Origin of the sequence: Metabacillus litoralis (assembly GCF_007994985.1) — a bacterium.
Classification (GTDB): Bacteria; Bacillota; Bacilli; order Bacillales; family Bacillaceae; genus Metabacillus; species Metabacillus litoralis.
Genome location: NZ_VOQF01000003.1, coordinates 230,685 through 461,370, shown reverse-complemented (window position 1 = coordinate 461,370; position 230,686 = coordinate 230,685). Strand labels below are relative to the sequence as shown.

At 33.7% G+C, this 230,686-nt stretch carries 217 protein-coding genes, 1 pseudogene and 1 other annotated feature (2 of these 219 only partly in view); of the genes and pseudogenes, 182 read left to right on the top strand and 36 right to left on the bottom strand.

What is annotated here, in order from left to right; all coding sequences use genetic code 11:
- From FS935_RS07205 to FS935_RS07195, 3 genes are all read left to right on the top strand, one after another.
- Positions 1-1,528, top strand: the 3' portion of a protein-coding gene (locus FS935_RS07205; RefSeq protein ID WP_146946987.1) for an ABC transporter ATP-binding protein. 230 nt of this gene lie to the left of the window's left edge; the window shows 1,528 of its 1,758 coding nt (coding positions 231-1,758); the start codon falls outside the window, past its left edge; the stop codon is at positions 1,526-1,528.
- Between the two features lie 15 nt (positions 1,529-1,543).
- Entirely contained in the window at positions 1,544-2,059 is a 516-nt protein-coding gene (locus FS935_RS07200) for a hypothetical protein (RefSeq protein WP_146946985.1), read from the top strand.
- 174 nt (positions 2,060-2,233) lie between these two features.
- Positions 2,234-2,728 (top strand): cupin domain-containing protein, encoded by a 495-nt coding sequence (locus tag FS935_RS07195; RefSeq protein WP_158638553.1) that lies wholly within the window; start codon positions 2,234-2,236, stop codon positions 2,726-2,728.
- A 121-nt stretch (positions 2,729-2,849) separates the two neighbouring features.
- Here FS935_RS07195 and mscL read toward each other — a convergent pair whose 3' ends face one another.
- Positions 2,850-3,227 (bottom strand): large-conductance mechanosensitive channel protein MscL, encoded by a 378-nt coding sequence (gene mscL, locus FS935_RS07190; RefSeq protein ID WP_146946981.1) that lies wholly within the window; start codon positions 3,225-3,227, stop codon positions 2,850-2,852.
- Between the two features lie 358 nt (positions 3,228-3,585).
- Here mscL and FS935_RS07185 point away from each other — a divergent pair, with 358 nt between their 5' ends.
- The 12 genes from FS935_RS07185 (at position 3,586) to FS935_RS07130 (ending at position 18,349) form a co-directional block, all read left to right on the top strand.
- The gene (locus FS935_RS07185) at positions 3,586-4,158 is read left to right on the top strand and encodes a GrpB family protein (RefSeq protein ID WP_146946979.1); all 573 of its coding nucleotides are present in this window, start codon (positions 3,586-3,588) and stop codon (positions 4,156-4,158) included.
- Between the two features lie 267 nt (positions 4,159-4,425).
- Positions 4,426-6,180, top strand: coding sequence for an ABC transporter ATP-binding protein (locus FS935_RS07180; protein WP_146946977.1), 1,755 nt, complete (start codon positions 4,426-4,428; stop codon positions 6,178-6,180).
- A gap of 8 nt (positions 6,181-6,188) precedes the next feature.
- Positions 6,189-8,009, top strand: coding sequence for an ABC transporter ATP-binding protein (locus tag FS935_RS07175; RefSeq protein ID WP_146946975.1), 1,821 nt, complete (start codon positions 6,189-6,191; stop codon positions 8,007-8,009).
- 368 nt (positions 8,010-8,377) lie between these two features.
- Positions 8,378-9,070 (top strand): YknW family membrane protein, encoded by a 693-nt coding sequence (yknW, locus tag FS935_RS07170; RefSeq protein WP_146946973.1) that lies wholly within the window; start codon positions 8,378-8,380, stop codon positions 9,068-9,070.
- A complete protein-coding gene (locus tag FS935_RS07165) occupies positions 9,070-10,188 on the top strand; it encodes an efflux RND transporter periplasmic adaptor subunit (RefSeq protein WP_146946971.1) in 1,119 nt (372 codons plus the stop codon). The genes yknW and FS935_RS07165 overlap by 1 nt, the downstream gene beginning before the upstream one ends.
- Positions 10,185-10,871: an ABC transporter ATP-binding protein gene (locus tag FS935_RS07160; protein WP_146946968.1), complete on the top strand. Its 687-nt coding sequence runs from the start codon at positions 10,185-10,187 to the stop codon at positions 10,869-10,871. The genes FS935_RS07165 and FS935_RS07160 overlap by 4 nt, the downstream gene beginning before the upstream one ends.
- Entirely contained in the window at positions 10,868-12,061 is a 1,194-nt protein-coding gene (locus FS935_RS07155; RefSeq protein WP_146946966.1) for an ABC transporter permease, read from the top strand. Before FS935_RS07160 ends, FS935_RS07155 begins: the two co-directional genes overlap by 4 nt.
- 613 nt (positions 12,062-12,674) lie before the next feature.
- Positions 12,675-13,598: a 1-phosphofructokinase gene (gene pfkB, locus FS935_RS07150; RefSeq protein ID WP_146946964.1), complete on the top strand. Its 924-nt coding sequence runs from the start codon at positions 12,675-12,677 to the stop codon at positions 13,596-13,598.
- Positions 13,595-15,457 (top strand): PTS fructose transporter subunit IIABC, encoded by a 1,863-nt coding sequence (locus FS935_RS07145; RefSeq protein WP_146946962.1) that lies wholly within the window; start codon positions 13,595-13,597, stop codon positions 15,455-15,457. The genes pfkB and FS935_RS07145 overlap by 4 nt, the downstream gene beginning before the upstream one ends.
- A 461-nt stretch (positions 15,458-15,918) precedes the next feature.
- On the top strand, positions 15,919-16,344 hold the full coding sequence (locus tag FS935_RS07140; protein ID WP_146946960.1) for an organic hydroperoxide resistance protein: 426 nt from the start codon (positions 15,919-15,921) through the stop codon (positions 16,342-16,344).
- 356 nt (positions 16,345-16,700) lie between these two features.
- On the top strand, positions 16,701-17,261 hold the full coding sequence (lepB, locus tag FS935_RS07135; RefSeq protein ID WP_146946958.1) for a signal peptidase I: 561 nt from the start codon (positions 16,701-16,703) through the stop codon (positions 17,259-17,261).
- A 149-nt stretch (positions 17,262-17,410) separates the two neighbouring features.
- Complete coding sequence (locus tag FS935_RS07130) at positions 17,411-18,349, top strand: DUF4349 domain-containing protein (RefSeq protein WP_146946956.1); 939 nt, start codon at positions 17,411-17,413, stop codon at positions 18,347-18,349.
- A 17-nt stretch (positions 18,350-18,366) separates the two neighbouring features.
- Here the strand turns inward: FS935_RS07130 and FS935_RS07125 are convergent, their stop codons facing one another.
- Positions 18,367-18,627 (bottom strand): hypothetical protein, encoded by a 261-nt coding sequence (locus FS935_RS07125; RefSeq protein WP_146946955.1) that lies wholly within the window; start codon positions 18,625-18,627, stop codon positions 18,367-18,369.
- Between the two features lie 205 nt (positions 18,628-18,832).
- The gene (locus tag FS935_RS07120) at positions 18,833-20,275 is read right to left on the bottom strand and encodes a carbon starvation CstA family protein (RefSeq protein WP_146946953.1); all 1,443 of its coding nucleotides are present in this window, start codon (positions 20,273-20,275) and stop codon (positions 18,833-18,835) included.
- Positions 20,276-20,629: 354 nt separating this feature from the next.
- Between FS935_RS07120 and FS935_RS07115 the strand changes: the two genes are divergently transcribed.
- Complete coding sequence (locus FS935_RS07115) at positions 20,630-21,523, top strand: CPBP family intramembrane glutamic endopeptidase (RefSeq protein ID WP_146946951.1); 894 nt, start codon at positions 20,630-20,632, stop codon at positions 21,521-21,523.
- Between the two features lie 145 nt (positions 21,524-21,668).
- Here FS935_RS07115 and FS935_RS07110 read toward each other — a convergent pair whose 3' ends face one another.
- Entirely contained in the window at positions 21,669-22,097 is a 429-nt protein-coding gene (locus FS935_RS07110) for a hypothetical protein (RefSeq protein WP_146946949.1), read from the bottom strand.
- Positions 22,098-22,287: 190 nt separating this feature from the next.
- On the opposite strand from FS935_RS07110, the gene FS935_RS07105 reads away from it, so the two are divergent.
- Positions 22,288-23,907 carry an ABC-F family ATP-binding cassette domain-containing protein gene (locus FS935_RS07105; RefSeq protein ID WP_146946947.1) on the top strand — a complete coding sequence of 540 codons (1,620 nt, stop codon included), beginning with the start codon at positions 22,288-22,290 and terminating at the stop codon, positions 23,905-23,907.
- A 352-nt stretch (positions 23,908-24,259) separates the two neighbouring features.
- On the opposite strand, the gene FS935_RS07100 is transcribed toward FS935_RS07105, so the two are convergent.
- Together FS935_RS07100 and FS935_RS07095 are read right to left on the bottom strand one after the other, a co-directional pair.
- The gene (locus FS935_RS07100) at positions 24,260-24,997 is read right to left on the bottom strand and encodes a LytR/AlgR family response regulator transcription factor (protein ID WP_146946945.1); all 738 of its coding nucleotides are present in this window, start codon (positions 24,995-24,997) and stop codon (positions 24,260-24,262) included.
- Entirely contained in the window at positions 24,994-26,733 is a 1,740-nt protein-coding gene (locus FS935_RS07095; RefSeq protein ID WP_146946943.1) for a sensor histidine kinase, read from the bottom strand. The genes FS935_RS07100 and FS935_RS07095 overlap by 4 nt, the downstream gene beginning before the upstream one ends.
- Positions 26,734-27,049: 316 nt before the next feature.
- On the opposite strand from FS935_RS07095, the gene FS935_RS07090 reads away from it, so the two are divergent.
- Positions 27,050-27,973, top strand: coding sequence for a ketopantoate reductase family protein (locus tag FS935_RS07090; protein ID WP_146946941.1), 924 nt, complete (start codon positions 27,050-27,052; stop codon positions 27,971-27,973).
- 466 nt (positions 27,974-28,439) lie between these two features.
- Here the strand turns inward: FS935_RS07090 and FS935_RS07085 are convergent, their stop codons facing one another.
- The gene (locus tag FS935_RS07085; RefSeq protein ID WP_146946939.1) at positions 28,440-29,360 is read right to left on the bottom strand and encodes a CobW family GTP-binding protein; all 921 of its coding nucleotides are present in this window, start codon (positions 29,358-29,360) and stop codon (positions 28,440-28,442) included.
- A 223-nt stretch (positions 29,361-29,583) separates the two neighbouring features.
- Positions 29,584-30,816, bottom strand: coding sequence for an aminopeptidase (locus tag FS935_RS07080; RefSeq protein WP_146946937.1), 1,233 nt, complete (start codon positions 30,814-30,816; stop codon positions 29,584-29,586).
- A 177-nt stretch (positions 30,817-30,993) separates the two neighbouring features.
- Between FS935_RS07080 and FS935_RS07075 the strand changes: the two genes are divergently transcribed.
- Positions 30,994-32,157 (top strand): acyl-CoA dehydrogenase family protein, encoded by a 1,164-nt coding sequence (locus tag FS935_RS07075; protein WP_240050837.1) that lies wholly within the window; start codon positions 30,994-30,996, stop codon positions 32,155-32,157.
- A gap of 222 nt (positions 32,158-32,379) precedes the next feature.
- Here FS935_RS07075 and FS935_RS07070 read toward each other — a convergent pair whose 3' ends face one another.
- The 3 genes from FS935_RS07070 to mreBH form a co-directional block, all read right to left on the bottom strand.
- Positions 32,380-32,646 (bottom strand): hypothetical protein, encoded by a 267-nt coding sequence (locus FS935_RS07070; protein ID WP_146946935.1) that lies wholly within the window; start codon positions 32,644-32,646, stop codon positions 32,380-32,382.
- Between the two features lie 28 nt (positions 32,647-32,674).
- A complete protein-coding gene (locus tag FS935_RS23605) occupies positions 32,675-32,812 on the bottom strand; it encodes a protein YkpC (RefSeq protein WP_168714469.1) in 138 nt (45 codons plus the stop codon).
- A 482-nt stretch (positions 32,813-33,294) separates the two neighbouring features.
- Positions 33,295-34,302, bottom strand: a complete 1,008-nt coding sequence (gene mreBH / locus FS935_RS07065; protein ID WP_146946933.1) for a rod-share determining protein MreBH — start codon at positions 34,300-34,302, stop codon at positions 33,295-33,297.
- A gap of 649 nt (positions 34,303-34,951) precedes the next feature.
- Between mreBH and FS935_RS07060 the strand changes: the two genes are divergently transcribed.
- Both FS935_RS07060 and recQ read left to right on the top strand, forming a co-directional pair.
- Entirely contained in the window at positions 34,952-37,294 is a 2,343-nt protein-coding gene (locus FS935_RS07060; protein WP_500684364.1) for an immune inhibitor A domain-containing protein, read from the top strand.
- 264 nt (positions 37,295-37,558) lie between these two features.
- A complete protein-coding gene (gene recQ, locus FS935_RS07055; RefSeq protein WP_146946931.1) occupies positions 37,559-39,703 on the top strand; it encodes a DNA helicase RecQ in 2,145 nt (714 codons plus the stop codon).
- 282 nt (positions 39,704-39,985) lie between these two features.
- Here the strand turns inward: recQ and FS935_RS07050 are convergent, their stop codons facing one another.
- Positions 39,986-41,050, bottom strand: coding sequence for an AbrB family transcriptional regulator (locus tag FS935_RS07050; RefSeq protein ID WP_146946929.1), 1,065 nt, complete (start codon positions 41,048-41,050; stop codon positions 39,986-39,988).
- A 454-nt stretch (positions 41,051-41,504) separates the two neighbouring features.
- Between FS935_RS07050 and FS935_RS07045 the strand changes: the two genes are divergently transcribed.
- Positions 41,505-42,167, top strand: a complete 663-nt coding sequence (locus tag FS935_RS07045; RefSeq protein WP_146946927.1) for a potassium channel family protein — start codon at positions 41,505-41,507, stop codon at positions 42,165-42,167.
- Between the two features lie 105 nt (positions 42,168-42,272).
- Here the strand turns inward: FS935_RS07045 and rnjA are convergent, their stop codons facing one another.
- Both rnjA and FS935_RS07035 read right to left on the bottom strand, forming a co-directional pair.
- Complete coding sequence (gene rnjA / locus FS935_RS07040) at positions 42,273-43,940, bottom strand: ribonuclease J1 (protein WP_146946925.1); 1,668 nt, start codon at positions 43,938-43,940, stop codon at positions 42,273-42,275.
- 5 nt (positions 43,941-43,945) lie between these two features.
- The gene (locus FS935_RS07035) at positions 43,946-44,155 is read right to left on the bottom strand and encodes a DNA-dependent RNA polymerase subunit epsilon (protein ID WP_146946923.1); all 210 of its coding nucleotides are present in this window, start codon (positions 44,153-44,155) and stop codon (positions 43,946-43,948) included.
- A 607-nt stretch (positions 44,156-44,762) separates the two neighbouring features.
- Here FS935_RS07035 and FS935_RS07030 point away from each other — a divergent pair.
- Positions 44,763-45,674, top strand: a complete 912-nt coding sequence (locus FS935_RS07030) for a DMT family transporter (protein ID WP_146946921.1) — start codon at positions 44,763-44,765, stop codon at positions 45,672-45,674.
- Positions 45,675-45,689: 15 nt separating this feature from the next.
- On the top strand, positions 45,690-46,463 hold the full coding sequence (locus FS935_RS07025; protein WP_146946919.1) for a Cof-type HAD-IIB family hydrolase: 774 nt from the start codon (positions 45,690-45,692) through the stop codon (positions 46,461-46,463).
- An 89-nt stretch (positions 46,464-46,552) separates the two neighbouring features.
- On the opposite strand, the gene def (FS935_RS07020) is transcribed toward FS935_RS07025, so the two are convergent.
- On the bottom strand, positions 46,553-47,107 hold the full coding sequence (def, locus tag FS935_RS07020) for a peptide deformylase (protein ID WP_146946917.1): 555 nt from the start codon (positions 47,105-47,107) through the stop codon (positions 46,553-46,555).
- Between the two features lie 315 nt (positions 47,108-47,422).
- Positions 47,423-47,503: pseudogene (locus tag FS935_RS23850) on the bottom strand (YjcZ family sporulation protein); the annotation flags it as partial.
- 550 nt (positions 47,504-48,053) lie between these two features.
- Between FS935_RS23850 and FS935_RS07010 the strand changes: the two are divergent.
- The 5 genes from FS935_RS07010 to lpdA all read left to right on the top strand — a co-directional run bounded on the left by FS935_RS07010 (position 48,054) and on the right by lpdA (position 54,753).
- Positions 48,054-48,716, top strand: coding sequence for a YkyA family protein (locus FS935_RS07010; protein WP_240050836.1), 663 nt, complete (start codon positions 48,054-48,056; stop codon positions 48,714-48,716).
- Between the two features lie 1,017 nt (positions 48,717-49,733).
- Entirely contained in the window at positions 49,734-50,849 is a 1,116-nt protein-coding gene (gene pdhA / locus FS935_RS07005; protein ID WP_146946910.1) for a pyruvate dehydrogenase (acetyl-transferring) E1 component subunit alpha, read from the top strand.
- A 3-nt stretch (positions 50,850-50,852) separates the two neighbouring features.
- Positions 50,853-51,830: an alpha-ketoacid dehydrogenase subunit beta gene (locus tag FS935_RS07000; RefSeq protein WP_146946908.1), complete on the top strand. Its 978-nt coding sequence runs from the start codon at positions 50,853-50,855 to the stop codon at positions 51,828-51,830.
- Positions 51,831-52,035: 205 nt separating this feature from the next.
- Positions 52,036-53,337, top strand: a complete 1,302-nt coding sequence (locus FS935_RS06995) for a dihydrolipoamide acetyltransferase family protein (protein ID WP_146946906.1) — start codon at positions 52,036-52,038, stop codon at positions 53,335-53,337.
- 3 nt (positions 53,338-53,340) lie between these two features.
- Positions 53,341-54,753 (top strand): dihydrolipoyl dehydrogenase, encoded by a 1,413-nt coding sequence (gene lpdA / locus FS935_RS06990; protein ID WP_146946903.1) that lies wholly within the window; start codon positions 53,341-53,343, stop codon positions 54,751-54,753.
- Positions 54,754-54,863: 110 nt separating this feature from the next.
- On the opposite strand, the gene FS935_RS06985 is transcribed toward lpdA, so the two are convergent.
- Positions 54,864-55,241: a hypothetical protein gene (locus FS935_RS06985; RefSeq protein ID WP_146946901.1), complete on the bottom strand. Its 378-nt coding sequence runs from the start codon at positions 55,239-55,241 to the stop codon at positions 54,864-54,866.
- A gap of 470 nt (positions 55,242-55,711) precedes the next feature.
- Between FS935_RS06985 and FS935_RS06980 the strand changes: the two genes are divergently transcribed.
- Positions 55,712-55,969 carry a hypothetical protein gene (locus tag FS935_RS06980; RefSeq protein ID WP_146946898.1) on the top strand — a complete coding sequence of 86 codons (258 nt, stop codon included), beginning with the start codon at positions 55,712-55,714 and terminating at the stop codon, positions 55,967-55,969.
- 325 nt (positions 55,970-56,294) lie between these two features.
- On the opposite strand, the gene FS935_RS06975 is transcribed toward FS935_RS06980, so the two are convergent.
- Positions 56,295-57,806, bottom strand: coding sequence for a glycine betaine uptake BCCT transporter (locus tag FS935_RS06975; protein WP_146946896.1), 1,512 nt, complete (start codon positions 57,804-57,806; stop codon positions 56,295-56,297).
- A gap of 147 nt (positions 57,807-57,953) precedes the next feature.
- On the opposite strand from FS935_RS06975, the gene FS935_RS06970 reads away from it, so the two are divergent.
- From FS935_RS06970 to FS935_RS06955, 4 genes are all read left to right on the top strand, one after another.
- The gene (locus tag FS935_RS06970; RefSeq protein WP_146946894.1) at positions 57,954-58,808 is read left to right on the top strand and encodes a polysaccharide deacetylase family protein; all 855 of its coding nucleotides are present in this window, start codon (positions 57,954-57,956) and stop codon (positions 58,806-58,808) included.
- 404 nt (positions 58,809-59,212) lie between these two features.
- Positions 59,213-60,970, top strand: a complete 1,758-nt coding sequence (locus tag FS935_RS06965) for a tetratricopeptide repeat protein (protein WP_146946892.1) — start codon at positions 59,213-59,215, stop codon at positions 60,968-60,970.
- A 25-nt stretch (positions 60,971-60,995) separates the two neighbouring features.
- Entirely contained in the window at positions 60,996-61,457 is a 462-nt protein-coding gene (locus FS935_RS06960) for a hypothetical protein (protein ID WP_146946890.1), read from the top strand.
- Positions 61,458-61,709: 252 nt separating this feature from the next.
- The gene (locus tag FS935_RS06955) at positions 61,710-61,856 is read left to right on the top strand and encodes a GapA-binding peptide SR1P (protein WP_439116623.1); all 147 of its coding nucleotides are present in this window, start codon (positions 61,710-61,712) and stop codon (positions 61,854-61,856) included.
- Positions 61,857-62,073: 217 nt separating this feature from the next.
- Here the strand turns inward: FS935_RS06955 and FS935_RS06950 are convergent, their stop codons facing one another.
- A complete protein-coding gene (locus FS935_RS06950) occupies positions 62,074-63,549 on the bottom strand; it encodes an aminotransferase class I/II-fold pyridoxal phosphate-dependent enzyme (RefSeq protein ID WP_146946886.1) in 1,476 nt (491 codons plus the stop codon).
- A gap of 491 nt (positions 63,550-64,040) precedes the next feature.
- On the opposite strand from FS935_RS06950, the gene FS935_RS06945 reads away from it, so the two are divergent.
- Both FS935_RS06945 and FS935_RS06940 read left to right on the top strand, forming a co-directional pair.
- Positions 64,041-65,000: an NAD(P)H-dependent flavin oxidoreductase gene (locus FS935_RS06945; protein ID WP_146946884.1), complete on the top strand. Its 960-nt coding sequence runs from the start codon at positions 64,041-64,043 to the stop codon at positions 64,998-65,000.
- 42 nt (positions 65,001-65,042) lie between these two features.
- A complete protein-coding gene (locus tag FS935_RS06940; protein WP_146946882.1) occupies positions 65,043-65,312 on the top strand; it encodes a UPF0223 family protein in 270 nt (89 codons plus the stop codon).
- Positions 65,313-65,628: 316 nt separating this feature from the next.
- Here FS935_RS06940 and FS935_RS06935 read toward each other — a convergent pair whose 3' ends face one another.
- Positions 65,629-66,246 carry a YktB family protein gene (locus FS935_RS06935; RefSeq protein ID WP_146946880.1) on the bottom strand — a complete coding sequence of 206 codons (618 nt, stop codon included), beginning with the start codon at positions 66,244-66,246 and terminating at the stop codon, positions 65,629-65,631.
- A 314-nt stretch (positions 66,247-66,560) separates the two neighbouring features.
- Between FS935_RS06935 and FS935_RS06930 the strand changes: the two genes are divergently transcribed.
- The 3 genes from FS935_RS06930 to FS935_RS06920 all read left to right on the top strand — a co-directional run bounded on the left by FS935_RS06930 (position 66,561) and on the right by FS935_RS06920 (position 68,144).
- A complete protein-coding gene (locus tag FS935_RS06930; RefSeq protein WP_146946878.1) occupies positions 66,561-66,749 on the top strand; it encodes a YkzI domain-containing protein in 189 nt (62 codons plus the stop codon).
- A gap of 142 nt (positions 66,750-66,891) precedes the next feature.
- A complete protein-coding gene (locus tag FS935_RS06925) occupies positions 66,892-67,683 on the top strand; it encodes an inositol monophosphatase family protein (RefSeq protein WP_146946876.1) in 792 nt (263 codons plus the stop codon).
- Positions 67,680-68,144, top strand: coding sequence for a GNAT family N-acetyltransferase (locus tag FS935_RS06920; RefSeq protein WP_146946874.1), 465 nt, complete (start codon positions 67,680-67,682; stop codon positions 68,142-68,144). The genes FS935_RS06925 and FS935_RS06920 overlap by 4 nt, the downstream gene beginning before the upstream one ends.
- A gap of 180 nt (positions 68,145-68,324) precedes the next feature.
- Here FS935_RS06920 and FS935_RS06915 read toward each other — a convergent pair whose 3' ends face one another.
- The gene (locus FS935_RS06915) at positions 68,325-68,510 is read right to left on the bottom strand and encodes a YlaF family protein (protein WP_146946872.1); all 186 of its coding nucleotides are present in this window, start codon (positions 68,508-68,510) and stop codon (positions 68,325-68,327) included.
- Positions 68,511-68,866: 356 nt separating this feature from the next.
- Here FS935_RS06915 and typA point away from each other — a divergent pair, with 356 nt between their 5' ends.
- Both typA and FS935_RS06905 read left to right on the top strand, forming a co-directional pair.
- The gene (typA, locus tag FS935_RS06910; protein WP_146946870.1) at positions 68,867-70,708 is read left to right on the top strand and encodes a translational GTPase TypA; all 1,842 of its coding nucleotides are present in this window, start codon (positions 68,867-68,869) and stop codon (positions 70,706-70,708) included.
- Positions 70,709-70,837: 129 nt separating this feature from the next.
- Positions 70,838-71,155, top strand: coding sequence for a YlaH-like family protein (locus tag FS935_RS06905; RefSeq protein ID WP_146946868.1), 318 nt, complete (start codon positions 70,838-70,840; stop codon positions 71,153-71,155).
- Between the two features lie 93 nt (positions 71,156-71,248).
- Here the strand turns inward: FS935_RS06905 and FS935_RS06900 are convergent, their stop codons facing one another.
- A complete protein-coding gene (locus FS935_RS06900) occupies positions 71,249-71,680 on the bottom strand; it encodes a hypothetical protein (protein ID WP_146946866.1) in 432 nt (143 codons plus the stop codon).
- Entirely contained in the window at positions 71,674-71,874 is a 201-nt protein-coding gene (locus tag FS935_RS06895) for a YlaI family protein (protein WP_146946864.1), read from the bottom strand. Before FS935_RS06895 ends, FS935_RS06900 begins: the two co-directional genes overlap by 7 nt.
- Positions 71,875-72,183: 309 nt before the next feature.
- On the opposite strand from FS935_RS06895, the gene FS935_RS06890 reads away from it, so the two are divergent.
- Positions 72,184-72,642: a pyridoxamine 5'-phosphate oxidase family protein gene (locus tag FS935_RS06890; RefSeq protein ID WP_146946862.1), complete on the top strand. Its 459-nt coding sequence runs from the start codon at positions 72,184-72,186 to the stop codon at positions 72,640-72,642.
- Positions 72,643-72,963: 321 nt separating this feature from the next.
- On the opposite strand, the gene FS935_RS06885 is transcribed toward FS935_RS06890, so the two are convergent.
- A complete protein-coding gene (locus FS935_RS06885; RefSeq protein ID WP_146946860.1) occupies positions 72,964-73,569 on the bottom strand; it encodes a YhcN/YlaJ family sporulation lipoprotein in 606 nt (201 codons plus the stop codon).
- Between the two features lie 267 nt (positions 73,570-73,836).
- Between FS935_RS06885 and FS935_RS06880 the strand changes: the two genes are divergently transcribed.
- Entirely contained in the window at positions 73,837-75,165 is a 1,329-nt protein-coding gene (locus FS935_RS06880) for a PhoH family protein (RefSeq protein ID WP_146946858.1), read from the top strand.
- Between the two features lie 140 nt (positions 75,166-75,305).
- On the opposite strand, the gene FS935_RS06875 is transcribed toward FS935_RS06880, so the two are convergent.
- Positions 75,306-75,806, bottom strand: coding sequence for a molybdopterin-binding protein (locus tag FS935_RS06875; RefSeq protein WP_146946855.1), 501 nt, complete (start codon positions 75,804-75,806; stop codon positions 75,306-75,308).
- Between the two features lie 218 nt (positions 75,807-76,024).
- Between FS935_RS06875 and FS935_RS06870 the strand changes: the two genes are divergently transcribed.
- On the top strand, positions 76,025-76,306 hold the full coding sequence (locus tag FS935_RS06870; RefSeq protein ID WP_146946853.1) for an Fpa/YlaN family protein: 282 nt from the start codon (positions 76,025-76,027) through the stop codon (positions 76,304-76,306).
- Positions 76,307-76,503: 197 nt separating this feature from the next.
- Positions 76,504-77,721 (top strand): putative lipid II flippase FtsW, encoded by a 1,218-nt coding sequence (ftsW, locus tag FS935_RS06865; protein ID WP_146946850.1) that lies wholly within the window; start codon positions 76,504-76,506, stop codon positions 77,719-77,721.
- A gap of 213 nt (positions 77,722-77,934) precedes the next feature.
- Here the strand turns inward: ftsW and FS935_RS06860 are convergent, their stop codons facing one another.
- Complete coding sequence (locus tag FS935_RS06860) at positions 77,935-78,876, bottom strand: COX15/CtaA family protein (protein WP_146946848.1); 942 nt, start codon at positions 78,874-78,876, stop codon at positions 77,935-77,937.
- Between the two features lie 853 nt (positions 78,877-79,729).
- Between FS935_RS06860 and cyoE the strand changes: the two genes are divergently transcribed.
- The 8 genes from cyoE (at position 79,730) to FS935_RS06820 (ending at position 87,333) form a co-directional block, all read left to right on the top strand.
- Complete coding sequence (cyoE, locus tag FS935_RS06855) at positions 79,730-80,650, top strand: heme o synthase (protein WP_146947099.1); 921 nt, start codon at positions 79,730-79,732, stop codon at positions 80,648-80,650.
- 101 nt (positions 80,651-80,751) lie between these two features.
- On the top strand, positions 80,752-81,831 hold the full coding sequence (coxB, locus tag FS935_RS06850; protein ID WP_146946846.1) for a cytochrome c oxidase subunit II: 1,080 nt from the start codon (positions 80,752-80,754) through the stop codon (positions 81,829-81,831).
- 32 nt (positions 81,832-81,863) lie between these two features.
- Positions 81,864-83,729 carry a cytochrome c oxidase subunit I gene (ctaD, locus tag FS935_RS06845; protein WP_146946844.1) on the top strand — a complete coding sequence of 622 codons (1,866 nt, stop codon included), beginning with the start codon at positions 81,864-81,866 and terminating at the stop codon, positions 83,727-83,729.
- Complete coding sequence (gene ctaE / locus FS935_RS06840) at positions 83,729-84,355, top strand: cytochrome c oxidase subunit III (RefSeq protein WP_146946841.1); 627 nt, start codon at positions 83,729-83,731, stop codon at positions 84,353-84,355. The genes ctaD and ctaE overlap by 1 nt, the downstream gene beginning before the upstream one ends.
- Positions 84,356-84,359: 4 nt before the next feature.
- Entirely contained in the window at positions 84,360-84,692 is a 333-nt protein-coding gene (ctaF, locus tag FS935_RS06835) for a cytochrome c oxidase subunit IVB (protein WP_146946839.1), read from the top strand.
- 334 nt (positions 84,693-85,026) lie between these two features.
- Positions 85,027-85,926, top strand: coding sequence for a cytochrome c oxidase assembly factor CtaG (ctaG, locus tag FS935_RS06830; protein ID WP_146946837.1), 900 nt, complete (start codon positions 85,027-85,029; stop codon positions 85,924-85,926).
- A gap of 93 nt (positions 85,927-86,019) precedes the next feature.
- On the top strand, positions 86,020-86,487 hold the full coding sequence (locus FS935_RS06825; RefSeq protein ID WP_146946835.1) for a DUF420 domain-containing protein: 468 nt from the start codon (positions 86,020-86,022) through the stop codon (positions 86,485-86,487).
- Positions 86,488-86,811: 324 nt separating this feature from the next.
- The gene (locus FS935_RS06820; protein ID WP_146946833.1) at positions 86,812-87,333 is read left to right on the top strand and encodes a GNAT family N-acetyltransferase; all 522 of its coding nucleotides are present in this window, start codon (positions 86,812-86,814) and stop codon (positions 87,331-87,333) included.
- Positions 87,334-87,768: 435 nt separating this feature from the next.
- Here FS935_RS06820 and ytvI read toward each other — a convergent pair whose 3' ends face one another.
- Positions 87,769-88,827 (bottom strand): sporulation integral membrane protein YtvI, encoded by a 1,059-nt coding sequence (ytvI, locus tag FS935_RS06815; RefSeq protein ID WP_146946831.1) that lies wholly within the window; start codon positions 88,825-88,827, stop codon positions 87,769-87,771.
- A gap of 147 nt (positions 88,828-88,974) precedes the next feature.
- Positions 88,975-89,331 (bottom strand): YugN family protein, encoded by a 357-nt coding sequence (locus tag FS935_RS06810; protein ID WP_146946829.1) that lies wholly within the window; start codon positions 89,329-89,331, stop codon positions 88,975-88,977.
- 708 nt (positions 89,332-90,039) lie between these two features.
- Between FS935_RS06810 and FS935_RS06805 the strand changes: the two genes are divergently transcribed.
- A complete protein-coding gene (locus FS935_RS06805; RefSeq protein ID WP_146947097.1) occupies positions 90,040-91,113 on the top strand; it encodes a CAP domain-containing protein in 1,074 nt (357 codons plus the stop codon).
- A 386-nt stretch (positions 91,114-91,499) separates the two neighbouring features.
- Here FS935_RS06805 and FS935_RS06800 read toward each other — a convergent pair whose 3' ends face one another.
- Complete coding sequence (locus tag FS935_RS06800) at positions 91,500-91,988, bottom strand: PaaI family thioesterase (protein ID WP_146946827.1); 489 nt, start codon at positions 91,986-91,988, stop codon at positions 91,500-91,502.
- A gap of 231 nt (positions 91,989-92,219) precedes the next feature.
- On the opposite strand from FS935_RS06800, the gene FS935_RS06795 reads away from it, so the two are divergent.
- From FS935_RS06795 to FS935_RS06775, 5 genes are all read left to right on the top strand, one after another.
- Positions 92,220-92,621, top strand: coding sequence for a YlbD family protein (locus FS935_RS06795; protein ID WP_146946825.1), 402 nt, complete (start codon positions 92,220-92,222; stop codon positions 92,619-92,621).
- Between the two features lie 177 nt (positions 92,622-92,798).
- Positions 92,799-93,038, top strand: a complete 240-nt coding sequence (locus FS935_RS06790) for a YlbE-like family protein (protein ID WP_146946823.1) — start codon at positions 92,799-92,801, stop codon at positions 93,036-93,038.
- Between the two features lie 233 nt (positions 93,039-93,271).
- Entirely contained in the window at positions 93,272-93,685 is a 414-nt protein-coding gene (locus FS935_RS06785) for a hypothetical protein (protein ID WP_146946821.1), read from the top strand.
- Positions 93,686-93,766: 81 nt separating this feature from the next.
- Entirely contained in the window at positions 93,767-94,210 is a 444-nt protein-coding gene (locus FS935_RS06780) for a YlbF/YmcA family competence regulator (RefSeq protein ID WP_146946820.1), read from the top strand.
- A gap of 254 nt (positions 94,211-94,464) precedes the next feature.
- Positions 94,465-94,737: a YlbG family protein gene (locus FS935_RS06775; protein WP_146946819.1), complete on the top strand. Its 273-nt coding sequence runs from the start codon at positions 94,465-94,467 to the stop codon at positions 94,735-94,737.
- 84 nt (positions 94,738-94,821) lie between these two features.
- On the opposite strand, the gene FS935_RS06770 is transcribed toward FS935_RS06775, so the two are convergent.
- Positions 94,822-95,211: a DUF7147 family protein gene (locus FS935_RS06770; RefSeq protein WP_146946818.1), complete on the bottom strand. Its 390-nt coding sequence runs from the start codon at positions 95,209-95,211 to the stop codon at positions 94,822-94,824.
- 497 nt (positions 95,212-95,708) lie between these two features.
- On the opposite strand from FS935_RS06770, the gene rsmD reads away from it, so the two are divergent.
- The gene (gene rsmD / locus FS935_RS06765) at positions 95,709-96,278 is read left to right on the top strand and encodes a 16S rRNA (guanine(966)-N(2))-methyltransferase RsmD (RefSeq protein ID WP_146946817.1); all 570 of its coding nucleotides are present in this window, start codon (positions 95,709-95,711) and stop codon (positions 96,276-96,278) included.
- A 2-nt stretch (positions 96,279-96,280) separates the two neighbouring features.
- Complete coding sequence (gene coaD / locus FS935_RS06760) at positions 96,281-96,772, top strand: pantetheine-phosphate adenylyltransferase (protein ID WP_146946816.1); 492 nt, start codon at positions 96,281-96,283, stop codon at positions 96,770-96,772.
- Between the two features lie 451 nt (positions 96,773-97,223).
- Here coaD and spoVV read toward each other — a convergent pair whose 3' ends face one another.
- Positions 97,224-98,447, bottom strand: coding sequence for a dipicolinic acid transporter SpoVV (spoVV, locus tag FS935_RS06755; RefSeq protein WP_146946815.1), 1,224 nt, complete (start codon positions 98,445-98,447; stop codon positions 97,224-97,226).
- A gap of 444 nt (positions 98,448-98,891) precedes the next feature.
- Between spoVV and FS935_RS06750 the strand changes: the two genes are divergently transcribed.
- Both FS935_RS06750 and FS935_RS06745 read left to right on the top strand, forming a co-directional pair.
- Positions 98,892-99,692 (top strand): patatin-like phospholipase family protein, encoded by an 801-nt coding sequence (locus FS935_RS06750; protein WP_146946814.1) that lies wholly within the window; start codon positions 98,892-98,894, stop codon positions 99,690-99,692.
- The gene (locus FS935_RS06745; protein ID WP_146946813.1) at positions 99,682-100,707 is read left to right on the top strand and encodes a SepM family pheromone-processing serine protease; all 1,026 of its coding nucleotides are present in this window, start codon (positions 99,682-99,684) and stop codon (positions 100,705-100,707) included. Before FS935_RS06750 ends, FS935_RS06745 begins: the two co-directional genes overlap by 11 nt.
- A 143-nt stretch (positions 100,708-100,850) precedes the next feature.
- On the opposite strand, the gene FS935_RS06740 is transcribed toward FS935_RS06745, so the two are convergent.
- Positions 100,851-102,071 carry a nucleotidyltransferase gene (locus FS935_RS06740; RefSeq protein WP_146946812.1) on the bottom strand — a complete coding sequence of 407 codons (1,221 nt, stop codon included), beginning with the start codon at positions 102,069-102,071 and terminating at the stop codon, positions 100,851-100,853.
- A 365-nt stretch (positions 102,072-102,436) separates the two neighbouring features.
- Here FS935_RS06740 and FS935_RS06735 point away from each other — a divergent pair, with 365 nt between their 5' ends.
- From FS935_RS06735 to FS935_RS06720, 4 genes are all read left to right on the top strand, one after another.
- Positions 102,437-102,952, top strand: coding sequence for a YceD family protein (locus FS935_RS06735; RefSeq protein WP_146946811.1), 516 nt, complete (start codon positions 102,437-102,439; stop codon positions 102,950-102,952).
- Positions 102,953-103,031: 79 nt separating this feature from the next.
- A complete protein-coding gene (gene rpmF / locus FS935_RS06730) occupies positions 103,032-103,205 on the top strand; it encodes a 50S ribosomal protein L32 (RefSeq protein ID WP_102229597.1) in 174 nt (57 codons plus the stop codon).
- A gap of 346 nt (positions 103,206-103,551) precedes the next feature.
- A complete protein-coding gene (locus tag FS935_RS06725; RefSeq protein WP_146946810.1) occupies positions 103,552-104,325 on the top strand; it encodes an enoyl-CoA hydratase/isomerase family protein in 774 nt (257 codons plus the stop codon).
- Between the two features lie 134 nt (positions 104,326-104,459).
- Positions 104,460-105,110, top strand: coding sequence for an RsfA family transcriptional regulator (locus FS935_RS06720; RefSeq protein ID WP_146946809.1), 651 nt, complete (start codon positions 104,460-104,462; stop codon positions 105,108-105,110).
- Positions 105,111-105,406: 296 nt separating this feature from the next.
- Here the strand turns inward: FS935_RS06720 and FS935_RS06715 are convergent, their stop codons facing one another.
- On the bottom strand, positions 105,407-105,871 hold the full coding sequence (locus FS935_RS06715) for an N-acetyltransferase (RefSeq protein WP_146946808.1): 465 nt from the start codon (positions 105,869-105,871) through the stop codon (positions 105,407-105,409).
- A 274-nt stretch (positions 105,872-106,145) separates the two neighbouring features.
- Here FS935_RS06715 and FS935_RS06710 point away from each other — a divergent pair, with 274 nt between their 5' ends.
- From FS935_RS06710 to FS935_RS06460, 51 genes are all read left to right on the top strand, one after another.
- Positions 106,146-107,042, top strand: coding sequence for a 2-dehydropantoate 2-reductase (locus tag FS935_RS06710; protein WP_146946807.1), 897 nt, complete (start codon positions 106,146-106,148; stop codon positions 107,040-107,042).
- Positions 107,043-107,435: a DUF3397 domain-containing protein gene (locus FS935_RS06705; protein ID WP_146946806.1), complete on the top strand. Its 393-nt coding sequence runs from the start codon at positions 107,043-107,045 to the stop codon at positions 107,433-107,435.
- Between the two features lie 293 nt (positions 107,436-107,728).
- On the top strand, positions 107,729-109,357 hold the full coding sequence (bshC, locus tag FS935_RS06700; protein WP_146946805.1) for a bacillithiol biosynthesis cysteine-adding enzyme BshC: 1,629 nt from the start codon (positions 107,729-107,731) through the stop codon (positions 109,355-109,357).
- 124 nt (positions 109,358-109,481) lie between these two features.
- Positions 109,482-109,913 (top strand): division/cell wall cluster transcriptional repressor MraZ, encoded by a 432-nt coding sequence (gene mraZ / locus FS935_RS06695; protein ID WP_146946804.1) that lies wholly within the window; start codon positions 109,482-109,484, stop codon positions 109,911-109,913.
- Between the two features lie 71 nt (positions 109,914-109,984).
- Positions 109,985-110,917, top strand: coding sequence for a 16S rRNA (cytosine(1402)-N(4))-methyltransferase RsmH (gene rsmH / locus FS935_RS06690; protein ID WP_146946803.1), 933 nt, complete (start codon positions 109,985-109,987; stop codon positions 110,915-110,917).
- A 53-nt stretch (positions 110,918-110,970) separates the two neighbouring features.
- Positions 110,971-111,339: a cell division protein FtsL gene (gene ftsL, locus FS935_RS06685; RefSeq protein WP_146946802.1), complete on the top strand. Its 369-nt coding sequence runs from the start codon at positions 110,971-110,973 to the stop codon at positions 111,337-111,339.
- A gap of 112 nt (positions 111,340-111,451) precedes the next feature.
- Positions 111,452-113,629: a penicillin-binding protein gene (locus FS935_RS06680; RefSeq protein ID WP_240050842.1), complete on the top strand. Its 2,178-nt coding sequence runs from the start codon at positions 111,452-111,454 to the stop codon at positions 113,627-113,629.
- 157 nt (positions 113,630-113,786) lie between these two features.
- Positions 113,787-115,730 carry a stage V sporulation protein D gene (locus tag FS935_RS06675; RefSeq protein ID WP_146946800.1) on the top strand — a complete coding sequence of 648 codons (1,944 nt, stop codon included), beginning with the start codon at positions 113,787-113,789 and terminating at the stop codon, positions 115,728-115,730.
- A gap of 336 nt (positions 115,731-116,066) precedes the next feature.
- Complete coding sequence (locus FS935_RS06670; RefSeq protein ID WP_146946799.1) at positions 116,067-117,536, top strand: UDP-N-acetylmuramoyl-L-alanyl-D-glutamate--2,6-diaminopimelate ligase; 1,470 nt, start codon at positions 116,067-116,069, stop codon at positions 117,534-117,536.
- A gap of 433 nt (positions 117,537-117,969) precedes the next feature.
- Positions 117,970-118,944: a phospho-N-acetylmuramoyl-pentapeptide-transferase gene (gene mraY, locus FS935_RS06665; RefSeq protein ID WP_146946798.1), complete on the top strand. Its 975-nt coding sequence runs from the start codon at positions 117,970-117,972 to the stop codon at positions 118,942-118,944.
- Positions 118,945-120,300 carry a UDP-N-acetylmuramoyl-L-alanine--D-glutamate ligase gene (murD, locus tag FS935_RS06660; RefSeq protein ID WP_146946797.1) on the top strand — a complete coding sequence of 452 codons (1,356 nt, stop codon included), beginning with the start codon at positions 118,945-118,947 and terminating at the stop codon, positions 120,298-120,300. It abuts the gene before it with no gap.
- A gap of 96 nt (positions 120,301-120,396) precedes the next feature.
- The gene (gene spoVE / locus FS935_RS06655; protein WP_146946796.1) at positions 120,397-121,497 is read left to right on the top strand and encodes a stage V sporulation protein E; all 1,101 of its coding nucleotides are present in this window, start codon (positions 120,397-120,399) and stop codon (positions 121,495-121,497) included.
- Between the two features lie 358 nt (positions 121,498-121,855).
- Complete coding sequence (murG, locus tag FS935_RS06650; protein WP_146946795.1) at positions 121,856-122,950, top strand: undecaprenyldiphospho-muramoylpentapeptide beta-N-acetylglucosaminyltransferase; 1,095 nt, start codon at positions 121,856-121,858, stop codon at positions 122,948-122,950.
- Positions 122,951-123,009: 59 nt separating this feature from the next.
- Positions 123,010-123,918, top strand: a complete 909-nt coding sequence (gene murB, locus FS935_RS06645) for a UDP-N-acetylmuramate dehydrogenase (protein ID WP_146946794.1) — start codon at positions 123,010-123,012, stop codon at positions 123,916-123,918.
- A gap of 215 nt (positions 123,919-124,133) precedes the next feature.
- Entirely contained in the window at positions 124,134-124,919 is a 786-nt protein-coding gene (locus tag FS935_RS06640) for a cell division protein FtsQ/DivIB (protein ID WP_146946793.1), read from the top strand.
- Complete coding sequence (locus FS935_RS06635; RefSeq protein WP_146947096.1) at positions 124,909-125,613, top strand: DUF881 domain-containing protein; 705 nt, start codon at positions 124,909-124,911, stop codon at positions 125,611-125,613. The genes FS935_RS06640 and FS935_RS06635 overlap by 11 nt, the downstream gene beginning before the upstream one ends.
- 124 nt (positions 125,614-125,737) lie before the next feature.
- Entirely contained in the window at positions 125,738-126,466 is a 729-nt protein-coding gene (locus FS935_RS06630; RefSeq protein ID WP_146946792.1) for a DUF881 domain-containing protein, read from the top strand.
- Position 126,467: 1 nt separating this feature from the next.
- A complete protein-coding gene (locus FS935_RS06625) occupies positions 126,468-126,830 on the top strand; it encodes a small basic family protein (protein ID WP_146946791.1) in 363 nt (120 codons plus the stop codon).
- 170 nt (positions 126,831-127,000) lie between these two features.
- A complete protein-coding gene (gene ftsA / locus FS935_RS06620; protein ID WP_146946790.1) occupies positions 127,001-128,284 on the top strand; it encodes a cell division protein FtsA in 1,284 nt (427 codons plus the stop codon).
- A 44-nt stretch (positions 128,285-128,328) separates the two neighbouring features.
- Positions 128,329-129,477, top strand: coding sequence for a cell division protein FtsZ (gene ftsZ / locus FS935_RS06615; RefSeq protein ID WP_146946789.1), 1,149 nt, complete (start codon positions 128,329-128,331; stop codon positions 129,475-129,477).
- A 680-nt stretch (positions 129,478-130,157) separates the two neighbouring features.
- Positions 130,158-131,087 carry a sigma-E processing peptidase SpoIIGA gene (spoIIGA, locus tag FS935_RS06610; RefSeq protein ID WP_146946788.1) on the top strand — a complete coding sequence of 310 codons (930 nt, stop codon included), beginning with the start codon at positions 130,158-130,160 and terminating at the stop codon, positions 131,085-131,087.
- Positions 131,088-131,141: 54 nt separating this feature from the next.
- On the top strand, positions 131,142-131,861 hold the full coding sequence (gene sigE / locus FS935_RS06605; protein ID WP_146946787.1) for an RNA polymerase sporulation sigma factor SigE: 720 nt from the start codon (positions 131,142-131,144) through the stop codon (positions 131,859-131,861).
- Between the two features lie 102 nt (positions 131,862-131,963).
- Positions 131,964-132,785 (top strand): RNA polymerase sporulation sigma factor SigG, encoded by an 822-nt coding sequence (gene sigG, locus FS935_RS06600; RefSeq protein ID WP_193559353.1) that lies wholly within the window; start codon positions 131,964-131,966, stop codon positions 132,783-132,785.
- Positions 132,786-133,030: 245 nt separating this feature from the next.
- Positions 133,031-133,285, top strand: coding sequence for a YlmC/YmxH family sporulation protein (locus tag FS935_RS06595; RefSeq protein ID WP_146946785.1), 255 nt, complete (start codon positions 133,031-133,033; stop codon positions 133,283-133,285).
- 93 nt (positions 133,286-133,378) lie between these two features.
- Complete coding sequence (pgeF, locus tag FS935_RS06590) at positions 133,379-134,206, top strand: peptidoglycan editing factor PgeF (RefSeq protein WP_146947094.1); 828 nt, start codon at positions 133,379-133,381, stop codon at positions 134,204-134,206.
- 8 nt (positions 134,207-134,214) lie between these two features.
- Complete coding sequence (locus FS935_RS06585; RefSeq protein ID WP_146946784.1) at positions 134,215-134,901, top strand: YggS family pyridoxal phosphate-dependent enzyme; 687 nt, start codon at positions 134,215-134,217, stop codon at positions 134,899-134,901.
- A gap of 2 nt (positions 134,902-134,903) precedes the next feature.
- Positions 134,904-135,350, top strand: coding sequence for a cell division protein SepF (locus tag FS935_RS06580; protein WP_146946783.1), 447 nt, complete (start codon positions 134,904-134,906; stop codon positions 135,348-135,350).
- 6 nt (positions 135,351-135,356) lie between these two features.
- A complete protein-coding gene (locus tag FS935_RS06575; protein WP_146946782.1) occupies positions 135,357-135,620 on the top strand; it encodes a YggT family protein in 264 nt (87 codons plus the stop codon).
- Positions 135,621-135,951: 331 nt separating this feature from the next.
- Entirely contained in the window at positions 135,952-136,728 is a 777-nt protein-coding gene (locus FS935_RS06570; protein WP_146946781.1) for a YlmH family RNA-binding protein, read from the top strand.
- 292 nt (positions 136,729-137,020) lie between these two features.
- Positions 137,021-137,527: a DivIVA domain-containing protein gene (locus tag FS935_RS06565; protein ID WP_146946780.1), complete on the top strand. Its 507-nt coding sequence runs from the start codon at positions 137,021-137,023 to the stop codon at positions 137,525-137,527.
- Positions 137,528-137,611: 84 nt separating this feature from the next.
- Positions 137,612-137,839, top strand: a binding site (T-box leader).
- 111 nt (positions 137,840-137,950) lie between these two features.
- Positions 137,951-140,713 carry an isoleucine--tRNA ligase gene (gene ileS / locus FS935_RS06560; protein ID WP_146946779.1) on the top strand — a complete coding sequence of 921 codons (2,763 nt, stop codon included), beginning with the start codon at positions 137,951-137,953 and terminating at the stop codon, positions 140,711-140,713.
- A gap of 447 nt (positions 140,714-141,160) precedes the next feature.
- The gene (locus FS935_RS06555) at positions 141,161-141,484 is read left to right on the top strand and encodes a TraR/DksA family transcriptional regulator (RefSeq protein WP_146947092.1); all 324 of its coding nucleotides are present in this window, start codon (positions 141,161-141,163) and stop codon (positions 141,482-141,484) included.
- A 424-nt stretch (positions 141,485-141,908) separates the two neighbouring features.
- A complete protein-coding gene (gene lspA / locus FS935_RS06550; protein ID WP_146946778.1) occupies positions 141,909-142,376 on the top strand; it encodes a signal peptidase II in 468 nt (155 codons plus the stop codon).
- Positions 142,376-143,290, top strand: coding sequence for an RluA family pseudouridine synthase (locus FS935_RS06545; RefSeq protein ID WP_146946777.1), 915 nt, complete (start codon positions 142,376-142,378; stop codon positions 143,288-143,290). Before lspA ends, FS935_RS06545 begins: the two co-directional genes overlap by 1 nt.
- Before the next feature lie 208 nt (positions 143,291-143,498).
- Positions 143,499-144,044, top strand: coding sequence for a bifunctional pyr operon transcriptional regulator/uracil phosphoribosyltransferase PyrR (pyrR, locus tag FS935_RS06540; RefSeq protein ID WP_146946776.1), 546 nt, complete (start codon positions 143,499-143,501; stop codon positions 144,042-144,044).
- A 177-nt stretch (positions 144,045-144,221) separates the two neighbouring features.
- Positions 144,222-145,508, top strand: a complete 1,287-nt coding sequence (locus FS935_RS06535; RefSeq protein ID WP_240050835.1) for a solute carrier family 23 protein — start codon at positions 144,222-144,224, stop codon at positions 145,506-145,508.
- A 146-nt stretch (positions 145,509-145,654) separates the two neighbouring features.
- On the top strand, positions 145,655-146,572 hold the full coding sequence (locus tag FS935_RS06530; protein ID WP_146946775.1) for an aspartate carbamoyltransferase catalytic subunit: 918 nt from the start codon (positions 145,655-145,657) through the stop codon (positions 146,570-146,572).
- Positions 146,556-147,845 carry a dihydroorotase gene (gene pyrC / locus FS935_RS06525; protein ID WP_146946774.1) on the top strand — a complete coding sequence of 430 codons (1,290 nt, stop codon included), beginning with the start codon at positions 146,556-146,558 and terminating at the stop codon, positions 147,843-147,845. Before FS935_RS06530 ends, pyrC begins: the two co-directional genes overlap by 17 nt.
- Positions 147,842-148,927 carry a carbamoyl phosphate synthase small subunit gene (locus tag FS935_RS06520; RefSeq protein ID WP_146946773.1) on the top strand — a complete coding sequence of 362 codons (1,086 nt, stop codon included), beginning with the start codon at positions 147,842-147,844 and terminating at the stop codon, positions 148,925-148,927. The genes pyrC and FS935_RS06520 overlap by 4 nt, the downstream gene beginning before the upstream one ends.
- Positions 148,927-152,139 (top strand): carbamoyl-phosphate synthase large subunit, encoded by a 3,213-nt coding sequence (gene carB / locus FS935_RS06515; protein WP_146946772.1) that lies wholly within the window; start codon positions 148,927-148,929, stop codon positions 152,137-152,139. The genes FS935_RS06520 and carB overlap by 1 nt, the downstream gene beginning before the upstream one ends.
- Positions 152,136-152,915 (top strand): dihydroorotate dehydrogenase electron transfer subunit, encoded by a 780-nt coding sequence (locus tag FS935_RS06510; RefSeq protein ID WP_146946771.1) that lies wholly within the window; start codon positions 152,136-152,138, stop codon positions 152,913-152,915. Before carB ends, FS935_RS06510 begins: the two co-directional genes overlap by 4 nt.
- Position 152,916: 1 nt before the next feature.
- On the top strand, positions 152,917-153,852 hold the full coding sequence (locus FS935_RS06505; RefSeq protein ID WP_146946770.1) for a dihydroorotate dehydrogenase: 936 nt from the start codon (positions 152,917-152,919) through the stop codon (positions 153,850-153,852).
- Positions 153,824-154,540 carry an orotidine-5'-phosphate decarboxylase gene (gene pyrF / locus FS935_RS06500; protein WP_146946769.1) on the top strand — a complete coding sequence of 239 codons (717 nt, stop codon included), beginning with the start codon at positions 153,824-153,826 and terminating at the stop codon, positions 154,538-154,540. The genes FS935_RS06505 and pyrF overlap by 29 nt, the downstream gene beginning before the upstream one ends.
- A complete protein-coding gene (gene pyrE, locus FS935_RS06495) occupies positions 154,537-155,169 on the top strand; it encodes an orotate phosphoribosyltransferase (RefSeq protein ID WP_146946768.1) in 633 nt (210 codons plus the stop codon). Before pyrF ends, pyrE begins: the two co-directional genes overlap by 4 nt.
- A 1,058-nt stretch (positions 155,170-156,227) precedes the next feature.
- Complete coding sequence (locus FS935_RS06490) at positions 156,228-156,929, top strand: phosphoadenylyl-sulfate reductase (protein ID WP_146946767.1); 702 nt, start codon at positions 156,228-156,230, stop codon at positions 156,927-156,929.
- A gap of 14 nt (positions 156,930-156,943) precedes the next feature.
- Positions 156,944-158,011 (top strand): sulfate permease, encoded by a 1,068-nt coding sequence (gene cysP / locus FS935_RS06485; protein ID WP_146946766.1) that lies wholly within the window; start codon positions 156,944-156,946, stop codon positions 158,009-158,011.
- Between the two features lie 71 nt (positions 158,012-158,082).
- On the top strand, positions 158,083-159,222 hold the full coding sequence (sat, locus tag FS935_RS06480) for a sulfate adenylyltransferase (protein ID WP_146946765.1): 1,140 nt from the start codon (positions 158,083-158,085) through the stop codon (positions 159,220-159,222).
- 18 nt (positions 159,223-159,240) lie between these two features.
- Positions 159,241-159,843, top strand: coding sequence for an adenylyl-sulfate kinase (gene cysC, locus FS935_RS06475; protein ID WP_146946764.1), 603 nt, complete (start codon positions 159,241-159,243; stop codon positions 159,841-159,843).
- A 147-nt stretch (positions 159,844-159,990) separates the two neighbouring features.
- On the top strand, positions 159,991-160,770 hold the full coding sequence (cobA, locus tag FS935_RS06470) for a uroporphyrinogen-III C-methyltransferase (protein ID WP_146946763.1): 780 nt from the start codon (positions 159,991-159,993) through the stop codon (positions 160,768-160,770).
- Positions 160,767-161,555, top strand: a complete 789-nt coding sequence (locus FS935_RS06465) for a sirohydrochlorin chelatase (protein WP_146946762.1) — start codon at positions 160,767-160,769, stop codon at positions 161,553-161,555. The genes cobA and FS935_RS06465 overlap by 4 nt, the downstream gene beginning before the upstream one ends.
- The gene (locus FS935_RS06460) at positions 161,518-162,042 is read left to right on the top strand and encodes an NAD(P)-dependent oxidoreductase (RefSeq protein ID WP_240050834.1); all 525 of its coding nucleotides are present in this window, start codon (positions 161,518-161,520) and stop codon (positions 162,040-162,042) included. Before FS935_RS06465 ends, FS935_RS06460 begins: the two co-directional genes overlap by 38 nt.
- Positions 162,043-162,099: 57 nt before the next feature.
- On the opposite strand, the gene FS935_RS06455 is transcribed toward FS935_RS06460, so the two are convergent.
- Complete coding sequence (locus FS935_RS06455) at positions 162,100-163,014, bottom strand: DMT family transporter (RefSeq protein ID WP_146946761.1); 915 nt, start codon at positions 163,012-163,014, stop codon at positions 162,100-162,102.
- Between the two features lie 358 nt (positions 163,015-163,372).
- Between FS935_RS06455 and FS935_RS06450 the strand changes: the two genes are divergently transcribed.
- Positions 163,373-163,897: a GNAT family N-acetyltransferase gene (locus FS935_RS06450; protein WP_146946760.1), complete on the top strand. Its 525-nt coding sequence runs from the start codon at positions 163,373-163,375 to the stop codon at positions 163,895-163,897.
- Between the two features lie 87 nt (positions 163,898-163,984).
- Here the strand turns inward: FS935_RS06450 and FS935_RS06445 are convergent, their stop codons facing one another.
- Positions 163,985-165,700: an Rqc2 family fibronectin-binding protein gene (locus FS935_RS06445; protein WP_146946759.1), complete on the bottom strand. Its 1,716-nt coding sequence runs from the start codon at positions 165,698-165,700 to the stop codon at positions 163,985-163,987.
- A gap of 280 nt (positions 165,701-165,980) precedes the next feature.
- Between FS935_RS06445 and FS935_RS06440 the strand changes: the two genes are divergently transcribed.
- The 18 genes from FS935_RS06440 to spoVM all read left to right on the top strand — a co-directional run bounded on the left by FS935_RS06440 (position 165,981) and on the right by spoVM (position 184,417).
- A complete protein-coding gene (locus FS935_RS06440; protein ID WP_146946758.1) occupies positions 165,981-168,659 on the top strand; it encodes a calcium-translocating P-type ATPase, SERCA-type in 2,679 nt (892 codons plus the stop codon).
- Positions 168,660-168,961: 302 nt separating this feature from the next.
- On the top strand, positions 168,962-169,825 hold the full coding sequence (locus tag FS935_RS06435; RefSeq protein ID WP_240050833.1) for a YicC/YloC family endoribonuclease: 864 nt from the start codon (positions 168,962-168,964) through the stop codon (positions 169,823-169,825).
- A 74-nt stretch (positions 169,826-169,899) separates the two neighbouring features.
- The gene (remA, locus tag FS935_RS06430; RefSeq protein WP_146946756.1) at positions 169,900-170,163 is read left to right on the top strand and encodes an extracellular matrix/biofilm regulator RemA; all 264 of its coding nucleotides are present in this window, start codon (positions 169,900-169,902) and stop codon (positions 170,161-170,163) included.
- 14 nt (positions 170,164-170,177) lie between these two features.
- The gene (gene gmk, locus FS935_RS06425) at positions 170,178-170,792 is read left to right on the top strand and encodes a guanylate kinase (RefSeq protein WP_146947086.1); all 615 of its coding nucleotides are present in this window, start codon (positions 170,178-170,180) and stop codon (positions 170,790-170,792) included.
- Between the two features lie 2 nt (positions 170,793-170,794).
- Positions 170,795-170,995 carry a DNA-directed RNA polymerase subunit omega gene (gene rpoZ, locus FS935_RS06420; protein WP_146946755.1) on the top strand — a complete coding sequence of 67 codons (201 nt, stop codon included), beginning with the start codon at positions 170,795-170,797 and terminating at the stop codon, positions 170,993-170,995.
- A 278-nt stretch (positions 170,996-171,273) separates the two neighbouring features.
- Positions 171,274-172,488, top strand: a complete 1,215-nt coding sequence (gene coaBC / locus FS935_RS06415) for a bifunctional phosphopantothenoylcysteine decarboxylase/phosphopantothenate--cysteine ligase CoaBC (RefSeq protein WP_146946754.1) — start codon at positions 171,274-171,276, stop codon at positions 172,486-172,488.
- Positions 172,485-174,902, top strand: coding sequence for a primosomal protein N' (gene priA, locus FS935_RS06410; RefSeq protein WP_146946753.1), 2,418 nt, complete (start codon positions 172,485-172,487; stop codon positions 174,900-174,902). The genes coaBC and priA overlap by 4 nt, the downstream gene beginning before the upstream one ends.
- A gap of 66 nt (positions 174,903-174,968) precedes the next feature.
- Positions 174,969-175,451, top strand: a complete 483-nt coding sequence (gene def, locus FS935_RS06405; protein ID WP_146946752.1) for a peptide deformylase — start codon at positions 174,969-174,971, stop codon at positions 175,449-175,451.
- 5 nt (positions 175,452-175,456) lie between these two features.
- Positions 175,457-176,395, top strand: a complete 939-nt coding sequence (gene fmt, locus FS935_RS06400) for a methionyl-tRNA formyltransferase (RefSeq protein WP_146946751.1) — start codon at positions 175,457-175,459, stop codon at positions 176,393-176,395.
- Positions 176,385-177,737, top strand: coding sequence for a 16S rRNA (cytosine(967)-C(5))-methyltransferase RsmB (rsmB, locus tag FS935_RS06395; RefSeq protein WP_146946750.1), 1,353 nt, complete (start codon positions 176,385-176,387; stop codon positions 177,735-177,737). The genes fmt and rsmB overlap by 11 nt, the downstream gene beginning before the upstream one ends.
- Before the next feature lie 2 nt (positions 177,738-177,739).
- Entirely contained in the window at positions 177,740-178,837 is a 1,098-nt protein-coding gene (gene rlmN, locus FS935_RS06390) for a dual-specificity RNA methyltransferase RlmN (RefSeq protein ID WP_439116622.1), read from the top strand.
- 5 nt (positions 178,838-178,842) lie between these two features.
- Positions 178,843-179,601, top strand: coding sequence for a Stp1/IreP family PP2C-type Ser/Thr phosphatase (locus FS935_RS06385; protein WP_146946748.1), 759 nt, complete (start codon positions 178,843-178,845; stop codon positions 179,599-179,601).
- Positions 179,595-181,568, top strand: a complete 1,974-nt coding sequence (pknB, locus tag FS935_RS06380) for a Stk1 family PASTA domain-containing Ser/Thr kinase (protein ID WP_146946747.1) — start codon at positions 179,595-179,597, stop codon at positions 181,566-181,568. The genes FS935_RS06385 and pknB overlap by 7 nt, the downstream gene beginning before the upstream one ends.
- Before the next feature lie 77 nt (positions 181,569-181,645).
- Entirely contained in the window at positions 181,646-182,530 is an 885-nt protein-coding gene (gene rsgA, locus FS935_RS06375) for a ribosome small subunit-dependent GTPase A (protein ID WP_146946746.1), read from the top strand.
- Position 182,531: 1 nt separating this feature from the next.
- Positions 182,532-183,185, top strand: a complete 654-nt coding sequence (gene rpe / locus FS935_RS06370; RefSeq protein ID WP_146946745.1) for a ribulose-phosphate 3-epimerase — start codon at positions 182,532-182,534, stop codon at positions 183,183-183,185.
- Positions 183,186-183,284: 99 nt separating this feature from the next.
- The gene (locus FS935_RS23600) at positions 183,285-183,461 is read left to right on the top strand and encodes a hypothetical protein (protein WP_168714468.1); all 177 of its coding nucleotides are present in this window, start codon (positions 183,285-183,287) and stop codon (positions 183,459-183,461) included.
- Between the two features lie 75 nt (positions 183,462-183,536).
- Positions 183,537-184,181 (top strand): thiamine diphosphokinase, encoded by a 645-nt coding sequence (locus FS935_RS06365; protein WP_146946744.1) that lies wholly within the window; start codon positions 183,537-183,539, stop codon positions 184,179-184,181.
- Between the two features lie 155 nt (positions 184,182-184,336).
- On the top strand, positions 184,337-184,417 hold the full coding sequence (gene spoVM / locus FS935_RS06360; RefSeq protein WP_003328987.1) for a stage V sporulation protein SpoVM: 81 nt from the start codon (positions 184,337-184,339) through the stop codon (positions 184,415-184,417).
- Positions 184,418-184,646: 229 nt separating this feature from the next.
- On the opposite strand, the gene rpmB is transcribed toward spoVM, so the two are convergent.
- Positions 184,647-184,835, bottom strand: a complete 189-nt coding sequence (rpmB, locus tag FS935_RS06355; protein ID WP_046514638.1) for a 50S ribosomal protein L28 — start codon at positions 184,833-184,835, stop codon at positions 184,647-184,649.
- A 279-nt stretch (positions 184,836-185,114) separates the two neighbouring features.
- On the opposite strand from rpmB, the gene FS935_RS06350 reads away from it, so the two are divergent.
- The 45 genes from FS935_RS06350 to FS935_RS06130 form a co-directional block, all read left to right on the top strand.
- On the top strand, positions 185,115-185,477 hold the full coding sequence (locus tag FS935_RS06350) for an Asp23/Gls24 family envelope stress response protein (RefSeq protein ID WP_146946743.1): 363 nt from the start codon (positions 185,115-185,117) through the stop codon (positions 185,475-185,477).
- A gap of 17 nt (positions 185,478-185,494) precedes the next feature.
- On the top strand, positions 185,495-187,165 hold the full coding sequence (locus FS935_RS06345; RefSeq protein WP_146946742.1) for a DAK2 domain-containing protein: 1,671 nt from the start codon (positions 185,495-185,497) through the stop codon (positions 187,163-187,165).
- Positions 187,166-187,591: 426 nt separating this feature from the next.
- The gene (gene sdaAB / locus FS935_RS06340) at positions 187,592-188,254 is read left to right on the top strand and encodes an L-serine ammonia-lyase, iron-sulfur-dependent subunit beta (RefSeq protein WP_146946741.1); all 663 of its coding nucleotides are present in this window, start codon (positions 187,592-187,594) and stop codon (positions 188,252-188,254) included.
- 44 nt (positions 188,255-188,298) lie between these two features.
- Positions 188,299-189,177, top strand: a complete 879-nt coding sequence (gene sdaAA, locus FS935_RS06335) for an L-serine ammonia-lyase, iron-sulfur-dependent, subunit alpha (RefSeq protein WP_146946740.1) — start codon at positions 188,299-188,301, stop codon at positions 189,175-189,177.
- Between the two features lie 4 nt (positions 189,178-189,181).
- Entirely contained in the window at positions 189,182-191,227 is a 2,046-nt protein-coding gene (gene recG / locus FS935_RS06330) for an ATP-dependent DNA helicase RecG (protein WP_146947084.1), read from the top strand.
- Between the two features lie 168 nt (positions 191,228-191,395).
- Positions 191,396-191,968, top strand: coding sequence for a transcription factor FapR (fapR, locus tag FS935_RS06325; protein WP_146946739.1), 573 nt, complete (start codon positions 191,396-191,398; stop codon positions 191,966-191,968).
- 12 nt (positions 191,969-191,980) lie between these two features.
- The gene (gene plsX, locus FS935_RS06320; protein ID WP_146946738.1) at positions 191,981-192,979 is read left to right on the top strand and encodes a phosphate acyltransferase PlsX; all 999 of its coding nucleotides are present in this window, start codon (positions 191,981-191,983) and stop codon (positions 192,977-192,979) included.
- An 18-nt stretch (positions 192,980-192,997) separates the two neighbouring features.
- Positions 192,998-193,939: an ACP S-malonyltransferase gene (fabD, locus tag FS935_RS06315; RefSeq protein ID WP_146946737.1), complete on the top strand. Its 942-nt coding sequence runs from the start codon at positions 192,998-193,000 to the stop codon at positions 193,937-193,939.
- Positions 193,940-193,941: 2 nt separating this feature from the next.
- A complete protein-coding gene (gene fabG / locus FS935_RS06310) occupies positions 193,942-194,682 on the top strand; it encodes a 3-oxoacyl-[acyl-carrier-protein] reductase (protein ID WP_146946736.1) in 741 nt (246 codons plus the stop codon).
- A gap of 118 nt (positions 194,683-194,800) precedes the next feature.
- Positions 194,801-195,034: an acyl carrier protein gene (gene acpP, locus FS935_RS06305; RefSeq protein WP_146946735.1), complete on the top strand. Its 234-nt coding sequence runs from the start codon at positions 194,801-194,803 to the stop codon at positions 195,032-195,034.
- A gap of 207 nt (positions 195,035-195,241) precedes the next feature.
- Positions 195,242-195,985 carry a ribonuclease III gene (gene rnc, locus FS935_RS06300; protein ID WP_146946734.1) on the top strand — a complete coding sequence of 248 codons (744 nt, stop codon included), beginning with the start codon at positions 195,242-195,244 and terminating at the stop codon, positions 195,983-195,985.
- 302 nt (positions 195,986-196,287) lie between these two features.
- Complete coding sequence (gene smc / locus FS935_RS06295) at positions 196,288-199,854, top strand: chromosome segregation protein SMC (RefSeq protein WP_146946733.1); 3,567 nt, start codon at positions 196,288-196,290, stop codon at positions 199,852-199,854.
- A gap of 14 nt (positions 199,855-199,868) precedes the next feature.
- On the top strand, positions 199,869-200,870 hold the full coding sequence (gene ftsY, locus FS935_RS06290) for a signal recognition particle-docking protein FtsY (RefSeq protein ID WP_146946732.1): 1,002 nt from the start codon (positions 199,869-199,871) through the stop codon (positions 200,868-200,870).
- Positions 200,871-201,131: 261 nt separating this feature from the next.
- Positions 201,132-201,464 (top strand): putative DNA-binding protein, encoded by a 333-nt coding sequence (locus FS935_RS06285; protein WP_146946731.1) that lies wholly within the window; start codon positions 201,132-201,134, stop codon positions 201,462-201,464.
- Positions 201,465-201,476: 12 nt separating this feature from the next.
- Positions 201,477-202,817, top strand: coding sequence for a signal recognition particle protein (gene ffh, locus FS935_RS06280; RefSeq protein WP_146946730.1), 1,341 nt, complete (start codon positions 201,477-201,479; stop codon positions 202,815-202,817).
- 162 nt (positions 202,818-202,979) lie between these two features.
- Positions 202,980-203,252: a 30S ribosomal protein S16 gene (gene rpsP / locus FS935_RS06275; protein ID WP_146946729.1), complete on the top strand. Its 273-nt coding sequence runs from the start codon at positions 202,980-202,982 to the stop codon at positions 203,250-203,252.
- Between the two features lie 14 nt (positions 203,253-203,266).
- A complete protein-coding gene (locus FS935_RS06270; RefSeq protein ID WP_146947082.1) occupies positions 203,267-203,497 on the top strand; it encodes a KH domain-containing protein in 231 nt (76 codons plus the stop codon).
- Positions 203,498-203,687: 190 nt separating this feature from the next.
- The gene (locus FS935_RS06265) at positions 203,688-204,068 is read left to right on the top strand and encodes a YlqD family protein (RefSeq protein ID WP_146946728.1); all 381 of its coding nucleotides are present in this window, start codon (positions 203,688-203,690) and stop codon (positions 204,066-204,068) included.
- A 5-nt stretch (positions 204,069-204,073) separates the two neighbouring features.
- Positions 204,074-204,595 (top strand): ribosome maturation factor RimM, encoded by a 522-nt coding sequence (rimM, locus tag FS935_RS06260; protein ID WP_146946727.1) that lies wholly within the window; start codon positions 204,074-204,076, stop codon positions 204,593-204,595.
- Positions 204,595-205,329 (top strand): tRNA (guanosine(37)-N1)-methyltransferase TrmD, encoded by a 735-nt coding sequence (gene trmD / locus FS935_RS06255; protein ID WP_146946726.1) that lies wholly within the window; start codon positions 204,595-204,597, stop codon positions 205,327-205,329. Before rimM ends, trmD begins: the two co-directional genes overlap by 1 nt.
- Positions 205,330-205,483: 154 nt before the next feature.
- Positions 205,484-205,828, top strand: a complete 345-nt coding sequence (gene rplS / locus FS935_RS06250) for a 50S ribosomal protein L19 (protein WP_146946725.1) — start codon at positions 205,484-205,486, stop codon at positions 205,826-205,828.
- 296 nt (positions 205,829-206,124) lie between these two features.
- Positions 206,125-206,676, top strand: coding sequence for a signal peptidase I (gene lepB / locus FS935_RS06245; protein ID WP_146946724.1), 552 nt, complete (start codon positions 206,125-206,127; stop codon positions 206,674-206,676).
- Between the two features lie 18 nt (positions 206,677-206,694).
- Positions 206,695-207,558 carry a ribosome biogenesis GTPase YlqF gene (gene ylqF / locus FS935_RS06240; protein WP_146946723.1) on the top strand — a complete coding sequence of 288 codons (864 nt, stop codon included), beginning with the start codon at positions 206,695-206,697 and terminating at the stop codon, positions 207,556-207,558.
- Between the two features lie 135 nt (positions 207,559-207,693).
- Entirely contained in the window at positions 207,694-208,458 is a 765-nt protein-coding gene (gene rnhB / locus FS935_RS06235; RefSeq protein WP_146946722.1) for a ribonuclease HII, read from the top strand.
- Between the two features lie 16 nt (positions 208,459-208,474).
- Complete coding sequence (locus FS935_RS06230; protein ID WP_146946721.1) at positions 208,475-210,049, top strand: hypothetical protein; 1,575 nt, start codon at positions 208,475-208,477, stop codon at positions 210,047-210,049.
- Positions 210,046-210,321: an EscU/YscU/HrcU family type III secretion system export apparatus switch protein gene (locus tag FS935_RS06225; protein WP_146946720.1), complete on the top strand. Its 276-nt coding sequence runs from the start codon at positions 210,046-210,048 to the stop codon at positions 210,319-210,321. Before FS935_RS06230 ends, FS935_RS06225 begins: the two co-directional genes overlap by 4 nt.
- A 275-nt stretch (positions 210,322-210,596) precedes the next feature.
- Complete coding sequence (gene sucC / locus FS935_RS06220) at positions 210,597-211,757, top strand: ADP-forming succinate--CoA ligase subunit beta (RefSeq protein WP_146946719.1); 1,161 nt, start codon at positions 210,597-210,599, stop codon at positions 211,755-211,757.
- A gap of 18 nt (positions 211,758-211,775) precedes the next feature.
- A complete protein-coding gene (sucD, locus tag FS935_RS06215; protein WP_146946718.1) occupies positions 211,776-212,678 on the top strand; it encodes a succinate--CoA ligase subunit alpha in 903 nt (300 codons plus the stop codon).
- Positions 212,679-212,743: 65 nt separating this feature from the next.
- Positions 212,744-213,625, top strand: a complete 882-nt coding sequence (gene dprA, locus FS935_RS06210; RefSeq protein ID WP_240050832.1) for a DNA-processing protein DprA — start codon at positions 212,744-212,746, stop codon at positions 213,623-213,625.
- 438 nt (positions 213,626-214,063) lie between these two features.
- A complete protein-coding gene (gene topA, locus FS935_RS06205) occupies positions 214,064-216,139 on the top strand; it encodes a type I DNA topoisomerase (RefSeq protein WP_146946717.1) in 2,076 nt (691 codons plus the stop codon).
- Between the two features lie 111 nt (positions 216,140-216,250).
- On the top strand, positions 216,251-217,561 hold the full coding sequence (gene trmFO / locus FS935_RS06200; protein ID WP_146946716.1) for an FADH(2)-oxidizing methylenetetrahydrofolate--tRNA-(uracil(54)-C(5))-methyltransferase TrmFO: 1,311 nt from the start codon (positions 216,251-216,253) through the stop codon (positions 217,559-217,561).
- Positions 217,562-217,623: 62 nt separating this feature from the next.
- Entirely contained in the window at positions 217,624-218,532 is a 909-nt protein-coding gene (gene xerC / locus FS935_RS06195; protein ID WP_146946715.1) for a tyrosine recombinase XerC, read from the top strand.
- 24 nt (positions 218,533-218,556) lie between these two features.
- Positions 218,557-219,099 (top strand): ATP-dependent protease subunit HslV, encoded by a 543-nt coding sequence (gene hslV, locus FS935_RS06190; protein ID WP_146946714.1) that lies wholly within the window; start codon positions 218,557-218,559, stop codon positions 219,097-219,099.
- A 17-nt stretch (positions 219,100-219,116) separates the two neighbouring features.
- Positions 219,117-220,523 (top strand): ATP-dependent protease ATPase subunit HslU, encoded by a 1,407-nt coding sequence (hslU, locus tag FS935_RS06185; protein WP_146946713.1) that lies wholly within the window; start codon positions 219,117-219,119, stop codon positions 220,521-220,523.
- A gap of 30 nt (positions 220,524-220,553) precedes the next feature.
- The gene (gene codY / locus FS935_RS06180; RefSeq protein ID WP_146946712.1) at positions 220,554-221,333 is read left to right on the top strand and encodes a GTP-sensing pleiotropic transcriptional regulator CodY; all 780 of its coding nucleotides are present in this window, start codon (positions 220,554-220,556) and stop codon (positions 221,331-221,333) included.
- Positions 221,334-221,870: 537 nt separating this feature from the next.
- Positions 221,871-222,260 carry a flagellar basal body rod protein FlgB gene (gene flgB, locus FS935_RS06175; RefSeq protein WP_146946711.1) on the top strand — a complete coding sequence of 130 codons (390 nt, stop codon included), beginning with the start codon at positions 221,871-221,873 and terminating at the stop codon, positions 222,258-222,260.
- A 2-nt stretch (positions 222,261-222,262) separates the two neighbouring features.
- Positions 222,263-222,712 carry a flagellar basal body rod protein FlgC gene (flgC, locus tag FS935_RS06170; protein ID WP_146946710.1) on the top strand — a complete coding sequence of 150 codons (450 nt, stop codon included), beginning with the start codon at positions 222,263-222,265 and terminating at the stop codon, positions 222,710-222,712.
- 9 nt (positions 222,713-222,721) lie between these two features.
- Positions 222,722-223,048: a flagellar hook-basal body complex protein FliE gene (gene fliE, locus FS935_RS06165; protein WP_146946709.1), complete on the top strand. Its 327-nt coding sequence runs from the start codon at positions 222,722-222,724 to the stop codon at positions 223,046-223,048.
- Positions 223,049-223,110: 62 nt separating this feature from the next.
- Positions 223,111-224,712, top strand: coding sequence for a flagellar basal-body MS-ring/collar protein FliF (fliF, locus tag FS935_RS06160; RefSeq protein ID WP_146946708.1), 1,602 nt, complete (start codon positions 223,111-223,113; stop codon positions 224,710-224,712).
- A gap of 12 nt (positions 224,713-224,724) precedes the next feature.
- Entirely contained in the window at positions 224,725-225,741 is a 1,017-nt protein-coding gene (fliG, locus tag FS935_RS06155) for a flagellar motor switch protein FliG (protein WP_146946707.1), read from the top strand.
- Complete coding sequence (gene fliH / locus FS935_RS06150) at positions 225,734-226,501, top strand: flagellar assembly protein FliH (protein ID WP_158638552.1); 768 nt, start codon at positions 225,734-225,736, stop codon at positions 226,499-226,501. The genes fliG and fliH overlap by 8 nt, the downstream gene beginning before the upstream one ends.
- Positions 226,502-226,510: 9 nt before the next feature.
- Complete coding sequence (gene fliI, locus FS935_RS06145; RefSeq protein WP_168714471.1) at positions 226,511-227,821, top strand: flagellar protein export ATPase FliI; 1,311 nt, start codon at positions 226,511-226,513, stop codon at positions 227,819-227,821.
- On the top strand, positions 227,821-228,264 hold the full coding sequence (gene fliJ, locus FS935_RS06140) for a flagellar export protein FliJ (RefSeq protein ID WP_146946704.1): 444 nt from the start codon (positions 227,821-227,823) through the stop codon (positions 228,262-228,264). The genes fliI and fliJ overlap by 1 nt, the downstream gene beginning before the upstream one ends.
- Before the next feature lie 12 nt (positions 228,265-228,276).
- Positions 228,277-228,876 carry a MotE family protein gene (locus FS935_RS06135; RefSeq protein WP_146946703.1) on the top strand — a complete coding sequence of 200 codons (600 nt, stop codon included), beginning with the start codon at positions 228,277-228,279 and terminating at the stop codon, positions 228,874-228,876.
- A gap of 15 nt (positions 228,877-228,891) precedes the next feature.
- Positions 228,892-230,686, top strand: the 5' portion of a protein-coding gene (locus FS935_RS06130; protein ID WP_146946702.1) for a flagellar hook-length control protein FliK. It continues 728 nt past the right edge of the window; only the first 1,795 of its 2,523 coding nucleotides appear in the window; it begins with the start codon at positions 228,892-228,894; its stop codon lies beyond the right edge, outside the window.

Sequence of the window (230,686 nt, the reverse complement as noted above, 5' to 3'; positions counted from 1 at the left end):
TTATTCGCTTGGGAAACTAAGTGGAGTTGTCATCCGTATGATTAGAACTGATTTGTTTCTTCATATTCAAAAGCAATCATTACCTTTTTATCAGAGGTATAAAATTGGTGATATTGTCACGCGTTTTCATACTGATTTGGGATCAATGGAAAGGGTCATACGTACAATATTCCCTTATTTTTTAAAGGAAATAGTAAGTATCCCAATTGGATTGATAATCTTATTTTCTATTGAGTGGAAACTGACCTTAGCTATGCTTGTTGGATCAACACTTTTATTTATAGGACCAAAAATTTTGCAAAACAAAGCAGCAAATAGTAACAAATACTTTAAAGAATCACAAGAAAAATTCTCTAATACGATAGATGAGATGATTAAAGGTTACAAAACAATTAAAAGCTTTCATTTACAGAATACGTTTTCTGAAAGAGGAAGTAAACAAATTCATGATCTATATTCTACAGGTTTTAATTTACATATGATTAACTCTTTAATGGAAAGATTACCGCTTACTGCATTAATGCTTTTAAATGGAATTATGCTAGGTTTTGGTGGTTATCTGATCTTTAATAGTTCTATTACAATTGGAGAATTTGTTGCCTTCTTTACTTTGTTTATGATTGTGGGTCAGTCAGTATTGAATTTATCTGTTCTAGTTCCTAATTTAATCGATTCATCTGTTAGTTTTAAAAGGGTACAGGAGATATTTGATTATAAAAACAGTTTATATAACTCGGTTAAAGGAATAGATATTCCTTCTATTGTGTCATCAATTCGGATGAATAAGGTAAGTTTTGGATATACAAATAAATCCGATCAATTGCATGAAGTTAGTTTAAATATACCATTAGGTAGCTATATTGCCTTTGTAGGACCAAGTGGATCTGGTAAAAGCACTGCGTTGCAATTATTAGCCCGATTTTACGATCCGAAGGAGGGTTCAGTTTTTTTTGATGATAATGATATACGAGACATTAATGAAGGTTCTTTAAGAAAGCTTACAACATTAGTAACACAAGATACCTTTCTATTTAATACATCAATAAAAGATAATCTGTTGTTAGACAACTTAGACGCAACTGAGTCTGATATGATTGAAATAGCAAAATTAGTAAATATTCATGATGATATCATGAGCTGGCCAGATGGATATAACACTGTAGTTCATCATGAAGGAGGCTCTTTATCAGGTGGAGAGCGTCAAAGATTAGCAATTGCTAGAGCATTACTTAGAAAGTCTAAGGTATTATTACTTGATGAGGTAACAGCTGCTTTAGATCCTCCGACAGAGGCCGACATTATTACATTGATAGAACAGATACGTAAGTATAAAACAATTATTTCTGTATCTCATCGATTAAAATCAGTCATAAACGCTGATCTCATTTATGTTTTTAAAGAAGGGAAAATTTTTGAGTTTGGATCCCATCACGAACTCTTAAAGATAAATGGTTATTATCATTACATGTGGGAAAAGCAGAATGGAATCGTTACCGATGAAGAAGATTTAAACTTATATATGAACTGAAGAGGGGAGTACATTATGTCTACTTTTTTTAAACGATGTTCCACAGACGATGATTTTGCTAAAGTGAGTTTATTCATATTGGAAAGAAAACATGATATTCATCAAGCTTATACAACGATGGATATTGTTGAACTAGTATACTCTTATGTAACTGAAGGTCACATCCTACAGGCAATAGATGAAAGTAATCAAATAATGGGTGCAGCAGCTTATTATCACGGAACAACCGAAAAAAAATTTACAGATAAAGAAGTCGCATTTGTAGACATCGCAATTTTTGATCGTGAACATCGTGGGACAAGACTTTTTTTAAATGGGTTACGTTTTATGGTTGAACACATCATGAATGAGCATCCTGATGTTGAGGAATTAAGATTAGCAGCTTTATCTGAAAATTCATACCTATGCAGGTTGTATTCTAAATTCACAACTTTCACTTATTCCCGTGAAAGTACTTTAGGGGAAGAAATTGTCTTTTGTGGTAAAATAAACAAAATTTCGACTATTCTAAACAAGTTGAGTAAGGTATAATGAACTAGTAAGATTTACACTAAAAATTGTAAAGGAGGAATGAAAAATGATACCACCAAAACCAAGCTTTAAAGAAACAAAAGGAACCGGATTTGGAAAAATCGTAAAGATCAATGATTCTTTAAGAGCAACAGCTAAGTAATGGATTTAGAATTCCGTACTTGCAAGTTTGAAATGGACAATAAAGCCTATTTAAAGTTTTTGTTGGAAAATCATAATGACTTGAATCTAACATACCCGTTTTCTATGAGTCTAAGTTTCATTAGTAGCCCATTAATTTTAGGTAAGGGACTTTTAATCATAAATGATGACCCATATCAAATTATTGGAGTAACTGGGTTTGTTTATGGAACAAGTGCTAATGATTATGAGGATAAGCATATTTGTCAAGTAGAGATTGTCTTTCTTAAAAAGGAATATCGCTGTACTTCATTGTTTTTAAAAGGGTTACAAGCACTAATCAAGGAAGTTAAGCATAGTAATCCTGATGTCGAACAGATTCAGTTTTGGTCATCGGTAAACAACCAAGAACTTGAGAGCTTATTCTCAAAATTAAGTGAGTTACCTCATTCAACAAAAACAATAGTAAATAGCTTGGCTTTATATACCGTATTGTTTAAAGAATTAGAATTTTTCTGTAATCGATTTAAATTTGTCTCAAGAATTTAAGCGAGAGAAAGACTGTTTGAATAGACAGTCTTTTTATTATGTCTTTACTTCTTCAAAATTTTATTATTTTCCTCATTTATTATAAGAAGAATAGTAAGAAATTCCAATTTGTAAGATGATTTCAATCTCGCTTTTCTTTCAATAAATCTCGTATTTCTTCTAATAATAGTTCACTATTTGTTTTGGTTTGCCCTATAGGTTTATCATGATCGATTTTCCGTAATTTATAAAAAAGTTGAACAAAGAAAAAGATACTATACGTGATGATGATAAAATCTAAAACAGTTTGCAAAAATGATCCGTATTGTATGGATGAGTCCTTAAAAGTAAATGAAAATTCTTTTAAATTAATACCCCCAAGAAGAATGCCTATGATTGGCATAACTAAGTCATCGACTAATGAGGTAACAATTTTACCGAATGCTGTCCCGATGATGACACCAACTGCTAAATCAACAACATTCCCTCTTACTGCAAAACGAAGAAATTGCTTGAACATTGTTACCTCTCCAATCTTATCTATGATTTAGACTTCTACCTCAATTCCCTAATATGGAACCATTTCTACATGCTGTTTTCGTAACATTAATGTATAAAGTCTAGTGGTACCTTATATTCTTCAGCTCAATTAAATCTGTTGGTGGATGTAGTTACTGGCATTCTCTTTACCGGTTAAAAGTGATCCTTAATGGTGAGACTTAATACCAGCAAAGTTTAGAGTGTAATGTTAATATACAAACATTAATGATTCTGTTTTACTAAATTATATAAAAATCCACTGAATAAAACTTGTCATTTGAAAGGTTCTTTAATTTAGTTGTATTCAATGGGGACACGTTTAGAAGGAGAAGATTAATATGAAGGTTAATTTATCTGAATATGATCCAAACTGGACACTTACTTTTCAGAAGGAAGAAAAAAAATTACATAGTATCCTAAATGATTTAGATCATGTTATTGAACATATAGGAAGCACGTCTATAGAAGGTCTATCAGCAAAGCCGATTATTGATATAATGATCGGATTGAAGGATGAAACATTATTAGATATTGCAGCAGAAAAATTAGCTGTTAAGCCATATATATATGTATCAACTTATAATAAAGAAATACCTTTTCGACGTTTTTTTATTGGTGTAAAAAATACTAGTATAAAAAATTATCCTACTATTATGACAGAAGATAATATTGTTGAAGTTCAACATGAAAATAGAAAATCACATATACATGTTGTCCCATTGCATAGTAATTGGTGGAATGATCATATCCTATTTAGAGATTATTTGAGAGTGTCTCGTACGGAGCGGTTACAATACGAACAGCTCAAAAAAGAACTTTCAGTTAGAAATTGGAACAATGGTAACGAATATGCCAGTGCAAAATCAGATTGTATAATGGAGATCTTAGAAAGGGCTCGTAGTGATAAATAAGCCTATTTTTGTAAACATTGTGTTTTTAGAACTTGATTTTACTTTGGAAAAATACTAAGTTAAATGATCATAAAATTTATTCATACAAAGGTCTTAGTTACTTCATAAATAAGAGGGGGGAATATACTTCTAAAGTTGTGAATATTGTAAATCTTATCACATTTATGGAAAATTATTTCGAATACCGATATATTTATATAGATACTGTTATATTTATAGATAATATGATTCTTAGAATAATTGGTTAATAACCTTGGAGGAGAAGATATGGATACTTTTAAGAAGTTAAAAAGCTTTTACTGGCCATACAAAAAATATTTTTTATGGTCATTGTTTTTCGTATTATTTATCACGGCTATTACAGTAATTTATCCAATCGTCTTGCAACTTACGATTGATGAAATTGTCTTGAAGAAACAATATGAATATATTCCTTGGATTGTTTTTGGTTTTCTAACCTTAATGGGAATCAAAGCGGTATCTGCATTTTTTCATCAATATTTAGGAGATATGTTCGGAATTCAGTCAGTATACAAACTTCGAAATGCTTTGTATGAAAAGTTACAACGATTACCATTTATGTATTATGATAATGCGAAAACTGGAGATTTAATGTCTAGATTAACAGCTGATGTTGAAGGATTTCGCTTCTTTTTATCCTTTGGCTTTTCTGAGCTTGTTCGCTTTCTACTATTAGTATGTGGAACACTCACAGTTATGTTTATCTATTCAGTACCACTTACATTTGTTACTATTGCAGCATTACCATTTTTAGCTGTTGCAGTATATCACTTTGACAAAAGAGTACATCCTGCATTTCGTAATATTCGTGAGTCATTTGGAAAACTAAATACAAATGTACAAGAAAATATAAGTGGAATTCAGACAGTAAAGGCTCTTTCGAGAGAAGACTTTGAGATTTCTAAGTTCAATCAAGCGAATGGCAGTTATAAAGAGAAGTCACTAATCACTTCAGGAATATGGGCGAAATTCTTCCCACTTATGGAGTTGATTGGTAATATTTGTGTTGTTGCTTTACTTGCATATGGAAGTGTCCTTGTAATCAGAGGAAGCTTGCAACCTGGAGAACTTGTTGCTTTCTTTAGTTTAGTTTGGTATTTAATGATGCCTATCATGCATTTAGGTTTTGTTATTAATTTATTTTCACAATCAAAGGCATCTGGTGAAAGATTACTTGAGATCCTTGAAGCGGATGAGAGCATTCGTGATCAAGAAAATACAGTTGAGATTAAAAACATAGAAGGACATGTAGCATTTGATAAGGTTAGCTTACGTTATCAAGAGGAAGATGCATTGGCACTTAGTGATATTTCGTTTCAAGTGGGTGCTGGAAAAACAATTGGTTTAATTGGAGCTACAGGTTCCGGGAAAACAAGTCTAACCCAATTGATGACTCGATTTTACAAACCTTCAAGCGGGCAAATATTCATAGATGGAAGAGATATTAAGGATTATCCATTAAAAACGCTTCGTTCAAATGTTGGTGTCGTTTTACAAGAGTCTTTTTTATTTTCTTCAACAATTAAAGATAATATTTCCTATGGACGCCCTGATTCTACAATGGAGACAATCATTGAGGCAGCAAAGAGAGCACAAGCACATGACTTCATCATGGAATTGCCTAATGGGTATGACACAATGCTTGGTGAGCGTGGTCTTGGGTTATCTGGTGGTCAAAAGCAAAGAATTGCAATTGCAAGAGCTATCTGTATGAATCCGAGCATTCTTATCTTAGACGATTCTACAAGTGCTGTTGATATGACCACAGAATTTAATATTCAAAAAGCATTGAAGGAAGTAATGAGAGGAAGAACAACGTTTATTATTGCTCATCGTATTTCTTCTTTAAAGCATGCAGATGAAATATTAGTTCTTGAAAACGGTTCAATTGTAGAAAGAGGAACACATGATGAATTAGTTATGAGAGAAGGATATTACAAACGAATATTTGATATTCAATATAAAGATCAAAAGGCTGTTTTACAGTCAACAGTAGGGTAGGTGAAAGCATGGAACTTAAAGGAAAGAAAACTAGAATCATGGAAAGATTTCATTATTCAACTGAAACAGTCATTGATAAACCGTTTAACTGGAAGCAAATGTGGAGACTTTTTAGTTACTTAAAACCTTATTCAAAAACATTACTTCCTTCAGCATTTATAGCCGTACTCATCTCTGCTTTAGTCAGATTAGTTGCACCTATATTGATTGGGAAATATACGCTTGATTATGCGATCGCAAATAAAGATATGAATCTATTAACAATATTAGTGGTTACAATTGCTGGTTTATACATACTATCGTATATTGCTAACACCTTTCGTATAAGATGGATGAATATGCTTGGTCAAAATGTAATATATGATATACGAAGACATTTGTTTACACATGTTCAATCATTATCACATCGTTTTTTTGATCAGCGTTCAGCTGGTTCAATTTTAGTAAGAATTATGAATGATATTAATTCACTTCAAGAGCTTTTTACAAGTGGTGTTATTAATCTCTTAATGGATTTTATTTTGTTAATTGGTGTCGTTGCTTTATTGTTTACATTAAGTCCTGAATTAACATTAGCCATTATGGTTATTGTTCCAATCATGTTCTTTATCTCAACTAGTTTAAGAAAAAAAATCCGTCGTTCTTGGCAAACTGTTAGACTTAAGCAATCAAAGTTAAATTCTCATTTAAATGAATCGATTCAAGGAATTAGGGTTACTCAATCTTTTACACAAGAAAAGGAAAATATTGAATTTTTTGATGGAGTTAATACTGAAAACTTTCAATCATGGCAAAATGCGACAAAACGCAATGCAATGTTTACTCCTATGGTGGAATTGACAAATGCCATTGGAACAGCAATCTTAATTGCCTATGGTGCAACATTAATAGCTAATGATTCGATATCTATTGGAACTTTTGTTTCTTTTGCTTTTTATTTAGGAATGTTTTGGGAGCCAATTTCTCGTTTGGGTCAGGTGTATAATCAGCTATTAATGGGGATGGCATCTTCAGAACGGATTTTTGAATTTATTGATGAAAAACCGATAGTAGCTGAATTACAAAACCCTACACGACTTGCTAATATGAAGGGGAAAATAGAGTTTGAACATGTTGAATTTGCTTATGACTCTTCTAGGAAAGCACTTAATGATATTTCATTAACAATTGAAGCTGGGCAAACTGTTGCTTTAGTTGGTCATACTGGATCAGGTAAAACAACGATTGCCAATCTTATCAGTCGATTTTATGATGCGACGGGTGGAAATGTGAAAATTGATTCTGTTAACATTAAAGATCTTTCACTCGAAGAATTGCGATCAAAAATTAGTGTTGTTTTACAAGACACATTTATTTTCTCTGGAACTATTATTGATAATATAAGATTTGGTCGTCCGACAGCAACTGACGAAGAAGTGATCGAAGCGGCAAAAGCAGTCGGAGCAAATGATTTCATTCAAAACTTATCTAATGGTTACTTTACAGAAGTAGAAGAAAGAGGAAATGTCTTATCTGTTGGAGAACGCCAACTAATATCTTTCGCAAGAGCATTGCTTGCAGATCCAACAATTATTATTCTAGATGAAGCAACTGCAAGTATTGATACTGAAACAGAAGTGAAAATTCAGCATGCATTAAAAACACTCTTAAACGGAAGAACAGCGATTATGATCGCTCATAGACTTTCAACTATACGTGAAGCAGATAATATTATTGTCTTAGATCATGGGTCTATTATGGAGCAAGGAAATCATGACATGTTGATGGAGAGAAAAGGAATTTATTACGGGCTAGTTAAAGCGCAGTTTAATATGTTAGAAGTAGGTTGAAGAAATTGTTAGGGAGGTAGTAATAAAAACTCCATATGAATTTGATATAACTTGAAAAGATCTATTTAAAGAAGACATTAGCTAATATCTTAATTCACTACCTTCATGGAATGTGCTTACTTACTCTAGTCATATCAATTATATACAGATAATAAAACAAAATATTAGTTATAGAAAAGAAGGACTGCAGCTTTTTAGTTCTTCTTTTTCTATGTCTAGAGGTCTTTGTAGCTTTGTATGAGAGCAAAATAATTTTTAATTTCTAATATGGGAAAAAATTTAAAATAATTATCTTCCTAATATTTGAAACTATTTATAGCATTCTCCGTATTAGTAATTGATTACAATTTTCGGAGGGTGATTTTATTATGCAAAGTGAAACAAACATGGAGCGAGAAGAGATTCAAACTAAAAAACCATCAGTATTTGGTATGGTTTTTAGTCCAGTGGAACAGTTTGAAAGAATGAAAGAAAAACCTGTAATTTGGCTACCTTTAATTGCTTTATCAATTATTTCAATGATCGTAACAATATTGGTTACGCTAAATCTTGAGGTTGATTATGGATCTATGTCAGGTATTGAAATGACGCCTGATGAAATAGCAGTGATGGAAACTATTAACTTAGTAACAGCCATTTTAGGTGGATTATTGGGTACTCCTATTAGCTATGTAATCTTTGCTTTAATTTTATACGGTATATCAAGAATAGCAAAATCTAAAGTTGGTTTTAAGCAAATGTTCTCACTTGTTATTTTTGTAAGCTTTATAAGTGTAATAGGTCAAGTGATTAATCAGTCAATTATCATAGCTATTGGTGGGGATCCTGTTGTTTACTTGACGAGTTTAAATAGCTTTATTGAAGCAAAAGGTGCTTTAGGTGGAATATTGAGTGGGATTGAAGTGTTTAGTATTTGGTATTATATCTTATTAGGAATAGGTTTAGTCAAGGTTGCTAATTTATCAAAGGCAGCAGCATATACAATCACCATTATCTTCTATTTAATTATGCTAATTATTGCTGCAATTAGTGGTGTATTTCAAGGGATGTCACCATTCTAATGAAGAGAAAAAATTGGATTATTATAAGTGTTATTACATTAATTATTATATTAGTAGGGACGAACGTTATTAGAACGTTATCAAAGGAAAACCCTGAGGTTAAAACAGTTACTGTGGGTGAACGTGAAATAACGGGAAGCATTATGATACCAGGTACACTATCATTAAAAGAAGAGAAATTTATTTACTTAGATCCTGAAAAAGGCAAAATAGCTGAGATTCTTGTGAAAGAAGGAGACAAAGTTGAAAAAGGCTCAGCATTATTACGCTATGATAATGAACAATTGCAATTAGAAAAGAAACAGAATGCATTGTCACTTGAATCTTCTTATTTAAGGATTAATCAAATTAAAAATCAGTTAAATGATCTTGAAGAAAAAGAAGAAGACTTGGAAAAACAAATTGGTGAAAAAGAAGCTGAAAAACAGATTGAAAGTGAACGAAATCAATTAAATATTGATTTGAAAATGGCAGACATTGAAGCAAGACAAATACTTCTTCAAAAAGAAACAATTGAGAAGAAACTTGGAGAGTTAGAAGTAAAAAGTGAATCTTCTGGATCTGTTATAACAATTAATTCAGATGCGCTAACAACACAATCGCAAAATCCTATCATACATGTTGGTAAAATAAATGAGTTTGTTGTAAAAGGGACGATTTCAGAATACGATTCTTTGAAAATTAAAGAAAAGCAATCTGTCACTCTTAAATCAGATGTGATACCTGATAAAACATGGAAGGGTGCTGTGGAATCTGTTAGCCTTTTACCAGAGCAAGCGAATTCTGTTATGGGAAATGAAGATCAAGCTGTTCAATATCCCATAGAAGTTAACTTACAAGATAAAAAAATAGAAGCAAAACCCGGATTTAAGCTTATTATGGAAATTGAAACAGAAAAAAGAAAAGCTCTGGCGATTCAGTTAGAAGCTGTTAAACAAGATGGTGAGATTCAATTTGTCTATATTGTTGAAGATGGTAAAGCGGTTCACAAAGAAGTAGAGATGGGTACAGCTAGTGGTGATTTTATCGAAGTTAAAAAGGGACTTAATAAGGGCGATAGCGTTATTGTTAATCCTTCGAAAAACCTGGAAAATAACATGGAAGTGACAGTTGAATGATAGAACTTACTTCTATTACAAAAAGCTATAAAGTAGGAAATGATACTTTAGATGTGTTAAGAGGAATTGATCTAACGATATTGAATGGAGAATTTGTAGCAATTATGGGTCCCTCAGGTTCAGGTAAGTCTACATTAATGAATGTGATTGGGTGTTTAGATAATCCAACATCAGGTAACTACTTTCTTGATAATGAAGATATTTCAATATATGAAGATGAAAAACTTGCTAAGGTAAGAAATTTATCGATTGGCTTTGTTTTCCAACAATTTCAATTATTGCCGAGATTAACAGCACTGAAGAATGTGGAGTTACCGATGGTTTATGCAGGCTTAAAGAAGAAGGACAGAGAAGTACGGGCGAGACACGCACTTAATAAGGTAGGGTTAGCAGATCGCATAAATCACTTACCAAATGAATTGTCAGGTGGGCAGAAACAGCGTGTCGCTATAGCCCGTTCCATTGTAAACGATCCGAAAATTATTTTAGCTGATGAACCAACAGGTGCACTAGATAGTAAAACAAGTGTTTCAATAATGGAGCATTTTACCCAACTTAATAAAGAGGGAACAACAGTTATCCTTGTTACTCATGAAAAAGAAGTTGCTGAATATGCAAAACGTATCATTACAGTAAGAGATGGAATCATTCTCTCCGATGAAAAACGGGGGGAAGCATTATGAGTTTACTAGAAAATATTAAAATGGCATTAACCTCTGTGCTTGCTCATAAATTGCGCTCAATCTTAACAATGCTTGGTATTATAATCGGTGTAGCATCTGTTATTTTAGTTGTTGCCATTGGTCAAGGTGGAGAGCAATTATTAAAAACGTCAATAACTGGTCCAAGTAACACGATCGAAGTTTATTATGAGCCGAGTGAAGAGGAATTAATGTCAAATCCGAATGCATATATGAATGCAGCGTTTACACAGGAAGACGTGACTTCCTTAAGGAATATTCCTGAAGTTGGAAAAGTTGTCGCCTCATCTTCTGAATTCTATAAATCTCGTTATCGTGAAGAATCAGTAGATACAAGTGTGTTGGGTGTTAATCAGGATTATATAGAAGTCAATGAATTAAATATTCAATCAGGTCGAAATCTATTTGAAACAGATTTCATCGGAGGTACTCGTGTTGGTGTGATTAGCGAAAGTTTAAAATCAGAGATGTTTATTAATGTAAACCCCATTGGTGAGGTTATTTGGGTTAATGGTCAACCAATTGAAATTGTTGGCGTGTTAGAAAAAACAACAGGATTATTTTCCTTTGGCGCAATGGAAGTTTATATTCCATGGAATACGTATCGTACATCTTTTGGTAAAAATGATTATAACCAAATTACATTACAAGCTAAAAACCCTGATTCCATGCAAGAAATTGGGGATAAAGCTACATCTATGTTAAATACGTCACATAATACAGAAGAATCATACAAAGTATTTAATATGGAAGAAATGGCAGAAGGAATTGGCCAAATCACGAGTATAATGACTCTTATTATTGGATCTATAGCAGGTATCTCACTTTTAGTTGGTGGAATTGGTGTGATGAATATTATGCTCGTTTCAGTAACTGAACGTACAAGAGAGATTGGTATTAGAAAAGCATTGGGTGCAACAAAGCGTCAGATTTTAATACAGTTTCTAATTGAATCTGTCACATTAACTTTAATTGGTGGAATTATAGGAATTTTACTTGGTGCTCTAGCAGCAAATGTTGTTTCTATTTTTGCAAAATGGCCGCCGCTTATTTCTTGGCAGGTTGTTTTAGGAGGTTTGCTTTTTTCAATGCTCATAGGAATTGTCTTTGGTTTGCTACCAGCTAACAAGGCTGCACGACTTAGTCCGATTGAATCACTACGATATGAATGATTATAATCCTCGTTGTGGAATACTACTTATTAAAGTAGTAATCTATAATGAGGATTTTTTATATACAATACATACTCATCGTGATAGAAATTGAATGAAAGTGATTGATTTTTATTTAGGAGGTTGTTACATCTTTCTATTGGAATAATATGTAATTTAGTGATTTCTCTTCGCCATAAGCTCCTGTTCGATTGAACAATCAATTGTTGTCCCTTAGTAATTTTTTTCAGTAAAAAACAAACAACAAATTAGTTTTTGAAGGTATTTTATAAATGAAAATATAATGGAATAAACTAAGCTGTAAAAGTAATAAGTAAAATTTTTGATAGTTTATGATAGAATTAAAGAGTATAAATAAAATATTATGATTGAATATGATAAAAAGTAATTGATTTTGATTGGATGTGATTATATAATAACAATATAAAGAAAATGAATTCGCTTACAAATATTAGGGAATCTTCAATTATTGTTTAAGACTAAGTGTCATAGGCTAATTTTTTAATTTTAAAAATTATTTGTTAAAATCCAAGTATTTGTAAAACTTATAAAAGATAAAGATGAATTATAAGCAGGTTCTTTAAAAAAATACAGTAATAAAGGTCGTGAAGACATGATATATACCGTAACTTTAAATCCGTCAGTAGATTATATTACTGAGGTTGCAAATTTTGAATTAGGAGCATTAAATCGTACAGCTTCAGATTCTAAGTTTCCGGGGGGAAAGGGAATTAATGTATCACGTGTAATGAAGCGGTTGGGTGTTGAATCAAGTGCACTAGGATTTATCGGAGGATTTACAGGTGATTATGTAAAGGATTTCTTAACAAAGGAAAACATTGATACTAGTTTTATTACTGTTAAAGGTGATACACGTATCAATATAAAGTTAAAAACAAATGTGGAAACAGAAATAAACGGACTTGGACCTAGTATAGCTAATTCAGAGGTAGAGGAATTTTTTAAAGCTTTTCAAAAGATGGAACAACAAGATATTGTCGTTTTGGCTGGAAGTATACCTGGAACACTACCATCGACTATTTACAATGAGATTATTTCGATTTGTAGAGATAAAGAAATAAAGGTCGTTGCAGATGTCTCTGGTGATGCTTTAAAAGAAATTATTTCTGAAAAGCCTTTCTTAATTAAACCAAACCACCATGAACTAGGAGAATTGTTTGAAACAGAGATTTCTTCAATTGATGAAGCCTTACATTATGGTAGACAACTCGTTAATCAAGGTGTTGAAAATGTGATTGTTTCATTAGCTGAAAAAGGAGCATTACTTATAACAGGAAATAGTAGTTATATTGCGAATGTTCCAAAAGGTAAAGTGTTGAATTCTGTTGGAGCAGGTGATTCTGTTGTTGGAGGATTTTTAAGTGCTATTTCTAAAAATCATTCAATAGAAGATGCATTTAGGATTGGTGTTGCTTCAGGTAGTGCAACAGCATTTTCCTTAGAGTTATGCAATAAGGAAAAAGTAGAGGAACTATTACCTCAAATTAAAATAGAGAAAGAGGGGGAAGTAAAATGAGAATAACAGAATTATTAACAAAAGACACAATGAAATTAAATATCCAATCAACAACAAAGGAAAATGTTGTAGGGGAATTAGTTAATGTATTAGATAAGGCTGGTAAGTTATCAAATAAAGCAGCTTATGAACGTGCAGTATTAGACCGAGAAAAACAGAGTACTACAGGAATTGGTGATGGTATTGCAATACCTCATGCTAAAACAAATGCAGTAAAAACACCAGCGATTGCTTTTGGTCGTTCTACAAAAGGTGTAGATTATGAAGCATTTGATGGTCAACCTAGCCATTTATTCTTTATGATAGCTGCAACTGAAGGTGCTAATAATACTCATTTAGAAGCATTATCAAAACTATCCACAATCTTAATGAAACAAGAAGTAAGAGAAAAGCTATTATCAGCTAAAACTGAAAATGATATTTTATCTATTATCGATGAATATGATGTTGAAGATAAAACAGAAGAGGTAACTGAATCTCGTTCTGGAAAAATTCTGGCAGTTACAGCATGTCCAACTGGTATTGCACATACGTATATGGCAGCAGATTCATTAAAAGAACATGCCAAAAATATGAATTTATCAATTAAGGTTGAAACAAATGGATCTGGTGGAGCAAAAAATGTTTTAACTTCAGCTGATATAAAAGACGCAACAGCAATTATTGTTGCTGCTGATAAGCAGGTGGAAATGGATCGCTTTAAAGGAAAACACGTGATCATTGTTCCTGTTGCAGATGGGATTAGAAAGCCAAAAGAATTATTAGAGCGTGCAGTCAAACAAGATGCTCCAATTTACCAGGGCAGTGGTGGAGAAAACAAGAAAGAAGAAAGTAGTAACCAAAGAACAGGTTTTTATAAACATCTGATGAATGGTGTTTCAAATATGCTACCTTTTGTTGTAGGTGGCGGGATATTAATCGCTTTATCATTTATGTTTGGTATACATGCTGGAAATCCTGATCATGAATCATACAACAGATTTGCTGAAGCTTTAAGTACGATTGGTGGAGGCAATGCATTTGGATTAATGATACCAGTATTAGCTGGATTCATTGCATTAAGTATTGCAGATCGACCGGGTCTAGCACCAGGTATGGTCGGTGGATTTATGGCAGCACAAGGTGGAGCAGGATTTTTAGGTGGGTTAATCGCAGGTTTCTTAGCAGGATATATTGTCGTATTATTGAAAAAGCTATTAGCAGGAATGCCTGCATCCTTAGAAGGAATTAAACCAGTATTACTTTACCCTGTTTTAAGTATTTTCGCTGTAGGTATGATCATGTTCTTTGTTGTAAATCAACCAGTAAGTGCACTGAATGTTGGTATTAGTAATTTCTTAGGTGATTTAGGAACTGGTAATTTAATTCTATTAGGTCTAATCCTAGGCGGTATGATGGCCGTTGACATGGGTGGTCCGATCAATAAAGCAGCATTTACATTTGGTATTGCAATGATTGATGCTGGTAACTTTGCTCCACATGCTGCTGTAATGGCAGGTGGAATGGTACCACCACTTGGGATTGCACTAGCTACAACAATGTTCCGTAATAAATTCACAAAACGTGAACGTGAAGCAGGTATTACTTGTTATGTGATGGGTGCATCATTTATTACAGAGGGTGCGATTCCATTCGCAGCAGCTGATCCGGCACGTGTTATTCCTTCAATTATAACTGGTTCTGCTGTAGCAGGAGCTTTAGCGATGTTCTTTGGAAATGGATTACGTGCTCCTCATGGTGGTGCATTCGTTATCCCGTTAGTAGAAGGAAATCCATTACTATATTTACTAGCTATTTTAGTAGGTGCGGTTATAACAGCAATCATGCTTGGTATATTAAAAAAGCCCGTTACTGAATGATGAAAGCAACAGCTGAAAGAGACGAAGTTACTTCGAATCTTTCAGCTTTTTTGTTTAAATTTCTTGAAAGAGGGTAAATTTTAATAGTGATACAAATTTAGAGATCTTTTCTTGGTTCTGTATGCTTATCGTAAAAATGATACTATTTATAAAGAGGCTATGTTAAAGGTTAATGTTGATTTTTAGCACATTGTTGATTGGAGTGAAAGGCATGAGACTCCTGCTTAGCGAAGCGTGTCAAAGGGAGACCCCACAGGAGCGCAGCTTACGAGGAGGCTCCCGGACCTAGGAAAAAAGGTACTTTTTTCCCGGGAAAGCGAATGCCTGTAACGGAAATCAACAACAAAGTTTAACAGAGCCTATAAAGAAAAGATTGCCATTTATTCTTCAGGTGCTAAATTTTATAGTATTTAGCGATAAGTAATCCATTTCTAATATAATACTGAAAGGAATGATTATGAATGTCAAATGTACTATTTACATCTACTGCAAAAGCTGTTGGGGGAAGAGAGGGAAGAGTAGAATCTTCTGACGGAAATATTAATGTGAAACTTGCAATGCCAGGATCACCAAGAGCGAAAGAAATACCTGAGGCAACAAACCCTGAACAGCTTTTTGCATCAGGTTACGCAGCGTGTTTTGATGGAGCTTTACAATTAATAGCTAAAAAAGAAAAGGTGAATTTTGATTCAGAGGTTACTGCGAATGTCAGTCTATTAAAAGATGAAGCAGATCAAGGATTTAAATTAGGGGTATCTTTGCAAATTAAAGGTACAGGAATTGAAAAATCTCAATTAGAAGAGCTTGTAAAAAAAGCACATGATTTTTGCCCATATTCAAAAGCAACAAAAGGAAATATTGATGTAACTCTTGAGGTTGTATCTTAAAATAAACTTTGCTACACATGAGGTTTAGAGGGTTTACATACAACGTTGCTTAATATAGTTTCATAATAAAATAAATGATCAGAAATTAAAGGCTAACATGTGGCCTTTAATTTCTGATCTCTTTTGTGTTGTCATTTTAGATTTTTAGAATAATAAACAACTTGTGAGAAAATACAAAAGCCTGAGGATAGTAATGTCACTTCTATAGTCTTAATTTACAATTCCATTATATCCAACTCAATGTTTTTCCAATTTATGAGTGATTGACCTAAAAAAATAAAGGGTTTTTTAATTTTTTAGCAAATAAATTGGTAATAAAGTATAATGGTTAAAGAGCTAATATAGGAGGATTTATTATGTCGCAAACCGAAACAGAATCATCGAAAACAAAGATATGGGAATGGACGAAAGCAATAGTACTGGCTGTAGGGTTGGCGATGATTATCCGCTTCTTTTTATTTGAACCATATTTGGTAGAAGGATCTTCAATGGACCCTACGTTAAAAGACGGAGATCGTCTATTTGTAAATAAAACATTAAAGTTTATCGGAGAAATTGAAAAAGGTGACATAGTCATAATTGATGGCAAAGAAGAAAAAATTCGCTATGTAAAAAGGATTATTGGGTTACCTGGTGATAAAATAACAGCTGAACAGGGTAAAGTTTATGTAAATGGACAGGAAATAACGGAGCCTTACTTAGAGGGTAATGAAACAGAAGCAGAGCAAATGGGTATGATGCTAACAAGTGATTTTGACGAGATCGAAGTCCCAGAGGGAAGTTATTTTGTGATGGGTGACAATCGTTTAAATAGTATGGATAGTAGAAATGGTTTAGGTTTAATTGAGAAAGAACGGATCCTTGGAAAGTCAGAATTTATCTTCTTTCCTTTTGATCATTTAAGTAAGACGGAATAAGACAGTACAAGTCCTAGCTGGATTTCACATTTAATAAAATTGTGAAATCCGGCTTTTTTTAGTTTTTATTTTTGTTATTGTTTTGTAACATTTCCTCGTAAAATACGACTAATGAGTTAAGATCAACTACTTTAAAAGGAAGTGTCGACATGAGGAAGGTACTGTACGTTATCTTACTATTTCTAGTTATTATTGGTATTACAGGGTGTAGTAGCAGCTCAACTGAAGAAAGTCAGATGGATAAATCTAGCAGCGGAAGTTTAGATAACTCATCTCAAGAAATGACAGAAGAAAAAATACAGGAAAATTCTGATGAGGTTTCTGAACAAGAACTTGTTAAAGAAGAAAACATGACATCTTCTAATCAATATGACAGATCTTATGAGAGAATGGTTATTTATACAGCTGACCTTTCTATTCGAGTTTCAAGCTATGAAGAAACACTAAATTTTATCCAAAAGCAACTAGAAATTCAAAATGGCTATATCGTTGAATCGAACTCATATACTGTAGAAGAAGGGAAATCAGTAGAAGGAACAATCACTGTTCGCATACCACAAGAAAAGTTTCGTGATTTTCTAAACTCAGTTGAGACAGGTAGTACTAAAGTAGTTAATAAGTCAATTTCAGGTCAAGATGTAACAGAGGAGTATGTTGATCTTGAATCAAGGTTGAAATCAAAAGAAGTTGTGGAAAAACGTCTACTAGATTTTATGGAGAAAGCAGAAAAAACAGAAGATTTATTAAAAATCTCAAATGATTTATCAACAGTTCAAGAAGAGATTGAGCAAATTAAAGGAAGAATGAATTTCTTGAAAAATAAGGTGAATTTAGCGACAGTAACGTTACATGTAATAGAAGACAAAGTGAATATACCGACTTTGGATAATAAAGAGTTAAACACTTGGGATAAAACAAAAAAACAGTTTATGGATAGCGTTAATTTTCTCTTAAATATAGTTTCTGCTTTTACGATATTCATTGTAGGTAGTCTGCCTGTATTACTTGTTTTAGGTGGTCTCCTTACGATTGCCTTAATTACGATTAAAAAACGAAAAAAAACAAAGGACACGAAACCACCCATGTAACATGATTAAAGCAGTGATTACGTTGCTAAAATTGTTAAAATAAACATTGTTATAAAAATAGTTCCTAATATAGAACTAACACTCAGTAAAATAGATGTTTTTTTATCTATGATTCCATATCGAGGTAAAATCCTTTTCGTTGATAATGTGATCACGATATAGATGAAAATAACACCAACTATGAAAGTAATTCCGTTCGATTGAAACCCTAGAAATGCAAAATAAATACCTGAGAAGAATATTAATAAACAATATTCGATTAATGTTTGTAATTTCATGCTGTACTCCTTTATAAGTAGATAGCTTATTTTATCATATCCTTCAATAGTTGTTGCAAGTGAATCGTTTTAATAAATGACTTAGTTATATCTTTGTTGTTGATTTCGATTACAAGATCCCTTCAACAGCGCCTAATCAGTAGAAAAGTCTGCACATTAACAGAAATTTAGTTAATGTGCAGACTTTTCTTTTTAAGATCTTCATTTAAGCAACATTAGTTAGATCATCATCAAGTTGGAAGGATTGTGATCTGGATTTAATTGCAGCTTTGTAAAATAATGCGATGATAACAACAGTTATAATACTTGCGCCAATATAAGAAATGTTTAGTGGTAATCCAAATCCTATTGCGGCGTTTAGAATATAAGTTGATGTTGCCATTGTCATAAAGATTCCTGGAATCATTGCAATCCAATAATTTTTCTTGGCGATAAATAAGTACATAGCACCAACCCATAATGCGATAACAGCTGTCGACTGATTGGCCCATGAAAAATATCTCCATAATAATGTGAAATCAATTTTAGTTAAAGCAAAGGAAATTACGAATAAAGGAATAGCAATCCATAATCGGCTAACAATTTTTGATTGAGAAATGTTTAAATAATCAGCAATAATCATTCGAGCACTTCTAAATGCAGTATCTCCAGAAGTGATAGGTAGTACAATGACTCCAAGAACCGCTAAAGTTCCTCCGATTGCTCCTAACATGGCAGTAGATGCTTCGCTTACAACTGCAGCTGGACCACCATTAGCTAATATATCAGCTAATCCATTGTATCCATCAAAAAGGCTCATAGCTGCCGCAGCCCAGATCATCGCGATAATACCTTCTGCAATCATCATTCCGTAGAAGATAAATCGTCCTTGTGACTCGTTTTCTGTTGTACGTGAAATGATCGGTGTTTGTGTAGCATGGAAACCAGATAGAGCTCCACAAGAAATCGTTAAAAATAATAGTGGGAAAATTGGTGCTTTATCAGGATGCATGTTTTCCAAAGTTAACTCAGGAATTGGTGCGCCTGTAATAACTAGTGATGCGGCTACTCCAACTGCACTTATTAAAAGTAATGCTCCAAAGAAAGGATATAATCTACCAATTACTTTATCAATTGGAAGTAGTGTTGCTAAAACATAGTAAATGAAGATTGCAGCTATAATCACTCCGAAAGATACCCATTCAGGAGTTATTCCTGCTAATAAATTTGCAGGTGCTGTAACGAACACGGTACCAACTAAAAGTAATAAAAGAATGGCAAATGCGTTTACAACATGTTTCATTGTTTTCCCAAGAAATTTACCAGCTAGTTCTGGTAAATGTGCACCACGGTTACGTATTGAAATCATACCAGTTAAATAATCATGAACAGCACCGGCAAAGATACAGCCAATCACAATCCAAATGAATGCAGCTGGACCATATAATGCACCCATAATTGGTCCGAATATCGGTCCGACACCTGCGATATTTAGTAATTGAATCAATGAATTACGTTTTTTACCCATTGGTAAGTAATCTACATTATCTCTTTTTGTAATAGCTGGTGTTTGTCTAGCTTCTTTCACACCAAAAACCTTTTCAACAAAACGACCATAAATAAAATAACCTACTATAAGAAGTACTATTCCGCCAATAAACGTATACATATAGGGAAACCTCCTAGTATTTTTATTGTTGAATACGTTTACATTTATGGTATCAAAATTATAAGTTTAATAGCTTGATTTTTGTTTAACATGTAAGAAAAGGAGTTTAACATGTAGTTAATGGTTATTTAAATGCATTTGTATGAAAAAGTAGAAGTGATGCATTTTACAGAAAAATTCAATTAAATATTTTCATAGTAGAGATAATCATATATGATGTTAATATCTGTAAAATGAATGGGTGTGTTCTATTTTTGTTTTAAAAGGAATATAACTAATTGTTTTAAGTTAGATAGTAGATGCTGATCACTACATCAGACAAGTTTATGTAAATCTATTAAAAGGAGAATTAAAATGGAACCAAATTTTGTTAAGATATTAAATGGGAAAAACACTCATTGGAGATACATTCTCTCCCTATTAGTTATTTTAGCTTTTATGTTTATCATTGGTTTGATATGTTACATCATAAGTATGCTGATTACTGGTCTTGTTAATCCAGATCTTATAAATTTAAATGAAATGGTGATAATAGATCCCTTGGTTGACTTTTATTTATATCATATTGTAAACATTACAACCGTTATTGGAATGTGGATAGCTGCTAGAATGATACTAAAAAGAAAATTAATATCCTTTATTACACCATATAATAGAGTGAACTGGTCTAAAATATTATATGGATTTTTAGTTTCTTTTTTATTGTTTGCACTATTTTCACTAGTAGATTATATTATCTCACCAAATGATTATATGTTGAATAATTTTGATGGCTCTCGTTTTGTATGGTTAGTACTTGCATCAATATTATTGGTTCCTATTCAAACAACATCTGAGGAGCTATTTTTTAGAGGTTTTTTGTTACAATGGGTAGGAAAAGTGACGAAAAATCCAGTGGTTCTTACATTAATAGTTGGAGGGATTTTTGGAAGCCTACATTTTGGAAACCCTGAAATGGAGCACGGAGCTATCTGGATAGCAATTGATTATTTGGCAATGGGATTTATCTGGACCTACATAACAATCAAAACGAATAGCTCTGAATATAGCATAGGTGCTCATGCAGCTAACAATATGTTTTTATGTATCTTCTTAACGATGGAAGATACTGTGGTAGGAGATATTCCATCATTATTTGTTTTGAAAAATGTGAATGCTATGTCATCTGCAATTACAACAGTTTTAATTGGTCTACTATTCATGTTTATCGTTCTTAGAAAATATAAAATAGAGAAAAGTAGATTTTAATCTTTTGTGTTATTTTTTATGTTAACTTTAGTAAATTATCCTGATTGTGAGACAATACAGGCGCTTGCGAATTTTGCAAGTTGATTGCCTGTAATGTAGGTCAAAAACCCTGTTTGTTAGACTAAGCCATAAAATACAATGATTTTTATGTAGAGTTACTTTTCATTTTGCGATCATTTAATATGTCTTTTATTATAGTCGAGTGAATTGCTGCCCAAGCTTTCTCACGAAAATGTAATATCACACTAGAAGTTAAAATGATCAAATATAAGGTAATGAAAATGATGAAAGGTAAACTTCCGTTTTGAAATAAAACTTCTTGTAGCTTTTTTGAAAACAGAAATAATAACCATGGACCAGCAGAAACAAAAACGGGAATCATTCCCATCCCATTTTTCTCCTTTAAAACACGATAATAGATTTTTTCTAGTGTTGAACTTTCTTGGTTGTTATAAAAAGATTTTATTTCTTCAATTTCTATTAATTCTTTTAAATCATCCAATGATTGGTTTTGATTTTGTGCTTTTTTAAACTTTATATATAACTTATGTGCATCTCCACGTGATGAAAACATGTTGCAACCTCCATTCCCTAAGATAAATCCTTAACAAATTTGCAAGGAATTATTCGTATGTTTTTTTTCACTCTAATAAAGAACGGTATAGAATCTTTAAGTGTATGTAAAGTTAACACCAATATACGTATAAAAATTGGACTTTAAGTGTTATAATTATTTAGATGTTTAAAGTATTGGAGGATATTTCATGATTCAAGTTACTAATGTTAGCTTACGATTTGGTGATCGCAAGCTTTTTGAGGATGTTAATATTAAATTTACTCCGGGCAACTGCTACGGATTAATTGGTGCAAATGGCGCGGGAAAATCCACGTTTTTAAAAATATTATCAGGTGAAATTGAAGCTCAAACAGGTGATGTTAGTATGGCACCTGGTGAAAGATTGGCTATTTTAAAACAAAATCACTTTGAATATGAAGAGTTTGAAGTTTTAAAAACAGTTATTATGGGACATAAGCGTCTTTATGAAGTTATGCAAGAAAAAGATGCAATCTACATGAAGGCTGATTTCACTGATGAAGATGGAATGAAAGCAGCAGAATTAGAAGGTGAATTTGCTGAATTAAATGGTTGGGAAGCAGAAAGTGAAGCTGCAATTCTTTTAAAAGGGTTAGGAATTAGTGAGGATCTTCATACAAAGAAAATGGCTGATCTAACAGGTGGAGATAAGGTTAAGATTCTTTTAGCTCAAGCTCTTTTCGGTAAACCTGATGTTTTACTTCTTGATGAGCCAACAAACCATCTTGATATTCAAGCAATTCAATGGTTAGAAGAATTCTTAATTAATTTTGAGAATACTGTAATCGTTGTTTCGCATGATCGTCACTTCTTAAACAAAGTATGTACACATATTGCTGACTTGGACTTCTCGAAAATCAAAGTCTATGTAGGTAACTATGATTTCTGGTACGAATCAAGTCAGTTAGTCGCAAAATTAGGTCAAGAAGCAAATAAGAAAAAAGAAGAAAAAATTAAAGAGTTACAAAACTTTATTGCTCGATTTAGTGCAAATGCATCTAAATCTAAGCAAGCAACATCTCGTAAAAAGTTGTTAGACAAAATTTCATTAGATGATATACAGCCTTCTTCTAGACGTTATCCTTATGTTAACTTTACCCCAGAGCGAGAAATAGGAAATGATGTTTTACGTGTAGAGGGTTTATCAAAAACGATCGATGGTGTTAAGGTTTTAGATAATGTAAGCTTTATGATGAATAAAGAAGATAAAATTGCGTTAGTTGGTCGCGATGAGATTGCTATCACAACGTTATTTAAAATTCTATCTGGTGAAATGGAACCTGATAGTGGAACTTACAAATGGGGTGTAACAACATCACAAGCTTATTTCCCTAAAGATAACAGTGAGTACTTCACTGGGAATGAACCTAATCTTGTGGATTGGCTACGTCAATACTCTCCAAATGATCAAAGTGAGAGCTTCCTTCGTGGATTTTTAGGGCGTATGCTTTTCTCGGGTGAAGAAGTTCTGAAAAAACCTAGTGTTTTATCTGGGGGAGAAAAAGTTCGTTGCATGCTTTCGAAAATGATGCTTAGCGGATCAAATGTCCTGTTATTAGATGAACCTACAAACCATTTAGACTTAGAATCAATTACAGCACTAAATAATGGCTTAACAGTATACAAAGGTGCGATGATCTTTACTTCTCATGACCATCAGTTTGTCGAAACTATTGCAAACCGTATTATAGAAGTAACATCAAATGGAATAGTAGATAAACAAATGTCATATGACGAGTTTTTAGCAGACAGTACTGTTCAGAAACAAGTCAAGGAACTATACGCTTAATAGGATATATATCCTTAACAAATGGTAACAAATAATTGCAAGAGATAGGCTAAATAACTTTTGTTATTTAGCCTATCTCTTTTTTCCTTCCTTTTATCATTAATCTAAGTCCACTATGCGGGTAGTTGTAAAAAGTTTGAAGAAATTTGATTGTAAATATGTTGAAACAATCGTTATGTAAGGCTCTTTTCTGAAAGATTGTTGCTAAATGATCTTATTATCTGTTAGCAACAGTGTTTTATCGCATAAAAAGTACGATTTCTAAGAAGAAAAGATGCCTCTAGACTATATACAGTAATGTTTCCTCCAATTTCCTAAAAGCAACAAAGTTTACGAAAACAGCCTTATGTAATTATATTTCTAGCTTTGTCCTCAAAGCCTTCACGTAGTTTCTACTAACTGAAAGCGTTTCTTTGTGACCATGTAACTCAAGCTGGTATGCACCATTAAACCATGGAACTAATTTTTTGACATCCCTAAGGTTTACAAGATAACTTTTGTGGATACGAAAAAAACGGTAATCCTTTAAACGAACTTCAAAATCTTTCAGTGGTGTTTTTGTTTCATATTCAAACACTTTACCTACTATTTTTGTCATACGATCATCTCGATAAGCAAAAATAATCTCATTCGGATCTATATAAACAATTCCATCTTCACTTTCAATCGCTAATTTTTTGGGTGAGGGTGTAGCATCCTTTTCATGGTTAGCTTTGGTCAAACGATCTTCTAGTCTTGTTATCGTTTCCTTTATTCTTTCCTCTTCAAAGGGCTTTAAAAGATAATCGATAGCACCATATCGAAATGCTTCAACAGCGAATTCAGGGTAAGCTGTTGCAAAGACAATTAGCGGAGGATCTTTTAGGCTGTTAATAGCTTTAGCCGTATCAATTCCATTCATCTGTGGCATTTCAACATCTAGAAATATAACATCTGGTTTTAGCTGAATTGCTTTTACAATTGCTGCTTCACCTGAATCTCCCTCACCAACAACATCGATCGAGTGATCATCTTCTATCAAATGCCGAAGCTCATCTCGGCTGTATCTTTCATCATCTATGATTAAGGCTGTAATTTGATGTTTTTTCATTTCATCTCAACCTCCTTTATTTTAAATGAGACTGATGTCCCTTTATTTAGCTTAGATTCCACTCTTAATCTACTGTTTTCACCGAGTAACAAAAGTAATCGTCTATTCACATTATACAAACCAAACCCTGTACCATTTTGACTATCAACAATGGATGTTATAATGGTTTGAAGCCTTTCCTCATCAATGCCTTTACCGTTATCTTTTACAACGATTTTCACGCTACTATTATCAATTTTCTTTATGGAGAGTTTAATCATACAATTATGTGCCAAATCTTTTATTCCATGTTTTATAGCGTTTTCGACTAAAGGCTGCAATGTTAGGGTTGGGATTTTTTTTGTCAAAGCTGATTGGTCAATATCATATAAAATCACTAAACGATCTACAAAACGAGCCTCTTCAATTGCTAAATAAGCTTGAACATGATCTAATTCTTCTTTAAGAGTCGTCCAATTTGTTGTTGTGCCTGTTAAGTTCTTTCTGAAATATTGTGATAAGTTAACAATCAGCTTTCTAGCTAGTTCAGGATTTGTGCGTATTAATGAGACAATTATATTTAATGAATTAAATAGAAAATGAGGACTAATTTGTGCCTGAAGTGCTTTTATTTCAGCTTCTTTTGCTAATTGTTTAGCTTGCTCAGCTTCAGAAATTTCCAATTGATTACTTAGTAGAGAGCTAAGTCCACGTATTAGCTCGATATCCAGGTTTGAAATGTCTTTTTCAAAATGAAAGTAAAATTTTAATGTTCCAATTGTTTCATCTCTTATTTTTAAAGGAGCAATAACAGCAGCACCTAGAGGACAACTATTCATTTTACATTGTATATCTTTTTGGTTTGCTATGGTTAACGTTCCCTTTTTTAATACTTGCTTTGTTAAGGATGTTTGAATTGACATGTTTTTTTTATGATGATCATCTGCTAAACCGATATGAGCAAGTATATTATCTTGGTTTGTGATGGAAATTGCGATAGCATCTACTTCTTTTAAGATAATTCGACATACAACTTCAGCCGTTTTTGGAGATAACCCATTTCTTAAATAAGTAAGTGTTTGTTCAGCTAGTCTTAGAGATTTTTGTGCTTGTGTGGCACCAACTTTTTCTTCCTCACTTACAACACTTTTTACGATTAGTAAGAAAATTGCAGAGCCAACTCCGTTAGCGATAATCATAGGAATGCCAATTGCTTGTACTAATTGAAGGGACTGAATAAAAGGTTTTGAAACGAGAAGTATGACAAGCATTTGAGTGGCTTCTGCAAAAGCTCCAACGAATAAAGCTGTAGATAAATGTATACGTGCTCGCTTTTTGTGAAAATATCCTGCTAAGACACCGGCTAAAATTGCAGATAATCCACAAGAAACAGCAGTAAAACCACCTAGAGAAAAGCGGTGAAGTCCAGAGATAATCCCTGCTCCAATTCCAACTTTGTATCCACCTAATAAACCAGCAATGATGATTCCAATTACCCGTGAATTTGCTATTGCTTCCTCACTAGAAAGTTCATATGCCCATCGATTAAATTGGAGAGAATTTGTATCAAATGTAACCCCGGAATATGTACCAATAATACCAAAAAGACCAAAGAAGGCAATCGCGTAATATTGATGTTTCCTACTTATCTCATTTCTTTGAATCATATGCCTGAAAAATGGTAATCTCGTAACTAGAAATGCAACTGTAACAATAATTCCAAGTCGCTCAAGCATTGTTAGTAGAAGTTCAAACATATAAATTTCTCCTTAATCTTTCAGTCAATTTAGAGAATAATAATTAACCAGCACCGTAATCTAAATAATAGCATTAAAGTAATGTTTTTCACATGACAAAATGTCAGCGCTTTCTTATACTTGAAGGAAACTATTAAACAATGATTGTTCATTTTGTAAGATTTTTTTAGAGTGGAGATACTAGTAGGTAATATAAAATAGAAACCACTTCTCCTAGAAAAGTAGATAGGTATGGCGATTAAGTATAAGTTATACAGTTTTTAAGTAGATCATATGCTAAAATTTGTTTAGTTATTATTAAAAAGGAGCTGAAAAAATGAAAGTTTTAGTTGTAGGAGCAGGAGCAGTAGGTGGTTATTTTGGCGGAAGGTTAGCTGAGTCAGGTGTAGATGTTACTTTTCTTGTTAGAGAGAAACGTCAACGACAGTTGAAAGAAAATGGACTAAAGATTAAAAGTGTTCATGGTGATTATTCATTTTTACCAAAAACAATAGTAAGTACTGATCTGAGTCAAGGAAAATATGATGTCATATTAATTGGTACAAAATCTTATCATTTCTTAAAAGCTATTGAAGATATTAAATCATTTGTTGGTCAGGAAACTGTAATCATTCCAATGTTAAATGGAATAAAGCATATAGATGTTCTAAAAAGTACTTTTCTAGAAAATCAAGTTATTGGTGGCTTATGTTTTGTTGAATCTACAGTTGATCAAGGTGGAGTCATTATTCAATCCAGTGTAACTCATGATTTTGTTTATGGTGAATTTTCTGGAAAAGAAACAGAAAGAATAAAAGAAATTAATGAGGCTTTTTCACAAACAAAAGCATCAATAAGAAAAAGTGATACAATTTTAAAAGATATGTGGCATAAATATATGTTTATTAGCGGACTTTCCGGTATCACTACTCTTTTTCGTTCTAGTATCGGTCCAATAAGAGAAGCAAAATATGGATTAGAGATGATTGGCAATTTATTTTTAGAAATTGGGTCAATTATGAGAGAAGTTGGAGCGCCTATTGATGATGATATTGAGAATTTACAACTACATAAAATAAACGAAATGTCATATGATATGAAATCGTCTATGCAAAGAGATATGGAAAAGAAAGAGTCCATTGAAGGAGAGCATTTACATGGCTATTTATTAACGTTAGCTAAAGAAAATAATATCAATACACCTTATTTAAAAATGGCTTATTCAAATCTTTGTACCTATAATAAACAGCACTTCAATTAAAAAGGCTTTTTTCTAAAGGTTGTTGTATTAGATCTCTTCTGTTGTAACGATTGTTTTTTCGCATAAAGGTTCGATTTGTAGAAGGGAAGAGGCCACTAGACTTTATACAGAATTGTTTACGTTAGAATTTTAACCATACAAAGTGTAAGAAAACAGCCTTTCTAAAACTGTCAACTGTGATATAGAGTTTGGTATACTGAACAGTATTTTTAAACTAAAATAAGAAGAGGCTGGGACATAACTAAAGAAGTCATACAAAAAGACGAATAAATACTAAATTCAGTTAAGCTGAAAGAAACAAGTTCGTTCCATTTCACTAAGTTCTTAAAAATAGAATCCAAAATCAAAAAATCTATTGAAGACGGCAAATAAAAACCCAAATTATTAAGCGAATGATAAACCCGAAATATCACCTAATAATTCGGGTTTATCATTATGTTAAATACTTAGGTTCCAGCCTCTTCATTTATTCAGATTTCTCTAACAGTATAAGTTTTTCTCTTAACATGTTGTGATCAAGGTCCTCACCAATAAATACCAGTGTCTTTTTCCTTTTTATCGGTTCTTTCATGTATATAGGCATACCATAGGAATATTGGAAAAGATAGCTATCAGAAGAATGGGTGAATCCGATATAACCTTTGATTCGGTAAATTGTATCTGGCATTTCTCTTAAAAACTGTTCAAATTCACTTAAATCAATCTGATGTGTAAATGTATGAACATAAGTACGCAAGTGGAGTTTTTCATGTACATGTGCTGTTTCATGCTGTTGTTTATCGATCATTTGTTTAGGTTGAATCATCGAAAGTGGAACTCTTGCAAACTCTGTCATAAGCAGCTTTCCATTTTTGTTCAATCCTTGTATTTCAGAAACAATTGCTGATTGTTCATCGTCAGAAATAGAGTCTATTTTATTTAATAGTACAACGTCTGCATGTTGTACTTGTTCTATTAAAAGCTTACGTAATTGAATGCTTAATTTTGAACGATCTTTCCACCTTTTAGTATCCACAATCGAGATGATAGCTTTTACATTTAGATTTTCTGCAAATAGGGGTGAAAGGCAAGCATCTAATACCTCTATTGGGTGTGCGACTCCAGTCGTTTCAATATATAGTGCATCAAGATCATATTCACGTAACATGTTTTCAAGCTGTACCTCAAGTTGACCTTGGATTGTACAGCAAACACAGCCGTTTAATAACTCTTTTAGCGGTGTTTCTTCTGATACAGCATTTGAGTCAATTGATACCTCGCCAAGCTCATTCATAATAACGGCAATCTTTCTTTTTTGTTGCTTTTCTTGGGATAAAATATTTTGAAGTAATGATGTTTTTCCTGCTCCTAAAAAACCTGATAATATATAAACTTCTACTTTCTTCATGTTAAATTCCTCTCATTGTGTGTTGATCAAACAAAAAGGATCTGACTATTAAAAGTCATGACCCTTTTTCATAACTTTGCTATATAAAGATTGGTTGGCATTAGTATCCTTAGTCTTATTTAAATTAAAGGAAGGAAAAGAAGAATATTTTAAAGTGTAAACTGCCTACTTTTTGAATATCTACCTAGCAGAAAGTGATTACCTCAGTATTTGAGCTAACAGCTTAAAAAGCCCATGTACCGTTTTTGAAAATTGCTTCTGAAGAACCATCTTCAGAAATACCATCAATATTCATATCAGCAGAACCAATCATAAAATCTACATGTGTAATACTAGAGTTCACTCCTACCTTTTCTAGTTCTTCTCGAGACATTTTCTTTCCACCTTCAACACAGAAAGCATACCCATTTCCAATTGCTAAATGATTTGATGCGTTTTCATCAAATAGCGTATTATAAAATAGAATACCTGATTGTGAGATCGGTGAATCGTGAGCAACTAAAGCAATTTCGCCTAAGTAATGTGATCCTTCATCTGTTTCAACAAGCTGTTTTAGCACTTCTTCACCTTTTTCAGCTGTCACAGATACAATTCGACCATTTTCAAACTTTAAACTAAAGTTATCAATTAAGTTCCCGCTATAGCTAAGCGGCTTTGTACTTTGAACAACACCATTTACACCATTACGAAGCGGTACTGTAAAAACTTCTTCTGTAGGCATATTTGCCATAAAGAAATTCCCTTTTTCATTTTCACTACCAGCGCCAACCCATGTATGTGTATGATGAAGTTCGATCGTTAAATCTGTACCAGTTGATTTATAATGTAGTTTTTTATATCTTTTGTTATTAAGATATTTAACTTTTTCGTGCAGGTTATCATTATGTTTTTGCCATGCTTCAACAGGATCTTCTTGGTCAATACGAGTTGTTTTAAAGATAGCTTCCCATAGTTTTTCAACTTGTTTGTCTGCTGTTTCATCTGGAAAAACTTTTGCAGCCCATTCTTTTGAAGCTGCAGCAATAACTGTCCAACTTGCTTTATCTGCTTGTAAGTAGTTTCGATATTTTGTTAGTGCAACTCCAGCAGCTTTTGTTGTAAGTGCAATACGTTTAGGATCTATTCCACTTAGAAGGTCTGGATCAGAAGAAATGATTGACATAAATGCCCCATCGTTTTCTGCAAGTGTTTCTAATCCTTTTGCTTTCCATTCTGGATAATCACTTAGTGCATCACTTGAAGCTAATTCAAATCTTGTTCTTGTAATAACATCATCATGCCACTCAACATAAACATTCCTTGCTCCTGCTTCATAAGCCTTTTTTACAACAAGTCGAACAAAGTCTACTGCTTCTGTTGATGCATTTATAGTTAAGTTTTGATTTTGTTGGATATTCACACCAACACGTACTGCTAATTCAGCATATTTTTCTAAATTCTCTTTAAAGTTAGACAAATATAACCCTCCTAATTGAGTGCATTATGTATTATGTATTTTTGTGAAAGTTTTCTCAACCTTTCAATTCATTTTATCAAAACATTTATAAGAAAGAAAAGAGATAGCCTATTTAGAGTCAAAATACTTTGAGTTGATAAGGAAAGTATATAAAATAAGAGAAGATGAGGTGATTAAGTGAAATATTTAGATGATCAATTTATTAAAAACGAAATTCAAATGAAATTACTGAAGAAAACAGATGAATTATCCAAGGAGTTCGCACTATTTGCTGATAAACATGATAAAGAAGGTAGTTTTCCTTTTGGAAATTTTGAGCGTTTAAAGAAGGAAGGATATCTAAAGCTTACAATACCAACGGAGTTTGGTGGGGATGGTGCATCTCTTTATGATTTTTTATTAGTGCAAGAAAAAATCGCTCAGGGTGATGCTCCTACTTCCTTATCACTGGGATGGCACTTGGGTTTAATCATGCATCTCAGAGAAACAAAAAAATGGAAAATGACTACCTTTAAGTATGTATGTGAAGAAATTATAAAAGAAAATAAACTAATAAACAGTGCAGCCACTGAACCGAACTCTGGGAGTCCGGCAAGGGGAGGAAAACCCGAAACAATCGCTTCAAAAGTAGATGGAAAGTGGATGATTAATGGCAAGAAGATTTTCACATCATTAGCACCAGCACTTGATTATTTTATTGTTCCGGCAACAATTGAAGAAACAGGTGAAATTGGTGACTTTCTAATCCCAAGGTCTGCAAACGGTTTATCAATTGAAGAAACGTGGGATACACTTGGTATGCGTGGAACAAGAAGTGACGATTTGCTATTACACTCAGTTGAGCTACCAGAGGAAGCATTAGTTGAAAGAAAACAAAAAAAAGAAAGACCTTCTGCACAAGGGTGGCTTCTACATATACCAGCTTGTTATATCGGTATTGCTATTGCTGCTAGAAATGAAGCTGTACAGTTTGCCAAAACATATCAGCCTACAAGCCTCACCTATCCAATTAAAGAGGTACCAGAGGTAAGAAGAAAAATAGCTGAGATGGATATAAAGCTTACTACAGCTAGAACCCTAATGTATTCAACTGCTGAAAAGTGGGATAAAGTACCAGATGACCGTGATAAATTGGCCTATGACTTGGCAGTAACAAAAACAATTGTAACAAATGCTGCTGTTGAAGTAGTTGATTTGGCAATGAGGGTAGTAGGTGGACAAAGTTTATTTAACACTAATCCACTTCAAAGATATTACCGTGATGTAAGAGCCGGACTGCATAATCCTCCATCAGATGATATAACGTATAAAATCTTAGGGGATCGAGCGTTTAGAGATTAAAATAATATTAAACAACTGATCACTACCTGAATAAACCAGAACTAATTTTCTAGGTGATTTTCAATTTCATTTTCACATATAATAGATTTAGTTTGACAGATTTTCTAGAAAGAGCTGATAAAAAGCTCACATAATTAACATCAAAGCAAAATAAAAGAGCATTCTAGAGTGAATAAATCATTCGAGAATGCTTTGTTTACTATAAGTCATTTAAGTTAAACTTTATACTCGGCTAGCTATAGTCATGATATACATAACACCACTTCCAAATATTAAGATACCTATAACATACATGTTGATTATTGCGCTAATTAAGCCTCTTCTAGAAATCATGGCAATAAAAGAATAGGTAAAACCAATCAATAATATCCCTACAGCAACGGAAATTGAATATGTACCTATCAAGTTACTCGTAAGTATAAGTAAAGATAAAATTGGAAAACAAAACGGAATGAATTGATAGAAAGTAGAGTTTTTCCCCTTGTTCAATGAAAATGCTCCTCCTTACTTCGTAAACTTATTTCCCTTGAACTTGAACAACTTCATTATTAGAAGTTGGACTAGTTGGCATATTTGCTAATGAAACACTCATGCCCCCCATAATAACCACTGCTAAAGTTAAGCTGATAATAATTCTTCTACTAAGATCTCTCACGAATGAACCTCCTATTAAACTCAAATATTAGACGTTGTGACATGTAAGAAAGTTTCACAACTTTTGACAAACACTAACCTTACGTTTATTAGTAAGTTGAAACAAGCTGTATAATTAAAATTAAAGATGCCTAGATTGTATAATCACGAAGTAAAACATTAAGTGTGTCTTATTTCATTACTATATGAGCCAGATATAATTTATTCGGAAATAACAGAATTGATGCTAAAAAAATTATGAAGTTTTTGTAAATTTAATGAGTGCTTCTCTAATATAGGCTCTTTTTTGGAATGTAGGTTGTAATTCCCCTAATTTTAGGGATAAAGTAGCATTAAACTAACTGATATGATCTTGGATAGTACGGACAATCCGTTATGAAGGTTAATCCTCAATATAGCTCAGCAACGTAAATGGTAAAAATGCAAAAAAACTTAAAGCTCTGAATGGAGAACTTTAAGTTTGAGGCAGAAAACAATTATTTATTATTTTGCAGCTTTTAGTAATTTATTAATAACCGTAAGTGATCTTCCAGTACCAATTGCAACAGACTCTAAAGGATTGGGAGCAATATGAACGGGAACATCCATTTCTTCACTGACCCATTCTTGAAGTCCCTTCAATAAAGCACCACCACCAGTAAGAATCACACCTCGATCGACAATATCTCCGCTTAGCTCTGGTGGACAATCCTCTAAAGTGGCTCTAATAGCCTCTAAAATATGTAATAGAGACTCTTTCATTGCATCCTGCATTTCTAAAGAAGATACCGAGATTGTTTTTGGTAATCCTGTAACTAAATCTCTTCCACGTATTTCTTTTTCAATACTTTCATGATGAATAAGAGCATAACCAATTTCTGTTTTCAATTGTTCAGCTGTTCGTTCACCTATAAGAAGGTTATAATTTTTTCGGACGTATTGAACTATATCTTCATCTAACTGATCTCCTGCAATTCTAATAGAATGACAAGTAACAACTCCACCGTAAGAGATGATTGCAACTTCAGTTGTACCTCCACCTATATCTACAATAACATTAGCAATTGGTTCTTCAACAGGTAAATCAGCTCCAATTGCTGCAGCTACAGGTTCCTCTATTAAATGTACTTGTTTAGCGCCAGAGCTTCTTATTGCGTCTTGTATCGCTCTTCTCTCCACAGAAGTGGCACCAGAGGGAGTACATACAACGACTGTAGGTTTTCTAATGGACATTCCAAGCTTTCTAGAAGCAATTTTCATAATATGTCGTAGCATATCTGTAGTCACATCATAATCTGCAATAACTCCATCTTTTAAAGGTCTTATTGCTACAATTTTCCCCGGCGTTTTTCCGATCATATTCTTAGCATCAGTTCCTACTGCAAGCACTTTATTTGTTGTTGTATCGATCGCTACAACCGAAGGCTCATTAAGAATAATTCCTTTATTTTTTGTATATACAAGTATATTTGCTGTACCTAAATCAATACCAATCTCAGTAGTAGTTAACATGTAAATAAACCTCATTTCTTACTTTTTTAAAATGGTGAAAATTAATATCAAGTTTTACAATGCCCATGAAGAAAAGATGCCAATGGACTTTTAAAAGTGAATTTTTTAGTTAATCAGTCTTTTTATATTATTTGTTATATGATGTAGTTTTTTGTAGGTTGACATCATATTGTAATACAACTGTCATCAATTTAATGGTTTAAGATTTTACTGAAATAACATTCTTTACTGATTAAAAGCTTTAAAGTAAAAGTATATTAAAGTAGTGTCGTTTATAGAAAATTGTTCAAAGAAAAGCGAATAACAATGTGAATTTTCAATTAATATGGTAGAAAAGGTGACGAAGTAATTGATATATATGGTTTTATTGATAGAGAGTTAAATAAGTGTAAAGACACTAGCTAAATAAATAAACTAGGCACAAAGACTAGTTAGAATTTTTAGAAAATAGAATTTTCGTACTATTTATTATATTTAAATAAGATTCTATAATAGTTTCATAGAGTAAATAGTTCTTTTAAAAGTATTTTAAAAGATAACAATCTACTATATAAAAATTGAAGGGGGAAAAGATGTGAGAAAATTGAAAAGAGCAAGAGAAAGAAAAAAGAAAAGCTTATACCGATTAACTAAAGTGTCAACAACTACTATTTTAGTAGGGGGCTTGCTGTTTGGTACATACTTACCATTTACTCAATCCGCACAAGCAGCTTCTGCTCCATTAGAATCTGCACCTATTGATTTAAATATCATTCCAGAGGACCGATTAGCGGATGCACTTAAAGAGCAGGGAGTCATTTCAAAAAATGCTTCTGCTGCACAAGTGAAAAAAGCAGTAAAGGAATATATTAATAATAAGCAAGGCACCAAGCCTGCTATTGAAGATCATTCAGAACATCATCATTCAGAAGAACAGAAGGAAAAGCTAGATAAAAAAGCTAAAGATTTCTTAACGAAACAAAAGGACAAGCTAGCTAAGCAGTTAAACAAGGGACATGAAAATTACAAAAAAGGCAAGCCGAATGGAGCAGTGAAAGTAAATGCTGCACAGCAAGCTCCATACAAAGGTGATGTTCGTACAGATAAAGTGCTAGTGCTTTTAACTGAATTTGCTGATTTTAAACATAATAATGTTGTACAAGAAGAAGGGTATATGTACTCAGATGATTTCAATAAAGAACATTATGAAAATCTAATGTTTGGTGATGAAGAATTCACGCTATTTAATGGGGAGAAAGTGAAAACGTTTAAGCAGTTTTATGAAGAGCAATCTGGTGGAAGCTACACTGTTGATGGAACTGTATCTGAATGGTTAACTGTTCCTGGAAATGCAAAAGAATATGGAGATGACAACCCTGCAGGTGGTCATGATAACTTAGCTCCAAAAGGTCCAAGAGATCTTGTGAAAGATGCGCTAAACGCGGCTGCTGCATCAGGAATGGATTTAGCTGAATATGATCAATTTGATTTGTATGATTTAGATGGAGATGGTAATCAAAATGAACCAGATGGGTTAGTTGATCATTTAATGATTATCCATGCTGGTACAGGTCAGGAAGCTGGTGGCGGTTCTTTAGGAGATGATGCGGTATGGTCACACCGATGGACATTAGATGGTGTTTATCCTGTTGCTGGTACAGATGCAGCAGTTGATTATTGGGGAGGAAATGTAGCAGCATTTGATTACACGATCCAGCCTGAAGATGGAGCTGTTGGAGTATTTGCACATGAATTTGGACATGATTTAGGGTTGCCTGATGAATATGACACTCAATACACAGGTCAAGGTGAGCCTGTTGCTTCATGGTCTATAATGAGTGGTGGAAGTTGGAATGGCAATATTGCAGGAACAGCTCCGACAAGTTTCTCACCGCAGAACAAAGAGTTTTTCCAGAAACTAATGGGTGGAAATTGGGCGAACATTCTTGAAGTTAACTATGAGGATATTGATAAAAAAGGTATGGCTTCAGTGATTGATCAAAGTGTTACAAAATCCAAAAACCCGGGAATTATTAAAGTAAACTTACCAAAAAAGAATGTTGAAGGAATACTACCAGCTTACGGTGAAAAGTACTATTACAGTACGAAGGGTGATAATCTTCATACAACATTAGAAACGCCACAGTTTGATTTAACAGGAGCAACAAATGCTACATTTAACGCTAAAGCATATTACGAAGTAGAATTTGATTATGATTATGTATACGTAAATGCAGTTGTTGAAGATGGAGAGCCTGTAGAATTAGATGTTATTGGTGATGAAAATACACAAGGTGGCTATGAATCTACTTTAGGAAACTGGAATGATTTATCCTATGATTTAAGCCAATTTGCTGGAAAGAAAGTAAAGCTGATGTTTGAATATGTAACAGATGGTGGATTAGCACCAGAAGGATTTGCGATTGATAATTTAAGTGTAACAGCTGATAACAAAGTGATTTTCTCTGATGATGCTGAAGGTAATTCGGCTGTAACGCTCGATGGGTTTATTGTATCTAATGGTTACTCACAAGCTAATAATCACTACTACTTAGAGTGGAGAAATTATGCTGGTTCAGATAAGGCACTTGCCTATTCACGTGGAGCAGTTTATAACACAGGATTAGTAGTTTGGTATGCTGATGATAGCTATACAGATAACTGGGTTGGAGTTCATCCAGGAGAAGGTTTCTTAGGTGTTGTTGATTCACATCCTGAAGCAGTATTTGGAACATTGAATGGTCAAAAGACAGTTACTCAAAGTACTCGCTATCAAATAGCTGATGCTGCATTTTCATTGGACAAAACACCAGGTTTCTATGTTGATTCACCATCTCGTGGGGCATATGATTTCTTAAGTTATAAAGGATCAACGAAGTTTGATGACTCTAAAACTTATATTAATAGTGCCATTCCAGATGCTGGGCGAATTGTTCCAACACATGGTTTGAAGTTTGAAGTAATTGGTGAGGCAAAAGACAATTCTGCAGGAGCAGTTTGGATTCATAAGTGATTTTTAAGAGCAAACACAAGGTAGGGTGATCCTATTTTGTGTTTGTTTTTTAGTTATAAGAAATGGCAAAAACAATCTTTTTTAAAAGCTCAAACATATGTTGTGGTTAATAGCTGCAGCAACCTTCAATAAAAGCCTCTCAGAAGCTTCATCCCTCAAAATGGTAAAATATCCTGTTAAAATCTAATTTCGATAAATAGTTAATAGATTTATACATGTTATACTACTAAATAGATATTAATCAAGGAATTTAGGTGATGGAAATTGTTAAAGCAAGCAGAAAATCAATTACAACAATATTTCGGTTATACTTCTTTTCGTAAAGGGCAGGAAGAAATTATCGACAGTATTCTAACTGGAAATGACACACTGGCAATAATGCCAACCGGTGGTGGGAAATCTATATGCTATCAAATTCCTGCACTTTTATTTGAGGGTGTCACAATCGTTATTTCTCCTTTAATTTCACTTATGAAAGACCAGGTTGACGCGCTATCAAGTGTGGGTATATCTTCAACATATATAAATAGTAGTTTAACAAATAATGAAGTAAGGGAACGAATGAAAAATGTAGAAGATGGAATATTTAAAATTCTTTATATAGCACCAGAGCGGTTAGAAACACCGTCTTTTCGTTCTTTACTTTTCTCACTACCAATATCTATGATTGCCGTAGATGAAGCACATTGTATTTCTCAATGGGGGCATGATTTTCGTCCGAGTTATCGATCTATTAAAAAGATGATTGATGATTTACCAGTTAGACCAAAGGTTATAGCACTAACAGCAACAGCTACAAAAGAAGTGACAAATGATATTCGTATGCTACTAGACATACAAGAAGATCATACATTTGTAACTGGATTTGCACGAAATAATTTAACTTTTAATGTTGTAAAAGGTGAAAATAAGCGAGATTTTATTAAAAGATACATCAAAATGAACAAAGATCAAGCTGGAATCATATATGCTGCAACAAGAAGAGAAGTTGATGAACTTTACCAGTTTTTAAATAAAAGTGGTTTTCGAACAGGAAAATATCATGCGGGCTTAAATGAAGAAGAAAGAGGAGCTCAACAGGAAAAGTTTTTATTTGACGAATTAGATATTATGGTTGCTACAAATGCATTTGGTATGGGGATAAATAAATCTAATATAAGATATGTTATTCACCATAATCTACCAAAAAATATTGAGGCATTTTACCAAGAAGCTGGAAGAGCTGGAAGAGACGGGGAACCAAGTGACTGTACAATCCTTTTTGCTGGACAGGATATTCAGCTACAAAAGTTTTTAATTGAACAATCAACACTAAATGATGATAAAAAAATTCATGAATACCAAAAACTCCAGCTAATGGTTGATCTTTGTCATACTGAGAAATGTATTCAAACCTATATCGTTGAATATTTTGGTGAAGAAGAGCCTGTAACTGCTTGTGGAAAATGTATAAATTGTCGTGATACACGTTCAAAAATAGATGTAACAAATGAAGCACTGATGGTTTTATCTTGTGTAAAACGAATGAACGAAAAATTCGGGAAAACACTCGTAGCCCAAGTTTTAAAAGGATCTAATAATAAGCGAATATCTCAGTTCAATTTTAAAAGCCTCTCAACATATGGACTAATGAAAAATAAAACAGAAAAGCAAATTATCGAATTTATTGATTTTCTTGTTGCAGAGGGCTACCTTTCTTTAACAAATTCTCAATATCCAGTGCTAGAGCTTACTAAGAAGGCATTACATGTGTTAGTTGAGAAAAAGCAAGTGTTTAAAAAAGAACAAATTATTATCAATGCTATTGAAGAGAATGATGAATTATTTGAAAAATTAAAGACAATACGTAGAGAATTAGCAGGAGAGCTTAAAATTCCACCTTATATTATTTTCTCAGATAGCAGTTTAAAGGACATGAGTAGTAAATGCCCAACAAATGATCATGAGTTTTTAGCGGTAAAAGGTGTAGCTCAAACAAAATTGGAGCGTTATGGCGATCAGTTTATTGCAGCAATATGTGAATTCTTGAATCTAGAAAGAGATACAACAAAGCAACTACAGCAAAACAGTGTTAAGACAGAGAGGGTTGCTGATAATGGTAAAACTCCGAGTCATGTTATTACATTTGAATTATATAATGCAGGTCAATCAATTAAAGATATTAGCAAAAATAGAGATTTATCAGAAATAACTGTTCAAAATCACATTATTCGCTGTGTAGAGGAAGGACATTCAATAGATTGGTTGAAAATTTTTACGCCAGAACAAGAAATACTGATTTTGGAGATGGTAAAGCAATTAGATACTGAGCTTTTAAAACCATTAAAAGAAGCTTTGCCAAAAGACATAGAATATTTTCAGATAAAAGCTGTAATTTGTAAAATGAAGCAAGAACTAGTTCAACATTGAAAAATTTCTTGATATAGGCATACCTAAATAATAGGCCCTTTAAAATTTGTTGTTGATTTCTGTTACAGGCAGGCATTTGCTTTCCAGGAAAAAATAATGAAAGATCCCAACTATCGGCTTTTTCAAAAGGCAATTCTTCCTAGGTCAGGGAGCCTTGTAAGCTGTGCGCCTGTGGGGTTTCCCTTTGAGACATCCTTCTCCAACAGTAGTCTCATTTCATAGTCATTTACTAAATAACCTCTATACTTATCTACCATTTTCGAGATAGATAAGTATAGAGGTTTAACTTTGTGAAATATCATTCGTAGTTTTATTTCGAAATACAAATTTTAAAACTGACGGAACAATACCTATTATAAATAATAAACGTATGAATTGTAACGAACTTACGACTGCTGAATCAGCACCAATTGTAGATGCTGTTAAAACCATTTCCACAAGACCTCCTGGTGCAAATGATAACATAGCTGTTGCCAGTTCGAGATTTGTAAACGTTGAAAAAAGGAAACCTGCCCCAAAACTGGCTCCTATTAAGATCATTGTTGTTATAAAATAAAGTCCACAATATTTTCCACCTTTTTTTAAATCATTTAATGAGATCATCAATCCAAAACTTACTCCAATTGAAAGCTGTGCAAAAATGAAAAAAAACTCATGAAAGCTTGGTAAAGATATTCCTAGTACATTTAATAATGCAATTGTTAGGAGGGGGCCTATAACATACGCTGCAGGCAATTTTAATCTTGATAACCAGCCAACAATACCAGCTAAAATAAACCATATAAAAGAAAGTGGATTAGTGTTATGTTCAGTTATTTTTACTAGTTCAGAAAAATTACTTGGTTCAAATAAATGAAGAATTGTAAAGGGCACTAAGAATACAACAGCTAATAATCTTACAGTTTGAAAGATGGTAACGAGAGCAGAATTTGCATCTAATGATTCACTCGCGGCAACCATTTCCGTTAAACCTCCAGGTATTGATGCTAGTATACTTGTATTTCTATCGATGTTAACAAATTTACTAATGAAAATGCCATTAATAATACTAATCAATATTAAGAAAATCGTAATTAATAAAAATGGCAGAGCATAAGGACCAACTGTTACAAAAGTTTCTTTTGTAAATGATAGTCCAAAAGAAATACCTAGAATAATAAAAGAGCCATTCTTTAAAAAGGAAGGTTGATAAAATGAATCTTTGTGTTTGGAGAAAGCTTTAAATACAATTAAACTGCACATTGGTCCGAGTATCCACGGAAGTGGAGCCTGACAAATGTGAAGCAATAAACCGCCTACAACACCTATTATGTATGGTGATACAATATTAACAATATTATTTTTCATAAATAAATCCTCCACTGAATCTATTATGATATTTTATCATAAATAATAATAATATAATCTAGTTACTAATCTTATGAAGAATTATGAAAGTTTTGAGTGCTGTTTTTTCGTTCATTTTTACTTGTTATAAAGTTTTAAAGTAATGTTTCCGTTAAGTAATAGTATTAATTTGCAAAAGAAGTAACCTATAAAAGTAATATATTGACGTGAATTTTAAGATTTCGGTGAAATTTACTTTTCATATCGATTACGCAGTATGTATTATGGTATTTTAGTTGGTTGTCTGTTTTATTTACATTTCTTAAAGGAAAGATAATTTGTTGTAATACTGTAAAATTTCTATTGTATGTGGTAGGATTTTTATATTAACAATAAAAATTACTCGATTTTCATTTAACTATGATTAGAGGGTATCAAATTAGATAATAGTGAAACAGTTAGCGGAGGAATAGATATGAAAAAAGAATATGCAGTAATTGGGCTCGGTCGATTTGGCGGAAGTATATGTAGAGCTTTAAGTGAAGAAGGCATGGAAGTAATGGCAATTGATACAGATGAAGATAAAGTGAATGAATTTGCTAATGTAGCATCACATGCTGTTGTTGGTGACACAACTGATGAAACTGTGTTAAAGAGTTTAGGAATCCGGAATTTTGACCATGTAATTGTTGCTATTGGTGATAATATTCAAGCGAGTATTTTAACTACTTTAATGCTTAAGGAATTAGGAGTTAAGCATATTACCGTTAAAGCTCAAAATGATTACCACGAGAAAGTACTTTCAAAAATTGGTGCAGACCGAATCGTTCATCCGGAAAGGGATATGGGAAAAAGAATTGCTCATAATATTATTTCAAATAATGTTCTAGATTATTTGGAGTTGTCAGATGAACATAGTATTGTAGAGATCGTCGCAAATGAACGCCTTGATGGAAATTCCATTATTGATTTAGATATCCGCGCTCAATACGGTATTAATATTGTAGCGATGAAACGAGATAAAGACATAATTGTTTCTCCACAAGCAAATGAAATGATAAGAAAAAATGACATCTTAATTGTTATTGGTGCTGATACTGATATTAATAGGTTTGAGAAGAGATTATTAGGTGATTAAGACGTTAATATAGACTCGTTTTTCTAATTTGATATTGAACAGCTTCATTGTTTATATAAGTAAAAAATAGGCCCACCGATTAGATTCGGTGGGCCTATTGCTGTTTTAAACCTCCATTATGATTGGTAAAATCATTGGACGGCGTTTTGTTTTTTCATATAAGAAAGGTGCAAGTGTGTCAGTGATCTCGTTTTTAATCTCGGACCATTGACTTGTTCTACGCTCCATAATCTTATTCAAATGCTTCGATATAAGAGCTTGAGCATCATTTATGAGATCTCCAGATTCTCTCATGTAGACAAATCCTCTAGAAATGATGTCAGGACCTGCAGATATTTTAAAATCTTTCATATTAATACTTACAACAACAATAACCAAGCCTTCTTCAGATAAAATACGACGATCGCGTAAAACGATGTTACCGATATCGCCAATTCCGCTACCATCAATGTATACAGAGCCTGAAGGGATTTTCCCTGCTACTCCGACTTCTTTATCACCGATTGCTAATACTTCTCCATTGTCCATTATAAAGCAATTCTCTTCCTCAACTCCACAATCAACAGCATGTCTTGCATGCATTTTTTGCATACGATATTCACCATGAATTGGCATAAAGTATTTAGGCTTCATTAAACGGAGCATAAGTTTTTGTTCTTCTTGTCCACCATGACCAGAAGTGTGAATATCACTTAGAGATCCATGTATTACCTCAGCGCCAGCCCTGAAAAGCTGATTGATTGTTTTGCTAACACTTAATGTGTTCCCTGGAATCGGTGAAGAAGAAAATACTACATTATCACCAGGAATAATTTGAATTTGTCTGTGAGTACCATTTGCAATACGAGATAATGCTGCCATAGGTTCACCTTGACTTCCAGTACATAAGATCGTTACTTTATGTGCAGGCATACGATTAATCTCATGAGCATCTACAAAAGTATCTTTAGGGCAACTAATATATCCTAATTCTTGTCCAATATTGATTGCTGCTTCCATACTTCTTCCAAATACAGCAACTTTACGACCGTATGTAACAGCGGCTTCAACAACCTGCTGTAGACGATGAATATTAGATGCAAAAGTTGCAAATATAATACGTCCATCAACTTTACGGAAGATTTCATGGATGCTGTCACCAACACGTCTTTCAGACATAGTGAAGTTCGGTATTTCACTATTTGTACTGTCAGAGAGTAAACAAAGTACACCATCACGACCAATTTCAGCCATTTTTGTTAAGTTAGCAGGTTCACCAACGGGTGTGAAATCGAATTTGAAGTCTCCAGTATGTACAATATTTCCTGGAGGTGTTTTCACAACAATACCATATGAATCAGGGATACTATGAGTTGTTCTAAAGAAAGTGACAGAAGTTTTTCTGAATTTAATAATGTCTTCTTCTTGAATTTCAATTAATTTTGTTTGTCGTAAAAGACCATGCTCTTCTAGCTTGTTTCTTAATAAACCTAATGCAAGTTTACCACCATAAACAGGTATGTTTATTTGGCGAAGTAAATATGGAATTCCACCAATGTGATCTTCGTGTCCGTGCGTAATAAATAAACCTTTAATTTTGTCTTCATTTTTTACTAAATAAGAGTAATCTGGAATAACATAATCAATACCGAGCAACTCATCTTCAGGAAATTTGATCCCTGCATCAATTAGGATGATTTCATCCTGGAACTGTACACCGTACGTGTTTTTACCAATTTCACCGAGTCCACCTAAGGCGAAGACAGCAACTTGGTCATTTTTAACAAATTTCATACCCATCAAATCTCCAATACTTTGTAATTTTCACTTTGCTTTTCATATTCTAAATATGCTCCATCTAGTGGTGTAACAAATTCAATATTATAAGGACGGTCCTTTAATTTAGAACGTACTTCTCCTTCAGTCGATGCTTCAATATAAAGAGTATTTGTTCGTTCGCGAACAGGTACCTCTGTTTTTTTCTCTTGATAATAAACCTTGAAAATCATTTACCAAATCTCTCCTTAGCTTCCGTATGTTGTACTAACTTTTTCTATTATATTCGATATTTACAAACAAGCCAAGCCTCGACTAGAAAAGTGAATGTTTAACTTTTGGGTTTGAAGCTAAATTAGCTTGTGAAAACTTTAATATTACATCAGTTGATACCTCTTGATAAAGCGCTTTATGACGTGTCTCCGGTTACCTTTTAACTTAATATATTATAACGTAACTTCAGTTACTTATTAAGAGATCTATAATTTAATGGTACCATTTATCCATATAAATTAGTTTCTATTTCTTATATTAAGCGATAGTTCTCTTTTTTAACAGATGTTTCCATTGTTTTTTTAATGATCTTCTAATTTTCTTTAACATAAATATTCCTCCTAAAAATAATAAAATAACCGTCCCTTTTAAAACTTATCAACAGTAGTATATGTAAATCATGCTAAAGTCTTACATAACTAACGGTGGGAAATAATGGTGAATAATTGACAATTTGCTTTTTTTTAATTAGCTTAATATTTGTCTCTTTAAATGAATCATTTTTAAGACAGTGCTTATCGTTCACACAGAAAAAAACAAATTACAACATCAGGAGGAAACATTAGGTTGAAAAAGTTATATAGTTCGCTAGTGATACTTAGCATTATTTGGGGAGCTTCATTTTTATTTATAAAAATATTAGTAGAAGAGTTAGGACCATGGGGTGTTGTGTTTTGGAGGTGTTTTTTGGGGACAATCACTTTATGTGTTGTCTTAATAGTATTTAAAAGAGAAGAATTAAGTAAATTACGTGAAAAAAGATTGCCGTGGCTTTTTTTATTGCTTGTAGCAGTTTTTAATAATACTCTGCCATTTGGTTTTATCGCCATGAGTGAATTAAAAATATCAAGTAGTTTTGCATCTGTGATCAATGCTACAACACCAATATGGACAATTGTAATCGGAGCAATTTTCTTTAAGGTTCGTTTGGGTTATAAACAATGGCTAGGTGTATTTACAGGTTTTGTTGGGATTTTATTATTATTAAATTTAAATGTTAATAGTCTTTTAAGAGAAAACTTTATAGGTGCTGGTACTATGCTTTTTGCAACGTTTTGTTATGGATTAGGTGCACAATTAGCAAGACGATATTTAGCGGATGTGCCTATTGTTGTTGTTTCTGTTCTTACATTAGGTTTTTCTTCTATTATTAGTTTTTTCTTAATGATGATGAGTAACGAAGGTGTTATATTTCCCTCATTTAAAACTGACATTTTATTTTCTCTTATTGGCCTTGGTGTATTAGGTTCCGGCATAGCTTATCTCTTTTATTATTATATGGTAAAAGAGGGTAGTGCTGAATTTGCTTCACTTGTTACCTATATCGTGCCAATTACAGCTATGCTATGGGGATATTTATTGCTTAGCGAGAAAATCTCCGCTAATATGGTAATTGGTTTATTTGTTGTATTTACAGGTGTGTATTTAAGTACGAGCACCTCCAGAAAGAAAAATGTCATAAACACTAAAGTTGTATGAGGAGGGAACAGTAGAATGAACGAAAAAGTGATTTTCTTTGATATTGACGGGACCATTTTGGATCATGATAAAGAAATTCCCTTATCTACTAGAGATACAATACGAAGCTTAAAAGAACATGGACATCACGTAGCTATTGCAACAGGGCGTGCTCCTTTTATGTTTGAAGATTTACGTAAAGAATTAGATATTCACTCTTTTATTAGTTTCAATGGACAATATGTTGTATTTGAGAATGAAGTAATTTATGAGAATCCTCTTAATAAGAATACATTAGCAAATTTATTAGATTTTGCTGAAAAAGAAAATCATCCGCTTGTTTTTATGAGTGAAGAGAATATGATGGCCACAACAGGTTTACACCCATTGATTGAGCAAAGCATGGGAAGTTTAAAATTTACTCACCCAGAGCAGAATCGAAATTATTATCTTGAAAAAAATATATACCAGACATTGTTGTTTTGCGAAAAGGGTCAGGATAAAGGTTACCAAAGATATGAGGATATTAAGCTTATTAGGTGGCATGATGTTTCAACTGATATATTACCTGTTAATGGTTCTAAAGCTGAAGGGATTAAACACTTAGCAAAACGTTTAAATATTGCGAAGGAAAATATTTACGCATTTGGTGATGGACTTAATGATCTAGAAATGATTGAATATGTTGGGACAGGTGTAGTTATGGGGAATGCTGTTGATTCATTAAAAGAATTAGCTGACTTTATTACAAAACCAGTTGATGAAAATGGCATACAATATGCTGTTGAAAAGCTTGGGTTATTAAAATAAGAAGGGTGATCCCTTCTTATTTTAAATTCTGTAACAGAAATCAACAACGAAGTTTAACAGAGCTATCTTTAAAGAATTAACGTTAACTGTTATCGATCTACTGCAATAGCGTTTTCAGGTTCTTTGAAGGGATTATTTTCATCAATGTGATCGTAAAACATAATACCATTTAAATGATCGATTTCATGTTGAAACACAATAGATAATAGACCTCTTAAACGAATATCAAGTTGTTCACCATTTAAATTAACAGCTTTAACACGAATACGTGCATAGCGCGGCACAATTCCGGGTACTGCTCGATCTACAGATAAGCATCCCTCACCAGAGGTTAAATAACTCTTTTCAACCGAATGACTTACGATTTTTGGGTTGAAAAGTGCGTAACTATGCTGGACTCCATGTTCATCAATTGTATGAATGGCAAGCATGCGTTTGGCAACGTTAATCTGCGGTGCAGCTAGACCGATTCCAGGACGTAATTCGTACTTTTCTGCAATCTCAGGGTCTTGACTGTTTTTAACATATTCAAGCATTTTTTCTAAAATTAATTTATTCTCATTTGATGCAGGTATTGCAACTTCTTCAGCTATCTGTCTTAATGTTGGGTGGCCTTCTCTAATAATATCTTCCATAGTAATCATGATGTAACACTCCTTTAATAAGTATAGCTTTAATATCAGAACTTAAAAATTATGTATGTTCGACAGCGGCTAATCATTCTATAGTTTCATTATGATATAAAATTATAAATGAAGAAATGAAAAACGAAAAGTATAGTGTTGTGTTTCTGATGTATTTTTAGCTGATGAGAATTTGTACACATCAGAAAATAAGAAGTTTGAACTTATATTATATATAAAAACATAATAACTCCCACACTATGTTTCCCTTTTTGGTTTTAAGGGAATAGTCGTGGGAGTCATACGTTTAGTCAATCATTTTTCTATTTAGAGTAATTAGCAACCGATATAAGCCGCACCAACGATGATAAGAAGGATAAATAGAACAACAATTAACGCAAAGCTATTGCCATATCCTGTTGTTGGAGCTACATATCCGTACCCGTAATTTTCATGTCCACATCCATAATAGTTATGCATAGTTAACAACCTCCTAATGTTGATTACGCCTTTTGTCTTGACGTATATTACACAATATGAAAGTAGTTAAAATGTGTATAGTCATTCGCCTATTATATTTAAATTTGTTTTCGATGTAATATATATAAGACAAGCTCATATGATGTAATATTATGTAGAGTTTATCAAGTCTTGGCTTATTTTCAGATTCTTATTTTAAGTTCAGTTTGACATTATTAAAGGCTCTATTTTGAAAAGATTGTTGCTTTTAGAAGTCAATATCTATTGCAACCAGAGTGTTATCGCATAAAAGTGGAAGAAAAGATGCCATTAGATTTTATACAGAGTTGTTTCCATCATGATTCTAAAAACAACAAAGTTTTCGAAAGCAGCCTTATAAAAAGAATATTTAACTTAAATTAGTCATATTTTTTGGAGAAACACTATAATTGTAAAAATAAGTTAAAAAAATTATAGTAAACATGTGTGAATTTTAGGGGGAACATTGATGAAAAAAACATTTATTAAAAGAACTGTTTTATTATTGATATGTGTATTATTTCTTTCTGCATGTATGGGTCAATCAGCAGAAGAAAATATATATAACAAACTAGAAAAAGTTGTTGAATTAGAGGACTCATTTAAGAAGCAACAACAGCCTTTATTAGAGTTAGAGAAAAAAGAATCAGAGCTATATAATGAAATTATGAGCTTAGGAATGAAAGAATTTGAAAAAGTTGTTGAATTATCAAAAGAAGCATTAAGTATAGTTGAAGACCGTGAATCAAAGATGAAAGCAGAATATGATAGTATCATGTCTTCACAGGAAGAATTTAATACTGTAAATGAAGAATTCGAAAAGATAGAAGATGAAAAACTAGCGAAGAAGGCTGAAGAGCTTAAAGATACAATGAGTGAACGTTATAACTCTTATGATCGGTTATTTAACAACTATAAAAGCTCTATAGAACTTGATAAAGAACTTTATAGCATGCTACAACAAGAAAACTTAACAATTGAAGAATTGGAGTCCCAAATTAATAAAATTAATGAATCTTATAAAAAAATTATAAAACAAAATGAAGAGTTTAATTCTTTGACGGAAGAATATAATCAATTAAAACTTGAATTTTACGAACAAGCTGAACTAAATATTGAAGAAAGTGAATAAAGATTAGACGGACTTGAATGATTTCCATCAAGTCCGTCTATTTTTTTGGAATAAGTTATGTTTAAGCTTACTGTTAATTTTTAGATTACTGTAGTGAATGAAAGTAGGACATAAGTATTTCAGCTATTAATTGGGGTTTTTACTTGCTGTCTTCAATAGATTTTTTAATTCTGCATACTATTTTTAAGAACTAGTGAAATGGAGCGGAAGACACTCGGGCACCTATGGGAATCGAGGAGGAGCTGAGACCTAAGCAGGTGTAGGTGAGGAGGCTCAGCTTCCTCACCGTGGAACGCGAGTGTCTGCAGCGCAATGGAACGAATTTGTTTCTTTCAGCTTAACTGAACCTAGATTTATTCGTCTTTTTGTATGACTTATTTCATTATGACCCAGCCTCTAGACAAGTGTGTCATAGAAAATCATCATAGGTGACTAGCCTACGAGGAGATCCGGACAAGCAAAAAAATGGTCTTTTTTTAGGGAATGCGAATGGCTCCAAAGGAACTCAACAGGTTACAAGTTAAGAATAGTGAAGAATTTATGAGTCGCTTAGTCAATATTCAGCGATCAAAAAACTAATTTCCTTCAAATTTTAATAATCTGTACTATAAAAACTACTACAGGCTTCCTCTTTGTAATAATACAGTTAGAAATTCAAAATAAATTTTTTATTCCTATCTAGTATTTTAATTTAAGAAATCGTTATACAAACTGATTGACGAATTTAAAAATAGTAGTGTAAACTTAATAATGTATTATGAAGGTTGTATTAGTTTGTTATAAAACTTAACTAGTACAGTCTGAAATAGTTTATTTCTTAGAATCCATACATAGAGAGAGTTTTTACTACTCTCATGAGTGGTATAAAAGTAAGTAGGTACGAATTCGAAAAAGTTGTGTCATCCTTTATGTTTTAGGGTAACCTAAAGCTGTGAATATTGGAATTCTCTTACTAAATACTAAAAGTTCAAGAATTTGTTGAACACACTCTTAAAAAGGAAAGGAAGAGGTTATAAGATGGCTGCAAAAACAAAAGGCGCTGTTGTAGACAGTAAAAAACAGTTTGAAGCTATTTCTAAGCAGTTCGAAACATTCCAGATTTTAAATGAAGAAGGTAAAGTCGTAAATGAAACGGCAATGCCAAACCTTACCGACGATCAGTTAAAGGAATTAATGCGTCGTATGGTTTATACACGTATTTTGGATCAACGCTCTATTTCTTTGAATCGTCAAGGTCGTTTAGGTTTCTATGCTCCAACAGCTGGACAAGAAGCTTCTCAAATTGCTTCTCAATATGCTTTAGAAAAAGAAGATTGGGTATTACCAGGATATCGCGATGTGCCTCAAATTATTTGGCACGGTCTACCACTATATCAAGCATTCTTATTCTCACGCGGTCATTTCCACGGAAATCAAATGCCTGAAGGAGTAAATTGCTTGTCACCACAAATTATTATCGGTGCACAATATATTCAAACTGCTGGTGTTGCTCTTGGACTTAAGAAGAAGGGTAAACAAGCAGTTGCAATCACTTATACTGGTGACGGTGGAGCATCACAAGGTGACTTCTATGAAGGAATTAACTTTGCTGGTGCATACAAAGCTCCTGCAATCTTTGTTGTTCAAAATAACCGTTACGCAATTTCTACTCCTGTTGAAAAACAATCTGCTGCTCAAACAATTGCACAAAAAGCAGTTGCAGCGGGAATAGTTGGGGTTCAAGTAGATGGGATGGATCCACTTGCTGTTTATGCAGCAGTACGAGAAGCTCGTGACCGTGCAGTAAATGGTGATGGTCCTACTTTAATTGAAACTTTAACATTCCGTTATGGTCCTCATACTATGGCTGGAGATGACCCAACTCGTTACCGTACAAAAGAAACAGAAAACGAATGGGAAGCAAAAGATCCTTTAGTGCGTTTCCGAAAATTCCTTGAAGAAAAGGGCATTTGGAGCGAAGAGGAAGAAAATAAAGTGATAGAACAAGCGAAAGAAGATATTAAAGAAGCAATTCAAAAAGCAGATAAATATCCTAAACAAAAGGTAACGGACTTGATGGAAATCATGTACGAAGAAATGCCTTATAACTTAAAAGAGCAATATGAAATTTACAAAGCAAAGGAGTCGAAATAAGCCATGGCACAAATGACAATGATCCAAGCCATCACTGATGCTTTACGCACAGAGTTAAAAAACGATGAAAACGTCCTCTTATATGGAGAAGATGTTGGCGTAAATGGTGGCGTATTCCGTGCAACGGAAGGACTTCAAAAAGAATTTGGTGAAGATCGTGTATTTGATACTCCACTTGCTGAGTCAGGTATTGGTGGACTTACAGTAGGTTTTAGTTTAACAGGTTTCCGTCCAGTAATGGAAATCCAATTTTTTGGTTTCGTTTATGAGGTAATGGATTCATTAAATGGTCAATTAGCTCGTATGCGCTATCGCTCAGGTGGACGTTGGACTGCTCCTGTAACAATTCGCTCTCCATTTGGTGGATTCGTACATACACCAGAACTACATGCAGACAGCTTAGAGGGACTTGTAGCACAACAACCAGGATTAAAAGTTGTCATTCCGTCAACACCATATGACGCAAAAGGTCTTTTAATTTCTGCAATCCGTGACAATGATCCAGTAGTATTTTTAGAACATATGAAGTTATATCGTTCTTTCCGTCAAGAAGTACCAGAAGAAGAGTATACAATTGAAATCGGTAAAGCAGATGTAAAACGTGAGGGAACTGATCTTTCAATTATTACTTACGGAGCTATGGTTCATGAATCATTAAAAGCTGCAGATGAATTAGAAAAAGATGGTGTGTCTGTAGAAGTAGTTGACTTGCGTACGATTAGTCCACTTGATATTGATACGATCATTGCTTCTGTTGAAAAGACAGGTCGCGCAATTGTTGTACAAGAAGCACAAAAACAAGCTGGTATTGCAGCAAATGTTGTAGCTGAAATTACTGAAAGAGCAATCTTAAGCTTGGAAGCACCAGTATTACGTGTAACTGCACCGGATACTGTATATGCATTCACAGAAGCAGAAAACATTTGGCTGCCAATTTACAAGGATATCCTTGAAACAGCTAAAAAAGTAGTTAATTTCTAAGATCACTAAATTATTAATTAATGTGTGTAGTGGAAGGCAAATATGGATTTTCTCATAATTCACCTTCCATGACACTACTTTAAAACAAAAATTAGTAAATATTATAAATTGTATCAGAGAAGAAACATAAAAGCTTACGTTTGTTTTTTAACGTAATGCTACGTAATTCACAATATTTTTTACATTCTTAAGGAGGTTGAATGATTTGGCATTCGAATTTAAATTGCCTGATATCGGTGAAGGAATCCACGAAGGTGAAATAGTAAAGTGGTTCGTTAAAGCAGGCGATAAAGTTGAAGAAGATGACGTTTTAGCAGAAGTACAAAATGATAAAGCTGTTGTTGAAATTCCGTCACCAGTAAAAGGTACAGTAACTGAGTTAAATGTTGACGAAGGAACTGTAGCAACTGTTGGGCAAACAATTATTACACTTGATGCACCAGGCTATGAAGACTTGAAATTTAAAGGTGATCATGGTGATGATGAACCTAAAAAAGAAGAAAAAGCAGCGCCTGTAAAAGAGGAAGAAAAACAAGCTCCTCAACAAGAAGAAGCAGCAGAAGTTGAAGTAGATACAAATAAACGAGTAATTGCAATGCCTTCAGTGCGTAAATATGCTCGTGAAAAAGAAGTTGACATTCGTCAAGTATCTGGTAGTGGTAAAAACAGTCGTGTTCTTAAAGAGGATGTAGATACATTTCTTCAAGGTGGTACTACTCAAGCTCAAGAAACAACTGAAGAAGCTCCAGCTGCAAAAGAAGAAAAACAAGCAAAACCAGCAGCACAAGCTATTCCAGAGGGTGACTTCCCTGAAACACGTGAAAAAATCAGCCCTATCCGTAAAGCAATTGCAAAAGCAATGGTTAACTCTAAACATACAGCTCCTCACGTAACATTAATGGATGAAATTGATGTGACTAACTTAGTTTCTCACAGAAAGCAATTCAAAAATGTTGCAGCAGAGCAAGGTATTAAGTTAACATATTTACCGTACGTAGTGAAAGCTCTTACTTCTGCTCTTAAGAAGTACCCAGTTCTTAATACATCACTTGATGATAAGACAGATGAAGTTGTTCAAAAGCATTATTATAATATTGGAATTGCAGCTGACACTGAAAAAGGTCTTCTTGTACCAGTAGTGAAAAATGCAGAACGCAAATCTGTATTTGAAATCTCAAATGAGATTAATGAACTTGCAACAAAAGCTCGTGATGGTAAGTTAGCACCAAATGAAATGAAAGGTGCTTCATGCACAATCACAAACATTGGATCTGCTGGGGGACAATGGTTTACACCAGTAATTAATCATCCAGAAGTTGCAATTTTAGGTATTGGACGTATTGCAGAAAAACCAGTAGTACGTGATGGAGAGATTGTAGTAGCTCCGGTTCTTGCTTTATCACTAAGCTTTGACCACAGAATGATTGATGGTGCTACTGCTCAAAATGCTCTTAACCACATCAAGCGTTTACTTAATGATCCACAATTAATTTTAATGGAGGCGTAATCGATGGTAGTTGGAGATTTCCCGATTGAAACAGATACTCTTGTAATCGGAGCAGGACCAGGCGGATATGTTGCAGCAATCCGCGCTGCTCAATTAGGACAAAAAGTAACAGTTGTTGAAAAAAGCGTTCTTGGAGGAGTTTGTTTAAACGTTGGTTGTATACCTTCAAAAGCATTAATCGCAGCAGGACATCGCTATGAAAATGCAAAACACTCAGAAGACATGGGAATTAAAGCTGAGAACGTAACGGTTGATTTCTCAAAAGTTCAAGAATTCAAACAAGGTGTTGTAAAGAAATTAACTGGTGGTGTAGCTGGATTACTTAAAGGTAATAAAGTTGATGTTATCAGTGGTGAAGCATATTTTGTTGATAGTGAAACGGTAAAAGTTATGGACGAAACTTCTTCACAAACTTATAAATTTAAAAATGCAATTATCGCAACTGGCTCACGTCCAATCGAAATACCTGCATTTAAATATTCAAAACGTGTATTAGACTCAACAGGTGCTCTAAATCTTCAAGAAATTCCTAATAAGATGGTTGTTATTGGTGGGGGTTATATCGGTACAGAGCTTGGTACTGCATATGCGAACTTCGGAACAGAAGTTACTTTCATTGAAGCGGCTGATGAAATTCTAGCAGGTTTTGAAAAACAAATGAGTTCTTTAGTAAAACGTAACCTTAAGAAAAAAGGTAATGTTGAAATTCACACTAATGCAATGGCAAAAGGTGTTGAAGAAACTGAGAATGGTGTAAAAGTTACTTTTGAAGTAAAAGGCGAAGAAAAAACAGTAGAAGCAGATTACTTATTAGTTACTGTTGGGCGTCGTCCAAACACTGATGAACTTGGCTTAGAACAAGTTGGTGTTGAAATGAGTGATAGAGGCGTTATCAAAATTGATAAACAATGTCGTACTAACATTTCAAACATTTATGCAATTGGTGATATTGTTGAAGGACCACCACTTGCACATAAAGCTTCTTACGAAGGTAAAATTGCTGCAGAAGCGATTGCTGGAGAAAAAGCAGAAATTGATTACTTAGCAATTCCTGCGGTAGTATTCTCTGAGCCTGAACTTGCAACAGTTGGCTATACAGAAGCTCAAGCAAAAGAAGATGGAATTGATGTGTTAGCATCTAAGTTCCCATTTGGAGCTAATGGTCGAGCATTATCACTTAATAATTCAGATGGTTTCTTAAAGCTTATAACACGCAAAGAAGATGGATTAGTAATTGGTGCACAAATTGCAGGTCCTAGTGCTTCTGATATGATTTCAGAACTTGGACTAGCGATTGAAGCAGGAATGACAGCTGAGGATATTGCAATGACAATCCATGCTCATCCTACTTTAGGAGAGATTACTATGGAAGCTGCAGAAGTTGCAATCGGTAGCCCGATCCATATCGTAAAATAAAGCATAAAAAAGAGATTGACGAAATCGTCAATCTCTTTTTTATACAACCATAATAGGTAATTTTATTATTTTCTCAAAATTTGAGTTTTCGAATCAACTAATATTAGTTTTTATTCTTTAGATAAGGCATTTGAAATTGATTCTAATATTTCTTCCTTTGAAAAAACTGCTCCTTCAATATGAACAACAACTTCTTTTTTATCAACAACCAGAAGTGTAGGATAAGTGTCTACATTATATATTTTATGATCTTTTTTTTCGGAGTAGATTTGCATCTTCTCTATTTTTTCAGGATAATCTTTTTTTATATCTAGTAACGCTTCATAGTAAACTGCTTCCTGATCAATATTGTCATCATCAGAAAAAAATAACAATTGTTTTTCTTCGGCTATATCTTCTGTCGGTGAACTTTTTGAAAAAAAGATGTTATCACATGATGAAAGAACAATAACTGGTATAAATGTAATGAGGAGTAGTAGTTTTTTCATCCTTGCCCACCTCTTTTGGATTATATTAATAAGAATATGTTTATATAAATAGTAATAATGAAAGATTTATTTGTTAAATTAATCCTATTCTAACATAAAAATTGAATTTTCTTCCTACTGTCATCGATTTGTTACATAAATGAAAAATACAGCTACATCATTAATCACTTTTTATTAAAGCGCAGTTAAAGCCTTTTGCACTTTGATTGTGTGTTAATGAGAGACCCCAAGACATGTACGCGCTACACTCTATGATGAACTTCCTGAAGCTTAGTAAGAAATGCTCTATGAAAAAGTGCTAGGTTTTATCACTATTTATCATGAGAAAAAAGGTACTATATTCCCAGGAAAGCGAAATGCTTATAACAGAGAAAATACAATATTATATTTAACAGCGCCTTTTACTTAGTAAAAATCGTTAACATCATGCATAGACTTATTAAGGGAGGTTAGTAAGGAAGGAGAAGAAAATGGGGAAGTATAATTGGACAGTTGTTACTTGTGTTCAAACTCTATTGTGGGCTTGTTATAATATAATAGAATGGTTATCAACTAAAGATGGCTATATAGCTAAAGGAATTTTATTTATATTCTTTTTTTATTTGTCATATTTAGTTGCTTTCAACATGTTGAAACTCAAAAAAAGGGCAATTCTCTTATCAAGTATTTCTTTAATTATTTATGGTATAGGATATGAGATATTTGGAATATTACGAAGTGTTTATTAAATTTCTTAAAATAAGGCTCTGTTAAACTTTGTTGTTGATTTCCGTTACAGGCATTCGCTTTCCCGGGAAAAAATGCAGTTCGTTTTTTCCTAGGGAAGAATAATGAAAAATCCCAACTACCGGCTTTTTCAAAGGACCATTCTTCCTAGGTCCGGAAGCATCCTCGTAAGCTGCGCGCCTGTGGGGTCTCCCTTTGACACGCTTCTCTAAGCAGGAGTCTCATATATTCACCTCCAATCAACAAAGTGTTAAAAAATCAACAATAACCTTTAACATAGCCTAAAATAAATAAATGAAAAGAGTACCTTATTAGGTACCCTTTTCATTATTTGCGTATAATTTTCTCTTGTTTCAATGACTTAAGTAGTGAAAATACCATTAATATCATAATAACAGCAAATGGAAGAGCTGCAATGATAGCTGAAGTCTGCAAAGCATTTAAGCCGCCTGACCAAAGCAAAATACCTGCTGAAGCAGATTGGATAATTCCCCAAATGAATTTAATACGATTTGGTGGATTGAGTTGACCATTTGTTGTCTGCATTCCTAGTACAAAGGTCGCAGAATCTGCTGATGTAATGAAGAAAGTACTGATTAAGAATATCGCAATTATCGACATTAGCGTTCCAAGAGGGAAATAATCTAAAACAGCAAACAGCGCTACTTCTTTTCCTTGCTCATTAACTATATCGACGATAGGTGCATTTTGAAAATAGTCTAAGAAAATTGCTGATCCTCCGAATACTGAAAACCAAAGTGCTCCAAATACTGTCGGAACTGCTAGAACACCGATAGTGAATTCTCGTATAGTTCTTCCTTTAGAAATTCTTGCAATAAATGTTCCAACAAAAGGAGCCCATGAGATCCACCAAGCCCAATAGAAGATTGTCCAATCCTTTACCCAGGTGTTGTCTAGTTGAAAGGGCGTCATTCTAAAGCTCATCGAAGGTAGATTTTGCAGATAACTTCCTAATGTAGTTGTAAATAAATCCATGATAAAATTTGTTGGCCCTGTAAATAACAAAAATAGCATTAATGATATAGCTAAGATGACATTGAGATTACTTAAATATCTGATTCCTTTATTCAACCCAGTTTGAGCAGAAAGCATAAATAACACTGTTACTATAAGTATAATAATAATTTGAGTTGTGAAATTATTTTCAACACCATCAACTAAATAAGAAATACCACCACTAATTTGAGCAGCACCAAACCCTAGAGAAGTGGCTACACCAAAAACAGTAGCAAAGACTGCTATGAAGTTAATTAATATTCCAGTTTTTCCATCAACCCTATCCCCAAGTAAAGGTCGAAGAATATTACTCATAACTCCACTTTGTTCTTTTCGAAATGTGAAATAAGCCAAAGCTAAAGCTATAGTAGAATAAATTGCCCATGGATGAAATCCCCAGTGGAAAAAGGAATACCTTAAGGAATCTCGTGCAGATTGATCAGTAAATCCTTCACCAGTTGGAGGTCCACTATAATGATAAATAGGCTCTGAGACGCCCCAAAATACTAAACCGATCCCCATGCCAGCACTAAATAGCATGGCAAACCATGATAAATATGAATATTCAGGTTCATCCGTATCTTTTCCTAATCTTATGTTTCCATATTTCGAAAATATCAAGCTGATTGCAAAAATGAGGAAAAATGTTGCGGTTAATAAATAGAACCAACCAAATTTTTCAATTATAAATGTTTGTATTTTAGATGTTACTACAGTAATATTTCCGTTAGGTAAAACTGATTCGGGAATTAATCCCCAGAGAATAAAAAGAGATGTTACAATTACAGATATGATAAATACAGGGGTAAATTTCATCTTCATTTGAATAAAACACTCCTTTAACACTTTATGAGGGAACTTATGGGTGGCTATTCGTAATACATAAAAGCCTAAAGACCATTTCTTATATTGAGGCTTTATGGACAAATATATACTAAATATAGAATTATTTATCTAGGAGCTGTGAATATGAGGATTTTAACGATATTACAGATTATCACTATTTTCATTTTTGTTACTAGTTGTTCAAATTCTGAACCAGAAACTTTTAAAGAGGAAGAAATTTCAAAGAAACCAGAAATAAGTGAGGAGATTGGGAATAAAAAAGAAACGGAACATAAAGATAATGCTAAGGAAGATAAAGAAGTGCCAGTTGATGTTGTGAAGAATCTTAGTCAAACCGAAGAGAAACCAATGTATGTGATTAATAGTACGGATTGGAAGGTTGAACCGATTGATAAGGATAATAATGAAAAGCTAGTTCTTCTTACAATAGATGATGCACCTGATAAGTATTCATTGGAAATGGCAAAAACCCTAAAGAATAATGAAGTGAAAGCGATTTTTTTTGTGAACGGTCATTTTATACAATCTGCTGAAAAGAAAGCTATCTTAAAAGAAATCTATGATCTTGGTTTTTCGATTGGAAATCATACGATGACACATACTAACCTAAATGATTTAACAGAAGAAGAACAATATAATGAAATTATTGAATTAAATCACCAGATTGAAGAAATAACAGGTGAAAAACCAAGATTTTTTCGTGCCCCATTCGGGAGTAATACTGATTTTAGCAAAAAACTAGTTGCTGAGCATGGAATGGTTTTAATGAACTGGACCTACGGTTATGATTGGGAAAAAGAATTTATGAATAAGGATGCTTTAGCAGATATTATGGTAAATACACCCCTTTTAACAAATGGGGCTAATCTTCTAATGCATGATAGAGAATGGACAAATGATGCATTACAGAAGATAATTGAAGGCTTACAAGAGAAAAGCTATAAGATTGTTGATCCTAAAAAAATTAAAACTTTGTGAAAAAAACAAGCCATTGAAAATATGGCTTTTTTTTGTGTTTTTTTAAGAAGATATCTTTAAAATCTACTAGCATAATGCATATGTAAATGGTTTTAGCCTAGAGCAATATCAAATTTGTTTGTAGACTATTTCATTCTATTTAGTTTCGTCTAGCACTTCTTTAAACGTCATAACATAGATTATCATTGTGTTTTCATTTTATTTATTTGCTTTGTTCGTAAAATTTATGTTGCTGTTAATACTTCAAAATAAAGGCACCGTATAAAGTCTAGTTCTTTGCTTTATTGCTAAAATGGTACCCTTTAACGATGAATTCACTATTTCTTTAACATATTTGGAGAATTTAGCAACGTTCTTTCAGAAGAAGGCTTTATTAAATGAACCTTAAGGAGGTATTAGAAGAGATGAAAGAAGATAGTGAGTCAGTAAATTCAAATAGTGATTTAATAGAAGATCAAATTATAGATGAAGAGCAATTTGAGGAGATTTTTGATAATGCTGTTGAACTATATTATCGGGCAATTAAAGGAAGAAGGGACGTGACAAAAGAAGCGCATGACCTTTTTACAATTCTCTTGAAAGCAGAACCAAAAAACACAGAAATAATGGCTTATTTAGGTGCAGTCAAGGCACTACTTGCCAGAGATGAAATTAACTTAAGAGATAAGGGTAAATATGCAAATGAAGGATTAAAACTACTTGATATTGCTGTATTAAAGGATTCTTCTAATCCATTAATAAGAATGCTACGAGGTAATGTAGCGAACAACCTTCCTGAAAATCGTTTTCGTAGAACACAAACAGCAATTGAGGATTTTGAACATATTGTCTCAATGTATGAAAAAAATCCAAGCGCAATTCCAGAAACACTTTATCTAGAAGGAATGAAAAACTTAGTTAAGGCAAATGCGAGATTAGGAAATAATCAAATTGCTATTCAATATGCGGAAAAAGTACAGAAGAAAGATTCTTCATTTCAACTTCCTCCCATTAGTAATAATAATGATACTGAAAAAATGAAAGAAGTAGAGTCTATTACATTACCTGAAGAACTTCTTTCATTATATAGATTAGCTGTAGAAGGCAATGAAATAGCACTTTATCAAGTTAATAAAAATTTTTCTGAATTAGAAAAACAGAATCCATCAGATCCGACAATTAAAGCTTTTGTGACACATTGTCAATCTATGAAGTCTACAAACGCTGCAACCGGATATGTCGAATTATTTACTACTGCAATTAAAACATCACAATCTCTAGATAAGTTAGTAAGTGACTTTCCAGATTTTTATAATATCCGATTAGTTCGAGCTTTACAAAGTTATAGATTACCAGAGTTTTTCTTTTTTCGTGCTTCTACTGCAGCAAGAGATTTTCATTTTTTAGTGTCAAAGTTTGAGAAAGATTCTAGTATATTTAGTCAACAACAATATGAAGAAATTTTGTTTTTACTTGGTAAATCCTTTGCAAAATTAAAGATGGTGGAGGAGGCGGTACAAACCTGGAAAAAGCTTATTAAAATTTCACCAAAATCCAAGTTAGTTGAAAAAGCTCTTGAAAATATTGAGGTATACACATATGAAGAAATTGACCTGAATAGCATTTCTAGTAATAAAACTGAAAAACTTTACACAATAGGTTATACTCTTCATGATTTAGGAGTTCGTGGAAGTGAAAAGGCTGCACAACAAGCCGTTGAAGTATGGGATTTAATTACTAAAGCGAATCCTGATTGTACAAAAGCAACTTTTTATTATGCAGCTTCGCTTACCTTAATGGGAACCTTTTGTGATGATCCAAACGAACTTTTTAGAAAGACGATGAAAGGCCTTAAACTATTGGATCAGGCTATCCCAACTAAAAGTGAAGATCATGTGAATCTTTATTTTAAAAGAGCATATATCCTATATCCTCTTCCTGATAGCTTTTTCCATAGTAATGATAAAATTATTAGCGATTTTGAAATGGTTACTAAGATGTATGAAGATCGTAACGGTGAAATTGATTTATCAAGACAACAATATCTACAGGTATTAGCAGACCTTGGTACTATGTATGAGCGTAAATACTTTGGTCATAAAGCAAGAGAAATCTGGGTGAAGCTTGCTAAAGAAGATGAAAATTCTAGTTTCAAAGACTTCTTAGAAATAAAAGGTATCTAAAAATCAAGAAGAGGGAGTGATTTTATTGACTCAGCAAGAATGGCAAAACCGTTTAACTGAAGCTATAGAAATTTATCATAAAGCAGTCAAGGGAAATCGAAAAGCTACAACACAGGCATACAATTTATTAAAAGAACTAAATAAAGAACAACCTTCAAATGTTGAGATTTTTGCTTATTTTGGTAGTGTAACAGCTCTAATGGCAAGAGATACACCAATTCCAAAAGACAAGAAAAAATTTGCTTTAGAAGGACTAGAAATGTTAGATCAAGCTGTAAAAAAATCTCGTGATAATATTACAATACGAATATTACGTGGAAATGTTTGTATGAGAATGCCAGAATCAGTGTTTCATCGAACACAAACAGCAGTAGATGATTTTGAATATTTAATTGATAGGTATAAAAAAAATCCAACCATCTTAACACAAAATTCTTATGAAAACATTGTAAAAGATCTAACTACAGTAAAGAAAAGATTGAAATAAAATTAAAAACACGTCTGCCATTTATTATTGACTTTGATCAAAATTGTTCAAAGTCGATAACAAGTGGCTTTATTTTATTGTGGAATAATTTATTGAAAATCGACATGAAATAGAACATAAAAAATTTATGTGTTATACAATTTAGGTATTGACGTAATTAGTATGTCATATTAATATATAAATAACAAAGATAAAACGCTTTCAAGGTTTGGGAGATTTGAAACTTACAAAATTAGATGATTGAAAAGGGGTATGGAGATGGGAACAATCGTATGTCAACACTGCAGCTCAACTATCGGTCAAATTGAAGTAGAAAAGGTGACAACTTTATATGGTAAATGCAATCATCATGATTGCATTAGTCAGAACCAAAAAAATAATGTTGTCAAAGTCAAATAAAGGGGTTTATATAAAGAAATAAAGGGGTAACAAAGCACTCAATTTCACTATTGAGTGCTTTGTTTTAAATTATAAAGTGTTGTCACAGGATAGGACACAGAATTTACTCGTTACTTAATTAGTATGAAAACAGACCAAATTATCTCAATTTGGTCTGTTGATCATGTGTGTGTTGTTTTTTTAATCTAATTTAACTTCTTAAAAATAAAAAATATTTCTATCTAATTGCTCTGTGTTCCTTTATTACTCTTATTTTACTAAGTGTTGGATCCTCAGGTCCTTGAACTGGCAAACCGACTTCTAAATTCTTCTTAATGTATGCTAAATTTTCTTCGGTGATAATTTCGCCTGGAATAAAGATCGGTATTCCTGGAGGATAGACCATAATAAATTCAGCAATGATTCTCCCAGCTGATTCTTCTATTGAAACAACCTCTGTTTCAGAATAAAAAGCATCGCGAGGGGTAAGAGCTAACACAGGGATATCAGGTAAAAATATTCGTTCTTTTTCATCATTTTCCTGAACATTTGAACCAAATTCAACTGATAATTCTTTTAAAGCATTAATAAGAAGATCTACTTCAACTTTAGTATCACCAGGTGTGATAATACATAAAATGTTGTATAAATCAGACAGTTCCACTTCTATTTGATGGTTTTCACGTAACCAGTTTTCAACATCATATCCTGTAATACCTAAACCATAAACAGGAATGATTAACTTAGTTGGATCATAATCTACGGTTGCTTTTGATCCAAGAATTTCTTTTCCTATACAGTATATCTTCGGTATTTCATTTATTTTGTCTCGAGTGTAATTAGCTAACTGTATTGTTTTTTCAATTAATTCTTTACCTTCAGTTGCTAATCTTTTTCTTGCGACATCAAGTGATGCTAGTAATAAGTATGATGTAGAAGTTGTCGTCATCATACTTAAGATCGATTGAACTCTTTGAGGTGAAACTAAACCATCTCGTACATTTAATACAGAGCTTTGAGTCATAGAGCCACCAAGTTTATGAACACTTGTAGCAGCCATGTCTGCACCTGCCTGCATGGCACTTAAAGGCAAGTCCTCATGAAAATGGATGTGGACTCCGTGTGCTTCATCGACTAACACAGGTACAGAATATGAATGGGCGATTTCAACAATACGTTTTAAATCAGCAGATATGCCAAAATATGTTGGGTTTATCACAAGAACACCTTTAGCATCAGGATGCTGTTCAAGAGCTCTTTCAACTGAATCTGTTGTAATTCCATGAGAAATCCCAAGATTTTTATCTATTTCAGGATGGATAAATATTGGAGTTGCACCTGAAAAAACGATAGCTGACATTACTGATTTATGAACATTTCTAGGGACAATAATTTTATCTCCAGGTCCACATACAGCCATTACCATTGTCATAATAGCTCCACTTGTTCCTTGTACAGAGAAGAAAGTGTAATCAGCTCCGAAAGCCTCTGCAGCTAATTCTTGTGCTTCTTTGATCATTCCTTTAGGGGCGTGTAGATCATCTAAAGGTCCGATATTGATCAAATCGATTGAAAGCGCGTTATCACCTATAAAATTTCTAAACTCAGGATCAATTCCTGCTCCCTTTTTGTGACCAGGAATATGAAACTGAATTGGGTTTTTTTTAGCATGTTGGACTAGCCCTGTGAATAATGGTGTATCATTTTGTGACAAAGTTGTTCCCACCTTCTTTTTCAGTAATAGTTTCTTACTAATGACGGCTGTTTTTTTGTGGTGAAATTGCTTCTAAAGAAACAATCAGCGCTATATGTAAATGATTATCTAATGTCATATTAATAAAAAACCTTTTAGTGTCGAATTCTGTATATTTATTAAAACAAATGAATTATACCGTTATCAATTATGACAGTCAATAAAAAACAATACATTTCTTTTAGAGAGGGTTTTCTCTATTTAGATATATTAAAGCAGGGTGTTATTAATTGGAGGTATATATACCAGGGAAAAGCAATCGGCATTAAGAGAAATCAACAATATCTATTATGAGAGCATTATTTTATGAAATAATATAATATTCTGTACTTAGCTATAGTGTCCATCTGCAGACGTCTTCCACTTTTCTTATGAACTAAGCCTTTCCAATTTTATTAGAGGATATTCTAGGAAGAAAACGAAATACAATTTATAAAGGGAGGTAATAACAGATGAAATGGAATACTAAAATCACAAATCTTCTAGGCGTAGATTACCCAATAGTGCAAGGTGGCTTAGCTTATTTAGCTTACTCGGAGTTAGCAGCGGCAGTATCAAATGCAGGTGGGTTAGGGCAAATTACAGCTATGTCCTTAGGAACACCTGAAGCTTTAAGAGAAGAAATTATGAAGGTTAAATCAAAAACAACAAAACCCTTTGGAGTTAATTTTGCAATTGGTCAGTATGGACATGGGTATGAAAAGCTTATAGAAGTTGCAATAGAGGAAAATGTTCCAGTTATATCAATGACTGGTGGAAATCCAACTCCTATTTTTCAGTTACTCCAGGGAACAAATGTGAAGAAGCTAGTTTTAGTAGCTGCTAAGCGTCAAGCAGTCAAGGCCGAAGAACTAGGTGCAGATGCAGTAATGGTTGTAGGTCAAGAAGGAGGGGGACATTTAGGAAGATCAGATACAGGGACAATGGTGTTAGTTCCACAAGTTGTTGATGCTGTTTCCATTCCTGTCATAGCTTCTGGAGGAATTGGAGATGGAAGAGGATTAATGGCTGCGTTAAGCCTAGGTGCTGAGGGAATAGAAATGGGAACAAGGTTCATAGCAACTAAGGAGTGTGTTCATGCTCATCAGGTTTATAAAAATTCATTAATAAATGGTGATGAAAATAGTACTGTTGTTATTAAAAAATCTATCGGTGCACCTGCGAGAGCAATAGCAAACAAATGGACAAATAAAATTATAGATATAGAGAAAAATAACGGTGGATATGATGAGCTCAAGGACTACATAAGTGGAATAGCTAACAAAAGGTATATTTATGATGGTAATATAGAAGAAGGTTTTGCTTGGGCTGGCCAAGTAATGGGACTAATTTCTGATATACCTTCTGTGAATGAGTTTATAACACGGACAATTTTAGAAGCAGAAGAGATTCGAAGGAATTGGATATATTAATTTAATAAGGACAACTAAATGTATGAACAGGGGGACAACAACTTGGATTATCAATATCCTATTTCTTTAGACTGGAGTACAGATGAAACTGTTGATGTTATTAAGTTTTTTGAATGTATAGAAAAAGCATATGAAAAAGGAATAGATCGGGATCTTTTAATGAGTAATTATCGTAGGTTCAAAGAAATTGTACCAAGTAAATCTGAAGAAAAAACCATTTGCAATGAATTTGAGGAAGTGAGCGGATACTCCACCTATAGAGTGATTAAAAAGGCAAAGTCTGATGAAGTAGTTAGTACAGTAAAGATGTGAAAAATTAAAATTTCAAAAGAGGCTGGGACATAAGTATTTATCCAATTATAAACCCGAATTATTAGGTGATATTCCAATTAATAATCATTCGCCTAATAGTTCGGGTTTTTATTTGTTGTCTTCAATAGATTTTTTTGATTTTGCCTACTATTTTTAAGAACTAGTGGAAAGCGAGTGTCTGCAGCGCAATGGAACGAACTTGTTTTTTCAGCTTAACTGAATTTAGATTTATTCGTCTTTTTGTGGGACTTCTCTTATTATGTCCCAGCCTCTTTTTTTGGTTCAAATTTAAAATTAAAGTGCTTGGTAAAAGAGCTTACTCAAAAGAAAGCTTATATAATGGAATTAAATTTTCAAAGGTTTCACGAATAACCTGGTATAATTTATCTCCATCTTTTAAAATTGGATCATTTATTCCAAAATGACGACCTATTAAAAATTCTGCTTTTTTAACATCTCTAAATCTTACTAGTGAAGATTCTAAATCAATATCACCAATTAGCTTTGCATCCTTTTTAGTATGATCTAATGAAATATAGTACTGTTCATTTGTAGCTTTAGTGATCTCCTCCATATTAGTTAAAAAATTCCGAGCTATATTTTCTTTGTTTGGCAATTCATAAATAAATGCTAACCAAATAAACAAATGATCATCAAAAAGCCCAACTTGGAAATGTGGATGTTGTTTATATCCTCTTTTATTAGCTGCAATAGCCAACCAAGTATCTTTAGGAGGGTTAACAGTTCTTCTTGCATGTTTTGCGATATGAAGAAACATTTCAGTTTGTAATGTTGCGGAAAGGTCATCTGCTAACGCTTGTCCAATCACTTGGAATTTAGGCTGAATTCTTTCACGAATGGCCTCCATTCTTTCCTCTAGCCCATCTATAGTAAATGTTTGGAAATCTTCATTATAAAAACCTTTAAAATTCATTAAAATTCCTCCTAGAAGTTCATTACACTTTTTTCTATTTTAATTATAAACTTACTTAAATTATTTCCACAAGAATTTACGACTGGTTTAACAAACGTGATTTTTCCAAAAGTGAAATCAATACAAAGAATTAATCAACGTTTCATCCTAAAAAATTGGTGGTATGAATTAGGTAAATACACAATTTTATAGGTTTAGTTCCAACTTTTTTTAATCCAACATAAGATATAAAAAAGCTATATAACAACTTGAAAAAGCAACTTTGAAATCGCTACAAGGATAATATGATAAGTAAATGAAAGGGGCGGTAAAAAGTGAAACAAATTGTTAAAACAAGTGGTCAGAAAATCATTAGCAAACGTATCGGGGTGCTTAAACTTGAGCTTGATTACGAATTAGCCACCCTTTACGAAGCAATGCAAAGTAAAGATCATCAGAAAAAAATCGAATGTAAACAAAAACTAGAGAAGTTACGAAAAGAGTGGATGAAGCTCCAGGCATAATTGGAGATAGCTAAATCTACAAACGAACCTTAGGTAGGTTCGTTTTTATCTGCGCAACAATGAGTCTGTAACTTGATTTCCATTAATTCCATACAGTATCCTTATTGTAAAGGTTATTTATACATAGAAATGAGGTTGCTTTATGACGAATTGGAAGGAAATTGATCAAAAGGCTAAGCAATGGGTGAAGGAAGCTGGAGAAATAATTAGAAACTCTTTTGATTCCTCCCTCTCGATTCAATACAAATCTAATCCAAATGATTTAGTCACGAATATGGATAAAGAAATTGAGCAATACTTAATTGGGAAAATACAACAATCGTATCCAGATCATCGTATTTTAGGTGAAGAGGGTTATGGTGATGAAGTGACAAGTCTTGAAGGTGTTGTTTGGATTATAGATCCTATTGATGGGACAATGAATTTTGTTCATCAACAACGTAATTTTGCTATATCTGTTGGGATATATGGAGATGGTATTGGTTATATTGGATTAATTTATGATGTTGTACATAATGAGCTTTATCATGCGTTTAAGGGAGAAGGAGCATTTATGAATGACCTTCCTTTACCTAAGCTAGATAAAGTTAACATCGAAGAAGCAGTTATTGGTATTAGTCCAATATGGGTAACTGAAAATAAACGAATTGATCATAATCTCATTTCACCAATTGTTCAAAAGGTGAGAGGCACAAGGTCGTATGGATCTGCTGCTTTGGAGTGTGCATATGTTGCATCAGGTCGACTAGATGCTTACTTAACGATGAGATTAGCTCCATGGGATTTTGCAGCAGGACTCGTCTTAATAAGCGAAGTAGGTGGGACCGCATCGACATTAGATGGAAATAAGCTGAATTTAGTGTCAAAAAATACTTTCTTTGTTGGTGAGAAAAGTCTCCACAATCATCTATTGACAGAATATTTAAAGAAGTGAAGAATTTAGAGTTTAAGGAATTAAACAAAGGTGATTATAACTTTTTTAAAGATATAATTAGAGTAAGTGATGATTGGCAACAAGAAGAATGTTCTGAAAATGAACTGGAAAATTATTTACTATCTTATCAGATGTTTAATGGGCAATGGAGAATATGGTATAAAAATAATAATAAAATAGGCATTAGTTATCATATAGAATGGTCTCCTTCAAATGAAAGACCTTGGATTGGTACAATACTTATCCATCCCAATCAGAGATTAAGAGGATTTGGACAGAATATAATAAAAGAAATTGGACATGAATTAAAGTCGAAAGGTCATAAAGCTTGTTATGTGGGTTGTTCAATAAATCAAGATGGTTGGCTAAGGTTTCTTGGGAATTGCGGGTTTGAGCAACTTAAGATAGAGAAGGAAGTTACTACATCAAAAGAATATATGATTTCAGTGATGCCTCTTTAATTATAGTTTATGTACAATCTTAATATTGTTTTTATCACTTTGTTATATACAATGAACTCTATAGCTAACAATCAACAATTAAGGTAAGTGAGAGTGTGTAAAATAAAAAAGGAGTCTATTTTTCAGACTCCTTTTAGCTATAAAATTTTATTTAGATCTGTTTTCAGAGAAAAAGATAAATTAGATTAACCCTTTTTCTCTCATTCTTTTTTTTAGTACAAAACCTGACCCCATAATGACATTTAGCGCGACTATAGCTAAGATTATGCCGAGAATACTCCGTTCACTTACAGCAATTCCTATGCCGATCATACTTATTGCTGCTAAACAGGATAGTACAAGAAAAACCCACTTTCCTAATTTCATACCTATGACAACTCCCAACTTATTCGCGAATTTTTTGTATCTTCTCTTAGTTTACAGAAAAACATTCCGCTTTTCTATATTGTTTATGGTATAATATCCAAGGTGATTTTGAAATAATGTAGATAATTGTTTTTATATGTGAAAAACACTATATTTTTATAAGTAAAATGTGTTTTAATAAAATGTCGAGCATTACTTATATGTTTAGGATTTAGTTTATGCATAGTATAAAAAAAGCAAAATCACTTCTGTGTTGATTGTTAATAAGCACCTTCAACTCATGATTGTTATTGTTAAAGCCTAACCATGGCGTTTACGCTTATGTTTTTAATATATATATTTTAGGAGATGAAATTGTGAAACTTCGTAACGATATTCGCAACATAGCTATTATTGCCCACGTTGACCATGGTAAAACAACTTTGGTTGACAAACTTTTACATCAATCTGGAACATTCCGAACAAATGAACAGGTTGCAGAACGTGCAATGGATTCAAATGATCTTGAGCGTGAGCGTGGGATTACAATTCTAGCAAAAAATACAGCAATCAATTATAAAGATAATCGTATTAACATTATGGATACACCTGGACATGCTGACTTCGGTGGAGAAGTAGAGCGTATCATGAAAATGGTAGATGGTGTTTTACTTGTTGTTGATGCTTATGAAGGCTGTATGCCTCAAACACGTTTCGTATTAAAGAAAGCACTAGAGCAGAATTTAACACCAATTGTAGTTGTTAATAAAATTGACCGTGATTTTGCACGTCCATCAGAAGTTGTTGATGAAGTACTTGATCTATTTATTGAGCTTGGTGCAAATGAAGATCAACTTGAATTCCCAGTAATTTTTGCTTCAGCTATGAATGGAACAGCTAGCACTAGTGCTGACCCAGCGGATCAAGAAGAAACAATGGAATCATTATTTGAAGCGATTGTAGATCATATCCCAGCACCAGAAGATAATAGAGATGAGCCTTTACAATTCCAAGTTGCTTTACTTGATTACAATGATTATGTTGGTCGTATTGGAATTGGACGAGTATTCCGCGGAACTATGCAAGTAGGTCAACAAGTTTCATTGATGAAAGTTGACGGTACAATTAAAAATTTCCGTGTAACAAAATTATTTGGTTTCCAAGGCTTAAGACGTGTTGAAATAGAACAAGCAATAGCTGGAGACCTTGTAGCAGTATCTGGAATGGAAGATATTAATGTTGGAGAAACAGTTTGTCCAGTTGAACATCAAGAAGCACTACCAATTCTTCGTATTGATGAGCCAACATTACAAATGACATTTGCTGTGAACAATAGTCCATTTGCTGGTCGTGAAGGTAAGTATGTTACTTCTCGTAAAATTGAGGAACGTTTGATGGCACAATTACAAACTGACGTAAGTTTACGTGTAGATCCAACTGCTTCTCCAGATGCGTGGATTGTGTCTGGTCGTGGAGAGCTTCACTTGTCTATTTTGATTGAAAATATGCGTCGTGAAGGATTTGAACTTCAAGTGTCTAAGCCTGAAGTTATTGTTAGAGAAATTGATGGAGTGAAATGTGAACCAATTGAACGTGTGCAAATAGACGTTCCAGAAGAAAACACTGGTGGTGTTATGGAATCGATCGGAGCCCGTAAAGGTGAAATGATTGATATGATTAATAATGGTAATGGTCAAGTTCGACTTATCTTTAATGTACCAGCACGTGGCTTAATTGGGTATTCAACAGAATTCATGTCATTAACACGTGGATTTGGTATCATTAATCATACATTTGATAGCTATCAGCCTATGCAAAAAGGTCAAGTTGGAGGACGCCGTCAAGGAGTTCTTGTATCAATGGAAAATGGTAAATCAACTACTTATGGTATTCAAGGTATTGAAGATCGCGGAATCATCTTCCTTGAAGCTGGTGTAGATGTTTATGAAGGCATGATTGTTGGAGAACATACTCGTGAAAATGATTTAGTAGTAAATATTTGTAAAATGAAACAACAAACAAATATTCGTTCTGCTAATAAAGATCAAACAAATAGTATGAAAAAGCCTAGAATTATGTCATTAGAAGAAGCACTTGAGTATTTGAATGATGATGAGTATTGTGAATTGACTCCAGAATCAATCAGACTTAGAAAGAAAATTCTTGATAAAAATGAACGTGAGAAATCTGCTAAAAAGAAAAAATTAGCAGGTAACTAAGTTATACAGACAAAAATTCAAAACCTCTCCTCCTATATGATCAAACAAATAGAGAGGAGAGTGTAGGGTTGAATTTAGTCTATTTCTTTAGGTTCCTACTACAAATTGTTGTGAGGAGGGATTTTTTTAATGGATGTATCTGAAAGACTTTCATTTTTTCCTAGTTTATATCAAGTAATCGAACATCCAAAGGTAGGTATGTGGCTGCTTTATTTAACCATTTTCTTTCTATCTGTTCTTGTATATAAGCTAGGCTTTGCAAAAAAACTTCCTATTTTAAAATCAGTTGTCATATATACATTTTTAGCGTTTGGCTGCACGATCTTAACATTCTTAGGGATATTTCTACCTGTTGCAGAGGGACTTGTTGTTGCAGCACTTATTTTAATCATTTATAAGATAAGATTACATCAATCAAAAAAGCAGGAAGCTGAAGAAGCTAGTTAAAAAAGGTTCTGACTATTTAGTCAGAACCTTTTTTTGAATATGTGGCTTTCAATAAATGGCAGCCTTATTATTAACGTGAGTTCACAAACGGATTTACTTATTTGGATTTAATTTTTTAAAATTAATTGGCAATATTAATGAATATAGTAAATGACCAATTATCCACAAGGAAATGGCTGGGATGTTTGTTACACTTGGAGTATTCTTTATGGCCAGTACAGTTAATGGGAAATACAACAAAAATGTTGGAGCTGTTAGAATTAAGGATAAAATAAACTTCTCTTTAAACTTAACTAATCCTTTCAACTCACAAATGGATACAAAGACAATGCCGATTATAATTGAAATTAATAGATGTAATACAAATTCGATCATCTCTGGTAATGGTTTATTGTATAAGAAATCAATGTTTAATAATAAAGTATAAACTTTATGTCCAGTGATCATTTGAGATAATTTTAAGAATAAACCTAAAATCACACCACTAATTAAGCCAGTGAATAGTCCAGTTTTTATTTTTACCATGAATCATCTGTCTTTTTATCTTGATATAGCTTGAAATTACCAGTAGCAATTCGTTCGTTTGTTCTGTCTTCAATCCGTTTGTGACAAGTATTACACATGTATGTATGTATCGGACGATTTCTTAATCGTTTAGCTATTAAAGTCTCATCGTTAATTGATTCAACAGTATCACAAATTACACATTTCACTCTCATAATACACCTCATAGAAATTAAGTAACTCCCCAAAAAGTTCATTTTGTTATCATTATTGACTTTTATTCCTTTTTTAATATTTTTAGTTTGATCAATCTAATAGGTATCTTCTTTGTAAGATGAAAATTTCGGACTCCCTTTTGATAATAAAGGAAAAAATCAAGATGGACTTAACATAACCAAAATGTTCGGGAAAGTTCTTTTTTAATTAGTATATCACGACTACAAAAAAAATGAGTGAATGTTTATGGTTGGAACACATTAGAAAAAAGGGTATGATAGTTGTATAAAGTGGAAGGGAGGATTCAAATGGCTAATAAGATTGAAACTTCTTTAATCGATCCTTTATTTAACAGTCTACAAAAGGAGAGATTTGTTACCATTGCATCAATTGACTATGAAACAGGTTCTCCAAATGTAAGTGCAATTTCATGGGTCTATGCACCTGATACTAATCGTATTCTTTTCGCAATCGACCAGAAATCAAGAATTGTCGATAATATAAAAAAACATCCTGCAATTGTTTTGAATTTAATTGCAAATGAATCTACATATTCCATAAACGGTAACGCTCATATAAAAGAAGATCAACTTGAGAACATACCATTAAAGCTTTCTTTAATTGAATTAGGAATTTCAGAAGTTCGAGATGTTATGTTCTATGGATCAAGAATATCAAGTGAACCACAGTATGATAAAACTTATGATGAAAAAGCCGCAGCTAAATTGGATAAACAAGTTTTACAAGCAATGAAAGATAAAGGATAAAAAAGAGACTGTCCATTATTTAAGATTAAGAAAACCTAGAAGAGTTACTTCTATACTATTCTTATTTCTTAAAACAAATGGACAGTCTTTTAAATTAACTCAGCTGCGTGCTTGTTGTCTTACGAAATTTTATTACTGAGAAAATACAATGTCTTATTTTCTTAACTGCAGGATCTTCGCTCGTATGCACAGCGCCTGTAAGTTCATCCTTGTACATAACTTCTCTTGATAGGTGAAATTAATTATCTCCTAATCTAAATAAAATCAACCTGAAGCATTATCATGCCTCATATCAAATAAGTTTGGATGTAAGAGTATCACTTATTTATTCATATGATTATTAGATTGATCCTGTTGTTCTTTTTCAAGTTTCTTTTCTTCTTTTTTGTTTAATTGATCATCTGCTTGTTCTGTTGGTTGTTTTTGTTGATTATCAAGTATTTCGTTTGGTAACTCAGGAACTAAACGACCAACAATTGCTGCTAGTTCATCGAGGATACCGATCACAGGGCGTCCATTTTGGATTTCTTCACCCATTTCACGTAGTCTTTCATTTGTGTCAGCATCTGCAATAATAATTGCACGAGCACCATAAGGATCATGCATTAAACTTTCCGCAACTGTGTATTTAATTGATTCAACTTTATTTCTGTCTAATTTTGCATTAACATCGATTCCAACAACGGCATATTGACCTAATACAACAGCAGTTGCATCATTTACATCAGGTATTTCATTTGCTAATTCAACTAAATGCTGTGAAATTTCTTGTCCAGTTTTACGATCTACATTTTCATCAACACTGTTTTTAACATTTATCGGTGTGCCATTTTCTTGTGCTTTATCATTTTTATCGGTACCTTGATTTGCTGAACAACCTGTTAAGGCTAGAGCTGTTAACAATAATATCTTGATAAAAGATTGCATCAAATCACTCCTTAACTTTTTAGTCAACGAAAGCTTGTCTCTTAGGAAACCACTTGTAAAAATCGCTTCATTTTTGTCAAGAGGATCATTAAAAAAAGAGTGAAGACAAGTTTTTTTGTTGCTTTTTAATTTTATTGTCTAATAAACCTTCTATCTTTATTCATTCTTTCATATATTTTAGCAACGCTTCATTCACAGCTTGACTTTTTTTTAAACACTTTTATGTTAAACTCCATAAAAAAATAGCACGGAGTAGGGGGCGGAAGTTTGAGGAAGATATATGTATTAGACACAAATGTATTGTTACAGGATCCCAATTCGATTTTTTCATTCGAAGAAAATGAAGTAGTTATTCCAGCAGTGGTTTTAGAAGAGGTGGATTCTAAAAAGAGGTATATGGATGAAATAGGTCGTAATGCAAGACAAGTTTCTAAACTCATTGATCAATTAAGAGAATCGGGGAGACTACATGAGAAAATCCCTTTACCGAATGGTGGATCGTTAAGGATTGAATTAAACCACAGATCTTTCCATCAACTTCAAGAGATATTTGTTGAAAAAACAAATGATAATCGCATTTTAGCCGTGGCAAAAAATTTATCATTAGAAGAGCAAACTAAGGAAAAGGGTTGTTCTGTCATACTTGTGAGTAAGGATACACTTGTTAGAGTAAAGGCAGATGCTATTGGTTTAATTGCAGAGGATTTCTTAAGTGACCGTGTAGTTGAGATTGATCATATATACTCAGGTTTTCTTGATTTGTACATCAGTACCGACAATTTAAACCGGTTTTATGAAAAAAGTGAATTGATTTTATCAGAAATTACAAATCATCCATTTTATCCAAATCAATTCGTCATTATGAAGGATGCTTTAGGTGGTTCTTCTTCTGCAATAGGTAAAGTTGATCAGTCAGGTAAGAAAATACAGCGACTAGTATTTGATCACGAGCATATATGGGGAATAAAACCTAGAAATGTTCAACAAACGATGGCACTAGAACTACTTCTTAGAACGGACTTGCCCTTAGTTACACTAATTGGGAAAGCCGGGACAGGCAAAACATTACTTGCTCTTGCAGCAGGTTTAATGCAAACGGAAGATTTAGGTTCGTACAAAAAATTACTGGTAGCAAGACCAATTGTTCCTGTAGGAAAAGATTTGGGATTTTTACCTGGTGAAAAAGAAGAGAAGCTAAGACCATGGATGCAGCCCATTTATGATAATCTTGAGTATTTATTTAACACCAAAAAACCTGGTGAACTTGACGCAATATTAGCTGGAATGGGATCGATAGAAGTAGAGGCACTAACTTATATAAGAGGAAGAAGTATTCCAGAACAAATCATTATAATAGATGAAGCGCAAAATTTAACAAAGCATGAAGTGAAAACCATTTTAACTCGTGTTGGTGAACGAAGTAAAATTGTGCTAATGGGCGACCCAGAACAAATAGATCATCCTTATTTAGATGAGTATAATAATGGACTTACATATGTGGTTGAGAAATTCAAAGAACAACCCATTGCTGGCCATGTTAGACTTGTAAAAGGAGAGCGTTCTGGCTTAGCTCAGCTGGCTGCTGACTTGTTATAACTATTTAGGAAATTAATGTGATAAGGGGATGACTCTATAGGGGCATCCCCAACACTTCACTATATATCGGTCTATTTACTTGTTAGAGTAGTATAGTACCTACTTTTTCTCATACCCTATTCAAGATTGCAGACAACTCATTAATTGATAACTATTTTTTGAATATTCTTTATAGGATTCTTAACATTTGAACCATCACCGTAATATACGTGTATGGGACCATCTTCAGTTAAGGGTTTTCCTTTGTTACTAAATCCAACAACCACATCAAGTGCGTCTTCTACAGATAGTGAGAAGAATTCGTTATCACTTGTTATAAATTGAACTTCCTTTGCATCAGCTTTAATACCGGCATTTTCTAAAAATGGTTTTAACGGAATGCCAAAAGTTCCATTTAGAATCCTTTGTTTTTCATATGTACGTTCCGTTTTTAGTGTTGGAGGATGAATTGCACCTTCTCTTATTTCACGCTCCCAATGTTTAGATACAGCCTTTGTATATTCTTCTAGTTCATCTTTTGTTTCTCTTTCTTGTTCAAAATAACTAGTTAAATCTACTTTTCTATCATCAAAAATCCATACACCAGGATCTAAGGTGATTTGATAATTTACCTTACCTGTTATCATTATAATCTTTTCCATTATTCACACTCCTTACAACGCTAGTATAAGCGTTTAAGGATAATTTGTCACATATCATAACAACCAATAATGCATTATTTTATGTCTGTACCTAATACTTTGTCGAATTATTTTATTTAAATGTTCTAGTTTGTTCTGTTTGTCCTTGCTTTTTTAGCTCAATGGATTTAATATTAATACATAGAATAGGGTAATCGCTCGGAAACGGAGGGATTAAATTGGCGTCTGAGATTGCTGTTAATCACCAAGAAAAAGCACTTGCATTACTTAAGGCAGATGCTAATAAGATCATGAAACTGATTAAAGTTCAAATGGATAATTTAACGATGCCTCAATGTCCTCTTTATGAAGAGGTTTTAGATACACAAATGTTTGGTCTATCTAGAGAAATAGACTTTGCTGTAAGGCTTGGCCTGGTTGAGGAACGTGAAGGAAAAGCGCTGCTTGTTTCACTTGAAAGAGAGTTGTCTGCATTGCATGATGCATTTACAACTAAATAACTGATAAGAACTCAAACTGCACAGTTTGGGTTTTTTATTTTTTTAGGTTTGTTAAACTTAATTATTTAAAACAATGTGAACTAAAAATTTTAAAAAAGATATTTTTAGAGGATTTTACTCTCTTGAAGTCGAAGTTGTAGTAAAATAAAGGGCACAACTAGATTATAAACATATATATGACAAGGGAAGAGATATGTATGGTAAAAAAAATATTAAAATCATATGATTATTCGTTAATAATAGCAATTGTCTTATTATGCTGCTTTGGCTTAGTGATGGTGTACAGCTCAAGTATGATTACAGCTGTATCTCGCTTTGGGTATGAGCCTGATCACTTTTTTCAAAGGCAAAAACTAGCTTTGCTTGCAGGGGGACTTGCATTTTTTATTATGATCATTTTTCCATACAGAGCATTTCTACATGATAAGATAATAAAGTTAATTACTTTTGGATCTATAATAGTGCTAATTTCGTTGTTTTTTATTGGACATGCTGCTGGTGGTGCTCAAAGCTGGATCTCTATTGGGGGATTTAGCATCCAACCAGGTGAATTTGTGAAATTAAGTGTAATCATCTATTTGGCTGCAGTTTATGATAAGAAACAATCATATATTGATGAGTTTGGCAGGGGAGTATTGCCTCCATTAATCTTTACAGTACTAATTTGTTTGTTTGTTGTTATACAACCCGATTTTGGGACAGCCTTTATTATCGCAATGATTTCAATATGTATGATTTTATGCTCGGGAATGGCTTTTAAAAGTATTGTAAAGCTCATAGCTCTTTTATTATTAGCTGGAGTTTTAATGGCTCCTATCGTTATTATGAAGGGCCTGTTCAGTGATGAACAGTTAAGTCGTTTTGTAGGTGTTACAGATCCTTTCGGTAACATAGAAGGAGCAGGGTACCAGTTAGTAAATTCATTTTATGCGATAGGATCAGGTGGATTGAAAGGTCTTGGTTTAGGACAAGGTGTTCAAAAGTATGGATATTTACCTGAATCTCATACTGATTTTATCATGGCTGTCATTGCGGAAGAATTAGGAATTTTAGGTGTTTTGTTTGTATTGATTCTCTTAACGTTTGTTATCTTAAAAGGATTTTCTGTTGCACGTAAATGTCAAGATCCTTTTGGTACATTACTTGCTGTCGGTATTTCAAGTATGATTGCTATACAATCTATGATTAATTTAGGTGGATTAACTGGATTACTACCAATAACGGGAGTACCGTTACCCTTCATAAGTTATGGTGGTTCATCAATCTTATTATTAATGATTTCAATGGGGTTATTAGTTAATGTTTCTATGTTTACAACATATCGAGAAACATATAAGAAACCATTAAATCAAGAAGTTGATCAAACCGGAAATGTAAAGCAATTTAAACGAAATCAAACGAGTTCAATAAGATAGTCATTATTTTTTATTATTTTCCTAAATGGTTGTTCGTTTTGGAAAGTTCCTTATTTAATCATATTTAGTTATGTTTCCAGTTTTACTATAAAATAAAAAATCAATGTGAATAAATATTGATTTTTCATAGTTAGGAAGGTCTATAGTGAAACTCAAACAATTTAATAAAAATTCAGCAAAATAAAAAAAGGAAACCACGAAGGTTTCCTTTTTTTATTTTGTTACAGATTGATCTGATGAAGAATCTACCTCAATGTTAGTATTACTTCGACTAACAAGTAATAAGAAATAACTTAAGAGGCCAAAAAGACAAGAAATAATCAAAGCATGAGCAAGTGCAATATATAGGTTCAAACCAGTGATGACAACTAAAGCACCTGAAGTAACTTGCATCGAAACTAAGATAAACGCAATAATCCAGCCCCAATAAATAACTTTTTCATGTTTGTAATGCTTGATTGCACGCCAAGTTGCATAAGCGATCCATATGAAGATTATTCCAGCAGCAAATCGGTGTCCCATCTGTATCCATTCATGTAATGTTGTAGGTAAACCACCAGCCCTGTTGCTACAAAGTGGCCATTCAGGACAAGCAAGGCTAGCACCTTTATGTCTAACGTATGCTCCGGTATAAACAACTACATAGGAATAAACAATAATTCCTACCATATGGAATTTCATATCTTTATTGATAACAAGGGATTTAGCATCAAATTTCTTATCAATTTCAAAAATCAATAAAGTTAACAATAAGACGGATGCAAAAGAAATAAGTGAAATACCAAAATGGAGAGCTAGTATTGCATCAGATTGTCCCCACATTACAGCTGCAGCTCCAATTAAAGCCTGTAATACTAGGAAAAATACTGATAATAATGCAAGGAATTTTGTTTCTCTAATATGACCTATCTTTTTCCAAGACCATATAGAAAGTATTAGAACAGTAAAACCAGCAAGTCCACTAACTAAACGGTGGCTTAGCTCGACGATAAGCTCAAAGGTAATATTACTAGGAATAAGTTCACCATGACATAATGGCCAAGAATCTCCACACCCTGCACCTGACTCAGTTTTTGTTACTAAGGCTCCGCCTATTAAGACAACGACCATAATGAGTGTTGTGAAAACGGCAAACCATTTTAGAGCATGTTGCAAAATGTTCACCTACTTATATAGTAAAATGGTAACGTTAAATAGTAAGTACTTTTAGATAGTACACAATGTAGCAATAAAAGACAATAAAATAACTGAAATGTTCACAAAGTTATTGGATCTTTACACTACTTCTTTGTAAACTTGTTTTTTGAATATTAATGAATTGACAATCTCTCTAAGTGATAATGATTTTCTTAATTATACTGTTTAGTACATAGTTTCTAATAATAGTAATTTTTTTCACAGAATGGCTTTTTTATACGAGTATTTAATGAATAACTTGATAACAAAAACATTGCTTAAAAAACAAATAGATATTGTATAAGTCAATATTTGCTTGACCTAAGTAGAAAGAGAATAACGGGTGAAGTATTAATAACATCATACAAAGGGTTGAATATTTTGTCTTATTTTGCTAGAAATAGATAGGTAATGTTATAGTAAATAACAAATTGGAAAATGAATTCAATAAATAACTTATTTTTTCTTAAGATTTGCTCAGCAATTTATGTTAAAATGGACTAGGCTTGATGTATGAATTTGTTTTAATAGGAATTGATTGATTTGTTTCTTCACAATTTCGACAAATATACTTCATAATTTGTTCACAATTGTATTAGTAATTATGTTTTAATTTCAAGTAGACCATTTTTAATTCATTCATTTTTTAGTATCATAGAATATAGAAAGTTCACTTGTTGCAACCGCCTTCATAAGAATTCAATGATGGATCAACAAATGAAAGAGTTCTTGAGTTAGAATTTAATTGCTGCTAGAAATTCTTGTGCAAAACATAAGGATATTTGTAACATCTAAGAATAACTAGGAGTAAGGAGGTAAAGAATTGGCTAACATGAAAGCTTTTGATGATGCTACTCTTAAGCAGCATTCTGCTAATATACGCGAAACAACACTTTGGAAAGAGTTTTTAGCTCTTATAAAAGTAGGAATTGTTAATTCTAACGCAATCACTACATTTACTGGTATTTGGCTAGCGCTTTACTTTAGTGGTAAAGGGTTTTTATCAAATATAGATATTGTATTATTTACAATGATTGGTTCTTCACTAGTTATTGCTGGCTCATGTGCAATTAATAACTATTATGACCGAGATATCGATCATCTTATGGAGAGAACGAAAGATAGACCTACCGTTACTGGTAAAATGAATCCAGTTCATGCTTTATGGATAGGAATCTTTTTGTTAACAATAGGCTTTATGTTTATGTTAATGACGACATTAACGGCAACACTCATCTCTTTAGTTGGTGTTGTAACATATGTCTTCCTTTATACAATGTGGTCAAAACGACTATATACCATCAACACGGTAATTGGTAGCGTATCTGGTGCTGTACCACCTTTAATTGGCTGGGCAGCGATTGATGCAAACTTAAGTGTTGTAGCTTGGGTGTTATTTCTTATTATGTTCATCTGGCAACCACCTCACTTCCTTGCATTGGCTATGAGAAGAACTGAAGAATACCGTGCTGCTAATATACCGATGCTTCCAGTCGTTCATGGATTTGAAATTACTAAGCGCCAGATTATGGTATGGATTGTATGTTTATTGCCTTTACCATTTTATTTGTATGAATTAGGTACCGGTTTTGTAATCCTAGCAACTTTACTAAATATTGGTTGGATTATTATGGGGATTAAAAACTTTAAAAACAAGGATCAAGAGATGAAATGGGCGACAAAAATGTTTGTATATTCCATTAATTATTTAACGATCTTGTTCGTATCAATGGTGCTTTTCACCATTGTCTAATGTTGAAATTCTTTCTTAAAAAGAATTTATTTATAAAAAGGGTTCCTTATTTTTAAATTAATAGGAATTTTAAATTACTGAAAGAGGGGTTTGATTAAGCTATGAGAAAATGGCTGACAAAATGGCGTCTGCTTCCATTATTTGCAATGTTGACGCTTTTCTTAGCCGGCTGTGGGGAACCGTTTCTTTCCACACTTAAACCTGCTGGAGAAGTAGCGGATATGCAATACGACCTAATGGTGCTTAGTACACTTATAATGGTTGTGGTCATTGCAGTCGTAACCGTAATCTTCATTTATGTTGTCGTTAAATTCCGTAGACGTAAAGGTGAAGAAAACAACATTCCTGTTCAAGTGGAAGGAAATCATAAACTTGAAATTATTTGGACTGTTATACCGATTCTTTTACTACTAGTCTTAACAGTTCCAGTTGTTTCTGCAACATTTAAACTTGCAGAAGTGGATGCTATTGAAGATGAAAATCGAAAAGCGGAAGATGCGATTGTTGTAAATGTAAGAGCAAATTTATATTGGTGGGAATTTGAATATCCTGACTATGGAGTAGTCACTAGTCAAGACTTAATTGTTCCAACAGATGAAAAAGTTTATTTCAATTTAATTGCTTCTGATGTTAAGCACTCTTTTTGGATTCCTTCTGCCGGTGGTAAGATGGATACAAACACAGATAACGTAAACCAGATGTGGTTGTCTTTTGATTCTGCAAGAGCAGACCAAGCCGGAGAATATTTCTACGGTAAATGTGCTGAGCTTTGTGGTCCATCACATGGTTTAATGGATTTTAAAGTAAAAGCATTATCTAGAGATGAATTTGACCAATGGATCTCTGATATGGAAGGTGCTCAAGCAGTAGCTTCAACTGAGTTAGCTGTACAAGGAGAACAATTATTTGAAGAAAAAGGATGTATTGCTTGTCACGCAGTTTCTCCAACTGACGAACGTCCTGCAGCTGCAAGAACTGCACCGAATTTAGCAACATTTGGTGAACGAGCTCGTGTAGCGGGTATTCTACCAAATGATGCAGAAAATATTCGCAATTGGTTAAAAGACCCAGAAACATACAAACCTGGCAATAAGATGACTAATACTTATCCTAAATTGTCAGATCAGGAGCTTGATGCTCTTACGGAATACTTAATGGGACTTAAAGTCTCTAGTAACTAATTTTTTAGTAAATTGAAAAGGGAGGTAACACTGTGAGCACGTTAACTCAGAAAAAGGGGATTGGTGCAACATTATGGGATTACTTAACAACAGTTGACCATAAGAAAATCGCCATCCTTTACCTGATATCCGGTGGCTTCTTCTTCCTTGTTGGTGGATTAGAAGCAATGCTGATCCGCATTCAGCTAGCTGTTCCAGATAATGACTTTGTTAGTGCAGGTCTTTATAATGAAATATTAACAATGCATGGAACAACAATGATATTCCTAGCTGCAATGCCTTTATTATTCGCATTAATGAATGCAGTTGTACCATTACAAATAGGTGCACGTGATGTTGCATTTCCATTCTTAAATTCACTTGGTTTTTGGCTATTCTTCTTCGGTGGAGTATTCTTAAACTTAAGTTGGTTTCTAGGTGGAGCTCCTGACGCAGGTTGGACTTCATATGCCTCATTAGCGATGCATTCACCTGGTCATGGTGTAGATTTTTATTTATTAGGATTACAGGTTTCAGGTTTAGGTACGCTGATCGCGGGTATTAATTTCCTTGTAACAATTATTAATATGCGTGCACCTGGTATGACTTACATGCGTATGCCGTTATTTACTTGGACTACATTTGTAGCATCTGCACTTATTTTATTTGCTTTCCCTGCTTTAACAGTAGGTTTGGCTTTACTAATGTTTGACCGTTTATTCGGAACTGCTTTCTTTAACCCGGCTTTGGGTGGTAATACTGTAATTTGGGAGCATTTATTCTGGATTTTTGGTCACCCTGAAGTATATATCTTGATTTTACCAGCGTTCGGTATTTTCTCTGATATTCTTCCTGTATTTGCAAGAAAACGTTTATTTGGATACTCTTCAATGGTATTTGCAACAGTGCTAATTGGTTTCTTAGGCTTTATGGTGTGGGCTCATCACATGTTCACAACTGGTTTAGGTCCAATTGCAAATGCTATCTTTGCAGTTGCAACAATGGCCATTGCGGTTCCAACTGGTATTAAAATTTTCAACTGGCTATTTACTATTTGGGGTGGTTCAATTAAATTCACATCTCCAATGGTTTGGTCTGTTGCTTTTATACCAACATTTGTTATGGGTGGAGTAACTGGTGTTATGTTAGCTGCAGCAGCTGCTGATTATCAATATCATGATACCTATTTTGTTGTAGCTCATTTCCACTATGTAATTGTTGGTGGGGTAGTATTCTCATTATTTGCCGGTGCTATTTACTGGTGGCCGACAATGTTTGGGAAAATGCTTAATGAAAAATTAAACTATATTATTTTTGCATTATTCTTTACAGGTTTCCACTTAACGTTCTTTATTCAGCATTTCTTAGGTTTATGGGGTATGCCACGTCGTGTATTCACATTCCTACCTGGTCAAGGTCTAGATATTGCTAACTTTATTAGTACGGTCGGTGCATTTTTTATGGCAGCCGCTACAATCTTGTTACTTGTTAACATTGTTATTACATCTGTTAAAGGTAAAAAGGTTGGTATCGATCCGTGGGAAGATGGACGTACACTTGAGTGGGCAATACCATCACCACCGCCTGAGTATAACTTTAAGCAAACTCCACTTGTTCGTGGACTTGATGCTCTTTGGATCGAGAAAATGGAAGGTAATAAAGAAATGACACCTGCAGAACCACTTGGTGACATCCATATGCCTAATGGATCAATTTTACCGTTCATTATGTCGTTTGGATTATTCATTGTATCGTTTGGTTTAATGTATCGAGAAGATTATGGATGGGGACTTGCAGCAATCATTGTAGGCTTCATCATTACTCTTGGTGCAATGTTCTTACGTTCGATCATTGATGATCATGGATATCATATCCATAAAGAAGATTTAATGAATGAAGATAAAGGAGGGAAAGCATAATGGCAAATGTTGAAGAAAAATTAACAGCTGAGAATTTTCCTGCATCGCCTGAAAAAGCTACCCTCGAAGGTAAAAATAAGTTTTTAGGTTTTTGGTTATTTCTTGGTGGAGAGACTGTGCTCTTTGCAAGTCTCTTCGCAACATTTCTTGCTTTAAGAGAATCAACTGCAGGTGGAGCAACAACTCAGGAACTATTCGAGCTTCCACTTGTATTCGTAGCTACAATGATACTTTTAACTTCTAGCTTAACAAGTGTATACGCAATGTATCATATGAAGAACTTCAATTTTGCTAAAATGCAATTGTGGTTAATCATTACAGTTCTATTAGGTTTAGCTTTCCTATTGCTTGAAATTTATGAATTCAATCATTATATACATGAATTTGACTTCACAATTACTGGCAGTGCTCTAGGTTCAGCTTTTTATGTACTAGTAGGAACACATGGTCTTCACGTTGCTTTTGGATTATTATGGATCACAACATTAATCGTTCGTAATTCAAAACGTGGATTAAGCTTATATAACGCACCTAAATATTATGTTGCTAGTCTTTACTGGCATTTTATTGATGTTGTTTGGGTATTCATCTTTACTGTTGTATACTTAATGGGAATGGTGGGATAAACTGATGGCAAATAATCATAATTCAGCAAACCCTAAAGTAGATTGGGCATATCGACGCAAAAAAAATGCAGAAGATATGAAGCATCAAATTGTAACATTTGCAATGATGATTTTCTTAACAATCGTTGCTTTTATTGCAGTGGGATATGATGGAATTGGTGAATCTTTCAAGATTCCATTTATTATCACATTGGCAGTTATTCAAGTTATTTTTCAGCTATACTATTTCATGCACATGAGCCATAAAGGCCATGAAACACCAGCATTATTCCTATATTCTGGTGTAGGTGTTGCAGCATTAACTGTATTAACATTTGTAACAATTATTTGGTGGTAATAATCTAATCAGATGATAGGAAAGGACAATTGGCTTTAAGCTAATTGTCCTTTTTTTCTATGATCAAATTGAAACCTGGACTTATTTATGTGATTGTTTCGATCATTCACGAGCGTGCTGGAACTATACTTTTTTCTTGAATATAATATGAATACAATAGAGCTAAATTGGTCTTTCTTTACATGATTCGCATTATAAGTTTCCTCTCAGGTTTTTTCTTAATAATGCTTGTTTCTCTGCATTATTTCTCATTTGTCATAGAACGTTCATTGATAGACCAAATCGTGAAGTGTATAATAGTCGGGAAGGACTAGTTTAAGGAGCTGATTTATAGATGAGCTTTGATATATTTGGATTTCGAGCGTTATGGAGTCCTTATTTCTTAATTACATTATTAATTATAACAACATTGTTTTTCTTGGCTATCGGACCATGGCGTACAAAATTTAAAAATAGTACCCCGGTACCTCTAAAACAGCAAGTGATTTTTGTACTTGCCATTTTATCTCTTTATATAAGTAAAGGAAGTCCTGTAGATTTATTAGGTCATATTATGTTTAGTGCTCATATGACACAAATGGCTATCTTATATTTAGTTGTACCACCGTTAGTCATTCTGGGAATACCAAATTGGTTATGGGAATTTATTTTATATCGACCAGTCATTAAACCGGTTTTTAAGCTACTTTCCAAACCAATTATTGCTCTTATATTCTTTAATGGTGTTTTTTCACTCTACCATGTACCGTTAGTATTTGATTTTGTGAAAACAGATCCTATCTATCATTCGATTATGACTACCATTATTTTTGTTGGTGCCATGTCAATGTGGTGGCCTCTTTTAAATACATTACCGGGATGGAAATCCATTAATGGAATCAAAAAAGTAGGGTATATCTTTGCAGATGGTGTTTTGTTAACTCCTGCGTGTGCCTTAATTATTTTTGCTACAGATCCTCTGTACTTAACATATTCAGAACCACAAGCATGGTTAAATGCTTTGCAATTATGTGTTCCTGCAGATATGTTAGCTGGTTTAAATTTAACAGGTCCTGATATGTTTAACACTTTGCCATTAGTTGAAGATCAACAGCTAGGCGGAGTATTAATGAAGATTATTCAAGAAATTGTATATGGTACAATCCTTGCATATATATTCTTCCAGTGGGCTCGTAAAGAACGTGAAAAAGATCAGCAAGACTTTAAAGATTTATCTTTAGAACCGATTAAATAAGATGTAAAGTCTGACAATAAGTTAGTCAGGTTTTCCATCTGTTTTGTAAGATTGATGAAAACGTATTATCTCATGATAAGGAAAGGAACATTTATGAATTCATCACTACCTATTTTACCTACGATTAGTACAACATTTATTGTATTAAGTGCTATATTTGTAGCAATTGGCTGGTTCTTGATTAAACAGCGTAAGATAAATGCACATATTAAAGTCATGACACTAGCTGGAGTTTTTGCTGTTATCTTCTTTGTTATCTATGCGTCGAGAACCATTTTTATTGGAAACACTGCTTTTGGAGGACCCGAGGATATTAAAATTTATTATACAATATTTCTTGTATTTCATATTACATTAGCTACAATTGGAGCTGTTTTTGGAATTATATCCTTAATAACTGGATATAAAAAGAATTATGAAAAGCATCGTAAATTAGGTCCGTACACAAGTATTATTTGGTTTTTTACTGGTATAACTGGTGTTGCAGTCTATTTATTACTTTATGTGTTTTACAGTGGCGGGGAAACTACATCTGTAATAAAAGCAATCTTTGGTTTTTAAACATAATTTGAAGGTGGTTTAGAATAAAATATTCTAAACCACCTTTTTTATTATTTAATTTTTGATTTTTAGAAAAGTGCTTTTAGATTATATTTAGCTGACTTACTTATTTTAAGATGCTAGTCTTTTGGGTCAAAGCATTGATAAGTATAGATAGTTAGTTCTGCGTGTATTAAATTGTATAGTTTAGGTGTTATATGATGCTAGGAATGTTCTAGAGGAAAGAATGGGTGCTAGAGGTGAAGAATCGTCTCACCTTGTTGCGATGAAAGAATCATTCATATCTCTTTTATTAACCAAATTAGTAAGAGGGGAGAGAATGGCTTGATTGAAATTTTAACAAATCGGTTAATGATTGTTCCATGTTCACTTGATATTGCAAAGTCTTTAGTTTTTCATCGTAAAGAATTAGAGAAAAGATCTCCAATTGAAATACCATCTTACTGGCCTACATCCGTTGTAAGAGGATTTATTCCATATTACATTGAGAGTATGGAAAGGATGGAAAAAGAAGAAAAAGATCTTGATTGTGGTTTTTGGTTGATCATTTTATACGAACAAAAAAAGATTATTGGTGACTTATTAATGAAGGGTAAACCCGAAAAGGAAGGGGAAGTGGAACTTAGTTATCATATTGATGGTGATAATATAGATGAAACAATTGCCTATGAAGCTATTGATGCGTTTATTGATTGGCTAACTTATCAGCAAGCTGTAAAAAAAATTATTATGGAATGCGAGGTAGAGCATCAGCAAACAATTAAACTTTACAATAAATTAGGCTTTATTTGTAAAAAGAAAGATGGGGATTTTTTAACATGGGAGATTCAGAAAAAAGGTGAATAATGGAGTTATGGTTTCATTATGCAGTAGATAAAATGTTTTTTTATGAAAAAAGAAAATAAGGAAGTTACCAATAGGAAATTTTTATAGAATTGATTAGAATATAACGTTTTATTAAATGTCAAAGAGGCTGGGACATAATTAAAGAAGCCACAAAAAAGACGAATAAATCTAAATTCAGTTAAACTGAAAGAAACAAGTTCGTTCCATTGCGCTGCAGACAATCCATTCGCCGGGGAGGAGGCTCAGCCTCCCTATGCCTGTAGGAGTCGATTGTTCTTCCGTTCCATTCCACTAGTTCTTAAAAATAGTATGCAAAATCAAAAAATCTACTGAAGACAGCTAATAAAAACCCGAATAATTAGGCGATTGATTAATTGAAATATCACCTAATTATTCGGGTTTATCATTAGCTTAAATACTTATGTTTCAGTCTCTTTATATTTTAAACTTAATTTTAATGAGTCCAGCCTCACGTGCTGAGTTATAAATAATTAATATCATTGGACCGATGAAAAACCCGAGTACTCCGAAAAGTTTCAAGCCAAGGTACATTGAAATAAGGGTCGCTAGAGGTGAAAGACCAATATGTGTTCCCATAACCTTTGGTTCAATTGTTCTCCTAATTACTAAGAGTGTAATAGTTAAGATCCCGAGTTTTGCAGCGAGTGCCGCATCTCCAGTAATAACATGATATAGTGTCCATGGACCCATGATGATAATTGATCCGATTAAAGGAATGACATCAATAATCCATATAATCAATGACATAATTAAAGCTATCTCAGGAGCGATAAATAATAAGCCTATTAATGATACAACAAAAATAATAACACTAACTAAAAATTGAGCTTTTATAAACCCCATAACAACATATGTAAGCCTTGAAGTCATGAAGGATACTTTTTCAGCCGTTTTATCAGTTAAATAAGAATATGTCTTCTTTTTTAAGCGTGGAAGCTCTAACATAAATAAAAATAAAGCAATTAAGTAAACAATAAGGTTTACAAGGTAATTTGGAATATTTGTAAATATGGTTTTGACATTTTCTATATTCACATAACTAGTTAGTTCAGTACGTGTTTTTTGTAAAAAATTTGTGACTTGATCACTTACCTCATCCACAACAATTGGTGGCAAATCCTGAGTTGTTGTTGTTATTTCATCTTCGAAGCTTTCCCATACTTTAGTTATTTCATTTATATAAGAAGGTGCGTTATCAACGATCTGCACAACTTCGCCAATTACTTTTGTTGATAATATATAACCGCTTACTCCTATTAAAATAACAAATAATAGAAATACAATTAACACTGCCAAATGTCTATTTAATTTTGTTCTATGCTTAAGCAGTCTAATAACTGGTTCAAGAAAGAGGGCAGTAATAAATGCTACAATTAGTGGTACTGAAATTGGTAAAATAAAAAATACAATAGCTCCTATAATCACAATTGCAAGGATTATAAAAAGACTACGTCTGTTTAACAATGTGGTCAATATAGTGCCCCTCTCTATCTAAACTTCACTCCCTACATTATATTACTTAATTCATGAGAAAACAAAGAAAATTCATTGAATAATTTGTGATTTACGAATAAAAAAAACAAAGGAATTTCTCCTTTGCTTTTAATGAACATATAAGATTTATTGTACTTTTTGTAATTCTTCAGATACTTGTTTTAGCAGTCCTTTACTTGTGTTTAATATAGCTGATGGAAAGTTCTCACCTTCACCATATTCAACACCGTGCGGGTAATAATGTTTTCCTAATAAAGGAGTCATTAGTTTAACTAATGCGTGACGACCACCAATTTCACCTTCTACAGCATAAGCTTGAACGCGTAGGTAAAATGTTTCATCTTTTGCTTCGATTTTACGATCAAATGTAGCACGCTCATAATCCCATTGGCCAGCTCTTACAAGTCCGGCATCTTCCATAATTTCATCCAAACGAGAAAGATCTACTGTAAGACCTTCTAAACCCGTACCTTCTATTTTCATATGTAATGTCCCTCCTAAAGCCTTTTCACGAATTTTATTATAGCTTAAATCTCTTTGAAAGATAAAGTAAAACTTTCATTTTGAAAACTAACATTAAAATATATAGGCCTACTGTATAATAATAGTATGAAAAAGAATTAACATCAATGCCAAACATGTGATTGTGTATAAGAAAATGATTATTTTGATAGAAAATGACACCTTTTCAATAGGTTAATTTTTGTCAAGTAGCAATATCGTGCCTATAATTATAAACAAGGCTCTGTTAAAATTTGTTGTTGATTTCCGTTATAGGCATTCGCTTTCCCGGGAAAAAATGCAGTTCGTTTTTTCCTAGTGAAGAATAAGGACAATTCTTCCTAGGTCAGGGAACCTCCTTGTAAGCTGCGCGCCTGTGGGGTCTCCCTTTGACACGCTTCTCTAAGCAGGAGTCTCATATATTCACTTCCAATCAATAAAGTGCTAAAAATCAACATTAAGCTTTAACATAGCCATAAACAAAATACTAAACCATTGTTTTAGAAAATGCTCTTTAGGGTAATAATAGTAAAGAAACTGTTTCATTGAAATAGCTGCTAGAAAAGATAGGATTTAGTTAAGGATTCTATCATTGTTAAAAGTTTTAACACTCAAAACTCATATTTAACTAGAATATATAAGATGATTTTTCATATAATGATAGTAGAGGGTTGTAAGGAGGGGTTTGACATTCGAATATTATTACGAGCAATCGTTATTTTTATTATTATTTTTCTTAGTTATACATTATTTATGTATTTTGGACAATATACACCTAATGAACAACATCAAGAAGAAAATGTGCAGATATCAAATGAGGAGTTATCAAATAAAGAAGATAACGTGGAAGAAAAACAAGTTACTTTACCAGAGGAAGGTATTATTTCTCTTATGAATAAATCTTCAGAGGAAATAACAGCATTAATGGGTGAGCCTGATAGGATTGATCCTTCTGCATATGATTATGATTGGTGGATATATGAACAAGATAGTCAACAATATATTCAAGTAGGAATTTTAAATCAAAAAGTTGTTTCTGTTTATGGGATTGGTAATAAACTGAATGTGAAGCCCTTTACTATCGAACAATCTCTACAAGACATTTTTAATATTCAACCGGTAACATCAAGCTTAACACTCGATTATGAAGGAAATTCATATCGTTTTGAATTTTCAGAGGAAGATATGAATACAAGACCTACAATTCAACTCGGTGATGTTTATGTACAATTGTATATTGATAAATTTGATGGAGTGTTGTCGAGTGTCCGTGTAATGGATGCTGAAACCTTTGTTAAACAACGTTCTTATGAAGTAACGTATAGAGGTAATTTAATAGAAGCAGAAGAAATAACGGAAGAAAAGTGGGACAAAATAGAGGCTGGTTCTGAGAAACAAATTTTAGCCATAACAAATATGTTACGTTTAAGACATAATGCACAACCATTAAAATGGCATGATGAAACAGCAAATGTAGCATTTTCACATAGCCAAGATATGAAGGATAATAATTACTTCTCACATGAATCACCTACGGAAGGATCTTTAGTAGATCGTCTTGCTCAATTAAACATAAAGTATGAAATGGCTGGGGAAAATATTGCAGCACAGTATGTAGATGGAATAGCTGCTTCAGAAGGCTGGTTAAATTCTAAAGGTCACCGGGAGACAATGTTAAATGACGATTTCACCCACTTAGGAATTGGAGTAGATGAATTATACTATACACAAAATTTCTTAAAAACATGGGAACCATTAAAATAGAGTAAGGTCTTCGGAGAAAGTTTGTAAGAAGATGTTCTTCTTATCTGTAGTAGCCAAGTTTTAGCGGATTTAATTACTTTTAGGAAGAAGAAATCCATTAGACTTTATACAATGCTTTTTTCAAATTTGAATAGTGAATAAAAGGTGAAGAAACTCAGAAAATGAGATCTTCACCTTTTTATATTTCTGAGGCTATATTTCATAATGTCTTACATTTAATCAATTAATTAAGTTTTCGATAAGCCCGTCTTTCAGCATATTCGACACAAAGAGAGCAGATGAAAATCTTTTTATTTAATTCATTATAATAGTTTCTTCCCAATTTACTTTTCTTTTTACATAATTCACATTGTTTTTTGAAAAAATGTCTTTTCATATCAATCTTCCTAGCCTCTATTTATTATAAAAAAACTTGCAGTACTATGTGCAATAAGTGTTCCATCGTCTCTAAAGACTTTACCTTCTGTCACAATTGTTTTATTTCCTTTATGAATAAGGTTTGCCTTACATGATAATTCTTTTCCAACACCTGGTGCTACATAGTTTATTTTGATCTCAGTTGTTACTGCAGCTTTGTCTGGTGGTAGGATGTGATGAGCTAACCCTCCCATTGCTGAATCTAGTAATGTAGCAGTAATTCCACCATGAACAATATTAAGGGCATTCTGAATAATTGGTGTATTCGGGATTTTAATCGAAAAAGATTCTTCGAGATATTCACCTTCTGCATGAAGAAGTGCACCAATATATGAGCTTATCTTATTATTTTGCTTTTTCTTTAAACCATTTAACAGTAATGTAAGAACTTCCATATCTTCTTGATTAGCTTCTTGTAAGATCTCATTTGTTGTTTGTAGTAATTCTGCCTTATTCATCGGCTTTTCCAACTCCTTTATGTAGTGATATTTTACCAGAATTTTCTTGGGAGAAGCAATGATATTTTTGGTTTTGAAATAAGGATTTACTTTGTTTAACTAAGCTGATAGTAGAACTAAAATTGATTGAAAAGGTTTAAAGTGATTTTAATAAATCAAAAAATGGGCGAACCAATTAGAGGATTTTTTGATAATATATCATAGGCAAATGTATTGACGAGGTGATATTAGATGACATCAAAGAAGAAATCTCATCCTTCTGTTCAACAATTTAAAGAATTTGTTAAGAAGCATCCTAAACTTGTACAGGAAGTTCGTAAAGGTAATAAAGACTGGCAGGAAGTGTTTGAAGACTGGTACTTACTTGGTGAGAATGATGTTGTGTGGAAGCAATATAGAGACGGAGAGCAGGAGCAAGAGGATGATAAAAAAGATAGTAAAGCTGACTTTATGTCGCAAATGCTGTCAGCAGTAAAGAAAATGGATATGAATACAGTAAATCACCATATTACAAATATGAGTAGCACAATTTCAACTATTCAAGGTCTATTCGATCAATTTGGAAGTTCGAAGGGAACTAATCAACAAGCTACAAGCAATAGTCAGAATCCTTTTACATTTAGAAAGGATTAACTCTATTATCTTCCTGGAGAGCGAATGTCTGATAAGAAAATCAACTCCTTTTTTCTAGGGATATAAGTCATTTTAGGATAGAAGGCAAGAATGTCTTCTATTCTAAAACTTCTTAAGTACGAACATAGGTGTTTTCTATTTTTATTCCATTAGATGTCAAAATTGGGGATGGTGTTGATGAGAAAGGAAGTTCAAGATTTCATACGAGCTAAAAATGATCGAAAACAATTTATAAGAGAACAGCCTCATTGGTACAGAAAGCTATCTAGAAATCCTAATGACTTTGATACCTTAGAAATTGAGATGATGAACTACTACCATAGAACTATTCCACATAAAGTTCAACAGTTTACTAATTCAGTTCAAATGGCTTCGATGATGGTAGCGATGTTTCAATCAATGAGACAGCAAGATTGAAAACCTTTGTGTAGCCAATAAAATTAGTTTCGGGTCTAGGGTTTATTGAAAGTAAGGTATAAATTCACGCTTGATGTAACTTTAGCTCGAAACTATTTTATGAAGGCTTTTTTTCCGGAAAAGTTGTTTTTGATCAATTGATTGAGAAAAACAGCGTTATTGAAAAGGTTAAAAGTAAAGGATTCATGTTTTCGCTCTTCTCAGTAAACAATAAAAAAAAGGAGGCGGAAAAAATGAAAAGGTTATTACCAATGTTTGCTATATTACTGAGTATATTAGTCGGTTGTACAGAGGACAAGCCTAGACCAAAGGGAATAGTAGATCAAATTATTCCCGTTCAAGTTAATGAAGTTTCAGATGATGTTGTAGCTGTTGCAAGTCAAAATCCGAAAGCAACATTTGATATTAACTACCATACAAGAGAACAAAACGTATATGTAGAATGTTTTATTCCTGGTTTTCAACTTAAAAAAGGCGAAGGTCATCTTAATGTCACAGTAGATGGTCAAAAGACAAAGGAAATTTATACTGCTGCTTTTATTTTAAAAGGGTTAGAAAAGGGAGAACATAATATTGTAGTTGAGGTTGTTCATAATGATCAAAATGTGAAGAATCTGAAAAAGACATTAAATGTAAAGGTTCAGTAAAATAAGAAAGTTCATCTAAACATTGGATTTTTCATTTTTTGTTATTCATGTTAAAATGAATAGCGGAGGTGCATACAGCCTATGTTTGCAACTATTGAGAGTATTCAATTATTAGATGAAGCTGAACAACTCGCGGATTTAGTCCTTAATTCCGAGATTGCAGATCAGTATCGTCATAGTTACAATATATTAAAAAATGATAAAGAAGCTCAAGAGTTAATTTATAGATTTACGAAAATAAAAGATCTTTACGAAGATGTTCAACGATTTGGTAAATATCATCCTGATTATCGAAAGATTACAAAGGAGTTACGAGATACCAAAAGAGAACTTGATTTAAATGAAGTAATCTCTACCTTTAAAAAATCTGAAAATGAACTGCAATCACTTTTGGATGAAATTAGTGTTGAATTAGGTCAAGCAGTATCGATCCATATTAAAGTGCCAACAGGAAATCCTTTCTTTGAATCCAGCTGTGGTGGAGGCTGTGGTTCTGGTGGAGGTTGTGGCTGCAAAGTATCATAACTATTATAAATGTCTAATATAAGACAGATAAACAAACCACAAATGATGGAAGAAATTTATCTTCTTTCCATTTGTGGTTTTGTAATATCTATAAAGCTCATAATTCATTTACATAACGATAAATAGTAAGACAAATGAAAATATTTGCTAGACTTTTGCTTGATATTGATTCATGATGCTAATATAGGTATAGTGTTGTTTGTGAAAAAATTACTGAGAAAAAGAATCTACACCTTATAATAAGGAGAATTATTATGTTTGAAAAGCGGCAGGGAATTGTTGTGTGGGTACATTCATTAAAACAGTTAAAAATGCTAAGAAAATTTGGTAATGTCCATTATGTTTCAAAGCGTTTAAAATATGTTGTTCTTTATTGTGATATGAATGCAGTTGAGCAAACTGTACAGAAGCTCTGTTCATATTCATTTGTTAAACATGCAGAGCCATCATATAAGCCTTATTTAAAATTGGAATTTGAATCTAAGATTGATAAGGCTAAAGAATACGATTATAAACTTGGATTATGAAAAGAAGGCAGATACTTATCTTTGAAAACATAAAGATTGTTTTTAAAGTTATTGTATCTGCCTTTGTTGTGGAAAAAACAGTGGCTAACGCATGGGTGGAATGAAATGATTTAATCGCAAAATCCCAATTAAATATTGATGATATAATTCTTTTTCGTTGAACATTGTAGAAGGTTTAACATCTATTGTAATAATGTTTAATCGTAAATAAGCAGCGAGCTCTTCAAATAGCTGATATCTTTTATTTGCTTTAATTGACGGATTTGGAATACCTTCTCTGCACATATAAAGAGCTTGAAAGTCTCCCAAGGTTGTTGGTTGCATAACAACTACTATCGAAGTAACTGCTTTTTCTTCTAGTTTTGTATGTAATGCAATTAATCTTGATACTCTATGCTTATTTGCTTTCGCTGTATCAATTAGTTCATAAATATCTGAATAACCTTCACCTAGCTCAATAAATCTTTGAATCATTCTTAATTCCCCCTGAGATTTTAATAAAACTGTTAATTTATACTTTGTAGCATTTAGTGCTTTAAGCAAGAAATAAACCAAGTCTTACTATAACATGTTGCTTTAAATGATAATAGCTTGAATCTTTCTACATAATAATAAAAAAAACCCTACAGAAAATTCTGTAGGGTCCTTCAAAACCCTTTATAAAAATAAAAGGCTGAAGGCAAAGGGAGAGGAGAAACCGGAGGAAGAACTTATGGGGAAACGTAAGTCTTCTCCGCGGTTGGCAACAACATCAACGAATCGATGTTGTTACTCTCATTATCACCAAATGGTTTTTCTGTATACATAAATAGGGAAACTTTTTCTTGAAATATGTTTAGAAGGGAATATATTGTAACAACTAGAATAGCTGTGGTAGGATAAAATTGAACTTTATTTAGTAGTTTAATTTAAGAAATTGTGCATTAATTATCCTTGATGCAAATTAACAAATAGAAATAGTGGTGAAAGAATTGAGAGTAGTAGCAGGGAATTTTAAGGGAAGACAATTAAAAGCTGTGCCAGGTGTTTCAACGAGACCCACAACAGATAAAGTTAAAGAAGCCATTTTTAATATGGTAGGTCCATATTTTGAAGGTGGTACAGCATTAGATTTATTTGCTGGTAGTGGTGGTCTTGGAATAGAAGCCTTAAGTCGCGGAATTGGACATTGCATATTTGTTGATCGAGAAGCAAAGGCCATTCAAACAATACATAAAAATTTGGAGCTTTGTCGAGCTGAAAAATTATCAGAAGTTTATCGTAATGATGCTGAACGAGCTTTAAAGCCAATTATTAAAAGAGAGGTTCAGTTTTCTTTGATTTTTTTAGATCCACCGTACAAGCAACAAAAATTGAAAGCGCTTATAAATACAATCGGTGATCATAATCTACTACATAAAGAAGGATATATCGTTACAGAGCATGGATCAGATATCAAATTAGATACGGAAATTGGTCAATTTTTTCAATGTAAGCATGAAACATATGGAATGAGTTCAATTACCATATATAAACTTAAAAGTGTTGAAGAGGAGGAGTAATGATGGGGAGTATATCAGTTTGTCCTGGAAGCTTTGATCCAATTACCTTTGGACATTTAGATATCATTAAAAGAGGGGCAAAGGTATTTGATCAAGTGTATATTTGTGTGCTGAACAACTCTTCGAAAAATCCTTTATTTACAGTTGAAGAACGATGTGAATTAATCAGAGAAGTGACGCATAATATACCGAATGTGGTTGTTGAATCATACCAAGGCTTACTAATTGATTATGCTCGTGATAAACAAGCTCAAGCAATTTTAAGAGGCTTAAGAGCTGTTTCAGATTTTGAGTATGAGATGCAGATCACATCAATGAACCGTGTGCTAGATGATAATATTGAAACTCTTTTTATGATGACAAATAATCAATATTCATTTTTGAGTTCTAGCATTGTTAAAGAAGTTGCTAAATATAAAGGAGATATTTCAGATCTGGTACCATCAGTCGTTGAAAAGGCTCTAAAAAATAAATTTAATAATGAAGTGAATTAGGAAAAGGGCTGGGACATAATTGAAGAAGTCATACAAAAAGACGAATGAATTTGAAACCAGTTAAGCTTAAAGAAACAAGTTCGTTCCATTGCGTTGCATACACTCCATTCGCCGGGGAGGAAGCTGAGCCTGCTCGGCAAGCCTGCGGGGTCTCAGCCTTTCCTCTATTCTAAGTAGGTGCCCGAGTATCTTCCGCTCCATTCCACTAGTTCTTAAAAATAGTATGCATAGAAAAAAATATATTTAAGACGACATATAAAAACCCGAACTATTAGGTGAATGATTAATTGAAATATCACCTAATAATTCGGGTTTTCCATTAACTTAATTACTTATGTCCTAGCCTCTTTTTGATTGTTAGTTAATCATTGTATGTTTTTAGGATTCATATCCACTAAAGATATAACTAGGTACCACATAATATGGTAAATAATCAATGCTAATCCTGCTATTACAATGGCTTAGAAAAGACATTGCGTCTACCATACAAGACTACATATAGCATTAGTGATGATAATGTAATTAGCGGACCAATTTGAATAACAGATTCCCAATAATTTCTTGCCCACTCTGGACTATGCAACATCAGCATGACAGGCAAATCAGTTGTGTTGTATGCTTGAATATTTACATATAGAGGATTGAAGAGCAAGTAAGCAATAAATGATGAGTAGACTCCTTGAAGGATTCTCGCAAAAAAGAATGGTTTAAACCGTATATCTGTATCAGCTAATATACTTGCAACCTGAGCCTGTATAGATAACCCACCAAATGCCAAAATAAAACTTGCAATCATTACTTTATCTACCAACTTAACATTAGTTTCACTAACTAATTGATTTCCAAGAGTAATTTCGAAAATCCCTGTTATTAGTGGAACACTCAGTTCAGTTGCTAAATGAAAGAGAGCTAAAATACCGGAAATAATAAAGGCAATCATTTCGGTAACATGAATAATAGAAAGAATCTTATTAAAAACAGAGAATAATATAATAAATCCGCCAATCATTAAGAGAGTTTGAATTGACGAAATAACAGCATCTCCAAGCATTTTGCCGAGAGGACGGCCTTCTTGTATTCGTGTTGTATGTAACTCCTTAAATGCAGTCATGATCGAAGAAAGAAAGGTAACCTTCTTTGAATCATGTAATGTTTCATTAGATCCACCATAAAATCTCATCGTTATTCCTACACACAAATTCCCCAAGTAATGGGCAGATGCTAAAAGGATTCCTAAAGCTGGATTGTTAAAAAATCCAACTGCAACTGCACCGAAGATAAATAACGGATTTGAAGAACTTGTAAATGACACAAGTCGTTCTGCTTGTATTGATGTAAGGTGGTTTTCTTGCCTTAGTCTTGCTGTAAGCTTTGCGCCAGCAGGATTTCCCGATGCCATTCCCATTGCCCATACAAAGCCACCAACACCAGGGACACGAAAGATAGGACGCATTAATGGTTCTAATAAAACGCCTAAAAATTTAACAACCCCAAAACCTATGAGTAATTCTGAAACAATAAAAAATGGTAGAAGTGATGGGAAAACAACTTCCCACCATATTTCTAATCCTCTAGTTGAGGCATCAAGTGATTCTTTAGGATTTAAAATGATGGAAATTGTAAGACCACTAATAAAAATAGCTAAGAAAATGGTTTTGAATTTTGAAAGACTCAAAATGTGACGCCTCCTAAATCACGGTCATAATAATTTATAGATTATAAATATAACAAGTTTCTGAATGTGAATTTTTTAATATATGCACACCCAGAGTCATGGACGACTATACTGATAAAGCTCTAATCAGTTTTATCAAATATACTTGTACAATCCTCATTAGTTCAATATACGTGAATAGGTACACTTTTTAGACCATAAGAATGTCGTATAGAATAATTATCTGTTTTGGAAATTACTTTTATCTAGATTTATAAGTAAATAAAATGAAAATATTGGATAAGCATTATGTATTACACATACATTTTTATAAATGACTAAATTATTAGGAGTATTATTATTTACGATTTCAAAGAAAGAAAAGATGGTGACTAGACTTTATTTCATGCTGCTTGCTTCAACTTATGTAACGCAATAAAGTAAGCCGAAAAAGGAGGATTCTCTTTGAAAAAGGAACCTAAAATTGGATTAGCTCTTGGTTCTGGTGGAGCAAGGGGATTTGCTCATTTAGGAGTACTAAAGGTTTTAAAAGAAGAAGGAATTCCAATAGACTTAATTGCAGGAAGTAGTATGGGGGCTCTTGTAGGTACCTTTTATGCATCAGGTTTAAGCATTGAAAGAATGAACCAATTTGCGTTAGCATTTAAAAGAAAATACTACTTAGATTATACAATTCCTAAAATGGGATTTATTTCAGGTAATCGTGTAAAAGAACTGATTCGTTTATTTACACATCATAAAACATTTGAACAATTAGACATACCTGTTGCCGTTATAGCAACTGATTTATACGATGGAAAAAAAGTGGTTTTTAAAGAAGGATCTGTTGCAGATGCTGTTCGAGCAAGTATTGCAATACCTGGAATCTTTGTTCCGGAAAAAATTAATGGTAGACTGTTAGTGGATGGTGGAGTGGTTGATAGAGTACCTGTTTCAGTTGTAAAAGAAATGGGGGCAGATATTGTGGTTGCTGTAGATGTATCACATGTAAAGAAAAATGAAGATATAACGTCTATTTTTGATGTTATTTTACAAAGTTTAGATATTATGCAGGATGAACTTGTACATCACCGGGAAATTGCTTCAGATGTCATGATTCGTCCACATGTAGAGCAATATAGTTCTAGGGCGTTTAAAAATACGAAGGAAATTATTGATATTGGTGAAAAAGAAGCAAGGTTACAGGTTGATAAAATACATAAACTTATCGAGAAGTGGAAGGAGAACAACTCTGATGAAGGGTAGAACTATTTTTAGAACGAGCCTTTTTTTAGCAATTATTTTTCTGATTACAACATTTATCAAACTCCCCTATTATGTTACACAGCCAGGGATGGCTTCAGAATTACAACCGATTATAGAGGTGGAGAATGGATTTGATAAGGAAGAAGGTAGTTTTTCTTTAACAACTGTACGGTTTGGTAGAGCTAACCCTTTAACATATCTTTGGGCAAAAATAAATGACTATCATTACCTTCACCCTCTTGAGGAGATTAGACGTGAAGATGAAACTGATAAAGAATATTTTAATCGCCAACTACACATGATGGAAGCTTCTCAAGAATCTGCGATTGCCGTTGCTTATAAAAAAGCAAATAAAAAGGTTGATTTTACTTTTAATGGAATATATGTAGACGGTGTTATAGAAGATATGCCTGCATTTGATGTATTAATTGTGGGAGATCGAATCTATTCAGTTGATCAAGTTGAATTTCAAACAGCAGAGGAATTTATTGAGTATGTGAGTAAAAAGAATGTAGGTGATGAGGTGCTCATAAATTATGAAAGAGATGGAGAGCAAAGGGAAGCAAAGATAAAGCTAGCGGCATTCAAAGATCAGCCAAGTAAAGTGGGAATAGGTATAGGGCTAGTTACAGATCTTGAAATTGATGTTGAGCCTACCATTACCTTGAAAACAGAAGAAATTGGAGGTCCTTCCGCAGGCTTAATGATGTCATTGGAAATTTATAATCAACTTGTTGAAGAAGATATAACAAAAGGATATAAAATTGCTGGTACTGGCACAATTAACGCAGAGGGTGAAGTTGGTCCAATAGGAGGGATCTCCCAAAAAATAGTTGCTGCTGATCATGATGGTGTTGATATATTTTTTGCACCAAATGAACAAAACAATTCTACATCAGATTATCAAGAAGCCCTCAAGACAGCTAAAGATATTAATACAAATATGAAAATCATTCCAGTAGATACCTTTGACGATGCGTTAAATTATTTAATGAAAATAGAGGATAATAATTAAAACATGAAAATTAGTTTCAATCAAAAGATCTTAAATGAAAAGATGCCTGGATTAATCACCTAATCCAGGCATTTTTTGATCTCTATTCAGATAGCAAGTTTAGGTCATATTAATAACTGAAAAATTCCTACTAAATTGCTTAATTATTTCCTCAAAATTCTAATTGGAGGAGTAGTATATTCATCTTGCAGACGTAATGAACGATTGGGTTCCTGAAATATCATGTTATATGTGTATGATGCTCTTATATCAATGTCAAGTAAGGGATGTTGAAAAGAAGATACCTTAGAGATAAGAGGTATTGGAACATCCTTTTTGATTGAATTTAAATATTTTTGGCCTTTCTCTGTCATTCCTAATAATCTTATGTATGGAGATAGTTCGGTTATATCCTTCATTTCCTGTTTTGTAGTGTTTGTTAATATGTGGGTACATACTCTTTGAAGTCTTGTCCATGTGTATCTTTTTGATTTTAATTTTTCCATTAATTCATGAAAGCTAGTTGATTGGATAATAAACTTAAGTATTCGATTTTCTAACCCTTCTTCAACCTCGTAAATTGACTGAATTTCTTCTTTACTCATTGTCAAAATTGAGTACTTTAAGTATTGAAAATAACTCTCCCAATTATGGAGCAAAGTGTTTTCAGATTTATATTTGTTTATTCTTTCTAATGTTTCAGGTGGTACATAATTTCTAATTTTCAACTCTTCACTTTCGCTCGAGAACAGAGTTTTCCGAATACTTGTTGCACTAGCAATTGTAGGACTTGTAAAAGTTTCATCATGATATCCGGCTGATGATCGTTTAACTGTATATGGTTTGATTTTTGACTTTTGTTTATAAATGGCACTCACATAATGAAATCCTAAAATATTATTTGGAAGAGAAAGATCTAGTATTTCTTGATCTCCCGCTAATTCTTGAAAAGCAAGAGTTAATGCTTTAGGAAAACTCACTCCAGTTTGAACGTGTTTTTTTATTAGTTCATCATACTCTATTTGGTGCTGCAATAAAAATTGAGTTGTTTGAAGAAACGGATTAATTTCACCTGATTCGCTACCAAAACAAAGACTGTCACAATGTAATGCATCTAATATTGATACTGCACCGTTTGCAAAGGTTTCTGCTTTTTGTGTTGCAAACACATACGGAAGCTCTATAACCAAATCAACACCATTTAGTAAAGCCATTTCAGTACGTTTCCATTTAGAGATGATCGATGGTTCACCTCTTTGAAGAAAATTCCCACTCATTACAGCAATAACAACATTAGCATTTGTTTTTTTTACTGATTCTTTTAAATGGTATAAGTGCCCATTATGAAAAGGATTATATTCTACAATCAAACCAAGAACATTCATGTTATCACCAACAATTCATATTTTTTCTATTTGAACGCTTGTGTTTAAAGTGTGGGATCTTTATGTGCTGACGTTAGCAACAAACCGAGTGATAAAAAAACAAAGTGAAATTCAACCATCCAATTTACAGATCCCACCTCAAACCTAATACTATTATAGATTAAGAAGTGTTATGGATAAACCTCTTTACTTATTCCATTGTTTTCTGTATAGTGTTCTAACGGAACGGCAAAATATATGGTGTAATACTGTTGTTAATTTTGCATTATAGAAATTATCATGTATACTAACACTGTAAAGAAAAAATATTGACAAATTATTTTGCGAAGGCTATAATTACCTTTGTTGCCTTGAGGTGATACACGTTGAAATGGACAATTAGTCAACTACATCAATTGCAAAGCAAGGGATTGAAGATTGATGAAGAAGTTAATGTAAGTGACCTTGTCACAAGTCATAAAGACATACGTGATATAAGTCCGGTAAATGTTATTGGTAGAGCAGATCTTAGCTCAACTAAAGCAACATTTCACTTAACAATAACTGGTTCAATGGTTCTTCCTTGTTCTCGAACGTTAGTGGATGTTCAATATCCATTTTCAATTGATACAACAGAAACATTTTTATTAAAACCAGCAGATTATGATACGGAAGATGATTTTCATCTAGTTGATGGTGATGTTTTGGATTTAACCCCAATAATAAAAGAAATCATTATATTAGAAATTCCGATACAAGTTTTCTGTGATGATGACAAAGTAGAAGGAGCTGCTCCGCAATCAGGTAAAGACTGGGAAGTGATTTCTGAGGAAGCTCAGAATAACAAGGTTGATCCTCGATTAGCTGGACTGGCAAAATTCTTCGAAAATGACGAAAGCTAATGATATTTTAGCTAATATCTTACAATGAACCGATTTATTCGGATTCATCTATGTAATGCTCTTTAAGGAGGTGGGAATAATGGCTGTACCTTTTAGAAGAACTTCTAAAACAAGAAAAAGACTACGTCGTACTCATTTTAAATTACAAGTACCTGGTATGGTAGAATGCCCAAGCTGCGGTGAAAGCAAACTTGCTCACCGTGTATGTAAAGCATGTGGAACATACAAAGGAAAAGACGTTGTAAGCAAATAATATGTTTGCCATTAAAAACGTGAGAATCTATTGATTCTCACGTTTTTATATTTACAAGATATTTTTGAACTAAATATAAGATTAGATTATACATAATTAGAAGTAAAACAAGTTAAAGGCTTAGTTTTGATATAAAAATTTTGCGAATCGTAATGTTTTTTAGTAACTTGAAGGAAGCAGCATTATATACAGTCTTGTGAAATCTAAACTATTAGAAGGAACCTTATAAATACAAAACACTGAAAAAGAATGGTGCATGAGATTCTTACTAAACTTTTTTACACGATGTAAAAAAAACAACTTTATGAGGGAAGTCCTTATTAAATGAAAGAAAGGAAGAAGACACATGCAAAAAATAGTCATGAGTGAACCTATGTTAGGGGTTATTGAATTAAGGTTAAATCGTCCGGATAAATATAATGCAATTGATTTTGAAAGTATGGATCAACTTAAGTTAAGTCTTGAGGCTATTAAGGATAGAAAAGATTTGAAAGCGCTTATTATAACAGGGGAAGGGGAAAAAGCTTTTTGTTCAGGTGGAGATATAAAGGTATTTCATGCTTTGAAAACACAAAAAGAAGCCTATCAAATGCTTTCGAAAATGGGAGATATATTGTATGAATTAATGACTTTTCCTGTACCAACTTATGCTTTGTTAAATGGAGTTGCTTTAGGAGGTGGTTGTGAAATAGCAACAGCTTGTGATTTTAGATTAGCTAAACAAGGTGTTTCTGTTGGATTCATTCAAGGGCAATTAGCGATTACCACAGGTTGGGGTGGAGCAACAATGCTTTTGGAAAAATTACGATATGATCAGGCGATGTACCTCTTATACTCTGCAAACAAAATATTAGTTGAAGAAGCAGAATCACTAGGCTTTATTCACAAAGTTATCTCTACTGAGGATGACTTTTACTCTGTTACTTACAAATTTATAGAAAATTCATTAGTTACCGACCCAAATGTAATAAGAGCCTATAAATCAATTAAAGTAAATCAATGGAAGCAAACCGGATTACATAATCGGATGATGTCTGAGATATATAACTGTTCAGTGTTATGGGAGTTAGATGAACATCATCAAGCTGTTGCGAATTTTATGAGCAGAAAAAAGGAATGAACATCCAGTGTTAAGATTATTTGAATACTTTTTAGGCCCAGTTGTATATTTTTATAAGTAATAGAGTGTAATTAGTCTATCTATTCTAGTAGTTGCATATGTATTAATTAAAAGTGACTATTGGAGGTATTAAGATGACTACTACACGACAAGATGCATGGACACATGATGAAGATTTATTATTAGCTGAAGTGGTGCTGAGACATATACGTGAAGGTGCAACACAACTTGCTGCATTTGAAGAAGTAGGCAGAAAATTATCTCGAACTGCAGCAGCATGTGGGTTTAGATGGAATTCACATGTTCGTAAACAATATAAAACTGGTATTGAAGTTGCAAAAAAGCAAAGAAAAGAGTTAAGAACATATACTTCAGATATGGAGCAATCCTCTGTTGAACAAGATCAAAATAATGAAGAAAAAGAAGTGATAGAAGTCTCTAATGAAAAATTCGTCAATCAAAACCAAAGTCAAAGTTCAAATACAATAAAAGAACTTATTACATTTCTTAAACAGTACGAAGAAGCACCTGCTGTAAATGAAATTCAAGCAGAAAATCAAAGATTAACAACTGAGAATATTGAACTGAAAGAGATTATTAAAAAGCTTAAGCAAGAGAAAACTACATTATCAAACAATTTGCAAGTGATTGAAGCTGATTATCATGCTTTAATTGAAGTGATGGATAAAGTTAGAAAAATGGTTATTCTACAAGAAGATGAGAGAAATCGAAAAGTGAAGTTTCAAATGGATAAAAATGGAGTATTAGAAAGAGTTGAAAAGTAGGGAAAAGCATTTTTCCATTTTAATTAGAAATAGAAAAGATGCTCTATTGTAAATGCTGATTTCGAAAATTTTGTAACTGAAAAAGCTGCACTGTATCTAAAGGATCTTTTTCAACTAGTTATAAGATGAAAGCACTGTTTCACAGAGTGATAATTTTATAAGCAACAAAAAAGTAGTGGGATTTTATCCACTACTTCTTTTTGTTGTTACTGTTTTTTAAGATGAATATGAAGTATAAAAACTTGCACTTAGTTTTAAAGTCTTAGCTCCAGGCCGGCTTACACTTTTCCTTATGTTTATTGTTCAGAGACTCCAGCTGGATACCACACTAAAGGGTTTTCACCTTTATCTCTTTCCATATCATATTTAACAGGTTCAAACTCCATTTTTGTCCAAAAGTCACCTGATTTTACACGTGGGTTAGTTTTGATAGGTAATTGAAAGTTTTTAGCATAATCAACAAGTGCTTTCCCATAACCTTTTCCTTGGTAATTAGGCAAAACTTCAAGCTTCCAAAGCTCTAAAAAGTCTTGTTGAGGATTGAAATATTGGTCAAATTTCTTGTCAACTCGGTAAAGACTCATCCTAGCGACAAGTTTGTCTCCATAGTAAATTCCATAGAATGGTGAATCACTGTCATTTTCGATGATATTTGACTGTAGGTCTTCTAGCATCGAAAGTTCTTGAATGCCATACTCTCTAAATTTTTTAAATTCTTCTAATGTTTTATAATTGACTAATAACCTTTCAACTTTTAACATAGTCATTTCCTCCTAGCTGTATATAATAAATAAGTATATCGAAGTAAATTTTTATTTAATTCATAACATTATTACATTACAATTATTATAACATGGGAAAAGCGAATATTGTTACATATTTAGTTACCGTTTTCATTTGCTAACTTACTGAAGATACCCAGTTTTATTAAAGAGAGAAAGACGAATTTATAGTGATCATAACGTAACTTTGATATGATAATTTATAGTTTAGTAAAAGATGATGTGTAGATGAATTTACGAGTGGGTGAAATAAGTGGAAGTTGGTATAATTGGAGCAGGCTCATTAGGATTATTATATAGTTATTATCTTTCAATTAATCAATCAGTAACTCTGTATACAAACAAAGCTGTCCAAGCAAATCTTATCAATGAAAAGGGAATAACTGTTCAAAGAGATAACAATTTATTTCATATGAATATGAATGCTAATGACTCTAGAGAATATAAAGAACAATTTTTAATTATTACGGTTAAACAGTATCAGTTAGAAGAAATTATTGAGAAGTTAAAAGATCAACCTTCAAAAACAATCTTGTTTCTACAGAATGGTATGGGGCATATTCGGTTCATGCCAGAAATATCGCATCATCGAATTCTTTTTGGTGTTTCAGAACATGGAGCATTAAAATTAAATGAAACAACTGTCAAGCACACTGGAATAGGGATGACCAAAATAGCCTTTTATGATAGGCAGAAAATAGATTCAGAAATAATAAATACACTTATAAATAACGAGCATTCGTTATTTATGTTTAAATTATTTACAGAATGGGAGCCGATTTTAAAAGAAAAGTTAGTTGTTAACGCGACAATTAATTCTTTAACCTCAGTTTTAAAAGTTAAAAACGGTGAATTGATTTCGGATCCATATTTTAAAAAGCTATTATATGAATTGTTTCTTGAGGTTATCGATGTATTAAATGAAAGGGATGTAGATGGACTTTGGTTACACGTAGTAAAGATTTGTGAAAATACTGCTGGTAATGTTTCTTCAATGTATAAGGACGTAAAAGAAGGAAGGCAAACAGAGATTGATTCAATACTTGGGTATTTAATTGATCATGCTTATGGAAAAAACATTCCATATATGAGGTTCTTGTATTACGCAGTAAAAGGAATTGAGAATGAGAACAACTTAGGGAGGGTTTAGATGGATATTTTTGAATGGTTTGTTTCATTTGCTGTTACTCTACCGTTATTAAGTTTAATTGCCATTTATTTTCTTTTACGTTATATCGCAGGTAATAAAAAGAAAACAATTCTTTGGACAGCTGACATAACAACTATTATCTTTATTACATCTGTTCATTTTCATCTTATAGCTATTTTTGAAAAATCTTTTATTCTCCACATAGTATTAGTGTTAGTTGGATTGATAGTCCTTTTCTATTACGTTGATTATAAAAAAACGAAAATGCCATCAATAGCAACAGCCTCAAAAAAAGTGTGGAGGCTTTCATTTTTAGTTTTTTTTGTCAGCTATCTTTTTTTAACTCTTTATGGTGTAGTTGATGGAATCATAAAAAATACATTACCATTATAAAATGTTCTTATAGGCAAAGTTTTTTTGTTTCTTTACCATTAATGCTATACTCAAAATTGATATAAATAGATATCATAATAAATAATACATAATACAACTAAATGTTATTTTGGATTGTGGACAAAAAATGTGTTTAAATACAGTAAACTTAAGCAATAAAATGTTTTTTATTGATTCAAATTCTTAAAAAAGCGTTGTGCTTGAAATGGAGTTATTGTATCCAACATGAATTATATAGCTTTTGTCAACAGCCGGCACAAATTTTAGATTTAATCTAGAAAGGAAGTTTCTAAATGGAGATTGTTGAACTCTCCCTACGCTCTTCAAATCAATTTATGAATGATTTAATGGACAATAAAATAGAAGATGGAACATATTTTGACTATGATATCCATTCTGAAGAACTATTTAATAGAAGAGCTTTGGATCTAAAAAATCGCTCCTTTCAGCGTGATGCTTTATCCTCATATTTATTTGAATATACTAGCAGGTGTTTTCCTGGGCATCATAAAACATTGAATAATATAGAGAGATTAAAGGATCCAGATAGTGTTGTTGTAATTGGTGGTCAACAAGCTGGATTACTTACAGGTCCCTTATATACAATACATAAAATAATATCAATTATTGTCTTAGCAAGAGAACAAGAGGATAAATTAGGTTTACCTGTTATACCTGTATTTTGGATTGCTGGCGAGGATCATGACTTTGCTGAAATCAATCATCTATTTGTTAACAAAAACGGAGTGCCTAAAAAGCATTCAATAAAGGATTCTCCATTAAAAAAACAATCTGTTTCACAATTACCTCTGAACCAGAAAAAAACAGTAGAGTGGATCGAGGAAATTTTTGAAGCTTATGGAGAAACCGATTTTACAAATCAATTAATTCAACAATTAAAAGTAGATATAAGTGAGTCCGATACATATGTTCATTTTTTTGAAAAAGTGATTATGAATTTATTTCGGGATGAAGGTCTGGTACTAATTAACTCAGGAGACCCGGATTTAAGAAGTCTGGAGAAAAATTGCTTCAGATTAATAGTAGATCAAAATCAATCTATTTATACTGCTGTAGTTGAACAACAACAAAAAATGATCAGTCATAATTATTCGCCAATAATTGATTTAGGTGAAAATAGTGTAAATTTATTTTATCACCATGATGGAGAGAGGTTTCTTATAGAACGGGCTATAAACGGGGAATTTATTATACCTGATATCAATATCCAATTTTCATATGCAGAATTAATGGATCTTATTGAAACAAATCCTGAAAAATTTAGTAATAATGTAGTGACGAGGCCATTAATGCAGGAATTCTTATTCCCGACACTTGCATTTATTGCAGGACCAGGGGAAGTAACATATTGGGCTGAGTTAAAGAAAGTTTTCTCAATAATGGAAATGAAAATGCCGCCGGTATTGCCGAGGTTACAAATTACTTTATTGGAAAGATCTATTGAAAGGAATTTGATTGAAACAGGCGTATTACTTGAGGATTTACTTCATAATGGGATTGAAGCTGCAATGAAATCGTATTTGGATTCAGTAACACCTGTGGATATGAAAAAAATAGTTGATGAAGCAAAAAAAGAAATTTCTTCAATACATTCAAGTCTGATACATGCAGCAGTGGAAATAGATCCTAGTCTAGATCCTATGTTGCAAAAAAATGGGGCTTTTATCCAAGACCATCTTGATTTTCTTTTGAAAAGTGTGGAAAAGCGCCAAAAACAAAAGCATCAGGTTCAACTTTCTAAATATAAATCGATGGAATTGTCACTTGCTCCAAATTTACATCCACAAGAAAGAATTTGGAATATTTATTACTATATAAACAAATTCGGACCGGAATTTGTAAGAGATTTGCTAAAATTGTCATATTCTTTTAATCAAAAGCATAAAATTGTCAAATTATAAATGAAATTTTTTTGAAAATCCTGTTAATACAGGGTTTTTTTTTTGCGAAAAGAAATGTAGAATAAGAAGTGGAGATAAGTGGGGGGAAGTGGTGAGTTAAGGGAAGAAAGTGGGGGCAATGAGCATGTTCATGGGAGAATATCAACACACCATCGATTTAAAAGGCAGAATGATTGTCCCATCTAAATTTAGAGAAGGTTTAGGTGAAGCCTTCGTACTAACAAGAGGATTAGATCAATGCTTATTTGGTTACCCGATGAGTGAGTGGAAAACAATTGAGGAAAAGCTTAAAGCTCTCCCGTTAACAAAAAAAGATGCACGTGCCTTTACTCGTTTTTTCTTTTCTGGCGCGACTGAGTGTGAGTTAGATAAACAAGGTCGTGTTAACATTGCTACACCACTTTTGCAGTATGCAAAACTAGAAAAAGAATGTGTTGTAATCGGCGTTTCAAATCGAATTGAACTATGGAGTAAGCCTATTTGGGAAAAATATGTTGCTGAACAAGAAGATTCTTTTGAAGAGATTGCAGAAAATATGATTGATTTTGATATATAATCTTCACTTAAGCAAAATATTGACTAAAGTGGACAAGCTAATAGAAATGATTTGAAAAGGTGGTACAACTTATGTTTAAACATACAACCGTTTTATTAGAGGAAACGGTAGACGGCTTAAATGTTAAAGAAGATGGTACATATGTGGATTGTACATTAGGTGGTGCTGGTCATAGCAGCTACCTTTTATCGAAATTATCGCAAAAAGGTCATTTATATGCTTTTGATCAAGATGACGTTGCATTGGCTAATGCTAAAGAGAAATTAGCTGGTTATGAGGGACAAGTAACTTTTATAAAAAGTAATTTCCGCTATTTAGCTGAGGAGTTAAAAGCGTTAGGTGTTGAGAAAGTTGATGGAATTATTTTTGATCTAGGAGTTTCTTCTCCACAGCTTGATACACCTGAACGTGGATTTAGTTATCATCATGATGCACCTTTAGATATGAGAATGGATCAACAATCAGATGTATCTGCATTTGAAGTTGTAAATAATTGGCCATATGAGGCTTTGGTGAAAATCTTCTTTAAATATGGAGAGGAAAAATTCTCAAAGCAAATTGCAAGAAAAATTGAAGCGCAACGAGAAAACAACCCGATAAAGACAACTGGTGAGCTAGTAGAGATCATAAAGGATGCAATCCCAGCTCCTGCTAGAAGAAAAGGTGGTCATCCTGCAAAAAGGATTTTTCAGGCTATACGAATCGCTGTTAACGATGAATTAAAGGTATTTGAAGAAGCAATTGAACAATCAATTGAATTGTTAAAGCCCGAAGGAAGGGTTAGTGTCATTACCTTTCATTCACTGGAAGATCGAATTTGTAAATCAGCCTTTAAGGAGGCTGCAACACCACCTGAGTTACCTCGTAATATGCCGGTTATTCCGGAGGGTTATGAACCCAAAGCAAAACTAGTTACTAGAAAGCCAATTCTACCTTCTGAAGAAGAGCTTGAAGAAAATAATCGTGCTCGATCTGCAAAATTAAGAATTATTGAGAAGTTATAAAGGACAAAAATTAAAGTTTACATTGTGTAAATTTATCTAAGGAGGTTATAAGTATGAGTAATTTAGCAAGGAAAATAGAGCAACAAAGACAAGAGCAGCATCAACATCAGCAACAACCTAAAACTGAACCAATTATAATAAAAAGAAGAGCTTCTATAACATTAGGTGAAAAATTTCTCGTTATATTACTCATTGGACTTTTTGTTATTGGAGCTGTAAAAATTGTTTCAAGTAGCTATACCATTTATCAAACGAATGTAGATATTCAAAAAATGGAAGCGAAGATATATGAACAAACAAAGCTTAATAGTGACCTCCATGTTCAGGTTGAAGAACTGAGTACATACGAAAGAATTTGGGAGAAAGCAAAAGGTTTAGGCTTAACTTTAGATCAAAATAGTGTTAAAACAGTACAAGACTAATAGCGTATATTGGGGACTAGACTACTTTATTAATAGTAGTTTAGTCCCTTAAAAGTATTGTATGATTTTTAGAACGATGGTGGTATGATTAATGGGGAGGTTTTGTATGAAATTGACTCAAAAAAATAAAAATATGAATAGAGGAGCAGCGATTTTATCAGTATTTTTTGCGCTGCTTTTTTTAACGATATTCATTCGTTTCTTTTACATTCAGTCAACAGGTACTGTACATGGCCAAGCACTAGCAGCAAAAGTCGAAGAACTGTATAAAAGTCAGAGAACAATTGAGGCTGAACGAGGTTCTATATTAGACCGTAAAGGTAATGTTATTGCTGAAGATAAATCATCTTATAAACTTGTAGCAATTCTTGATGATAAAATAACAACTGATCCTGATAACCCTCAACATGTTATTGACGTCTCTGAAACTGCTCAAAAGCTTGCACCTTTGATAAATATGGATATAAATGAAATTGAAAAGCTTCTTTCTAAAGATTTATACCAGGTTGAATTTGGTGCAGCGGGAAGGGATATAAGTCATAGTTTAAAAGAAGAAATTACGAAGCTTGAACTTCCTGGGATAATCTTCAGCCGTGATACACAAAGGTTTTATCCAAATGGTATATTTGCGTCCCATTTAATAGGTTATGCTCAGCAAAAAGATGATAGTGCAGAAACTGTTGGTATGATGGGCCTGGAAAAAACCTTGGATAAATATTTGCATGAAGAAGATGGTTTTGTTAAATACCAGAAAGATGGATATAATTGGAAGTTGCCGAATAGTAAAGATGAAATAACGGCACCTGAAAATGGAAATGATGTCTATTTAACGATTGACCAGAAAATTCAAACCTTTTTAGAAGATGCAATGAATCAGGTTGTTGATGAATACACGCCAGAAAAGATCATAGGAGTAGTGGCAGATCCGAAAACAGGCAAAATACTTGCGATGAGCCAACGTCCAAGCTTTGATCCAAATGTAAGAGACATTAATTCTTATTACAATGATGTCGTTTCATCACGCTATGAACCTGGATCTACTATGAAGATTTTTACCCTCGCAGCTGCAATTGAAGAAGGAGTCTATAATGGTAATGCTACATATCAGTCTGGGTCATATTCAGTAGATGGACCAGATATTTATGACCATAATAAGACTGGGTGGGGACCGATTACCTTTAATGAAGGTGTACAGCGTTCCTCAAATGTAGGTTTTTCTATAATTGCTGATAAACTTTTAGGAACAGATCGATTTTACCAATATCTCAACTCATTTGGTTTTTTAAAAACGACAGGAATTGATCTCCCAGATGAAGTTAATAGTAAGTTCAATTATAAATTTCACCGTGATCAAATCTCTACATCCTTTGGACAAGCATCAGCTGTTACACCTATACAACAAATTCAAGCAGCTACCGCGATAGCTAATGGTGGAAAAATGATGAAACCGTTCGTTATTGAAAAGATAGTAGATACAGATACACAAGAAATCGTTAAGGAAACGAAACCAACGATTGCGGGGGAACCGATTTCTGCTAAAACATCTCAAGAAGTACTGAATTTATTAGAAACAGTTGTAACTGGAGAAAAAGGTACAGGTAAGCCTTTTAAAATTGAAGGGTATAATGTTGCTGGTAAAACTGGAACTGCACAAATGTATTCTGACTCGGGTGAAGTTCTTAGAGGTCATGATAACTATATTTTTTCATTCCTTGGAATCGCACCAAAGGAAGACCCAGAACTGATTGTGTATGTTGCGGTACAAAGACCTAAATTAGAGGGTCAAGCAGGAGCAATGCCAGTTTCAAAAGTGTTTAACACTGTTATGAAAAACAGTCTGCAATACCTACAAATCGATCCTACTAGTACTGTTTCTGAAAAAGAATCAACCACACAAAATGCTGGAATCAAGTTACCATCATTGGAAGAGAAAAATCTCACTGAAGTAAAAGCTGAGCTTGATAAATTAGGCTTAGAAGCAGTATTGCTTGGTGATGGTCAGAAAATTATCTCTCAATATCCCGAGGCTGATACAGCAGTGATTAATGATGAAAAAATCTTGCTGAAAACTTCCGATTCTATTAAAATGCCAAATATCACTGATTGGTCTAGAAGAGATGTTATGAAGTTTGGTTATCTTTTAGATTTATCGATAAAAACGGAAGGATCAGGATATGTGACAAAACAAAGTATTAAGAAGGACAGTATCGTAAAAGCAGGAGATTTATTAACAATTACGTTAAATACTCGCAAATCCTCTGACGATCAAGCTTTAGAAAAAGAAGAATAATAAGCTAAGAAGTTACTCAATCGGAGTAACTTCTTTTTGTCATTATTTATATGAAGTTTAGGGACCGGGTTCAAATATCATCTCTACTTTTCTATGTTCTATTCTCCTATGTACAAGCATATATTTTACAACGAGCCTAGACAAGGGGGGATAGGATATGCGGGTATCAAATGTAACTGTAAGAAAGCGACTTGCTTTAACTTTGCTTTTTGGGTTGATAATTTTTTTAGTGATTGATATACGTCTAGGATATGTTCAGTTCTTTCTTGGTAATTCATTAACTTCAGGTGCAAAAGACCTGTGGAGCAGAAATATACCGTTCGAACCTGAACGGGGAGAAATTTTAGACCGAAATGGTGTAAAGCTGGCCACGAATATGAGTGCGCCATCAATTTATGTTGTTCCAAGACAAATTGAAAATCCTGCTGAAGCTGCAAAAAAACTGGCAGCGACTTTAAATATGTCAGAAGAAAAAGCTTATGGACATCTTACTAATAAGGTATCTATAGAACGTATAAATCCTGAGGGGCGGAAAATTTCTCATGAAAAAGCAAATGAAGTGAGAGATTTAGATATTAAAGGTGTTTACATTGCTGAGGATTCGATTAGATATTATCCTTATGGTAGCTATTTATCACATGTTCTTGGTTTTGCGGGTATTGATAACCAAGGATTATTAGGGTTAGAATCATTTTATGATAAGCAGTTAAAGGGAGAAAAAGGATATGTTAAATTTTTCTCTGATGCTAAAGGTCAACGTATGCCTGATGAAGCGGATGATTATACATCACCTGTAGATGGGAATAACTTAAAACTGACAATTGATTCTAGAGTTCAGACCATTATTGAAAGAGAATTAGATAATGTACAGGCTACATATAACCCAGATGGAATTATTGCCATTGCAATGAATCCAAATAATGGGGAAATACTTGGTATGTCAAGTAGACCTGATTTTGATCCTGCAAATTTCAGGAATGTAGATCCTATAGTTTATAATCGAAATTTGCCTGTATGGAGCACATATGAACCAGGTTCAACATTTAAAATTATTACGTTAGCTGCAGCGCTTGAAGAACAAAAGGTGGATCTTGAGAAAGATGAATTTAATGATACTGGTTCAGTTGAGGTAGATGGAGCTAGATTAAGATGCTGGAAAAGAGGAGGACATGGACATCAAACTTTTTTAGAGGTTGTTCAAAACTCCTGTAATCCAGGTTTTGTTGAGTTAGGACAAAGACTTGGTGAAGAAACACTATTCAAGTACATTAAAAATTTCGGTTTTGGCCAAAAAACAGGCATTGATTTACAAGGTGAAGGTACAGGTATTATGTTTAAGCCTGAGCGTGTAGGTCCTGTTGAGCTTGCAACTACAGCTTTTGGTCAAGGTGTTTCTGTTACACCAATCCAACAAGTTACGGCAGTATCTGCTGCTGTTAATGGAGGGATATTATATACACCTTATATTGCTAAAGAATGGGTCGATCCTGTTACAAATGAAGTGATAAGTAGACAAACTCCTGAGGCAAAACGAAGGGTGATCTCTGAGGAAACATCAAAGGAAATTCGTTATGCTCTTGAAAGTGTTGTTGCACAAGGAACAGGTCGTAACGCGTTTGTTGATGGTTATCGTGTAGGTGGGAAAACTGGTACAGCTCAAAAAGTTAAGGATGGAAAATATATGGAGAATAATCATATTGTTTCCTTTATTGGGTTTGCTCCTGCAGATGACCCGCAAGTTGTAATATATGTTGCTGTTGATAATCCTAAAGGCACAGTTCAGTTTGGTGGGACAGTAGCAGCTCCGATTGTTGGGAATATAATGAGAGATGTTCTTCCTGAAATAGGTGTTAAGCCAAGAAAAGACCAGATAGAAAAAGAATATAACTGGTTGGACACAAAATTAGTAGAAGTACCGAATATTATAGGGTTATCGAAACAAGAGTTATCAGAGCAATTAGTTAATTTAAAGCTTGATGTTTCTGGTGAAGGAGAGGTTGTTGTGCAGCAATCCCCGAGTGAAGGTGTGAAAGTGAAAGAGGGTTCCAAATTACGTGTCTATTTAGGTGAAGATAAAAGTGTAAAATCAGATAAAGATTAATAAAAGAAAGCATGCCATTTTTAAAAATGATAGATGGCACGCTTTCTTTCTGTTGTTTTAGTATAATATTTGTCCCACCTGTTGGAGTCTCGCACCTAACGCTTAAACAACTTATACTAATTTAAAAGTTAATGACAACAATTTAACAACAAAGCTTCATGGAGCTAAGATTATTGATAAATTCACAATATATCAGAAAAAAACCTATTTTTATCAAGAAATAAAACGAAGAAGGATAGCTCTTTTTTTATAAGTAAGATAAAATAAGGACTGAGTAAAAAACATCAATTAAGTGATCTCAGAATTGAAGCTTTGAAATGAAAGTAGGAATATATTATGAAATTAAATGAATTACTTACATATTTAAACGATCATCAAATCTATGATTTTACCGAAAATCCTATTATTCAATCGATTGAAATGGATTCCAGAGAAGTGAGTAATGGGAGCCTGTTTATTTGTATTGAAGGTTATACAGTTGACGGTCACAATTATGCTAATAAGGCTGTTGAAAATGGAGCTGTTGCAATTCTTGCTGAAAAGGAAATAGATGTAAATGTACCTGTTATTATTGTGAAAGATACTAAAAGAGCAATGGCTCTACTCGCTGATATCTTTTATGGTCAACCTACTCATCATATGCACCTCATTGGTGTAACTGGTACAAATGGAAAAACAACAACAACACACATTATTGAAAGTATATTAAATGAAGCAAATAAGAAAACTGGTCTAATTGGGACGATGTACATAAAAATTGCTGATGAACTTAAAACAGTTAAAAATACCACTCCTGAAAGCTTAACACTACAAAAAACTTTTAGTGAAATGATGAAAAAAGAAGTTTCACATGCAATTATGGAGGTATCATCTCATGCCTTACATTTAGGGAGAATCCATGGTTGTGATTTCAATGTAGCAGTATTTACAAATTTATCACAAGACCATTTGGATTATCATGAAACGATGAAGGATTACCAATTTGCAAAAGGTCTCTTATTTGCACAGCTAGGAAACCGTTTCAATCATAACGAAATAAAGGTTGCTGTGTTAAACGAAGATGAAGAGGCATCAAAAGAATACAAAAAAATGACTGCCGCAAAAATTTTAACATATGGAATTGATCAACAAGCAGACATTATGGCAAAAGATATAAAAATGACATCACAAGGAACACAGTTTACTCTTATTACACCAAATGCTGAAAAAATAGTAACGATAAATATGGTGGGTAAGTTTAGTGTTTATAATGTTTTAGCAGCAGTTGCTGCTTGTCTAGCTTCATCAATCGATCTACAGGTAATTATTAAAGCAATTGAGTCGATGGTAGGAGTTAGAGGTCGCTTTGAATTGGTTGATGCAGGCCAAGATTTTACAGTTATCGTTGATTATGCACATACACCGGACAGTTTAGAAAACGTACTTCAGACAATTAAACAATTTGCTACAGGTCGAGTATTTTGTATTGTAGGCTGTGGTGGGGACCGAGATAAAACCAAACGTCCTCTTATGGCTAAAATTGCTTCTGATTATAGTGATGAACCAATCTTTACATCTGATAACCCAAGAAGTGAAGATCCTTTAATGATATTGAAAGATATGGAAAAGGGAGTGGAAGGTTTGCACTATCACTCAATTCCTAACAGAGAAGAAGCGATACAGCTAGCTGTAAAAAAAGCAATAAAAGGTGATGTTATCTTAATTGCAGGTAAAGGGCATGAAACATATCAACAAATTGGAAACCACACTCTTGACTTTGACGACAAAGAAATCGCAATAAATGCGATCGGATTATTTAAAAAATAAGTTCTATAGACGATTCTACAAGTTGACTATTCAATTTATGATTCATTCGGGAGTTAGTTAAAGCTGTGCATTATACTATTCATAGGAAAAATACACCAAAGAGAGAGCCGACAGGCGTAAGTGCCTTAGGTGCTCTCGCGAATAAATAATGGATTTGCCTAGAGTGAGAATGTCTGTAACAAAAATATATAATGGTTTAACGTATTCAAAAATAAAAAAATCTATTCTATTTGGATTATGGTACACAAGTAAAATTGTGTGGTTATAGAGCTTTTTTAATCATAGAATAGGTAACATAGATAGAAAGAGAAGTTGATAAGATGATTGAAATTACGATAGGAAAACATATTTTTAAAATTAAGACATATGATATTTGCATATATAACATGCTCGTATATAGTAATGAGACATTGATAGAAAGGGGGGATTATACATGTTAGAGCAGGCGATCTTAATTACAATTGCAATGGGATTCTTAATAAGTGTATTATTATCCCCACTTATTATTCCATTTCTACGAAGATTAAAATTCGGTCAGAGTATAAGAGAGGAAGGACCAAAATCACATCAAAAGAAATCAGGTACACCTACAATGGGTGGGGTAATGATTATCTTTGCGATTATTATTACTACGATTGTGATGACCGGCAAATACTCTCAGTTAAGTGTCGAGATGTATTTATTATTATTTGTAACAGTAGGGTACGGTTTGTTAGGCTTTTTAGATGATTTTATAAAGGTTGTAATGAAAAGAAACCTTGGTTTAACGTCTAGACAAAAATTATTAGGGCAAGTAATCATCGCAATTATATTTTATATTGTTTATACACAATATGGATTTTCAACTGATATTGGTATTCCAGGTACAAATTTCTCCTTTGATTTAGGTTGGGGTTATGTTGTGCTAGTTATCTTTATGTTAGTTGGGGGATCAAATGCAGTTAACTTAACTGATGGTTTAGATGGTTTGTTATCAGGAACGGCTGCGATAGCTTTTGGTGCATTTGCAGTACTTGCTTGGAATCAATCTCAACTAGATGTTGCTATTTTCTCTGTTGCAGTAGTAGGTGCAGTTCTAGGGTTTCTAGTTTTTAATGCACATCCTGCAAAAGTGTTTATGGGTGATACCGGATCACTGGCATTGGGTGGTGCGATTGTTACGATTGCCATATTAACTAAGTTGGAAATCCTACTTGTACTTATAGGTGGAGTGTTTGTTATCGAAACTTTATCTGTTATCATTCAAGTTATTTCCTTTAAAACAACAGGTAAGCGAATATTCAAAATGAGTCCCCTTCACCATCATTATGAGCTAGTAGGCTGGTCTGAATGGAGAGTTGTTGTGACATTTTGGACAATAGGTTTAATATTTGCAGTACTTGGAATATATATTGAGGTGTGGTTGTAATTGAAAAAAACAAACGAATATATACATAAAAATGTATTAGTTATAGGGTTGGCAAAAAGCGGCTTAGCAGCCGCTAAATTATTACATAAGCTTGGTGCAAATGTAGTAGTAAATGATTTAAAGGCAAGTAAACAAGAATCAGCAGTTTTGGAATTGATCGAAGTAGGTATCAAAGTAATTACTGGAGACCATCCACTAACTATATTGGATGAATTCCAAATTGATGAAGTTGTAAAAAATCCAGGCATACCTTATTCAAATCCACTGATAAAATTAGCTCAAGAAAAAAACATACCTATTATCACAGAGGTAGAGCTTGCATATAAAATTTCTGAAGCAGATATTATTGCCATTACCGGCTCAAATGGAAAAACTACAACAACTACCCTTATATACGAAATGCTTCTTGTTGATAACAAGCGACCACTTATTGCAGGTAATATCGGAACAGTTGCTTGCGAGGTTGCACAAGATGCTACGAAGGATAATGTGATTGTTATGGAATTATCTTCATTTCAATTACTAGGAACTAGAGAATTCAAACCAAAAATAGCTATGATTTTAAATATATTTGATGCCCACTTAGATTATCATGGAACAAAAGATGAATATATCTATGCAAAAGGCAAAATTTATGAAAATCAATCCTCTACAGATGTAGCTATTATTAATTATGATGATGAGGATGTTATGCGTAGTGCTGAAGGCTCTCATGCAGAAAAGCTTTTTTTCTCTAGTACAAAAGAATGTATGGATGGAACGTATCTTAAAGATGAAAGTGTTTGGTTTAAAGGTGAACGTATTATTTCCTTAAAAGATATTGTTCTGCCAGGTGAACATAATGTTGAAAATGTACTAGCGGCAATATCTGCAGTAAAACTACTCGGTGTGACGAACAGTGCTATTAGAAAAGTGTTAACTTCTTTTAATGGAGTAAAACATAGACTTCAATTTGTTGGAGAAGTATTAAAACGGAAATTTTATAACGATTCTAAAGCAACAAATATATTGGCAACAAGCAAAGCACTTAAGGCTTTTCATACACCAACTATATTGTTAGCTGGTGGTCTTGACCGAGGTAATGAGTTTGATGAATTAAAGCCATATTTAAAAAATGTAAAAGCGATGGTTTTATTTGGAGAAACCGCACCTAAATTAGAACGGATAGCAAAAGAATCTGGAATAGAAGTAATCAAACGTGTCGATAATGTGGAACAAGCAGTATATACGGCGTTTGAAGTTTCCACAACAGAAGATGTTATTTTATTATCACCAGCTTGCGCAAGTTGGGATCAGTATAAAACTTTTGAAGAAAGAGGAGACATTTTTATTCAAGCCGTGCATAAGCTTAACTAAGGGCTTGTACAATGTTTTACTTGTAGACGGTGCATTCCGCGCTTTTCTATATACGATACAGCCCTTAATAAACTTGATACAGGGGTGTGTTCGGCGTTGACAGCAAAAAAGTCTACACCAGATTTTATATTAGTTATTCTAACATTACTTCTTTTAACAATTGGTCTTGTCATGGTATACAGTGCAAGTGCAGTTTGGGCGACTTATAAATTCGATGATTCATTCTTTTTTGCAAAACGTCAGCTGTTATTTGCAGGTGTTGGTGTAATCGCGATGTTTTTTATTATGAATGTTGACTATTGGACCTGGAGAACATGGTCTAAAATGTTAATAATCATTTGTTTTTTTCTACTAGTTGCAGTATTAATTCCAGGAATAGGAATGGAACGAAATGGCTCTCGTAGTTGGATAGGTGTTGGTGCATTTTCAATTCAGCCTTCTGAGTTTATGAAATTAGCCATGATTGCATTTTTAGCAAAGTTCCTATCTGAAAATCAGAAAAAAATAACTTCTTTTAAAAAGGGTCTTGTCCCTTCACTGGGTCTTGTTTTTACTGCTTTCGGAATCATTATGCTACAACCAGATTTAGGAACAGGTACAGTAATGGTTGGAACTTGTATTGTGATGATTTTTGTATCAGGTGCAAGAGTTATTCATTTCGTATGGTTAGGGTTAATAGGAGTCGCTGGGTTTATTGCTCTTGTCTTATCAGCACCATATAGAATAAAACGAATCACTTCCTTCTTAGATCCTTGGGAAGACCCATTAGGTAGTGGATTTCAGATTATCCAGTCGTTGTATGCAATTGGACCTGGTGGTTTGTTTGGTTTAGGACTTGGGCAAAGTAGACAGAAATTCTTTTATTTACCAGAACCTCAAACAGATTTCATTTTTGCCATTTTAGCAGAAGAACTTGGTTTTATAGGTGGATCATTTGTTATTTTATTATTTGGACTATTGCTATGGAGAGGAATCAGGATAGCACTTGGGGCACCAGATTTATATGGTAGTTTCTTAGCAATAGGTATTATCACAATGGTTGCCATTCAAGTTATGATCAATGTAGGAGTTGTTACAGGGTTGATGCCTGTTACTGGGATTACTCTTCCATTTTTAAGCTATGGAGGTTCATCACTAACGTTAATGTTGATGGCAATAGGTGTTTTATTGAATGTTAGTCGATATTCTAAATACTGAATTAAGAAAAGAAGTTTTATTATTAGTTATTTATCATATACAATATAAGAAGTTAAAATTAAGGCTGACAATTGGTGAGTGACAAACTTAAGAGGATATCCTCTAAGCAGTCCTTAATAGTCAGCCTTAAATACGTTTTACATATGTGAATTTTTTATTTAGAAATTTAATTGTATTTGTAAGTTGAAGAATACAGTCTATAGTATCTTTTTTGTCTTAGTATAGGTATGTAAAAGAAAAAGTACTGTTCTTTAAACATATGATTAAGATAATTAGCAAAAATTTTCCGAAAAAAGTCTTATATCTTCAATTGTACAATTAAAAAATCTATATATATCAGGAGAAGTGGGGGACAGCTATGAAGGTAGTAGTAAGTGGTGGTGGAACAGGTGGACATATCTACCCAGCATTAGCTTTAATTAACGAAATAAAAAAGCATGATCCTAATGTGGAGTTTTTATACATAGGCACTGAAAAAGGATTAGAAAATAATATTGTGAAAAGAGCGGGGATACCTTTTAAGGCTATTGAGATCACAGGATTTAAACGGAAGATTTCTTTTGAGAACGTAAAGACTATTACGAGGTTTTTAAGAGGCGTAACTATTTGTAAGAAATATTTGAAGGATTTTAAACCGGATGTTGTAATTGGTACTGGTGGCTATGTATGCGGACCAGTGGTTTATGCTGCCTCAAAACTAAATATACCTACTATTATTCATGAGCAAAATAGTTTGCCAGGAGTAACGAATAAGTTTTTATCAAGATATGTTGATAAAGTAGCAATTTGTTTTGAAGACGCAAAAAAATACTTTCCTGAGCATAAAGTAATTTTAACAGGTAATCCAAGAGCATCTGAAGTCCTTGGCAGAGATGCCGAAAAAGGCAGACAATCGTTAGGTTTAAAAGCTCATCAAAAAACTGTGCTGATTTTTGGAGGTAGTAGGGGAGCTAGGGCAATTAATGATGCGGTGTTACAAATGATACCTACTTTAGCTGGTAAGTCATATCAAGTTGTATATGTAACTGGTGAGGTACATTATGAAAAAGTAATGGAGGAGATTAATAAATTAAGTGATTCCTCTCATGTTATTATAAAACCATTTATTCATAATATGCCAGAGGTATTATCAGCTGTTGATTTAATTGTTTCAAGAGCAGGTGCAACCTCATTAGCTGAGATTACAGCACTTGGTTTACCAAGTATCTTAATTCCTAGTCCATACGTTACGGCAAATCATCAGGAAGTAAACGCTAGATCATTAAGCGATAAGGATGCTGCTATTTTACTGAAAGAGCAAGAATTAAATGGTAATACTCTCCTTTCGACAATTGATCATATTTTGTTAAATCAAATAAAACTAGATGAAATGAGTCAAGCATCGAAAAGATTAGGTATACCAGATTCAGCTCAAAGATTATATAAAGTTATGCAAAAAATTAGTGGGAAATAAATAGAAATAGATATGGATTATTTATTTTTTCTCTGTTTGTTTATATCAAGGAGGTAGTGATGAGTAAATTATTGACGCAATTAAAAGATGCTAACATAGGAAAAGTACTTGAAAATGAACCGTTGGCAAAACATACTACAATTAGAATTGGTGGTCCTGCTGATATATTGATTGAACCTTCTAATAGTGAGAATTTAAAAAAGGCATTGGAAATTATTAAATCTAACGGTGCTAAATGGAGAGCTATTGGAAGAGGTTCAAATCTTCTAGTTGCTGATAAGGGAATCGAAGGTGTTGTCATTAAATTAGGAACTGGACTAGATGAAATGAAAATTGATGGTGATACGCTGACTGTTGGTGGAGGGTATTCTATTATAAAGTTAGCTACAATTATAAGTAAGAAGGGTCTAGCAGGTTTAGAGTTTGCCAGTGGTATACCTGGGTCTATTGGTGGAGCAGTATATATGAATGCTGGTGCCCATGGATCTGATATGTCTAAAATAGTGAACAAAGCTCTTGTTTTATTTGAGGATGGACAATTAACTTGGTTAACAAATGAAGAGTTAGAATTTTCATATCGTACCTCTGTTCTTCAAGAGAAAAGACCAGGGATTTGTATTGAGGTTGTTTTACAGCTAAAACAAGGTAAAAAGGAAGATATTGTTGCGATTATGCAAAAAAACAAAGACTATCGAAGAGATACACAACCGTGGAATTTTCCATGTGCTGGTAGTATTTTTCGTAACCCATTGCCTAATTATGCAGGTCAATTAGTTGAAGAAGCTGGTTTGAAAGGTTACCAAATAGGTGGAGCGAAAATATCTGATATGCATGGTAATTTCATTGTGAACGCGGGAGAAGCAACAGCCCAGGATGTGCTAGATTTAATCGATTTTGTTAAGAAATCAATTTTTGATAAGTATGGTATAAAAATGGAAACGGAAGTTGAAATAATAGGTAGTAAATAATCACATTAGATCCCTATATTTCCTTTTATTGTGTTATAATAACAAAAAATAGTTAGATAAAATAAACGGCATTTTATATGCCGTTTGTTTTATCATTTACATTAAAAATGTTAGATTTTTTGTGAGGCAACAAGTAGATTTTAAAGAACTTAACTATTATTCAGTAAAAAATGAAAAACTACCTAGCTTATTCATGCTAGGGTGGGGTGAATTGATTGGAAAAAAAAGTTGTTTCGTTAGAAGACCGCATACCTAAATTACAACAGCAGCGTAAACACAAGACTAATCGCAGACTTATTTCTTTTTTGTCAATATTTTTCCTATTAATATTACTTGTTATCTATTTTCAATCTCCATTAAGTAAAGTTTCTAGGATAACTGTAAGTGGCAATAATTATGTGACTTCAGGTGAAATTATTGAAATGAGCGGCATATCAAAGTCAACAGGATTCTGGAATATAAATTCTGATAATGTAAAAGAAAAAATCGAAAAGCATTTGCAAATCAAAAAAGTGGAGATTCAAAAACAAGTCCCTAATTATATCTTTTTGCAGGTAGAGGAATTTGAAAGTGTTGCTTACCTTGAAAAAGCAGGTGCGTATTTTCCTATCTTAGAAAATGGACAAGCACTTCAAGATCAAGTTGTCACAACACCGGCTGATGCTCCAATTTTAATAAATTGGAAGAGTAATGAAGAAATTGAAGAACTAGTTAGTGAATTAAAAAAAATATCACCTACTATAACAAATTCAATTTCCGAAATACATCATACTCCAGGTAAGACAGATCCTTGGCTTATTAAATTATATATGAATGATGGTTTTGAAGTTATTGCCTCAGTGCGAACATTTTCGAAAAAAATGGAATCTTACCCAAGCATAGTGAATTCGCTTGATGAGAATAGTAGAGGTGTTATTCACTTAGAAGTGGGATCCTACTTTAGGTCATACGATCAATTAAATAAAGAGGAGGAAGGAAATGAAAGTGAAATTGAGGGGTAGTTATGTTATTTTATCCCTTGTCCTTCTTGTCTTAGGGTTTTTAATTTCATATTCTTTTCAGTTGACTAAAGAAAGAAACGAAAATCGGACAATTTCTCCTGAGCAATGGGATAAAGAATATGCTATAAGGTCTCAATTAGTTATGAATGAAAAAATGAACAGAGAACTTCAAAAAGAATTATATGCGAAACAGGAAGAAGTAAAGAAAATAGAAGAAGCATTAAAAGATCAGAAACAGGTATATTTTAATCTTGTAGAAGATGTAGAAAAGTACCGTATGTATGTTGGGGATGTTGCGGTCGAGGGAAAAGGTGTAGAGGTTGTTTTAGAAGATGCATCATATGTTCCTGAGGGAGAAAATGTTAACAATTATATTGTTCATGAAAGTCATATTTTTGACGTAATCAATGAATTATATATCTCTGGTGCCGACTCAGTGTCTGTAAATGGTCAGAGGTTATCAAGTCATTCTTATATATATTGCAACGGACCTGTCATAACCGTTGATGGCAACCAATTTCCTGCCCCGTTTGTAATAACAGCGATTGGTGATCCAAATGTTTTAATACCATCTTTAAATATTACTGGAGGAATTATTGATCAACTTGCTTACGATAACATAGTGGTATCTATTGAAAAAAAAGATAAGATAAAAATGGAACCTTTGTTGCAAGAGCAAAAAACTTCTTCTTAAGGTCTGGACTTTTTTTACTTCTTGCTGCTATTTGAGCACGATATCTGTTAGATACATTGTTTTATCACATATGAGGTAAGATTTAGTAAGGTTTATATAAGTAAAGAATAGCTAGGTGGTTTGTATGAAAAGTAAGGATTGGAAAAGGGGTATTAGCTTTACTATCCTTTTGATGATATTTGGAATGATGCTTGCGGTGCAATTTCACACAATACAAGAACCTATCGTAAGAGATACACGAGATATGTGGCAGCTTAGAGAGGATTTAAAGAAACAGCAACAATTACAAGTTGAACTTTCAAGTGAAATCAGAAAATATAATGAGATGCTAAAAACCTATGAAGATGAAGAAGATCAAAATCCGGAGACCGCGTTAAAAGAGACATTAAATATATTGAAGGAAGAAGCGGGACTAACAGAGGTGAAAGGTTCAGGTATTACGATTAAGATAGACAAATTGTTTTCTGAAGAATTAATTGGGTCCCAAATTCAAGACATTTCACCTGAACTACTTAAGCGGTTAATAAATGAATTGAATTCATACGGAGCAACAGATATATCCATTCAAGGAAGGCGAGTTATTAACTCAACGGTCATACGAGACATCAATGGCCAAACAAAAATGGATAATTTAAGTTTACATACCTTTCCGATAGAAATAAAAGTTATTTCCGAAAATGTCGAAAAGCTTTATAATCGAATGAATGCTTCAACAACAGATGAGGATTTTGCAATCGATAATCTAAGTTTGTTTATTTCTAACCCAGAAGAAAACATAACTATTCCAGCTTATGAGGACACAATTCGAGTGAAAAACATGAAACCTATAGAAGCAGAGAAAGAAGGGGGATAATATGTGGCTACCAATACTAGGTTTGATTTTAGGTGTTTTTTTAGGTCTTGTATCAGAGCTACGAATTCCCCCTGAATATTCTAATTATTTATCAATCGCTATTTTAGCAGCCCTTGATACATTATTAGGTGGTATTAGAGCACACTTGCAAGATATCTATGATGAAATAGTGTTTGTGTCAGGTTTTTTCTTTAACATTATACTTGCTGCAAGTTTAGCTTTTCTCGGTGTTCATCTTGGTGTAGACTTGTATCTAGTAGCTGTTTTTGCTTTTGGTGTTAGATTGTTCCAAAATATTGCAGTGATAAGAAGAATTTTAATTTCAAAATGGTCAATTTCTAGAGAAAAAATGAAAAAAACTTGATTATTTAAAAAGGAAATTCGAATTATTTGACGAATAAACACTAGTGAAGCAAAAATCAATAAATATTCAAAAAATATTTTGTTACAAATATGTAAAACTAGATTCATTGTCATGTTGTTCTTCGAAGATTAGAATAAGAAGAGTAGTAATAGATGAGGAGGTGCCTTAGAATGAACAGCAATGAACTATTTGTAAGTCTTGACATCGGTACATCCAGTGTTAAAGTAATTATTGGTGAAATGACAAATGATGCTTTGAACATAATTGGTGTTGGTAATGTAAAATCAGAAGGATTAAGAAAAGGATCTATAGTTGATATAGATGAAACCGTTCATTCTATAAAAAAAGCAGTAGAGCAAGCAGAACGAATGGTTGGAATTTCTTTGAAAAGAGTTGTTGTTGGTGTTACTGGTAACCACGTGCACCTTCAAAATTGTCATGGAGTAGTAGCTGTTTCCAGTGAGAACCGTGAAATATCTAATGAAGATGTTAGAAGGGTTTTAGATGCTGCTCAAGTTATATCAGTTCCACCTGAAAGAGAAATAATAGATGTTATTCCACGACAATTTATTGTTGATGGTTTAGATGAGATTAATGATCCAAGAGGGATGTTAGGTGTTCGTCTAGAGATGGAAGGAACAATCATTACAGGTTCTAAGACGATTTTACATAATTTATTACGTTGTGTAGAGCGTGCAGGCTTAGAGATTACAGACATTTGTTTACAACCATTAGCAGCAGGTTCTGTCGCATTATCAAAGGATGAGAAAAATCTGGGTGTTGCTCTAGTTGAGATAGGTGGAGGATCAACAACAATTGCTGTTTTTGAACAAAACCATCTTGTAGCAACAAGTGTTCTACCTCTTGGTGGAGAGCACATAACAAAGGATTTATCTATCGGACTTCGAACTACAACAGATGAAGCTGAACGAATTAAACTCAAGTATGGACATGCTTATTATGACCATGCATCTGAAGACGAAATATTTGAGGCATCTGTAATAGGTTCTGATCAAAAAAGAACCTTTAATCAATTAGAGATAGCTGATATTATTGAAGCAAGAATGGAAGAAATTTACGAGCTATTAGTACATGAATTAAGGAGACTCGGAATACAAGATTTACCTGGTGGATTTGTTCTTACTGGAGGTACGGTTAGAATGCCAGGTGTACTTGAATTAGGACAAGTAATCCTTCAAAATAGTGTAAGAATCGCCAGTCCGGATTATATTGGTGTAAGAGAACCACAATATATGACAGGCGTAGGATTAATTCAATTCGCTCATAAAAATGCAAAGATACAAGGTAGAAAAATTGGTTCAAATGTTACGGTAAATGCTGTTGAGGTAGCAGCAGCTCAAGAACCTCAGCAACATCGAACAAAACCGCAAAAACAGCAAGAAGAGAAAAAATCTAATAAAGTAAAGAAATTTTTTGGCTACTTCTTTGAATAGTACACATCAATTAGAAGTCATTTGATGGATTAGGAGGATTTCGCATGTTGGAGTTTGATACAAATATTGACGGCTTGGCGACCATCAAGGTAATCGGAGTAGGTGGCGGTGGTAATAACGCTGTTAATCGAATGATAGAGCACGGGGTACAAGGTGTTGAATTTATAGCAGTTAACACTGATGCACAAGCTTTAAACTTATCTAAAGCAGAAGTTAAAATGCAAATAGGTTCTAAACTTACTAGAGGTTTAGGTGCAGGTGCTAATCCAGAGGTTGGGAAAAAAGCTGCTGAAGAAAGTAGAGAGCAGCTAGAAGAAGCATTAAGAGGCGCTGACATGGTCTTTGTAACGGCTGGAATGGGTGGTGGAACAGGAACAGGCGCAGCTCCTGTTATTGCCCAGATTGCTAAGGATTTAGGAGCATTAACAGTTGGTGTTGTGACTAGACCATTTACATTTGAAGGTCGTAAACGTCAAATGCAAGCTGCAGGCGGTATTTCAGCGATGAAGGAATCTGTAGATACCCTTATTGTTATTCCTAACGATCGTTTACTTGAGATTGTAGATAAAAATACTCCTATGTTAGAAGCATTTAGAGAAGCAGATAATGTATTAAGACAAGGTGTACAAGGTATTTCAGATTTAATTGCAACACCAGGGTTAATTAACTTGGACTTTGCAGATGTAAAAACAATTATGTCTAATAAAGGATCTGCCCTAATGGGTATTGGTGTAGCTACAGGAGAAAATCGTGCATCAGAAGCAGCGAAGAAAGCTATTTCTAGTCCATTATTAGAGAAATCAATTGATGGGGCTCAAGGTGTTCTTATGAACATTACAGGCGGAATGAATTTAAGCTTGTATGAAGTACAAGAAGCAGCTGATATTGTTGCTACTGCTTCTGATCAAGAAGTAAATATGATTTTCGGATCTGTTATTAATGAGAATCTAAAAGATGAAATTATTGTTACGGTTATAGCAACTGGCTTTGCAGAACAAGATACAAATCCATTGAAGCAACCGCCACGTCAGTTTAGTGGTGCAACTAATACAATGACAAAGCCGGCTCCAAAACGTGAAAATAAACGTGAGGAAATGCCACAAGATACAACTCGTAATAATGTTCAGCAACAACAGTCTGATGACACATTGGATATTCCAACTTTCTTAAGAAACCGTAATAAGCGTCGTTAAGTTGACACATAAAAGAGGTGCTAAAATTCAAACGAATTTAGCACCTTTTTTTATTTCTTTCTGCTACTTACTATTTACAACTATGGAGCTAAAAGAATTAAGGAAGTGATAAAAGATTTAATAGTAAACACTAAACACCAACTAGTTTAAGGAGCTTTTAGAAAAATGGATGAAATAAAGGAAGCAGAAAAGATGGATATGAATCTACCAAACTATTGATTCAAGGCAGAGTGAAATGATCAAAATTTACGAAAGAATATTTTATTGTAAGTTAAAAGAGAGGATGTGGTATTAAAAATAAATAACTAAGAAAAGATTTTTCCCTTTTATGCTAACTCGACAAAAATTCTAATAATCTTGCAAAAATACTTACACTTTATCGGCAGTAATTGACAGACTTCCTGTCTATGAAGATTTATACTAGTTGCTAACAGGTTCTTAAATTGATTCGATTTAAAGAAAAAGCTTTGTTAAATCACCTGTTGATATATGCCGAATCTGTGTCATTACGGGTAACTATTGTTGGAAAAAATCCATTGTAAGTGGAAAGTGAAGAGTCACAGATAGTTCAAGGTAAAGGAACTAGGCTTTCCTTGTTAGCAAGCAAACGTCAACAACAAAACGAAGCTATTAGTAAATGAGTAGGACCTATTATCTTACATAGGGGAAAGGAGTAACAAATGTCTATTTACTTAGACGTTATTTGGCTCTTGAACTTTTCCTTTGATTTGTTTTTACTTCTTCTAACAGCAATTACCTTAAAAAGAAAAGTATTTAAATTTAGGATTTTTCTAGCTTCTCTACTGGGCTCAAGTATTGTATTAATGATGTTTACACCTTTAGCATTTGTTGCTACACACCCAGTTGGCAAAATGATCATTTCAATCTTTATGGTTTTAATAGCGTTTGGTTTTAAACGTTTTAGCTATTACTTTCATGGATTGTTAACTTTCTATTTTGTCACTTTTATGGTAGGTGGTGGAATGATAGGTGCACATTATTTTCTACAGTCAGAAGTTAATTATTTAGACGGGATCTTAATGACAAATTCAAATGGTTTTGGACATCCGATAAGCTGGATATTTATTTTAATTGGATTTCCTGTTGTTTGGGTTTTTTCAAGAAAGCGTCTAGAAGGTATAGAAGCAAAGAAGATTCATTTTGAACAACTGGTAACTGTTACGATTAAAGTAGATGCAATTCAATTCACTTTAAATGGTTTGATTGATAGTGGAAATCAGCTTGTAGATCCTATTACAAGAAGTCCAGTGATGATTATTGACACATTGATGGTACAAGATTACATACCAAAACAGTTAATTGAAATGGCTTTACAGGATGATGTTATGAAATCGATAAGTGAATCTAGCGAAAGTCATCCATGGGAACATCGAGTGCGAATTATACCTTATCGTGTTATTGGAACTGATCATCAATTTTTGCTGGGATTTAAACCTGATGAAGTGTGGATAGAAACAAAAGATGAGAAAATTAAGGTGCAAAAAACGATTGTTGGCTTAAATAGAACAAAGCTCTCTTCAGAAGATGAGTATTCGTGTATTGTTCATCCGAAAATGCTTCAAGGTCAATCAATTAAGAATGTATCTTAATAATCACATATTTCTATCTTACTCTGATTCTTTTATTTTAGAAGGGGGAGGAAAATGAAAAAATTAAAATTACATCTAACTTATTTATGGTATAAGCTATTAATTAAACTAGGGATTAAAACCGATGAGGTCTATTACATCGGTGGTAGTGAAGCTCTACCACCACCCCTATCAAAAGATGAAGAGGAAGTATTACTACAAAAGTTACCTAGTGGTGACCAAGCAGCAAGATCCATCTTAATTGAGCGTAATTTACGATTAGTTGTTTATATAGCTCGAAAATTTGAAAATACAGGAATTAATATTGAGGATTTAATTAGCATTGGTACTATCGGATTAATAAAGGCTGTAAATACATTCAATCCAGAGAAAAAAATCAAGTTAGCAACATATGCTTCAAGATGTATTGAAAATGAAATTCTTATGTATTTAAGAAGAAACAATAAACTGAGGTCAGAAGTCTCTTTTGATGAACCGTTAAATATTGATTGGGATGGAAACGAGTTATTATTATCAGATGTAATGGGTACAGAAGATGACATCATTACGAAAGATCTTGAAGCAAATGTAGATCGGAAATTGTTAATGAAGGCTCTTCACCAGCTTAATGATCGGGAGAAGCAAATTATGGAGCTTCGGTTCGGTTTACTTGGCGGAGAAGAAAAAACACAAAAAGACGTAGCGGATATGCTTGGTATCTCTCAATCCTATATTTCAAGACTAGAAAAGAGAATTATCAAAAGATTACAAAAAGAATTCAACAAAATGGTTTAAAAAAATTTTTTTAACTTGATAATGCCTATAATATCAATTAATTAGAGGTTATTACCCCCACCTAACTTTTATAGCTTGTGCATATTTTTTCCACTCGAGGAGATACTTAACTCTGTACAGCAACTCCTGTTAGGAGGGAAAAAGGTGACAAGAAATAAAGTTGAAATCTGTGGGGTTGATACCTCAAAACTTCCAGTTCTTAAGAATGAGAAAATGAGGGAACTTTTTAAGCAGATGCAAAGCGGAGACATATCAGCAAGAGAAGAGCTGGTGAATGGCAACTTAAGATTGGTACTTAGCGTTATCCAGCGTTTTAACAACAGAGGAGAATTTGTTGACGATTTGTTTCAAGTTGGCTGTATAGGATTAATGAAATCAATCGATAATTTTGACTTAGGCCAGAATGTCAAATTTTCAACATATGCTGTACCGATGATTATCGGAGAAATACGAAGATACTTAAGAGATAACAACCCAATCCGCGTGTCTCGTTCCTTAAGAGATATCGCATATAAGGCTCTCCAAGTTAGAGAACGTCTTATGAGTGAAACGTCGAGAGAACCTACTGCAGAAGAAATTTCGAAGGTGTTAGATGTACCGCACGAAGAGATTGTTTTTGCATTAGATGCCATTCAAGATCCAGTTTCATTATTTGAGCCTATCTATAATGATGGAGGAGATCCAATCTTTGTCATGGATCAGTTAAGTGATGAAAAAAATCGTGACATTCAATGGATTGAAGAATTAGCATTAAAAGAGGGCATGAGGCGCTTGAATAGTCGTGAAAAATTGATTCTTCGAAAACGATTTTTTCAAGGGAAAACGCAAATGGAAGTTGCTGAAGAAATTGGTATCTCACAAGCTCAAGTTTCTCGTTTAGAAAAAGCTGCAATAAAACAAATGAATAAAAATATTCAAAATTGAGGCTACTTTTTTAAAGTAGTCTTTTCTTTTTTTACATAGGAATGATATAAGTCAGATCGTTGAATATTAATGTCTAAATCATATTAAACATCATGGTAAAAGAAAAATATAAAACCATTCGAATTTTTTTACCCCTTCCTAACATACATATAAATAAGAGTAGTTTGGACATTGATCATTAATAATGAAATAAATCAAAGAAATCGTTAATAAATCCAAGTTAAAGACTAAAGGGGGATTTTTATATGTATATCTCAGATTTTCAAACAAAAGATGTTGTTAACGTTTCTGACGGAAAGAAAATGGGGAATATTGATGATTTTGATATAAATGTTACAACTGGTAAAATACAAGCAATTATTATTAGTTGTCAAGGTAGAATGCTTGGTTTTTTTGGTAAAGACGAGGAATTCGTCATTCCATGGCGAAATATAGTAAAGATAGGTGAAGATGTCATTTTAGTCCGAATGAATCGACAAATTGAAGTCCAAGATGAATAAATTCACTTTCATGCTAAACCTTATCGGCAAGATGTGGTAAAATAAAGTCGATCGTTATGTAATAAATGTCGAAAATGAGGGTTGAGCAAGATGATAGCAGAGCCTTTTTTGCACAGAGATGAATCATACTTGACTTTAGATTCGTGGAATAAAAAAGATAATAGACTGAAGGTCGGTTTTACAACAAAAAATGGTGGAGAGAGTACTGGAGATTTTTGTTCCTTAAATCTTGGGTTACATGTGCATGATCATCATCAGGCTGTTATAAACAATAGAAATAGAATGGCGGAAAAATTAAATGTTCCTTTAGAAGCTTGGGTATTTGCTGAACAGACACATTCTAATAACATTCAAAAGGTTACAAAACAACACAGTGGAAGAGGTACACTAAAATATTCTGATGGTATGGTAAATTGTGATGCTATTTATACAAACCAAACAGGAATCATGCTATCACTTTGTTTTGCAGATTGTGTACCTATCTACTTTTTTCATCCGGAGAAACAATTAGTAGGACTTGCACATGCGGGGTGGAAAGGAACTGTTCAAAATATTGCAGGTGAAATGATAAATTGCTGGAGTGCTGATGAAGAGATTCCTCGTAATGAGATACTAGTTGCAATTGGTCCATCTATTGGATTTTGCTGTTACACAGTTGATGAACGAGTTATTTCAGCAATAGATAGTGAAGTTCTTGAAGTGTATTCAAAGCCATATGAAACGTTAACAACCGGGAAATATAAATTAGACTTAAAAAAGCTTAACAAAAATCTGCTACTTCATGCAGGAATAAAAGAAGAAAATATTTTGGTTTCAAAACAATGTACTAGTTGTGAAGCTGAGCTTTATTTCTCACATCGAAGAGATAACGGGAAAACTGGTAGAATGTTAAGCTTTATTGGTATTAATGAGGAGGCTTAACAATTATTATGGATGTTCAAGCGAATTTCAATAAAATAAGAAATGATATTAAAAGCATTTGTGAGCGAACTGGGCGTAATTCAGATGAAATACAAGTCGTTGCTGTTACAAAGTATGTTAGTGTACAACGTGCTAGAGATGCTGTTGAAGCTGGAGTGTTTCATCTAGGTGAAAACAGAGATGAAGGCTTAAGTGAAAAGTATCATGAGATTGGTGATAAAGCAATATGGCATTTTATTGGTTCCCTTCAAACAAGAAAAGTAAAAAACATCCTGGACAAAGTTGACTACATACATTCTTTAGATCGACTTTCACTTGCTAAAGAAATAAATAAGAGAGCTGTGAAACCGGTAAAATGTTTTGTACAGGTTAATGTTTCCGGGGAAGAGTCAAAACATGGCTGTAAACCCGAAGAGCTTGAAGGTTTTATTATAGAGTTAGCTATATATTCTAATATTGAAGTTGTGGGATTAATGACAATGGCACCTTATACAGATGATACGACACGAATCCGTCAATGCTTTGCTTTATTAAAAAAATGCCAACTAGATGTACAAGCCTTACAGCTACATTCAGCACCTTGTAAGGAACTTTCAATGGGAATGTCTAATGACTATGAAATCGCCATTGAAGAAGGAGCAACTTATATAAGAATTGGCACTTCACTTGTTGGAAATGAAAATGGAGGTGTATAAAAATGTCAATTAAAAACAGATTTAAAAGTTTTTTTGCATTAGAAGATGAAGAATATGAATATATTGAAGAAGAACAAGAAAATGAGTATGAAAGTCAACAGCAAGCATTACCACAAAAACAGCAACCTCAAAATCATAAACATAATGTGGTTAGTTTGCAAAGTGTACAGAAATCATCTAAAGTTGTTTTAAGTGAACCTAGAGTTTATGCTGAAGCACAGGAAATAGCAGATCAATTAAAAAATCGTAAAGCTGTTGTCGTTAATCTTCAAAGCATTCAAAGAGACCAAGCTAAAAGAATTGTCGATTTCCTAAGTGGAACAGTTTATGCAATCGGTGGAGATATTCAACGAGTTGGAATGAATATTTTTCTTTGTACACCCGATAATGTTGACGTAACAGGATCAATTTCAGAGTTAGTATCAGAAGAAGAACATCAAAGGTGGTAAACAAACATGGATTTTTTATACAGTATTATTAGTACAGTGTTATCGATCTATTCCTATGCGATAATCGTATACATTTTATTATCATGGTTCCCGGGTGCCAGAGAGTCAAGCTTTGGTGGATTACTAGCAAAAATAGTAGAGCCATACCTCGAACCTTTTCGTAAAATTATACCGCCACTAGGAATGATTGATCTTTCACCAATTGTAGCAATTTTGGCTTTAATGTTTGCTCAATATGGAGTGGCTTCAATTTTTAATATGATAGGCTAAGGGACTATATAAGGTCCCTCTTTTTTATTATATAGCTATGTTATAGCTTAATGTTGATTTTTAGCACTTTGTTGATTGGAGTGAAAGGCATGAGACTCCTGCTTAGAGAAGCGTGTCAAAGGGAGACCCCACAGGCGCTAGCGCCGAGGAGGCTCCCGGACCTAGGAAAAAACGAACTGCATTTTTTCCCGGGAAAGCGAATGCCTGTAACGGAAATCAACAACAAAATTTAACAGAGCCTATTATATAAATCTAAAACCTAAAGTTTAAAAAGCACAAAAATATGCTTAAATAAAATTAAACTCGAGTTAATTTTAAGTGGAGTGTTTATATGAATCATATTTATCAACATTTTCGTGGTGAAGAACATCATTTTATTGACCAGGTTGTTGAATGGAAAGAAAATGTCCTTATGCAATATAGTCCGAAATTAACAGATTTTCTAGATCCTCGTGAGCAGGAGATTGTTTCATCGGTTATTGGAGAAAATGCAGAAGTGAAGGTTTCATTTCTTGGTGGAGTTCATGAAACAGAGCGAAAAAGAGCTCTGTTGTATCCTGATTATTTTGAGCCTAGTCAGGAAGACTTTCATTTATCTCTTTTTGAAGTACAATATGCTAGTAAATTTATTACTTTAAGTCATAGACAAGTTTTAGGCTCACTAATGAGTCTAGGGCTTAAACGCTCTAAATTTGGTGATATCCGGTTTTATCAAGATAGTGTACAGATTATATGTGCTGATGAGATATCTGATTATTTGAATATGAACTTTAATGAAGTGGGTCGCTCTAAAATTAACCTTAAACAGAAATCTCTAAATGAACTTATTCCACATGAGGATGAGATTCAGGAACTCATTACAACCGTTTCATCTTTAAGGTTAGATGTAGTTGGAGCTGCTATCTATAATATTTCAAGGCAGAAAATTCAGCCACTTATCACTAATGAATTAGTAAAGGTGAATTGGAAGGTAGTCGATTCTACATCATTTGAATGCCAAGAGGGAGATACCATTTCAATAAGAGGATATGGTCGAAGTAAATTAGCATCTATTGAAGGTAAAACAAAGAAAGATCGTTTCCGGATTATTGTTGAAAAACAGAAATAAATATAGTTTTCACATATAGAGGATTGTTTTTTATAATGGCTATGTTACAGATTAATGTTGTTTTTAGCACTTTGTTGATTGTCCGTAATAAATGAGACTCCTGCTTAGAGAAGCGGGAAAGCGAATGCCTGTAACGGAAATCAACAACAAATTTTAACAGATCCTTTATACTAAATAGAGAGAAAACGAAATAAAAATAAGAAATTAAAGGTTTTTTCAACATAACTGTCGAAATATGATTTATAATGTTGTCAAGGATTAACTATTTAACTACATATTGGAGGTGGCATCCATGCCTTTAACACCGTTAGATATCCATAACAAGGAATTCAACAAAGGATTTCGTGGATATGATGAAGATGAAGTAAACGAATTTTTAGATCAGGTTATTAAAGACTATGAAATGGTCATTCGTGATAAGAAAGAATTGGAAGCTCGTGTCTCTGAATTAACAGAAAAATTAAATCACTTCACTAATATTGAAGAGACTCTGAATAAATCAATTATTATCGCTCAAGAAGCTGGAGAAGATGTTAAGCGTAATGCTCAGAAAGAATCTAAGCTTATTATTAAAGAAGCTGAGAAAAATGCTGACCGCATTATTAATGAATCTTTATCAAAATCTAGAAAAATTGCAATTGAGATTGAAGAACTTAAAAAACAATCTAAAGTATTTAGAACTCGTTTCCAAATGTTAATAGAAGCTCAATTGGATTTACTTAAAAATGATGATTGGGATCATTTAATGGAATATGAAGTAGAGCCAATATTTGGTGAAACAGAAGAAGCTAAAAGCTAAACTTGACTTTTTGTTTTTTTATCGCATATAATACGAAAACATAGAGAAGTTTTTATGAAGAGATCAAGTTTTTATAACCTTATATAATAAATGTTGAAAGGGATAGTATTCCTGTATATAACTTATTAAGCGAATCGAGGATGGTGTGAGCTCGAGATAAGTATACAGGGTGAAGATCACCCTCGAGTTCCATACTGAAACCTAATTTGTTAGTAGGATATGGCGTTTCATTCACGTTAAGAATGCTTGAGTGGATTAATTTTATTATTAATCTAATAGGGTGGTACCGCGAGAAACCTTCTCGTCCCTTGAGGGATGTGAAGGTTTTTTTGCGTTTTTAACAATAAAATCCCTAATACTTTCAACGGAATCAAGGTCAGATCACTTAATATTTTTTCACTAAATTATACTGGAGGATTAAGCATGGATTATAAAGATACTCTTTTAATGCCTAAAACTGAATTTCCTATGCGTGGAAATTTACCGAACAGAGAGCCATTAATGCAAGAAAAATGGGAAGAAATGAATATATACAAACAAGTTCAAGAACGTACGAAGAATCGACCACTTTTCGTATTACATGATGGACCACCATACGCAAATGGTGACATTCATATGGGGCATGCATTAAATAAAATTTTAAAAGATTTTATTGTTCGTTACAAATCAATGAGTGGTTTTTGTGCTCCATATGTTCCAGGTTGGGATACACATGGTTTGCCAATTGAAACAGCATTAACAAAAAATAAAAAAGTGAAAAGAAAAGAAATGTCAGTTGCTGAGTTTCGTAAGCTTTGTGAAGAATATGCTTGGGAGCAAATTAATGGTCAAAGAGAGCAATTTAAGCGTCTTGGTGTTCGCGGTGATTGGGAAAATCCATACGTAACATTAGATCCTGCATATGAAGCTCAACAAATCAAAGTATTCGGTGAGATGGCGAAAAAAGGCTATATTTATAAAGGGTTAAAACCAGTTTATTGGTCTCCTTCAAGTGAATCTGCTTTAGCTGAAGCAGAAATCGAATATGCTGACAAACGATCACCATCTATATACGTAGCTTTCCCAATTCAAGATGGTAAAGGTGTATTATCAAATGATGAAAAAATTATTATTTGGACAACAACTCCTTGGACAATACCAGCTAATTTAGGAATCTCTGTTCATCCTGAACTTGAATACAGTGTAGTTGCTGCTGATGGTGACAAGTTTTTAGTAGCTTCTGACCTTGTAAAGGCAGTCGCTGAAACAATTGGTTGGGAGTCTTATGAGATTGATCGTACAATTAAAGGAGCTGAGCTAGACAATGTAGTTGCAAAGCATCCTATTTATGATCGTGAATCACTGGTAATGCTAGGTGAGCATGTAACAAGTGATGGTGGTACTGGATGTGTTCATACAGCTCCTGGACATGGGGAAGATGATTTTATTGTTGGTCAACAATATGGTTTAGATGTATTATGCCCTGTTGATGCTAAAGGATATATGACAAAAGAGGCTGTTGGTTTTGAAGGCATTTTCTATGATGAAGCTAATAAGCCAATTACAGAAAAGCTTCAAGAGGTTGGAGCTTTATTAAAGCTTCAATTTATTACACATTCTTATCCACATGATTGGAGAACAAAAAAGCCTACTATCTTCCGTGCTACAGCACAATGGTTTGCATCTATAAAAGATTTCCGTGAGGACCTTTTAAAAGCTGTAAATGAAACGAAATGGGTGCCTGCATGGGGAGAAACAAGGCTATACAATATGGTTCGTGATCGTGGAGATTGGTGTATTTCCCGTCAACGTGCATGGGGTGTACCTATCCCTGTATTTTATGCTGAAAACAATGAACCAATTATAACGGATGAAACAATTGAGCATGTATCAAACTTGTTCAGAGAACATGGATCTAACGTTTGGTTCGAGCGTGAAGCTAATGATCTTTTACCAGAAGGCTTTACACATGAAGGAAGTCCTAATGGTAAATTTACGAAAGAACAAGATATCATGGATGTATGGTTTGATTCTGGATCTTCACACCAAGCAGTCTTATTAGAAAGAGATGACCTTCAAAGACCTGCAGATTTATATTTAGAGGGATCAGATCAATATCGTGGATGGTTTAACTCTTCATTATCAACAGCAGTTGCTGTAACTGGTGTAGCACCGTATAAAGGTGTATTAAGTCATGGATTTGCTCTTGATGGAGAAGGTCGTAAAATGAGTAAATCAATTGGTAATACTGTTATACCTGCTAAAGTTATGAAACAATTAGGTGGAGACATTCTTCGCTTATGGGTAGCATCTGTAGATTATCAAGCAGATGTAAGAGTTTCTGATGCAATCTTAAAACAAGTTGCAGAGGTATATCGTAAAATTCGAAACACATTCCGATTCTTGTTAGGAAACTTAGCTGATTTTAATCCTGCTACAGATTCAGTTAACCTGGAAAACTTACGTGATGTTGATCGTTATATGCTTGTGAAACTGAACAACTTAACAAAACGTGTTAAAGATTCTTATGAAAACTATGAATTTGCAGCAATTTATCATGCAGTACACAATTTCTGTACAATTGAATTAAGCTCATTTTATTTAGATTTCGCAAAAGATGTTTTATATATTGAATCTAAAGAAAATAATGAACGTCGTGCAATTCAAACAGTTCTTTATGAAACACTTATGTCATTAGTAAAACTAGTAACACCTATTCTCCCTCATACAGCTGATGAAGTATGGGAGCAAATTGATTCTGTTACTGAAGCTAGCGTTCAGTTAGTAGATATGCCTGAGGTGAAGGATTATCCTCAAAGTTCTGAGTTAGAGAAAAAGTGGGATGCGTTCATGTTATTACGTGATGATGTATTAAAGGCATTAGAGGTTGCGCGAAATGAAAAAATTATCGGAAAATCTCTAACTGCAAGCATTGCCCTATATCCTAATAAAGAAACTAAGGCACTACTTGAATCAGTTGAGGAAGATTTGAAACAACTATTTATCGTATCAGGCTTTAATCTTGCAGGTGATTATAATGAAGCACCTGACAATGCTCAAGCTTTTGATGCTGTTAAAATTACGATTACTTCAGCTGATGGAGAAACTTGTGATCGTTGTTGGATCGTAACACCAGAAGTAGGTAAAGTGGAATCTCATCCAACACTTTGTAAACGATGTGCTTCAATTGTTAGTGAGCATTATTAATTAGTAAAAAACAGCCACTCTTTATAGATTGGCTGTTTTTTTGCTTTGGTTAAAGCATGTTGCTAAATGGTTGTGAACATGCGTAAGAACAATGTTTTTATTTTCTAAAAAGGTACTATTTAAAATCATACAGCGGCAAAGTAGATTTTTCTGAGGTAGTTCCTCAATTAGTATATGAAAACAATTAAAAGAGACAATAACTTAAATTAAATAAGAAACGTGATATCCGCCTAATTTTAATTAAAAATGTTTGAAGATAAGTGAGGTTGGGTAAAAAATATTCATTCACCAAATTTATCATACACATTAACAACCATTTCAATCACAGGAAAATTCTTAATAGGGTGAGTTTAGTTTTTTCAGGAAAGAATAATCTTACACCATGAGAAGGATAAGGAGTTGTCCATCTTGAATAAATTTTCTGGGATTCAATATGAATTACAAGTGATGAAAGAAGAACTGCGAACTAGGCTTTTTGATCACAGTTTGTTTGATATGACTTATAGTGATTATCAAGGGAAAAGTCATACCTTAATGCATCATATTAAAGAAGAACTTCAAGATGTAGAGCGTGCCTTAATGAAGATTGATAAAGGGATTTATGGTTACTGTGAAGAAACGGGTGAAGAAATTCCCTTTGAAAAATTAAGGATACTCCCAACAGCAAGAACTAAATTTGATTTCTTTTTCCAGGAATTATATGAAAGAAAAACTCTCCCTCAATATGATTATCATCATGAAGAGACCTATATTACAGGCAGTGACTTCTAATTATAGTTTAGCTGCCTTTATGTTTTGACTCAAATTTTCTTTTAAATAAGGCTTTTTTCATATACTTTGTTGTTTTTAGAATCATGTTGGAAACAAGTCTGTATAAAGTCTAGTGGCATCTTTTCTTCTACAAATCGTACCTTTATGCGATAACATACTGGTTACAACAGATAATGATGTCTATTAGCAACAATTTTTCAGAAAAGAGCCTTAAATAAAGAAGGTTTGGGTCATCTTCATAATGGTTCTTAAATTCAGTATTTTAAACTCTCAAGTTTTTATAAAAAATACCATTCAAAGAAACCTTAAGAGATATTTTCTAATTAGCTAATTATTCCTGATTTTCTTTACGCTTTGTTTTTCTATATGGTACAATTCAGAAGGACAAATGTGTAAAGAGTATAAAGGAAAGTTGGGGACTAAAGTGTATTATTACTTAATTGCAGCAATTATTATTGCCATAGATCAAGTGACGAAGTGGTATATCGTTAAAAATTTGGAGCTTGGGGAAAATATAACAATAATAGAAAATTTCTTATATATTACATCTCATCGAAATAAGGGAGCTGCATGGGGAATTTTACAAGGTCAGATGTGGTTTTTTTATATAGTAACAGCCGTTGTGATTGTTGGGATCATTTACTATATTCAAAAATATACAAAGGAAAATAAGGTAATGGGTGTAGCTCTAGGTTTAATGCTAGGTGGAGCAATTGGTAATTTCATTGACCGGATATTTCTTAAAGAAGTTGTTGATTTTATAAATACATACATTTTTTCTTACGACTTCCCAATCTTTAATGTAGCAGATTCTGCACTCTGTGTAGGTGTTATATTATTATTTATTCATATGTTGTTTTTTGAAGGGAAACAAGAGAAGGAGCAAGCATAATGAACATCGTTGAAATACAAGTAAGTGAAGAATTAAAAAGTGAGAGAATAGATAAAGTTCTCTCAACATCTAATGATGAGTGGTCAAGATCACAAGTTCAGATATGGATTAAAGATGGATTAGTTAAAGTTAATGATAAAATTATTAAAACGAATTATAAATGTCACGTGAATGATAACATCGTTGTTACAATTCCTGATCCGGAGCCATTAGATGTGGTACCAGAACAGATGGATCTTGATATTTATTATGAAGATCAAGATGTTCTTGTTGTTAATAAACCAAAAGGCATGGTAGTACATCCTGCCCCAGGTCATTTGAATGGAACACTTGTAAATGGTTTAATGGCTCACTGTAAAGATCTTTCTGGTATTAATGGTGTGTTAAGACCAGGAATCGTTCATCGTATTGATAAGGATACGTCAGGCTTATTAATGGTAGCCAAAAATGACATGGCACATGAATCATTAGTTCAACAGCTTGTTGATAAAACTGTTACAAGACGTTATAAAGCAATTGTTCATGGAACAATACAACATGATCACGGAACAATTAATGCACCAATTGGCCGTGATAAAGTTGATCGTCAAAGCATGACTGTAACAAATGTAAGTAGCAAAGAAGCAGTTACGCATTTTCATGTATTAGAACGTTTTGAGAATTTCACTTTTGTCGAATGTCAACTAGAAACAGGAAGAACACACCAAATACGTGTTCATATGAAATATATTGGTTATCCACTAGCTGGTGATCCTAAATATGGACCGAAAAAAACGTTGCCTCTCAATGGACAAGCATTACATGCGGGAATTTTAGGTTTTGAACATCCACGTACAAAGAAGTACATGGAATTTGAAGCACCTCTTCCAAAGGAATTTGAACAAGTTTTACAAGACATTAAAAATAATCGTTGACACATTTCTACATGTTTGTCATAATAGGTTTAACTTAATAAGAACCTTTAACACAGTCCCGTGAGGCTGAGAAGGAAAACGGAATAAGGCTATAGTCTAAAAAGGCTAAGTCTGACTATTTTTTCGCATACCCTCTCACATAACGGTGAGAGGGTATTTTCGTTTTCAAGGTTACTTTATAGTAACGAAAAGGAAAGGAGATTAAATAATGTCTCAAAAAGCAGTTGTATTAGATGAACAAGCAATTAGTCGAGCATTAACAAGAATTGCGCATGAAATTATTGAAAGAAATAAAGGCATTGAAGATAGTGTGCTTGTAGGAATTAAAACCCGTGGTATATATTTGGCTAACAGACTGGCTGAACGTATCGAACAAATTGAGGGGAAAAAAATCTCAATTGGTGAATTAGACATCACTCTTTATCGAGACGATTTGTCTACAAAAACAAGTGATCAAGAACCACTTGTAAAGGGTTCAGATATCCCGGTTGATGTGACAAATCAGAAAGTTATCTTAGTAGATGATGTACTGTATACAGGGAGAACAGTCAGAGCTGCGATGGATGCTCTTGTTGATATCGGAAGACCTGCAAATATTCAATTAGCTGTTTTAGTTGACCGTGGTCATCGAGAGTTGCCAATACGTGCAGATTATGTAGGGAAAAATATACCTACGTCAGGGTCAGAAAAAATTGTTGTTGAACTTCATGAAGCTGATCAAAATGACCAAGTAACAATACATGAAAATGAATAATAAACCCTTTTAAGATTGGTCCAGAGAGGCTACAAAGGGGCACATTAGGAATCAAGCATAATAGTGCTTGTAACCTTCTTGTACCTCTTTGCACCTATAGCGAAGAGGTTTTTTGTTTAAACAGTGATTCTTTCACACATTATAACTATCAAGAAAAACATATCGGAGGTTTCCACAGTGAATGAAAATGAAAAACAAATCGTACTAGATGTAAAAGATACTCCAAAACCTTTAACTTGGATAGCGTTAAGCTTTCAACACTTGTTTGCCATGTTTGGGGCAACAATACTAGTACCATTTCTTGTTGAATTAGATCCTGCAGTTGCTTTAATCTCAAGTGGATTAGGAACGATTGCATTTCTACTTATTACAAAATGGCAAGTACCTGCATATCTAGGTTCATCTTTTGCCTTTATAACACCAATCATTGTGGCTAAGGCCGAGGCTGGTGTAGGTGCAGCAATGGTAGGAAGCTTTTTAGCTGGTTTGGTTTATGGACTTATTGCTCTACTTATAAAAGCAACTGGTCATAATTGGGTAATGAAGGTTCTACCACCAGTTGTAGTTGGTCCTGTTATTATCGTAATCGGATTAGGGTTAGCAGGTACAGCTGTTGATATGGCAACACTAAATGCAAATGAATATAGCCTGCAGTATTTTACAGTAGCTCTTGTAACATTACTAATCACAATCTTAAGTTCAATCTTTTTAAAAGGCTTTTTCAATCTAATACCTGTACTACTTGGGATTGCAGGAGGTTACTTATATTCTTTAGCGATTGGTATCATAGATTTTTCGAAAGTAATTGAAGCAAATTGGTTCCAAGTACCAAATTTCGTTATCCCATTCGTCAATTATACACCAGGAATTTCACTGGACATTATCCTACTAATGGTACCGGTTGTTGTTGTAACAATTTCAGAGCATATCGGGCATCAATTAGTTTTAGGTAAAGTAGTTGGAAGAGATTATATCGAAAAACCAGGCTTACATCGTTCAATATTAGGTGATGGTGTGGCAACAATGATTGCGGCTGTTCTTGGTGGCCCACCAAATACAACTTATGGTGAAAATATTGGTGTACTTGCAATTACAAGAGTATACAGTGTGTTAGTCATTTTGGGAGCTGCTGTGTTAGCAGTTGTGTTTGGATTCATTGGTAAAATTTCAGCATTTATAAGTACAATTCCAACACCTGTAATGGGTGGGGTATCAATACTCCTTTTCGGAATCATCGCATCCTCTGGATTAAGGATGATGATTGATAGTAAACTTGACTTAGGAAACAAAAGAAATTTAATCATCACTTCGGTTATCTTAGTGATCGGAATTGGCGAAGCAACACTTAAAATTGAAAACTTTGATTTACATGGTATGGCTTTAGCAGCTATTATCGGTATCATCTTAAACTTGGTTTTACCTCAAGATAAAGAAGCTACAATTAATGATAATCAAACTGTATAAATTTTGCTTAGATCTTTTAAAGAAAGTCCAGAGAGGCTTGAAAGGGTGTAAGGCAATATGAAGGTATATCTATACCTAAATTTGCTCTACTTTAAAACACCCTGATCATTTGAATCAGGGTGTTTTTTTACTAAGGAGTGGTTATTATGTCAAATTTACTGATGATGAACGAACTTACAAATGAAGAAATTATGGAGATTCTCTATGATGCCCAGCAATATAAGTTAGGAGATGGGTGGAAGCCATCAAAAATGATGTTTGTTTCAAACTTATTCTTTGAGCCAAGTACAAGAACAAGATTTAGCTTTGAAGTAGCCGAAAAAAAATTAGGACTTGAAGTATTAAATTTCAGTGCTGAGCATTCAAGTGTTCAAAAAGGTGAAACGTTATATGACACAGTGAAAACGTTAGAATCAATCGGTGCAAATGCAGTAGTGATACGGCATCAGGAAGATCATTTTTTTGAGGATTTGATTGGAAAGGTTTCAATTCCTATTATAAATGCTGGAGATGGTTGTGGTCATCACCCAACTCAGTCTCTATTAGACTTGTTAACGATTCAACAAGAGTTTGGGAGCTTTAAAGATTTGACGGTTTCTATCCATGGTGATATTAAGCATAGTCGTGTAGCTCGTTCAAATGCTGAGGTTTTAACTAGACTTGGTGCTAACGTTTTATTCTCGGGCCCAAAAGAATGGCAAGATCCTTTAAATACTAATGGAACATATGTTGAAGTTGATGAGGCAATTTCTCAATCAGACGTAGTTATGCTGCTTCGCATTCAGCATGAAAGACATGAACAAAAGGCAAATGCACAAAATTATCTGTCTGAATATGGTTTAACGAAGGAAAGAGAAAAACAAATGAAAAAACATGCAATCATTATGCATCCTGCTCCAGTAAATCGAGATGTAGAAATTGATGGAGATTTAATTGAATGTGAACGATCTCGAATCTTTAAACAAATAGAAAATGGAGTTTTTGCTAGAATGGCAGTTTTAAAGAGAGCTTTACAACAAATTAACCACATACAGGAGGTCAATAAACATGTTATTTGTTCTTAAAAATGGTTTTATCATAGATGATCTTGGTGAATTAAAAAAAGCAGACGTAAAGGTAGAAAACAATCAAATTGTAGAAATTGGAGAAAATTTACCAACTGATGGCTACGAGGAAATTTTAGTAGATGGTCAGCTTGTATCAGCAGGTTTTATCGACCTTCATGTTCACTTAAGAGAGCCAGGTGGTGAACATAAAGAAACAATAGAAACGGGAACAAAAAGTGCAGCAAAAGGCGGGTTTACGACAATTGCCCCAATGCCTAATACTCGTCCGGTGCCAGATACAAAAGAACAAATGGAATGGTTACAAAACCGAATTAAAGAAACGGCAGTTGTCAAGGTATTACCATATGCTTCAATTACAACGAGACAGCTTGGTGAGGAATTAACAAACTTTCAAGATTTAAAAGATGCTGGTGCGTTTGCTTTTACAGATGATGGTGTTGGTGTTCAATCAGCAGGAAAAATGCTAGAGGCAATGAAGGAAGCTGCATCGATTGGAGCCGCAATTGTTGCACATTGTGAAGAAAATACATTAATAAATAAAGGTTCAGTTCATGAAGGTGAGTTTTCGAAACAGCAAGGTATTAACGGAATTCCTTCAGTATGTGAATCTGTACATATTGCAAGAGATATTCTTCTAGCTGAAGCTGCAGGATGTCACTATCATGTATGCCATATTAGTACAAAGGAATCGGTTCGTGTAGTAAGAGATGCAAAACGAGCTGGAATTAACGTAACAGCAGAAGTTACACCGCACCATTTGCTTCTTTGTGAAGATGATATTCCAGGATTAGATCCTAACTTTAAAATGAATCCTCCTTTAAGAGGAAAAGCTGATCAAGAAGCACTTTTAGAGGGTTTATTAGATGGAACAATTGATTTTATCGCAACAGATCATGCACCACATGCTGCAAGTGAAAAGGCAGAAGGGATGCAGTTAGCACCATTCGGTATTGTTGGATTAGAAACAGCATTTCCATTATTGTATACAAATCTTGTATTAACAAAAAAAATATTCACACTTAAGCAAATAATCGATTATTTAACTGTTAAACCAGCAGAAGCATTTGGATTACGAAGTGGTGCGTTAAAAGTTGGAGAAGTAGCTGATATAACAGTAGTTGATTTAGACTTAGAAGCTGCCATTGATCCGGAGAATTTCCTTTCAAAAGGGAAAAATACACCATTTACTGGATGGTCTTGTAAGGGTTGGCCAACATTAACAATCGTTGATGGAAATATTGCATGGAAAAAGGGAGGAGTTACAGTATGAAAAGACAATTAATTTTAGAAGATGGAACAATTTTTCTAGGTGAAGCATTTGGAAGTGATAAAGAAAATTATGGTGAAGTTGTGTTCAATACAGGGATGACTGGGTACCAAGAAATTTTATCAGATCCATCATACTGCGGTCAGATTGTTACCCTAACGTATCCTTTGATAGGAAACTATGGTATAAATCGTGATGATTTTGAAACAATCACTCCTTTTATAAATGGCTTTGTTGTAAAAGAATATTGTGACTATCCTTCTAACTGGAGAAGTGAGTATTCAATTGATGAGTATTTTAAAATCAAAAATATACCTGGAATTGCAGGGATAGATACAAGAAAACTTACTAGAATTATTAGAATGCACGGTACATTAAAAGGCGCTATCTGCTCAGGAGATGCGAGTGTTGAGGATGTAATTAATAAACTTAAAGAGACTGATTTACCAACAAATCAAGTAGAAGTTGTATCAACGAAAACAGCTTATCCAAGTCCTGGTAGAGGTCATCGTGTAGTACTAGTAGACTATGGAATGAAGCATGGTATTTTAAGAGAATTAAATAAGCGTAATTGTGATATCGTTGTTGTACCTCATACAGTCACTGCAGAAGAAGTATTACAGCTAAAACCTGATGGGATTATGCTTTCAAATGGTCCTGGGGATCCAAAACAAGTTCCACAGGCGATTGAAATGATTAATGGAATATTAGGCAAGGTTCCTTTGTTTGGGATTTGTTTAGGACATCAGTTGTTTGCCTTAGCAAATGGTGCTGATACAGAAAAAATGAAATTTGGTCATCGTGGATCAAATCATCCTGTAAAGGAATTAAGCACAGGTAAAGTTGATATTACATCACAAAATCACGGATATACAGTAAGAGAAGATTCAATTAGTAATACTGAATTAGAAATAACACATATTGCATTGAATGATGGGTCAGTTGAAGGGCTCAAGCATAAACATGTTCCAGCATTTACAGTACAATACCATCCTGAAGCGTCTCCAGGTCCTGAGGATTCGAACGGATTATTTGATCAATTTTTAAATATGATTGAACTTAATAAGAAAGAAGGGGTTCTATAATGCCAAAACGTACAGATATTAATAAAATTCTTGTTATCGGATCAGGTCCAATTGTAATCGGTCAAGCAGCAGAATTTGATTATGCAGGAACACAAGCTTGTATTGCACTTAAAGAAGAAGGATATGAGGTTGTTCTTGTTAACTCTAACCCTGCGACTATTATGACAGATACAGAAATAGCAGATAAAGTTTATATTGAGCCCCTTACATTAGAGTTTTTAAGCAATATTATTAGAAAAGAACGCCCAGACGCTTTAGTACCAACACTAGGCGGACAAACGGGATTAAATATGGCTGTTGAACTAGCAGAATCAGGTGTATTAGATGAATGTAATGTAGAAATCCTTGGTACAAAATTATCAGCAATTAAACAAGCTGAAGACAGAGATCTTTTTAGATCATTAATGAATGAGTTAAATGAACCAGTACCAGAAAGTGATATTATTCACAACTTAGAAGAGGCGTTCGCTTTTGTTGAACGTATCGGTTATCCGGTTATTGTTAGACCTGCTTATACTTTAGGTGGAACAGGTGGAGGAATTTGTGAGAACGAGGAAGAGTTAATCGAAATCGTTTCAAGTGGATTAAAACATAGTCCAGTTACACAATGTCTTCTTGAAAAAAGCATTGCTGGCTTTAAAGAGATTGAATATGAGGTAATGCGTGATTCAAATGATCATGCGATCGTAGTATGTAATATGGAAAACTTTGATCCTGTTGGTGTTCATACAGGTGACTCGATCGTATTCGCACCAAGTCAAACATTGAGTGATCGTGAATATCAGATGCTTCGTAATGTATCTTTGAAGATTATTAGAGCACTAAAAATAGAAGGTGGCTGTAATGTTCAGCTTGCACTTGATCCACATAGCTTTAAGTACTACATTATTGAAGTTAATCCACGTGTAAGTCGTTCATCAGCATTAGCGTCAAAAGCAACTGGTTATCCAATTGCAAAACTGGCGGCGAAAATTGCAGTAGGGTTAACTCTTGATGAAATGAAAAATCCAGTAACTGGAAGAACGTATGCTTGCTTTGAGCCTGCACTAGATTATATTGTCTCTAAAATCCCACGTTGGCCATTCGATAAGTTTGAATCCGCAAATCGTCGATTAGGAACACAAATGAAGGCTACTGGTGAAGTAATGGCGATTGGAAGAACGTTAGAGGAATCATTATTAAAAGCAGTTCGTTCTTTAGAATCTGATGTTGATTATTTACGCTTAAAAAATGCTGAAGAATTCCAGGATGAATTAATTGAAAAACGTATTCGTCGAGCTGGTGATGAACGTCTATTCTATATTGCTGAAGCATTAAGAAGAGGTGTTACAAAAGAAACAATTCATGAGTGGAGTCAAATTGATCTATTTTTCTTAATGAAAATTGAAAAAATAATCAAGTTTGAAACAAAGCTACAGGAAAATCAATATGACCTAACAATTTTACAAAAGGCAAAGGAAATGGGATTTGCAGATTCAGAAATAGCTAAGCTATGGAACACAAATGAACGTGAAATCTATGAGCTTCGTAAACAAGCAGATATCATTCCAGTTTATAAAATGGTTGATACATGTGCAGCAGAATTTGAATCATCAACACCATATTTCTATGGCTCTTATGAAGATGAAAATGAATCTATTGTTACAGAAAGAGAAAGTGTTGTTGTATTAGGATCAGGGCCAATTCGAATCGGTCAGGGTGTTGAATTTGATTATGCTACAGTTCATTCAGTATGGGCTATTAAAGAAGCAGGCTATGAAGCTATCATTGTTAACAATAACCCTGAAACAGTGTCAACTGATTTCAGTATTTCAGATAAGCTTTATTTTGAACCATTAACAATTGAAGATGTTATGCACATCATTGACCTAGAAAAACCAAAAGGTGTTGTTGTTCAATTCGGTGGACAAACTGCCATTAACTTAGCTAGTGAATTACAAGCAAGAGGAGTTAAGATCCTTGGAACAACACTAGAAGATATCGATCGAGCAGAAGATCGTGATAAGTTTGAACAAACATTAGTTTCATTAGGAGTTCCACAGCCGCTTGGTAAAACAGCAACATCTGTAGAGCAAGCAGTTAAAATTGCGACAAACATCGGCTATCCAGTATTAGTACGTCCTTCATATGTACTAGGTGGGCGTGCAATGGAAATTGTTTATCAAGAAGCTGAGCTATTGCATTATATGAATAATGCTGTAAAAATTAATCCGCAGCATCCAGTATTAATAGATAAATATTTAACAGGTAAAGAAATTGAAGTAGATGCCATTTCAGATGGTAAGACTGTTTTAATCCCAGGAATTATGGAACATATAGAAAGAGCAGGTGTCCATTCTGGTGACTCAATTGCTGTATATCCTCCTCAATCTTTATCTGAAGAAATTAAAAATAATATTATTGACTACACAATTAAGCTTGCAAAAGGGTTAAATATAGTAGGACTTCTTAACATCCAATTTGTTTTATCTAAGGGTGAGATTTTTGTACTTGAAGTAAATCCACGATCAAGTCGTACAGTACCATTTTTAAGTAAAATAACGGGTGTGCCGATGGCGAACTTAGCTACAAAGGTGATACTCGGAGCGGATCTTGCAGATTTAGGCTATGAAACTGGTCTTTATCCTGAAAGTGAAGGGGTATACGTAAAAGCTCCTGTCTTCTCTTTTGCAAAACTTCGTAATGTAGATATTACGCTTGGACCTGAAATGAAATCAACAGGTGAAGTTATGGGGAAAGATATTACGTTAGAAAAAGCACTTTACAAAGCTTTAGTAGCATCAGGTATTCAAATTAAAAACCATGGATCAGTTTTATTAACAATTGCTGATAAAGATAAAGAAGAAGGATTAGAAATAGCACGTAGATTCCATCAAATTGGTTATCAAATTCTTGCAACAAGTGGTACAGCAGATTATCTTAAAAATAATAATATTCCAGTTAAAGTTGTTAACAAAATTGGTGCAAAAGAGCATAACTTACTAGATGTTATTCGAAAAGGTGAAGCGCAATTTATTATCAATACATTAACAAAAGGAAAGCAGCCAGCAAGAGATGGCTTTAAAATCCGCCGAGAATCAGTTGAAAATGGTATTCCATGTTTAACTTCATTAGATACAGCTGTAGCAATTTTACGTGTACTTGAGTCTATGACATTTTCAACAGATACAATGCCTAAAATTAATAAACAGCTAGAGGTGAGCTTAACGTGATTAAAAAAGAGCTGATGGTCGTAACGAAACATGAAAACATTGCAGAGAAAATATTCCAATTAACACTTCAAGGAGAGCTAGTATCTGAAATGGGTAGTCCTGGCCAATTTGTACATCTAAAAGTATCTGAAGGGACAACACCTTTATTAAGAAGACCAATCAGTATCTCTAAAATCGACAAAGATAAAAAGCAATTTACAATGATTTATCGAGCAGAAGGAGCTGGGACACAGCTCCTTTCTCTTAAGAAAACTGAAGATGTTGTTGATGTACTTGGTCCTTTAGGAAACGGATTTCCAGTTGATGAGGTTGGAAGTGGGCAAACTGTTCTTTTGGTAGGGGGAGGAATTGGTGTCCCGCCATTATTAGAGCTATCAACACAGTTATTTAAAAAAGGTGTCACAGTACAACATGTACTAGGATTTCAATCAAAGAATGCTGTTTTTTTAGAAGAGGAATTTCAAAAAATAGGCAAAACTATTATTACAACTGATGATGGTTCTTATGGGTACAAAGGATTTGTTACAAATGCAATATCAGATCATGACTTAACATTTGACGCAATGTTTACTTGTGGACCAACCCCAATGTTAAGAGCGCTAGAAAAGCTACACGGTCATAAACCATTGTTTTTATCTCTTGAAGAAAGAATGGGCTGTGGTATTGGAGCTTGCTTTGCATGTGTATGTCATACTGGTGATGATCCAACAGGAACAAGCTATAAAAAAGTATGTAGTGATGGTCCTGTGTTTAAGGCTGGAGAGGTGGTTTTATAATATGCTACAAATGAATTTACCAGGTTTGTCATTAAAAAACCCTATCATGCCTGCTTCTGGATGTTTTGGTTTTGGGAGAGAGTATAGTCAATTTTATAATTTAAGTGAGCTTGGTTCAATTATGATTAAAGCAAGTACACAAGAACCCCGTTTTGGTAACCCTACACCACGTGTAGCGGAAACAGAAGCAGGTATGTTAAACGCGATTGGATTACAAAATCCAGGAGTTGAAAAAATCATATCAGAAGAACTGGCTTGGCTTGAGCAATATGATGTTCCTATCATTGCGAATGTTGCTGGTTCTCAAATTGATGATTATGTATATGTGGCTGAAAAAATTAGTCGAGCGAATAATGTTCATGCATTAGAATTAAATATTTCATGTCCTAATGTAAAAACTGGGGGTATTGCTTTTGGTACAGTACCTGAGGTTGCAGCACAGTTAACGAAAGCTGTAAAAGAGGTTTCAGCAGTGCCTGTTTATGTAAAGCTTTCACCTAATGTAGCAAATATCGTTGAAATGGCCAAAGCAATAGAACAAGCTGGTGCTGATGGGTTAACGATGATCAACACATTAATTGGTATGAGACTTGATTTGAAAACAGCAAAACCGGTTATAGCAAACAAGACTGGAGGATTATCAGGTCCTGCTATTAAACCAGTGGCTATTCGAATGGTGTATGAAGTAAGTCAAGCTGTAAACATTCCGATTATTGGAATGGGTGGCGTACAAAATGTGGATGATGTTATTGAATTTTTGTATGCAGGGGCAAGTGCTGTTGCAGTAGGCACGGCGAACTTTGTGAATCCATTTGTTTGTCAAGAAATCATTCAGCAGTTACCGGGAAAATTACATGAGTTAGGTTTTAATTCTGTTGAAGAGTGTATCGGAAGGAGCTGGAAAACTGATGCAAAGACCCCTAATTATAGCTCTTGATTTTAAAGATCGAAATGAAGTAGACGAATTTTTAAGTCACTTTCGAGAAGAAAAGCTTTTTGTAAAAGTTGGGATGGAGCTTTTCTATCAAGAGGGACCTTCAATTATTTCACATATCAAACAGTTAGGTCATGATATTTTCCTAGATTTAAAGTTACATGATATACCTAACACTGTAAAACAAGCAATGCGTGGGTTAGCAAAGCTTGATGTAGATCTTGTGAATGTTCATGCCGCAGGTGGGAAAAAGATGATGACAGCTGCAATAGAAGGCTTAATCGAAGGCACTCCGGCTGGTAAGAAACGTCCTAATTGTATCGCAGTTACCCAACTAACAAGTACTTCACAAGAAATGGTTCAAGATGAACTTTTAATAGATAAAAACCTTGATGATGTAGTGCTTCACTATGCAAAGTTGGCTAAAGAAAGTGGTTTAGATGGTGTTGTGTGTTCTACACATGAGGTCGAGATGTTAAATGAGAAAATTGGAGATTCATTTATTACAGTTACCCCTGGTATTCGAATGAAAGATGATTCTGCTTATGATCAAACAAGGATTGCCACTCCTGACCAAGCTCATGAACTCGGATCTACGGCGATCGTAGTTGGTAGAAGCATTACTAAACAACAAAATCCATATGAAGCTTACTTACATGTAAAGAAATCTTGGGAGGGTATAGAAGGATGAAAACAACTATAGCAAAACATTTACTAGAAATTAAGGCTGTCTATCTCCAACCAAATGAACCTTTTACATGGTCTAGTGGAATGAAATCTCCAATTTATTGTGATAATCGTTTGACATTACCCTTTCCTGAAATAAGAACAAAAATTGCAGAAGGTCTAGCAAATCTAATTAAAGAACACTACCCAGAGGTAGATGTGATTGCAGGCACTGCTACTGCTGGTATTCCACATGCAGCATGGGTAAGTGATAAATTGAATTTACCAATGTGCTATGTACGTAGTAAAGCAAAAGGGCATGGTAAAGGAAATCAAATTGAAGGACAAGTTCTTGAGAATCAAAAGGTTGTTGTTGTCGAAGATTTAATTTCAACAGGAGGAAGTGCAATCACAGCTGTTGAGGCACTTAGAGCTTCTGGATGTGAAGTTCTTGGCATCGTGTCAATCTTTACTTATGGTTTAGCTGTTGCTGAAGAAAAGCTAACAGAGGCAAATATAGATTCAAAATCTTTATGTGATTATGATACTTTAATAGAAGTTGCTGCTAAAGAAGGATATGTTAGTGACGATGATATAAATAAGTTAAAAATGTGGAGACAAAACCCATCTAACGAAGATTGGTTAAATATTTAAAGTATGTAAAGCAAAAAGCAAACGGAAAAGCACCGATTGCTTTTTGCTTTTTTATATTTGTTTTTATATCTTCAAGTTTTATGATTAACATGAGGAATTTAGTCTGAATGAAAGGAGATGAAATAATATTACATTGTCTTTTTATAATTGACGACCAATTAGCAAAAATAAAGTTAAATCATTGAGAAAATCTAAACCAAAGGTATTTAATAACCGGAGCTATAATCATCACTGATAAAAGCTAATTTAATAAACAGATCACTTATATAGAAGAGACCATCATGATAAATGAGGTAGTCGAAAGGATGATAAATAACCCAATATAAGCAGGATAAATCCATCGATCCGAAAGTTTTAGTTTTTTTAATAAATAAAAAGCAGCGAGGCCTAAGATAGAAAAGAGAAAGGTAACTGGACGTTTCTTCATATGCTTTAAGAACTGTAGGTCTGGCTTGTACATAAAAACATGAGCACTACATAAGCAAAAAAAGTAAAAGCTTATAAAGACAATGAGTATATGAACTAGAATTGACAACATTAATGACCTCCTATACACAAAATTCTACATACTATTAATATATGTTTCTCTGTATAATATATTCCTAAAACTAAACACCTTAATTCAGAGTCTTTTTGTTGGCTTTAAAAAGTGAGGATTTTTGTGATTAACAATATTGTTAACACAAACGGATCAACTATTGAAATCACTGATTATTAAGCGTGTATAAAAGAATATCTAAAAGTTGTCTTATTATTTTCCATGATAAAAGAACTATGTTTAAGTTATATAAGATAAGAAAAAATATTAATCCTATCAGTAAACTCGGGTTGACTTTTAAAGTAATTGTGTTAAAATTTTGTCAATAGTATAATAATTTCAAGGAGTTGAAGTAGAGACTGTGCTTGATTCCAAGAAACATTGGATGAAGGAACACAATGAATGTGTTCTTCATAAAATAATTCATATTAAAATACTCGGCTTTAAATATAATTCCGACTATTAATGTACGAATAAATGGTTTTTAATGAATAATAGAATGAAAGAGGTGTAGCGGAGAATGCTTACTTATCAGAATTGGGTAGAACCTAAAGAAGATTTTGAAATTGATGAAACATATCGTGGTGCTTTGAATGTAATTAAATGGGCGTATGACCATTATGGTGATGATGTTGTTTATGCATGTAGCTTCGGTATTGAGGGAATTGTCCTTATCGATCTGATTTCAAAAATAAAATCTGATGCAAAGATTGTTTTTTTAGACACTGATGTTCACTTTAAGGAAACATATGAGCTTATTGATAAAGTAAAAGAAAAGTATCCTTCCTTAAATATTCAGTTAAAAAAACCAAAGCTTACATTAGAAGAGCAGGCTGCTCAACATGGTGATAAGCTCTGGGAGAGAGAACCAAACAAGTGCTGTAACATTCGTAAAATTATCCCATTAGAAGAAACATTAAATGGTGCGACAGCATGGATTTCGGGTCTTAGACGTGAACAATCTGAAACTAGAAAGCACGTTAATTTTATTAACAAGGATGAACGCTTTCATTCGGTAAAGGTTTGCCCACTTATTCACTGGACATGGAAGGATGTATGGAGATATGTTCATAAAAATGACTTAATCTATAACCCGCTTCATGACAGAGGATATCCAAGTATCGGTTGTTTTCATTGCACGAAACCTGCATTTAATGAAGATGATTTAAGATCTGGAAGATGGTCAGGGCAAATGAAAACAGAATGTGGCCTCCATCAATAGGAGGAAACTAAAAGATGTTAGAAATAATAGCGATTGTAATTAGCTTCTTTTTTGCCATGAATATAGGGGCAAGTGGAGCAGCAGCTTCAATGGGAGTTGCTTATGGATCTGGGGCAATTAAAAATCCCAGAAATGCATTAATATTATGTGGTATAGGAGTTATACTAGGTGCAGCAATCGGTGGTGGAGAGGTTGTAAAAACAATAAGTTCTGGGATCATCCCAACATCATTTATCTCAATTAAAATTGTTGTTATTATCCTATTCTCAGCAACATTTTCACTTTTTTTATCAAATCTATTAGGTATACCTCTGTCAACAAGTGAAGTAACAGTTGGATCTGTTGTTGGCGTTGGTATTGCATTTCAAGCTTTATATGTTAATAGTTTGCTATGGATTGTTATGTTTTGGGTTATAGTGCCAATTGTTGCTTTTGTTATAGCATTTTTATTTATTAAAATATTGCATTATTTCAAGTTGTCTGAAAAATATTCATTTGAAGGTAAGATTATAACTTATTTGTTGATTTTTGCTGGTTTTTTTGAAGCCTTTTCAGCTGGAATGAATAATGTTGCAAATGCCGTGGGTCCTTTAGTAAGTGCTGGAATTATATCCGTTTCAAAAGGTACTTTCATAGGTGGTGCTTTTGTGGCACTGGGGGCTTTGTTTCTTGGTCGTAGAGTTCTTGAGACAAATGGTAAGAAGATTACAAGCTTCTCCAAAATTGAGGGTGTCCTTATATCAGGAACTGGTGCAACGCTTGTAATTATTGCTTCGCTTTTTGGTATTCCGGTGCCACTTACACAAATAACAACATCTTCTATTCTTGGAATTGGAATTGCTAAATCAGGTAAAACAGTTCTTCAACAAAAGATTGTTAAAAAGATGCTAATGGTTTGGTTAATATCACCACTTGTTTCACTGACGATGTCTTATTTCTTAGTAAAATTATTAATCGAAAGTGATTTTTATACAATATTTGTTTTACTTAGTTTATTGCTTGCTACAATTGGTGCAATTAGCTTAATGAAGGCTACTAATCAAGAAAGACGTACAGTGCATCAAGAAGGTGGAGGAATATAAGATCATTCCTATAAAACAGATCTTAATGAATTGGAAATAGTTTTACAATAAATGAACTGGAGGATTTAAAAATGAGCATACAGCCACACGGAGGAACATTAATTCAAAAATTATCTTTAGGTGAAGATGTTTCTAACATTAGTAAAGAAATTGAACTTGATGGTATTGCTTTAAGTGATCTAGAATTAATTGCAATTGGCGCATACAGTCCTATAGAAGGCTTTTTAACTAAAGAAGATTATGAATCTGTTGTTGAAAATATGAAATTATCAAATGGTGCAGTGTGGAGTATCCCAATTACGTTACCTATTTCTGAAGACAAGGCTTCTAGTTTAGCTGTTGGTGATGAAGTCCGTCTTGTAGCAAACGGTGTTACATATGGTACGGTTAAGGTAGCTGATATTTTTACCCCAGATAAGAAAAAAGAAGCATTGAATGTTTATCGTACAGAAGATTTAGAACATCCTGGTGTTAAAAAAATGTTTGACCGTGGTGATGTTTATGTAGGTGGAGAAATAAAGCTTGTATCTCGTCCTGAAAAGAAATTTGCAGATTATTATTTAGATCCAAAGGAATCGAGAGCAAAATTTGCAGAGCTTAACTGGAAAACAATTGTTGGATTTCAAACACGTAACCCAGTTCACCGTGCACATGAATATATTCAAAAAACTGCTTTAGAAACTGTAGATGGTTTGTTCTTAAATCCTTTAGTTGGGGAAACGAAGTCTGATGATATTCCAGCAGATATTCGTATGGAAAGCTATGAAGTATTACTAAAGAATTATTATCCAGAAGATCGAGTTCACCTTGCAGTGTTTCCGGCAGCTATGAGATATGCTGGGCCAAGAGAAGCTATCTTCCATGCACTTGTGCGTAAAAACTATGGCTGTACCCACTTTATTGTTGGAAGAGATCATGCTGGTGTTGGTGATTACTATGGAACATATGATGCACAAAAGATATTTAATAACTTTACTGCAGATGAATTAGGAATTTCACCTTTATTCTTTGAACATAGCTTTTATTGCACAAAATGTGAGGCGATGGCATCTTCTAAAACATGTCCACATGGTAAAGAGGACAGAGTTATTTTATCTGGTACTAAGGTTCGTGCAATGCTTCGTAATGGTGAGCTACCACCGAGTACGTTTAGTCGTAAAGAAGTTGTCGAAGTGCTAATAAAAGGAATGAAACAAACAGTAAATTCATAAGGAGGTCGAAATTATTTTATGACTACTAATAATATTGTGTGGCATAATACATCTGTTACAAAAGAAGAAAGAAGAAAGAAAAACAATTATCAAAGCTATGTTTTATGGTTTACTGGTTTGTCAGGTTCAGGTAAATCAACATTAGCCAATGCACTTGCAAGATATCTTTTTGAAGAAAATATCGGTACATATGTACTTGATGGAGATAATATTAGACATGGCTTAAATAATGACCTAGGATTTGATGATGAAGACCGTAAAGAAAATATCCGTCGAATCGGAGAAGTTTCTAAGTTATTTGTTGACAGTGGTCAGATTGTTTTAACGGCATTTATCTCACCGTTCCGTGAGGATCGACAACAAGTGAAAGATATTCTTGCTGAAAATGAGTTTTTTGAAGTATATGTTAAATGTTCATTAGATGAATGTGAAGTCCGAGATCCTAAAGGATTATATAAAAAAGCACGAAACAATGAAATCAAACATTTTACAGGAATTGATTCTCCATATGAAGAGCCAGAAAATCCTGCTATAATAGTAGATACTGAAAGTCAGAGTGTTGAAGATTCAGTTAAATATATCGTAGACTTTCTGGTTGCTAAAGGATTAATTAATAATTAAATTTCTCAAATAAAGTCTTGTATTTAAGATAAATAGATTTTGGAAAATAAGCAATCGGTGATGTAAACCGGTTGCTACTTTTCTAATTAATTGAGTTATTATGTAAGATAAGGAAAGTGATTTTGTAAAAAGAAAGGGGGAGAAATGATGGCAAAGGTATATTTAGTAGGAGCAGGCCCTGGTGATCCGGAATTATTAACGATAAAAGCACTCAAATGCATACAAAAAGCGGATGTTATTTTATATGATCGTTTAGTAAATAAAGAGGTTTTAAAGCATGCGAAGAATGAGTGTGAACTAGTTTATTGTGGAAAGCTACCAAACTATCATACGATGAAGCAAGAAACAATTAATCATTTTTTAGTAAAATACGCAAAAAGTGGTAAAGTTGTTACTAGGCTTAAAGGTGGAGACCCGTTTATTTTTGGTCGGGGGGGAGAAGAAGCTGAAGCCTTAAGCTTGAATAGCATCCCCTATGAAATTGTTCCAGGTATTTCATCAGGAGTTGCAGCAGCAGCATATGCAGGTATTCCTGTTACACATAGAGATTTAAGTGCTAGTGTTGCTTTTGTTACAGGTCATCGAAGAGAAGGAATTCACGAGCAAGTTAAGTGGGAATCACTTGCAAAAGGTATTGATACATTAGCTATTTACATGGGAATAAGTAATTTACCATATATTCAAAGTCAGCTTATTAAATATGGTAAATCCCTACAGACACCAGTTGCTGTAATAAACTGGGGGACAACAGATGTGCAAAAAACGGTCATTGGTACACTTGAGAATATAAATGACCGTGTAAAACAAGAGGGAATTTCAAATCCAAGTATGATTATAGTTGGTGAAGTTGTTTCTTTAAGAGAGAAACTTAATTGGTTTGAAGAAATGATTTCAAATAAATCCCAAAGTGAGGCTCTAGTATTATGAAGCAAGCCGTTTTATATGTATGCCATGGAAGTCGTGTTCCGAAGGCGCGTGATGAAGCAGTTGAATTTATTGAATTAGTTAAACCTAAAGTTGATGCTCCTATACAAGAGGTGTGTTTTTTGGAATTAGCAGAGCCGTCTATTGATGAAGGGTTCAGATCTTGTGTAGAGCAAGGTGCAACACATATTGCAGTTATTCCGTTATTACTTCTAACGGCAGCACATGCTAAAAGTGATATACCAGAAGAAGTTGTTCATGCTACAGCTCATTTTCCGAACATTGAGGTAACGTATGGTAAACCAATCGGTGTTGATGATCGATTAACTAAAATGCTTGTTGAGAAAATGAATGAACTATCACCTATCAGTGATGAATCTGTTGCTATTTTAGTTGGAAGAGGTAGCAGTGATATGGATGTAGTGAATGATTTAAATGAGATTTCTTCTAGATTACATGCTAAAACAAATCTTAAGAAAGTTCATACATGCTTCTTAACAGCAGCTGAACCAAAATTTTCACAAAGTATTGAAGAATATTATCAATCTAATGAACAATCGATATTTGTCATTCCATACCTAATTTTTACTGGGTTACTAAAGAAAGAAGTAGATGAAACGATTGCGAAATATGATTGGGGTAGTCGTAAAGTTGAAGTTTGCTCTTACCTTGGACCACATCCGATTTTATTGGATATTTTTGTTGAAAGAGTGAATGAAGCAATAGTTAATAACGATGGTTCTTATACATTTGATAAAGGAATTAACTATGCTGCCTCTTCACATTAATGTACAAAATAAAAATGTTCTCATAGTAGGCGGAGGAAGCGTTGCACTTCGTCGCCTTCAGCTTTTCTTAGAGGAAGATGCACATGTTACAGTTGTTAGTCCTGCAGTTGTAGATGAAATTAAAAACCTTGCACAAAGCTGTCAACTTATTTGGAAGAAAAAGAAAATTGAAGTGTCTGATCTTAGAGAGGCTTTTATAATTATTGCAGCAACAAATGATCATCAAATAAATGAATGGGTTGCTAAACAAGTAACACCAAATCAACTTATTAATGTGGCAAGTAATGCAGAGCAGGGAAATGTTATTGTTCCTAAATCGATTCAAAAAGGCAGATTAACCCTATCTGTTTCAACAAATGGAGCTAGTCCCAAGTTAGCTAAACAAATTTGTGAGCAGATTTCACATCAATTTGATGAATCTTTTATAAAAGAGTTAGATATTATGTATGAAAAAAGACAAGAAAATAAAAAAAAGAAGGGAAAATGAATGTATAATAGTCATTTTCTCTTCTTCGTTATTAATGTTTTGGAGTATTATTAAATTCTACAAAGCTTGCTTCGTGAGGGAGGGCCTTAATGTGTCTCCGCTACGTCTTTCCTGTACAACAATAACCGCAATAATCACTAATATTATTCCTATGTACTGCCATCCACTTAACTTTTCCTGAAAAAATAAAAACCCCATTAATGAAGCAACAACCGGTTCAACTGTTGCAAGTATTGAGGCACGACTTGATTCTACTGTTTCAAGACCCCTCGTGTAAAAGGTATACGCTAGCACAGTTGATAAAAAACCTAATCCAATTATATAAAACCACACATTTACATGTTGAAACAAATCCAAAACATTCCATAATTGACTAAATGGTAGGATTCCCACAGAAGCAAAAATAAAAGTGTAAACAGTTACAGTTAAAGATTTATATTTTTTAAGAGCGAGTTTTCCAAAAATACTATACATGGCATAAAAAAGACCTGAACCAATTCCTAAAATTAATCCATAAACGGAAATAGCTTGACTTGAACTAGGATAAAGACCAATTACTAGCATACATCCTAAAAAGGTTAATAGTAATGCTAACACTTTACGGAATGTGAGTAATTCTTTAAATACAATTCTAGAAAGAATGGTTACAAATGCAGGAGCTGTGTATAACAATATACTTGCTATCGAAATTGATGTTTCCTCTATACTGTTAAATAAACACCAATTAAAGAAAACAATACTGACAATTCCAGTTCCAATAAAATATTTGCTATCAGCTACCTTAATTTTTAACATCTCTCTATTTTTAATCAAAACAAAAAATAAAAGAAAAAAACAAGCAGATAAAGCTCGGATTGCGACAACTTGAGTCGGGGTAAATCCTGCTTTGTATAAAAAGGTAACAAAGATACCAATCATACCCCATAAAGTTGCACCTAACAAAATGTACAAATAGGCTATGTTTTTCTGCATAATGACCACTTCCATTCAAAACATGTAAAATTAATCTTAACAAAAAAGTAAGAATTTAGAAATGGAAATCATTATTGTTTTTATTGGATTTTATAAAAAATCCTGCTTTCCTTTATAAAATCCTGTTGAAGAAAGGCTTGTTTCGTAAACTTTGTTGCTTTTAATAACTTCAAGTAAACAACATTGTATAATAAAGCAAGGTGGCATCTTTTCTTCATAAATTTGCACCTATATTGCTATAACAACAATGTTTTTACTAAATAGGACAATTAGGTACGATCATTCAAAAAAGAGCCTTAAAAAAGGAAAACATGATAAAATATGAGAAATTTATCTTTTTATAAGGAGGCAAATGAGAATGAGTAGTTCATTAACACTTATAAAACCAACAACGGATTTAAAAGAAGAGTACCTTTCTTTTTATGATGAATGGGTTCAAAGTAAGGAAGAGATGATTCCTTGGGTTATTGAAAAAGATCCAACAAACTTTGATAATATGATTCAGTTTCTAGCTAATAACGAAAAAGGCATTAATCTACCAACAGGCTGGGTTCCTGACTCAACCTATTGGCTTATAAACGAAGAAAGCCGAATTTTGGGTGTAGTAAATATACGGCATGAGTTAACAGACTTTCTTTTAACCAGAGGAGGTCACATAGGGTATGGTATTCGTCCATCAGAAAGAAAAAAGGGATATGCTACTAAACTCTTACATTTAGCTTTAGAAAAAACAAAGAAATTAGGAATTAAAAAGGTATTGGTTGTTTGTGATGAATGGAATATAGGATCATATAAAACAATTAAAAATAATGGGGGAATAGAAGAGTCAGATTTTGTTGAAGATAATGGAAATGTGATCAAAAGATTTTGGATTGAGGAATAGAAAATAAGAGAGGATAACAAGAAAAGTGTTATTCTCTCCAGAATTTTCTAACCTTATAAGACCAGTTTCATAGATTGTACCTTTTTACTAATTCTTCCGTAAACGAAATACTAAATCTTCATCTGGTGTAACATAAACTGTTTGTTGATTATCATAGATAACATACCCAGGTTTTGAACCATTTGGTTTTTTTACATATCTAATTGCAGTGTAATCAACCGGAACAGAACTTGAGTTTTTAGCTTTACTAAAATAGGCGGCAATATTTGCAGCTTCTAATAGTGTTTTTTCCGAAGGATTTGTGCTTCGGATGACAACATGTGATCCTGGGATATCTTTTGTGTGAAACCAAACATCATCACGTGCAGCTAATTTATTTGTAAGAAATTCATTTTGTTTATTGTTTTTACCGACTATGATTTCAGTACCATCACTTGATAAATAATATTCCAGACTTGGCTTTTGCAGTTTTTTCTTTTTGGTTGTTTTAGATTTCCTTTGTTTTAAATAGCCTCCTTCTATTAACTCCTCACGAATTTCTTCTATATCTCTTGGTGAAGCAGATCCAATCTGTTGTGTTAAACCTTCAAAATAATCGATTTCATGTTGAGCCAGTTCGATCTGCTGCTGAACAACTTCAACTGAGTTTTTCGCTTTTTGATATTTTGAAAAGTATTTTTGAGCATTGTCAGAAGGTGATTTTTGAATATCTAATGGAATGATGATTGTTTCATTATTCTCATCATAATAATTAATCACCTCAGCGGTTTTATCACCTTTTTTAATTGCATATAAATTAGCAGTTAATAATTCCCCGTATAGCTGAAACTCAGTAGCTTTTGCAGCTTGATCTAAAGTTGCGGCTAATTTCTTTACTTTTTTCTCATTTTTCTTCTTTTCATTAATGATAAAACGTTCTAAATCATTTCCTTGTTGTTTAACGCGATCTCTCTCAGATTTGCCGTAATAATAACGATCTAGTAACTCGGAAATAGAAGAGAAGCTTTTTTGCTCATAGTCACTAAGATGAGTTAGGTTTAGCATATAAAAGATTTCTTTATTTTGTTTATAAAAAATTTGTGGAGTAACTTGCACCATTTTTAATTCCTTTATCATAGCTAAAAATGTCTTAGGAACTGTCGTACGATTGATTAGTCCAGCTCTGTGTGTTACTTCTCTAGAAAATAAAGGCGAAATTCCTGCGAAATTTTCGACTAGCTGCTGGTCAATTTTCCCTGCATTAAAATCCAATTTCTTGAGTACTGTTTCTTCATCAGCATCAAATGGATTTGTTTTACCTTGACTAGGTGGAAGTATGTATGGCTGACCAGGTAATACGGTTCTGTGACGGTTAACTGCTGGTGACAGATGTTTAATACTATCTAAAATGGTGTTCTTCTCTTTATCGAGCAAAATGATGTTGCTGTGTCTGCCCATAATTTCTACGATTAACCTTTTTGTTGTGGTATCTCCAAGCTCATTCCTGCTTTTAACATCAATAATAAAAATTCTTTCCATTTCTAATTGTTCGATATTCTCGATAACGCCACCCTCTAAATGCTTTCTTAAAAGCATACAAAACATAGGAGGTTCACTTGGGTTTTCATAATTCTCGTTTGTTATATGTATCCGAGCATAACTTGGGTGAGCTGAAATAAAAAGCTTGTGATTTCTACCTCCTGATCTTATTTGAAAAATAAGATCGTATTTATAGGGCTGATGAATTTTTGTGATTTTCCCGTTATTTAAAGCTTCTTTTAATTCATGTGTAATTGTATATGTGAATAAACCGTCAAATGACATGGGTAAAACTCCTTTTTTAACATCTACGTTGTATGTAAGAATAATAAGTTATTTCTTGTTTTATTGAGTATTATTAAGATTTAATCTGACCTATTTATAGTAGATATTGTTTTAGAAAAGCTCCTTTTTTCTACTTATAAAACTAATACAAGTTTTCTTCTTGATTATAGCATGTTTTTGGACGAGGCTGAATAAGTTGTCTTATAGGAGAGGGTAGTCCATGTAATAAGGATAGCTAACATCTAAAATTTTTTGTGTTTAAGGGGTGTGTAGGTGATTCATGAAATGGCATGAGATGAGATCAGAAGAAGTGATGAATTCAATTAATACAGATGTAAAATCAGGGCTAACGGAAAAGGAGGTTAAAAAACGGGAGCAGAAATTTGGACTAAATGAACTTAAAGAAGCTGATCGTCCTTCAGCTATTATTATATTTTTAAGTCAATTCAAGGATTTTATGGTGCTTGTTTTATTAGCAGCAACTCTTATTTCAGGCCTTTTAGGTGAGTATATAGATGCTATAGCTATTATTGCTATTGTTATTGTTAATGGGGTTTTAGGCTTTTTTCAAGAAAGGCGTGCAGAAAGATCACTAGAAGCACTAAAGGAACTGTCTGCACCTCAAGTAATGGCATTAAGGGACGGGGAATGGGTAAAGATTCTTTCGAAAGAGTTGGTACCAGGTGATGTAGTGAAGTTTACAAGTGGAGATCGCATTGGGGCTGATATGAGGTTAATAGAAAATAAAAGCTTGGAGGTAGAGGAATCAGCACTTACAGGTGAATCTCTTCCAGTTCAAAAATCTACTCAACCGATTGCAGGAGATGATGTCGGCCTAGGAGATTTAACGAATATGGTTTTTATGGGAACGTTAGTAACGAGAGGCTCTGGTGTTGGAGTTGTAATTGGTACTGGGATGAATACTGCAATGGGACAAATTGCAGATCTTCTTCAAAATGCTGAAACGATGGAAACACCTCTTCAAAGACGTTTAGAGCAACTTGGAAAAATATTAATAGTTGTTGCTTTATTATTAACAGTGCTTGTAGTTGGTATTGGTGTGCTTCAAGGACATGATCTTTATAATATGTTTTTAGCTGGTGTTTCATTAGCGGTAGCGGCCATTCCAGAAGGACTTCCTGCAATTGTTACTGTTGCGTTATCACTTGGTGTACAGCGAATGATTAAGCAAAAATCTATTGTTCGTAAATTACCTGCTGTGGAGACACTAGGTTGTGCTTCAGTTATTTGTTCAGATAAAACAGGCACAATGACACAAAATAAAATGACTGTTACACATGTATGGTCTGGTGATAAATTATGGAATGTTACTGGAACAGGCTATCATCCACATGGTGAGTTCTTATTTAATGAACAACAAGTTGATGTAGCAAAAACAAAAACACTTCAGCAAATTCTAACCTTCGGCTCTTTGTGTAACAGTGCAGAGATTGTTGAAAGAGAAGGGCAATATCATTTAGATGGAGATCCAACTGAAGGTGCATTAATCGTTTCAGCAATGAAAGCAGGCTTAAAAAAGGAAAAATTGCTACACGGTTTTGAAATTATTGAAGAATTCCCTTTTGACTCTGCACGAAAAATGATGAGTGTGATTGTAAAAGACAAAAGTGGTAATCGTTTTGTCGTGACTAAAGGTGCTCCTGATGTATTATTAGGTGTTTCGACTAATATCTTATGGAGTGAAAGACAGGAAGGTATGACAAGTGATTATAGTAATAAGGTAAAAGCTGCAATAGAATCTCTAGCATCTCAAGCATTACGTACAATAGCAATAGCTTTTAAACCTTTAAAAGCCTCGGATAAAATCAACTCTAGTTTTGAAGCGGAGAAGGGTTTAGTGTTCATTGGCTTACAAGGAATGATTGATCCACCACGACCTGAAGTAAAACAAGCAGTAAAAGAATGCCGAGATGCAGGTATTAAAACAGTTATGATTACAGGTGATCATGTTATAACAGCGAAAGCAATTGCTACACAATTGCAGCTTTTACCAAAAAACGGAAGAGTAATGGAAGGTAAAGAATTATCATTATTATCTGTTGAAGAGCTGGAAGAGGTTGTTGATGATGTTTATGTTTTTGCCAGAGTTTCTCCAGAGCATAAGCTTAAGATTGTAAAAGCTTTGCAAAATCGTGGACATATTGTAGCAATGACTGGTGATGGTGTAAATGATGCACCAGCGATCAAAGCTGCAGATATTGGTATTTCAATGGGGATTACTGGAACAGATGTTGCTAAAGAAGCTTCTTCACTTGTACTTGTTGATGATAATTTTGCATCAATCAAATCTGCAATTAAAGAAGGAAGAAATATATATGAAAATATTAGAAAGTTTATCCGGTATTTATTAGCTTCGAATGTTGGGGAAATATTAGTTATGTTGTTCGCTATGCTTTTAGCACTTCCATTACCTTTAGTACCGATTCAAATACTTTGGGTAAATCTTGTAACAGATGGCTTGCCAGCTATGGCACTTGGCTTAGATCAACCAGAAGGAGATTTAATGAAGAGGAAGCCTAGACACCCTAAAGAAGGAGTGTTTGCTAGAGGATTAGGCTGGAAGGTTATATCTCGAGGTTTTTTAATTGGTATAGCAACGCTAGCTGCATTTATGATTGTTTATTATCGCAATCCAGAGGATTTAGCTTATGCACAAACAATAGCTTTTGCAACACTTGTTATGGCTCAGCTAATACATGTTTTTGATTGCCGAAGTGAAAAGTCTATTTTCGAAAGAAATCCATTTGAAAATATGTATTTAATTTGGGCAGTGATTTCCTCTATAGTTTTAATGTTAATTGTTATCTATTATCCACCATTACAACCGATATTCCATACAGTTCCGATACTGCTAAGAGATTGGTTATTAATACTGGGTATGTCGGCAATTCCAACTTTTTTATTAGCCGGTTCACTTTTAACAAGAAAATCTTCCTAGAATATGATATAATTCATAAGGGGATGACCCAAAAAGTCATCCCCTTTACTTGTTTTTTAAATACTTAGTCTAAAAAATCCTTATTTTCTCAAGGTCGTATTCTTTTTATCCGGTTCTTTACAAGTAGTCAACCCCTAAGGAAACTCATGAATGCTCTAAGGTATAATGGGGATAACTGACAGTAACAAGTAAAGATTAGATAAGTTCATAACTATTATCAGTAAGTCCCATAACTACGCTTGCTTTTAATCCTTATCTAATGAGTTAAAAAGAAAGTGATGTGATACATAATGGTAGTCAGTATGACGGGTTTTGGTCGTGCTAGTAAACAAATAGGATCATGTTTTTTTACAGTTGAAATGAAGTCTGTCAACCACAGGTTTTTAGATATTAATCTTAAAATGCCCAAGCAATTTATGGGAATTGAAGACAAAATTAAAAAAATCATCTCTCAATCAATCAATCGTGGTCGACTTGAGGTTTACATTAATTTTGAAGGTGAGTTTCTAGCAAATAAAACAGTAAAGGTTGATTGGGCGATCGTTGATCAATTTATTGATTCGCTAAAAGAAATAAAAAAACGTTATTCAATAGAAGACCAGATATCCTTAGAAAATATTTTGTCTTTTGGTGCAGGTATTGAGGTTACTGAAGAATCTCTCCCAAGTGATGAATATGAACTAGAGATTGTTCAGCTTATTGAAACAGCAGTTAAGCAATTAGCAGACATGAGAGCTATTGAAGGGCAACAGCTAGTTCAGGATTTAAAGAAGAGAGTTAAAAGCCTTCAAGAGATAACACTTGATCTGGAAAAAATTGCTCCTGATGTTGTTGAGCAATATCGTGAGCGTATCAAAAAAAGAGTTGGAGAGTTTATAACAGGTAATATAGATGAAAATCGTATTTTAACCGAAGTTGCTCTATTTGCTGATAAAGCTGATATAACCGAAGAACTAACGAGAATACATAGTCATATTCACCAATTTCAAGAAACCCTCATAGAGCAAGAGCCTGTCGGAAGGAAACTTGATTTTCTTGTTCAAGAATTAAATAGAGAGGCAAATACGATCGGTTCTAAAGCAAATGATGGACTTATTGCAAAAAATGTTGTTGAATTAAAAAGTATTATTGAAAAATTGAAAGAACAAGTTCAGAATATTGAATAGGGAAACGTTTCATTGATTATAAAAGGGCTTATAAGGCAAAAATAGTTTTGTCCTTAATTAGGGGGAGCACATGTATGAGCATTAAACTAATCAATATCGGTTTTGGAAATATTGTATCTGCCAACCGAATCATTTCAATTGTTAGTCCTGAATCGGCTCCAATAAAGAGAATTATTCAAGACGCAAGAGATCGAGGAATGTTAATAGATGCTACATATGGCCGCAGAACGAGAGCAGTAGTAATTATGGATAGTGATCATATTATTTTATCTGCTGTACAACCAGAAACGGTTGCTCAAAGGCTATCAAATAAAGAAGATCTGTCTGATGAAGGGTAGGGAATAGCAACTTGATAAAAGAAAGAGGCTTGTTAATTGTTTTATCAGGACCTTCTGGTGTAGGAAAAGGGACTGTTAGAAAAGAATTATTTTCTCAGGAAGACACAGCATTTGAATATTCAATTTCAATGACAACAAGAAAGCCACGTGAAGGTGAAGTAGACGGGATTGATTATTTTTTTAAATCACGTGAGGATTTTGAAGAGCTTATTTCTCAAAATAAACTTCTTGAATGGGCTGAATATGTAGGTAATTATTACGGTACGCCAGTTGATTATGTAGAAAAAACATTGAGCGAAGGAAAAGATGTATTTCTAGAGATAGAAGTTCAGGGTGCACTTCAAGTTCGTACTGCATTTCCTGAAGGATTATTTATTTTTCTAAGTCCTCCTAGCTTAAATGAACTCAAAAATCGAATTGTAACAAGAGGGACAGAGTCAGAAGAGCTCATTAACAATCGTATGAAAGTAGCAAAAGAAGAGATTGTTATGATGGATGCCTATGATTATGTTGTTGAAAATGATAATGTTGAATTAGCATGTGATCGAATTAAGGCAATTGTAACAGCAGAGCATTGTCGTCGTGAACGAGTTGCACCTCGTTATAAAAAAATTCTGGAGGTTGAATAAAAATGTTATATCCTTCTATTGATGTTTTAATGAATAAATTAGATTCTAAATATACTCTTGTTACTGTTGCAGCTAAACGAGCACGTGAAATGCAAGAAGAAAGTGATCAACAAATTGCTAAGCCTGTTTCTTTTAAATATGTTGGTAAAGCTCTAGAAGAAATTAATGAAGGACTACTAAATTATAAAAGAGTAGAAAAGTAAAAAATTAAACAGTGAAAAGGGCCTGACCCCTCAATAAATCTGGATGGAAGTGATCTTGGGAACATCTTCACTATCTATTTTTGATTGAGAGGTCTGGCCCTTTGCTATAGTACAAATTCCTAAGCTTTATTGTTAATATACTGTATACTAGGTTGGTTGCTTGTAATTCTTCTAAATTATAGTACCTTTATGGCTACTTATAGAAGATTAAGTCATAAGTAAGGCTTAACATATATCGATGATTAGGAAAGATAGATTGGAAAGGTAGGTGGGTAATCATGATAAACGGTAAGAAGATTTTATTATGTGTTAGTGGTGGTATTGCTGTGTATAAAGCAGCTGCTTTGACAAGCAAGCTTATCCAAGCTGGTGGAGAAGTAAAGGTCATCATGAGTCAGTCAGCAATGGAATTTGTTACACCTCTAACCTTCCAAGCTTTATCTCGTAATGATGTTTATTATGATACCTTTGATGAAAAAAATTCACAAGTTATCTCCCATATAGATCTTGCTGATTGGGCAGATATTGTCCTTGTTGCACCCGCTACAGCAAATATTATAGGTAAACTGGCAAATGGTATAGCAGATAATATGCTTACGACAACACTTTTAGCTTCAACTGCACCGGTGTGGATTGCTCCCGCTATGAATGTACATATGTATGACCATCCTGCTGTTAAAAAAAATATAAAAACTCTAGATGAATATGGATATAAATTTATCGAACCAAGTGAAGGTTTTTTAGCTTGTGGTTATGTTGGAAAAGGAAGACTTGAAGAGCCGGAGAAAATTGTTGATCTTTTAAAGGACTACTTAAGTAAAAAAGAAGGTAAACAAATCTTTAAAGGAATGAATTTTTTAATTACTGCAGGAGCTACTAGGGAAAAAATTGATCCTGTTCGTTACTTTACAAATCATTCTTCTGGAAAAATGGGATATGCAATAGCAGAACAGGCAGCTAAATTAGGCGCGAATGTAATATTGATTTCAGGAAAGACGGACCTCAATCCACCAGACCGTGTGAAAACCATTATGGTTGAATCTGCTCAGGATATGCTAGAGAAAGTGCTTGAATATTATGAGGAAACAAATGTAGTAATAAAATCGGCTGCTGTAGCTGATTATCGTCCTGTTGTAACATATGATAAAAAACTAAAAAAGCAAAAAGATCATTTAACAATAGAAATGGAAAAAACAACAGATATTTTAAAAGAACTAGGTGAACGTAAAAATAAACAGCTATTAGTAGGATTTGCGGCAGAAACGAATTCATTAGAGGAATATGCAAAATCTAAATTAACGAGAAAGAACCTAGACTTGATTGTGGCTAATAATGTAACAACAGAAGGTGCGGGTTTTGGGACAGATACAAATATTGTCACAATGTTTGATCGTAATTTAAATAAGGTGGAGCTTCCACTTATGTCCAAAAGAGATGTTGCAATAAAATTACTAGAAAAAATTGAAACCATGATGAAGGAAGAAAGACCATGAAGTTTGCGAGTATAATTGTCGATGTGCCAGCTATGCAAACAGATCGTGCCTTTGATTATAAAATTCCTGATGAATGGCAAGAACTTATTACACCAGGTATGAGGGTGATCGTTCCATTTGGCCCAAGAAAGGTTCAAGGGTTTGTTATTGAAACAAAAAACCATTCTGATTTTAATCGGTTAAAGTCTATAACTGAATTATTGGATTTAACACCCTGTTTAACTCCAGAGCTGTTACAAGTAGGACACTGGTTAACAGAAAAAACATTATGCTTTAAAATTTCTGCTTTTCAAGTTATGCTGCCTGCTGCAATGAAAGCAAAATATGAAAAAGTAATCAGACTAGCTAGAGATCAAGAATTAGTAAGCTTACCTGAAATGCTTCTTCCATATTTTCAAAAAACAGATCAAGTAAATTTAAAAGATATTGAAAAAACGATTTCACTTGCTTTCATACAAAAACAAATTAAACTTGGTCATTTAGAACTTATCTACAAAGTGAAACAAAAAACGAACAAAAAAATGGTTAAGGTAATAAAATTAAATGTACCAGTAAGTCAGCTAGAACAATTAATTAACGAGTTACCTTCAAATGCAAAAAAGCAAATGGACATTCTGAATTACTTTAAATTAAATTCTAAGAGTCAGATCCAATTACAAGAACTATTGGTGGAAGCAAAAACTTCTGATACTTCAGTTAAGTCTCTCATTTCCAAGGGGGTTCTAATTGAAGAAAGTAAAGAAATCTATAGAGATCCCTATCAAGATAGAAACTTTAAGCAAACATCTTCTCTTCAATTAAATCAAGAACAACAAAACGCGATCGCTCCGATCTTGTCTTCTGTTAAACATTCTCATCATGAAGTTTTTCTTATGTACGGTGTAACAGGTAGTGGTAAGACAGAGGTGTATCTTCAGTCAATTGAGGAAGTATTAAAGAATGGAAAAGAAGCAATTGTGCTCGTACCAGAAATTTCTCTAACACCTCAGATGGTTCATCGATTTAAAGGTAGGTTTGGCTCACAAGTCGCAGTATTACATAGTGGCCTTTCAATAGGTGAGAAATATGATGAATGGAGAAAGATTCAACGCAAAGAAGTTAAACTTGTTGTAGGTGCCAGGTCAGCAATATTTGCTCCTTTTGATAACCTGGGAATGATAATAATTGATGAGGAACATGAATCAAGTTACAAGCAAGAAGAAAACCCTCGTTATCATGCTAGAGACGTTGCAATTTATCGGGCACAGCTTCATAAATGTCCTGTTGTATTAGGAAGTGCAACACCCACGTTAGAAACGTTTGCTCGCTCTCAAAAAGGTGTTTATAAACTATTAACCTTAAAGGAACGAGTAAATAGGCGCTCAATGCCAGGTGTGGATATTATTGATATGAGAGAAGAGTTAAGAAATGGAAATCGTACGATGTTTTCAACTTCATTAATTGAAAAGCTCCAAGATCGGTTAAGTAAAGGAGAACAATCAGTTCTATTTCTTAATAAAAGAGGCTATTCTTCCTTTGTTATGTGTCGTGATTGTGGATTTGTAATACAATGTCAACATTGTGATATTTCTTTAACTTATCATAGACATGGACAAAAGCTAAAGTGTCATTATTGCGGTCATGAGGAACATATGCCAAAGGTATGTCCAGAATGTCAAAGTGAACATATACGTTTTTTTGGTACAGGTACACAAAAAGTAGAGGAAGAGTTGGTAAAGGTACTGCCGGAATCCCGAATAATTCGGATGGATGTTGATACAACAGGAAAGAAAGGTGCACATGAAAAACTACTTACAAAATTCGGAAATAAAGAAGCTGATATTTTATTAGGGACTCAAATGATTGCAAAAGGCCTTGACTTTCCTGATGTTACATTAGTTGGTGTCCTAGCTGCAGATACAATGCTCAATTTACCGGATTTTCGTGCTTCAGAGAAAACCTTTCAATTATTAACACAAGTAAGTGGAAGAGCAGGGAGACATGAACTTCCTGGTGAAGTGATTATTCAAACATATGCCCCAGAGCATTACAGCATTCAGTTGGCTAGCCAATATGAATATGATCTATTTTATGAACAAGAAATGCTATTAAGAAAAAATCACGCGTATCCACCGTATTATTATATTGCTCTAGTAACTGTTTCACATCCAGAAATAACAAAGGTCGTGTCAGTAACTGAAAAAGTCTCACAATTTTTAAGAAGAAATGTTTCAAATGAAACCAAAATTCTCGGGCCTGTTGCATCACCAATACCAAGGATCAAGGATAGATATCGTTACCAATGCATGGTAAAATACAAACGAGAAAAAAACTTGAATGAGACACTAAGGAAAATCATCGAACACTTTCAGCAAGACATAACTTCGAATGATTTATTGATTACAGTGGATTTGAACCCTAGCACGATGATGTGATAATGAATTTTTTAAAAGTGAAGAATAAACACTTGTTAAGATAAAAGATAGTTTGGAGGAGCAGAATTGCCAGTTAGAGAAATAGTTATGTTTCCAGCAGATGTTTTAGAACAACCTTGTAAAGAGGTTACAACCTTTGATCGGAAACTCTCGAAATTATTAGCAGATATGTATGACACAATGATTGAGAATGATGGTGTAGGGTTAGCGGCACCTCAAATTGGTATATCAGAAAAAATAGCAATTGTTGACATTGATGATCAAAACGGCACAATAGAGTTGATAAATCCTGTTATTCTCGATAAACAAGGTGTGCAGACTGGACCAGAAGGCTGTTTAAGCTTTCCAGGACTATATGGTGAAGTAAGTCGGGCTAATTATGTTAAAGTTAGAACATATAACAGAAGAGGAAAAGTCAGAACACTTGAGGCAGAGGGATTTCTTGCAAGAGCAATTCAACATGAAATAGATCATCTGGAAGGTGTGTTATTTACATCAAAAGTTGAAAAATATTTGGATGCAGAAGATTTAGAAAGCACGGAAGGATGACTATTATGACAAGAATCGTTTTTATGGGAACACCAGATTTTTCTGTACCGGTTTTGAAAAGTCTAGTTAATGAAGGATATAATATAGTTGGTGTTGTTACACAGCCAGATCGTCCTAAAGGTCGAAAAAAGGCATTAACACCACCTCCTGTAAAAGTAGAAGCTGAGAAACATCAATTACCTGTTCTACAGCCAGAAAAAATACGAAATGAAGTTGCTGATGTTCTAGCATTAAAGCCAGACCTAATTGTTACAGCAGCATTTGGTCAAATACTACCAAAAGAACTATTGGAAGCTCCAAAGTACGGTTGTATAAATGTTCATGCTTCTCTTCTACCTGAATTAAGAGGAGGCGCACCAATACATTATTCAATCCTTCAAGGTAAGAAAAAAACAGGAATAACAATCATGTATATGGCAGAAAAGCTTGATGCAGGTGATATTCTGACACAGGTAGAGGTTGAAATTGAAGAACGTGATACAGTTGGGTCTTTACATGATAAATTAAGTCAAGCAGGTGTAACATTACTACTAGAAACAATCCCTAATTTATTGGAGGGAAAGATTACACCTATAAAGCAAGTCGATTCACAAGCAACATTTGCTTCAAACATTAAGAGAGAACAAGAAAAGGTCGATTGGAGTAAAACAGGAGAAGAAATATACAATCAAATTAGAGGACTGAATCCTTGGCCTGTCGCTTTTACAATGTTAAACAACCAGGTGCTTAAGCTATGGTGGAGTGAAAAGATGCCAAATAAAAATGATGCAAAACCAGGTACTGTAATTGGTATTGATACAGATGGGTTTGTTGTAGCAACGGGCAATGGAACAGCGATTAAAATCACTGAGCTGCAGCCATCAGGAAAAAAGAAGATGAGTGGAGAAGACTTTTTAAGAGGGACCAATATTTCAGTTGGAGATAAATTACAAAATGACGAATAAAAAGCAAATGAATGTGCGAGATGTTGCAGTTGAAACATTGCTTCAAATCGAGAAAAATCAAGCGTATAGCAATTTACTTTTGAACACAATGATAAAAAAGCACCAAGTTAAGGACAAGGATATTGCCCTTTTAACTGAGATTGTTTATGGAACTTTACAAAGACAAAAAACGTTAGATTATTTTTTAGCTGGATTTTTAAAAAAGGCGAAGAAAATTGAAGCATGGGTGCAAATACTCCTTCGTATATCAATATATCAGATGGTGTATCTTGATCGAGTTCCTGAGAGGGCTATTTTCTTCGAAGCTGTAGAAGTTGCAAAAAAGCGGGGACATAAAGGGATTTCGTCTTTTGTTAATGGAGTACTAAGAACGGTCCAACGTGAAGGTATTCCAGATATTAATAACATCGAAGACCCTATTGAAAGATTATCAATACAAACTAGTCATCCAAAATGGTTAGTAGAAAAGTGGGTAAAGCAGTTTGGCTTCCAAGAAACTGAACGAATGTGTGAAGAAAATTTAAAGGCTCCTACTCAAACAGCTCGAGTTAATAAAATGAAAAATTCTGTGAAAGAGCTTGTACAAATCTTGTCTGAAAATGGGATTGCGGTTGAAAAAGGAGATTTATCAGAGGATGCTATTAAAGGTTTAAAGGGAAATCTTGCATTAACTAAGGCTTTTTCTGATGGACTCTTAACCATTCAAGATGAAAGCTCCATGTTAGTAGCACGGGCGTTAAATCCAATGGAAAATGATCTTGTATTAGATGCATGTGCGGCACCAGGAGGTAAATCTACTCATATAGCAGAACGAATGGGTGGAACTGGTACTGTTCATTCACTAGATCTACATGAGCATAAAGTGAAACTAATTCAACAACAGGCAGAGCGTTTAAATCTTCGAAATATAAAAGCTGAGGCATTAGACAGTAGGTTAGCTGGAGAAAAATTTGAAAAAGAAAGCTTTGATCGAATTTTAGTTGACGCACCTTGCTCTGGTTTTGGCGTTATCAAAAGAAAGCCTGATATTAAATACACTAAAACTGAAGATGATATTTTAAAGCTTGCTGAGCTTCAAAAAAACATTTTACATGCTGTTGCCCCTTTATTAAAAAGAGATGGTGTGTTAGTTTATAGTACATGCACAATTGATCATGAAGAAAATCATGATGTTGTACAAGCATTTTTAGATACTCATCCAGAATTTGAACGTGATATAGCCGTAAAGGATTTATTACCAGAAAAGCTACAGCCGTATTATCAAGACGGAGAGATCCAGCTATTGCCTCATTATTTTGGAACAGATGGATTTTATATAGTATGTTTACGAAAGAAGGGTTAAAATTGGAACAAGCAAAAACAACGAGAACGAAGAAAGACAACGAAGAAAGTAAAGCAAACCCGTCGATTTATTCTTTAGAATTACATGAATTAGAGGATTGGCTAAAAAATAATGGAGAAAAAGCGTTTAGAGCAAATCAAGTTTTCGAATGGCTATATACTAAACGAGCTACAAGTTTTGATGATATGTCAAATTTATCAAAAAGCTTAAGAACATTATTAAATGATAACTTTACGCTTACAACTCTTAAAACACTGATTCAACAAACATCAAAGGACGGCACAATAAAGTTTCTTTTTGAATTACATGATGGTTATTCAATTGAAACTGTTTTAATGAGACATGAATATGGGAATTCTGTTTGTGTAACAACTCAAGTGGGCTGTCGAATTGGATGTACTTTCTGTGCTTCAACTTTAGGTGGATTAAAACGAAATCTAGAAGCTGGAGAAATTGTGGCCCAGGTTGTAAAAGTACAGCAGGCTCTTGATGAATTTGAAGAACGAGTAAGTCATGTTGTGATAATGGGTATAGGTGAACCTTTTGATAATTACGATGAAATGATGTCATTCCTTAAAATCATCAATCATGATAATGGTCTAAACATTGGTGCGCGTCATATCACTGTATCTACAAGTGGTATTATTCCCAAAATTTACAAGTTCGCGGATGAAAAATTACAAATTAACTTTGCCATTTCATTGCACGCGCCTAATTCTGAATTGCGTTCTAAGCTTATGCCGATAAATCGTGCATATAAGTTACCAGATTTAATGGAAGCTATTAAGTACTATGTTGATAAAACAGGTAGACGAGTAAGTTTTGAGTATGGTTTATTTGGTGGAGAAAATGATCAAGTTGAACATGCTGAAGAACTAGCTAGACTTGTAAAAGGGTTAAAATGTCATATTAATCTAATTCCAGTAAACTATGTTCCTGAAAGAAATTATGTACGTACGCCAAAAGAACAAATTACATTATTCGAAGATACGCTTAAAAAGCATGGTCTAAATGTAACAACAAGAAGAGAACAAGGCCATGATATAGATGCAGCATGTGGACAACTACGAGCTAAGGAGCGTAAAGAGGAGACGAGGTGACCGCTTTGGAACGAGCTTATTTATCTGATAGGGGAAAAGTAAGACAGCATAATGAAGATTGTGTTGGTGTATTTGAAAATAATGTTGGGATTTTAGCCATTGTAGCTGATGGTATGGGAGGTCATTTGGCTGGAGATGTTGCGAGCCAAATGACAATCTCAACATTCGAGTCATTATGGAATGAAGTTGAGAAAATTGATGGACCACAAGATGCTGAAACTTGGTTTAGAGATAAGGTAGCAGTAGTAAATAAAGCTGTATATGAGCATTCTATTGAGAACCCTGAATGTCAAGGTATGGGCACAACAATTGTTGGTGCAATCGTGACATCTAGCTTTGCGACAATAGGTCATATTGGTGATAGCCGTTGCTATTTATTAAATAATAGTGGCTATAAACAGGTTACACAGGACCACTCTCTAGTAAATGAATTAGTAAAATCAGGTCAAATTTCTAAGGAAGACGCAGAACATCATCCAAGGAAAAATGTACTATTAAGGGCACTAGGTACTGAACAGACAGTAGAGCTAGATGTGAAAACGATTGAATTTGAAGAAAATAATGTTCTTTTACTATGTTCAGATGGACTATCAAACAAAGTTACAGACGAAACAATGGAAAAAGAACTAACAAATATTGATAATCTTTCAAAAACAGCAACTACATTAGTCCAATTAGCAAATGATCATGGTGGAGAGGATAATATTACTTTAGTTGTTATCAAAAAGGCGACGCATGATGAATTAGGTGAAGAGCCGTGTTAATTGGCAAAAGAATCAGTGGTCGTTATAAAATTCTAGAAGTAATTGGCGGCGGCGGAATGGCAAATGTCTATTTAGCTAAAGATATGATTCTAGAACGAGAAGTAGCAATGAAGGTATTACGTTTTGATTTTTCCAACGATGATGAATTCATTAAACGCTTTAGAAGAGAAGCGCAGTCTGCTACAAGTCTAGCTCACCCTAATATTGTTAGTATATATGACGTTGGTGAGGAAGACGGAGTTTATTACATAGTGATGGAATACGTAGAGGGACAAACATTAAAGCAATATATCCAACAATTTGCCCCAATACATCCAAGAAAAGCAGTAAATATCATGGTTCAAATTGTATCAGCTATTCAACATGCACACGATAATCAAATCATTCATCGAGATATAAAGCCTCATAATATCTTAATCGATCATCATGGAAATGTAAAAGTGACAGATTTCGGAATTGCTATGGCATTAAGTTCAACAACTATTACACAAACAAACTCTGTACTAGGATCTGTACACTATCTTTCTCCTGAACAAGCAAGAGGTGGACTAGCTAATAAAAAGTCAGATATCTACTCGATAGGTATTGTGTTATTTGAACTTTTAACAGGTCGTCTACCATTTGATGGGGAGTCAGCTATATCGATAGCCCTGAAGCATTTACAGTCTGAAACACCATCAGCAAAAAGATGGAATCCTGATATTCCACAAAGCCTGGAAAATATAATTTTAAAATCAACAGCTAAAGATCCATTTCATCGCTATGAATCTACAGAAGAAATGGAAAAAGACTTAGAAACTGTATTTGAAGTGAGTAGAATTTCAGAACAACGTTTTACCATTCCTGATGACGATGAAGCGACTAAAGCCATACCGATTATTACGAATGACACGATTGAAAAAAACAAATTGGATGATACGCTAGTACGTCCACCAGTTAATAATCAAACTCATGATAATAATAAGCAAACAAAAAAGACCAAAAAGCCTAAAAAGAAAAAAAGTAAACTTGCTGTTTTTATTATTACTCTTTTTGTGATACTGGGACTTGCTGCTATTGCTGCTGTTACAGTCATTCCATCACTATTCTTGCCAAAGGATATTGAAGTACCAGATGTAACAAACAAATCTTATGAAGATGCTGTGAGTATTTTATATGAAGCTGGTTTTGAAGTTGGTGATCCAGAACTAGTTGCTCATGAAGAAATAGAAGAAGGTTATGTTATTAAGACAGATCCTGAAGCGAATACGGTAGTAAAAGAAGGTTCAACAGTTATCATACACGAAAGCACTGGTAAAGAAAAAGTTTTATTAGATGATTATGTTGACAGAAATATTGATCGGGTAAAATCAATACTTGAAATGAATGGGTTCACAGATATTAGAGTGAAAGAAGAAACACATGACTCTGCACAAGCTGGAACTATTCTTTTTCAAGACCCTGAGGTAGGAGAATATGTGATACCTTCAGAAGATACGATAGAATTTACTGTTAGTGCTGGTCCGAAGCTTATTAAAGTTAAAGACTTGAAAGGGCAAACGAAAAGCCAGGTTGATGAGTATATCAGTTCAGAAGGATTTAACGCAAGTGTGTCAGAGGTCCATTCAGAAGAAGTACCAGAAGGTCAAATTATCTCGCAATCACCAAGTGCTGGTGAGGAGGTTCAAAAGGGAACGAATCTATCTCTTGTTTATTCTCTAGGTCCAAAAGCTAAGCCGCCTAAAACTGTGTCAGAAACAGTTGTCATTCCATATGAACCAACTGAAGAAGGTCAGGAATTAGAAGTGTCAATATTAATTGATGATGCTGAAAATTCAATCTCTGAACCATACGATACCTTTAAAATAACTAGTACCCAAGAAAGAAAACTAGAATTCCTGATTAATCCTAGTGAAAGTGCGTTTTATCAAATTATTGTTGATAATAAGGTTGTTACTTCTAAAACAATACCCTATCCAGTCGATTAATTGATATTTTAAATTTAGATAACTATGATTACCTTATTAAGAAATCAAATGGTGAAATACCATCGAGGAGGTTATCCATGCCACAAGGGAAAATTGTAAAAGCTCTTAGTGGTTTTTACTATGTGCAAGATCAAGGTAGATTAGTTCAGTGTAGAGGTCGAGGTATTTTCCGCAAAAATAATATTTCTCCTTTAGTAGGAGATGAGGTGAAATATCAGGCGGAAAATGATCAAGAAGGTTATATTCTTGAAGTATTTGAGCGAAAGAATGAACTAGTAAGACCACCAATAAGCAATGTAGATCAAGCAATACTAGTATTTTCTGCTGTTGAACCAGATTTTAGTCCAACTCTTTTAGATCGTTTTCTTGTACTTATAGAGGCTAATGATATTGAGCCACTCATTGTCATTAGTAAGTCAGATCTTATTTCTTCAGAAGAAGTGAAAAAGAAAGTTCACAATTACGCAAAAGACTATGAAAATATAGGGTACAAAGTGTTGTTAACATCAACCGTAGAGTCAACTGTTGATGAAGATCTTTTACCACTTTTACAAAATAATATCTCTGTATTTGCTGGTCAATCTGGTGTTGGGAAATCTTCTTTATTAAATGTGTTAAGGCCGGATCTAGACTTGAAAACTGACGACATATCATCACACCTTGGTAGGGGAAAACACACAACTAGACATGTTGAATTAATATCTGTTGGTACAGGGTTTGTAGCAGATACTCCGGGATTTAGCTCGCTCGATTTCACTGGAATAGAGGTAGAAGATCTATCATATTGTTTTCCTGAAATGAGAGAAAGAAGCAGTGACTGTAAATTTCGAGGGTGTACACATATTAGAGAACCAAAATGTGCTGTAAAACAAGCGCTAGATAATGGAGAGATCCCACAGTATAGGTATGACCATTATGTAACATTTTTAGAAGAAATAAAAGATAGAAAGCCGAGGTACTAATATGATAAAGATAGCTCCGTCAATCTTATCGGCAGATTTTGCAAAATTGGGAGAAGAGATTAAAGAAGTAGAACATGCTGGTGCTGACTATATTCATGTAGATGTTATGGATGGTCATTTTGTTCCAAATATTACAATTGGTCCATTAATAGTTAATGCAATTCGTCCTATTACTAAATTGCCACTTGATGTGCATTTAATGATTGAACAGCCTGATTTATATATTGCAGAATTTGCTAATGCAGGTGCAGATATCATTACTGTACATGTTGAAGCATGCAGGCATCTACATCGTTCAATACAATTGATTAAGTCCCAAGGTATAAAAGCAGGTGTTGTTCTTAACCCTCATACACCGATTGAATCAATTCTCCATGTGTTAGAGGATATTGATATGGTGTTGTTAATGACTGTTAATCCAGGATTTGGGGGTCAAGCTTTTATCCCTCAAGTAGTACCAAAGATTAAACAATTGTCTGATATAATCAAAACTAGAAACTTATCTATTGAGATTGAAGTTGATGGTGGAATTAATGAAGAAACAGCTAAGCTAGTTGTTGATGCAGGGGCATCTGTTCTTGTCGCAGGTTCTGCAGTTTTTAATAAAGCTGATAGACGTAAAGCGATTCAAGATTTAAAGAAAGCAACGATATAACACAAGAAATAAGATTCTTAAAAAAATTTATAAAAAACGATTTAATTCCCATCCTAATATAGACTAGATTTAAGTCGAAATTTTAAAAGGAGGGTTTTAATGGACGTTTCAAAAAATGATTTGGCTATCATTGAACAAGCATTAAAGACAGCAGCTATAAATAGTACTGATTACGAAGAAATAGAACAGTATGAATCGGTATTAAAGAAGTTAGACAAAAATTCTTCTGCTCAAAATGATGGATTTAGGTATGACTATGATGATAGCTCATTTTAAACCAAGCTCTGACATATTTATATGTCAGGCTTTTTTCATATCAATTTTATTAAGGAAAGTAGTAAAGGAGAAACAATGAAGATAATTGCAATTGTTGCAGGCGGTCCTAGAGACGATTTAGTAAATTTAGAAGATTTCCATACTGAAGATGTTACATGGATAGGTGTAGATAGAGGAGTGACATATTTAAAGGAATTTGGGTTACCAATTCAAAATGCCTTTGGAGATTTTGATTCAATTTCTTCTTCGGAAATGGACAAACTGGTAGATTGTATTGAAGAAGTCGCAATCTTCTCTCCGGAAAAAGATAAAACAGATACAGAAATTGCATTAGAATGGTCGATTAATCAAAATCCGGAAAGTATTAAAATTTTTGGCGCAACAGGCGGGAGAATTGACCACTTATTCGCAAATATTCACCTGTTAATTCACTCAATAAAAAGTGAAACAGAAATAGAAATAATAGATCAACAAAATCGTATCACGCTTCATACTCCTGGTACATATACAATAAAGAAAGACAGAGATAAAAAATATACATCATTTATCCCGATAAGCATAGAGGTGAAGGGAATAACATTGGAGGGTTTTAAGTATCCTTTAAAAAATTGTCATATTGGATTAGGGTCAACATTATGTATTAGTAATGAACTCATTCATGAAGTAGGTACTTTTTCTTTTGAAGATGGCATATTAATAATGATAAGAAGCTGTGATTAGCATTGTTTGTCCAAAGTGGTTATAGGCGTCATTTTTTTAAAAAACTTGAATATAATGCTAGAGAACTGATTTATATTTTGATTATGACGTAGTAAAAACACCTTTGAACAAGCTAGCAAAAACTTGTTTAATCGATTTGGTTGAGGAGGGAAACAATGAAATTTTATACGATCAAATTACCGAAGTTTTTAGGAGGAATAGTTCGAGCGATGCTCGGTTCGTTTAAAAAAGACTAAGAAAAAAGCACCGTTATGTTCGGTGCTTTTTTCTTAGCTTATTCGTTTAATATTGTATGAATATGAAACAAAGTAGCAATTAGCCACTAAGATAAGCTATCATTCATGTTTTCTGCTTTATAGGTTCTTTCAAAAAGCTGATCGTTAAGCAATTAAATCTTTATTTGAATAAAAGTTTTATAGCTTCGCTACCTTCTTTTTGAAGTTCATCAAGTAAGTTTAAAATAAATTAAACTCGCTCAACTTTACCAGATCTTAAAGCGCGAGCAGATACATATACTTTTTTAGGTTTACCGTTAACTAAGATGCGAACTTTTTGAAGGTTTGCTCCCCAAGTACGTTTGTTAGCGTTCATCGCGTGAGAACGTGAATTACCTGAACGTGTCTTTCTACCAGTAACAACGCATTTACGTGCCATGTTATTCCCTCCTTACTACAAAAAAACCTTACATATTTTACGATAGTCATGTACATAGCCATGAGATACTTTAATAATTTATCATAACTACCATTAGAATGCAATACTTCTGATGGACTCCTTTCAAGAATTTTTCCTTGACATAGTATTTTTGATGTTGTTGTATAATAATAAGGATGTCTGCTTTTTTCACTTCGGACTTATAATCGCTTTTAAAATGAAGTTGCTTATAGTAAAATAGCTATAGCCAGTGCGAACAATTCCAAAGGGGGAACCATCATGTCCATTGAATTAAAAACTAAGTACGGACAAATTGATATATCCAATGAGGTCATTGCAACTGTTGCGGGCGGTGCCGCAATCGACTGCTACGGTATTGTTGGAATGGCATCAAAGAATCAAATAAAAGACGGCTTCACAGAGATTCTTAGAAAAGAGAACTTTAGCAAAGGTGTTATTGTTCGCCAAGATGATGATTCAATTAATATTGATATGTACATTATTGTCAGCTATGGTACAAAAATTTCTGAGGTCGCACATAACGTGCAAACGAAAGTAAGATATACGTTAGATCAAACAGTAGGACTTTCTGTTGATTCCGTTAATATTTTTGTACAAGGAGTTCGTGTTTCGAACCCATAGTAAGGAGGAAATTACCTGTGTCAATTACAACCTTAGATGGTAAGCGTTTTGCAGAGATGATCTTGCAAGGTGCAGACCACCTATCGAATAATGCAAAATTAGTCGATGCACTTAACGTTTTTCCAGTTCCTGATGGAGACACTGGAACAAATATGAATTTATCGATAACATCAGGAGCTAAAGAAGTTCGCAACCATCAGTCAGATCATATTGGTAAGGTTGGTCAAGCGTTATCAAAAGGCTTACTTATGGGTGCTCGAGGTAATTCTGGAGTAATCTTATCTCAATTATTTAGAGGATTTTCAAAATCTATAGAATCAAAGGCAACAATTACAGCTATTGAATTTGCGGATGCACTACAGGCTGGTGTGGATACTGCTTATAAAGCTGTTATGAAACCTGTTGAGGGGACTATTTTAACAGTTGCGAAAGATGCTGCTAGAGCTGCTGTAATCGCTTCAGAAACTGAGTCATCAATCGATAAATTGATGGAAATTACATTAAAGGAAGCTGAAGCTTCTTTGAAGCGTACACCTGATCTTCTTCCTGTTTTAAAAGAAGTTGGTGTTGTGGACAGTGGTGGACAAGGATTAGTATTTGTCTATGAAGGATTCTTGGCTATCTTAAAAGGTGAAAAGTTAGAAATTAATGCAAATAGACTTTCAATGGATGATCTTGTAAACGCTGAACATCATAAAAATGTTCAAGGTCATATGAATACAGAAGATATCGAGTTTGGTTATTGTACTGAGTTCATGGTCCGCTTTGAAGATGGTAAAAAAACTTTTGATGAAGAAGTTTTCCGTAATGATTTAAGTGAATTTGGAGATTCTTTGTTAGTTATATCTGATGATGATCTTGCTAAAGTACATATTCATGCTGAACACCCAGGTGATGTACTATCATATGGACAGAAATATGGTAATCTCATTAACATGAAGATTGAAAATATGCGTCAACAGCATACAGATATCGTTGGTGAAAAAGTAGAAAAGTCCGTTCCACAAAAGCAGGATACAAAAAAAGAAAGAAGTAAGTTTGGCATTGTAACAGTTTCAATGGGTAGTGGAATAGCAGAATTATTTAGAAGTATTGGCGCAAACATGGTCATTGAAGGTGGTCAAACGATGAATCCTAGTACGGAGGATATCGTGAAAGCCATACATGAGGTTAATGCTGATAATATTATTATATTACCGAACAATTCAAACATCGTTATGGCGGCACAGCAAGCTGCTTCTGTAGTAGATGAGAATGTAATTGTTATTCCTTCTAAAACTGTTCCACAAGGAATGGCGGCCCTACTTTCGTTCAATCCAACTGCTGAGCCAAGTGATGTGGAGTCGACAATGGTTGATGCTTTAAGTAGTGTAAAGAGCGGTCAAATTACATTTGCTGTTAGAGATACCAATATAGATGGCCTTGATATTGAAAAAGGTGACTTTATGGGAATCTCAAATGGGAAAATTGTTTTGACTGAACGTGATCAATTATTAGCTTCTCAAAAACTTCTCTCTGAAATGATTACTGAAGATGACGAGATCTTAACAATCATTCAAGGTGAAGATGCAAATGATGAAGAAGTTGAAAAACTTGTAACGTTTGCTGAAGAGAAATTTGATCATGTCGAGGTTGAGGTTCATAGAGGTGAACAGCCTCTGTATTCTTATATATTCTCAGTAGAATAATTAAAGGCTCTTTTCTGAAAGATTGTTGCTAATTGCCCTAATTATACAGTTGGACCATTGTTGTTATTGCATAATAAGGTACTAATCTTTGAAGAAAAGATGTCAGCATTCTTGATACAGTGTTGATTACTTGGAATTACAAAAGCAACAAAGTTTACGAAAACAGCCTAATTAAAAAACAAAAGAAAACTCGGCCACGTGTCGGGTTTTCTTTTGTTTTTTATTAATTCATTGAAAAATGTGAATAAATAAATATTTCTTAGTTATTTTTGTCTAAGTACCGTTAAGAGTAAAATCTGTTAAACTAAGAATTAGAATGTTTTTAAATACTAAATACATTAAATTCACTTATATTTATAAATCAATTTAATACGCTTGTTTCACTCTGTTACCTTTAATGATATGAAAATGAGGAGAGGATTAGCAATGAAATATCGAAGTGTTTTTGATATTATTGGTCCAATTATGATTGGTCCATCTAGCTCCCATACAGCGGGTGCGGCAAGAATTGGACGGGTAGCAAGAACCTTATTTGATCGTGAACCAAAATGGGCAACGATTTCGCTATATGGATCTTTTGCACAGACATATCGTGGTCATGGAACAGATATTGCGCTAATTGGTGGTTTGTTGGATTTCGATACCTATGATGAACGAATAAAATCATCCTTAGAAATAGCGAAAGATAAGGGAATAAAGGTATCCTTTATTGAAGAAGATGCCATTACAGATCACCCTAATACAGCAAGATTGATTATAGGTGATGATTACGGACAATTAGAGTTAGTTGGAGTATCAATCGGTGGTGGAAAGATTGAAATCACTGAGCTTAATGGTTTTGAATTGAAGCTCTCTGGAAATCATCCAGCTATTTTGGTTGTTCATAATGATCGTTACGGTGCAATTGCTTCTGTTGCAAATATACTGGCAAAACATGCAATTAACATCGGGCATATGGATGTTTCCAGAAAAGAAGTTGGTCAGCTAGCATTGATGACAATTGAAACAGATCAAAATTTAAGTAAAGACGTTTTAGAAGAGTTAAAAACCTTACCAAATATATTACAAGTAACTAAAATAGATGATTAGCTTTACAGAATGATTGTAAATGCATTTAGAGGGGAGAAATCATTATGTTTCGAAATGTGGAGGAACTTGTTTCACTAGCTGAGAATAAAGGCGTCAAAATTGCGGAAATAATGATTCAACAGGAGTGTAAAGTAACAAATAGAACACGTGAAGATGTTATGGCACAAATGGAACGTAATTTAGTTGTTATGGAACAAGCGGTTGAAAGAGGCTTAGCTGGAGTTAAATCACATTCTGGTTTAACTGGAGGAGATGCTGTACTTTTACAATCTTATATTGATGAAGGGAAGTTTCTATCAGGAAGCACGATCCTTGATGCAGTAAGTAAAGCAGTTGCGACTAACGAAGTAAATGCAGCAATGGGAACGATTTGTGCCACACCAACTGCTGGCTCAGCGGGTGTTGTTCCAGGTACGCTTTTTGCTGTCAAAAATAAGTTGAATCCTAGCCGAAAAGAAATGATTGAGTATTTATTTACATCAGGTGCATTTGGTTTTGTTATCGCCAACAATGCTTCAATATCAGGTGCAGCTGGGGGGTGTCAAGCTGAGGTGGGATCTGCTTCTGGCATGGCAGCAGCTGCCATTGTCGAATTAGCAGGTGGATCACCTCGTCAAGCGGCAACTGCAATGGCAATTACTTTAAAAAATATGCTTGGACTCGTTTGCGATCCTGTTGCTGGATTAGTAGAAGTACCTTGTGTGAAAAGGAATGCTATGGGAGCTGCGAATGCAATGGTTGCGGCGGATATGGCTTTAGCAGGAATTACAAGTAGAATCCCTTGTGATGAGGTAATTGATGCAATGTTTAAAATAGGTCAAATGATGCCGAATGCTTTAAAAGAAACAGCGCAAGGGGGGTTAGCAGCGACTCCTACTGGTCAACAACTTAAGACCAAGATTTTCGGGGATTCGCAAAAATAACGTGATAAATAGACTAGTAGAACCAATTACTCATTTAAGAGGAGTAGGAGAAGAAACAGCAGTTCTATTGCACGATATGGGGATTTATTCGATTAATGATTTAATTGAGTATTTTCCTTATCGTTATGATGACAATAGTCTAAAAGATTTAGAAGAAGTTAAACATGATGAACGTGTTACTGTTGAAGGTGTTATACACAGTGAACCGATTCTTACTTACTTTGGGAAAAAACGTTCGAGACTCACGTTTAGATTATTAGTAGGTCGATATTTACTTTCCGTTGTGTGTTTTAACAGACCTTATTTTAAAAGTAAGCTTATTCTGAATTCAACAATTACTGTTACTGGAAAATGGGATAAGAATAGACAAACAATAACAGCTCAAGAAGTTAATTTCGGACCGAAAAAGGAAGCATCTGGAATAGAGCCAGTTTATTCTGTAAAAGGGAAGTTAACGGTTAAAGGAATGAGAAAGTTCATTTCAATTGCTATGAAGGAATATTTCGAAGAGATCGATGAGATGCTTCCTTCCGAGCTTTTACAAAAATACAAACTTATGACAAGAAAAGTTGCTATTCAAACAATGCATGCTCCAATTGAACAGGCAAATTTAAAACAAGCTAGAAGAAGATTTGTTTATGAAGAATTCTTATTGTTTCAATTGAAAATGCAGGCTTTACGAAAGGTACAAAGAGAACAATCTAAAGGGTTGACCCAGAAATATTCACAAGATGATCTAAATCTATTTATTAAAGCATTGCCTTTTCCTCTAACAAGTGCACAATCACGAGTGATAGATGAAATATTGAATGATATGAAATCACCTTATCGGATGAATAGACTGCTACAGGGAGATGTTGGTTCAGGTAAAACAGTAGTAGCAGCAATATCAATATATGCGACTATACTTTCAGGATATCAGGGAGCATTAATGGTTCCAACTGAAATACTAGCAGAACAACATGCCGAGTCTTTATATAAATTGTTTGAACCATTTAAAATTAACATTGCTCTCTTAACTAGCTCTGTTAAAGGAAAGAAAAGAAAAGAATTGTTAGAAAGACTGAAGAATAATGATATTCAATTATTAATAGGTACTCACGCTCTAATACAAGATGAAATCCATTTTCATAAACTAGGATTAGTGATAACAGATGAGCAGCATCGATTTGGTGTTGAACAAAGACGAATGCTTCGAGAAAAGGGAGCAAACACCGATGTTTTGTTTATGACAGCAACACCTATTCCTCGAACTCTTGCTATTACTGCTTTTGGTGAAATGGATGTGTCAGTTATTGATGAGTTACCTGCTGGTAGAAAATCAATTGAAACATATTGGGTTAAACCAGATATGTTAGATCGAATATTGACATTTATTGAAAAGGAAATAGCAAAAGGACGTCAAGCATACGTAATATGTCCTTTAATAGAAGAATCTGAGAAGTTAGATGTACAAAATGCGTTGGATGTTCATAGTATGCTAACTCAATTTTTTCAAAATCGATATAAAGTGGGACTTATGCATGGTAGGCTATCCTCAGATGAAAAGGATGCTGTAATGCGAAGCTTTAGTGAAAATGATGTTCATGTATTAGTATCAACAACTGTTGTAGAGGTAGGGGTAAATGTACCAAATGCTACGACAATGGTGATTTATGATGCGGAGCGTTTTGGTTTATCACAGCTTCATCAGCTACGTGGACGAGTTGGAAGAGGTAGCGAACAATCATATTGTATTTTACTTGCAGATCCAAAATCGGAAACAGGTAAAGAACGAATGAAGATTATGACGGAAACAAATGACGGTTTTGTCCTTTCTGAAAGAGATCTTGAGCTTAGAGGACCTGGAGATTTCTTTGGGAAAAAACAGAGTGGAATGCCTGTGTTTAAAGTTGCTGATATGGTGCACGATTATCGTGCATTAGAGGTTGCAAGACAAGATGCTGTAGAACTAGTGCGCTCAGATGCGTTTTGGAAAGATGAAAAATATGCTGGTTTAAGAATTCAGTTAACTCACTCTGGTATCCTTAATGGAGAGAAATTAGATTGAGAGACTTAAATTAGATTCTAAAAAGTACGGTATATACCTTATTAAGACTATGTTTGTAAACAGATTACCTATTAAAAACAGATTGCATTTGTCTTGCAATCTGTTTTCTTTATCTATATACTACTATTAGTACCTAGTCTTAATAGTTCGGACGGTGTCATAAATATTATGAAAAAAAACAAAAAAGATAGACAACTATTACTACAGGAAACAATAGTGAACACTCCATTTATCACAGATGAAGAGCTTGCTGAAAAGTTTCAAGTTAGTATTCAGACGATTAGGTTAGATCGTCTAGAATTATCTATTCCTGAATTAAGAGAACGAATTAAGCATGTAGCAGAGAAAAAACTAGATGATGAAGTTAAAGCACTACCAATAGAGGAAGTAATTGGTGATATTATAGATCTTCAGCTAGATGAATCTGCCATTTCAATATTAGAAATAAAAAAAGAACATGTTTTTAGTCGTAATCAAATTGCACGTGGTCACCATTTATTTGCTCAAGCAAATTCATTAGCTGTTGCGATGATTAATGATGAATTAGCACTTACTGCTAAAGCAAATATTCATTTTACTAGACAGGTAAAAGAAAACGAACGTGTTATTGCAAAAGCAAAGATTATTAAAAATGATTCTGAAAATAGAAGAACGCTTATCGAGGTAAATAGTTATGTAGTGAATGAATTGGTTTTTTCTGGAGAATTTGAAATGTTTCGTTCAAATCCAACACAAAGGTAGGTAACGATAAAAATGAAATTGGCAATTGATGCAATGGGCGGAGACAATGCTCCTCAAGCAGTGGTAGAAGGAGTTATGAAAGCTATAACTGAATTTCCTGATTTAGAGGTGACTCTTTTTGGGAAAGAAGATCAAATAAAACAATTCCTAACAGACTCTACTAGAATTACAATTATACATACTGATGAAGTGATAGAAGGCACTGATGAACCTGTTCGAGCAGTGAAAAGGAAGAAAAATTCTTCGATGGTATTAATGGCTAATGAAGTAAAGGAAAAACGTGCAGACGGTTGTATATCAGCTGGAAATACAGGTGCTCTGATGACAGCTGGTTTATTTGTTGTTGGACGAATTAAAGGAATTGAAAGGCCGGCATTATCACCAACACTACCGACTTTAAACGGTGATGGATTTCTTTTCTTAGATGTGGGAGCGAATGTGGATGCAAAACCAGAGCATCTTCAGCAATATGCAATAATGGGCTCAATCTATGTAGAAAAAGTACGGGGAATTAAAAACCCACGTATTGGCTTGTTGAATATTGGCACTGAAGATAAAAAGGGTAATGAATTGACTAGACAAGCTTTTGAGTTATTAAAACATACGGACCTTAATTTTGTCGGTAATGTCGAGTCACGTGATTTAATGAGTGGTGTAGCAGATGTTATTGTTACAGACGGATTTACAGGGAATATAGCATTGAAAACAATAGAAGGAACTGCACTATCTGTGTTTTCAATGTTGAAATCAGCTTTAACTAGTAACCTTAAATCGAAGCTAGCAGCTGGTGTGTTAAAACCTCAACTAAGAGGGATTAAACAGCAGATGGATTATTCAGAATATGGTGGTGCTGCCCTATTCGGCTTACAAGCACCTGTTGTTAAAGCACATGGTTCTTCTGATGCTAATGCGATCTATAATGCAATTCGCCAGACTCGTGATATGGTAGCTAACAATGTTTCTGAAACAATTTATAATTCATTAGAAGCAAATTCAAGTAACAAAGCATAAAATGGGAGGGCTTTTTGTATGTCAAAAATCGCATTTTTATTTCCAGGACAAGGATCTCAAACAGTTGGAATGGGGAAAGAACTGTTTGACCAAATCCAGGAAGCGAAGTTAATTTTTGAGAAGGCTGATCAAAAATTAACTCAAAATCTTTCAGAATTAATTTTTGAAGGACCTCAGGAAACATTAACACAAACTTTTAATGCTCAGCCGGCATTACTTACAACAAGTATTGCTATTTTAGAAGGCTTGAAAAAGTATAATATTAACCCTGATTACCTAGCAGGTCATAGTTTAGGTGAATATACTGCACTTGTTGCTGCTGGTGTTTTAAGCTTTGAGGATGCAGTTTTTGCTGTAAAAAAACGTGGTGAATTTATGGAAGAAGCAGTTCCCTCTGGTAAAGGAGCTATGGCTGCTATTTTAGGTATGGGATCAGAAGAATTAGAAGCTATTACAGAAGAGATTTCTAAAGCTGGTGATTCTGTACAATTAGCAAACTTAAACTGCCCAGGTCAAATTGTTATTTCAGGAACAACTGAGGGAGTTGAAAAAGCTTCAGTTTTAGCTAAAGAAAAGGGAGCAAAAAGAGCAATACCTTTAGTAGTTAGTGGACCTTTTCATTCTGAGTTAATGAAGCCAGCAGCGTCACAACTAAGTAAAGTTCTATCTGAATTAAATTTTAATGCAGCCTATAAACCTATTATTGCCAATGTCACAGCAATGCCTGTTGTTGATCAAGAAGAAATTAAAGAGTTACTAGTAAAACAGTTATACTCTCCTGTTAGATGGGAAGAATCAGTAAGAGCTATGCTTGATAAAGGTGTGACAACTTTTATTGAGATTGGTCCGGGAAAAGTTTTAACAGGGTTAGTTAAAAAAATAGATCGTTCAGCAACTGTACATAATATTTATGATATTGAAACGATGACATCTGTTATAGAGAAACTTAAGGGGGAATAGTCATGTTAAATAACAAAGTTGCACTTGTTACAGGTGCTTCCAGAGGGATCGGAAAAGCTATTGCTTTAGATTTAGCTCAGAATGGAGCTAGTATTGCTGTTAACTACGCTGGAAATGAAGCAAAAGCAAATGAAGTTGTAGATGAAATTAAAGCAAATGGTGGACAGGCAATTGCCATTAAAGCAGATGTTTCAAACCAAGATGATGTACAACAGATGATAAAAGCAGTTATTGGGGAATTTGTTTCATTAGATATTTTGGTTAATAATGCAGGGATAACACGTGATAATCTTTTAATGAGAATGAAAGATGATGAATGGGATGATGTTATCAATACAAATCTTAAAGGTGTCTTCCTGTGTACAAAAGGCGTAACTAGACAAATGATGAAGCAAAGAAATGGTCGCATAATTAATATAACTTCTATCGTGGGAGTGAGTGGGAATCCTGGGCAAGCAAATTATGTTGCAGCTAAAGCTGGGGTAATTGGTTTAACAAAAACAACAGCTAAGGAATTAGCATCACGGAATATAAATGTTAATGCTGTAGCACCTGGATTCATCACAACAGATATGACAGATGAACTGTCAGAAGAAGTTAAATCAGAAATGCTTAAACAAATTCCACTCGCAAAATTAGGAGAACCAAGTGATATTGCAAATTTAGTCACATTTCTTGCTTCTGAGAAAAGCAAATATATTACAGGTCAAACAATGCATGTTAATGGCGGAATGTTCATGTAATAGATCTTAGCTATTAAAATTTAGTAGCTAATTATCTATCTTTCATCGAAAAATACAAGATGAAACCTAGTTTTTTAAAATGAAATACACTATAATACTTGAGGGGAGGTGAAGTAAAATGGCAGATGTATTAGAACGTGTAACAAAGATTATCGTTGACCGTTTAGGTGTTGATGAAGCTGAAGTAAAGTTAGAGTCATCATTCAAAGATGATCTTGGTGCAGATTCCCTTGATGTAGTTGAGCTTGTTATGGAACTTGAAGATGAGTTCGATATGGAAATTTCTGATGAAGATGCAGAAAAGATCGGTACAGTGGGTGACGCTGTTAACTACATAAATAGCACACAATAATATGTTGCTTTAAAAGTCCCGTAGTTTTACGGGACTTTAACCCTTTTTAACGTTCTTTTAAATTTGGGGAAAAGTTAGTTGAGAATATGATTAAATGAAAAGTTTAACTTGACATAAGCCACTCCATAATTCAAGGAATTTCCCTTCAATTATGAAGTGACTTATCTAAGGCGTAGCTTTCGCTTTTAAAATGGAGGTTCCTATGTTATGGCAAGAAATATTAATTATAAAGAAAGAAGAACCTTTGCAAAAAAAGCAGAGGAATTTAAAAAATTTCAAGAGCGTATAGGTCATTCTTTTAAGAATGAAAAACTTCTATATCAAGCATTTACACATTCATCATATGTAAATGAGCATCGTAAAAAGCCATATGAAGATAATGAGAGGTTGGAGTTTTTAGGAGATGCAGTTTTAGAACTAACGATATCCCAATATCTCTACAAAAAATATCCCATGATGAGTGAAGGTGAATTAACTAAATTGCGTGCTGCGATTGTTTGTGAACCATCGTTAGTAGCATTTGCAAATCATCTTTCTTTTGGAAGTTTGGTCCTGCTAGGTAAAGGTGAGGAGATGACAGGTGGTCGTGCTCGTCCAGCATTGCTAGCAGATGTATTTGAGGCATTTATTGGTGCTTTATATTTAGATCAAGGCTTAGAAGCTGCAGTGCAATTTTTAGACCAGTTTGTCATTCCGAAAGTGGATGAAGGTGCTTTTTCTCATGTGATGGATTTTAAAAGCCAACTACAAGAGCTTGTACAACGTGATACTAAAGGTATGTTAGAGTATAAAATTTTGCAAGAGAAAGGCCCTGCTCATAATCGGGAATTTATATCAACTGTTTCGTTAAATGGCGAGGTTTTTGGGACAGGAAGCGGGAAATCTAAAAAAGAAGCAGAACAGCATGCAGCTCAAGAGGCATTATCAAAATTGCAACAAATTAATAAATAAATTTCTTCAAAGGACAGGCTCGTTTGTACGTGTAACCCTAAACACTTCTTTTTAGTTAAGGGAATTATACAAATAACGAGTTGTCCTTTTTTCTTAGATTAAATATCTATAAAGTTATCACCTAGGTTCGACATATTATGATAAAATATTTAAGAATTATTATTTCTCAAAAATAATAGGATAATTAAAACACTTGTTGTATAAATATTTTCAAATTGTACTACACATCTACTAATAAATTATATAAAACAAGATAGTTTAACAAAGGAAAAAACATAAATAGAATAGTAAGGAGGATCACAATGTTCCTCAAACGATTGGATATTGTAGGATTCAAGTCCTTTGCTGAAAGAGTAACAGTTGATTTTGTTAATGGAGTTACAGCGGTAGTTGGACCTAATGGAAGTGGCAAAAGTAATATAACAGACGGTATAAGATGGGTGTTAGGTGAACAATCTGCTAAATCTCTTCGTGGAGCAAAAATGGAAGATATCATTTTTGCAGGAAGTGATTCGAGAAAAGGCCTTAATGTAGCAGAAGTTACACTTACTTTAGATAATACAGATCAATTTTTACCTATAGATTACCATGAAGTGAGTGTAACACGACGTGTTTTTCGCTCAGGTGAAAGTGAGTTCTTTATTAATAAACAAGGATGTCGTTTAAAGGATATCGTTGACTTGTTTATGGATTCCGGATTAGGTAAAGAGGCATTTTCAATTATAAGTCAAGGCAAGGTAGAAGAGATTTTAAGTAGTAAATCTGAAGAACGAAGAAGCATTTTTGAAGAAGCTGCAGGTGTTTTAAAATATAAATCCCGTAAAAAGAAAGCCGAATATAAATTAGCAGAAACACAAGAAAATCTAAACCGTGTACAAGATATTCTTCACGAACTAGAAGTTCAAGTTGAACCATTGAAAATTCAGGCTTCTATTGCTAAGGATTATCTTGAACAAAAGAAAGAACTAGAGCAGATAGAAGTTGCTTTAACGGTTTATGAAATTGAAGAGCTGCACGAAAAATATGAATCACTTTCGAAATCTGTTGAGGTGGGTAAGGATCAAGAGCTAAATCTGTCAGCTATGATGCAAAAGCGTGAAGCGGATGTTGAAAAGATGAAAGATCATTTAACTGCACTGGACGATTCTATTGATGACCTTCAACAGGTTTTATTACTAGCTAGTGAGGAACTTGAGAAACTAGAAGGACGTAAAGAAGTCCTTAAAGAACGTAAGAAAAATGCACATCAAAATAAGGCTCAATTAGAAAAAACGATTGAAGAGCTAAAAGAGCGTATTTCTCTGTTGAAGCAAGATAAACGAGAGCAGGAAGCTTTCTTAAATAGCAGTGAAAGTGAATTAAAAGCCATCAAACACCAATTAGCCGAAAAGCAAAAGCTATTTTCAACATATGATCAAAATATGGAAGAATTAATTGAAGGTTTGAAAAGTGAGTACTTTGAGCTACTAAATGAACAAGCATCAGCTCGTAATGAAATTAGCTATATAGATGAACAATTGAGTCAACAAGAACGTAAAAATACACGACTGTTAGATTCTAACAAACGTTATGTAACTGAACGTGAAGAAATATATGAAAAGAAAAAGCTAATAGAAGAAAATTATTCTTTAATAGAGAAAAAGTTATCAGATCAGATAAAAGAGTTTCGCGATTTATCAAACAAGCTAGATAATCTAAAAAATTCTTATCAAAAGAAAGAATCTGCTTTATATCAAGCATATCAGCTTTTGCAACAATCGCGGTCACGTAAAGAAGTTCTAGAATCAATGCAAGAAGATTATGCAGGCTTCTTTCAAGGTGTAAAGGAAGTATTAAAGGCTAAGGATCAGATTCCTGGCATTCATGGGGCAGTTGCAGAGTTAGTGTCTACAGCAAAAGAATATGAAACAGCAATCGAAATTGCTTTAAGTAGCTCTATGCAACATGTTGTTGTTGAAGATGAAGCTTCTGCGAGAAAAGCTATCCAATTTTTAAAATCTAATTCATATGGTAGAGCAACTTTTCTTCCTTTAACTGTTATGAAAGAAAGATCAATAAACCCTCATGATCTTACAACAATTCAGAATCACCAAGCTTTTGTTGGTGTTGCAACAAATTTGGTGAAATATAATCAACAGTTTAAATCAATTATCGGAAATTTGCTAGGTACTGTAATTGTTACTTCAGATTTAAAAGGTGCAAATGAGATTGCTAAACTGATGAATTATCGCTATCGACTTGTAACTCTTCAGGGAGATGTTGTTAACCCTGGTGGATCTATGACAGGTGGAGCAGTAAAGCAAAAGAATAACTCTTTATTAAGTCGTCAACGTGAGTTAGAAACACTTGTAGGTAAGTTAGCTGTAATGGATGAAAAAACAGCGGAGCTTGAACAAGATGTAAAGTCTATCAAACAAGCTATCCAAAATAAAGAAAGAGAACAAGAGCAGTTACGTGCTACCGGGGAAGAGCTGCGTTTAGAAGAACAGAAGATTAGAAGTGAAATAAGAGAGATTGAATTAAATGAAAAAAATATAAATGATCATTTAAGAATTTATGACGCTGAGTTAGAATCATTTGATTCAGAAAAGGTGAAGAATGCAAAACGAAAAGACGAGCTTTCAGTAAATATACAAAGTATTGCTGAGAAATTAGTTAAACTAGATGCAGAAATCGATTCATTGTCGAAAAAGAAAACATCACAGCAAACATCCAAAGATGAATTGCAGAACGAATTAACCGAATTAAAAATTGTACTTGCTAGCAAGCAACAAGTTTATGAAAATCACAAGGAAAAAGTTGAAAGAATTCATGAAGAGCTTTCACAATCAGAACAAAAATATGAAGAAACGACAGATGATTATTCGTTGCTTTCAAATGAAATGAATTCTAGTTCATCAGGTGAGGAAAAATTAGAAGAAGCAGCAAAAATGAAGCTGCAGGATAAAACGAAAACCATTGAGTTAATAGCTAGTAGAAGAGAAGAACGTCTTCAACTTCAGGAAAAGCTTGAAAATGAAGAAAGAGAATTGAAAGAATTAAAACGTCAAGATAAACAGTTACGAGATATATTAAAGGATGAAGAAGTTAAGCTGAATCGTTTAGATGTTGAATTAGATAACCGTTTAAATCATCTTCGTGAGGAATATTTTTTAACATACGAAGGTGCTAAAGAGCAGTATACTTTAGAGATAGATGTTAATGATGCTAGAAAAAGAGTGAAGCTAATTAAGCTTGCAATTGATGAGTTAGGAACGGTAAACTTAGGAGCGATTGATGAATATGAACGTGTATCAGAGCGGTATAATTTCTTAACAGAACAAAAAGATGACCTATTAGAAGCAAAGGATACTCTATACCAAGTTATTGATGAAATGGACGAAGAAATGATAAAGCGATTTGAGGAAACCTTCAATGCCATTCGCTCACATTTTGAATCTGTTTTTCAGGCACTATTTGGTGGTGGACGAGCTGAGCTGAAATTAACTAATCCTGAAGATATACTAAATACTGGTGTTGACATAGTCGCTCAGCCTCCAGGGAAAAAGTTGCAGAATCTAGGGTTACTATCAGGTGGGGAACGTGCTTTAACTGCCATTGCACTCTTATTTTCAATTTTAAAGGTACGTCCTGTTCCATTTTGTGTACTTGATGAAGTTGAGGCGGCATTGGATGAAGCAAATGTGTATCGTTTTGCTCAGTACTTGAAAAAATTCAGTCATGAAACTCAATTTATTGTTATAACGCATCGAAAAGGAACAATGGAAGAAGCTGATGTCTTGTATGGTGTAACTATGCAAGAATCAGGAGTATCTAAGCTTGTATCTGTTAGACTTGAAGAAACAAAAGAATTAGTACAATCTAGTTGAAGGGACGAGTATGTATGAGCTTTTTTAAAAAATTAAAAGAAAAAATCACACAGCAAACAGATTCTGTTACAGAAAAATTTAAAGATGGTTTAACTAAAACAAGAGATTCATTTGCAGGGAAGATGAATGATCTTGTAGCAAAATATAGAAAAGTTGATGAAGATTTTTTTGAGGAACTTGAGGAGCTTCTTATAAGCGCAGATGTTGGTGTTGCAACAGTAATGGATCTGATTGATGAGCTGAAAATGGAGGTTAAACGACGAAATATCCAAGATACAAAAGAGGTTCAGTCAGTTATCTCTGAGAAGCTTGTTGAGATTTATGAAGGTGATGAGGATGAGGAGAAATCTAACAGCTTAAATCTTGAAGCAGGGCGCTTAAATGTTGTTTTATTTGTTGGAGTTAATGGTGTTGGCAAAACAACAACTATTGGTAAATTAGCTCACAAGCTAAAGAACGAAGGAAATTCTGTCCTTTTAGCTGCTGGCGATACTTTTAGAGCAGGTGCAATTGAGCAGCTTGAAGTATGGGGTCAACGCGTTGGAGTAGACGTTATTAAGCAATCTGAGGGTTCTGATCCTGCTGCTGTAATGTATGATGCTGTACAAGCAGCTAAAGCCCGTAAAGTAGACGTGCTACTATGTGATACTGCTGGAAGACTCCAAAATAAAGTTAATTTAATGAAGGAGCTTGAAAAGGTAAAACGTGTTATTGAAAAAGAGATACCTGGAGCGCCACATGAGGTTTTACTTGTTTTAGATGCTACAACTGGACAGAATGCAATGACTCAAGCAAAGCAATTTTCACAAGCAACTGATGTCTCAGGTATTGTACTAACAAAACTGGATGGAACAGCAAAAGGTGGAATTGTGTTAGCAATTAAAGGTGAATTAGATATTCCGGTTAAATTTGTCGGTTTAGGTGAAAAAATGGATGATCTACAAGAATTTAACACAAATCAATATGTTTATGGTCTTTTCTCAGAGATTATTGAAGAACAGGAAAAAGAAGAATAGATAAAGAAGTCAAGTTTGTATAATGTTTTTCTACATTGTATAAATTTGACTTTTTATTTTTAGATTCAATATTATCCGGAGTCTAAATTGTATCCTCTGTTTAAATTACAAAAAAAGTACTTGTTTAAGGATAATATGTTTTTACTTAAAGCAACAAAGCTTACCTAAATAGACTTCATATAGTTTATACTTGACAAGAAAAAGCTACATATGTAGAATATTAAGGTGTAAAGGTAATTCACTTAACAAAGGGGTGACGACATGACTCTTGAAAAAACGACGAGGCTGACTTATCTCTTTGATTTTTATCAATCGTTGCTAACGCCTAAACAAAAAAGCTATATGTCGTTATACTATTTAGAGGATTTCTCCCTTGGTGAAATTGCGGAAGAGTATGATGTAAGTAGACAAGCTGTTTACGATAACATTAAGCGTACTGATGCAATGCTAGAGCAATATGAAGAAAAGCTATTACTTTTTCAAAAATTTCAAGAGCGTCAAAAATTAATGACAAAACTTCGTGAATTTTCGTCTGAAATGGAAAATCAACAAGAGTTTGATACATTACTAAATGAACTTGAGAAATTAGATTAGGAGGCGGCATTTATGGCATTTGAAGGATTAGCCGACCGACTGCAAAATACGATGGCGAAAATACGCGGTAAAGGAAAGGTTTCTGAAGCTGATGTAAAAGAGATGATGCGGGAAGTTCGCCTTGCTCTATTAGAAGCGGATGTTAACTTTAAAGTTGTGAAAGACTTTATTAAACGCGTAAGTGAACGTGCTGTTGGTCAAGAGGTAATGAAAAGCTTAACACCAGGCCAACAGGTTATTAAAGTTGTTAAAGAAGAACTAACTGAATTAATGGGTGGAGAGCAGAGTAAAATTGCTGTTTCAAATCGTCCACCAACAGTCATCATGATGGTTGGTTTACAAGGTGCTGGTAAAACAACGACAACTGGAAAACTTGCAAATCTATTACGAAAGAAACATAATCGTAAACCGTTGTTAGTGGCAGCAGATATTTATCGTCCTGCAGCAATTAAACAATTGGAAACGTTAGGTAAGCAGTTAGATATGCCTGTGTTCTCTTTAGGTGATCAAGTAAGTCCAGTTGAAATTGCAAAAAAGGCTCTTGAACATGCCAAAGAAGAGCATCATGACTATGTGTTAATTGACACAGCCGGTCGTCTTCATATAGATGAGCATTTGATGGAAGAACTCGAACAGGTAAAAGCTATTGCAAAACCTGACGAAATCTTCTTAGTGGTTGATGCAATGACAGGTCAAGATGCTGTAAATGTAGCAAAGAGCTTCAATGAATTGCTCGGCTTAACAGGGGTTGTTCTTACAAAACTTGATGGTGATACACGTGGTGGAGCGGCATTATCAATTCGTTCTGTTACTGAAACGCCTATTAAGTTTGTAGGTCTTGGTGAAAAACTAGACGCAATCGAAGCATTTCACCCTGAACGAATGGCTTCACGTATTTTAGGTATGGGTGATGTTTTAACACTTATTGAAAAAGCTCAAACAAATGTTGATGCTGAAAAAGCTAAAGAGCTAGAACAAAAAATGCGTACGGCATCCTTTACTTTTGATGATTTCCTTGAACAGTTAGGTCAGGTACGAAATATGGGTCCATTAGAAGATCTAATTGGCATGTTACCTGGTGCTAATAAGATGAAGGGTCTCAAAAATTTACAGGTTGATGAAAAACAGATAAGTCATGTTGAAGCAATTATTAAGTCAATGACAGCTGCAGAAAAAATCAACCCTGAAATGATGAATGCTTCACGTAAAAAAAGAATTGCAAAAGGCAGTGGAACTTCTGTTCAGGAAGTAAATCGACTACTGAAGCAATTTGAAGACATGAAAAAAATGATGAAACAAATGACAACTATGTCAAAAGGTAAGAAAAAAGGCATGAAATTCCCTTTCATGTAACAAATTTTGTGGTAATTTAGTCATCAGAAATTGACCGCGGAACTCAGATTTTTATGGTTTTTACAAAGGGATTTTCTTCTGACAAGAAAAAAACCTTTACATCATATAATTTATTTGATAATATACTATCTTGTTGAAATATTTTCGGAGGTGCTTTATAAAATGGCAGTTAAAATTCGTTTGAAACGTATGGGATCAAAAAAGTCTCCCTTTTATCGTATTGTAGTAGCAGATTCTCGTTCACCACGTGATGGACGTGACATCGAAGTAGTTGGAACATACAACCCAGTTACTCAACCAGCAGAAGTTAAAATCAATGAAGAGTTAGCATTAAAATGGATGCAGGATGGTGCTAAACCTTCTGATACAGTTCGTAACTTGTTCTCTAAACAAGGCATTATGGAAAAATTCCATAACGCAAAATTTAGCAAGTAATGAATGTGAATGAGATGAAAGAGTTGATCGCAGTTATTGTTAAGCCACTAGTTGATTCACCAGAGAATATTGAAATAACTGAACTTGTTCAGGAAGATCAAATTACGTTTCGTCTATCTGTTCATAAAGATGACGTTGGCAAGGTGATTGGCAAACAAGGACGTATAGCAAAAGCGATTCGTTCTGTTGTATATGCAGCAGGATCTAATTCATCTAAAAGAATTCAACTTGAAATTAACGACTGAAAAAGGTGAGGAAGATTCCTCACCTTTTTTTGATAGGTAAGAACGTAAATTTAGTGTTTAGCTCAAAGGGCCCAAGCAGGTCTCTTGCACTTTTCTTGTACTATAGAGATAGATAGAAATAGAGATGAAGGAAAATATAAGTTACTTGAAGGTTTATTGTTGTATGAAGCTTAGTAGGGGAGGAACAATAATGAATATACTCCACCACGTAACGGTCAAACAGACTATAACTGAGACAAGTAAACAAGAATTAATAAAACAGTTTACAGAAAAGAAAAAACGGTTAGAACAAGAATGTGACCAATTGTATTTTGAATATAAGAAAATCGAAAAAACGAGTAAATCATTAGCAACTCAATATCTTAAAGAGATAGATAAAAGACGAGAGAAAATTAAGCTCGTTGAATTTCAGCTAGAGCAAGTCAATATCTTACCACTTGGTAGCGAGTTAAAAGAAAAAGAAGTGGAAGCAATAATAGAAGTAAATGTTGGTGATAATTGGTCAGAAATAATGAAAGAAAAAACAATTGTAATTAAAGATGGAATTATAGATCAAATACGCCTGAGGTGATAATTATGGCAGAAAAATGGTTTAATGTAGGAAAGATAGTAAATACACATGGAGTTAGAGGAGAAGTTCGTGTTATTTCAAAGACGGATTTCGCAGATGAAAGATATCAGCCAGGAAATAAACTATACATATTTAAAGAAAACTCTGAGGAACATCTTGAAGTAGTAGTTGTTAGTCATCGTGTTCATAAAAACTTTGACTTATTGACTTTTAAAGGAATGAACTCTATTCAAGATGTTGAGCCATTTAAAGGTTCATTATTAAAAGTAACAGAAGATCAATTGACTGAGTTAGATGACGGAGAGTATTATTTCCATGAAATTATTGGATGTCAGATGTTTACAGATGAAGGGCTTGAGATTGGTGTTATCCGTGAAATCTTAGCTACTGGAGCAAATGATGTTTGGGTTGTGAAAAGAAAAGAAGGAAAAGATCTACTTGTACCATATATTGATGATATTGTTAGTGAAATTAATATTGAGGATAAGAAAATTATCATCACTCCTATGGAGGGATTACTAGACTAATGAAGATTGACTTTCTAACACTTTTTCCTGAAATGTTTCAAGGTGTTTTAAATGAATCTATCTTAAAAAAGGCACAAGAAAAAGCTGCAGTAGAGTTTAGAGTAATGAATTTTCGTGATTATTCCACAAACAAACATCATAATGTTGATGATTACCCATATGGTGGAGGAGCGGGAATGGTTTTACAGCCACAACCCATTTTTGATGCAGTGGAAGATATTAGAAATAAAACAGATTCAAAACCTAAAGTTATTCTTGTATGTCCTCAAGGTGAGAGGTATACACAAGAAAAAGCAGAGCAACTTGCTAAAGAAGAACACCTGTTGTTCATTTGCGGCCATTATGAAGGCTATGATGAGCGTATAAGAGAAAATCTTGTTACAGATGAGATTTCTATTGGAGATTTTGTATTAACAGGAGGTGAGCTTGCTTCTATGGTCATAGCAGATAGTGTTGTTCGTCTGTTACCAGGTGTTTTAGGAAATGAAGATTCACCTGTACTTGATTCTTACAGCTCTGGATTGTTAGAGCACCCTCATTATACTAGACCAGCAGATTTTAGAGGTCTAAAGGTTCCAGATGTACTTCTTTCAGGAAATCATAAAAAAATAGCAGAGTGGCGTGAGGAAGAGTCTCTTAGAAGGACCTTTAATAGAAGACCAGATTTATTAGATTCTTACCCACTAACAGAAAAGCAACAATCATTTATAAAAACCTTAAAAAATGGGAACTAACTATTGCAGGACAATAGTCTTTATGGTATGATGAATCTCGTGACTTGCTCAAGGAGGCTCCTTGTGGGTGCTTTCAGAGAGGGCAGGCGTTAAAACGATGTTCCGCTGCAATGAATATATTGGAATGAGCGTCTGTTGGAAGGAGTTGAAAACGATGCAAAAACTAATTGAAGAAATCACAAAAGAACAATTAAAATCTGATCTTCCTGCATTCCGTCCTGGTGATACAGTGCGTGTACACGTTAAAGTTGTAGAGGGTACTCGTGAGCGTATTCAGGTGTTTGAAGGTGTTGTGATTAAGCGTCGTGGTGGTGGAATTAGTGAAACATTTACAGTTCGTAAGATTTCTTACGGAGTAGGTGTTGAGCGTACTTTCCCTGTACACACACCAAAGATCGCGTTATTAGAAGTAATTCGTCGCGGTAAAGTTCGCCGTGCTAAACTTTACTACCTACGTCAATTACGTGGTAAAAAAGCGCGTATCAAAGAAATTCGATAAGATAGCTTAGTTTATGCTAAGTCTCAAATATATGGGTCAGCTAACTGTCCGTATAGTTGAAAAGGAGCTTGTTATTTAACAAGCTCCTTTTTCAATAGGTTATTCTTAAGGCTATAAATTAATTTGTTCCTTTCAAAAATTGAAAAAACAGCCTCAAAGGACTGACTTCAAGTTCAAGGTGAACAACAACTAAGTTCAAGTTTAACGATATCTTAAAAACTTCTATTACTACATTTGTAATAGGGTATAGTACTATATAGACTGTGGTTATAATGATTGCTAGAGTAGGTGAAAAAATGACAAAAAAGAAAAATGAGCTACTTGAATGGATAAAGGCACTTACAATAGCTGTATTACTAGCAGCTATTATAAGATATTTCTTTTTTGCTCCAATCGTAGTTGATGGATTCTCCATGATGCCGACTTTACATACGCAAGATCGAATGATCGTAAATAAGTTTTCTTATAAAATTGGTGAACCAAAACGTTTTGATATTGTAGTATTTCATGCTACTTCAGATAGAGACTATATTAAAAGAGTAATTGGTTTACCAGGCGATACTGTTGAGTACAAAGATGATACCCTTATTATTAATGGAAAAGAATATGCTGAACCATATCTTGAAGATTATCAAAATCAACTTATCGATGGGCCATTAACTGAACCCTTTAATTTAGAAAGCATCATTGGTCAACCCACAGTACCAGAAGGTCATATATTTGTTATGGGAGATAATAGACGGCAAAGTAAGGATAGCAGACATATTGGTACTGTTCCAATAGAAGAGGTTATGGGTAAAACAAGCTTGGTTTATTGGCCAATATCAGATATAAGATTAACTGAGTAATGTAAAGAAGGTGTTTTTATGACAATACAATGGTTTCCAGGACATATGGCTAAAGCAAGAAGGCAAGTAACTGAGAAAATTAAACTAATTGACATAGTCTTTGAACTTGTGGATGCTAGAATTCCAATGTCTTCAAGAAATCCAATGATTGATGAAATTATTTCAACAAAGCCACGCATTGTTTTGTTAAATAAAGCAGATAAAGCTGATGATTTTATTACAAAGCAATGGATCTCCTATTTTAAAGAACAAAATATTCCTGCAATTGCTATTGATGCGCAAACTGGTACTGGTTTAAAACAAATTACAGCTCTCTCAAAAGTATTATTGAAGGAAAAATTCGATAAAATGGCTGCTAAAGGAATAAAACCTCGTGCGATTCGGGCATTAATTATCGGAATACCTAATGTAGGAAAATCTACTTTAATAAATAGATTAGCCAAAAGAAACATTACAAAAACTGGAGATAGACCGGGGGTAACCACGGCTCAACAATGGGTAAAGGTAGGAACTGAATTAGAGCTTTTGGATACACCAGGAATTCTCTGGCCAAAATTTGAGGATGAGTTAGTCGGCTATAAATTAGCCACTACAGGTGCTATTAAAGATGCTATTTTAAATCTTCAAGATATTACTGTATTCGCTTTAAGATTTTTAAAGGATCATTATCCCAATCGATTACAAGAACGGTATAATTTAGAAGAGCTACCAGAAGAGATAGTTTCTTTATTTGATGAAATAGGTAAAAAGCGTGGTTGTATGATGCAAGGTGGCTATATTGATTATGATAAAACATCAGAGCTTATTTTAAGAGAAATTAGAGCGGATAAGTTAGGGAGACTATCATTTGAAACACCATCACAATTTGATCATGAGGATTAAGCTTTAGATAAGCATAAATAGTTTTAGGACGGTTGACTCTGTTAGTTAGGGTCAACCTCTTTATTTTTTATGTACTTTGACGATATATAAAGTATAAATTTATGAAAATGTAAAAAAAGTGTAGGGGAAAAACTAATGACATTAACTACAAAAGAAGTACAACAAAAATTAGCTAGTATCAAAAGTGAAGATGATCCCTTTCTACTAGAGTGTAAAAAGGATAGTAGAAAAGGTGTTCAACAACTTGTAGAAAAGTGGTATAAGAATGAAGAAGTAGAGAAGCGAAAACAACAACAATTTTATAGTATGTTGCGTTATGAGCGTGAGGCTCGTACAAAAGGCTATAGATTACTTGCAGGTATAGATGAAGTCGGTAGAGGACCGCTAGCAGGCCCTGTAGTTGCTTCAGCTGTTATATTGAAGGAAGATTGTTACATACCGGGTTTAACTGATTCTAAGCAGCTCACAGCTACTGTGAGAGAGCACTATTTTGAATTAATAAAAGAAAATGCAGAAGCTATTGGTATTGGAATTGTTTCACCAGAAATAATTGATCACATTAATATTTATGAAGCAACTAAGCTAGCCATGACAGAAGCAATTAAGGACTTGAAAATAGACCCAGATTATTTATTACTTGATGCGATGAAATTAGATATACCTATAGATCAACAATCTATTATCAAAGGTGATGCAAAAAGTGTGTCTATTGCTGCGAGTTCTGTAATTGCAAAGGTTACTAGAGATCGTATGATGATGAATCTTGCTCATGAGTATCCTCAATATGGATTTGATAAACATATGGGATATGGAACTAAAATTCATTTAGAGGCACTAAAGCAATATGGTGTAACTGAGTATCATCGAAAAAGTTTTGCCCCAGTTAAAGCATTGCTATAAGAATAGGAGAATAATAATGAATCCCATAAATGCATTTTCAAATCTCCTTAAACATAGTGTTACGTTGTCACAATCAAGAAATAACTTATCTTTAAAAGAAAATCAAATCGTTCAAGGCAGAGTATTGAAATTATTTCCTGATCAAAAGGCATTGATTCAATTAGGTCAATCTAAGCTTGTTGCACAGCTAGAAACGTCAATTTCGACAAATGAGAATTATTGGTTTAGAGTAGGAGGTTCAATGAAACAAGGAATTTCCTTAAAAATGTTAAAACAGGTTGAATATGATAAGAATTCGAAGCAAGAGGCTACGAGAGATTTAGTGCAACTATTTCATCAGAAACCTTCAAAAGAAAATATTCTACTTGCTAAGCAATTATTGAAAGAAGAGTTACCAATTACAAGTCAGCAGTTTAGTGCAGCTATAGAAGTTATTAAACATACAAACAAACAAGCAATACCTGAGACAATAAGAGCAATTCAATATGCTATAAAAGAAAATTTCCCAATATCACAAGGGATAATCAGGGCTTTAGTTCAAGCACAAACGGATATACCCTTAACTAATCAAATTAATTCACTTATTGATTCATTACAAAAAGTGGAAGGGGAAAGTCCTAATATCTCGCATTTGACACAATCATTAGTAAAATTGAAGCAATATCCAGTGAATAATTTACTAGAAAAAGTAATAAATTTTATTGGTAATCCAGAACTTCATAGAGATCTTACTAATAATGAACAACGTACTTTAGCTCAATTAAATATAAAATTGCAAGATGTACAAGTACTCAATCAAGTTAAGGGAGAAATAATAAATTTACTTGATACAAGTGAGCAAGTGACGAAACAATCAGTAATACAAAATTTAAATGGATATGTTAACTTACCAAAATTGTTAAGTGAATTTGAGTCCGATTTTATAAATAAGATCGCTACTGAAATGACGAGTTCTATTACTAAGGATGAAGTGCTAACAAATTTATTAAGTCTTGAGAAACAATTAGGTCATGTTAAATTATTTTCACAAGTTAAGATTGGGAGCGAAGATAAAAACAATATCCAATCTTTAAAAGAATTATTAATTATAGCTAGTAAAGAAGTGGATTTTCCTGTTCTAAAAGAACAAATGGAGCATTTAGTTCAACGTTTACATGGTCACTCACTACTAACGCAAGATCATGGTCCAACACAGCAAATTTTTACACAAATACCACTTTATTTTTTAGATCATCAATCAGATTTAACGATACAATGGGAAGGAAAGAAACAAAAAGATGGGAGTATAGACCCATCTTTTTGTCGAATATTCTTTTATTTGCAATTACCTAAATTAGCCGACACGATGATTGATGTACAAATTCAAAATCGAATTATGACAATTTCTATTACAAATGATCATAGTGACCTAAAGGAGTTCGTTTTAAGAAAAACTGATTTATTAAAGCAATCTTTAGCTGAGATGAACTATCAATTAACCTCAGTAAGTGTAAAGCCTTTTGAATTAACTAATAAATCGGATAAGCCAATTAAGTTACTAACGAATAGTCAGGGTAATTTGTCGTATACAGGAGTTGATCTCTGGATATGAGTAAAAATGAATCAAAGAAAGCAGTTGCTTTAAAATATAATGCTGAAAAAGAACAAGCACCAATAGTTATCGCAAAGGGGAAAGGACTTTTAGCTGATGAAATCGTAGAAACAGCACAGAAGCATCAAGTCCATATACAAGAAGATCCAGCACTAATTGAATTATTATCAAAGTTAGAAATTCATCAACAAATACCAGATGAATTATATGAAGCAGTTGCTGAGATTTTTGCCTTTGTTTATCAACTAGAAAATGATCTGAAGAAAAAATAAATAATTAAACCTTGTGCATCAGACCCCTATAAAACCTACAGGGGTCTAAAGGACTATTAGAAGAGAAAAAAGTAAAGAACTATTTAAAAAAATTTTCTTTATAATGAAAATCGTTTATAAACTCACTAAAATAGCTTTATACTAAAAAAATAAAAATTTAATTTAAAAAAGGATTTTACTATTTTGTGTGGAATTATAGACAATGTTCAAACTATTATATAAAATGAAAGCGCAGTCTAATTTTTATTCTTGCAAATAGGTTAGGAGGATGGCAAATGAATATCCATGAGTACCAAGGAAAAGAACTCCTTCGTAAATACGGAGTGTCTGTACCAAATGGACAAGTGGCTTTTTCAGTAGATGAAGCGGTTGAAGCTGCAAAAGAACTTGGAACAGAAGTAGTGGTAGTTAAAGCTCAAATCCATGCAGGTGGACGTGGAAAAGCTGGTGGGGTAAAAGTTGCTAAAAACCTTGAAGAAGCACGTACATATGCTGAAGAAATTTTAGGGAAAACTCTTGTAACACACCAAACAGGTCCTGAAGGTAAAGAAGTGAAACGACTTCTTGTTGAAGAGGGCTGTGATATTAAGAAAGAATATTACGTAGGTCTAGTATTAGATCGTGCTACATCTCGAGTTGTTCTTATGGCTTCTGAAGAAGGTGGAACAGAAATTGAAGAGGTAGCAGAGCAAACTCCAGAAAAAATCTTTAAAGAAGTAATTGATCCTGCTGTAGGATTACAAGGCTATCAAGCTAGAAGAATTGCTTTTAATATCAATATTCCAAAAGAACTAGTTGGGCAAACGGTTAAGTTCATGATGGGATTATATAAAGTATTTATTGAGAAGGATTGCTCTATTGCTGAAATCAACCCATTGGTTGTGACTGGCGATGGAAAAGTTATGGCACTTGACGCTAAGCTTAACTTTGATTCAAATGCATTATACCGTCATAAAGATATAGTAGAATATCGTGACCTTGAGGAAGAAGATGCAAAAGAAATTGAAGCATCTAAATACGATTTAAGCTATATTTCATTAGATGGAAATATTGGATGTATGGTAAATGGTGCAGGTCTTGCGATGTCTACTATGGATATTATTAAATATTATGGTGGAGATCCCGCAAACTTCCTGGATGTTGGGGGCGGTGCAACTGCAGAGAAAGTAACAGAAGCATTTAAGATTATTCTGTCTGATGAAAATGTTAAAGGTATTTTTGTAAATATCTTTGGTGGAATCATGAAATGTGATGTAATTGCAGAAGGTGTCGTAGAAGCAACAAAACAGGTTGGCTTGGAAATACCACTTGTAGTTCGTCTTGAAGGAACAAATGTTGATTTAGGGAAGAAAATTTTAAATGAATCTGGATTAAATATTACTTCTGCAGAGTCGATGGCTGACGGCGCACAAAAAATCGTTTCATTAGTAGAGTAAGAAAGGCAGGGGACAAACATGAGTGTATTTATTAATAAAGATACTAAAGTAATCGTACAAGGTATTACTGGATCAACTGCTCTATTCCATACTAAGCAAATGCTTGAGTATGGTACAAATATTGTTGGTGGTGTTACACCTGGTAAAGGTGGCACTGAAGTAGAAGGAGTGCCTGTTTTTAATACAGTTCAAGAAGCGGTTCAAAAAACTGGTGCAAATGCATCTGTTATTTATGTACCTGCTGCTTTCGCTGCTGATGCAATTATGGAAGGCGTAGATGCAGAACTTGATCTTGTTATTTGTATCACAGAGCATATACCTGTATTGGATATGGTAAATGTTAAGAGATATATGGAAGGTAAAAAGACACGACTAGTAGGACCAAACTGTCCTGGAGTTATTACACCTGATGAATGTAAAATAGGTATTATGCCTGGATATATTCACAAAAAAGGTCATGTCGGTGTTGTATCACGTTCAGGAACACTTACTTATGAAGCTGTACACCAATTATCACAAGCTGGGATTGGTCAATCAACGGCTGTGGGTATCGGTGGAGATCCTGTTAATGGTACGAACTTTATTGATGTTCTTGAAGCATTCAATGAAGATGAAGACACTTATGCAGTCATCATGATTGGTGAAATCGGTGGTACTGCAGAAGAAGAGGCTGCAGAATGGGTTAAAGCTAATATGACTAAACCTGTAGTAGGCTTTATTGGTGGTCAAACAGCACCTCCAGGAAAGCGTATGGGTCATGCTGGAGCAATTATTTCAGGTGGTAAGGGTACAGCTGAAGAAAAGATTAAAACAATGAATGAATGTGGTATTAAAGTAGCTGATACACCTTCTGTAATGGGTGAAACTCTTATCTCTGTTTTAAAAGAGCAGGGGTTATTAGAAAAATGTAAAACACATTAATTTTAAAATAGGAGCAGGTTCTAACCTGTTCCTATTAATCATGTTTAAAATGAGGAGAGGCCAAAGTGAATGGTGTAATAAAGAAAGTTTTTTTATTAGCACATTGTAAAAGTGTGAGTAACCAACTTATTAATAATCTACTAAAAATTGACCCAATGTTAACTAACTTTTTACAGTTCAAAGAAATAGAGTGGACACAATACTTGAATATTCAATCACAACAAGCAAATCTAATTAGACAGGAATATAATAGCCTCTGTTTTGAACAACTAAATGACCAATATAACCGTGATAATATCTCCTTTACAACTACTTTTCAAAATAATTATCCCATTTTGTTAAAACAAATTGCTGATCCTCCACCAATACTTTTCTATAAAGGAAATATTAGCTTAGCGAGTTATTCAAAATTAATAAGCGTTGTAGGAACCAGATTTCCTTCTCAATATGGAAGATTAGCATTACATCATATCTTAAAACCACTTATTAAAGTTAATTGGGTGATTGTTAGTGGTATGGCTAAAGGTATTGATACAATTGCACATGAAGCAGCTTTGTCCAACAATGGTAAAACGATAGCGGTTATTGCAGGAGGGCTAAATCATGTGTATCCAAAAGAAAATATTTCACTGTCTGAAAAAATAATTTCTTCACATTTATTACTTTCTGAACATCCTCCAGATACTAAACCCCAAAAATGGCATTTCCCAATGAGAAACAGGATAATTAGTGGTGTATCAATTGGTACAATTGTCATACAAGCAAAAAGAAGAAGTGGTTCTCTTATAACTGCACATCAAGCTCTAGAGCAGAATAGAGAAGTATTTGCAGTTCCTGGTTCTATTTTTGAAGAATGTAGTTCAGGAACAAATGAACTAATTTTAAGTGGAGCTAAACTTGTTAGAAAGGCAGAGGATATCAAAGATGAATTTCAATTTTTTGATTAATTGTTGAGTAAGATATAGCATTATCTGTAATTTTAGTTAAAATATTCATGTTCTTTCGTAGTAAAATGGTATATGATAGGTATAATTTCTTTAATATAGTTTGACAAAACATAAAATTATATTTAATAATAGTGGAGATTTAGAAAGTAATTGATCATTTCATGTATTTCTGTGGAAAATGATTAAACAAAAAAAATAGAAACTTACTTAAACATTCAGGCTAGGTTAAAATACATTATTAAAGAATCATATAATAAAATTGATTTCACACAATTGAAATCTAGCTAGATAGCAGCCCTGAGGTTTTAAAAAAGAAGTAAGGGGTTTCAATATAGTAGTAACCTATAGATTTTGTATTTTTAAAACTTTGATCTAAAAATAAGGATAAAAAAATCATAAAAACAAATATAAAAAGATACCTCTTAAGGAGGAAAAGTTATGTCGGAGTATTTAGTCATTGTGGAATCACCTGCAAAAGCAAAAACAATTGAACGGTATTTAGGGAAAAAATATAAGGTAAAAGCATCAATGGGACATGTTCGCGATCTGCCAAAAAGTCAGATAGGTGTTGATGTTGAACACAATTTTGAACCTAAATATATTACGATCAGAGGAAAAGGATCTGTTCTTAAAGAATTAAGAACGGCAGCAAAAAAAGCAAAAAAAGTATACCTCGCAGCTGACCCGGATCGTGAAGGGGAAGCAATTGCTTGGCATTTAGCTCACAGTCTTGATGTGGACATTCATTCTGATTGTCGAGTTGTTTTCAATGAAATTACCAAAGATGCAATAAAAGAATCCTTTAAACATCCAAGATCAATTAATATGGATCTTGTCGATGCCCAACAAGCAAGAAGAGTTCTTGATAGACTTGTTGGTTACAAAATTAGTCCAATTTTGTGGAAAAAAGTTAAAAAAGGATTAAGTGCTGGGAGAGTTCAATCTGTTGCGGTACGGCTAATTATTGACCGAGAAAAGGAAATAAAGAAGTTCGTTCCAGAAGAATACTGGTCAATTGAAGGTCAGTTTCTAAAAGGACAAAAAGCTTTTGATGCTTCTTTTTATGGAATAGAAAGCAAGAAAAAAGAGTTGAGCTCTGAAGCTGATGTGAAAGATATTCTGAAAAATATTCAAGGAAACAGCTTCAGCGTTGATAGGGTGACAAAAAAAGAACGCAAGAGAAATCCTGCTGTTCCATTTACAACCTCTACTCTTCAACAAGAAGCTGCACGTAAATTAAACTTTAGAGCAAAGAAAACAATGATGATTGCACAACAGCTTTATGAAGGAATAGAACTTGGTAAAGAGGGAACTGTTGGTTTAATCACATATATGAGAACAGATTCGACAAGAATATCAGAAACAGCCCAAACAGAGGCTGGTCATTATATTGAAGAGAAATATGGTAAAGACTATCTTGGTAGTAATGTGAAATCAACCAAGAAGAATTCAAATTCACAAGATGCTCATGAAGCAATTCGTCCAACGTCAACCTTGCGTGATCCAGCGACAATGAAACAGTTTTTAAGTAGAGATCAATTAAGACTTTATAAGCTAATTTGGGAACGTTTTGTATCAAGTCAAATGGCACCTGGTATTTTAGATACGATGAGTGTAGATTTGGTTAACAATGGTGTGATTTTTAGAGCAACCGGTTCAAAAATAAAATTCCCAGGTTTCATGAAGGTATACGTAGAGGGAAATGATGATCAAATCGAGGAAAAAGATCGTCTTTTACCAGATTTAAAAGAAGGCGATGAAGTATTTTCGAAGGATATTGAACCAGCACAACACTTTACACAACCACCTCCGAGATATACAGAGGCAAGATTAGTGAAAACCTTAGAAGAACTAGGTATTGGGCGTCCATCAACATATGCTCCTACACTTGATACTGTCCAAAAAAGAGGTTATGTTGCACTTGATAATAAGAGATTTATTCCTACTGAGCTTGGTGAAATCGTATTAGAGTTAATCATGGAGTTTTTCCCTGAAATTATTAACGTTGAGTTTACTGCTAACATGGAGCATAGTTTGGATGAGGTAGAAGATGGTCAGAAAGAATGGATAAAAATTATTGATGACTTTTATAAAGACTTCTCACCTAGATTAATTAAAGCAGAAAATGAGATGGAGAAAATTGAAATTAAAGATGAGCCAGCAGGAGTAGATTGCGAAGAATGTGGCCATCATATGGTTTATAAGATGGGTAGATATGGAAAGTTTATGGCTTGTTCCAATTTCCCTGACTGTCGAAATACAAAACCGATTGTTAAGGAAATAGGTGTTAAGTGTCCTAGTTGTGAAGAGGGCATGATTGTTGAACGTAAATCAAAAAAACGTCGTATATTTTACGGATGTAATCAATATCCTGAGTGTGAATTTTTATCGTGGGATAAACCAATAGCAAGAAATTGTCCAAAATGTGATAATATGTTGGTTGAGAAAAAGCTTAAAAAAGGTGTTCAAGTCCAATGTATGGAATGTGACTACAAAGAAGAACAACAAAAGTAGGTGAGCCTCTTTAGCTCACCTCTTTATCTTTGTATTATTTCAAACATAGCCATTATTGAACAAAAAATAAATAGTAGTACATAGTTAAGTGATATTGGAGGAATTATCAACATGAATCAAGAAGCTTTTGTAAATGTAATTGGTGCAGGCTTAGCAGGTAGTGAGGCAGCATGGCAGTTAGCTAAAAGAGGTATTAAGGTTCATTTATATGAAATGAGACCTGTTGTACAAACACCTGCACACCACACAGATAAATTTGCTGAATTAGTTTGTAGTAATTCTTTACGAGCAAATACGTTAACAAACGCAGTAGGTGTCCTAAAAGAAGAAATGAGAGTACTTGACTCTGTTATAATAAAAGCTGCAGATGAATGTGCTGTTCCTGCAGGGGGAGCATTAGCGGTAGATCGTCATGAATTTGCTGGGAGAGTTACTCAACTTGTAAAAGAGCATCCAAACGTTACAGTATTTAATGAAGAGATGGGAGAGATTCCTAGTGGACCTACAATTATAGCAACAGGACCGCTCACTTCAAAAAATCTATCAGAACAATTAAAAACTTTAACTGGTGAAGAGTATCTTTATTTCTATGATGCAGCTGCACCAATAATAGAAAAAGATAGCATTGATATGGATAAAGTTTATTTAAAGTCACGTTATGATAAAGGTGAAGCAGCTTACTTAAATTGTCCAATGACTGAAGAAGAATTTGATCGTTTTTATGAAGCATTAATTTCCGCTGAAACAGTACCACTAAAAGAGTTCGAAAAAGAAATATTTTTTGAAGGCTGCATGCCTCTTGAAGTAATGGCTAAAAGAGGAAGAAAAACGATGTTGTTTGGTCCACTAAAACCAGTTGGTTTAGAGGATCCGAAAACAGGGAAAAGACCTTATGCAGTTGTCCAACTTCGTCAAGACGATGCAGCAGGAACGTTATATAATATAGTAGGTTTTCAAACTCACCTAAAATGGGGACCTCAAAAAGAAGTGCTGTCACTCATTCCTGGTTTGGAAAATGCAGAGGTAGTTAGATATGGAGTTATGCATCGTAATACATTTATAAATTCACCAAGACTTTTAAAGGCAACTTATCAATATAAAGATCGCGAAGATCTATTTTTTGCTGGACAGATGACCGGTGTGGAGGGTTATGTAGAATCAGCTGCTTCAGGTTTAGTTGCAGGGATAAATGCTGCTAATCTTGTCTTAGGTAAAGAATTAGTAGAGTTTCCACATGAAACTGCTATTGGGAGTATGGCCAAATACATTACAACAACAAATCCTGATAATTTTCAGCCAATGAATGCGAATTTCGGCATTTTTGCAGAGTTACCGACAAGAATAAAAAGTAAAAAAGATAGAAATGAAATGCATGCTAATCGAGCGATAGAAACAATTCAAAACATTTCGAAAAATTTATAGAAACTATTTGCAAGGGCTACTAAAGTTGTGATAACATTTAGTAGCCCTTGTGAGGTGTTTTGATGAATAATGTTAAGGTTTTATTAAATTTGTTCGTTGAATATTTACAAATTGAGAAAAGTTATTCACAATATACAGTTGTGAATTATGTCACTGAAATAGAAAATTTTGCTTCCTTTATGGAAGAGCAAGCACTCGATCATCTAGAAGAAATTACATATAATGATACACGTTTATATTTGACGGAGTTACATAAAAGAAAGTATTCTAGGAAAACAATCTCAAGAAAAGTATCTGCATTAAGAAGCTTTTTTAAGTTTTTAGTAAGAGAAGGAAAGCTTGATGAAAACCCATTTTCATTAGTGTCATTACCAAAAACAGAGCAAAAAACACCAAAATTTCTTTATGAAAAAGAAATTGAAAAACTGTTCTTAGTCTCAGATTGTAAAACTCCTTTAGGGCAAAGAAATCAGGCGTTAATTGAGATTTTATATGGAACTGGAATGCGTGTTAGTGAGTGCTGTAATATTAAACTTACAGACCTTGACTTTCACATCGGAACAGTTCTTGTTAATGGGAAAGGTGGAAAACAAAGATATATTCCCTTTGGAAGCTATGCATTAGATGCTCTTGAGCAATATATTAAAGAAGCAAGAAATACTCTTACCAGTCAATTAAGTACTCCAGATCAACATACTTATTTATTTGTTAATCACCGTGGTACTCGATTAACTGATCGTGGAGTAAGACATATCTTAAATGAATTAATAAAAAAAGCTTCATCGACACTTCATATTCACCCACATATGTTAAGACATAGTTTTGCAACACATCTTCTAAATGAAGGTGCAGATATGAGGAGTGTTCAGGAATTGTTAGGTCATGTACATTTGTCTTCAACACAAGTGTATACTCATGTGACCAAAGATCATTTAAAAAGAATCTATATGTCCCACCATCCAAGAGCTTAATAGAGAGAACAAGGAGGTAAATATATGAACCAATTTCATGCAACAACCATATTTGCTATTCAACATAATGGTAAGGCTGCAATGGCAGGAGATGGCCAGGTCACTTTCGGTAACGCAGTGGTTATGAAACATACTGCCAAAAAAGTAAGAAAGCTTTTTAATGGTAAAGTTATTGCGGGCTTTGCAGGATCTGTAGCAGATGCGTTCACATTATTTGAGTTATTTGAAAATAGACTTGAAGAATACAATGGTAACTTACAAAGAGCTGCTGTTGAACTAGCAAAAGAATGGCGAAGTGATAAAGTTCTAAGGCGATTAGAAGCAATGTTGATTGTCATGAATGATGAACATTTATTGCTAGTTTCAGGAACTGGTGAGGTTATTGAGCCTGATGATGGAATATTAGCTATTGGTTCTGGTGGTAATTATGCTTTGTCTGCGGGACGTGCATTAAAACGCTTCTCAGGTGAAAGTTTATCTGCGAAAGATATTGCACAAAATGCATTAACAATAGCTGGTGAAATTTGTGTGTACACCAATCTAAATATTATTGTCGAAGAACTTTAAAAAGGGAGGCATATAGATTGAATAAAGAGCTAACACCAAAACAAATTGTTGAAAGACTTGATCAATATATCGTAGGACAAAAAGATGCTAAGAAAGCGGTTGCGGTAGCACTTAGAAACCGTTATAGAAGAAGTCTTCTAAGTGATAAGCTTAGGGATGAAGTTGTTCCTAAAAATATTCTTATGATTGGACCTACGGGTGTTGGGAAAACAGAAATAGCGAGAAGAATTGCTAAACTATCTGGTGCTCCTTTTATTAAAATCGAAGCGACAAAATTTACTGAAGTTGGTTATGTTGGTAGAGATGTTGAGTCAATGGTTAGAGACTTAGTAGAAACTTCGGTTCGCCTTGTAAAGGAAGAAAAGATTGCTGATGTAAAAGGACTTGCAGAAGAAAATGCTAATAAAAGACTTGTTGATATTCTTGTTCCTGGGAAGAAAAAGCAAAGTACAGCTAAAAATCCATTAGAGATGTTATTTGGAGGAGCAGGTGCTAATCAAAGTCAAGATCAGGATGAGACTACTGCTGAAGAAAGTACTATCCATGAAAAACGTCGTCGTATTGCACATCAATTAGCATTAGGTGAATTAGAAGATCAATATGTAACAATAGAGGTAGATGAACAACAAGCATCGATGTTCGACATGCTCCAAGGCTCTGGTATGGAGCAAATGGGAATGAATATGCAAGATGCGTTAGGTAGTTTAATGCCTAAAAAAAGGAAGAAACGAAAGCTAACAGTGAGCGAGGCTAGAAAAGCTTTAATAAATGAAGAAGCTAGTAAATTAATTGACATGGATGAAGTGACTCAAGATGCTATTATTAGAGCAGAGCAGTCAGGAATTATTTTCATTGATGAAATTGATAAAATTGCGGGGAAATCAAAGGGTGGAGCTTCTGCAGATGTATCAAGAGAAGGTGTTCAAAGAGATATTCTTCCGATTGTAGAAGGATCAACAGTGGTCACAAAATATGGATCAGTAAAAACAGATCATGTATTGTTTATTGCAGCAGGAGCTTTTCATATTGCAAAGCCTTCTGATTTAATTCCAGAGCTACAAGGAAGATTCCCAATACGTGTAGAATTAACGAAATTAAGTATAGATGATTTTGTGAAAATATTAGTTGAACCTGATAATGCATTGTTAAAACAATATCAGGCACTAATTGAAACAGAAGGTATACAATTAGAATTTTCTGACGATGCTATACGTAGATTAGCAGAAGTAGCATTTGAAGTAAATCAAGATACTGACAATATTGGAGCGAGAAGATTACATACAATACTTGAACGCTTGTTAGAGGATCTCTCTTTTGAAGCTCCAGACATAAATTTAGAAAAGATTGTCATTACTCCGCAATATGTTGAAGAGAAATTAGGGAAAATATCTAAAAATAAAGACTTAAGTCAATTCATATTATAACAACTTAATATGTTACAGGAGGAACCAATTATGGCTCTATTACAAAAAACGCGTAAAATAAACGCAATGCTTCAAAAAGCAGCAGGAAAACCAGTGAACTTCAAGGAAATGTCCGAAACATTAAGTGAAGTGATCTTGGCAAATATATTCGTTGTAAGCAGAAGAGGAAAGCTTTTAGGGTTTGCAGTAAATCAGTTAATTGAAAATGAAAGAATGAAAAAGATGTTAGAGGATCGTCAATTTCCAGAAGGGTATACAAATAACCTATTTAATATAACTGAAACTTCATCAAATATTGATGTTTACAGTGAATATACGGCATTTCCAATTGAAAATCGTGAATTGTTCAAAAATGGTTTGACTACTATTGTTCCTATTATTGGAGGCGGTGAACGTCTAGGTACTTTGATCTTAGCGAGAGTCCAAGAACAATTTGAAGACGAAGATTTAATTTTGGCTGAATATGGGGCAACTGTAGTTGGAATGGAAATTCTACGAGAAAAAGCAGAAGAAATTGAGGAAGAAGCTCGTAGTAAAGCTGTTGTTCAAATGGCGATAAGTTCTCTATCATATAGTGAGCTTGAGGCAATTGAGCATATATTTGAAGAGTTAAATGGTAATGAAGGCTTGTTAGTAGCAAGTAAAATTGCAGACAGAGTTGGAATTACACGATCAGTTATTGTAAATGCACTAAGAAAGCTTGAAAGTGCAGGTGTTATTGAGTCCCGCTCTTTAGGAATGAAGGGGACATATATTAAAGTTTTAAATGATAAGTTTCTTTTAGAATTAGAAAAAATGAAAGCAAATTAATAAAAAAAGCACTTCTATTATTAAAATAGAGGTGCTTTTTTCTGTTTTATAGATAAACTTAAATTTTTTTGATTTAAAGGTGCTGCAGCATTTGGATAATCATCAAATGTTATTAGCTCATAGAGAGTTTGTTTTCCCTAGGTCTTAGGATTGTTAATAATCGTAATAAGAAACTTTTTGTAGAGTTTCTATTTATTTTCACTAATCTGACTAATAAATCTTGCTATCTGTTATAGTAATTGGAAAAAAATTATATGTAGGGAATTGTCGAAAAATGTGTTACGTTTGTATAAGAAGAAAAAACCCCCTCTATTTCTGTTAAAACCTTAGTATTATGCTACTTTAACATTAAAATTCAGTTAACAATGCACATAGTCCAATAGTCCTTTATGAGAAATATATAGAAAATCCGACTTTTTTTTACAAAGTCTTGATAGACTTTAAGCCTATTATTTCATACAATTGAAATATCAAGTAACAGATTTCGACACTATACTATACGATACGATCGTATTTATTATTTTGTGAGGGGACACTATGAAACTTATTTCAGGCACAATTACAAACTTAGAAAATGCAATATCATATTCGACTGCGAAACAGAAAGTAATATCAAATAATATTGCTAATATAGATACACCAAATTATAAAGCTCAAGATGTACGTTTTAATAAAGTTCTTACAAATGAAATGAGTAAGTTTAATGCAATTAAAACAAATGAAAAACACATAGATTTTGGTTCCGCATCTGGCGGTCATCGAATTGTAACGAAAAATAATACCAACTATCAACACAATGGAAATAATGTAGATATTGATCAAGAAATGACTGAAATGGCAAAAAACCAGATACAATATAATGCGTTGATTGATCGTTTAAGTAGTAAATATAATTCGTTAAAAACAGTAATTAAAGGTGGAAGGTAATTATGTCAATTTTTCATGCAATTAATACATCTGGTTCTGCATTAACAGCACAAAGAGTTAGAATGGATGTTATTTCTTCAAATATGGCTAATATGGATACAACTAGAGGGCAATTTATTGATGGTGAATGGCAACCATATCGGAGAAAAATGGTTGTTACTCAGCCTAATGGTGCTAATTTTTCGTCTTTTTTGAATAAAGCAATGGGATCTTCAGCTAAAACAGATGGTGTGAAAGTTACTGAAATAGTAGAAGATGATACACCATTTGAACTTATCTATGACCCAGAGCATCCAGATGCGAATGATGAAGGATATGTTGCTATGCCAAATGTTGATCCATTAAAAGAAATGGTTGATTTAATAAGTAGCACACGCTCATATGAAGCCAATGTAACTACTATGAACGCAACAAAGGGAATGTTAATGAAAGCTTTAGAAATCGGGAAATAGGTGAGATAAATGATAAATCGCGTTAGTCCATTTCAAATTGCAACACAACAACTACAACAAACACAACTACAACAAAAACCAGCAATCGGATTAGATAAAAATTCTGCTACAAATAAAGTAAGCTTTGGCGACTTCTTGAAAGAATCAATTAATCAAGTTAACCAAGCACAAGCGAATTCTGACAAAATGACGAATGCTCTTGCTAGTGGTCAGAATGTTGAATTGCATGATGTAATGATTTCTGCTCAAAAATCAAGTGTTTCATTAACAATGGCTGTTGAAGTAAGGAACAAAGTAATAGAAGCCTATCAAGAAATGATGAGAATGCAAGTTTAATAACGAGTTGATGTTATTGGTAAGAAATATCGCATGTCATCGTAACCGGGGGATTTCATGGAATGAACGAGAAATTAACGAACACTAAAAATAAATTATTAACTATTTGGCAAGGCAGAACCAAAGGACAAAAAACACTAGCAATAGTTAGTACGATTTTATTTTTTGTAATAGCTGGTTCGCTAACTTATTTTATCTCTAAGCCTAATTTGGTCCCTCTATACTCAAATCTCTCACCTGCAGAGACAGGGCAGATAAAAGAAACGTTAGATGCTAAAGGAGTTAAATCAGAAATTATAAATAATGGTTCATCAATCTTGGTTCCTAGAGAACAAGTTGATACCTTGATGGTTGAACTTGCTGCAGAAGGAGTTCCAAATTCTGGAGTTATTGACTATTCCTTTTTTGGTCAAGACACTGGTTTTGGTATGACAGATAAAGAGTTTGATGTTATTAAACTAAAAGCCACACAAACTGAGTTAGCAAACTTAATGAAAGGTATTGAGGGAGTAAATGATGCAAGTGTAATGATCAATCTTCCAACTGAATCAGTTTTCGTAGGCGATCAAGTTGAAGGTTCATCTGCATCAGTTGTTCTTAACCTAAAACCTGGTGCTCAGTTAGATCAAGAGAAAGTGAATGCATTATTTCATTTAGTTTCTAAAAGTGTACCAAATCTTACTACAGATAATATCGTCATAATGGACCAAAACTTTAATTATTATGACCTAAATAATGGAACGAACTCATCTCAAGGTGCAAATTATGCCTCACAGCAAGAAATTAAATCGCAAATTGAACAGGATATTCAACGTAATGTTCAAAAACTTCTAGGCACAATGATGGGTCAGGATAAAGTTGTTGTAGCGGTAACTACTGATATAGACTTTACCCAAGAAACGAGAGAAGAAAACCTAGTTTCTCCAGTTGTTGAAGGAAATGATGAAGGTATTGCTGTTAGTGTTGAAAGAATAACAGAAGCTTATACAGGTAATGGTGCTGCAGCTGCTGGTGGTGTTAACGGTGCCGGTGCAGAGGATATTCCAGGATATGAAGGAGCAGCAGAGGGTACTGGTGATGGTGATTACGAACGTATTGAAGAAAGAATTAATAATGAAGTCAATCGTATAAATAAACAAATAGTTGAAAGTCCATACAAAGTTCGTGATTTAGGAATTCAAGTAATGGTTGAACCACCAGATCCAGATGATCCACTATCTTTTACTCCTGAAAGAGAAGAAGATATTCAACAAATACTTTCTACAGTCATTCGAACTTCTATCAACAAGGAAGCTAATGAAGAACCTTTAACTGATGAAGAAGTTGCAAATAAGGTAGTAGTATCTGTTCAAGCCTTTGATGGAAAACAAGAATTTGCTGAAGCTGAAGCTGGACAAGTAATTCCAATGTGGATTTGGATTGTAGCAGGGGTACTATTATTGGCAATTATTATTCTAATAATTTTATTGGTTAGAAAGAAAAAGCAAGAAAATGAAGAATTTGAAGATGAAGAATTTGAAATTCAAGATCCAATTAATGTACAGGATATAAATAATGAAGTTGAAACTGAAGGAACTGTTCGTAAGAAACAACTAGAGAAAATGGCAAAAGAAAAACCGGAAGATTTCGCCAAACTTCTACGTACATGGATTTCAGAGGATTAGGGGGTTAAGATATTGGCTAGGAAAGAAAATAACACGTTAAATGGGAAACAAAAAGCTGCCATTCTCTTAATCTCTTTAGGTCCTGAAGTGTCAGCATCAGTTTATAAACATTTATCAGAAGAAGAAATTGAAAAACTAACTTTAGAAATATCAGGTGTTCGAAAAGTTGAAGCGAATAAAAAAGAAGAGATAATTGAAGAATTTCATGATATTGCAATGGCTCAAGACTTTATCTCACAAGGTGGTATTTCATACGCTAAGCAAGTGCTAGAAAAAGCGTTAGGTGAAGAAAAAGCATCAAGTATTATTCACCGTTTAACATCATCATTACAGGTAAGACCTTTCGATTTTGCTAGAAAAGCTGATCCATCCCAAATTTTGAATTTTATCCAAAATGAGCATCCACAAACAATCTCACTCATTTTGTCTTACCTAGAGCCAGCACAATCTGGACAGATTTTATCTGAACTTCCACAAGAATTACAAGCGGATGTTGCTAGAAGAATTGCTGTTATGGATCGAACAGCACCAGAAATCATAAATGAAGTAGAACAAATACTAGAAAGAAAATTATCTTCAACTGTGACTCAGGATTATACACAAACTGGTGGTATTGAAGCAGTTGTTGAAGTATTAAATGGTGTAGACAGAACAACTGAAAGAACCATTCTTGATTCATTAGAAATCCAAGATCCAATGCTTGCAGAAGAGATTAAAAAGAGAATGTTTGTATTTGAAGATATTGTGACTCTTGATAACCGTGCAATTCAACGTGTCATAAGAGATGTAGAAAACGATGATTTAATGCTTTCGCTTAAAGTTGCTAGCGAAGAGGTACGAGATGTTGTATTCAAGAATATGTCTAAACGAATGGTAGACACATTCAAAGAGGAAATGGAATATATGGGCCCTGTAAGACTCCGAGATGTAGAAGAGGCTCAATCAAGAATTGTTGGAGTGATTAGACGACTTGAAGAAGCAGGTGAAATAGTCATTGCCCGTGGTGGAGGAGATGATATTATTGTCTAGGCTTATAAAGTCACATTTTACTAGAAATACTCAAGATGGAAGACAAATATCAGTTCAAACCTTACAAGACATACTAAGTGACAAATATAAAGACGTACATGATCCGGAAGTATCACTTCAAACGTCGTTAATTATTCAATCTGCAAATGAAGAAGCAAATCGAATTCTTAAGGAAGCAATAGAAGAAAAAACTAGAATAATGGAACAGATCAGTCATGAGAAGTCATCATGGGAAGTAGAACGTGAACAAATATATGAGCTAACAAGACAAGAAGGATATGCAGAAGGTATTGAGCTTGGTAGACAAGAATCATTAAAACAATATGAATCAATTATTTTTGAATCTCAAAGAATCGTTGATTTAGCTAAATCTGAATACGATGAAAAAATCCAGATGTCAGAAAATGAGATATTAAGTCTAGCAATTAAAGTAGCTGAAAAAGTCTTGAATAGTACTTTAGTCAATGATCCAGAAAGCTTTTTACCTATTGTGAAAAAAGCACTACTTGAAGTGAAGGATTATGAAAATATCAAAATACACATTCATCCTGCTTATTATGAGTTTGTTATAAGTCGGAAGAACGAAATTCAAGCACTTGTGACAAATAGCACAGACATAAATATTTATGCTAATGCAGAATTAAATGAGACTGATTGTTTTATTGAATCTGCTTATGGACGGATTGATATAAGCATTGATACTCAATTAGATCAACTTAAAAAACAACTAATAGAATTTTTAAACAGAGGTGATCACTAATTGAGAGCAATGGATCTTATTTCAACAATTAACACAATAGATTCCTATAAACGATTCGGTAAAGTTAAGAGAGTTGTTGGGTTAATGATTGAATCACGAGGACCCGAAAGCTCAATTGGAGATTTATGCTACATTTACACAGGATCTAATCAAAAAACGAGAATACCAGCTGAAGTTGTAGGCTTCAAAGATGAAAATGTTTTATTAATGCCTTATTTAGAAGTAACAAATATTTCACCTGGAAGTATTGTGGAGGCAACAAATGAGCCTCTTAAAATAAAAGTAGGTACAAGCTTAGTAGGGCGGGTCATAGATGCTTTTGGTCAACCACTAAGTGAATCTAGTTTACCAAAAGGGTTAACAAATGTTCCGACTGATCAATCTCCACCAAATCCAATGAAACGTCCTCCTATTGATGAGAAGATTGAAGTAGGAGTTAGAGTAATTGATAGCCTACTGACTGTAGGTAAAGGCCAACGTGTTGGTATTTTTGCAGGAAGTGGTGTTGGTAAAAGTACTTTAATGGGAATGATTGCTCGTAATACAAATGCTGATTTAAATGTCATCGCACTAGTAGGAGAGCGTGGTCGAGAGGTTAGAGAATTTATTGAACGAGATTTAGGACCTGAGGGGTTGAAGCGTTCAATTGTAATTGTTGCTACTTCAGATCAACCTGCATTAATGAGGATAAAGGCTGCTTATACAGCAACGGCTGTGGCTGAATATTTCAGGGATAAAGGTTTAAATGTCATGTTTATGATGGATTCTGTTACTCGTGTTGCGATGGCTCAACGTGAAATTGGCTTAGCTGTAGGAGAACCACCTACTACTAAAGGTTATACACCATCTGTTTTTGCGATATTACCGAAGTTACTTGAACGAACTGGCACAAATGAAAAAGGAACAATCACTGCATTTTATACTGTTCTAGTTGATGGTGATGATTTAAATGAACCAATTTCAGACACAGTTAGAGGGATTTTAGATGGTCATATTGTTTTAGATCGTCAATTAGCAAATAAGGGACAATTTCCTGCAATTAATGTATTAAAAAGTATTAGCAGGGTTATGAATCAAATTGTCGATGAAAGTCATAAAGCTTCTGCAACTAAATTACGAGATCTTCTTTCTACTTATTTAAACTCAGAAGATTTAATTAATATAGGTGCATATAAACGAGGCTCATCAAAAGAAATTGATGAAGCTATAAGGTATTATCCTAAAATTATTTCGTTTTTAAAGCAAAATGTTGAAGATAAGGTAACAATTGATCAAAGCATCTATTCTCTAATAGAGTTTATGGAAAAAGGTGAGTTTTAATGACTTTTCAATTCCGATTTCAAAAAGTAATGGATATTAAAGAAAATGAAAAAGAAAAGTCACTAGCAGACTATAATCAATCTGTTAATGATTTTGAAAATATGGCAAATAAATTATATGAATCTTTAAAACAAAAAGAAGTACTAGAAGAAAATACTTTATCTAGGCTTGATAAAGGAATTTCCGTTCAAGAAATTCGCCATTATCAGCAATTCGTTAGTAATATTGAAAAAACTATTTCACACTACCAAAAGCTAGTTTCACTAACTAGAAGTAGAATGAATGAACAACAAGTTAAATTAATGCAAAAAAATATTGAAGTAAAAAAGTATGAGAAATTAAAACAAAAACAACAAGAAGATTATTTAGTTGACTTGAAATATATAGAGAACAAGCATATGGATGATCTTTCGATTCAATCATATATGTATCGTGGAAATTAGGTGATATAAAAAATGGTAAATGAAAATGAAAAACAGGATTATGGGAAAATCCAGTGGTTTTTCTTTGTTGTTTTGATTCCTATTCTCTTCACGATTACTTTAGTAGTTGTCATTTTATCTGTTGCAGGGTTTGATGTTATAGGTAAATCAAAAGCTGTGTTACAAAAAGTACCGGTTATTGAAAATTTATTTAAAGAAGAACAAACAGAAACCTCAGACACATTAGAGCAAAAAGCTTTACAGGAAGAAGAAAATGAGAAATTAAATCAAACAATTGAAGAACAAACAACAATGATTAGTGCCTTGGAGAAAGATGTAACTTTAAAAGAAAAAGAAATCCAAAAACTTAATCAAGATATTAGTTCTTTAGAAAAACAACTAGAAGAAATAAATAAATCCTCAGAATCTGAAACTAAAGCAAAAGATATTGGAAAGTTATACGATAATATGACAAGTAAAAAAGCAGCTGAGATTATTCCTAATCTATCTCAAGATGATGCAATGCTTATTCTAACTTCATTAGATGATAAGCAAGTTGCTGATATATTGACAAAGATGACTGTTGAAGATGCTGTTAAGTTTACAAATCTTATAGCAACTAATGGACAGTAGAAAGGGGGTGAAAGAGTGAAAGTTTCTCCGTTATTGCAGATGTTAACTCAGAGTAGTGGTCAAGTACAGACTAACCCAAAGCCAAAAGGCTTAATATTTAGCCGTTTTCTTGAACAAAGCCATGTCCAAAATCATGCTTCTATAAGTAAAAGTGCTCTAATAGTTGAAGATTCTACTTCTTTTAAAGAACTTTTTAAAGAATTATCAACCTTTTTAGAAAGTCATTCACTCGGTCAAGGGGAAATTAATCACCAATATGCACTTAAAGTTGAAGAACCTTCATCTATTTCCTTAATTAGTGAGACAATAAATAGCAAATTAGAAGAATCAAAAACTTTTAATGAGTTAATAGAAAATATGAATCAGCCTGATACAATAGTTGGAGTGCTTACAATTGTGAAAGCAATTGAAGATTCAGCTGACGGAAGCATTGATTTAACTTCACTTTTTTCTAAAATAAATAGTGTTTTAGAAAGTGAATTTAAAGGTTATAGTCTTCAAGAACCACAAAGCATATCTAGTATAATCCAAGAAATTGATAAATTAAGTTCTGATGAAAAAAGCTTAATTGAAGGTCAAATATTATTATCTAGATGGGCTTTGACTAATAATTCCTCAACTGTGTTTATTGCAGATAAGTTAATAACTGCTAATAATAACTTACAAGATATTAAAAAAAGTTCTTTAGTAAAACAAGAATTAAGCAATAACATAATAAATCAGCTTTTTAGTAATTCCGTCAATAATGGACTCGAAAACACATTGAAGTCAATTTTCACTAAGATGGACTTTTCTAAAGTTCAAGCTGTTTTTCAACAAACTGTTCAAAGTCTTTACGGTAATGAGTTGATTAGTGAACCGAATATAGTATTCGGATCAAACAATCAGAATATGACCGTTAGCTATCAAACTTTCACACAAAAAAATAACTTGTTCACTAGTGAAGAAATATTAACAAAATCCACTGGTTTCATGCACCTAGAACCTAGTAAAAGCATAGAACATGATATAAAAGAAGAAGTAGAGAGTACTAGAGAACTCTTTCAAAAGTTGGGCTTAACCGAATTAGTAGAAGAAGCAGGAATAAATCTTCCATTCTCGGAGAAAATAACCATTCTTGAAAAGCAAACTCAAAGCAACAACCAATCTGAAAAGGGTTCTAACTTGGGTGGTTTTGACTTATATGGACAATTATTAAAACAAATTTTCGTAATAAATAGTGAGACGATAGCTCAAGATCATTTTCAAACTAATTTAACTAGTTCACAAAGTACAGACTATTCAACTCTGAAAAATATGGACAAGACAGTAGATCTTGAACATCTAATGAAGGATATGAAACTCCTTTCTAAAATCATTGATTCACTTTCGACAGAGACAACTCCTTTGATTGAGAACCTACTTAATATCTCTAAAGTTGTAGGTGAAGTTGCAGATGAATTTTCATTAGATATTAATGATGTTATGAATGAAATTGGAAAGATTATTGACTTAAAGGAAAACTTATCAAATAATCATCTTCAAGTAATTTCTGACACGCAGAATAGCATAAAAGAGAATTTAGCTATCCCATTAATAAATGGTATTCACACATTGATTAAGGGCATCTATTTACTACCGAATAATTCAGAAGTTGATAAATCACAACTATATATTAAGATCGAAAATTTGTTAAAGGGTAAATTATTTAAAGAAGATTCAATAATTACAGAAGAGACTTCGCTAATTGATAAAACTAAGATTGAAGGTATGTTAAAAACTCAATTATTTGAACTCAATTCAATAAATGAAAATAAACATAGACTTATAG

Bases quoted from the DNA above. Each gene is read 5' to 3' on its own strand.
- FS935_RS06935 (WP_146946880.1), bottom strand. From the start codon at position 66,246: ATGAATTTTAAAGGTTTTTATAATGAAGATTTCCAAACATTTACTATA.
- pyrE (WP_146946768.1), top strand. From the start codon at position 154,537: ATGAAAACAACTATAGCAAAACATTTACTAGAAATTAAGGCTGTCTAT.
- FS935_RS06440 (WP_146946758.1), top strand. From the start codon at position 165,981: ATGAAATGGCATGAGATGAGATCAGAAGAAGTGATGAATTCAATTAAT.
- FS935_RS07155 (WP_146946966.1), top strand. From the start codon at position 10,868: ATGAGTTTACTAGAAAATATTAAAATGGCATTAACCTCTGTGCTTGCT.
- fmt (WP_146946751.1), top strand. From the start codon at position 175,457: ATGACAAGAATCGTTTTTATGGGAACACCAGATTTTTCTGTACCGGTT.
- cysC (WP_146946764.1), top strand. From the start codon at position 159,241: ATGACTACTAATAATATTGTGTGGCATAATACATCTGTTACAAAAGAA.
- FS935_RS06965 (WP_146946892.1), top strand. From the start codon at position 59,213: ATGAAAGAAGATAGTGAGTCAGTAAATTCAAATAGTGATTTAATAGAA.
- FS935_RS06705 (WP_146946806.1), top strand. From the start codon at position 107,043: ATGGATATTTTTGAATGGTTTGTTTCATTTGCTGTTACTCTACCGTTA.
- FS935_RS06900 (WP_146946866.1), bottom strand. From the start codon at position 71,680: ATGGTAAAAATAAAAACTGGACTATTCACTGGCTTAATTAGTGGTGTG.
- rpsP (WP_146946729.1), top strand. From the start codon at position 202,980: ATGGCAGTTAAAATTCGTTTGAAACGTATGGGATCAAAAAAGTCTCCC.
- FS935_RS06795 (WP_146946825.1), top strand. From the start codon at position 92,220: ATGACATCAAAGAAGAAATCTCATCCTTCTGTTCAACAATTTAAAGAA.
- FS935_RS06975 (WP_146946896.1), bottom strand. From the start codon at position 57,806: ATGAAGATGAAATTTACCCCTGTATTTATCATATCTGTAATTGTAACA.
- fapR (WP_146946739.1), top strand. From the start codon at position 191,396: ATGAAAAAAAACAAAAAAGATAGACAACTATTACTACAGGAAACAATA.
- fabG (WP_146946736.1), top strand. From the start codon at position 193,942: ATGTTAAATAACAAAGTTGCACTTGTTACAGGTGCTTCCAGAGGGATC.
- rpe (WP_146946745.1), top strand. From the start codon at position 182,532: ATGATAAAGATAGCTCCGTCAATCTTATCGGCAGATTTTGCAAAATTG.
- ffh (WP_146946730.1), top strand. From the start codon at position 201,477: ATGGCATTTGAAGGATTAGCCGACCGACTGCAAAATACGATGGCGAAA.
- sat (WP_146946765.1), top strand. From the start codon at position 158,083: ATGAGCATACAGCCACACGGAGGAACATTAATTCAAAAATTATCTTTA.
- FS935_RS06890 (WP_146946862.1), top strand. From the start codon at position 72,184: ATGGCTAATAAGATTGAAACTTCTTTAATCGATCCTTTATTTAACAGT.
- FS935_RS06595 (WP_146946785.1), top strand. From the start codon at position 133,031: ATGTATATCTCAGATTTTCAAACAAAAGATGTTGTTAACGTTTCTGAC.
- ctaF (WP_146946839.1), top strand. From the start codon at position 84,360: ATGGCAAATAATCATAATTCAGCAAACCCTAAAGTAGATTGGGCATAT.
- FS935_RS07175 (WP_146946975.1), top strand. From the start codon at position 6,189: ATGGAACTTAAAGGAAAGAAAACTAGAATCATGGAAAGATTTCATTAT.
- FS935_RS06580 (WP_146946783.1), top strand. From the start codon at position 134,904: ATGTCAATTAAAAACAGATTTAAAAGTTTTTTTGCATTAGAAGATGAA.
- FS935_RS07050 (WP_146946929.1), bottom strand. From the start codon at position 41,050: ATGAAAAATAATATTGTTAATATTGTATCACCATACATAATAGGTGTT.
- ftsW (WP_146946850.1), top strand. From the start codon at position 76,504: ATGGTAAAAAAAATATTAAAATCATATGATTATTCGTTAATAATAGCA.
- xerC (WP_146946715.1), top strand. From the start codon at position 217,624: ATGAATAATGTTAAGGTTTTATTAAATTTGTTCGTTGAATATTTACAA.
- sucC (WP_146946719.1), top strand. From the start codon at position 210,597: ATGAATATCCATGAGTACCAAGGAAAAGAACTCCTTCGTAAATACGGA.
- FS935_RS07145 (WP_146946962.1), top strand. From the start codon at position 13,595: ATGAGAATAACAGAATTATTAACAAAAGACACAATGAAATTAAATATC.
- FS935_RS07010 (WP_240050836.1), top strand. From the start codon at position 48,054: ATGAAAAAAACATTTATTAAAAGAACTGTTTTATTATTGATATGTGTA.
- sdaAA (WP_146946740.1), top strand. From the start codon at position 188,299: ATGTTTCGAAATGTGGAGGAACTTGTTTCACTAGCTGAGAATAAAGGC.
- ctaG (WP_146946837.1), top strand. From the start codon at position 85,027: ATGAGCTTTGATATATTTGGATTTCGAGCGTTATGGAGTCCTTATTTC.
- sdaAB (WP_146946741.1), top strand. From the start codon at position 187,592: ATGAAATATCGAAGTGTTTTTGATATTATTGGTCCAATTATGATTGGT.
- ftsL (WP_146946802.1), top strand. From the start codon at position 110,971: ATGAGTAATTTAGCAAGGAAAATAGAGCAACAAAGACAAGAGCAGCAT.
- FS935_RS06915 (WP_146946872.1), bottom strand. From the start codon at position 68,510: ATGAAATTAGGAAAGTGGGTTTTTCTTGTACTATCCTGTTTAGCAGCA.
- smc (WP_146946733.1), top strand. From the start codon at position 196,288: ATGTTCCTCAAACGATTGGATATTGTAGGATTCAAGTCCTTTGCTGAA.
- FS935_RS07200 (WP_146946985.1), top strand. From the start codon at position 1,544: ATGTCTACTTTTTTTAAACGATGTTCCACAGACGATGATTTTGCTAAA.
- coaBC (WP_146946754.1), top strand. From the start codon at position 171,274: ATGATAAACGGTAAGAAGATTTTATTATGTGTTAGTGGTGGTATTGCT.
- rsmB (WP_146946750.1), top strand. From the start codon at position 176,385: ATGACGAATAAAAAGCAAATGAATGTGCGAGATGTTGCAGTTGAAACA.
- priA (WP_146946753.1), top strand. From the start codon at position 172,485: ATGAAGTTTGCGAGTATAATTGTCGATGTGCCAGCTATGCAAACAGAT.
- cysP (WP_146946766.1), top strand. From the start codon at position 156,944: ATGTTAGAAATAATAGCGATTGTAATTAGCTTCTTTTTTGCCATGAAT.
- FS935_RS06520 (WP_146946773.1), top strand. From the start codon at position 147,842: ATGAAAAGACAATTAATTTTAGAAGATGGAACAATTTTTCTAGGTGAA.
- FS935_RS07090 (WP_146946941.1), top strand. From the start codon at position 27,050: ATGAAAGTTTTAGTTGTAGGAGCAGGAGCAGTAGGTGGTTATTTTGGC.
- FS935_RS06135 (WP_146946703.1), top strand. From the start codon at position 228,277: ATGGTAAATGAAAATGAAAAACAGGATTATGGGAAAATCCAGTGGTTT.
- FS935_RS06770 (WP_146946818.1), bottom strand. From the start codon at position 95,211: ATGATTCAAAGATTTATTGAGCTAGGTGAAGGTTATTCAGATATTTAT.
- FS935_RS07125 (WP_146946955.1), bottom strand. From the start codon at position 18,627: ATGAAATTACAAACATTAATCGAATATTGTTTATTAATATTCTTCTCA.
- rnjA (WP_146946925.1), bottom strand. From the start codon at position 43,940: ATGAAATTTGTTAAAAATGACCAAGTTGCTGTCTTCGCCTTAGGTGGA.
- def (WP_146946917.1), bottom strand. From the start codon at position 47,107: ATGATTACTATGGAAGATATTATTAGAGAAGGCCACCCAACATTAAGA.
- mreBH (WP_146946933.1), bottom strand. From the start codon at position 34,302: ATGTTAACTACTACTGAGATTGGTATTGATTTAGGTACAGCAAATATA.
- FS935_RS06555 (WP_146947092.1), top strand. From the start codon at position 141,161: ATGAAAGAAGAACTGCGAACTAGGCTTTTTGATCACAGTTTGTTTGAT.
- FS935_RS07105 (WP_146946947.1), top strand. From the start codon at position 22,288: ATGATTCAAGTTACTAATGTTAGCTTACGATTTGGTGATCGCAAGCTT.
- FS935_RS06270 (WP_146947082.1), top strand. From the start codon at position 203,267: ATGAAAGAGTTGATCGCAGTTATTGTTAAGCCACTAGTTGATTCACCA.
- FS935_RS06490 (WP_146946767.1), top strand. From the start codon at position 156,228: ATGCTTACTTATCAGAATTGGGTAGAACCTAAAGAAGATTTTGAAATT.
- murB (WP_146946794.1), top strand. From the start codon at position 123,010: ATGAGTAAATTATTGACGCAATTAAAAGATGCTAACATAGGAAAAGTA.
- FS935_RS06885 (WP_146946860.1), bottom strand. From the start codon at position 73,569: ATGCAATCTTTTATCAAGATATTATTGTTAACAGCTCTAGCCTTAACA.
- FS935_RS07115 (WP_146946951.1), top strand. From the start codon at position 20,630: ATGGAACCAAATTTTGTTAAGATATTAAATGGGAAAAACACTCATTGG.
- FS935_RS23600 (WP_168714468.1), top strand. From the start codon at position 183,285: ATGGACGTTTCAAAAAATGATTTGGCTATCATTGAACAAGCATTAAAG.
- FS935_RS06575 (WP_146946782.1), top strand. From the start codon at position 135,357: ATGGATTTTTTATACAGTATTATTAGTACAGTGTTATCGATCTATTCC.
- ftsA (WP_146946790.1), top strand. From the start codon at position 127,001: ATGAACAGCAATGAACTATTTGTAAGTCTTGACATCGGTACATCCAGT.
- FS935_RS06530 (WP_146946775.1), top strand. From the start codon at position 145,655: ATGTCAAATTTACTGATGATGAACGAACTTACAAATGAAGAAATTATG.
- FS935_RS06675 (WP_146946800.1), top strand. From the start codon at position 113,787: ATGCGGGTATCAAATGTAACTGTAAGAAAGCGACTTGCTTTAACTTTG.
- FS935_RS06895 (WP_146946864.1), bottom strand. From the start codon at position 71,874: ATGAGAGTGAAATGTGTAATTTGTGATACTGTTGAATCAATTAACGAT.
- ftsY (WP_146946732.1), top strand. From the start codon at position 199,869: ATGAGCTTTTTTAAAAAATTAAAAGAAAAAATCACACAGCAAACAGAT.
- mraY (WP_146946798.1), top strand. From the start codon at position 117,970: ATGTTAGAGCAGGCGATCTTAATTACAATTGCAATGGGATTCTTAATA.
- FS935_RS06565 (WP_146946780.1), top strand. From the start codon at position 137,021: ATGCCTTTAACACCGTTAGATATCCATAACAAGGAATTCAACAAAGGA.
- rpoZ (WP_146946755.1), top strand. From the start codon at position 170,795: ATGTTATATCCTTCTATTGATGTTTTAATGAATAAATTAGATTCTAAA.
- rnc (WP_146946734.1), top strand. From the start codon at position 195,242: ATGGCAAGAAATATTAATTATAAAGAAAGAAGAACCTTTGCAAAAAAA.
- lpdA (WP_146946903.1), top strand. From the start codon at position 53,341: ATGGTAGTTGGAGATTTCCCGATTGAAACAGATACTCTTGTAATCGGA.
- murG (WP_146946795.1), top strand. From the start codon at position 121,856: ATGAAGGTAGTAGTAAGTGGTGGTGGAACAGGTGGACATATCTACCCA.
- FS935_RS06785 (WP_146946821.1), top strand. From the start codon at position 93,272: ATGAAAAGGTTATTACCAATGTTTGCTATATTACTGAGTATATTAGTC.
- ftsZ (WP_146946789.1), top strand. From the start codon at position 128,329: ATGTTGGAGTTTGATACAAATATTGACGGCTTGGCGACCATCAAGGTA.
- bshC (WP_146946805.1), top strand. From the start codon at position 107,729: ATGGAGATTGTTGAACTCTCCCTACGCTCTTCAAATCAATTTATGAAT.
- sucD (WP_146946718.1), top strand. From the start codon at position 211,776: ATGAGTGTATTTATTAATAAAGATACTAAAGTAATCGTACAAGGTATT.
- yknW (WP_146946973.1), top strand. From the start codon at position 8,378: ATGCAAAGTGAAACAAACATGGAGCGAGAAGAGATTCAAACTAAAAAA.
- FS935_RS06780 (WP_146946820.1), top strand. From the start codon at position 93,767: ATGTTTGCAACTATTGAGAGTATTCAATTATTAGATGAAGCTGAACAA.
- FS935_RS07180 (WP_146946977.1), top strand. From the start codon at position 4,426: ATGGATACTTTTAAGAAGTTAAAAAGCTTTTACTGGCCATACAAAAAA.
- FS935_RS07120 (WP_146946953.1), bottom strand. From the start codon at position 20,275: ATGTATACGTTTATTGGCGGAATAGTACTTCTTATAGTAGGTTATTTT.
- FS935_RS06875 (WP_146946855.1), bottom strand. From the start codon at position 75,806: ATGGAAAAGATTATAATGATAACAGGTAAGGTAAATTATCAAATCACC.
- coxB (WP_146946846.1), top strand. From the start codon at position 80,752: ATGAGAAAATGGCTGACAAAATGGCGTCTGCTTCCATTATTTGCAATG.
- FS935_RS06810 (WP_146946829.1), bottom strand. From the start codon at position 89,331: ATGAAAATAGAAGGTACGGGTTTAGAAGGTCTTACAGTAGATCTTTCT.
- rsgA (WP_146946746.1), top strand. From the start codon at position 181,646: ATGCCACAAGGGAAAATTGTAAAAGCTCTTAGTGGTTTTTACTATGTG.
- FS935_RS06790 (WP_146946823.1), top strand. From the start codon at position 92,799: ATGAGAAAGGAAGTTCAAGATTTCATACGAGCTAAAAATGATCGAAAA.
- FS935_RS06925 (WP_146946876.1), top strand. From the start codon at position 66,892: ATGACGAATTGGAAGGAAATTGATCAAAAGGCTAAGCAATGGGTGAAG.
- rplS (WP_146946725.1), top strand. From the start codon at position 205,484: ATGCAAAAACTAATTGAAGAAATCACAAAAGAACAATTAAAATCTGAT.
- FS935_RS06980 (WP_146946898.1), top strand. From the start codon at position 55,712: ATGGGGAAGTATAATTGGACAGTTGTTACTTGTGTTCAAACTCTATTG.
- FS935_RS06365 (WP_146946744.1), top strand. From the start codon at position 183,537: ATGAAGATAATTGCAATTGTTGCAGGCGGTCCTAGAGACGATTTAGTA.
- pyrC (WP_146946774.1), top strand. From the start codon at position 146,556: ATGTTATTTGTTCTTAAAAATGGTTTTATCATAGATGATCTTGGTGAA.
- cyoE (WP_146947099.1), top strand. From the start codon at position 79,730: ATGAAAGCTTTTGATGATGCTACTCTTAAGCAGCATTCTGCTAATATA.
- spoIIGA (WP_146946788.1), top strand. From the start codon at position 130,158: ATGTCTATTTACTTAGACGTTATTTGGCTCTTGAACTTTTCCTTTGAT.
- FS935_RS06945 (WP_146946884.1), top strand. From the start codon at position 64,041: ATGAAATGGAATACTAAAATCACAAATCTTCTAGGCGTAGATTACCCA.
- mscL (WP_146946981.1), bottom strand. From the start codon at position 3,227: ATGTTCAAGCAATTTCTTCGTTTTGCAGTAAGAGGGAATGTTGTTGAT.
- trmD (WP_146946726.1), top strand. From the start codon at position 204,595: ATGAAGATTGACTTTCTAACACTTTTTCCTGAAATGTTTCAAGGTGTT.
- FS935_RS06725 (WP_146946810.1), top strand. From the start codon at position 103,552: ATGCAAAAAATAGTCATGAGTGAACCTATGTTAGGGGTTATTGAATTA.
- codY (WP_146946712.1), top strand. From the start codon at position 220,554: ATGGCTCTATTACAAAAAACGCGTAAAATAAACGCAATGCTTCAAAAA.
- FS935_RS06715 (WP_146946808.1), bottom strand. From the start codon at position 105,871: ATGTTAAAAGTTGAAAGGTTATTAGTCAATTATAAAACATTAGAAGAA.
- FS935_RS07130 (WP_146946956.1), top strand. From the start codon at position 17,411: ATGAGGAAGGTACTGTACGTTATCTTACTATTTCTAGTTATTATTGGT.
- FS935_RS06230 (WP_146946721.1), top strand. From the start codon at position 208,475: ATGAATCCCATAAATGCATTTTCAAATCTCCTTAAACATAGTGTTACG.
- FS935_RS06740 (WP_146946812.1), bottom strand. From the start codon at position 102,071: ATGAATGTTCTTGGTTTGATTGTAGAATATAATCCTTTTCATAATGGG.
- FS935_RS06465 (WP_146946762.1), top strand. From the start codon at position 160,767: ATGAAGCAAGCCGTTTTATATGTATGCCATGGAAGTCGTGTTCCGAAG.
- acpP (WP_146946735.1), top strand. From the start codon at position 194,801: ATGGCAGATGTATTAGAACGTGTAACAAAGATTATCGTTGACCGTTTA.
- pyrF (WP_146946769.1), top strand. From the start codon at position 153,824: ATGCAAAGACCCCTAATTATAGCTCTTGATTTTAAAGATCGAAATGAA.
- hslV (WP_146946714.1), top strand. From the start codon at position 218,557: ATGAACCAATTTCATGCAACAACCATATTTGCTATTCAACATAATGGT.
- FS935_RS06225 (WP_146946720.1), top strand. From the start codon at position 210,046: ATGAGTAAAAATGAATCAAAGAAAGCAGTTGCTTTAAAATATAATGCT.
- FS935_RS06285 (WP_146946731.1), top strand. From the start codon at position 201,132: ATGACTCTTGAAAAAACGACGAGGCTGACTTATCTCTTTGATTTTTAT.
- coaD (WP_146946816.1), top strand. From the start codon at position 96,281: ATGGGGAGTATATCAGTTTGTCCTGGAAGCTTTGATCCAATTACCTTT.
- FS935_RS06985 (WP_146946901.1), bottom strand. From the start codon at position 55,241: ATGAAAAAACTACTACTCCTCATTACATTTATACCAGTTATTGTTCTT.
- cobA (WP_146946763.1), top strand. From the start codon at position 159,991: ATGGCAAAGGTATATTTAGTAGGAGCAGGCCCTGGTGATCCGGAATTA.
- pfkB (WP_146946964.1), top strand. From the start codon at position 12,675: ATGATATATACCGTAACTTTAAATCCGTCAGTAGATTATATTACTGAG.
- FS935_RS07100 (WP_146946945.1), bottom strand. From the start codon at position 24,997: ATGAAAAAACATCAAATTACAGCCTTAATCATAGATGATGAAAGATAC.
- FS935_RS07025 (WP_146946919.1), top strand. From the start codon at position 45,690: ATGAACGAAAAAGTGATTTTCTTTGATATTGACGGGACCATTTTGGAT.
- fliJ (WP_146946704.1), top strand. From the start codon at position 227,821: ATGACTTTTCAATTCCGATTTCAAAAAGTAATGGATATTAAAGAAAAT.
- FS935_RS06455 (WP_146946761.1), bottom strand. From the start codon at position 163,014: ATGCAGAAAAACATAGCCTATTTGTACATTTTGTTAGGTGCAACTTTA.
- fabD (WP_146946737.1), top strand. From the start codon at position 192,998: ATGTCAAAAATCGCATTTTTATTTCCAGGACAAGGATCTCAAACAGTT.
- FS935_RS07095 (WP_146946943.1), bottom strand. From the start codon at position 26,733: ATGTTTGAACTTCTACTAACAATGCTTGAGCGACTTGGAATTATTGTT.
- sigE (WP_146946787.1), top strand. From the start codon at position 131,142: ATGAAAAAATTAAAATTACATCTAACTTATTTATGGTATAAGCTATTA.
- FS935_RS06545 (WP_146946777.1), top strand. From the start codon at position 142,376: ATGAACATCGTTGAAATACAAGTAAGTGAAGAATTAAAAAGTGAGAGA.
- FS935_RS07195 (WP_158638553.1), top strand. From the start codon at position 2,234: ATGGACAATAAAGCCTATTTAAAGTTTTTGTTGGAAAATCATAATGAC.
- FS935_RS06745 (WP_146946813.1), top strand. From the start codon at position 99,682: ATGAAGGGTAGAACTATTTTTAGAACGAGCCTTTTTTTAGCAATTATT.
- trmFO (WP_146946716.1), top strand. From the start codon at position 216,251: ATGAATCAAGAAGCTTTTGTAAATGTAATTGGTGCAGGCTTAGCAGGT.
- FS935_RS06670 (WP_146946799.1), top strand. From the start codon at position 116,067: ATGAAATTAAATGAATTACTTACATATTTAAACGATCATCAAATCTAT.
- FS935_RS06445 (WP_146946759.1), bottom strand. From the start codon at position 165,700: ATGTCATTTGACGGTTTATTCACATATACAATTACACATGAATTAAAA.
- flgC (WP_146946710.1), top strand. From the start codon at position 222,263: ATGTCAATTTTTCATGCAATTAATACATCTGGTTCTGCATTAACAGCA.
- topA (WP_146946717.1), top strand. From the start codon at position 214,064: ATGTCGGAGTATTTAGTCATTGTGGAATCACCTGCAAAAGCAAAAACA.
- FS935_RS06775 (WP_146946819.1), top strand. From the start codon at position 94,465: ATGTTTGAAAAGCGGCAGGGAATTGTTGTGTGGGTACATTCATTAAAA.
- FS935_RS06955 (WP_439116623.1), top strand. From the start codon at position 61,710: ATGGAGATGGGAACAATCGTATGTCAACACTGCAGCTCAACTATCGGT.
- lepB (WP_146946958.1), top strand. From the start codon at position 16,701: ATGTCGCAAACCGAAACAGAATCATCGAAAACAAAGATATGGGAATGG.
- FS935_RS06905 (WP_146946868.1), top strand. From the start codon at position 70,838: ATGGATGTATCTGAAAGACTTTCATTTTTTCCTAGTTTATATCAAGTA.
- fliI (WP_168714471.1), top strand. From the start codon at position 226,511: ATGGATCTTATTTCAACAATTAACACAATAGATTCCTATAAACGATTC.
- FS935_RS06825 (WP_146946835.1), top strand. From the start codon at position 86,020: ATGAATTCATCACTACCTATTTTACCTACGATTAGTACAACATTTATT.
- FS935_RS07185 (WP_146946979.1), top strand. From the start codon at position 3,586: ATGAAGGTTAATTTATCTGAATATGATCCAAACTGGACACTTACTTTT.
- FS935_RS06505 (WP_146946770.1), top strand. From the start codon at position 152,917: ATGCTACAAATGAATTTACCAGGTTTGTCATTAAAAAACCCTATCATG.
- FS935_RS06350 (WP_146946743.1), top strand. From the start codon at position 185,115: ATGTCCATTGAATTAAAAACTAAGTACGGACAAATTGATATATCCAAT.
- fliF (WP_146946708.1), top strand. From the start codon at position 223,111: ATGAACGAGAAATTAACGAACACTAAAAATAAATTATTAACTATTTGG.
- mraZ (WP_146946804.1), top strand. From the start codon at position 109,482: ATGTTCATGGGAGAATATCAACACACCATCGATTTAAAAGGCAGAATG.
- FS935_RS06450 (WP_146946760.1), top strand. From the start codon at position 163,373: ATGAGTAGTTCATTAACACTTATAAAACCAACAACGGATTTAAAAGAA.
- FS935_RS06585 (WP_146946784.1), top strand. From the start codon at position 134,215: ATGGATGTTCAAGCGAATTTCAATAAAATAAGAAATGATATTAAAAGC.
- rpmB (WP_046514638.1), bottom strand. From the start codon at position 184,835: ATGGCACGTAAATGCGTTGTTACTGGTAGAAAGACACGTTCAGGTAAT.
- rpmF (WP_102229597.1), top strand. From the start codon at position 103,032: ATGGCTGTACCTTTTAGAAGAACTTCTAAAACAAGAAAAAGACTACGT.
- plsX (WP_146946738.1), top strand. From the start codon at position 191,981: ATGAAATTGGCAATTGATGCAATGGGCGGAGACAATGCTCCTCAAGCA.
- carB (WP_146946772.1), top strand. From the start codon at position 148,927: ATGCCAAAACGTACAGATATTAATAAAATTCTTGTTATCGGATCAGGT.
- FS935_RS07035 (WP_146946923.1), bottom strand. From the start codon at position 44,155: ATGATTTTCAAGGTTTATTATCAAGAGAAAAAAACAGAGGTACCTGTT.
- fliE (WP_146946709.1), top strand. From the start codon at position 222,722: ATGATAAATCGCGTTAGTCCATTTCAAATTGCAACACAACAACTACAA.
- FS935_RS06625 (WP_146946791.1), top strand. From the start codon at position 126,468: ATGTGGCTACCAATACTAGGTTTGATTTTAGGTGTTTTTTTAGGTCTT.
- flgB (WP_146946711.1), top strand. From the start codon at position 221,871: ATGAAACTTATTTCAGGCACAATTACAAACTTAGAAAATGCAATATCA.
- FS935_RS07165 (WP_146946971.1), top strand. From the start codon at position 9,070: ATGAAGAGAAAAAATTGGATTATTATAAGTGTTATTACATTAATTATT.
- FS935_RS06265 (WP_146946728.1), top strand. From the start codon at position 203,688: ATGAATATACTCCACCACGTAACGGTCAAACAGACTATAACTGAGACA.
- FS935_RS07110 (WP_146946949.1), bottom strand. From the start codon at position 22,097: ATGTTTTCATCACGTGGAGATGCACATAAGTTATATATAAAGTTTAAA.
- spoVM (WP_003328987.1), top strand. From the start codon at position 184,337: ATGAAATTTTATACGATCAAATTACCGAAGTTTTTAGGAGGAATAGTT.
- FS935_RS07000 (WP_146946908.1), top strand. From the start codon at position 50,853: ATGGCACAAATGACAATGATCCAAGCCATCACTGATGCTTTACGCACA.
- pyrR (WP_146946776.1), top strand. From the start codon at position 143,499: ATGTCTCAAAAAGCAGTTGTATTAGATGAACAAGCAATTAGTCGAGCA.
- rimM (WP_146946727.1), top strand. From the start codon at position 204,074: ATGGCAGAAAAATGGTTTAATGTAGGAAAGATAGTAAATACACATGGA.
- remA (WP_146946756.1), top strand. From the start codon at position 169,900: ATGAGCATTAAACTAATCAATATCGGTTTTGGAAATATTGTATCTGCC.
- FS935_RS06970 (WP_146946894.1), top strand. From the start codon at position 57,954: ATGAGGATTTTAACGATATTACAGATTATCACTATTTTCATTTTTGTT.
- FS935_RS07140 (WP_146946960.1), top strand. From the start codon at position 15,919: ATGTCAAATGTACTATTTACATCTACTGCAAAAGCTGTTGGGGGAAGA.
- FS935_RS07160 (WP_146946968.1), top strand. From the start codon at position 10,185: ATGATAGAACTTACTTCTATTACAAAAAGCTATAAAGTAGGAAATGAT.
- rsmH (WP_146946803.1), top strand. From the start codon at position 109,985: ATGTTTAAACATACAACCGTTTTATTAGAGGAAACGGTAGACGGCTTA.
- pdhA (WP_146946910.1), top strand. From the start codon at position 49,734: ATGGCTGCAAAAACAAAAGGCGCTGTTGTAGACAGTAAAAAACAGTTT.
- FS935_RS07045 (WP_146946927.1), top strand. From the start codon at position 41,505: ATGAAAAAAGAATATGCAGTAATTGGGCTCGGTCGATTTGGCGGAAGT.
- lepB (WP_146946724.1), top strand. From the start codon at position 206,125: ATGACAAAAAAGAAAAATGAGCTACTTGAATGGATAAAGGCACTTACA.
- ileS (WP_146946779.1), top strand. From the start codon at position 137,951: ATGGATTATAAAGATACTCTTTTAATGCCTAAAACTGAATTTCCTATG.
- FS935_RS06435 (WP_240050833.1), top strand. From the start codon at position 168,962: ATGACGGGTTTTGGTCGTGCTAGTAAACAAATAGGATCATGTTTTTTT.
- FS935_RS06630 (WP_146946792.1), top strand. From the start codon at position 125,738: ATGAAAAGTAAGGATTGGAAAAGGGGTATTAGCTTTACTATCCTTTTG.
- FS935_RS06720 (WP_146946809.1), top strand. From the start codon at position 104,460: ATGACTACTACACGACAAGATGCATGGACACATGATGAAGATTTATTA.
- FS935_RS06570 (WP_146946781.1), top strand. From the start codon at position 135,952: ATGAATCATATTTATCAACATTTTCGTGGTGAAGAACATCATTTTATT.
- ctaE (WP_146946841.1), top strand. From the start codon at position 83,729: ATGGCAAATGTTGAAGAAAAATTAACAGCTGAGAATTTTCCTGCATCG.
- ylqF (WP_146946723.1), top strand. From the start codon at position 206,695: ATGACAATACAATGGTTTCCAGGACATATGGCTAAAGCAAGAAGGCAA.
- rnhB (WP_146946722.1), top strand. From the start codon at position 207,694: ATGACATTAACTACAAAAGAAGTACAACAAAAATTAGCTAGTATCAAA.
- FS935_RS07085 (WP_146946939.1), bottom strand. From the start codon at position 29,360: ATGAAGAAAGTAGAAGTTTATATATTATCAGGTTTTTTAGGAGCAGGA.
- FS935_RS06800 (WP_146946827.1), bottom strand. From the start codon at position 91,988: ATGAATAAGGCAGAATTACTACAAACAACAAATGAGATCTTACAAGAA.